This window comes from Nonomuraea sp. NPDC050202 (assembly GCF_040656115.1).
Classification (GTDB): domain Bacteria; phylum Actinomycetota; class Actinomycetes; order Streptosporangiales; family Streptosporangiaceae; genus Nonomuraea.
This window is the reverse complement of the sequence record NZ_JBFALF010000019.1, coordinates 1-225,557: the sequence shown is the minus strand read 5'-3', so window position 1 is coordinate 225,557 and position 225,557 is coordinate 1. Positions and strand designations below refer to the sequence as shown.

Here is a 225,557-nt window from a genome sequence, read left to right as displayed (position 1 = left end):
GCAAGCGGTGCGCGCCGATCCCGAACTCCGGCATCTCAGGACCGTCACGGTATGGGCCCGCACCGACCTGCGTCCTTCCTCTGTCATGGTGTGGACGCCGGCCCAGCTCGGCGTGTTCCTGGACCGTGCCGTCACCGATCGGCTGTACGCCTGTTCCATCTGATCGCCTTTCGCGGGCTGCGCCGCGGCGAGGCGTGCGGCGCGCGCTGGACCGACCTCGACGCCGACGAAGGCACGCTGGCGGTGGCCACGCAGCTCACGGTCGTCAACGGTCAGGTCGAGGAGGGCGATCCGAAGACCGCATCCGCCAACGACATGGTCGCCCTCGACACGACCACCCTTGACGTGCTGCGCATCCACCACGCACGACAGCTCGCCGACAAGCTGCACTGGGGCCCGGCCTGGCAGGACAGCGGACGCATCTTCACCAGGGAAGACGGCTCGCGACTGCACCCGGACGTGATCAGTAAGCACTTCGAACGGCTCTGCTTCGCCGCCGGGCTGCCCCCGATCCGGCTGCACGACCTGCGTCACGGCGTGGCGACGCTGTCGCTCGCCGCGGGCAACGACATGAAGATCACCTCAGCGATGCTGCGGCACTCCAGCCTCGCCATGACCTCCGGCCTCTACACCGCCGTGCTGCCCGAGGTGGCGCACGCCGCAGCGGAGGCCAGCGCCGCCCTCGTGCCCCGGGCGGCCGGCCTGCGGGACCTGTCCGTGAACCGCGGTCTCCCTCCGGTCTCCCCCGCCCACCTCTCCATCCCCACCACCCCACCCACCCCAGACACCAGAGAAAAACAGGAGGTCAGCGACGTGGCCGGCACATGGTCAGCAGAACGCAGCCGCGGTATCGGGGGATCGGCGATCCCCCGATAACCGCTCTCTGCAACAGCGCCGGCGGACACGCCAAGCTCGAAGCATGAACATCTCCGGAAACACCGTCTTCATCCCCGGCGCCACCAGCGGCATCGGTCTCGCGCTCGCCCTCGCCCTCCAGGCCAGGGGCAACACCGTCATCGTCGGTGGCCGGCGCACCGAGCTGCTCGAGCGGATCGCCGCCGAGAACCCCGGCATCGTCACCGTACAGATCGACACGACGGACGCGGCGAGCATCGACGCCGCCGCCAAGCAGGTGCTGGCCCGGCACCCCGACCTGAACGTGCTGGTCACCATGGCCGGCATCATGCGCGTCGAGGACTGGCACCGGCCTGAGTCGTTCCTGGCCTCCGCCGAGGCCGTGGTGACGACGAACGTGCTCGGCCCCATCCGGCTCATCGCCGCGTTCGTCGAGCACCTGCAGGAGCAGCCGGACGCCACGATCGTCACCGTCTCCTCGGGGCTGGCGTTCGCGCCGCTCAAGGTCACGCCGAGTTACAACGCCTCCAAGGCGGCGATCCACATGCTCAGCGAGTCGATCCGGCTGCAGCTCGCCGACACCAGCGTGAAGGTCGTGGAGCTGGAGCCGCCGTCCGTCCGGACCTCGCTGCTGCCCGGGCAGGAGACGAGCGAGTTCGCGATGCCGCTGGAGGAGTTCGTGGCGGAGGTCGTCGCGCTGCTGGAGTCCCGGCCGGACGCGAAGGAGATCCAGGTCGAGCGGGTGAAGTTCCTGCGGTACGGCGAGGCGCGCGGCGACTACGACCAGGTCGTCGCGACGCTCAACGCTGCCGACCCGCACGGGAAGCAGTAGCCGGGCCCGCATCAAGCGGCGGGGTGAGCGTCATGCACGGAGCACGCAGGCCTGTGGGCGAGCGCCACGATCGGAGCATGCCGGCCTGCGGACGGGCGTCATGATCCGAACACGTCGAGCTGGGGAGCGGGCGCCGCGTGCGGGAGCACGGCAAGCGGGCGGCCGGGCGTAGCAAGCGGTCCTCCGGGAAGGGGGCCGGCGCGACGACCCCTACGGATTGACGTCCAACCAAACTGTAACTAGCCTCATTACAGTTTCAGAAATGCGGGAGGTGTCGAAGTGAGTCTCAGCAGCAGGACCGCGGTCGCGATCCACGCCCTCACCCTGCTGGGGCGCTGGGCCGAGAAGACGCTGACGTCGGCGGAGATCGCCGACAGCCTGGAGAGCAACCCGGTCCTGGTCCGGCGCATCCTCGGCAGCCTGCGCGACGCCGGCCTCGTGTGGTCCACCGAGGGGCGGGGCGGCGGCTGGTCGCTGGCCCGCGCCCCGCGCGAGATCACCCTGTACGACGCGTTCGCCGCCGTCGAGCCGGGCCCGATCCTGTCCCGCCACCCGCACCCGCCGAGCGCGAGCTGCGAGGTGGGCCGCAACATCCAGGCCTTGCTGGAGGTGGAGTTCCGGGACGCGGAGCGGGCCATGGAGGAGCGGCTCGCCCGCACCACCATCGCCCACCTGCTCCGGCAGGTCACCGACATCGAACGCGAGCTCGGGCTGACGAATCGCTAGCCGAGCGACGGCGGAGGTACCCCCTCCGCCTTTCTTTTCCCCAAACTGTAACTACAACGGTGTCAGTAAGCCACTCCCGAGGACGTGCCTCATGACTTCCACCACCGAAGGAACCCGCTCAGCTCCGGCCCTGCTGGCCGTGCTCATGCCGGCGATGCTGGCCACGGTCATCGCCAGCGACATGGTCAACCTCGTGCTCCCGGCGATCGGCGCGGAGTTCGGGGCGTCCGAGGCGGAGCTGGCGTGGGTCGTCACCGGCTTCCTGCTGATGTTCTCGGTCGGCATCCCCTTCTACGGCCGCGTCTCCGATCGGGTGAGCCTGCGCCGCCTGTTCGTCTTCGCCCTGCTGACGTACGCCGCAGGAAGCCTGGTCTGCGCCCTCGCCCCGGACCTCCTCGCCCTCGTGGCCGGGCGGATCGTGATGGGGGTGGGCGCGGCCGCCATCCCCGTGCTGTCGATCATCGCCGTCACCAGGCTGATGCCGGAGAACAGGCGCGGAACGGGCATCGGCGTGCTCTCCGCGGCCTCCGGCGTCGGCACCGCCGCCGGGCCGGCCGTCGGCGGCGGGATCGGCCAGCTCCTCGGCTGGCCCGCGCTGTTCTGGCTCATGTTCGCGGTCGCGCTGGTGCTGCTTCCCTCGGCGCTGCGCGTGCTGCCGGGCGAGCCGCCTGCGGGCGAGGCGCGGTTCGACCTGCCCGGCGGCGTGCTGCTGGGGCTCGGGGCCGGGCTGGCGCTGTTCGGCATCACGCAGGCGCAGGTCGCCGGCCTGGCGGCGCCCTCGTCCTGGGGCAGCCTGGTGGTGGCGGTCGTGGCCGTCGCGCTGTTCGGGTGGCGCACGGTACGCGTCGCGCACCCGTTCGTGCCGCCCGCGCTGTTCGCCAACCGGGTCTACCGGAACGCCGTCGCCCTCGCGTTCCTGGCCATGGTCGTCAACCTCGGCGGCCTGGTGTTCGTGCCGCTGCTGGTGGTGGACGTCAACGGCCTCACCCCGGGGGCGGGCGCCCTGGTCATGATCCCGGCCGGGATCGCTGTCGCCGTCGTCTCGCCGCTGATCGGCCGGCTGGCCGACCGCATCGGCACCCGGCCCCTGGTGCTCGCGGGCTTGGCGGTCATCGGGCTGTTCTCGCTGTTCCTGTCCACCTTCACGGGTGGCGCGTCGGTGGTCCCGGCGGGGGTGGGGATCTTCGGGCTGAGCGTGGGCTTCATCTTCGTCCTGACCCCGCTGATCAGTGCCGCGGCGGGCGCGCTGCCGGCCGGCCAGGTCGGTGCCGGGCTCGGGATCCTTCAGGGAGCGCAGTTCCTCGGCGCCGGCACCGGGCCCGCCCTGTTCGGCGTGCTGGTGACCGCGCGGCAGCAGGGCGGCGGCGGCGCCGTGAATCCCCTGTACGGCGGCAGCGAAGGCGCCGCCTACTCGGACGTCTTCCTGACCATGGCCGTGGTCGTCGTGCCGGCGCTGGCCGTCGCGTGCCGGATGCGACCCCGCGAGGCAGGCCACGCGAGGTACACCACGCGAGTGTAGGACCGCGGGATGGGGTCGCGACCGCGCCGGCGGGGGGTTGGCGCGCCCGCCGGTGTCAGAGGGCCAGGCCGGCCATGAACGCCATGGTGGCCGCCATTCCGGCCGAGCACGCGTCCCGGCCGAGCGTCCCGCGATCCCCGCCCCGCCCTGGCAGGACGCTGATGAGCCGGGCGCAGGTCCAGCCCAGCCCGATGATCAGGGCCACCGTGGCCAGCGACCCGCCTCCGTGCGAGTGCCCGGCGGGAGCGCCGCCGAGCGCCACGAGCACCGCCGGAGTGCCGCCGAGCGCCGCCAGCACCAGGAGGACGGGCATGATCACGAAGTCCTGGAGGTGATGGCCGATCTCCGCGCGGCGGGCGGGCGAGCCGCAGAGCCAGCCGGCGGCCAGCAGCGCGAGCACCGCGACGGCGAGGAACGCGCCGCCCAGATGCCCGGCCGCCATGCCGAACGCCATGACGACGTACGGCCACCTCTGGCCGGCCCGCCCGGAGGGCAGCAGGGCCGGGGCGAGCGCCAGCGCGCAGCCGGCCCCCGCCGCCACCGCATGCAGGAGGGCCTGCATCAGGCGGCCGGGCCACGACCGGGGTCGCGGCCTGCTCCGCGAGTGTTCACGATGCGCTCCTTGCCGTCGCCGGTGTCACACCCATGGGACAGGACAGCACGGCGCGCCGTGACAGGGAACGAAGGTGACGTCCGCCGCTGGATCCTACTGGCGATCCGGGACGCCGTTCCCGTGATGCTCGCGCATCGCGTCGGCGGCGTGCTGCGCGTCGGGATGGATGTGCAGGGCCAGCCACACCCCCGTGATCTGCAGCACGCGCGCGGGCACGTCGTGCACGGCGGCCAGGCGCAGGAGGCCGCCCTGCTCGCGTACGGCGGCGTTCAGCCGCAGCAGCACGTGCAGGCCGCGGCTGTCCATGAAGGTCAGCCCGGCCAGGTCGAGGACCATGCCGGGGCCGGGCCGGCGGTGCCGCTCGGCGTAGGACTCCAGCTGGTCGGCGTTGGTGGAGTCGAGCTCGCCTGCCACGGTGATCAGCACTCCGCCGGGCAGGTGCCGGCAGCTCAGGCTCAGGGGCGACATGGCGCCTTGCCGGCTCGCGGTCGCCGTGCGGGGACCTCCAGCCCGGGCGCGGTCGCGTACTTCTCTTCCAGAGTGGACCCCATCCTGCCGATCGTTTCCGCCTTCACTCTTGGTCCTGCGGCCGTGCCCGGTCAGCACGCCGGACGAAGGATTCTTCCCGCTGCTGTCCGTGGAGCGAAACCGGCCCTGCCGAGGCCTGCAAGGTGTCGCTGGGCGGGCGCCCGTAGGCGGCCTTGTAGGCCAGGGCGAACCGCCCGGGGTGGAAGAACCCCCAGCGGGCCGCGATCGCGGCCACCGTGGTCGCGGCCGGATCGCCGGCCTCCAGCTCGGCGTGCGCGCGGGCCAGGCGGGCCTGGCGCAGGTAGCTCAGCGGGGTGGTGTCCAGGTGCCGGCGGAAGGCGTACTGCAGGGCGCGGGGGGTGACCCTGGCGGCGGTGGCGATGTCGTCGACGCCGATGGGGGTGCCGGCGTGCTCGTCGATGTAGGCGAGGGCGCGGCGCAGCGTACGGGGATGGGCGTCGTGGCGGTCCGTGCCGGTGGCGGCGGCGGCGGTGGCGGCGGTGCTGGGCAGGGCCGTCAGGACGCTGGCGGCCAGGAGGTGCCCGGCGGTGGAGACCACGAGGGGTTCGCCGGCCAGGTCCGGGTCGGCCAGGACGTCGTCGCGCAGGTAGGCGATCGTGCGCAGGAGGTGCCGGCCGGCGGCGGCGGAGACGGGCCGGTGGCCCAGCAGCCGTACCGGCCCCGGCCCGCGGCCCGGGCAGGTGCCGGCCACCTCCTGCAGCAGCGCGTCGCCGAACATGACGATGGTGTACCTCGCATGGCTGACCTCGCCGGAGTAGGGCCGGTCGGGCGGCGCCAGCGACACCGCGTCCCCCGGCCCGAACACCTCCTCCTCGTAGCCGGCGACCTGCTGGGCGATGCGCCCGGACTCCACCACGCACAGGCACACCTTGCCGAGCGGATGCACCTCGTAGCTCAGGCCGAACTCCAGCCGCAGCCGATCGACGCTGACCGGCCCCATGACCTGGCGCGAGATCCTGGTCCGCGGGCTGTCCGCCTCGGCCCGGATGCGCATCCTGGCGTAGGCCTTGCTGAGGAACTCCTCGGTCTGCCCGAGGTCGCGGCTGTCGAAGGTCAGCGGCTCCATGGCACGCTCCACCCCTGGTATGCGCGATCCTCGCCCGCGGGCGCCGGGGCGAGGTCGGTCGGACAACCGGCCACACCGTGATGGTAGTCCGCCGCCCCGTCAGGCGAGCCGGAAAGCTCGATACGGCCGGCACGGGTGCCGCCGCTCATCCCGTCGAGCGGGGTTCGACCAGTTCGGCGGGGGGCCGGGTGCCGGTCCGGGGCGGTCCGGCTCGGCGATCCGGCGCAGCAGCAGGTCGAGCGCGGCGGTGCCCACCTCGTCGGCCGGCAGCCTGATCGTGGTCAGGGCCGGTTCGAGGTTGGCGGCGAACGGGTGGTCGCCGTAGCCGAGGACGCGCACGTCATCGGGCACGGCCAGGCCGCACTCCTGGACGGCCCGGTAGACGCCCCGCGCGAAGTAGTCGTTCGCGGTGATCACCAGGTCCTGGTGGTACGGCCGGCACGTACGCGCCGTCGGGGCGCCAGGGCAGGCCGGCGCAGCTCGTCCGGCGGGTGGACGAGCCAAAGCGTCACCGCTTTGACAGGTGACGGACCTCATGCAAAGATCGTCACCTGTTGAACCGGTGACTCCTTGAAGGAACTCCCATGACCGTCGTGCGCTTCGACCTGCTCTCCTCCCTCACCCCCGCGGCGGCCATGCGGGTGCTGACCGACTTCGGCCCCGCACGCGCGCGGAGCTGGCCCAGCATCGACGCCGAGCACTTCACCGTCCACCAGCTCGGCGACACCTGGGCCGAGGTGACCGAAGGAACCGCCGCCGCCTGGGAACGCGCCCGCTACGAGTGGGACGCGGAGAAGGGGCGGGTGCTCATCACCACCCTCGACTCCAAGCTCTTCGGCCCGGGCGGCGGCTGGGACATCCGGCTCACCCCCGAAGGCGACGGCACGCGGGTCACCGTCGAGCTCACCCGGCAGCCCCGCACGCTCAAGGGCAAGATCCTCGCCGCCCTCCTTCCCCTGGCCGCCCCCTCCTCGCTCCGCAAGTCCTTCGGCGAGCCGCTGAAAGCGAGGTGAACCCGCCGGCGCCGGCCCCCGCCGAGCGACGAAATGAAAGTTTCATGGTTCGTTGACACACGGAAAGCGCTTTCCTACGGTGACGCTGTCCGCCCGCACGGATGTGCCCGCTCGCGTACGCCGAGAAAGATCCGGAGCGCAGGAGGGTCGTGGTGACGCGGCCGTGCGGAGCAGAACGCCATCGTTGTTCGAAGGAGCAGGTGAACCAGGGATGAGACGAGCAGTCGCGTCGCGACTCCACGCGGTGCTGGCGGCGGTGGCGACCGCGGCCGCGGTCGGCGCGGTCGCCGTGGCCTTGCCGCTGACGCAGGCGTCGGCGGCGGCCGGCGGCGCCACCGGCTACGCGACCGCCAACGGCGGGACGACCGGCGGTGCGGGCGGGCAGACGGTGCGGGCCACCACGGGGACCGCGATCCACGCGGCCCTGTGCGGCCGGGCCAGCAGCAGCACACCGATCACCATCGAGGTCGAGGGGACCATCAACCACGGCAACACCACCAAGGTGTCAGGTGAGAGCTGCAACACCGCAGCCGGCGTGATCGAGCTCAAGCAGATCAGCAACGTCACGATCATCGGGGTCGGCAGCGGGGCCGTCTTCGACCAGCTGGGCATCCACATCCGCGAGGCCAGCAACATCATCATCCGCAACGTGACCGTCCGCAACGTCAAGAAGTCGGGCTCGCCCACGTCCAACGGCGGCGACGCCATCGGCATGGAGAGCGGCGTGCGCAACGTGTGGGTCGACCACGTCACCCTGGAGGCCTCGGGCGGGGAGTCGGAGGGCTTCGACGGCCTCTTCGACATGAAGGACGACACCCAGTACGTGACCCTGTCCTACAGCATCCTGCGCAACTCCGGCCGGGGCGGGCTCATCGGGTCCAGCGAGAGCGACCGCTCCAACGGTTACGTCACCTTCCACCACAACCTGTACGAGAACATCGACTCCCGCACGCCCCTGCTGCGCGGCGGCATCGCGCACATCTACAACAACTCCTACGTGAGCCTCCACGAATCGGGCATCAACTCCCGGGCCGGGGGCCGCGCCAAGGTGGAGAACAACTACTTCAAGGACTCCAAGGACGTCCTGGGCACCTTCTACACCAGCGAGGCCGGCTACTGGCAGGTCGCCGGCAACATCTTCGACAACGTGACCTGGTCCGCCCCGGGCAGCGACAACAACCCCGCCGGCCCCGACCCGCAGTCCAACACCTCCGTCAGCGTCCCCTACTCCTACACCCTCGACGGGGCGAGCTGCGTGCCGGCCATCGTCCGCCAGACGGCCGGCGCCAACAAGGGGCTGCAGGAGTCGAACGGCAACTGCACGCCGCAGACGCCGACGGCCACCCCCACAGTCACGCCCACGGTCACGCCGACCGTGACGCCGACGGTGACGCCGACCGTCACCCCCACGCCCGGCGGGCCCAACCTCAGCATCGGAGCCGGCTCCGACGGCTCCAGCAAGGCCGACGGGACGAGCTACGGCAACGTGCGGGACGGCAACCTGAGCACCTACTGGTCACCGTCGGGCTCGACCGGTGACATCTCGATCAAGTGGGGCTCCGCCACGACGGTCTCCAGGGTCGTCATCCGCGAGGCGGCGGGCTCCGAGGGCGGCATCGGCGCCTGGCAGCTCCTCAACGCCGGCACCGGTGCCGTGCTGAAGTCGGGCAGCGGGGCGGGCGCCATCACCTTCACCCCGGCCTCGCTCAGCAAGATCACTTTCAGGATCACCGGCTCGGCGGGCACGCCGAGGGTCGCCGAGTTCGAGACCTACGCCGGATAGCGGGCACCGGGGCGGGGGTCGTCACGCCGACGACCCCCGCCCCGGCTCCTCGCTCAGACGCAGGCCGGGCGGCCTCCGGCGCAGGAGGTCTCCGCGGGCCGCCGTCACGCGTCGCTCCCGGAGGAGGTCAGGAAGTCCTGGAGCTCACGGTGGCGGAACTGGTACGTGGCGCCGCTGACCCGCAGCAGCCGGGCCTCGCACGCCCAGTCGAGAAAGCTCCACAGCCGCAGCGGGAGCAGCCCGCGCGTGGCCGCCACGATCAGGCCGATCATGGTGCGGGTCCAGGCGACGGCGCCGAAGGCCAGGCCGAAGGTGACGCCGCCGATGAGCGCGCACACCAGCGACTCGACGAGACCCTGGCTCATCAGGAACACCAGGAAGGCCGCCACACCGCCGGTGAGGCCGAAGGCCAGCCCGATCGTCGGGTTGCGGTGCAGGGCCTCGCGCGGATGGGCGAGCTCGGCGTCCATGCTCCACCCCCCGGTGGTGATCTTGAAAACGACCCCGAGCGCGAACGCCAGGACGAAGGCGCCGCTCACGCCCATGACCAGCGCCACGGGGCCCGCCTGGGCCAGCCGCAGCGGCGCCAGCCCGGTGAGCGCGCCGCACAGCCCGAAACCCGCCAGCGTGACGGGCTCGGCGCGGATCGCCTCGGAGACGGTCATCCGCTCGGCCCCGCGCCGGCCGGCGGCGGTCAGCCCGATGACCGTGCCGAGCGTCAGCCCTCCGGTGCCGCCCGCGACGACGGCGAAGGCGGGACCGAAGATCTTCCCGCCGGTCAGGAGGAGCCCGGCCAGGCCGCCGAGCACGCCGACGGGCAGGCCCGCCAGGGCGCCGAGCAGGGCGCCGGTCACGCGCCGCCGCCGGGGGACGTCGCTCCGCCCGCCCGCCGCGGCCGGCCACGACGACAGCGACAGGCCGGTCACGATGCCCACCCACGACGTCATGAGCGCCAGCGTGAGTGCCTGCTCCGCGCCCGTGCCCAGGTCGCCGGCCGCGGAGCCCGTCCAGAAGGCGAGCATGGCGATGATCGCGAGGACCACGGCGCACAGGCAGTGCAGCGCCCGGACCAGCCGCCAGCCGCCGATCGGCCACAGCAGGTGGGGGACGAGGTCGATCGCCGTCAGGCCGGGTGGCGGCCGATCCGCCCCGGCGGTGCGGGCGGCCTGCCACCGCAGGTGGGCCGCCAGGTTCACCAGCCATGATCGCACCTGGTCCGGCTGGTACGCGGTGCCGTGCGCGGTCCTGGGCGTGAGGCGGGTCGCGGCCGGGACGTAGGCCGCCAGCAGCCGCCGGGCGATCACCTCCGCGCCCTCACGGGGGCCGGCGTGCGGGTCGGCGCGCAGCAGTTCGTGCGGGTCGGCGCCGGACTCCACGGCGGTGACGGTCAGCAGGAGCCGCCACGGTGTGGCGAGAGCGGCGTGGACGGCCCCGGCCGCCGGCCCTGACAGGGCCGCCTGGATGCCGTCGCGATGGCGGGCGCAGGGATGGCCGTCCGGCCAGCGGGCCGCCAGGTACACGGCGATCTGCTCGACGCCGAGGTCGTGGAGCCGGATCAGGACCGCGTTGTCCAGCCACACCCCGGCGGCGCGCAGTTCGGCGTGGCGGTCGGCGCGGCAGGTCACGACCACCGCGCCGGGGCGCCGTCCGGACAGGTCGCTGTAGCGGTTGAGCTCGGCCAGCAGGCCCATCGCCCGGCGGGGCGTTCCGGTCGGCGGGTCGGGGTCCAGCTCGTCCAGGCCGTCCACCACCGGCAGCACCCTGCGGTCCCGCACCAGCCGGTGCGCGTCGCCGGTCGCGAGCCCGAAGTCCTGCACGAGTTGCTCGGCCAGCCAGGTCTCGAACGGCCTGCCCAGGGTCCAGCGGGCCGCGTTCAGGCGGACCGGGACCGTGCCCGGGGGGTCGCCGGTGGTCACCACGGACTCCAGCAGTTGCAGCACCAGCTCGATGGCGAGCACCGTCTTGCCCGCTCCCGACTCGCCCACGACCAGCAGGCGCTGGGGGTGCAGGGCGGTGAAGAAGCGGCCGATCGTGTGCAGGTCGTCCGGCCCCTCACCGGAAGCATCGCTGTGGGCATGGTTGTGGGCATGGTTGTGGCGCGAGCCGGTGTCGGGGCGCGTGTGCGGGCCGAAGGAGACGGGCGCGATGTCGTAGCCGCCGAGCAGCCCCTTGCGTGCCCGGTCCTCCTCGCGGAGCACGCGCCGGACCAGCAGCTCGACCGCTCGGTCCCTGCTCCCCGCCCGGGGCGCCACCTCGACGGTCTCCCCGGCGGCGGGTGGTGGCGACGGTGGAGGGGCGGCCTCCTCCTCGACGACGGGCGGAGGCGGCGACGGGGCGGCCGGTTCGGTCAGCGCCGCTCTGGCCGCCCGCCAGCGTTCGAGCTCCCCGGCGATCAGCTCGTCCGGATAGTCGCAGGACCGGAAGCAGGCGGTGACGAACGCCCGGACGAACTCCCACCGCGGCAGCCGGTCACTCTGCCGCAGCACGTGCGAGGTCGTGCTCTTCGGCAGCGCGTCCACCATGGCGCCGTCCGAGGCCGCCGTGCGGCCGCCGAGCGAGCGCAGCCTGCTCAGCGACGGCTCGCCCGCCCACTGCCTGAGCCGGGCCAGCGCCCCGACGAACTCCGCCACGCTGGCGGCCCGCGCCGGATCGGGCGGACGGGGACGATCCGCGCTCATCAGCCCTCCGCCCTCACCAGCGCCCACGCGAACCTCGCCCGGCCGCGCCGGGGCCACCGCCCCGGCACGCACACCCCTTCCAGCGTCTGGACGTGGCGCGACTCCATCAGGAAGTTGCGCGCCTCGTCGGCCTCCACCAGCTCCCGGCCCACCGCGATGGGCACGAACCCGTGCCGGGGGATGTAGACCCAGCGCCCCCGGTCCCAGTCGTAGGGGTCGAACCAGCGGTGGCGCACCGTGCCCGACACCCGCACCTCCTGCCCTTGCCTGGTCAGGACGAACGAGCCCTGCGAGCGCAGCAGGCTCATCCTGCTCACGTAGAACAGCTCGGTGCCGATGAAGGCGTTGATCCGCGCGTCCCAGTGGTCGTGCAGCCAGGCCGAGGCGTGCTCGTCCAGCAGCCCGGCCTGCCGGAGGAGCTGGCGTTCGAACCGGCGCTGGTTCTTGCGCTCGGCCTTCTTGATCACCTTGAACGAGCGCAGCCAGCGCGGTGACATCGCCCTCGACGCGCCCGCGCCGTCCATGAAGTGTTGCAGGAAGTCCGAGGCGATCGGATGGAAGTCGCGGCCACCGTCGATGATCGACCGGAACAGCCCGACCAGCTCGGGAACCGGTCTGCCCGTCCGCCGCCGCAGCCCTCGCAGGAACATGCCGGCCTTCTCCCTGGTGCGATCGAGGATCACGAACACGTCGGGCGGTACTCCTCCTGCGAGATGAGAGTCTTCCATTCCCCGCGGCCCAGGGCGCGGCCCGCGTTGGCGCAGGCCGCGGCCACCAGGTCGGCGGGCGTTCCGGTGTGCCACAGCCGCGCGGTGCCGTCACCGGCCACGCTGGCCACGGCCGTCCCGCCGGGGGCGTAGTCGAGCGCGACCACGCCCCTGGTGTGGCCGGTCATCGGGTTGCCGAGCGGCCGGTGGGTCCGCAGGTCCCACAGCAGCACGGCGCCGCTCCGGAGGCCGGTGGCCAGGGCCTCGCCGTCCGGGCTGAACGCGAGCGTGTTGGGCGGGTCGTCCTCGGGGATCAGCGCGACGCCGGTCGTGCGGCGGAGCTGGAGGTCCCACAGCCGCACGGCGTCGTCGGCCGCCGTGAACGCCAGAGTCCGGCCGTCGGGGCTGAAGGCCAGGTCGTTGACCAGCCCGCCGGCGACCGCGGGGGGCGTGCCCTCGAGCTGGCGGCGGGTGGCCACGTCGAAGAGCCGCACCCGCGAGTCGAAGCCGGCGCTGGCCAGGGTCCTGCCGTCGGGGCTGATGGCCATCCCCGTGATCACGTCGGTGTGGTCGGGGACGCGGATGCGCGGCCCGAGCTCGCGGCGGCTCGCGACGTCCCAGATCGCGATGGCGCTCTCGTGCTGGACGGCGGCGAACCTGCCGTCGGGGCTGAACTCGGCCAGGCCGTCGAACGTGGCGTCATGGACGATCAGGCGGCGGCCCGCGAGGTCCCACAGCCGCAGGCCGTCCATGGCGGACGTCAGGAGCGTGCGCCCGTCGGGGCTGAAAGCGATCTCGGTCACGGAGCCGCGGGCGCCTCGGGAACGCAACGGGGGGCCGAGGGGGCGCTGGGTGGCGGCGTCCCACAAGTGGACGTCGGGGCTCTTGATGCCGGAGTCACCGGTGGCCACGGTGCGTCCGTCGGGGCTCAGCGCGACGGCTCCCCCCGCGGGTATCGGCCTGCCGATCTGCAGGTGGACCTGCGGGTCCGCGAGCCGCACCAGGCCGTCGCCGCTCGCGGCGGCCAGCAGCTTCCCGTCCGGGCTGAAGGCCACCCGCTCGACGCTCATGTTGTTGTCCTGCAGCGCGACCAGTCGCTGCCGGCTGGCCGTGTCCCACAGCACGGTCCGGCCCGTGCGCCCGCCGGTGGCGATGCGGGTGCCGTCGGGGCTGAAGGCGATCGAGTCGAAGCCGGCGGTGCGATCCATGATCACGGCTGTCTGCTCGCCCGACGCCACGTTCCACAGCCGGGCGGCGTTGTCGTAGCTCACGGTCGCGAGCGTCTTCGCGTCCGGGCTGAACCCGAGGTCGAGGATGGGCTCGCGCTGCCTGGCGATCGGGCCGCCCAGCGGCCGGGACGTGGCGGTGTCCCAGAGCCGTACGGCCTTGCCGGCCGCGACGGCCAGGCGTGCGCCGTCCCTGGTGAACGCCACCCTGCGCACGATGTTCGCCCGCTCCCGCCCGTGGTCGGGGCGGCCGAGGTCAGGGCCGCGCGGGCGGTGCGTGGCCGCGTCCCACTGCCGCACGACGCCGGTGAAGTCACCGGTCACGAGGGTCTTGCCGTCCGGGCTGTACGCGAGCGCCGACACGACGTCGTCGTGCTTCAGCGGCGGGCCCAGCTCGCGGCGGGTGGCCACGTCGTAGAACCGGACGGTGGAGATGCACGCGGTGGCCAGCGTCCGGCCGTCGGGGCTCAGGGCCAGCTCGACGCCGGAGCAGTCGAACCTCGCGCGGGTGATCGGGGCGCCGAGCTGCCGCCGCGTCGCGGTGTCCCAGAGCCGCGCGGTGCCGTCGTCGCTGCCCGTCGCGACGATCGAGCCGCTGGCGCTGAACGCCAGGGACGTGATGCCTTTCGTGTGCCCGGTGAGCTTTCCCCTGCCGGTGCCGATCGCCGCGGACAGCAGGCGGTTGCGGGCCTCGTCGGTCTGGGCGATGTCCCACGCCGCCACGGCCAGCAGCGAGGACAGGGCGACGTCGCCGGTGACCTCGCTCTGCGCGGCGAGCTGGCGGGAGAGCGCCACCCTGCGCTGCCGGTCGGCCTCGCCCGCCGCGGTGACGGCGGTGGCGGCGGCGATGAGGGCGAGCACCGACAGCACGGCGAGAGCGGCCACGGCGAGCCGGCGGCGGCGGCTCGCCCGCTGCTCCTCCCGCGTGGACGCCGCGACGAAGCCCTCCACGACGGGGCCAGGCGGCGGGTAGCTGTCGGGGTCGCGATCCCAGCGGGGCCGGCTGTCCTGCACGGCCAGCAGCCGGGCGCCCCGGTAGAGGAACGCGGGATCGCGGTGGTTGCCGGCCCACAGGGCGGCGGCCTCCAGCAGCCGGTCGTAGACGCCCTGCGCGGCGAGGTCGGGTTCGAGCCACTGCCGCAGGGTGGGCCAGGCGGTCAGGAGGGCGTCGTGGGAGATCTCGACGGTGTCCTCGTGCAAGGTGAGCAGGCGCCGGTCGGCGAACGCTGACAGCAGCGCCCCGACCTGCTCCCGCCGCTGCGCCGTGTGCGAGGCGGCGGCGGCGTGCAGCTCGGCCAGCCGCGCGCTGCGCCGCGCCACCTGGCCGCCCGCCGTGATCAGGGTCAGCCGGCGGAAGATCCGCAGCGCGGCCTTGCGATCCTCCGGCGGCAGCCGCCCGAGCACCTCGTCGGCGGTGCGGCGCACGGAGTCGCGGACCCGGCCGGACTCCTCGTACCCGTGCAGGGTCAGGGTGCCGTTCGTCCGCCGTTCCCAGGTGTTGCGCAGTGCCTGGGACAGCAGGGGCAGCGCGCCGGGCAGGGGACGGTCGCCCGCGGCCAGGCCGGCCCGCAGCTCGGCCAGGATGGTCTCCACCAGGCCGGGCTCGAGGTCGAGGCCGGCGGTGGCCGCGGGGCCGGTGATGGCCAGCCGCAGGTCCGCCTCCGTCATCGGCTCGACGATGACCTGGCCGTCCTGGATGGCCTCGGCGAACTGCGGGTAGGCGGCGCAGCGGTCCCAGTGGTCCGCGCGCACCCCTATGATCACTCCGGCTCCGTGCGGGGCGCCGGCCAGGGCCTGCAGGACCGCCACGAACGCCTGGCGCTCGTGCTCGTCCGTCACGAGGGTGAACAGCTCCTCGAACTGGTCGACCACCAGCAGGAGGCGGCCGTCCCCTTCGGGCAGGAGCCGGAGGGGCTCGTGGCGCAGCCGCTCGGCCACCGTTCCCGCGTCCCCGCCGAACGTCCTGGCCCAGGCTTCGGCGAGCGCGCGCAACGGGGCCGCGGTGGGCGTGGTGAGCAGGCACCGCCACTGCCCCACCCCGGCGACCGGCAGCTCGCCCTTCGTCACCGCCGGGATCAGGCCCGCCCGTAACAGCGACGACTTGCCGACACCCGAGGCGCCCGAGACCAGCAGGATGGAGCCGCGGCCGGTCAGCCTCCGCCCCAGGCGTCGCAGGAGATCGCGGGTGGCTCGCCTGCGGCCGAAGAACAACTCGGCCTCGCCCGCCTCGAACGGGGCAAGACCCTGGTAGGGGCAGACCTCGTTGCGATGATCAACCCGCTCGCCCATGGCGGTCATTCTGACAAACCGCGGCCACGGGCATCAAACGCTGTCGTCCGATTTCGTCCAATGTCGTCCCATCAGTGGCTTGAACGGCTCGAACGCGGTTCTGATGGACGCGCTGCCAGTTGATCGAGAGGCCCGGCTTTTGCCGAGGCCCTCCATGGGGGATGGCGGGAGACACCTTGTACTCGGCACGATGGCCTCTGCCCGACGTCGCGCGGGAACCCGGCGGCGGGCATTCCGCGGGAAGGCTGCTGCGGGGATGGCGCAAGCGGGCGTTGATGACCCAGGAGCAACTCGCCGAGCAGGCGGGGCTCAATGTCAGGACCGTGCGCCGGCTGGAGAACGGCGAACTGTGGCAGCCGCGCAGCAGATCCGTGCTGCTGCTGGCGCAGGCGCTGGAGCTGGACGGGGCGGAGCGGGCGCTGCTGTCGGCCGTCACCCGGGGCTCGCCGGACGCCGAGCGCGACGAGCCCGCCGGGAACGGCCCGCCGGCCGCGGCGGCGATCGTCCCCCGGCAGTTGCCCGCCGACATCGCGGCGCTGATCGGCCGGGAACGCGAGCTCGCGACCCTGACCGGCTCGGGACCCGAGCTCGCGGCCCTGGAGGGCTGGGGGCGCGAGGCGGCGGCCTTCGAGGGCCGGAGGCGCGAGCTCACGGCCCTGGAGAGCCGGGGGCGCGAGGCGGCGGCCTTGGAGAGCCGGGGGCGCAAAGCCGGGGCCTTCGAGGGCCGAGGGCGCGAGGCCGTGGCCTTGGAGAGCCGGGGGCGCGAGCTCGCGCTTCTGGAGGGCGGCCGGCGCGCGGGCACGGTGCCGGTCGTCTCCCTCGACGGCATGGCGGGAACGGGCAAGACGGCGCTGGCGGTGCATGCCGCCCACCGGCTCGCGTCCGGCTTCCCCGACGGGCAGCTCTTCGTGGACCTGCACGGGCACGCCCGCGACGCGGCCCCGGTCGAGCCCGGCGAGGCGCTGGCCCGCATGCTTCGCGCGCTCGGCGTGCCGGGCGAGGACATCCCCGAGCACCTCGACGACCGCGCCGCGCTGTACCGCAGCGTGCTGGCGGATCGCAGGGTCCTGGTCGTGCTCGACGACGCCGCCGACGAGCACCAGATTTATCCGCTGCTGCCCGCCGGCGCGGGCTGCCGCGTGATCGTCACCGGCCGCCGGCGCCTGAGCGGGCTGGGGGACGCCCTGTCACTGGACGTCCTGTCCCCGGCGGAGGCGGTCGCGCTGTTCGTCGCGGTGGCCGGGCCGGCGCGGGTCGCGGGCGTGCCCCGCGACGACCTGCACGTGGTCGTCGCGCGCTGCGGGCTGCTCCCGCTGGCCGTCCGCATCGCCGCCGACCGGCTCCGGGCGCATCCCACGTGGAGCGTGCGGCACCTGCTCGACCGGCTCGCCGGTGACCGGCTGACCGAGCTGCGGGCGGGACGGCACGACGTCGCCGCGGCCCTGGACGTGTCCTACGACAGGCTCCCTCCCGACCAGCGGCGCGCATACCGGCTGCTCGGGTCGCACGCCGGCACGGACCCCAGAAACGGCACGGACGCCATCTCCGGCACGGACGCGGGAAGCGACACGAACCCCGGCACCGGCACAAACGCCATCTCCGGCACGGACGCCGGAAACGGCACGGATGCCGGCGCCGGCACGGACGCCGGAAAGGGCGCGGGCTTCGGCGCCGGCACAGCCGCCGCCCTGCTGGAGACGACCGCGGCCGAGGCGGAACGGCTGCTGGAGCGGCTGCTGGACGTGCACCTCCTGCGGGAGGCCTCGCCCGGCCGCTACCAGCTCAACGACCTGGTCCGCGATCACGCCGCCCGGACGCGACCGTGCTCCGGCGACTGACCCGCCGCCGGACCGCACTCACAACGCCGTGTCCACCGGGCTCCAGCCCGAGCCACGCCGGACGCGGCCTGGAACGGTCCGGAGCTCGGCGTGAACGATCCGTCCGGCTCGCCGAGCAGAGCTGCACGGCAGAGAGAGCGGCGCGACAGGGGCAGCCGCGCGGTGGCCAGAGCGGCACGGTAGTCAGGACGGCGCGACAGGCAGAGCTGCACGGCGGCCGGCGCAGCGCGGCACGACGGGCAGCGCGGCACGAGGCCGCACGAGGCGGGGCGGCACGGCGGGACGGCGCAGGGCGCGGGGGCGCAGGGCGCGGGGGCACGGAGCGCGGAGCGGCACGGCGCAGGGCGCGGGGCACGGAGGCACGGAGCGCGGAGCGGCACGGCGCAGGGCGCAGGGCGCGGGGCACGGGGCGCGGGGCGGCGCAGGGCGCGGGACGGGGCGCGGGGCGGGGCGCGGGGCGGCGCGGCGGGGCGCGTGGGCCCGCTCGCGCCGGCCAGCCGGCCTTGGCCCGTCAGCGGGCCGGTACCGGCGTCCGCTTCCTGGAGGCGTAGATGTCGTCGATCAGCCGGTAGGTTCGCGCCTGCTCGGCCGTGAGGATGCGATCCCGCTCGATGTCCTTCCTGATCTCCAGCAGTCCCCTGCCGGTGTGCCGGGACAGGATCTCCTCCTGCTGGTCGCGCATCCGCAGGATCTCCCTCGCGTGGATCTCCAGGTCGCTGCCCTGGCCGCGCCCGCCCTCGGTGTGCGGCTGGTGCAGGAGCACCCGCGCGTGCGGCAGGGCGGCGCGCTTGCCGGGCGCGCCGGCCGCCAGCAGGACCGCCGCCGCCGAGGCCGCCTCACCGATGCAGACCGTGTGGATCTCCGGGCGGACGAACTGCATCGTGTCGTAGATGGCTGTCATCGCGGTGAACGACCCGCCCGGCGAGTTGATGTAGAGGTTGATGTCCTGTTCGGTATCGAGCGACTCCAGCGTCAGGAGCTGCGCCATCACGTCGTTGGCGACGGTGTCGTCGATCGGCACCGCCAGGAACACCACGCGGTCCTCGAACAGCTTGTTGTAGGGGTTCATCTCCCTCACGCCGTACGAGGTGCGTTCGGTGAAGGAAGGCAGCACGTAACGGCCGCTCATGTCAGTTCATCCCCTCTGCGATGTGGTCGACGATCCCGTACTCGAGGGCCTCCTGCGCCGTGAACCAGCGGTCGCGGTCGGAGTCGGCCTGGATGCGCTCCAGCGGCTGGCCCGTGTGGTGGGCGATGATCTCGGCCATCCGCCGCTTGGTGTAGAGCATGTTCTCTGCCTGGATCTGGATGTCGGTGGCCGAGCCTCCGATGCCGCCCAGTGGCTGGTGCATCACGACGCGGGCGTTGGGCAGGGCGTAACGCTTGCCCTTCGTCCCGGCCGTCAGCAGCACCTGGCCCATCGACGCGGCGAAGCCCATCGCCACCGTCTGCACGTCGCACGGAATGAACTGCATCATGTCGTAGAGCGCCATCCCGGCCTGCACGGAACCGCCCGGTGAATTGATGTAAAGCGTTATGTCGCGCCGCGGATCCTCGGCCGCCAGCAAAAGCAGCTCCCCGCAGAGCCGGTTGCAAATCTCGTCGTCGACCTCCTGGCCGAGAACGACGATCCGCTCCTTGAGCAGGCGCTGGCTGAGCTGGTCAGGCCAGGCTGCGCGCTGGGTCTCCGTCATGACGGGCGCTCCTTTCCATTCGTGCCTTTCTGCGAAAACGCTAGACCGGGACGCGCGGCAACAAAGAAAGTTTTCGCTGGCGGCGCATTTCTCTTGAAGCGCATTACTCCGGCAGCGAATTTCTGTCGACATACAATCACGGCTGTGAGAAGGACCCTTCCCCGCCGCTGGGCGTGCCTCGTCCTGGGCGGGGCGCTGCTGATGCCGTACATGATGGTCGGCGTGCTGGTCGCCGGGCTGGTGCGCGGCGAGTCGGCCAACCTGCTGCTGCCCGCCCAAGTCGGGGTGTTCGCCGCGGTGCTGCCCGTGGTGGCCGTGACCGGGCTGTTCCTGCCGGTGCGCGGGCTGTCGGTGAACGCGGCACAGGGCCTGCTCGGAGCGCGGGTGGAGACGCCGCCGCGGCAGGCCGGGCGGTCCTGGCAGGAGCGGCGGCGCACGGCCGCCTGGTTCACGCTGCACCTGGCCGTCGGCGGCGTCGTCAGCGGCTGCACGCTGGCGATCGTGCCGTTCACGCTGTTCACGCTCGCGCTGCCGCTCATCGGGCATTCCACCCCGGTGCTCGGCTTCCTCGCCACCCCCGGATGGAACGCCGTGGGGTGGGCGGCGGCCGGGCTCGCGCTGCTGGCGGCGCTGGTCGCCATGGCCGCCGGCGCGGGCGAGCTGCTGGCACGGCTGGCTCCCGTCCTGCTCGGCCCCACCCCCGCCGAACGGCTGGCCGCCGCCGAGGAGCACGCCCGTACGCTGGCCGAACGCAACCGGCTGGCCCGCGAGCTGCACGACTCGGTCGGCCACGCGCTCAGCGTCGTCACCCTGCAGGCCGCCGCGGCCGGCCGGGTCCTCGACCGCGACCCCGCCACGGCCAGGACCGCACTGGCCGCGATCGAGCAGTCGGCCCGCACCGCCCTGGAGGACCTCGACCACGTCCTGGGCATCCTGCGCGACGACCGCGACACCCGCGGCAACCGCAATGGTCACGACGACCGCGAGGGCCGCGAGAGCTCCGATCTTCGCGAGGGCCGCCAGGGTCGCGACACCAGTAGCAGCGCCAGTGGCCGCGCTGGCGGTGGCGACGGCAGTGGCGGTGACGGTGGCGACGGCGGTGGCGACGGCGGCCGCGGTGGGCGCAGCGGTCACGGCCACGCCTTCCCCGATGACGACGACCGCACCGCCCTCGCCCCGCAGGCGACGCTGGCCGACCTCGGTGAGCTGGTCGCCACCTCCGGCGCGCGGGTACGGCAGGAGGTGGGTGACCTGTCCGGGGTGCCCGCCCTGGTCTCCCGCGAGGCGTACCGCCTCCTGCAGGAGGCCCTCACCAACGCGATCAAGCACGGCGAGGGCCCCGTCCACCTGACCGCCGCCGTCAAGGGGGACGACCTGCGCCTGGAGGTCACCAACGGGTGTACGGCCGGAACCCGCGACCGCACGATAGACGGCGGCGGGGCGCGAGCACGCGGACGCGAGCGCGCCCGCACGGGCGGCAGGGGTGTGGCCGGGATGCACGAGCGCGTGCGGCTGCTGCGCGGCGACCTGGAGGCCGGTCCCACCGAGACCGGATGGCGGGTCTCGGCCCGCCTGCCGCTACGGTCGTCCCCATGACACTCAAGGTCGTGATCGCCGACGACGAGGACCTCATCCGCACCGGCCTGCGCATCATCCTCGACAGCGAGCCCGACCTGGAAGTGGTCGGCGAGGCGGCCGACGGCGCCGCCGTGCTGCCGGTCGTGCGCCGGGAGCGGCCCGACGTGGTGCTCATGGACGTCCGCATGCCCGCCCTCGACGGCATCCGCGCCACCGAGCGCCTGCTCGCCCTGGACGACCCGCCCAAGGTCCTGGTGGTGACCACGTTCGAGAACGACGACCACGTCTACGACGCCCTGCGGGCAGGCGCGAGCGGCTTCCTGCTCAAGCGCACCAGGCCGGACGACCTGGTGAAGGCCGTCCGGCTGGTCGCGACGGGCGAGTCGCTGCTGTTCCCCGCCGCGATCCGCGCCCTGGCGGGCCGCCGGAGCCCCTCCCCCGCGCACGTGCCCGGCATCGACCGGCTGACCGGCCGCGAGGGCGACGTGCTGCGGCTGATGACCAGGGGCCTGTCCAACCACGAGATCGCCGCCGAGCTGGTCGTCAGCCCCGAGACGGTCAAGACGCACGTGGGCAACGTGCTGGCCAAGCTGGGCGCGCGCGACCGCACCCAGGCCGTGATCGCCGCCTACGAGTCCGGCTTCGTCTCCCCCGCAGGCTAGAGGCTTCCCCGCAGGCTGGAAGCTCCCCTGTCGGGCTAGAGGCGCACGCCTCCTCTCCGCAGCAGCTCGGCGGCGGGCAGCAGGGTCGCCTCGGCGGCGGTCAGCCCCGCCCCGGCCAGGGCGCGGTCGACCAGGTCCAGCCCCACCGCGTATCCCGCCATGTCGGGAATGCCGCGCGGCTCCTGGCCGAACCTCTTCATGGCGGTGTCCCCCAGCACGTACGCGGACGTGTGCTGCATCCCCTCCAGCCAGAAGTCGGCCGTGATCGCCGCGTAGGCCCGCTCGTACGCCTCACCGGTCGCCATCTTCGACCACGGCCCCATGGCCTCCGGCCCGGACAGCTCCCGTACGAACGCCTCGGCCAGCCCTTCGGCGATCACGTGCTCGCCCACGGTCACGGTCACCGGGTTCCACTCGACGTTGGTGAAGCGGATCTTGTGGTGGAACTCGTGCACCGCGAGGTGCCCGATCCGCCCGATCACCTCATCCGTCGGCCAGGCCAGCAGGTACAGCCACTCGGAGCCGCCCCCCATGCCGTAGTAGCCGCCGGCCGTCGTCATCAGGTGCTCGTTGTCGGGATCGCCCATCGCGAACATGACCTTCAACAGGTCCGGCTGCGCGGCCCCCACCTCGGCCAGCCGCTCCGAGGCCCGCTCCAGCTCGCGCCGCACCTGCCCGAGCACGTCCTGCTCGATCATGCGGCGCACGGCGGGCAGGTAACGCGGGTCCTCGGCGTCCACGCGGAAGCCGCCGCCGCTGTGGTGGATGTCGACGATGTCGCCCGGCATCGGGATGATCTCGCGCGTCGGCGCCATCATCTCCCGCAGCGCGTCGGGCCGCTTCTCCAGAGGCCCCTCAAGCAGATCGGCCATCTCGGCAAGGGTGTCGTGAATGATGAATTCCATGCCGAGGACGCTAAAGCCTCACGCTACGTCAGGCTCAAGCGGTTAACGGCTCACAGCGGCGACTCGTCGCCGGGATCCTCCCCGGGCGAGCGCCCCGGCGTGCTCTGCCCGCTCTCCGACGGCGACGGCGACTGCGAGGGCGACGGCTGCGGCACCGGTGTCTCCGGCGTCGGCGGCGGCGTCGGCACGAACACCGTCGGCGGCAACTGCCGCGGCTGCTGCTCGCTGTCCTGCCGCCCGAGCAGCAGCAACAGCAGGATCGCCGTCACCAGCACGAGCAGCAGCACCAGCGCCAGCGCCGCCAGCAGCACCCGCTTGCGCGTCTCGGTCGGCGGCAGCCGCTTCCGGGTCGGCCCCGGCAGCGCCGGCGCCCGATCGGTCAGCCAGTACGGCACGAAGTCCGGCCCGTGCGCCTCCCCGATGAACGTCCCGCCCACCATGACGGGCTCCAGGAACCGCTCGGCCCCCGGCCGCCCCGGCGCGTACGGCACCGCCACCCACGGCGCCCGCCCCCCGTCGAAGGCCAGCACCTCGGGCATGCCCTCCAGCACCGCACCCCGGGGCCGCCCGGAACGCCCCAGCCACCCCCGCCTGCCGGCCCGCTCCCGGCCGCCCGCCTCCCGCACCGCCGTGACGAACCGGTCCCGCGCCGCGGCGTCGTAGGCCGCGCCCCGGGTGAGCACCGCCAGCGACACGGCACGCCCGTCGGGCGCCTGGCCCAGGTACACGAACCCGGCCGGCGCCGTGTGCAGGCGCGCTTGCACCACGTAGGGCCCCAGCCGGGGAGGATCACCGTACTGCAGGGGACTTGCCACGTTTGCCATGAAAGCACAGACGTGGCGTCGTGCACGTTTGCGGCGCGTTTGGTGGAATGGCGTCATGAGCGTCGCCGAAGAGTTGCCAGGCGGAACCGACGCGGCACTGCTGCGTCAGAGTCTCGACGAGGTCCGGCGTGTCATCGTCGGGCAGGACCACATGGTCGAAAGGCTCCTCGTGGCCCTGCTGGCGCGCGGGCACTGCCTGCTCGAAGGGGTTCCAGGCGTCGCCAAGACCCTCGCCGCCTCCACCCTGGCCACCGTCGTGGGCGGCACGTTCGCCCGGATCCAGTTCACCCCCGACCTCGTGCCGAGCGACATCGTCGGCACCCGCGTCTACCACCCCTCCAACGAGAAGTTCGACGTCGAGCTCGGCCCCGTCTTCGTCAACTTCCTGCTGGCCGACGAGATCAACCGCGCCCCCGCCAAGGTCCAGTCCGCGCTGCTGGAGGTGATGGCCGAGCGCCAGGTCACCCTCGCCGGCGTCACCCACCCCCTGCCCAGGCCGTTCATCGTGCTGGCCACCCAGAACCCCATCGAGTCCGAAGGCGTCTACCCCCTGCCCGAGGTGCAGCGCGACCGATTCCTGTTCCGGGTGCGCGTGCCGCACCCCAGCGCCCACGAGGAGCTGGAGATCCTGCACCGCATGAGCGTCAAGCCGCCCGTCCCCGAGCGGGTGCTCGACCCCGACAAGCTGCTGGCCCTGCAGGAGGCGGCCGAACAGGTCTCGGTGCACCAGCTCGTCGCCGACTACGTCGTACGGCTCGTCATGTCCACCCGCGCCCCCGCCGAGTACGGCCTGACCGACCTCACCGAGACCATCGAGATCGGCGTCAGCCCCCGCGCCACCCTCGGCCTCGTCTCCGCGGGCCGGGCCCTGGCCCTGCTGCGCGGCCGCGACTACCTGCTGCCCGACGACGTACGCGACGTCGCCGTGGACGTCATGGCCCACCGCCTGATGCTCACCTTCGACGCCCTGGCCGACGGCGTCGACCCCGAGAGCGTCGTCAAGCAGATCCTCCAAGCCGTGCCCCCGCCCCTCGTCGTCTGGAACCAGAACCGTTGAGCCCCACCACAGCAGAGCAGGCCCTGCGCCGCCTGGAGCTGACCGTCACCCGCCGCCTCGACGGCCTGCTGCACGGCGCCCACCGGGGACTGCTGCCCGGCACCGGCAGCGAGGCCGGCGACAGCCGCGTCTACGTGCCCGGCGAGGACGACGTGCGCCGCATGGACTGGAACGTCACCGCCCGCACGACCATCCCGCACGTGCGCGACCTCATCGCCGACCGCGAGCTGGAGACCTGGGCCCTGGCCGACCTGTCGCCCAGCATGGACTTCGGCACCGCCGACAGCGACAAGCGCGACCTGGTCGTGGCCGCCGTCGGCGCGATCGGGTTCCTGTCCAGCCGGATGGGCGACCGGTTCGGCGCGCTGGTCATCCACGACGAGTTCGTGCACCGCATGCCCGCCCGCACCGGCCGCCCCGCCCTCTACGGCCTGCTGCACTCCCTCATGGACGCCCCGCGCGGCAGCGTCGTGCCCGACCCGCCCGACCTCGCGGAGGGCATCGACATCCTCGCGGCCACCCGCAGGCGGCGCGGCATGCGGCTGGTCGTCTCCGACTTCCTCGACGCCCACCCCGACCTCGACCCCGACGCCGAACGCCCCTGGGAGCGCCCCATCAGGCGGCTGGCGGCCCGCCACCAGGTGCTGGCCGTCGAGGTCATCGACCCCCGCGAGCTCGAACTCCCCGACGTGGGCCGCGTCGCGTTCGCCGACCCCGAGACCGGGAACGTACGCGAAGTGCACCTTTCGCCCAAGATTCGGCGCGCCTACGCGGAGGCCGCCGCCCTGCAGCGCGAGGGCACCCGCCTGGCCCTGCGCCGCGCCGGCATCGCCCACCTCGTGCTGCGCACCGACCGCGACTGGGTCTTCGACGTCGCGCAGTTCGTCCTGCGCCAGCGCCGCATGAGCCACCTCGCCCACCGGAGGCCGACCCCATGACGTTCCTCGCCCCCGGCTGGCTGTGGCTGTTCGTGCTGGTGCTGCTGCTCGTGGCCGGCTACATCCTGGCGATGTTCGCCCGCCGCCGCTACACCGTGCGCTTCACCAACCTGGCCCTGCTCAACCTCGTCGCCCCCGCCGGCCCCGGCTGGCGCCGCCACGTCGCCCCCGCGCTCTTCCTCGTCATGATGTCCCTCCTGGTCATCGGCGCTGCCAAACCCGCCGACCAGGTACGCGTGCCCCGCGACCGCGCCACCATCATGATCGCCCTGGACGTCTCCCTGTCCATGGACGCCGACGACGTCCAGCCCAACCGCATCAGCGCCGCCAAGGCCGCCGCCCAGGCCTTCGCCAGGGAGCTGCCCGACCGCTTCAACGTCGGCGTCGTCTCCTTCGCCCGCTCGGCCAACGTCGTCATCTCCCCCACCACCGACCACCAGGCCGTCGTCACCGCCATCGGCAACCTCACCACCCGCCCTGGCACCGCCATCGGCGAGGCCGTCTTCAACGCCCTGGAGTCGGTGCGCTCCTTCGACCAGCAGGCCGCCACCGACCCGCCCCCGGCCGCCATCGTGCTGCTCTCCGACGGCGACAACACCTCCGGCCGCTCGGTGAACGAGGCCATCGAGGCCGCCCAGCAGGCCCGCGTACCGGTCTCCACCATCGCGTACGGCACCCAGGAAGGCACGGTCAGCATCGACGGGCGGCCCGTGAACGTCCCGGTCAACAAGCAGACCCTGCAGTCGCTGTCCGACGGCACCAGCGGCCGCGCCTACGCCGCCGAGTCCGGCAGCGAGCTGCGCGAGGTCTACGAGCAGATCGGCACCTCGCTCGGCTACAAGCTGGTCAACCAGGAGATCACCCAGTGGTTCATCGTGGCCGCCATCCTGGCCGGGCTGCTGGTGGCGGGCGCCGCGGTCCTGTTCGGCTCGCGGATCCCGTAACGTTTGGCGACGTGGCCCACTATTTCTCCGAGCAGCCGAGCACCGCGAGCAGGCCGGGCTCCGTCGATCTCGTCCTGCCCGATCTGCACCTGCGGCTGGAGACCGACAGCGGCGTGTTCTCCCCCGAGCGGGTGGACGTCGGCACGCGCGTGCTGCTGGAGAGCGTCCCGCCGCCGCCGCAGGAGGGCGACCTGCTCGACCTGGGCTGCGGCTACGGGCCGATCGCGCTGACCATGGCCAGGCGGGCGCCGGCCGCGACCGTGTGGGCCGTCGATGTCAACCGGCGCAGCCTGGAGCTCACCGAGCGGAACGCCCGGGCCGCCGCCCTTGACAAAGTAAGGTCAGTACATATCGATGAAGTGCCAGATGAAGTGAAATTTCGGGCCATCTGGTCTAATCCTGCGATCCGAATTGGGAAGCAGGCGTTGCACGAGATGCTCACCAGGTGGCTCACCCGGCTGACGCCCGACGGCGTGGCCTACCTGGTCGTCCAGAAACACCTCGGCTCGGACTCCCTGCAGCGCTGGCTCGGCGAGCAGGGCTGGCAGGCCTCCCGCGAGGCCAGCCGGGCCGCCTACCGCATCCTGAAGGTGACCCGATGAGAAGGCAGCTGCGCCCCACCGACGTCAAGCGGCTCAACCGCACCTGGCGCAGGAACACTCAGAAACGTCTCGGCCTGATCATCGAGTCGGTCACCGGCCCGTTCAACATCGGCTCGATCTTCCGCAGCGCCGCCGCGTTCGGCGTGGACGAGATCTGGCTGGCCGGCAACGCCACCCCGCCCACCAACCCCAAGGCGGGCAAGACCGCGCTGGGCACCGAGCGCCTGGTCACCTGGCACGAGGCGGTGCCGGCCGTCGAGGCGGTCAAGGCGGCCAGGGAGAGCGGCTACGCGGTGCTGGCCATCGAGCTGACCGCCGAGGCGAGGCCGCTGCACAGGGCCGACCTGGCCCGCGACGTGTGCCTGGTGGTCGGCAGCGAGGACCACGGCTGCTCCCCCGCCCTGCTCGACGCGGTCGACGGGGCCTGCTACATCCCGCAGGTGGGGCGGGTCGGCTCGTTCAACGTGGCGGTGGCCGCGGCCATCGCGCTGTCCGAGGCGCGCCGCCAGGAGTGGCAGAATCTCCCTGATTCGTAACCGAACCGTTCACTCGAAAAGGGCATACTTCTGGACGTGCTGAGCCGTCGATTCCCCTTCCTCGACCATCCGGGCCCGCTGGCCTTCGCCCACCGCGGAGGAGCGGCAGAGGGCGCGGAGAACTCCGCGGCCGCGTTCGAACGGGCGGTCGCGCTCGGCTACACCTACCTGGAGACCGACGCGCACGCCACCTCCGACGGCGTGCTGCTGGCCTTCCACGACCACACGCTCGACCGCGTGACCGACCGGCGCGGCCGCATCTCGGAGCTGCCCTACCGGGAGGTCAAGCGGGCCCGCATCGGCGGCGTGCACGAGATCCCGCTGCTGGAGGACCTGCTCGGCACCTGGCCGGAGATCCGCTTCAACATCGACGTCAAGGAGGCGGCCGCCATCGCCCCGCTGGCCGAGGCGATCAGGCGCACCGACGCCTACGACCGGATCTGCCTGACCTCGTTCTCCGACGAGCGGCTGGTGCTGGCCAGGGCCGCGCTCGGCAGGGAGGTGTGCTCGGCGCTCGGACCGCGCGCCGTGGCCGCGCTGCGGGCCGCGGCGGCCACCTCGGGCTACGGCCGCCTGCTGGCCCGGCTGTCGCGCGCCGGGGTGCCGTGCGCGCAGGTGCCGGTCGGTTTCCGCGGCCTGCGGGTCACCACCCGCCGCCTCGTCCGTACGGCGCACGCGATCGGCATGCAGGTGCACGTGTGGACGATCAACGACCCCGCCCGCATGGAGCACCTGCTCGACCTGGGCGTGGACGGCATCATGACCGACAACGTCACCGGCCTGCGTGACGTGCTGGAGCGCCGGGGGCTGTGGCACCCCGGCCGGCTGGCCGCCTGACAGCAGCATTCCCCCCATACGCCGCAAGAGGAGCGACCCGACACCATGCCCGTACCCGCACCCCCCGCGGCACTCGACGACTCCCCAGGAGCGCGCCGGCGCGAGCAGCGCGGCTGGTACTTCTACGACTGGGCCAACTCCGCCTTCTACACGGTGGTCATCTCGGTCTTCCTCGGCCCGTACCTCATCCCCGTCGCCAAGACCGCGGCCTGCGCCAAGGACTTCCCGTCCGTGGAGCCCGGCAGGTGCGTCGACACCTTCGACCAGCTCGCCGCCGCCGGCCCTGGTCTCGGGTACGTGGACGTGCTGGGCGCCGACATCAGGCCGGCCGCGTACTTCGGGCTGGTCACCACGGTCGCGGTGTTCCTGCAGATCGTGATCCTGCCGGTCGTGGGCGCGCTGGCCGACCACACCGGCCGCAAGAAGGAGATGCTCGGCATCTTCGCCTACGCCGGGGCGCTGGCCGCGATGGGCCTGTTCTTCGTCGAGGGCGACCGCTACCTGCTGGGCGGCGTGCTGTTCATCCTGGCGAACCTGGCCTACGGCGCCTCCATCGTGGTCTACGACTCGTTCCTGCCGCAGATCTCCACGCCCGAGGAGCGCGACGGGGTGTCCTCGCGCGGCTGGGCCATCGGCTACCTCGGCGGCGGCCTGCTGCTGGCCCTCAACCTGGTGCTGTACCTGCAGTACGAGAGCCTGGGGCTGACCCAGGGCATGGCGGTGCGCATCTGCATGATGTCGGCGGGCCTGTGGTGGGCCACGTTCACGATCGTCCCGCTGCTGCGGCTGCGCAACCGGCCCGTGCCGGCGCACGAGACGACGGCGCTGCGCTCGGTCGGCGGCAGCTTCCGCCAGCTCGGCCGCACCCTGTCCGAGCTGCGCCGCTACCCGCTGACGCTGCTGTTCCTGGTGGCCTACCTGGTCTACAACGACGGCGTGCAGACGGTCATCGGCAACAGCGCGGCCTTCGCCTCGGAGGCGCTCAAGCTGCCCCAGGAGGTGCAGATCACGGCGATCCTGATGGTGCAGTTCGTGGCGTTCTTCGGGGCGCTGCTGCTCGGGCGGCTGGCGCGCGGTTTCGGCACGAAGCGTACGGTGCTGGCGAGCCTGGTGTTGTGGACGGCGATCGTGGCGATGGCCATGTTCGTGGCCGAGGGGCAGGCGCTGCAGTTCTACCTGATGGCGTTCGCGATCGCGATCGTGCTGGGCGGCACGCAGGCGCTGTCGCGCTCGCTGTTCTCGCAGGTGATCCCAAAGGGGCGGGAGGCCGAGTACTTCAGCCTGCTGCAGATCAGCGACAAGGGCTCGGCATTCATCGGCTCGCTGACGATCACGCTCGCCCTGCAGTTCACCAACAGCTACCGCATCGCGATCCTGTCGATGGTCGTCTTCTTCGTGATCGGCTTCATCCTGCTGGCCATGACGAACCTGCCCAAGGCCATCCGCGCGGCCGGCAACGAGGTGCCCGCCCGCGTCTGACCCCCGCGTCTGACCCCCGCGTCTGACCCCCGCGTCTGACCCCCGCGTCTGACCCCGGCGGCGTGCCTAGGCCCCCGCCGCCAGCACCATCGTGCCGGGCCCCTGGGCCGCTCCGGGCCCGGCCACGGCCGTCACCGTGTCCGCCGTGGCCTCGCCGCCGCAGTGCGGGCACGTGACGACGGGCGTGAACCGCTCGCCGCACGAGTGCACGAGCAGCGCGGGCGGCCCCCCGGGCGGCGTGGCCCAGCGGTCGCCCCAGGCCATCAGCGTCATCAGGGCGGGCACGATGTCGCGCCCTGCCTGCGTCAGCACGTACTCGTGGCGCGGCGGCCGCTCCTGGTAGCGCCGCTTCTCCACCACCCCGGCCGCGACCAGGTGCTCCAGCCTGCGGGTCAGCAGGTTGCGCGAGATTCCCAGGTCCTGCGCCAGGTCGTCGAACCTGCGCAGGCCCAGGAACAGGTCCCGCAGGATCAGCGGCGTCCAGGGCTCGCCGATGACGCCGACGGCCTGAGCGATGGAGCAGTGCATCTCACCGAACCTGTTCATGGACCCAGGATAGTGGGTTGATAAAGTGAACCCATGACAGTTCACATTCAGGACTCACCCGCGGCCGCGTACCGCCGGGCCGGCGAGGCGCACGACCTCGACGCGCTCGCCGCCACCCTGTCCGAGGACGTCGTCTTCCACTCGCCACTGTCCGCCACGGCCGAGTTCCGCGGCAAGGAGCAGGCGCTCGAACTGTTCTCCGTCGTCTTCGGCGTCCTGTCGGACCTGCGTTACCACACCGACGTGGGCGACGACCGGACGCGCGCGCTCACCTCGACCGCGCGGCTGGGCGGCAGGGAGATCCACGAGGCCGCCGTCGCCGAGTTCGGCGAGGACGGGCTCATCAGGGACCTCACCCTGTGGATCCGGCCGCTGCCGGCGCTGACCGCGATGATGGCCGCGCTCGGCCCCGGGCTGGCCAGGGCCGCGGGCAGGCCGGCCGTGTCCGTGCTGGTCGCGGCGGCGGTCAAGCCGCTGGCCGCGATGACCGCGCTGGGCGACAGGACCCTCGTCCCGCTCGTGACCCGCTCCCGCCGGGAGGGCGCCCGGCCGAAGAGGGGGCACCGCTCTTGACACCGGGCTCCCGCGCCGGCCGGCCACCGTCAGTGCGCCGTGTCACCGGCTCCTGAGGGCTCCCGTGCGGGCCGGCGCCACACGCGCCGGGCCGCCACGGCCAGCATGGCCGCTCCGGCCAGGGCGAGCAGGGTGGTGAACAGCCACTCCCCCGAGCCGTCCGGACCGTAGACGCGGCTCGCCCGCCCCGTGTCCACGGCGTGGATGCTCCGCCCGGCGGCGAGCGTGCCGCGGTCGCTGCCGTACAGCTCGACGTCGCGCCGCAGCACCCGCCCGTCGCCGGAGGTGAAGTCCCCCGCCCAGACGCAGGACTCGTGCCCGGGATGCTGGATGCACCGCAGCTCCCCGGCGGTGAACACGCCGCTCACCCCGTCGGCCCGCGCGGCCTTGATGGTGGGGCCCAGCTCCGGGACCGACCAGAACAGCAGCAGCAGCCCCAGCGCGGCCAGCGCCACCGTGAACGCGCTCAAGCGCCGCTCGACCCGCATGGCCTAGTGCGCGACCGCGCAGGTGCAGGTGGCCCCGGCGTGCGACCCGGCCCGGCGGTGCAGCAGCATCGCCACCACCATCGGCGCGAAGACGATCGCGTTGTAGAACAGGTGCAGCTCCATCCTGGGCCAGACCAGCTGCAGGACGCTCGTCGGCACCGGACGGCCCATCAGGTACAGGCCGCTGAGCTTCTGCAGGAGCAGCAGCAGATGCTCCATGTGGTGCCACACCTGGATGCCGAGGGAGATGTTCCACCACGTACGCGAGCTGCCGGTGAAGCCCTTGCGCAGCAGCACCAGGCCGATGAGCATGAGCAGCGCGTAGCCGTAGTGCATCCACTCGGAGGTCACCAGCCACGGGAACGGCATGCCGAGCACGCCCCTGGCCTCGGCCAGCGGCCACCCCCACGCGTAGACCTGCACGGCCTGGACCAGATGCTCCGCCCAGTGCGCCACCACGATGATCATGAAGATCGTGAGCGCGGCCCTGTGGTGGCGCCCGTTGAGCGTGGAAACGCTGATCGCCGTCGTCGTCGCCATTCGTCACCTCCTGTTTCTCGTCGCGATGACGCTGCCGCCCGGGGCCATCGTGACTCCGGTGCACATCGCGGGCAAATGATCTCCATCCGCACTGGGAACCCGCTTGCAAACGGCTTAACGGCCGCACCGGCACGGACTCCGGGGAACAGGTCGCCGCCCTCGAAGTTGATCGTTACGCTGCTGACTCCGGCGACGAAGAGGGGCAGCCCGCATGGGTCTGGAGATCGGATACCTCGGTCCGTGGGAGATCGCGACGGACGATCACGTGATCAAACTGGCGGGGCAGCGGCGGATCGGGGTCCTGGCCAGGCTCGCCGTGGACGCGGGCAAGGCCGTGCACACCGACCGCATCCTCGCCGACGTGTGGGCGCACAGCTCGGCGGCGACCGCGGCCAAGCAGCTGCACATCGTGATCTCCAAGCTGCGCGAGACGCTGGCCGCCCACTGCGGCGAGGACCTCATCGAGACCTTGCCCGGCGCCTACCGTCTCGCCCTCGACCGCGACCGCGTCGACGCGCACCTGTTCACCCGGCTGGCCCTGCGGGCGCGCGCCGCCCGCGCGCAGGACGCGGCGGCGACCGCCGACGCGCTGTTCCGCCAGGCGCTCGCGCTGTGGCGGGGGCCTGTGCTGGCAGAGGTGGACGCGCCGTGGGCCAGGATCGAGGCCGGCAGGCTGGCGGAGGAGCGGCTGTCCGTCCTGGAGGAGCACATCGACTTACGGCTCACCGCCGGGGATCATCACGCCGTGGCCCGCGAGCTCGCCGCGCACGTCAAGGCGCACCCGCTGCGCGAGCGGCCCGCCATCCAGCTCATGCTCGCCCTGCACCGCGACGCGCGATCCGCCGAGGCGCTGGCCGTCTACCAGGACACCCGCCGCGCCATGGTGACGGAGCTGGGCATCGAGCCCGGCAACGAGCTGCGCCGCCTCCACCAGGCCATCCTCGCCCGCGACCCGGCGCTCGACCTCGGCACCCCCGCCCAGCGCGGCACGCTGGCCGAGCCGGTCGTGCCCGCCGAGCTGCCCGCCGGCACGCAGGCGTTCACCGCCAGGGCCGCCGAGGTCGAGCGGCTGCGGGCCGCTCTCGTCACCGGCGGCGGTCCCACGATCACGGTCATCGACGGTCCCGGCGGCATCGGCAAGTCGACGCTCGCCGTCCACGTCGCGCACGCGGTCAGCGGCCGCTTCACCGACGGCGTCGTCTACGTCAACCTGCACGGCGCCACCGCCGGGCTCGCCCCGCTGACGCCCGCCGAAGCGCTGCGCCACCTGCTGCGCTCGCTCGGCCTCGACGGCACCGCCGTGCCCGCCGACCCGGGTGAGGCCGCCGCCCGCTACCGCTCGCTCACCGCGGCCGGCAACCTGCTGGTGATCCTCGACAACGCCCGCGACGTGCGCCAGGTCCGCCCGCTCATCCCGGGCGGGGCGGGCTGCCGGGTCCTCATCACCAGCCGCGACCCGCTCTCCGTCCTGGACAACGCCCACCACCTGCACCTGGGCACGCTCACCGACGAGGACGCGACCGCGCTGCTCACCCGCGTCGTCGGCGCCGGCCGGGTAGGCGCGGAGCCGGAGGCGACGGCGGAGATCGTCCGGCTCTGCGGCGGCTTCCCGCTCGCGCTCCGGATCGCGGGCGCCCGGCTGGCGGCCCACCCCGGCCGGGCGATCTCCGACCTGGCCGTCCGGCTCGCCGACGCCACCCGCCGCCTGGACCTGCTGGAGTACGCCGACCTGGCCGTACGCGCCGGCATCGCGGTCAGCCACCAGCACCTGCGCGAGGAGCCGGCCGGACGGGACGCCGCGCACCTCCTGGCCCTGCTCGGCCTGCTCGAACTGCCCACGCACACCCCCGCCGCCACCGCCGCCCTGGCGGGCTGGCCGGAACACCGCGCAGAGGCCGCGCTGGAACGCCTCCTGGACGCCCGGCTCCTCGAACCCGCCGGGCCCGATCGGTACCAGCTCCACGACCTGGTCCGCCTCTACGCCAGGGAACAGGGACTCGCCGCGCCGGAGCGGGGGGCCGCGATCCGGCGTGCGCTGCACCACTACCTGGCCACGGCCGTGCAGGCCGAAGAGCTGGTGGGCAGCACCAAGGGAAACTTCGACCGCTACCTCGCCGAGCAGCCCGGGGAGGAGCTCACCACCGTGGCGGCCGCCAACGAGTGGGTCGAGCGTGAACGGGACAACCTGCTGGCGGCGGTCCGCCAGGCGGCCGGCGACTCCGCCGATGGCACGGCGGCCGATCTCGCGAACGTCACCCAGTGGCTGTTCGACCGGCGGGGCTGGTTCTCCGAGCTGATCGAGGTGAGCGAGCTGGCCTTGCGCGGCGCCGAGAAGATGGCGGACTGGCAGGGCAAGGCCTACCTGCACCAGGGGCTCGCCTCCGTTCACGCTCAGCTCGGCCGCTTCCCGGAAGCCCTGCGCGAGCTGGAGGCGGGGCTGGCCTGCTGGGACCTGGCCGGACAGCCGGACCGCAAGGCGGGGATACTCAACGACCTCGGGACCGTCCACACCATGATGGGCCACCACGACGACGCCCTGGCCGCGCTGGAGCGCGCGCTCGCGATCACCTTTCGCACCGGCCGCAGGGCCCACGAGTCCTTCGTCCGCAACAACCTGGTCCACGTCTACTACCGTCAGGGGAGATTCGAGGAAGCCGTCGAGGAGGCACGGCACGTCCTGGCCATGACGGAGGAGCTGGACGACGCCGGGAGCCTCGGCATCGCCCACGACACCCTGGGCGACGCCTACCGAGCCGGCGGCATGCTCGAGGAGGCCGTGGAGCACTACCGCCACGCCGTCAGGCTCCAGCGGGAGACGGGCTACACGCTCTACACCGCCGTCTCCTCCTGGTGGCTCGGCCGCGCCCTGCACGACCTCGGGCGGCCGGAGGAGGCCCGGGCCTCCTGGCGGGAGTCGCTCGGCCTGCTCCGCGAGGCCCGCCTGCTGACCGCCGCCGAGGTGACGGCCTACCTCGCGCAGCCCGTCCCGGACACGCCGGAGCCCATCAGGAACCAGCTCTGAGCCCTCACCGGTAGGCGGAGGCCTGCAGATCGTACAGGTGGGCGTAACGGCCGCCGAGGGCGACGAGCTCGGCGTGCGTGCCGCACTCGATGATCCGGCCGCCGTCCAGCACGACGATCAGGTCGGCCATCCTGATGGTGGCGAACCGGTGCGAGACCAGCAGCGTGATCCCGCCGGTGGCCTCCTGCCACTCCCTGGCCGCCTGCGCGTACCGCTGGTAGACCTCGTACTCGCTGGCGGCGTCCAGCGCGGCCGTCGGCTCGTCGAGCACGGCGAGCAGCGGCGTGGCCCGCATGAACGCCCGCGACAGGGCGATCTTCTGCCACTGCCCGCCGGACAGCTCGACGCCGTCGCCGAGCGCCTTGCCGAGGCGGGTCTCGCCGCCCTCGGGCAGGCGGGCGAAGACCTGGGCGGCGCCGCCCTTCTCGGCGGCCCGCTCGATCTCACCCATCCTGGGCAGGTCGCCCACGCCGACTGCCTCGCGGGCCAGGAACGGGAACCGGCTGAAGTCCTGGAACGCCGAGGTCACGCGTTCCCGCCAGGCCTCGGGGTCGAGCTCGCCGAGAGGCGTGCCGTCCACGGTGAGGGTGCCGGCGGCCGGCCGGTAGAACCCGCACAGCAGCTTGACCAGCGTCGTCTTCCCGCTGCCGTGGTCGCCGACGAGCGCCACCGTGGAACCGGCCGGCAGGTGCAGGTCGATGCCGCGCAGCACGGGCGGGCCGCCGTAGGAGAAGTCCACGCCGGCCAGGGTGATGCCGTCGCTCAGCCGGTCGGGCGGGCGGAGCGTGCCGCCGCCGCTCGCGGCGTGCAGGTCGCGCAGCCACAGGTAGTGGCCGGTCATCGTCAGGCCGCGGCCGGCGCGGGTGAGCGCGTGGGTGAGCAGGTCGAGCTGGCCCCTGATCTGGCCGCCGAGCGTGGCCACCAGCAGCAGCGCGCCGGGGCTGACCGTGCCGGCCAGCGCCAGCCGGGAGGTGAGCAGCAACGCGCCGAGGAAGGCGGCCACGAAGACGAGCGAGCCGGCCAGGGTGAGGCCGCCGACGGCGAGCGTGGCGCGCCCGAGGATCGCGGCGCGCTCCTCGCGCAGGCGGCGCGCGATGCCGGCGGCGTACCCGCCGGAGGTGCCGAGCCGCAGCTCCTTGGCCGAGTTCGCCTCGGTGATCAGCGTGAACAGGTGCTGCTCGGCCCGGTTGTGCTCGGTGGTCCGCGCCCTGGCCGCCTCGGTCCTGCGCGAGGTGGTACGGGTGAGCAGGATCGACGGCACGGCGAACAGCGGCAGCGCGAGCAGCACCGGATGCACCCCGGCCAGCAGGACCGTGGTGATGACCAGCCAGAGCCCGCTCTGCACCACGCTCAGGCAGGCCAGCCCGAAGCTGACGGTGCGCGGGCCGAGGCCGCGGATCTGCTCGATGCGCCGCAGCGACTCGGTGTGCTCCAGGTGCGCGGTGGTCGGCAGGGTCGCGCACCATCGCGTGGTCCGCCGGCTCAGCACCGTGCCGACCTCGTTCGCCACCAGGCCGGTCTGCACCTGGATGACGCGGCTGCCCGCCAGGACGAACGCCCCCGCCGTCGCCGCGCAGATCGCCCCGCCGACGATGGCCGGCCGGTCCCCGGCGAGCACGCCGTCCACGATCCACTGCAGGCCGAGCGCGGTCAGCCCGGGCGTGATCGCGCCCAGCGGGGTCAGGACGAGCAGCAGCCAGGTGCGGCCGGGCTGGTGGCGCAGGCACTCGCCCAGCAGGGTACGGATCTCGGCGAACCTCATGTGCTCTCCTTGAACTGCCGGGCCTGCAGGTCGAACATCCGCGCGTACTCCCCGCCGGCGGCGAGCAGGTCGTCGTGCGTGCCCTCCTCGGTGATCCGGCCGCCGGACAGCACGACGATCCGGTCCGCCTGGCGCACGGTGGAGAACCGGTGGGAGATCAGGACGACGGCCGCCCGGCCGCGCACCTGGCGGATGCGGGTGAAGGCGTCCAGCTCGGCCTCGATGTCGAGGTTGGCGGTCGGCTCGTCCAGGACGAGCAGCCGCGCCCCGCACGCGGCCGCCAGCGCCGCCCTGGCCAGCGCGATCTTCTGCCACTGGCCGCCGGACAGGTCGCCGCCGCTGTCGTACTTGGGCGAGAGCACCGTCTCCCAGCCCCTGGGCAGCCGCTCGATCAGCCCGGTCGCGTCCACCGCGGCGGCGGCCGCCTCGACCTGCTCCCGCGTCGCCTCCGGCGCGGCGATCCTGACGTTGTCGTAGGCGCTCAGCTCGTACCGGTTGAAGTCCTGGTAGACCGCGTACGCCGTGGGCTCGGTGACGACGGTGCCGCTGTCCGGGCGGTACTGGCCGGTGAGGAGCTTGGCCAGGGTCGTCTTGCCCGCGCCGTTCACGCCCACGACCGCGATCACCTCGCCTGGCCGGAGGGTCAGCGTGACGCCCTTCAGCACGGGCGCCTCCCCGTACCCGAAGCGCACGTCCCGCAGAGCGATCTCTCCCGTGCCGTCAGGTGCGGGCGGCGGTTCCAGGGCCGGGGCGAGCGCGCGGATCCTGGTGACCGCGTCCACGGCGGGCGCCGCGACCTCGACCATGTCCTCGTCCTGGGTCGACATGGAGATGACGAACATGGCGGAGACCGCGCCGATCGTGGCGGCGATCCGGCCGACCGACACCTCTCCGGAGGCGGCGACCGCCACGTACACCACCGACGCGGTCACCGCCCAGCCGAGGAAGACCGACAGCTCCCGCCGGAGCAGGGCCACCCGCGCCTCGGTGACCCGGCGGACGGCGCCGGCGATGTTCTCCTCCGCGTGCCGCTCCAGCCAGCCGGTCAGCCCGAAGATCCGGACCTCCTTGGCGTCCCGGCTGTCGGACAGCATCTCCGACCACACGCGCCCGCGCAGGGCGGCCGGCATGGTGCCCGATACCACGGCGAAGAACCCCCGCCACCTGCGGGCCCGGAAGCGGCCCAGCAGCAGCGCCGCCGCGGCCGTCGCCGGGCCCCACCACCACACGACGGAGGAGAGCACCAGCATCGCCGTCACCAGCCCCACCATGGTCAGCCCGGCTCTGAACCGGCCCACCGCCGCCGCCCCGATGCCCTCGTCGGTCCAGGTCAGCAGCGGCGAGCGCATGGTGGTCAGCTCGTCCTGGAGCGCAACGTCCTCCACCCGGTCCAGGGTCGGCAGCGCGAGCACGCGGGCGGTCAGCTCCTCGCGGACCGCCGCGTCGATCCGCCGCCCCGCCCGCTCGGCGAGCGGCCGGCTCGTCGCCCGCAGCACGTTGCCGGTGACCAGCAGCGCGCCGAGCAGCGCCAGCATGGGGCCGACGCCGCCCAGCCCGCCACCCAGCCCGCCACCCAGCCCGCCGCCCGGCCCGCCGTCCTGCCGGGCCGGGCCCGCGGTGACGCCGTGCGCCAGGCGGCCCACCAGCTCGCCGGTCACCAGGGCCACCGCGGTGGGCTCGATCAGGAGGAACAGTTCGAGCAGGGACAGGGCCGCCAGCCACGGCCCGCCGGCCAGCACGAGGAAGCCCAGGAAGCGTCGTCGGGAGGGTGAGCGCACGGGAACGCACCCTACCGGCAAGATCATGCCGCCTAGCCGTAGACGCCGAACTCCCAGAGCGAGTAGCCGTAGGCGGTGCCGCGCTGGGTGAGGTTCAGGCGGGCGTAGCGGGCGGAGGTGTCCAGGGCGATCTCGTCGAAGCCGCCGTCACCCGTGGTGGTGGTGTGGGCGGAGGTCCAGTCCGTGCCGTTCAGCGAGGTCGCCCGCGGCAGGAAGCGGATCGTGACGATCTCGGGGCCGCTGGACGTGCCGGCGAGCCAGGCCCGCCTGGCCGGCTTCCGCGACGCGATGGCCGCCCACGGCCACCCGTTCGTGCCCTGCGCCGAGGGCGGCTTCACCTACCACAGCGGCGAGCAGGCCATGGAACGCCTGCTGGCCGACCACCCCGGCCTCGACGGCGTCTTCGTGGCCAACGACCTGATGGCGCAGGGGGCCCTGCTGGTGCTGCGGCACCACGGCCGCGTGGTGCCGGACGACGTGGCGGTGGTCGGCTTCGACGACAGCAGCGCGGCTACCGCGTGCCGGCCCGCGCTGACGACCATACGCCATCCGGTGGAGGACATGGCGGCGGAGCTGGCCCGGCTGCTGCTGGAGCACATCGGGCAGCCGGAGCACCGCCCCACCTCGATCATCTTCGAGCCGTCCCTGGTGATCCGCGACTCCTCATGACGGCTCGCCCGCGCTCCCCTTACCCGGACGCCGCCGCCCTTGCGTTCTCCTCCCGAGGGTGCCCGGCCGGAGGCGTGATCAGGGGGGTGCGATCAGGGGCGGGTGCGATCAGGGGCGGGGCGATGGTGCGGTGACGCGGCGGCGCAGCCGGGCCAGGGCCAGCCCGCCGACGGCCACGGCGCCCAGCCCCACCACCAGGGCGAGGTAGCCGCCGACGATGCCGTACCCGGTGCCGGGACCGCCTTCGGCGGCGGCCACGACCCACCCGCCGATGACCGCACCGACCGCCCCCGTCACCAGGGCCGTGACGGCCCCCTTGCGCGCGGCGCCACCGCCCGCACGACCCGCGCCGGAACGGACCAGGGCGAATCCACCGGCGACCACGCCGACGAGCCCCACCAGCGCGGCCACCACGGACCACAGGCGCCCGGTGGTCAGGCTGTAGGCGCTGACGGGATCCGGCTGGGCCAGGACATGCGCGGCGAGCAGATGTCGAACTGACATGGGGTGTTCCTCCTCCGACTGGACGTGACCCCGATGATGTCCGCCGGACCGGCCGCCGGTCGTCCGGCCCAGGAAGGCATTCCGCGCTGCCATGGGAGCAGCAGTGGCCTACCACGAACGCGGCAGAACCGGCCCCGGTACCCCAGCCGCGGTAGCGAGCCGCCCGTCATCACACAGGATCGACCCCAGCACCGCCGCCACGGAACCGGCCACTCGTCTTCACGCGGGAGCGGCTCCGTCACCAGGGCCGCGGAGCCAGCCGCCCGGCTCCACGCGGGAGCGACACCGTCACCAAGGCCGCAAAGGCGAGCCAATCACCTTCACACAGGAACAACACCCTTACCACGGCCCCGAAGGCGAGCCGATCACCTTCGTGCAGAGCGACACCGATACCGCGGTCGCGGTAGCGGGCCGATCGTCCCCTCGCAGGATTCGTCCCGCGCGGGTATCCCGCTAGGGTGCGCGCATGGGTGCAGGACGGTCCGGGGTGCGGGCCGATGTCTTCGACTGGGCGATCGCCGCCTGCGTGGCGGCGGCGCTGCTGGTCACCGGGCTGTCCGGGCCGCCTTCCACGACGGGCCTCGGCCTGCTCGGGTACGCGTTGCTGGCCGGCGGCGGCCTGGCGCTCGCCGTGCGGCGGCGGGCTCCGGTGGTCGTCCTGGCCGTCACCGGGCTGTGCGCGGTGGGTTACCAGGCGGCCGGTTTCGACGTGCCCGCGGTGGCGTACCTGTTCGCGGTGTACGCCGCCGTACGGGCGGGACACCGCGCGGCCACGGTGGCGGCGAGCGTGATCGTGCTGGCCGCTCTCCCCCTGGCGGCCATGGCCGCCGGCCTGCACGACACGGGAGAGGCCTTCGCGCAGGCCAGGGGTGCCCTGGAGCTGGCCTGGCTGGTGGCGGCCGGCGCCGCGGGAGAGGCGCTGCGGCAGGCGGAGCGGCGGGCGGAGGAGGCCGAGCGCACGAAGGAGGAGACGGCCCGGCGCCGCGCGGACGAGGAGCGGCTGCGCATCGCGCGGGAGCTACACGACTCGCTCACCCACCAGATCTCGATCATCAAGGTGCAGGCCGAGGTCGCCGTGCACGTGGCCCGCAGGCGCGGGGAACAGGTCCCGGAGGCCCTGCTGGCGATCCAGGAGGCGGGACGGGAGGCGACCCGGGAGCTGCGCGCCACCCTGGAGGCCCTGCGCGAGGACGATACGAGCCCGCCACGCGGGCTGGACCACGTCGCCGAGCTGGTGGAACGCGCCCGCACGACCGGCCTGGACGCGACGCTGACGTTCGAAGGGCAACGGCAGCCGGTGCCGGCCGCGGTGAGCCGCACCGTCTACCGGATCGTCCAGGAGTCGCTCACCAACGTCGCCCGGCATGCCGCCGCCGCGACCGTGTCGGTGCGGATCGACTGCCGCCCGGACGTGCTGGCGATCCGCATCGACGACGACGGCCAGGCCACCCCGGACACCGTACCTGCGCCGGGCGTCGGGCTGACCGGGATGCGCGAGCGCGTCACCGCGCTCGGCGGCCGGCTGCGCGCGGAGCCGCGGGGCGAGGGCGGCTTCACCGTCCAGGCCGAGCTGCCGGTGAACCAGGCGTCATGATCCGTGTCCTGCTGGTGGACGACCAGCCGCTCCTGCGCAGCGGGTTCCGCGCGCTGCTCGACCTCGAGGACGACATCGAGGTGGTGGCCGAGGCCGGCGACGGGCTGGAGGGCCTGGCCCTGGCCAGGCTGCACCTGCCCGACATCGCGCTCATCGACATCCAGATGCCGGTGGTCGACGGCATCGAGGCGACCCGGCGCATCGCCGCGGACCCGGCTCTGGCCGGGGTGCACGTCGTCATCCTGACCAACTACGGCTTCGACGAGTACGTCTTCGACGCGCTGCGCGCCGGCGCGGCGGGGTTCCTCGTCAAGGACATCGTGCCCGAGGATTTCCTGCACGCGGTGCGCGTCGCCGCCCGCGGGGACGCGCTGCTCGCCCCGTCGATCACCCGCAGGCTCATCGACAGGTACGTCACCCAGCCGCGCCGGACCGCCACCGGGCCGGGCCTGGAGGAGCTGACCAACCGTGAGCGAGAGGCCGTGGTCCTCGTGGCGCGCGGCCTGTCCAACGACGAGATCGCCGACCACATGGTGATCAGCCCGCTGACCGCGAAGACCCACGTCAACCGGGCCATGGCCAAGCTCCACGCCCGGGACCGCGCTCAGCTCGTCATCCTGGCCTACGAGTCCGGCCTCGTATCCCCCGGCGGCTCCTGACCCTGATACATCAAATCCGTTTGATGTATCATCGGGCGCATGGTGAGCTCACCTCCAGCCACCCCCGCCTTCCTCCAGCTGGCCGCCCACCCCCTGCGGTGGCGGCTGCTGAGCGAGCTGGCCTCGAGCGACTACCGGGTCCGGGAGCTCGTCGAGCTGGTCGGCCAGCCGCAGAACCTGGTCTCCTATCACCTGCGGCTGCTGCGCGACGGCGGGCTGGTCACCGCCCGGCGCAGCACCTACGACGCCCGCGACAGCTACTACCACCTCGACCTGGAACGCTGCGCCCACGCCCTGGCCACCACCGGCACCGCCCTCCACCCCGCGCTACGCCTGCCCCCGACCCCGCCCCCACCCGCGCACGCACCGCACTCCGTCCCGGCCTCACCACCGGCCGTGCGCCGTCCCCGCGTGCTGTTCGCCTGTACGGGCAACAGCGCCCGCTCACCGATCGCCGAAGCCCTGCTGCGCCACCGCACCGGCGGCAACGTGGAGGCGATCAGCGCAGGCAGCCATCCCAGGCAGCGGCTGCACCCCGACGCCGTCGCCGTCCTGCACGAGCACTACGGCATCGACGTGCGGGACCAGCGCCCCCGGCACCTGGACACGGTGTCCGGCCGCCGGTTCGACTACGTGGTCAGCCTCTGCGACAGGGTCCGCGAGGTCATCCCCGACTTCCCCGGCAGCCCTCGCCACGTCCACTGGAGCATCCCCGACCCCGCCACGGCCGGCACCGGCGCAGACTCCGGCTCCGGCGGCACCGCCGGTCTCGCCAGCACCAGCGGTCTCGCCAGTACCGCCGCTGAGATCGACACCCGCATCCACTACCTGCTGCCCGTCCTGATGCCACAGGAGGCTCAGTCATGACCGCACCCGACCAGTTCGCCAGCGTGCGTTACCTCGTCGACGACGTGGCTGCCGCCGTCGGCTTCTACACCACCCACCTCGGCTTCACCCTGCGCCTGGACGCCGCGCCCGCCTTCGCCGACGTCGTACGCGGCCCGCTGCGACTGCTGCTGTCAGGCCCGGCCAGCTCCGGCGCCCGCGCCACGCCCGACGGCACCGCCGCCGGCCGCAACCGCATCCATCTCGTCGTCGACGACCTCGACGCCGAGATCGACCGGCTCCGCGGCGCCGGGCTGTCCTTCCTCGGCGACGCGATCTCCGGCCCCGGCGGCCGTCAGATCCTGCTCACCGACCCGGCCGGCAATCTCGTCGAGCTGTTCCAACCCGCCCGAACCCCCGCCACGACCTGACAACGCATACGACAATTTGCCCGAAATCTGGGTCCAGGGATGTGCGCCGGCGCCAGAACCAGCGCATCACCGCAGGCTGAGCGCCTGAACGCCGATCTTGTGAATACCCGAGGCCTCAAGCGCGATTGGATCACCCCGAGGGTGGGAATCCCATCACGGTACCAAGCGTTAGACACCGTGGGAGACAGACCCCCCACGCAAGGGGGCCCTGTAGGAGGCATTTAAACATGGGCGAGCGCGCGCTTCGTGGCACCCGGCTCGGGGCAACCAGCTACGAGAACGACCGTAACACGGATCTGGCCCCACGCCAGGAGGTGTCTTACACCTGTCCTAAGGGCCATCGCTTCGAGGTTCCGCTTGCCGCCGAGGCTGAGATCCCCGCGACTTGGGAGTGCCGCATGTGCGGCGCGACCGCGGTGCGGGTGGACGGCGAGCAGCCGGAGTCCAAGAAGACCAAGCCCCCACGGACACACTGGGACATGCTTCTGGAGCGGCGGTCCATCGAAGATCTTGAGGAGGTGCTCAACGAGCGGCTCGCGGTATTGCGGGCACAGCGTCGTAAGAGCGCCTGACCTTCTCTCACGGTGAAACCCCCGGGCCCTGCCCGGGGGTTTTTCTTTCCGCCGACTCTCTGACCAAGGGCTGGGCGGCCTCTGACCAAAGGGTGGGTGGCCGCTCCCGCCAGCCAGCCGGCGTCGGCCCGGCGGAGCCGGCTCTCAACGTCAGGCATCAGGGGTCGGGCGGAGCCGGCGCAACGTCAGGGGTGGGCAGCACAGCGCAAGCACATCAGTCCGACGCACAGCGCAAGCACATCCCCCCGACGCGCAGGGCGAGCGCGGTCAAGTCGACGCGCCTGGCGGTCTGAGCGGCCCGCACGGTGTGCGTGTCCCTTACGGCTCGGCGATCCCGTCCACGTGCGGCGCATTGCCACGTACGTCCCACCAGGGCCGTCAGACCGGGCCGCCCGGATGGCCAGGGGTGTGCGTGTTCGTGGCGCTCCCGGCCGCGCGGGCCCCGGCCGGGATCAGGGACGCGTGCCCCCAGGGCGCCGGACCCATCCGTCCCGTCGCGCGGGAGAGGGCTACGAGTCGCGGTCCTCGCGGATGACCTCGCCGTGCACCACCCGGCCACTGCCCTGCGACGCGTCCGCGCCGGGGAAGCCCGAGGACGGCGGGAAGAGGTTCGCGTACGGCGACGCGGCGGCCATCTTCTTGATCCGGCGCTCGAAGAACCACGAGCCCAGCCGGCGCATCATCGGCCGGGTGAACGGGATCAGGCACAGGAACCCGAAGACGTCGGTGAAGAACCCCGGCGTCAGCAGCAGCGTGCCACCCACCAGGATGATGCCGCCGTCGGCCAGCTCCTTGTCGGGCATGCGGCCCGATTCCAGCGCCGTCTGCAGCGCCCGCCAGGCCCGGCGGCCCTCGCGGCGTACCAGCCAGGCGCCCAGGAGGCTGTCGGCGATGAGCAGGGCGACGGTCGCGGGTGCGCCGATCACCGACCCGACCTGGATCAGCAGCCAGATCTCCAGGACGGGCACGACCAGGAAGGCCAGGAAGAGCAGGAGCCGCATCGTTTCCTCGATTCGCACGCGCGTTACAGCAGGAACAACGCTGGGAGGCCGCCGGGCGTTCCAGAGCTGGCGGCAAATCAGGGATCCCCCGGATGGGACCCTGGCCGCACGGCCGCGACGACCACTTCAGACCCAACAGGACCCTGGGCCGCGGGCGGAGACGGCCACTCCAGTCCCGACAGGACCCCTGACGGAGGGCCGGATGGCCGCTCTAGTCGCGGCCTGGACCCTTGAGCCGCTTGGGCAGCCCGGCGACGCCCCACATGCCGATCCGCCACAGCGCCTCGGACATGACCTTGCCGCTCATCTTGCTCTTGCCGACCGTACGCTCCACGAACGTGATCGGCACCTCCACCACCCGCAGCCCGTGCCGGGACGTGCGCAGCGTCAGGTCGACCTGGAAGCAGTAACCCTGCGACTCCACCCCGGACAGGCCGATCTTCTCCAGCGTGGCCGCCCGGTAGGCGCGGAAGCCGGCGGTCGCGTCGCGTACGGGGAGGCCGAGCATCACCCGGGTGTAGATGTTGGCGCCCTTCGACAGCAGCTCGCGCCGCTGGGGCCAGTTGACGACCTTGCCGCCCGGCACGTATCGCGAGCCGATCGCCAGGTCGGCGCCGTCGGCCAGCGCCGCCAGCAGCTTCGGCAGTTCCTCGGGCTGGTGGGAGCCGTCGGCGTCCATCTCGACCAGGACGTCGTATCCCTCTTCCAGGCCCCAGCGGAACCCGGCGATGTACGCGGCGCCGAGCCCCTGCTTGCCGGGCCGGTGCAGGACGTGCACGTGGTCGTCCTCGGCGGCGAGCCCGTCGGCGACCTTCCCGGTGCCGTCGGGGCTGTTGTCGTCGGCCACCAGCACGTGGGCGTCGGGGACGGCGGCCCGCACGCGATCGACGATCACCGGCAGGTTGTCGCGCTCGTTGTAGGTGGGCACGACGACGAGCACCCTGCCGAGAGTCTCCATCATCCGTCGTTCCTCATCCGATCGCCCATCCGATCGCCTCGCCGCCTGCCACGCCACGCGGCGGCTGCGGCCGCCGCGGCTCCCATCACCATCAATGCCCACTCGGGAAGCGCGCCCACCCTGGTGGCAAGCGTTTGCTCCGTGCGTACGGGCACTTGGACCACGTTCATGTCAGCGACACGCTCGCGGGTCTGCCAGGAGACCTTACCGTCAGGTGTGACATATGCCGAGATCCCGGTGGTCGCGGCGGTCACGACGGCACGGTTGTGCTCGACGGCGCGCAGCTGGGACATGGCGAGCTGCTGGGGCGGCAGGTTGGACAGGGCGTAGGAGGCGTTGTTGGTCTGCACGACGAGCGGGGTGCCCCCGGCGCGTACGGTCTCGCGCACCGTGTCGTCGTAGGCGACCTCGTAGCAGTTGACCGCGCCGATGGTGACCGGGCCGAGCTTGAGGTCGCCCGGCTTGTCGCCGGGGACCGACTGCCTGCCGACGAGGCCGGCCCGCTCCCACAGCGCCAGCACGATGTCCTTGAACGGGGTGTACTCCCCGAACGGCACCAGCCGCTGCTTGTCGTAGTAGTCGCCGGGCCCGGTCACCGGGTCCCACACGAGGCTGCGGGTGGCGCGGTGCTCGGTGCCGATCGCCACGACGGCCCCGACGAGCGTGGGCACGCCGACGTCCTGGACCGAGTCGTGGATGGTCTGGCGGGCGTACTCGTCGCGGTAGGGGTCGATGTCGGTGGAGTTCTCCGGCAGGACGACCAGGTCGGGCTTGGGGAGCTTGCCCTCGCGTACGGCCTGGGCCAGGCGTTTGGTCTCGTTGGCGTGGTTGCGCAGCACGACGGCGGGCTCGTCGCCGAGGGCGTACATGCCCTCGCCGGGGACGTTGCCCTGCACGATGCCGATGTTGACGGTGCGGCCCTCGTCGCCGGGCCTGGGCACGGCGAGGCCCAGCAGCGGCACGGCCAGCGCCAGCGCGAGAGGCGCCGCCCTGCGCACGAGCGCGGCGCGCCCGCCGAACGCCGTACGCCTGCCGGGATCGGTGTGCCTGCCGGGGTCGGCGTGCTCGTCAGCGTCGGTGCGCCCGTCAGGGGCCGTGCGCCTGCCGGGGGCGGTGCGCCTGCCGAGGACCGCCTGGGCCAGCAGCGCGCCGCACAGCGCGACGGCGAACGACACCAGCGGGACGCCACCGAGCGCCGCGTACGGGGTGAACAGCGACTCACCCTGGCTGAAGGCGGCCCGCGCCCACGGGAACCCGCCGATCGGCACGAGGCTGCGGGCCCATTCCATGAGCACCCACAACCCGCCGAACCACAACGGCCATGCGGGCAGCCTGAACACCAGCGCCGCCATCGCGGCCATCGCTGCGTAGAACAGGCTTTCCGTGCCGACCAGCATGAACCAGACGTCGTCGCCGATGCTGCGCACCCAGGCGAGCGCCGGCAGCAGGAACACCAGGGCGGCCAGGTAACCGATCCAGGCGGCCCGTCCGGGCCGGGAGCCGTGGAGCGAGCCGGCGATGAGCCCGATGCCGAGCGGGGCGCACAGCCACCAGCCGAGCGGCGGGAACGCGGCGAACAGCGCCAGCCCACCGGCGACGGCCGCCACGACCCTGCCCAGCAGCACCCACCGCGACTCCGGCTTCGCCACCGCCTCGGCCACCCGTCCCCTGACCTTCCCGCCCTGCCCGGCCCCTCCCTCGGCCGTCCGCGCGGCCTCGGCTCCGCCCTCCGCGCCATGCCTGGCCTCAAGGCCACCCTCCGCCTCGGGCTGCTCGTCAGCACGCCCGGCCACCGGCACGGACCCCTCACCGATGCGCCCGGCCTCGGACGCAGGCTCGGGCTCGGACGCGGGATCGGGATCAGTCTCGGGCTCGGGCTCCATCGCAGGTTGATCGGCCGTTGCGGGTGCGACGCTGGACGGGGACGCATCCGCCGCCTCCGAGCCTGTCGCCCCCTCCGGAGCGCCTGCGCCAACAGGCGGCGTCTGACCGGTCAGCGGGGTGGCGACCACCGTGGTGCCGGCCTCCGGCACGCTGACAGCAGACAACGTCCCGGCTTCCGACGTCCCGGCGGAAGACGACGTCCCGGTTTCCGGCGTGCCGTCGCCAGGCGACGCCGGCACACCCGCACGGCCGGGTTCGTGTCCGGCCGCGGGCGGTAGGCCCGTTCTGTCCTGAACCACTCCGGGGTCTCCTCGCCACCTCACAAACGGCTTGCTTGCGAAAACGCTACCGCTCCCAGGCCGCGCTCAGACCGGCGAGGCGCGCGGAAGATCGGAACATCGCCGGGAAAAAGGAGGGGCGGCAGGGTGATCCCGCGGCTGAACGGGACCACCCCGGCGCGATGGCGGTCCGATGGCACGAGAGCGGGAAGAGGGCCCGGAAACCCTTCGGACCGGACCCGTCTCGTCGGCGGCGAGCTCGGAATTCCGTTGTCTACTGGGCTCCCGGACCCGTCCCGGGTCCAACCCCCCGCCCGGTTGGGGTGCCCCGACTCGACGGACCGACGGCCCTGCACCTGGCTGTGTGGACGGAGTCACGCTCCGTCACGGACGCAGGATCCGACGATGTCAGAGACGGCCAACCGGCCAAGTCCCGTGCTGGACTGCGCAGCAAACTACCGACTCCACCTCAGATGTCAACCGTGTCCCGATCAGCAGAAACATCAAGTTTCCGCAGGTGGGACATGTTCGGCCGGTGGTCGCATAGCCGGTCAAAGCCCATTTGCGGGCGCCGGAGAGCGGCTTGGCAAGTCCCGCAGCGCCTGCGACAGCGGCCGCTCGTGGACGACCCCGAGCCGCTGCGTCGCACGCGTGAGAGCAACATACAGGTCGCTGGGCCCTCGTGGCGACTGGGCGGCGATGAGGTCGGGCTCGGCGACGATGACGGAGTCGAACTCGAGCCCCTTGGCGTCCGTCACCCCCATCACGGCGACGGGCGCGTCCAGGGCCTCCGCCCCGCTGGCACGGCCGGCGCCCGGCGTGACGACGACGGTGCCCGGCACGTACGCGGCGATGTCCGTACCGAGCCCGGACAGCAGCGAGTCGGGCACCACCACGGCGACCTTGCCGCCCTCGCCCGCCTCCTCCTTGGCCAGCTCCGGCAGGGCCGACAGCGGCGCCGCCCACGGGCGCGCGCCGGCCTCGCGCACGGAGGTGGGCGCCTCCAGGGCCGGGTCGATGGTGGCCAGGACGCGGGCGGCCACCTCCATCAGCTCGACGGGGGTGCGGTAGTTGACGGTCAGCCGCTCCTGGCGCCAGCGCCCGGCCACGTACGGGTCGAGCACCTCTTCCCACGAGCGGGCCCCGGCCGCCGAGCCGGTCTGGGCGATGTCGCCGACGATGGTCATCGACCGGGTCGGGCACCGCCGCATGACGGCCCGCCAGGCCATCGGCGACAGCTCCTGCGCCTCGTCCACGATCACGTGCCCGTAGGCCCAGGTACGGTCGGCGGCGGCGCGTTCTGCGGTGGTGAGGTAGGGGCCCTCTCCGCGCTGGCGCTCGGCCAGCCGCTCGGCCTCCATGACGTCCGACAGCCCGGTCAGCTCCAGCACCTCGCGGGCGTAGGCCAGCTCAGCCTCGCGCTGGCTCTCCTCGGCCTGCCGGGCGGCGGCCAGTTCTTCCTCCGCCTGCAGCGCGCTGGCGCGCAGCACCTGCTCGTCGATGTCGCCGAGCAGCTCGGCGGCCTCGTCGAGCAGCGGCACGTCGGACTCGGTCCACTCGCCGCCGGAGCGGCGCAGCAGCGCCCGTTCCTGCGGGGTCAGGGCGGAGGCGGCGTAGCCGAGGCGCTCGGGGGAGCCGTACAGGCCGAGCAGCAGCCGCTGCGGCGTCAGGTACGGCCACAGCCGGTTCAGCGCGGACTTGACCACCGGCTCGGTACGCAGCTCCTCCCGCAGGTCGGCCAGGTCCTCCTCGTCGATGAGCCCCTTGCCGATCTTGCGTGCCTGCTGCCTGGCCAGGGCGGTGAGCAGCGACCGGACGAACACGGCGCGGGCCTGGTTGTGCGGGCGGCGGGAGCGGGTGGCCTTGTTCCTGGCGGCCTCCAGCATGTTGCGGTCGATGGTGAGCGTGATGCGGCCGATGGTCAGCTCGATGGGCTGGCGCGGCACCCGCTGCCGGTCGCGTACGGCCTTGGCGATCACCTCGGCCATCCGCGGGTCGCCCTTGAGCGCGGCCACCTCGGGCCGCTCCCGCGCGGTGGCGTTCACGCCGGGGTAGAGCTCGCCGACCGTGGACAGCAGCACATCGGTCTCGCCGAGCGAGGGCAGCACCTGCTCGATGTAGCGCAGGAACGTGAGGTTGGGCCCGAGGATGAGCACGCCGCGGCGCTCCAGCCGCTCGCGGTGGGTGTAGAGCAGGTACGCGGCCCGGTGCAGGGCCACGACGGTCTTGCCGGTGCCGGGGCCGCCCTGCACCACGAGCACGCCGTTGAGGTCGCTGCGGATGACGCGGTCCTGCTCGGACTGGATGGTGGCGACGATGTCGCGCATGCGGCCCGTGCGCCGCTCGTCGAGCGCGGCCAGCAGCGCGGCCTCGCCGTTGAGCGTGGCGCGGTCGTCGTCGGTGAGCGAGTCGAGGTCGAGCAGGTCGTCGTCCACGCCGATCACGGCGCGGCCCTTGGTCTGCAGGTGGCGGCGCCTGGTGACCCCCATGGGTGCGGCCGGGGTCGCGCGGTAGAACGGCTGTGCCACCGGCGCGCGCCAGTCGATGAGCAGGCGTTGCTGCTCGTCGTCGGTCAGGCCGAGCTTGCCGATGTACAGCCGGCCTTCGTCGAGGTGATCCAGCCGTCCGAAAACCAGGCCGCGTTCGACCGCCCAGAGCCGCGCGAGGCGGGTGGCGTACATCTCGGCGAACGTGTCACGCTCGGACCTGTTCTGCATCGTGCCGACGGCGCCCGCGGCCAGCACCTCCTTGAGCTGCCGCTGGGTGCGCTCGCGCAGCGTGTCGAGGCGGTCGTACAGGCGCGTGACGTACGCCTGCTCCTTCGCGAGCTCGGTTTGACGAGTTGCCGCCTGACCATTAATGTGGTTAATGGGACACTCCGGGCCATTCTGCTTGTTGTTACGACAAACGACGACATTAGCATGCCTGTAGAGGCACTCTCATCACTTTCCCGCTTCCCTCGCCGGGTCACGTCTCGGTGTCACCTCTTGACCGTCACCTTCAGACGTCATATAAGTTAGTAAACTTTACTAACTCTGGCTGGCGGGAGGCTGCGGTGAGCGATCCGGTTCCTGGGACCCCCAGTCTGCTACGCGCCATCAATGATCGCGCCGCCCTGCGCGTCCTGCTCGAGCGGGGCCCGCTGACCCGCCCCCAGATCGGCACGCTCACCGGACTGTCCAAGCCCACGGCCTCACAGCTCCTGTCGCGGCTGCAGCAGGCCGGCCTGGTGGTGCTGGACGGCATCAGGGAGGGCCTGCCCGGCCGCACTGCGGAGGTCTACCGGATCAACCCGGCCGCGGCGTACGTGGGCGCGCTCGACGTCACCCCGCACCGCATCGAGGCCAGGGTGGCCGACATCACCGGCACGATCGTGGGCGAGCACACCCTGCCCACCCCGCGCCGCCCCCACGGCGAGCTCGCCGACCGGCTCAACACCGCCCTGCTCGGCGCGCGGCCGCCCGGCAAGCTGCGCCGCGTCGTCATCGGCGTGCAGGCCGCGATCGACCCGTCCACCGGCAGGCTCGGGTACGCCGCCGCGAAGGACGTGCCCGGCTGGCACATCCCCGACCTGGTCCCGACGCTCAGCGCCGCGCTCGGCGTGCCCGTGGACGTGGAGAACAACGTCAACCTGGTCGCCGTCGCCGAGCAGGCGCACGGCGCGGCCCGCGGCCACCGCGACTTCGTGCTGCTGTGGGCCGACGCGGGCATCGGCTCGGCCATCGTGCTGGGCGGGCGCGTGCACCGCGGCGCCACCGGCGGGGCCGGCGAGGTCGGTTACATGCCCGCGCCCGGCGCGCCGACGGCCCGCGAGTCCGGCCGCTACGCCGACCACGGCTACCAGGCGCTGACGGGCGGGCAGGCGGTGCTGAAGCTGCTGCGCTCGTACGGCGTGCGCGGCACCGACTTCCGCCACGCCGTCGCGGCCGCCGTGCGCGCGGCGGCGGGCACCGGCCAGAAGGCCGAGGACGCCAGAGCGGGCCTGCGGGACGTCGCCGCCCGCCTGGCCGTGGGGATGGCCGCCATCACGGCGGTCGTCGATCCGGAGCTCATCGTGCTGACCGGCGGCGCCGTGCTGCCGGGCGGCGAGATGCTGCGCGAGCTGGTCGAGCACGAGCTGCACGCGCTGACCATCCCCCGGCCGCCCGTCCGGCTGTCCACCGTCGAGGGCAACCCGGTCCTGGCCGGCGCCCTCGATCTCGCCCTCGCCACCGCGCGCGAGGAGGTGTTCGGCTCGACCGTCCCGTCATGAGGGGTGGCGGGGGCGAGGGCAGGTGAGGCCGGGGGCGGTGCTCCCCGGACGGCCCGCCTCATCTGACGGATTCGCCGGGGTAAAGTGCCGCGAATGACCTGGCTTCCCTCCCTCCGGCTGGCCGTCCCGCTCGTCCTCGTCGTGGCGGGCGGGGCCGTGGCGAGCGCGCCCGAGCCCGCCGGGAAGGCGCCGGAGCCCGCCGGGAAGCTGGTGATGTGCAGGCGGAGCTCCTCGATCGACACCATCTCGATGTCGTGCGGCGATCCCGAGCTGGAGGCGCGGATGCGGGCCCGCATGCTGAACGCCGAGCAGGCGAGCGCGGCCGGGTGCCGGCCGCTGCGGTGGGGCGACGTCCCCGAGCCGTCCCCCAGGCCCTACGATCCCGGCGAGGAGGAGCCGGCGACGCCCCCGAAGCCCCTCGATCCGGCCGTCGCGGCGCGCGTCGACGGCGCGTGGGACAGGATCGAGCGATGGCTCGGCGCCCACGCCTCCGCGACGCTGCGCGGCCTCGCCTTCCCCGCCTCGCCCGCCGACCTGGCCCGCTCGCAGGCGGGGCTCCGTCCCGCCCTGCCGGACGCCCTGTACGCCTCGCTGCTGCGCCACGACGGCCCGGCGGACGGCGCGGGCTCCGGCCTGCGCCTGCCGGGCGGCCACGAGCTGATCTCCGCGATGGAGCTGGCGCAGACGTGGCAGTCCCTGTGCACCGACCTCATCCTGGCCGGCGACCCGGAGGCGGCCGGCGCGGGGAGCGGGCGGTGGCACGGCAGCCTGGTGCCGTTCGCGAGCACGCGCCAGGGCCGCCACCGCCCTGCCCGGCGGCTGCGCCGGAGGTCCCCGCCGCTCGCCGGAGCCCTCCGCGGAGCCCACGCCGACGCGGAGCGAGCCGTCGGCGGAGCAGGTGCGCGCCACCGGCTGCCGACCCCGCAGGAGCGCGCCGGTCGTGCGCCGTCCCTCGCGCGCCGTCACCGCGAAGGTCGAGGCCGTGTGGCGGCGCATCGAGCGCTGGCTGGCCAGGAAGGCCCCGGCTGACCACCGGGACCTGAAGGGCCCGGCCAGGCCGATCGACATCGCCAGGGCCGAGGCCGCCATGGGGCTGCGCTTCCCGGACGACCTGCGTGCCTCGCTGCTGCGGCACGACGGCGCCGCCTTCGGCCCCGCCCCGTTCTACTCGCTGATGAGCGCCGAGGACGCGCGGCGGGACTGGAAGATGCTCTGCGACATCCTCCTGGACGAGGCGGAGCTGGCGCCGGACTGGTGGGACGGGCACCTGATCCCGTTCGCGGCGGCCAACGACGGCGGCAACCTGTTCATCGACACCCGCACGGGCAGGACCGGCGAGTACTACAACGAGACCGGCCTGGACCGCCGCCCCGAGGTGGTGTGGCCGTCGTATCTCGCGCTGCTGGAGGACACCGCCCGCGCCCTGGAGACCGGCAGGCCGATCAGGGGCTGGCGGCCCGCGGTCAGGCAGGGCCGCCTGGACTGGCGAACGACTCGCTGACCGCGGTCAGGCAGGGCCGCCTGGACCGGCGGTCAGGCAGGGGCGTCCGGGCTGGTGGCGGGCTCGCCGGCCGCGTCGGGCTCGACGTCGGGGGCGCGGTGCTCGTACGGGGTGCTCAGCACGACCGTGGTGCGGGTCGAGACGTTGGCCGAGGCCCTGATCTGCTGCAGCAGGTCCTCCAGCGCGGCCGGTGAGGCCACCCGCACCTTGAGGATGTAGCTCTCGTCGCCGGCCACGCTGTGGCAGGCCTCGATGGCGGCCAGGTGAGCCAGCCGCTCGGGCGCGTCGTCGGGCGCCGCGGGGTCGATCGGCTTGATCGACACGAACGCGGTCAGCGGCAGCCCCACCGCGTCGTGGTCGATGATCGCGGCGTAGCCGCGTACCACGCCGCGCTTCTCCAGGCGGCGTACGCGCTGGTGCACCGCCGAAACGGAGAGCCCCGTCTCCCTGGCCAGGTCGGTGAAGCTCATGCGCCCGTCGCGGGCCAGCAGCGTGACGATTCGGCGGTCGATCTCCTCCATCGCATCAAAGGTAGCCGGTCATGGTCACGACATGGTCCCGACCGGGGAGGCTCCCCTGCGCATCGCGTGCTCGACCAGGGTGATGAGCACCTCCCTGCCGGAGTCGCGGCGGCGGGCGTCGCAGCGCACGATGGGGATGTCCGGCTCCAGGCCGATCGCTGAGCGCACCTCGCCGACGGTGAAGGGCGAGACGCCGTCGAAGCAGTTCAGCGCCACGATGAACGGCTGGCCGCGCTTCTCGAAGTAGTCGACGGACGGGAAGCAGTCGTCCAGGCGGCGGGTGTCGGCCAGCACGACGGCGCCCAGCGCGCCCATGGCCAGCTCGTCCCACACGAAGAAGAACCGCTCCTGGCCCGGGGTGCCGAACAGGTAGAGCATGTAGTCGTTGCGGATCGTGATGCGCCCGAAGTCCATGGCGACGGTCGTGGTGAGCTTGCGCTCGACGCCCGACAGGTCGTCGATGTGGGTGCCCGCCTGGGTGAGCGCCTCCTCGGTGCGAAGAGGCCTGGTCTCGGACACGGCGCCGACCATCGTGGTCTTGCCCGCGCCGAATCCTCCGGCGACCAAGATCTTGATCGCCGTCGGCAGCCGCCAACGGTCTGAGCGACCGAATTCCATCCAGCACCGCCCGTACATATCCCGCGCATGCGCGACCCCGCCCCTGAGGTGCCGGTCAGTGGTACCTGTCAAGGTTCGCCTGAGAGGGTCGATCCACATGCCTGGCATCGAGACACCCTAGCAACGCCACATTTTCCACTCAAGCCGCAATAATTTACAAGAAACAAAATGTCACGGTTTGTCGTCCCAAGCCACGTTTTTCGCGAATCTAACAGGGTTGGTGTCAAGTTTGTCTGTCATGGAATCAGACGCGTCCTTTACATGGCCCGCTGATAGTCCGTAATCCCGGTGACACCGGCCTGGAAGCCGAGCTGTCTTCGCAGGTAGGAGGCCGTACGCGGGCTGTGCTCGCGCACCGGCCCGATCAGGTGCTCGGCCTCGCGCGCCAGGCCCGCGATCGCGGCCGCCACCTCGGCGCCGTCCACGCCCAGCGCGAGCGCGTTGAGGTCGCCCCAGCTCAGGTCCCTGCGGTAGGAGGCGACGTCGCCGAGCAGGTGCAGGTACCGCTGGACCTGCCGGCTGACGGCCCGCAGGTCCTCCAGGTGGGCCCTGGCCCAGTCGTCGGCGGTGTAGATCCAGTGCGACAGGTCGACGAAGCAGGAGCCGCGGCTGTCGGCGTTGTCGACGTACCGGGCCAGGGTGGGCACGGTGTGGGTGTCGCGCCACACCCAGGTCCTGGCCATGCCCGCCAGCATCCGGGCGAGCTGGTCGCGCCAGATGCCCTGCAGGTCGTCGAAGTCGGCGACGGTGGCCAGCTCGTCGCGCAGGTCGGCCAGGAACCGGGTGACCGCCGAGCGCGGCACCGCCCCCTCCGCGACCGACAGGCACTCCCGCGTCAGGCGGTTCACCTGCTCGCGGGAGGTCACGGCGCGGCCGACGAGCCGGTCCACCGCCGTCACCCACAGGGCGGCCCTGTTGACGGCCTTCAGCCGGTCCGCGCGGGCCCAGGGGGCGCTGAAGGCGGTGGCCAGGGTGAGCGAGCTGAAGAAGTCGGCGCCGAAGGCCGCATCGGGGAACAGGTCGGCGTACATCTGGGCGCACCGCCGCAGGTCCCTGCCGCACTCCGCGGCCAGCGCGCACGTCCTGCCGAGCTCGAACGCCACGTCCAGCTCGTCGTCCCGCATCCTAGGGCCGCTCGATCGGCTCGCGGACCATGGGCGACGTCCCCCCATACCCGGAGATACACCAATGGGGTCATTGTTTCATGATCATGATCTGCCGATCAAGGTATCAGCCGGGTGGCCGATCAGCCTGCTTCGCCCGCCGGGAACGATACCTCCGGGCCGTACGCGGCGAGCTTGGCGGCCAGCGCCACCCGGGAGCCGATGCCGAGCTTCGTGTAGATCTTGCCGATGTGGTACTCGACGGTCTTGACGCTGATGAGCAGCTCCCTGGCGATCTGCCGGTTCGTCAGGCCGCCGGCGACCAGCGTGGCCGTGCTGAGCTCCTGCGGCGTCAAGCCTAGCCTGACGGTCGCGGGTGGCTCCAGGCCGCACGCCTCCAGCTCCTGGGCGCAGCGCTCGGCCAGCGGGCGGGCGCCCAGCCGGTCGAAGATCGCGCGTGCCGCCCCGAGCCGCTCGGCCGCCGCCCTGCGCCTGCCGGTGCGGCGCAGCAGCCTGCCCAGATCCAGCAGCGTCCGCGCCTTCTCCAGCGGGCACCCGCCCGCCTCGACCAGTTCGAGCGCCTGCCCGAACGCCTCCTCGGCCCTGGTGGGAACGTTCCTGGCGGCCAGGAGCAGCCCTGCGAGCCTGATCCGCTCGGCCTGCCTGCGCCGCCCGCCGCCCGGCCCGTCCCGGTCGTACGCGTCCAGCGCCCGCTCCGCCTCCTCCAGCCGCCCATCGGCGACCAGCGCCTCGATGCGCGCGGGCCGCGGGTCCGGCACCAGGCCACCGGCGCCCGCGCACAGCCGCACGGCCGGGAGATCACCCGTGCCCGGCTGCGGGGCAGGGAGATCACCCGTGCCCGGCTGCGGGGCCGGGACGTCGCCCGCGCCGAGCAGTGCCATGGCCAGGTCCGCCTGGTGCTCCCCCGCCGCGTGCCGCATCCTGCGGGCGGCCGCGCCGGCGGCCGTGGCGTGGGCGAGGGCCCGTTCGTGCTCGCCCCTGGCGGCCAGCGGCGCCACGCAGGCGGCCTCCAGCCACGGCAGCAGCCAGCGCTGCCCCAGGGCGGACGCCTCGGCCAGGGCGGCCTCCGCGTGGGCCACGGCCTCGTCCCAGCGCGCCAGCCCGTGCTCGGCGACGGACAGCAGCGCGGTGGCCAGCAGCCGGTGGTGCGGCAGCCCCGCCGCGCCCGCGGCGGTCACGGCCCGCTTCAGCACGGCGCACGCCTGGCCCGCCTCGTCGCGTGCCAGGTGCGCCACGGCCTCGGCGAGGCTGCCGGGTGGCGCGCCGGCGCCGGGTGCCCCTCCCAGCGCCAGCACGTCGTACGGCCTGGCGACCGGCCCCGCGATGGGCTGCTCGATCGACAGGCGGGCCCAGCCCGCCGCCTCCGCGCGGTTCCCCGTGACCAGGTGCAGCCAGGACAGCTGCTCCGCCACGTCGGCGGCGAAGGCGGGCTCCGCGTGCGGCCACGCCTCCGCCAGCAGCTGGGACGCCTCGTCGAAGCGCCCGGCGGCCAGCGCGAGGCGGCCCAGCACGTACCGGCGCACCGGTCGCGGGTCGGCGTTGCGCACGGCGGCGAGCTCAGCCGCACGGATCACGTCGCCCCCGATGAGGACGTGTTCCAGAACGGCCGTGCGCAGCTCGTCGCGGCGCGCCGGCGACTCCGAGAGACCGGCGGCCAGATCCAGGTGGGCGGCGGCCTCCTGCCACAGCCCGTGTTGTGCGGCCTTGGCAGCGAACCTCGCCAGCTCCTCCGCCAGCGCCTCGTCCGGCCCGTCCGCCGCCGCGGCCCGGTGCCGCAGCGCCGCGCCGTCGTCGTCGGCCAGCCGGGCGGCGGCCAGGTGCAGCCGCGCCCGCGCGCCCGCGCCGATCCCGTCGTAGGCGGCGGCCCCGGCCAGCGGCTCGGGGAAGTCGATCAGGCGGCCGGGCAGCTCCCGCAGCAGCCCGGCCGTGACGGCCTCCTCCAGCGTGTTCAGCGGCTCGTCGATCCCGGTGGCCACGGCCGCCGCCACGTGCAGCGGGCAGCTCCCGCCCAGCACGGCGCAGGCCGCGACGAGCCGCCGGGTGGCGGGGGCGCAGGCGTGCAGGCGGCGGGCGAAGGGGCGCCGGTAGGTCTCCGGCGCCGGCAGCCGCACGCCGGGGTCGGCGAGGGCCGCGGGGGTCAGGACGGCCAGCAGGGCGCCGGCGTGCAGCGGGTTGCCCCGTGTGTGCTCCCGCAACCGCCGCGCCGCCGAGGTCACACCCTGCCGCCACTCCTCCAGCCTCCGCACATCGGACCGCCGCACATCGGACCGCCGCACGTCCGGTGGAAGCACGTCAGGTGGAAGCACGTCCGGCCGAAGCACGTCCGGCCGAAGCACGTCCGGCCGAAGCACGTCCGGTGGAAGCACGTCCGGTGGAAGCACGTCCGGCCAAGACGCATCCGGCCGCAGCCCGTCCCAGCGCAGCGCCGCCAGGGCTCCCCTCGCCGCGTCCGCCGGGGACCCGTACGCGCCGCGTTCCCGGCGGGCGGCCGTCAGCGCGGGATCGGTGGCCAGCTCGGCCAGGTCGCCCGTGCTCAGCCCGTCGAGCGTGATGAGCAGCGTGCCGTCACCGGCGAGCAGCCGCCGCAGGCCGTCCGGCAGCCAGGGGTCGGCCAGATCGCGGCAGGCGACCAGGAGGAGCACGCGGCCCGCCCGCACGTGCCGCAACACGTAGCTCAGAGCCCGCAGCGACGCCCTGTCCACCCACTGCGCGTCATCGACGACCACCGCCAGCGTGCCCAGCGCCGACAGCCGGGCGAGCAGGTCGCACACGGCCTGCCCCGCCACGCAGGGATCCGCCTGGTCCGCCGCACCGGTCCCGCCGCCCGCCGCACCGGTCCCGTCGTCAGCACCGGTCCCGCCGCCCGCAGGCTCGTCCGTCCCGAGATCCAGCAGGGCCGCCTCGTCCATGAGCTGCCGCACGACGCCGAGCCGGAGCTCCCGCTCGCTCTCCTCGCCGCTGACGGCCAGCACCCGCACGCCCGCCTCCCCGTCGAGCGCGTGGTGGATGAGCGCGGTCTTGCCGATACCCTCGGGCCCCTCGACCACCGCTCTCCTGGCGGATCCGCCGCCTGCCGCGCGCAGCTCCGCGCGCAGTGAGGCGAGCTCCGCCGTCCTGCCGACGAACATGCGCCCTCCCTCCGCCGCCCTCAAAATCCCAGAGCGGCGCAGGCCGCGCCTGATACACGTCAATAAGCGCCTCGGCCCGGCATCGGGCGATTCACCGCACCAGCCGGCCCCAGGCGGCCGTGGCGTCGTCGTGCCGCTTGCCCCGCACCGGCCCCCGGGCCGCCTCCAGCTCCCGCACGGCCCCGATCACCGCTTCGGGGCCGCGGCCCGCCAGCAGGGCGAGCACGGCCTCCCAGCTCCACCCGTACCAGTCGCACAGCCGCGTCACCCCGTCGGTGAACACCCCGACCCCGGACACCTCCCCGGCGTCCACCTCGCCGGTCACGCTCTGCCTGGCCGCCTCGGGCCTGGCGCCCGCCACCCAGAACCCGCCGGGTGCGTTCCGCATCCGCCGCACCAGCTCCAGGCTGTACGGCCGCCCGCCCGGCAGCCGCTCCAGCCGGTCGTCGCTGACCGCCCGGGCCGCTCCGCCCGGCCCGGAGAACACCACCGCCGAGTCCCCCAGCACCAGGTACTCCACCCGCCCGCCCGCGCGCACCATGGCCACCGTCGCCGACGGCGAGTCGGGATTGCCGAGGTCGCAGGCGCCCGAGTGGGCGGCTCCCGTCTCCTCGATGGCCGACTCCAGGACGTCCGCCAGCGGCGCCCCGTCGCCACCTGCCAGCCGGGCGGCCAGCGCTCCCCCGAGCCGTCCCACCAGCCAGGCGACGTCGTGCACGCAGCCGCTGTCCACCCCGGCCGCGGCGGTGGCCCCGTCGAGGACGACGATCCAGGAGGGGCCGGCGATCACCAGGTCCTCGTTCGGCCGCCGCGAGCCGGGCCTGGTGGCGTACGTGATCTCCGCGAACATGACAGCGACTGTGTCACAACCGCACGCCCTATCGTGGCAGCGTGTCACCTCTCGAACGCGCGCTGGCCGACCCGCCCCTGCGCCGCCTGCCCGGTGCGGCCGACGCGCTGCTGCGCTCCCTGGACGCGCCGCCGCGCCTGGCGGCCCACCTGCGCGCGGTCCACGACGTGGCCGCCGGCGTCCTGGGCTGGCTGGCCGACCGCCATCCGGCGGTGGAGGTGGACGCGGAGGCCGTCCTGTACGGCGCCGCCACCCACGACATCGGCAAGGTCCTGCACCTGGAGGAGCTGTCGGGCCCGGGCTCGGCCCACGAGCCGGCCGGCCACCGGCTCCTGCTGGCCCACGGCGTGCCGGAACGCCTGGCCCGCTTCGCCCGCACCCACGGCTCGTGGACGCGGGAGGGCACGACGTTCGAGGACCACCTGGTGAGCCTGGCGGACAAGGTGTGGAAGGCACGCCGGGTGCCGGACCTGGAGCAGCTCGTGGTGGACCGGCTGGCCGGCGAGGCGCCCGGCTGGCAGGTGTTCATGGAGCTGGACGACCTGCTCACCGATCTCGCCGGCGGCGCCGATGCCCGGCTGGCGTTCCAGAACGCGTACCCGATCGCCGGGGGCGGGCGGGGAGCCTAGACGATCACCAGCTCGCGCGGCGTGTCGTTCATCCGCTCGCCGCCGCTCTCGGTGCACACCACGATGTCCTCGATCCTGGCGCCGTGTCGGCCCGGCAGGTAGATGCCCGGCTCCACCGAGAACGCGAACCCGGGCTCCAGCGGCTCGCCGTTGCCGGAGACGATGTACGGCTCCTCGTGCGTCTCGATGCCGATGCCGTGCCCGGTGCGGTGGACGAAGTACTCGCCGTAGCCGGCCTCGGCGATGATCTCGCGGGCGGCCGCGTCGATCGACTCGCACGACACCCCCGGCCGCACCGCCGCGCAGGCCGCCTCCTGCGCCCGCCGCAGCACCTCGTAGTACGCGGCGAACTCGGCCGGCGGCTCCCCCACGCTGTACGTGCGCGTGGAGTCGGAGCAGTAGCCGTTGTGGAGCTGCCCGCCGATGTCCACCACGACCGGCTCGCCCGCCTGGATGACCCGGTCGGACACGTCGTGGTGGGGGCTGGCGCCGTTGGGCCCCGAGGCGACGATCACGAAGTCGACCGTCTGGTGCCCGGAGGCGAGGATCGCCTCGGCGATGTCCCTGGCCACCTCGCGCTCGGTGCGCCCGGCCCGCAGCAGCTCCGGCACCTGCCGGTGCACGGAGTCGATGGCCTGCCCGGCCTCGCGCAGCGCCGCCGTCTCGGCGGGCGACTTGCGCATCCGCAGCTCCCGCAGCACGCTGCCGGCCAGCACCTGCTCGGTCTCCGGCAGCACCTCGCGGAAGCGCAGCGACGACATGGCCCACATCCGGTCGGCCAGCCCCACCGTGGCCACCCGGCCCAGCCGCGCCGCCGCGATCGCGTACGGGTCGTCGGTCTCGTCCCACGCCACGAACTCCAGCCCCAGCCGCGAGGCGGGCGAGGCCTGCGCGGCGGGCAGCTCCAGGCGGGGCACCATCATGTACGCCTCGCCGGACGCGGGCACCACGAGGCACGTCAGCCGCTCCAGCGGCTTGGCGTCGTAGCCGCTGACGTAACGCAGGTCGGGTCCGGGCGTGAGCAGCAGGGCGTCGAGGCCGGCCTTGGCGGTGGCCTCCTGGACGGCGGCGAGACGGGACACGGGATACAGGTCTGAGGACGTCACAGGCACAATCTACTCCGGGTCACCCCGCCGAAAATCCGCTCCTAAAATCCACGGAAAGGTCTCACCACGCACCAAGCTTCCCCTACACACCGTTCACGATCGATCACATAGTGTGGGGCCAATTGTCGGATTCCAACCCCGCGTCGAGAGTGAGACACATGGTCGACGTCATAGGCGCGGCCGAGCTGCTCGGGCACGAGAGCGACGCCGAGATGCTCGCCGTACGGCTGGCGCACGCCCAGCGGCTCGGCAACATGGGCTGGGCCGAATGGCACCTGCACACGGGGGAGACGATCTGGTCGGAGCAGGTGTACGTGATCTTCGGCCGCGACCCGGACGAGGGCCCCATCGCCCTGCCCGACCTGGCCGAGCACGTCGAGCCCGGCGACGTGGCCACGCTCGACCGCCTGCTGTGGTCGGTCATGCAGGGCGTCGAGCCGGTGCAGGCCGAGTTCCGCATCCGCCGCGGCGTCGGCTCCAGCGACCTGCGCGACCTGCGCGTCGTGCTGGAACCGCTGGCCGGGCCGGGCGGCACGATCGGCATGCACGGCGTCATCCAGGACATCACCGGCCGCCGCCGCGCCGAGCGCATGGTCTCGGAGTCGCGCCGCCAGCTCCTGGAGGCCCGGGAGCGGGCCGCCGAGGACCGCCACGTCATGCTCGCGCTGCGCGAGGCGATCCTGCCCGAGCCCGACGGCTGCCTCGACCTGCCGCAGACCAGGATCGCGGTCCGGTACGTACCGGCCGAGAAGACCGCGAACCTGGGCGGCGACTGGTTCGAGGCGGCGCCCGCACCCGACGGCCGCCAGCTCCTGGCCATCGGGGACGTCTCCGGCCACGGGCTGCCCGCGATCTCCCGCATGGCCCAGCTCCGCCACGCCCTCGTCGGCCTGGCCATGACGGGGCAGGCCGCCAACCGGCTGCTCGACTGGCTGAACGAGCTCGTCCTGCACCAGCTCAAGGACACCACCGCCACCGCGATCATCGGCCACTTCGACCCGCAGACCCGGGTGTTCGCCTGGGGCCAGGCGGGGAACCTGGCGCCCATCCTGGTGCGCGAGGGCGCGGCCAGCCAGCTTCCGCAGCCCAGGGGCGTGCTGCTGGGGGCCGCGACCGGCAGCCCGTACGAGCTGGCCACCACCCGGCTGCAGCCGGGCGACCTGCTGCTGATGTTCACCGACGGGCTGGTCGAGCGGCGCACCCGCGACATCGACGTCGGCCTCGACCTGGCCATGGCGGCCGCGCGCAAGCTGGAGGGCCACGATCTGGACGCGGGGCTCGACCGCCTGCTCGCCGACATCGGCGGCCCCAACCCGGAGGACGACGCCTGCCTGCTGGCGGTGGGCGTGCTGGGGCCGGAGTGACGGGAGCCCGCGTCCCAGGGCGCGGGCCTCCCCGAACCGGCACGACGAGGACCTGCGAGGATCGCGGCGGAGTGCGACCATGGACGGGTGCTGATGCTTCTGGACACCCCTTCCCTCTACTTCCGCGCCTTCTACGGCATCCCGGAGTCGATCAAGGCTCCCGACGGCTCGCCGGTCAACGCGGTACGCGGGCTCATCGACATGATCGCCACCCTCGTGCGCCAGCACTCCCCCACGGCGCTCGCGGCCACCATGGACGCCGACTGGCGGCCCGCGTTCCGGGTGGCGGCGATCCCGACGTACAAGGCGCACCGCGTCGCCCACGGCAACACCGAAGAGGTGCCGGAGGCGCTCGTGCCGCAGATCGCCGTCATCCAGGACGTGCTCGACGCCCTCGGCATCGCCCGCCTGGAGGCGCCCGGCTACGAGGCCGACGACGTCATCGGCACCCTCACCCACCAGGCCGGCGACGGCGCCGTGGACATCGTGACCGGCGACCGCGACCTGTTCCAGCTCGTCGACGACGCCCGTCCGGTACGCGTGCTCTACACCGCGCGCGGCATCCGCAACCTGCAGATCGTGGACGAGGCGTTCGTCACCGCCAAGTACGGCGTGCCGGGCCGCTCCTACGCCGACTTCGCCACCCTGCGCGGCGACCCCAGCGACGGGCTGCCGGGCGTGCCGGGGGTCGGCGAGAAGACCGCCGCCGCGCTGATCACCCGCTTCGGGTCGCTCCCCGCCCTCCTGGAGGCCCTCGACGCGGGTGTCACGGACGGCTTCCCGGCCGGCAGCCGCACCCGCCTCGCCGCCGCCCGCGACTACCTGGAGGCCGCCCCCGCCGTGGTCAAGGTGGCGCCTGACGCGCCGCTCCCGGCCGCCGACCTGGCGCTCCCCGCCAAGCCCCGCGACCCGGAGGCACTGGTCCAGCTCGCCGACCGCTACGGCCTGGACAGCCCGCTCAACCGGCTCCTGGACGTCCTGGGCCGCTGAGCCGCGCCCGGCGGCGAGGCGTGGTGCCGCGGGCCCGGCGCACCACGCCCCCCGTTCCCCCCGTTCAGCCCGCGAGGTAAGCGCGTACGGCGTCCTGGGCCGCGTCGCGCAGCCGCGCGTGCACCAGGACGTTCTCCTCCCGGTCGGTACGCACCTCGACCACCCGCGGCCCTTCCCCGCGCAACGCCTTGGGCAGCTCCCCGACATCCCCCACCAGCGTGTACGGCGTCCCCGTGGCCGCGGCCACGTACCCCAGGTCCACCCCGTGCGGCGTCCCGAAGACCCGCTCGAACGGATCCCGCACGGCCGACTGCGGCAGCAGCGAGAAGATCCCGCCCCCGTCGTTGTTGACGACCACGAAGCACAGGTCGGGCCGCGGCTCGCGGGGCCCGAGGATGAGCCCGTTCTGGTCGTGCAGGAACGACAGGTCCCCCAGCAGCGCGTACGACGGCCCGTTGTGCGCCAGCGCCGCCCCCATGGCCGTGGAGACGAGCCCGTCGATGCCCGAAGCCCCCCGGTTCGCCATCAGCCTGATGCCCCGCCGCGGCCGCATCGCCTGGTCGAGGTCGCGGATCGGCATCGAGGAGCCGCAGAACAGCAGCGCCCCGTTCGGCAGCGCGTCCACCAGGTCCCTGGCCAGGCGCGGCTCGCTGGTGCCCGACAGGTCGAGGACCTCGTCCATGGCCGCGCGGGCCGCCAGGTCGGCCTGGCGCCAGGCGTGCAGCCAGGAGTCGTCGCCGGAGGCGACCGGGATCTCCACCGCCTGGGCCACCTGCGTGGCCGACCGGGTGGGGTCGGGCCAGCGGTCGAGGTCGGGGGAGACCACGATGTGCTCGCCGGCCCGCCGCAGCCACGACAGCAGCGGCCGCGACAGCCCCGGGCGGCCCAGCGTGACGACCACGTCGGGCCGGTGCACGTCGGCGAACTCCGGCGTGCCCAGCAGGTAGTGGTAGGCCGAGATGGCGTGGTCGCCGTAGCGTGCGCCGCCGTTCGGCTCGGACAGCACGGGCCAGCCGGCCATGCCCGCCGCCGCCACGTAGCGGCGCACGTTCGCGGCGCCGTCGCCGACCACGAGCACGCCGCGCCTGGTGGGCGGGATGTGCAGGGCGATCGGCGGGGGCGCGACGCGGGCGCGCACCCACGGGCTGCCCGCCCCGGTGTCGAGCGGCTCGCACCAGTTCGTGTCGCCGTCGGGGATCAGCGGCTCCCTGAAGGCCAGGTTGAGGTGCACGGGGCCGGGGTTGCCCGCGCCGGCGGCGCGCTGGTAGGCGCGGCAGGCCAGGGAACGCCAGTAGGCCACCTGGCCCGGCCGGTCTTCGGGCACTCCGACCTCGGCGAACCAGCGGGTGGCGGTGCCGTACAGCTTCATCTGGTCGATCGTCTGGTTGGCGCCGGTGCCGCGCAGCTCGGGCGGGCGGTCGGCGGTGAGCACGAGCAGCGGCACGCCGGACTCGCTCGCCTCGATGACGGCCGGGTGGAAGTTCGCGGTGGCGGTGCCGGACGAGCAGATCAGCGCGACGGGCCGCTCGGAGCGCTTGGCGAGGCCGAGCGCCAGGTACGACGCCGAGCGCTCGTCCACGCGCACGTGCAGGCGCACCCGCGACTCGGCGTGCAGGGCGAGCGCGAGCGGGGCGGAGCGGGAGCCGGGGGCCAGCACCACGTCGGTCAGGCCGCAGCGCACCAGCTCGTCGACCAGTACGGTGGCCAGCGCGGTAGCGGGGTTCAACGGGAGGCCTCCTGCATCCGGCGAAGCCACTGGGGAGATTCAATCTCAAAAGCCGACAAATGCTGAAAATCTACCGCTGGCCGCCGGACCGCCAGCCGGCCGCCCACCGGCACCAGCGGGTCCGCCACGACATCGCCCGACAGCAGGGGCGCCGTGCCGAGCCCGCACGCGTACGGCAACGCCGGCAGCGCCGCCGCCAGTGCTAACCCGGCCGCCAGCCCCACCGACGTCTCCACGGCGCTGGACACCACGGCCGGCAGCCCGCACGCCTCCACCACGCGCACCGGCTCCGGCCAGCCCTCGAAGGCCGCCTCGCGCGCGCACGCCAGCCACCGGGCACTCTCGCGCGGGCCGTACTCGGGGAACGGCGAGAACTCGCCCCACCCTGCCGGGCCGTGCAGCAGCACCCCTTCCCTGACGGTCTGCCCCCGAAAGCGCGTGCGCATCGGGATCCTGAAGACCACGGGAGCTGCCGGAACCTCGGGAGCCATGGGAGAACGCGTCACGACCCTCCCCTGCGCCGCTGTCCGACCTGTCGCCATTAACCTTACGAGCATGTGGAGGAACCCGTCGCATCCGGACCGTCCGCTGCATGCCATTGTGCAGCCTCCGGGACCTGCCCTGTTCACGGCGGTGCGCGACGCCCTGTCCGGCGACGGGCCGGCCGTCCTCCCGCTGTCCCCCGGGCACGCGGAGCCCGCGCTGGCCGCCCTGCGTCCCACGCATCTCGGCGGCGCCCGGCGCGGCGACGGCGAGGGCGTGCCCGGCGACGTGGCGGTGGTGATCGCCACCAGCGGCAGCACCGGCGCGCCCAAGGGCGTGATGCTCTCCGCCGCCGCCCTGCGTGCCAGTGCGGCGGCCTCGCTGCGGCGCGTGGAGGCGTCCAAGGGCGAGCGCTGGCTGTGCTGCCTGCCCGTCTCCCACGTCTCCGGCCTGCAGGTCCTGGTGCGCGCCCTGCTGTCTGACAGCGAGCCGGTCATCCACGCGGCGTTCGACCCCCGCGCGGTCCTCGGCTCGGGCGCCGACCACGTCTCCCTCGTGCCCACCCAGCTCCACCGGCTGGTCGAGACGGGGGCGGACCTGTCGGTGTTCAGGACGATCGTGCTCGGCGGCGCCGCGGCCCCTCCCGGCCTGCTGGAGCGTGCCAGGCAGCGCGGCGCGCGGATCGTGACGACGTACGGGTCGAGCGAGACGAGCGGCGGCTGCGTGTACGACGGGCGGCCCCTGGACGGCGTGGACGTCAAGATCGGCGAGGACGGCCTGATCAGGATCGCGGGCCCGGTGCTGTTCTCCGGCTACCGTTTCGGCGTGCCGCCCGCCCCGCTCGACGGCGGCTGGTTCGTCACCTCTGACCTGGGCGAGCTGCGCGGGGGCCGGTTGCGCGTGCTGGGCAGGGTCGACGACGTGATCAACACCGGCGGCGAGAAGGTCGTGGCCGGTGCCGTGACCGACGTGTTGTGCGCCCATCCGGAGATCGCCGAAGCGGCCGTGATCGGCACGCCGGACCCCGAATGGGGCGAGCTGGTCACCGCCATCGTGGTCCCTGCCAACCCCGACACACCCCTCACACTTGAGCAATTGAGGGCGTACTGCCGCGATAGGCTTCCCCCTCACGCCGCCCCGCGCGAGCTGCGGTTCGTCTCCCGGCTGCCGCTGCTGCCGAACGGCAAGACCGATCTGGTACGCCTGAGAGCAGGAACCTGACGAGTTGCGGCTGCGTCAAATCGGGGAGAAGGAGGGAGCCTTCATGGACCAGACCCGCAAGATGTGGGCATCCGCGGCCGTCGTCGGCGTCATCGTCGTCGGAGGCGCCTCAGTCGCGGCGGCCGCCTCGGCGGGCAAGCTCGACCAGGTCGCGAGGGAGACCCGAGCCGTGGTGGAGAAGGCGTCACCGTCCGGCCAGCCGCAGGAGGGGCAGGTTCCGGCCCCCGAGACCACGACCGACGACGGCATCGTGGTCTCCACCGAGGTCAACCCCGATCCCCGCAAGGTCATCGAGTACTGGACGGACGAGCGGCTGGAAGACGCCGAGCCCATGCCGATGCCCGAGGTGACGCCCGGCCAGTTCGAGGTCGGCCCAGGCCAGGTCGAGGTCGGCCCTGGCCAGACAGAGCAGGGCCAGGCGGCGCCGACGGAATAGACCTGCCATCGGGGCGGTTTCGCATATGGGGCGATCCGCCCCTTTTCCATCCCGCAGGGGCGTACGGGAACAAATGACGGCGATTGGCGTTATTGATACTGGTGCGCCGTGCGGACGTGAAACCGCCCCACCACAACCTGCCTGATCGCTTCCACTCCGTACGGAGGAGGTGTCCTCATGCCCAGAACCGCCGTGGCGACCCCACCCGCAACTCTCGACCAGCTGATTGAACGAGGGCGAGCCCAGGGTCACCTTTCTCTGGCGGAGCTGCGCGACGCATTCGCCGAGGCCGGTATCAGCCCCTCTGAAGGCCGCACGATACTGCGGGAACTGTCAGAGGCCGGCGTGAGCCTGGCCGCCGAGGGCGAGCCGTCGCTCAGCACCACCGCCTCGAAGAAGACCCAGAAGAAGCCGGCCACCGCCAAGAAGACGACCTCGCGGGCAAAGACTACCGGCCGCAAGGCCGACGAGGCAAAAACCTCCGCAGCCGCCGCGGCCAGGGCCGTGACACCGGCCGAGGCCAAGCCGGAGCACGAGGAGGACGTCCCCGACGACCTGCTGCTGAGCGAGGAGGCCGAGCTGGACAACGAGCCGCTCGACCTGGACGACACGCAGTCCGTCATGGGCGACTCGGTGCACACCTACCTCAAGTCCATCGGCCGCCGCACCCTGCTCACCGCCGCCCAGGAGGTCGAGCTGGCCAGGCGGATCGAGGCCGGACTGTACGCCGAGTACAAGCTGGAGACCCAGCCCGACCTGCCCCCGTCCGTCCAGGAGGACCTCCACCTGGTGATCGAGGACGGCAGGCGGGCCAAGGACCACATGCTGGAGGCCAACCTGCGGCTCGTGGTCTCGGTGGCCAAGAAGTACACCGACCGCGGGATGTCGCTGCTGGACGTCGTCCAGGAGGGCAACCTGGGGCTGATCCGAGCCGTGGAGAAGTTCGACTACACCAAGGGCTTCAAGTTCTCCACGTACGCCATGTGGTGGATCAGGCAGGCCATCCAGCGCGGCTTCGCCGACTCGGCCCGGACGATCCGGCTGCCCGTGCACGTGCTGGAGATGCTCTCCAAGCTGTCGCGGGTCGAGCGTGACATGCACCAGCGCCTGGGCCGCGAGCCCACGCCCGAGGAGCTGGCCGTCGAGCTCGACAAGACGCCGGACCAGATCGAGGAGCTGCTGCGCACCAGCCGCCAGCCGATCTCGCTGAACGCGACGATCGGCGAGGACGGGGAGACCACGATCGGCGACCTCATCGAGGACGTCGACTCCCCTGAGGCGTCGGAGATCGTCGACCGCCAGCTCCTGGGCGACCAGCTCCGGGGCGTGCTCGACAACCTGTCGCCGCGCGAGTCGAAGATCATGGCGCTGCGCTTCGGCCTGGTGGACGGCAAGCCGCACACGCTGGACGAGATCGGCAAGCACCTGGGGCTCACCCGGGAGCGGATCCGCCAGCTGGAGAAGGAGTCGCTGTCCAAGCTGCGCCACCCGAGCAACACCCGCCCGCTGCTCGACTGGGCGAGCTGAACCGAAAGCCCCGGCACACGATGGTGCCGGGGCTCGTCGCGTGGAGGGGGCGGCTCAGGCCGTGGCGGGCAGCGGGCGCGGGACCCGCGGGATGCCCCACAGCCGGTTGTCCTCGCGCAGCGTGCGCAGGCGCTCCACCTCGGACGTCCACATGGCCCCCGCGGGCGTGGCCTTGGCCTTGCGCCGCGCGATCCGGTCGTCGTAGGCCTTCACGCCGAACGTGGCCCGCTGCCCCGCCTCGGCGGCCCTCAGCGCCTCCGTCAGCGCCTTGTCGAACGCGCGCCCCGCCGCGAGCAGCTCGAGCTCGTCGGCCGCGCCGGCACGCAGCTCGCGCAGCGTCTGCTCGGCCTGCCTGGCCTTGTCGAGCAACTCGGGGAAGCTCTTGGAGATCTCCTGGTCCGCGTGGTAGCGGACCTCTGCCTCCCGGCTCACCCGCGGACGGAAAAACGCCATCGACCCGGCCCCTTCACAAGCTGTCGGTACTCGTTCAACCGCCAAGCGTACGCCGTCCGGCGACACGGGCGGAAATCGCCCCGGAGCGAGCGCCTTTACATAGTAAGATGATCACATGCCCGCCAAGAGACCGCCCGTGCCCCTGTCCCGCGAGCGCATCATCGAGGCCGCGCTGCACATCGCCGACAGCCAGGGGCTGCGCCGCCTGACCATGCGCCGGCTGGGCGATGCCCTGCAGGTCGAGGCCATGGCCATCTACCACCATCTGCCCCGCGGCAAGGAGGCGCTGATGGACGCCCTGGCCGAGTACGTCACGGCCGTGCAGGTGGAGCAGGGCCCCACCTGGCAGGAGACGGCCAAGGCGTGGTGCCGGGCCAGCAGGGAGCTGCTGCGCGAGCACCCTGGCGTGCTGGCGCTGGCGCTGACCAAGCCACCCAAGGGCGCCACGGCCCTGGCCATCAGGGAGCAGGTCGAGCAGCTCTCCGACGGGGGCCTGGAGGGCGCCGACGAGGCCGTGCGCGCGCTGCGGGCCTTCGTGTTCGGCAGCGTGGCGGTCGAGGTACAGCAATCGGGGTGGGCCGACCCGGAAGTCGATGAATGGGTCAGGCGGGACGAAAGGGCGGATGTGGACTTCGAGCGCGGACTCGACGCTCTTCTCAAGGGATTGCAAACGTGATGCGCGTGTCGCGCTTGGACCGTTATCCTGCATAAGGCACGCTGTGTCGAAGGTCACACGGTCCAGGGATCCTCCTGTAACAGTCCGAACGGGCTATGTCGGAACGAGTGACATAGGTCGCACACTTGCCAGCACAACTACCCGAGCCGGCTCCCGCCCCTCCACAACGGGAGCATCCCACGAGATATCGGAGGCACGCCGATGTGCCCGCACGACCCGGCCTGTCCGGATGCCGAGGCGCCAGACCGCGAGGCGGCACGCACCCTCGCCTGCCACCCCGAGCAGGGGTGGAGTTTGCTCTGCAACGGAGTCGTCCTGTTCGAGGACACCGGCGAGCTCCTGCCCAGCGGCACCGTCATCGCACCGCACCGGCCCGTGGTCGGCGCCGCCTGACCGCTACGGCGAGCATCCTCGCCCGCGCGCGAAGCGACGTCCCGGCTACGCGTAGCGCATGATCCATTCGGCGACGACCTCGCCCACTCTGGCGGGGTCGCGCTTGAGGTCGTGGTTCTCCCCCGGCAGGACCACCAGCCTCGCGGCGTCCGCCGCGTCGGGGATCCCGAACGGGTCCCGATCCCCGTTGACCACCAGCACGTCCACCCCGGCCCCGCGCAGCTCCTCGGCCCTGGAACGCTCCGGCCGCCCCGGCGGGTGCAGCGGGAAGGCCAGCGCCACCACGGCCGCCGCGCCGACCGCCTTGGCCGTACGACACGCCACCCGCGCCCCGTTGCTCCGCCCGCCCTGCACGAGGGGCAGCCCGGACCTGCCCGCGCGCAGCTCGCGCAGGACGATCTCCCACGCCTCCTCCTGCTTGACCGCCGAGCCGGGTGCCCGCGCCCCCGCCACCCTGAACGCCTGCGTCACCCGCGCCACGCTGGCCCCGGCCGCGAGCGCGGCGTCGCGCACCGCCAGCAGGTCGGGAGCGTCCACTCCCCCGGCCGATCCGTGGGTCAGCACCAGCAGCAGCCGCGGGTCCGCGACCTCGTCGAGCTCCACCAGCGCCGGCCCCCGCGGCGTCATCACCTGCATGGCAGCACCGTACCTGGGGAGGATCGGGGCCTAGCCCTCAGGGCGGATGACGGCGCGCCGCGGGGCAGGGATGATTTTCCCTATGCCAGACAAACGCCTCCGGGATGATCTGCAGGCCACGCTCGAAGCGCGCCGCGATCTGGGCCCGGAGTACGAGACCGCGCTCATCGACTCGTTCGTCGAGCGGCTCGACGCCACGATCGCCGCGCGCGTGCGGGCTGAGCTGGATCATCAGGATCCCGTGCGGGCCGGGCGCCGCAACCAGAGCTCGCCGATGGTCCCGATCGTGCTGGGCTCGCTGGGCATCGGCGTGCCGCTGACGGCGATCGCGGCGAGCGCCGGCGGAGCGGGGCTGCTGGTGGCGTGGCTGTCGATCGTGCTGATCAACGTGGCCGCCGCCGCCGCGACCATGCGGCGCCCCTGAGGCGCCCCTGAGGCGCCCCTGGGATTCTCAGGCGTCGCGGTGGTAGCGCAGGCGCACCTCGGCGGCCAGCGTCTCGTCCTCGTGCTCCAGCCCGTAGGACCAGACCCGGCCGGCGTCCTCGGCCCGCCCGCGCAGCGGCAGCGTGCGGGCGAGCAGCTCGATCGCCAGCGCGCTGGTCTGCGCGTCGGCCCCGCCCTCGACGCTCTCGGCGAACTCGGCGCAGGCCAGCTCCAGATGCGCGATGCCGAGCTGGACCCGCAGCCCGGGCACCTCGTCCCCGGGTGCGAACTCCAGGGCGTCCAGGAGCACCTCGGCCGCCGCGCCGGGCTCGGCGTGCTCCATCATCAGCTCGGCGAGCTGGGCCGCGGCCTGCGCCCCGATCCGCTCCTCACCGGCCTGCGCGCCGGTCTCCATGGCGGCGCGGAACTCCTTCTCCGCCTCCTCCAGCTGCTCCGCCCGGGTGGCCAGCCGGGCCAGCGCGAGGTGGGCCAGCGGCACGTACGCGGCCGTGCCGACCCCCAGGACGGCCTGCCAGGCGGCCCTGGCCTGCTCGTCGCGGCCCTCCCGCTCGAACCCCTGGGCGAGGTGGCAGGCGGCCTGGGCGGCGTACTCGGGGTGGCCGGTGGCCAGCGCGGTCCTGGCGGCGGCCCTGGCCCCCTCGACGTCGCCGCGTTGTTCGAGCACCACGGCGAGGCCGACCCCGGCCTGCGCCCTGTCGGGCCCGTCGGGGTCGGCGACCAGCTCGCCGAGTATGCGGGCGGCGGCGTCGAGGTCACCGCGCTCGGCCAGCAGGCGGGCGGTGTCGAGGGGCGGGGTCTCCAGCTCTGAGGACGTCAAGAGAGCTCCTTGGGGCGGCAGTCGCACCGAGCCTAACGACTATTGGCGATCATGTCTGCTCACTTGACACCGAAGGACTGGCACGAGCCATGCCCCCTATCGGCGGGCGCACCCGGACCTGCCCGGACGCGTTCCGGGACAAGCCCGGCACGCGCGGGGCGCGGAGCCGCGCCTCGCGCGTGTCGGGGGTGCGGGCAGGCGGGCAGGCCGGGAGGTCAGTCCTCGTAGGCCTCGAGGGGCGGGCACGAGCACACCAGGTTGCGGTCGCCGTAGGCCTGGTCGATGCGGCGCACCGGCACCCAGTACTTGCCGTCGCGCAGCGACGGCAGCGGGTAGGCGGCCTCCGAACGGGTGTACGGGTGCGGCCACTCGTCGGCGCTGACGGACTCGGCCGTGTGCGGCGCGTTGCGCAGCGGGTTGTCCGTCTTGTCGTAGTCGCCGGAGGCCACCTTGGCGATCTCGCCGCGGATGGCGATCATGGCGTCGACGAACCGGTCGAGCTCGTTCAGGTCCTCGCTCTCGGTCGGCTCGATCATCAGGGTGCCGGCCACGGGGAACGACATGGTCGGCGCGTGGAAGCCGTAGTCGATGAGGCGCTTGGCCACGTCGTCCACGGTGACGCCGGTCTCCTTGGTGATCTGCCGCAGGTCGACGATGCACTCGTGCGCCACCAGGCCGCCGCGGCCGGTGTAGAGCACGGGGTAGTGCGGGGCCAGGCGCCTGGCCAGGTAGTTGGCCGACAGGATGGCCTGCTCGGTGGCCGCCGTGAGGCCGTCGGCGCCCATCATCCTGACGTACGCCCACGAGATCGGCAGGATGCCCGCCGAGCCGTACGGGGCCGCCGAGACGGGGCCGACGGGGGTGCCGTTGTGCAGCGGGTGGCCGGGCAGGTAGGCGGCCAGGTGGCCGCGGACCGCGACCGGGCCGACGCCGGGGCCGCCGCCGCCGTGCGGGATGCAGAACGTCTTGTGCAGGTTCAGGTGGGACACGTCGGCGCCGAACTCGCCCGGCTTGGCCAGCCCGACCAGGGCGTTGAGGTTGGCGCCGTCCACGTACACCTGGCCGCCGGCGTCGTGCACCTTGGCGCACACCTCGGTGATCGTCTCCTCGTACACGCCGTGCGTGGACGGGTACGTCACCATGATCGCCGCCAGCGCGTCGCGGTGCTTGTCGATCTTGGCGTCGAGGTCGGCCAGGTCCACGTTGCCGTCGCTGTCGCAGGCCACGACCACGACGCGCATGCCGGCCATGATGGCGCTGGCGGCGTTCGTGCCGTGGGCGGAGGACGGGATGAGGCACACGTCGCGCTCGCCGTGGCCGTTGGCGCGGTGGTAGGCGCGGATGGCCAGCAGCCCGGCGAACTCGCCCTGCGAGCCGGCGTTCGGCTGGATGGAGACGGCGTCGTAGCCGGTCACCTCGGCCAGCCAGCCCTCCAGCGTGCCGATCAGCTCCCGGTAACCCTCGGCCTGGTCGTCGGGCGCGTACGGGTGGACGGCGGCGAACTCCGGCCAGGTGATCGGCTCCATCTCGGTGGTCGCGTTCAGCTTCATCGTGCAGGAGCCGAGCGGGATCATCGAGCGGTCCAGCGCGATGTCCTTGTCCTGCAGCTTGCGCAGGTAACGCAGCATCGCGGTCTCGGAGCGGTGGCTGTGGAAGACCGGGTGGGTCAGGTACGGGCTCTCGCGCAGCAGGTCGGCGGGCAGCGCGTCGGGGGCGTCCTCCGGGGCCACCTCGGCGCTCACGCCGAACGCCGCCCACACCTTGGCCAGCTCGGCGGCGCCCGTCTTCTCGTCGCAGGCCACGGAGACGTGGTCGTCGTCCACCTGCCAGAGGTTGACGCCCCGCTCGGCGGCGGCGGCCACGACGGCGGCGGCCCTGCCGGGCACGCGGGCCAGCACCGTGTCGAAGAACTCGCCGTGCACGACCTCCACGCCGGCGCCGCGCAGCCCCTCGGCCAGGGCGGTGGCGTGGCGGTGCACCCGGTGCCCGATGCCGCGCAGGCCCTCGGGGCCGTGGTAGACGGCGTACATGCTCGCGATGACGGCGAGCAGCACCTGGGCGGTGCAGATGTTGCTGGTGGCCTTCTCGCGGCGGATGTGCTGCTCGCGGGTCTGCAGGGCCAGGCGGTAGGCGGGGTCGCCGTCGGCGTCCACGGAGACGCCGACGAGACGCCCCGGCAGCTGCCGCTGCAGGCCCTCCCGCACGGACATGTACGCGGCGTGCGGCCCGCCGAACCCGAACGGCACCCCGAACCGCTGCGAGGAGCCGATCGCGATGTCGGCGCCCAGCTCGCCGGGGGCGGCGACCAGCGTCAGCGCCAGCAGGTCGGCGGCGGCCACGACGAGCGCGCCCGCGTCGTGCGCGGCGGCGGCCACGGCGCGGAAGTCGCGCAGCCGCCCGGACGCGCCGGGGTACTGCACGAGCAGCCCGAAACACTCGGGCAGGTCACCGTCCAGATCGTGCTCCACCAGCGTGATGCCGAGCGGCTCCGCCCTGGTGGCCAGCACGGCCTTGGTCTGGGGCAGCGCGTCGGCGTCCACCACGAACACGTCGCTCTTCGACTTGCCCGCCCTGCGGGCCAGCGTCATGGCCTCGGCCGCGGCCGTGGCCTCGTCCAGCAGCGACGCGCCCGCGACGGGCAGGCCGGTGAGGTCGGAGACGACCGTCTGGAAGTTCAGCAGCGCCTCCAGGCGGCCCTGCGAGATCTCCGGCTGGTACGGGGTGTAGGCGGTGTACCAGCCCGGGTTCTCCAGCAGGTTGCGGCGGATGACGCCGGGCGTGACGGTGTCGTAGTAGCCCAGGCCGATCATGGAGGTGAGCACCCGGTTGCGCCCGGCCAGCGCGCGCAGCTCGGCGATGGCCTCGGCCTCGCCGATCGCGGCGGGCAGCTTGAGCTTGTCCTTGGCCCTGATGGCCTCGGGGACGGCCACCGCCACCAGGTCCGCGACGGATTCGAAGCCCACGGCCTCGAGCATGCGCTGCTGCTCGGACTCCGACGGGCCGATGTGCCTGGACGAGAACGGCGGAGCTGACAGATCGGTCATGGGGTTGTGCCTCCCGAGGCTTTCATGGAGACCGGCGCCAGGGCGCGGACGAGTGCCGGGTCTCCCCCTCTGTCAGCGCGGCCCCGCGATGTGCTTCGGCGCCACGACCTGAGAGCTTCACCCCCGGTGGGGCTTGCACCGTCGGTGAGGCGCGCCTGGCGGGTGCGCCTGCTTTCCAGAGTTGCCTCACCCGAGCGGTACTGGATGCCTGAGAGATTCCGGGGAGGGTTGCTCCTTCGGCGCCCCGGGACCAGGTGCCCGGGGACTCTCCCGCACGGGGTCGTCAGCCTTACTGTCCTAGATTACTACGGTAGGCCCCGGTAACCGCTCACCGGACCGCTTCCGGCCACCGGCGCGCCCCGTACGGGTGCCGGTGGCGGCCCGTGAAAGGGCGTCCGGGCACGTCAATTCGGGCACGTCAGGCCGGGCACGTCAGGCCGGAGCCGGGCACGGGAGCGCCTGGGAGTGCGGTGCGTGGGTGCGCTGGCACGACGGCCGGCGTGCGACGCCGGCCCGATCGGCCGGTGCGGCGGGTGCGGGAGCCCGGGCGGGTCAGCCCGGCGCGGGAGCCCGAGGTGGCCGGCGCGGTGGGCGCGGGCCCGATCTGCCGGCCACAGGCGCCAGGGCGGGTCGGCCGGGCACGGAGCCGGGTCGGCCGGTGCGGCGCGGGCCCGATCTGCGAGCGCGGGGGCCCGGGGCCGGGTCAGCCGGTGCGGCGGGCGCGGCGCCTGCGGGCCAGTTCGTCAGCGGGATGGTCGGCCGGGACGGTGTCCTCGACCGCCGCGCGTTCCCCCGGCAGCTCCGCGAGGGAGCCCTCGACCTCCCGCCAGACCCGCCCGAGCGCGATGCCGAACACGCCCTGGCCGCCCTGGAGCAGGTCGATCACCTCGTCGGCCGAGGTGCACTCGTAGACGCTGACACCGTCGCTCATGAGCGTGATCTGCGCGAGGTCGGCGACCCCGCGGTCACGCAGGTGCTGCACCGCCGTGCGGATCTGCTGCAGTGACACCCCGGTGTCGAGGAGCCGCTTGACGACCTTGAGCACCAGGATGTCGCGGAAGCTGTAGAGCCGCTGGGAGCCCGAGCCGTGCGCCGCCCTTATCGTGGGCTCAACCAGGCCCGTGCGCGCCCAGTAGTCGAGCTGCCTGTAGGTGATGCCGGCCGCGGCGCAGGCCGTCGGCCCGCGGTATCCGATGTCGCCCGGCAGCGTCGTCGGCTGCTCGTCGAAGAGCAGGCCCTGCTCCCCGGCACGCTGCCGCGCGCTCTCGCGCCGCACCGGATCTTCCTGGCCGGCCGTCTTTCCCTCGCCGCTGCTGACCGCCACGCGGACCTCCGGCTTTCTCTCATCCCGTGGCCTGATCTGGGGGTTCATGAAGGGCGACCACGGGTTTCACTTGCACCGTAGGACCGTGACCATGCTCAGTCAACGATCCGGCTCGGCGCGTCGTGAAGCGTAAATGCACTGAAATACCTACCCCGCCCTGCCGAAGTCCTCGGGAGTGATCGTGTCAAGGAACTCCCTGAACTTCTCCACCTCGTCCTCCTGGTCGTCCGGGATGATCACCCCGGCCTCCTGGACGACCTCCTCGCTGGCGAAGATTCGGGCCCCGGTACGCAAGGCGAGCGCGATCGAGTCGGACGGCCGCGCGCTCACCTCCACGCCGTTGGAGAAGACCAGATCGGCGAAGAAGATGCCGTCGCGCAGCGCGACGATGTTGACCGCCCGCAGGCCGACGCCCAGGGCGCTCAGCACGTCGCGGAAGAGGTCATGGGTGAGCGGCCGCGGCGGGGGCTCCTCCGCCTGGGCCAGCGCGATGGCCGTGGCTTCGGGCATGCCAATCCATATAGGAAGGAACCGCTCCCCGTGTGCCTCCTTGAGCAAGACGATCGGCTGATTTGTGGGCATTTCAACTCGAACGCCCACGACCTCCATCTGCAACACGGGCTGCTCCGTATTCCTGACCGGTCACCCGGCACAGCTCTTCGATCATCGCTTCTGCTGACTTGGCTTCGCAATTCAACGTAACACCCAGCGGGCCTGGAATGTGCCCCCGCCTCCCAGCTCGCTACGGTCTCAACGACCCAGGACCGATCGGACACCCGTGCGCACAAGGGACGCGTGCAGGTCGAGCAGCAGCGTGGAAAGTTCCCTGGCGACCTCGTCGGCCTCGCCGATGGCTCCCGGGCGGCGCCGCTTGAGTATGGGGGCGACCGTCTGCTCGACCAGACCGGCCTCCCGCTCGGCTGCCGCCTTGACCGCCCGCAGGTGGCGGGCGTGCAGGCCGAACCGGGCCAGGGCGCCCACGGTGCGGGCCACCTTGAGCGCCTCCTCGTCGTAGCGCCTGGCCACGGGGGCCAGCAGGCCGTAGTCCTCGAGCTCGGTGAGGGTCTCCTCGTCGATGCCGGCGGCCTCGAGCAGCTCGGCCCGGCTGAGCCTGGTCTCCTGCGGCTGCTGCAGGGCGCGCGGGCGGCCGAAGCTCTCGGCCATCCTGTCCTTGATCACCCGCAGCGGCAGGTAGTGGTCACGCTGCTCGGTGAGGATGAAGCGCAGCTGCTCCACGTGCAGGTGCGTGAACTTACGGTAGCCGGACGGGCTGCGCTCGGGCTCGATCAGCCCCTCGCCCTCCAAGAACCTGATCTTGGAAATCGTCACGTCGGGGAACTCGCCCTGCAGGAGCGCGAGCACCTCCCCGATGCTCATGTGCGAGCGTGCCGCCTGGGAGCTCATCCGGCCTCCCGCGAACGGCCGCCCGTCACCTTGAGTCGCTCACTGCGCCCGCTCATGCGCCGGAGTTGCCCCGCATCAGGAAGAGAAGGCGGAACTTGCCGATCTGCACCTCGTCTCCGGAGTGCAGGGGAACCTCCTCGATCCGCTCCCGGTTGACGTAGGTGCCGTTGAGGCTGCCCACGTCGCGCACGGAGAACTGGCCGCCGCGGTGGCGGTAGAACTCGACGTGGCGGCGGGAGACCGTGATGTCGTCGAGGAAGATGTCGCTCTCCGGATGGCGCCCGGTCGTGGTCAGGTCCTTGTCGAGCCGGAAACGGCTCCCCTGGTTGGGCCCCCGGGTCACCGTGAGCAACGCCGTGCCGGGCGGCAGCTGGTCGACCAGCGCCCGCTCGGCCAGGAGCATGTCGCCTGTCTCAGCCTCGTACGCCTCGATTCCCGCGACGGAGATCGTCGATGTGGTGTCCCCGGAGACCTCGGGTCTGGTCAGCGGTGACCCACAGCGGGAACAGAAACGGGCATCCTCGGGGTTGGCGTGCCCGCACTGCGTGCAGTAGACGCTCGGCATCGATCGGCTCGGCCTCCTACCGCGAAGACGCGGCGACGGTGCTCAGGGCGCGCCTCGCTTCGCTTTTTCACGTTTGCGAATGCCGCAACTTACGCTGATCAGCGGCAAAGGTCAAGGCGGGGCGCTGCACGTTGGTTTGGACGCAGACAAAGTTACCGCCGCCGCCGCCCCGTGGTCCATGCCGCCGCGCGTTTCTACATTACGATCTTGCGGCACTCCCCGGGCACATCTTCGGCAAACCCTTTCCGATCACAGCGTGTGACGCTATCACCCCGCGGCCTGTTCCACGATCCGGGCCCAGCGTTCGATGAGCGCCTGGGCGCCGTCCACGTCCCCGGCCTCGGCCCACAGGTCGGTGACGGGCTCGGCGGCGGCGGGCAGCACCAGCACCCAGCTCCCGTCGTCGCGGATCACGCGCACGCCGTCCGTGGTGTCGATGCGGTGCCCCCCTGCCTCGGCCTCGGCCGCCTCGATGACCGAGCGCATGACGGCGCCCTTGGCCGCCCACGGCGTGGGCACGGTGCGCTTGAGCAGCTTGACCTCGGGGATCCTGGCGTCGATCTGGCTGAGCGACAGCCGGGTGCGGGCGACCAGGCCGAGCAGGCGGATGAACGCGGCCAGCCCGTCGATCGCGGGGCTGAACTCCGGCACGACGAAGCCGCCGCGCCCGTCGGCCGCGAAGATCATGTCGGGGCCGGCGGCGGCCGAGGTGAGGGCGTCCTGCGCGGTGGAGGTCCACTGCACCTGCACGCCGTGGAAGCGGCACACCTGCTCGGCGACGCGGGTCGTGGTGACCGGCAGCGCCACCTGCCCGCCCCTGCGCTCGGCGGCGACGAGGTCGAGCACGACGAGCAGCGCCCGCTCCTCGCTGATGAGCTGCCCCTTCTCGTCCACCAGGCCGATGCGCTCGCCGACCGGGTCGAACCGCACGCCGAACGCCGCCCGCGAGCTGCTGACCAGCTCCGACAGGCGTTGCAGGTCGCGGCGGCGCTCGGCGAGCGTCTCGGTGGGCGAGACCTCGTCGAGGCGGGCGTTGACGGTGAGCACCTCGACGCCGACCCGGCCGAGCAGGGTGGGCAGCACCAGCGAGGAGGTACCGCCCGCGCAGTCGACGACGACCTTCATGTCCCGCACGCCGCCGACGCCGACGTTGCGCAGCAGCTCGTAGGTGTAGTCCTCGAAGGCCCTGGCCGGGTAGGCCAGCCCGGCGATCTCACCGGGGAACGCGCGGCGGAACTCCTGCCGGGAGAAGACCCGCTCCAGCTTGCGCTGCGCGGCCGGCGGCAGGTCGGCGCCGCGGTCGTCCATGATGACGATGTCCACGCTCTGCGGATCCCCGGGCGTGGTGCGCAGCGCGATGCCGCCGGCGGCCGATTCGCGGGCGGTGTGGAAGCGGGTGACGGGCAGCGGGGCGGCCTCGAGGTCGAGCACGTTGATGGCGCCCGCGGTGAGCGCGCCGATGACGGCCCGCTTCAGCGCCCTGGCGGCCAGGGAGCAGTCGCGGGAGGTGACGACGTACTCGCCCTTCCTGAGGGTGGTGGCGTACGCGCTGGCCAGGCGCACGCACAGCTCGGCCGTGATCTCGACGTTGACCAGGCCGCTGACGCCGCGCGGGCCGAACAGGTTGCGCTGGCCGCGCGACTCCCAGATGACGCTGGTGTTGACGACCGCGCCGGCCTCGATGGTCTTGAACGGGTAGACCCTGACGCCGCTGGAGACGTAGGCCTCGGCCTCGATGACGCATTCGTCGCCGATGACGGCGTTCTCCTCGATGCGGGCGCCGGCCATCACGTCGGTGCTCTTGCCGATGACGCAGCCGCGCAGGTGGGCGCCGGGGCCGAGGTAGACGTTGTCGTGGACGACCGCGCGGTGCAGGAACGCGCCCTCGCGGACGACCACGTTGTTGCCGAGCACGGTGTACTCGCGCAGCTCGGCGCCCGCCTCCACCTTGGCGTACTCGCCGATGAGCAGCGGGCCCTTGAGCACGGCGTCGGGGTCCACCGAGGCCGAGTCGGCCACCCAGACGCCCGGGGAGACCTCGAAGCCGCCGATGTCCAGCTCGACCTTGCCCGACAAGGCGTCCGCCTGGGCCTTGAGGTAGCTGTCGTGGGTGCCGACGTCCTCCCAGTAGCCGTCGGCGACGTATCCGTAGATGGCGGCGCCGCGCTCCAGGAGGGCGGGAAACACGTCGGAGGACCAGTCGACGGGCTCGCCGGGCGCGACGGCGTCGAGGACCTCGGGTTCCATGACGTAGATGCCGGTGTTGACGGTGTCGGAGAAGACCTGGCCCCAGGTGGGCTTCTCCAGGAAGCGCTGCACGCGGCCCTCTTCGTCCACGATGATGATCCCGAATTCGAGGGGGTTCGGGACGCGTTTGAGGCCGATCGTGACAAGGGCCCCATTTTCCCGGTGAAAACGGATCATGTCGGATAAATCGATATCCGTCAGGGCGTCTCCGGAGATCACCAGAAATCGATCGTCGCGCAGGCGGTCGGCGGCGTTCTTGACGCTGCCGGCCGTGCCGAGCGGGATGTCCTCGGTGGCGTACTGGAGGCTCATGCCCAGTTCGTCACCGTCGCCGAAGTAGTTGCGCACGAGCGCGGCCAGGAACTGGAGCGTCACCACCGTCTCGGTGATGCCGTGCCGCTTGAGCAGGCGCAGCACGTGCTCCATGATCGGGCGGTTGGCCACCGGGAGCAGGGGTTTGGGCTGGTTGGCGGTCATGGGACGCAGCCGAGTGCCCTCCCCGCCCGCCATGACGACCGCCTTCACCCGATCACCCCTTCTTGGCCGCGGTTACGAGTTGGCGCACCTGTACCACATACAGCACCCCCGCCCACCAGTACAGGCCCGTTCCCCAGAGCGCGAAGGCCCACCCGACAATCCGGGCTATTTCGGCATACCACCCAGAGTGGGAGGCAAGGAAGAGGAGAGGGAAGGCGTACATGAGGTTGAACATGGCGGCCTTGCCCAGGAAATGCACTTGAAGTGCCTTATACCCGTATTTGCGAAGTACGGGGAAGAAACTCGCGACCAAGAGTTCACGCCCGAGGATGACCACGACCAGCCACCACGGGATGACCTCGCGCAGCAGGAGGGCGAAGATGGTGGCGAAGACGTAGAGCTTGTCCGCCGCCGGGTCGATGAGCCGGCCGAGCCTGCTGATCTGGTTGAACGCCCGGGCGATCTTTCCGTCGAGCCAGTCCGTGAAACCGGCCACCGCCAGGACCCCGATGGCCCAGCCGTCAGCCTGGGGCACGAGAACCAGCCAGAGGAACACGGGGACGCCCAGGAGGCGCAGGAAGCTCAGCAGGTTAGGAACCGTCCAGATCCGGTCCTCGGCGGAAGTTTCGCTCACGCAGCAGACCCTACTGCGTGAACTGCGACGCAGCGCTCGCCTCCCGCCCCCGCTTCTCCAGGCCATACACCCGAGGCGGGGCACGCACCCGGGGCGGGGCGGGGCGCGCTGCGCGGGCACGCCGCAGGAGGCCACCGCGAGGCGGCCCTGGGGACGAGCTACCCGGCCTCCGGGCAGCGGGATCAGGTGCGGAGGAAGGAGTGGGTGCGGCCGATCTCCTCGAAGCCGAGCCGCCCGTAGAAGTGGCGCGGCCAGTCGCCCGCGTCGGCCACCAGGAAGATCAGCTCGGCCTCGGCGGCCTCGGCCAGCAGCGCGCTCATCAGGGCCCGGGCGTGCCCCTTGCCCCGGTGCTCCTCGCCGGTGAAGACGCTCTCGATCTGGGCGACCCCGCCGTGCACGTACAGGTCGGCGCGGGCGGCGAGCTCGCCGGACGGGGCGCGCACGCCGCGGAAGCCCACCGTGCCGGCGCCGCGCAGCCGGGACTCCACCCGCCTGGCGAGCCCGTCGATCACCTCGTCGGGAGCCTGGGGCAGCGTACGGCGCCAGTCGCGCCGCAGCACCGGCTCCAGCTCCGCGAGCGTGAGCCGCTCGGCCGGCGGCGGATCGGCCGGGATCCTCCCGCGGAAGGCCATGACGAGGTTCGTCTCGTGCTCGTAGCCCGCGGCGGCGAACGCGGGCGCGCACGCCGTGCCGAGCCGGTCGTCGTCCACGCACACGAGCCGGTGGTCGCGCCCGGCCAGCACCTCGTCGGCCGCCGCCATCAACCGCCCGGCCAGCTCCTGGACGCCGGCCGCCGGACCCTCCTCGCCGGCCGCCGTGACGATCAGCTTGTTGTCGTCGTACGAGCCGGGGAAACGCTCGTCGAGCACCCCGAACCCGCCCTCCACCGGCACCACCACGGGCGCCCTGCGCCGGGCGAAGCCCTGCAGGAAGGCCAGGGCCCGCGCCAGGTCCGCCGCCGCGCCGCCGCGCTCCAGCGCCGGCCCGCGGGCCGCCTCATCCACGGACGCTCCGCAGGAACTCCTCGATCAGGCGAGAGTCCTTCACCCCCGGCGAGCTCTCCACGCCGCTGGAGACGTCGACCCCCCACGGGCCGGCGGCCTCGATCGCCTCGCGCACGTTGCCGGGGGCCAGGCCGCCCGCCAGCATCCACCGCCCGGACGCCCGGCCGCGCACCGCGGACCAGTCCCACTGCCGGCCGGAGCCCGCGTGGGGCGCGTCCACCAGGAGCAGGTCCTCGTCGTAGGCGCCGCACCGCAGGTCGGCCTGGGCGTCGACGGCTCTGATGAGGGTGACGCCGAGGTCCTTCAGCGCGGTGAAGTCGCCGTGCGGGTGCCTGCCGTGGAGCTGGACGGCGCGCACGCCGGAGGCCAGCGCCGCCGCGCGGACCGTCTCCGGGTCCTCGCCGCGGAAGACGCCGACGGTGAGCACGTGGTCGGGCACCCGCGCGGCCAGCTCGGCGGCCCGCTCGGGGGTGATCCGGCGCGGGCTGCTGGTCATGACGAACCCGATCGCGTCGGCCCCCGCTTCGACGGCGGTGGCCACGTGCCCGGGCTCGCTCAGCCCGCAGATCTTCACATACACGTCTCCGACCTTAGCGGCGGCGGGCGGCTGCCGGTGACCACGCCCACACCAGCACGGCGGTGATCAGCCCGAACAGGGTCACCCCGGCCGGCAGGTGCGCCCCGAGCCACAGCCAGGTGACGTGCTGGAGCCCGCCGACCAGGAACAGCGCGAGGCTGGCCAGCGCGGGCCAGCCGGCGCCGCGTCCCGGCCGCCAGACCAGCACGGCCAGCACGATCTGGACGAGGGCGACGAGGTGCACGGCCATGCCGGCCAGCAGGTGCGCCTCGATCATCGACTCCGACTCCACCGCCTGGCCGGCGAAGGAGGCGGCCACGAGCAGCGCCGCCGCCTGGGCGGTGACGGCCAGGCGCAAGCTGTAGAGGAGACCGGAGGAGACCCGGCCCGCCGGCCGGGGCATGGTGACGGTGTCGCGCACGGCCATGAATGGGTCCTTTCGCCGAAGGTGAAGGACCATATGGTCGCGGCGGGCCCCGCCGGGGGTCGTCAGCCTGCCGGATGACTCGCCGGTACGCCCGGCGGCGGACCTCAGCCGCCGCGCGGCTGGCGTACGGGCCGGAAGGAGGCGTCCACGAGGCCGGTGCGGTGGGCGACGACGGCGGCCTGGATGCGGTTGCGCAGGCCCAGCTTCTCCATCGCGGCGGCGATGTGCGTCTTGACCGTCGTGACGCCGACGTGCAGCTCCTCGGCGATCTCGGCGTTGGACAGGCCGGTGCCGACCAGGGCCAGCACCTCCAGCTCGCGCTCGGTCAGCCCCGGCGGGGCGGCGGGGGCGGCCTGCTCCTCGGCGGCCAGGAAGCGCTCGACGACCCGGCGCAGCACGGAGGGAGCCAGGAGCTGCTCGCCGGCCGCGGCCCTGCGCACGGCGTCGACCATGCGCTCCGGCTCGTCGTCCTTGACCAGGAACCCCACGGCGCCGGCGCGCAGGGCGGCGTAGACGTTGCCGTCCTCGGCGAACGTGGTCAGCACCACGATCCTGGTGCCGGGCCGGGCGGCCAGCACGCGCTTGATCGCCTCCAGGCCGTCGACCCTGGGCATGCGCAGGTCCATGAGGATCACGTCGGGCAGGTGGCGCTCGGCCAGTCGGACGGCCTCGGCGCCGTCCTCCGCCTCGCCCACAACCTCCATGTCGCCCGTGGCCTGCAGCAGCATGCGCACGCCCGCGCGGACGAGCGCCTGGTCGTCGGCCACCAGCACGCGGATCATGCGGCGCTGCCCGGGGAGAGGCGGGTGTGGGTGGGCAGGTGGGCGGCCAGCAGCCAGCCGCCCTCGCCGTCGGGCCCGGCGCTGAGGGTGCCACCGAGGGTGCGTACGCGCTCGCGCATGCCGGCCAGGCCGCGCCCGGAGGAGGGCAGCCGCTCGATGGCGGTGGGCGGGCGGCCGTTGCGGATCTCGACGTCCAGACCCTCCTCGGAGGGCGTCACGGATACGCGGACCCGGGTGCCGGGGCCTGCGTGTTTGAGCACGTTCGTCAGTCCTTCCTGGACGATGCGGGCCGCTGAGGTGCGGGCGATGAGGGGCGCCTGGTCGGTGGCCGGGTCGAGGTCGAGGTCGACGACGAGGCCGGCGGCGGCCATGCGCTCGGCGGACTCGCGTACGACGTCGGCGGGGTTGGCCAGCAGGTCGGGCTGGCGGTCGGGGTCGCGCAGCAGGTCGAGCAGGTCGCGCAGGTCCTGCAGCACCTGGTGGCCGGTCTCCCGGATGTCGTTGAGCGCGTCGGCGACGGGCCCGTCGGGGGCGGCGTAGCGGGCGGCGCTGGCCCGCAGCACCATGGCGCCGACGTGGTGGGCGACGATGTCGTGCACGTCGCGGGCGATGCGCTCGCGCTCGGCGAGCTGGTCGGCGCGCACCTGGGCGACGGCGGCGCGGGCGGCCTCCTCGGCGACCAGCTTCTCGGTGGCCGCGGCCTCCCTGCGCACGCCCAGGTAGCGGCCGATCGCGATGGGCGTGGCGACCAGCGTCATGAGCACCCCCACGCGGAACGGCGTGATCTCGGTGTCGTCGCCGACGACGGCGATCGCGGTGAGCAGGCAGCCGGTCACGTACGCGGCCACCGTCCACGCCCAGGACACCACTCTCATGGCGAAGACGCCAATGGCGATGAGGGTGAGGATCACGCACGTGTTGACGGCGTCGTTCAGGTAGGTGTCGGCGGAGACCAGCAGCACGCCCTGCAGGAGGAAGACCAGGCCGGGCAGCCGCCTGGCGACGCCCAGCGACAGGCCGCCCACCACGGCGAGCAGGCCGACCACCCAGACGGGCTGGGCGCCGGAGTGCCAGGTGGTCCACGTGCTCAGCACGGTGATCGCCACGCCGCCCGCCGCGAGCAGCGCGTCGGGGGTGACCTCGCGCTCCTCGAGGCGCTCGGCCGAGCTGCGCAGGTACGAGCCCAGCACGGCGGGGAAGACGGGCAGCAGGATGGAGTACATCCACATGTTGCCGGTGAGCGCGACCCCCGGGTCGGCGATGTTGAACGCGGTCGCGAAGATCGACGCGGCAACGGCGACCGCGGTGGCGCGCACCTTCGAGCTGTATCCGGCCACGCCCAGCGACACGCAGACGAGGATCTGGGCGGTGTTGGAGGTGAACGAGCCGAGCTGGTCGGTGACGAACAGGGCGGTCGCGAGGTAGAGGCTGACGAGGACCGGCCAGCGGCGCACCAGCCCCATGGGCAGGCCGACCAGCAGGGCCATGGGGATGTTCATCTCGGCAGGCAGGTACTCTGTGTCTCCCGCGTGCGCCGTGGTGAGCAGGTCGAGACCCACTCCAGAGGCCGCGAGCAGGACATCGAGCGGCACACCACGCCAACGCATGCACACACCGTATCCGCCCCGCCGGACGAGCCCGGTCCTCCTGGCGGAGGAGCGCGCCTCCTCCAAGTGGCCGGAGGTCCGCCCGGACGGCGGAGCGATCACACGCGATCACGGCCTAGGTTCGGTTCATGCCCAACGACACCGCACTGTTCCTCGGACAGTTCCTGCGCAACCCCACGGCGATCGGCGCGCTCGCGCCGAGCTCGCGGCACCTGGCCGCGGCCGTCTGCGCGCCGGTCCCGGAGAAGGGCGAGCCGATCGTCGTCGAACTCGGGCCGGGTACCGGCCCGTTCACCGCGGAGATCCAGCAGCGGCTGGGCGGGCGCGGTCACCATCTGGCCGTCGAGCTGAACGAGCCGATGGCCCGGCTGCTGGCCGAGCGGTTCCCGAAGGTGGACGTGGCGAACGAGGACGCCACGCGCCTGAGCAAGCTGCTGGCCGACCGCGGGCTGAGAATGGCGGACGTGGTCGTGAGCGGGCTGCCGTGGGCGGCGTTCCCCGACCAGTTGCAGCGCGAGCTGCTCGATGCCGTGACGGGGGCGATGAACCCGGGAGCGGCGTTCACCACGTTCTCCTACATCCACGCCATCCCGCTCAGCTCGGCGCGGCGCTTCCGTGCGCTGCTGGCGGAGCGGTTCGAGGAAGTGGTGCAGGGGCGTACGGTGTGGCGGAACACTCCGCCGGCCTTCGTGTTCCACGCCCGCCGTCCCCGGTAGGTCCGGGTCCGGAGAGGGGCGGGGAGCCCGGCCGCCCGATTGGCGCCGAAATCGGGCGGGCCACGCCTGTAAGCGGGGAGCTGGTTGCTCAACCCCTCGCGGCGCGGGCACTCGGACCGCCCCGCGGCTTTCCCGCGACGGTAGCCGCGCTGGATGACCTCCTCCCCCCGTCGTCGTCCTCCGTGAAGCCCGACTACCCGAGGCCGGGGGAAGCATTCGTCCCGCGCGCGGATCCTGGCCCGGCCGAAGTCCCGGGGCCGGTTCCGCGCGGCACGCGGGCCCGGATCAGCCGAGGCCGGGGGCCGGTTTCGCGCGGCACGCGGGCCCGGATCAGCCGAAGGCCGGGGGGCGTTTCTCGCGCAGCGCGCGCACGCCCTCGGCCGCGTCGGGGCCGGTGAAGCCGAGGAACTCCATGGCGAGCGAGGCGTCGAAGGCGGGGCCGGCCAGGCGCAGCCAGTTGTTGAGCGAGTACTTGGTGAGCCTGATCGCCTCCTGGGCGCCGGCGGCGAGCCGGACGGCGATCTCCATGGCCTTGTCGTGCACCTGGTCGTCGTCCACGCACAGGCTGACCAGCCCCATCCGCTCGGCCTGCGCACCGGTGACGGGCTCGCACAGCAGCAGGTGGTACTTGGCCTTGGCCATGCCGCACAGCAGCGGCCAGATGATCGCGGCGTGGTCGCCGGCCGCGACGCCGAGCCTGGTGTGGCCGTCGATGATCCTGGCGGTACGGCCCGCCACGGAGATGTCGGCCAGCAGCGCGACCGCCAGCCCCGCGCCGACGGCCGGGCCCTGGATGGCGGAGACGACCGGCTTGGAGCAGTTGAGCACGTTGTAGACGATGTCGCGGGCCTCGGCGAACACGCGCAGCCGCGTGGCGTGGTCGCGCATCATCTCCTCGATCATGGACAGGTCGCCGCCCGCCGAGAACGCCCGGCCCTCTCCCCTGACCACGATCGCGCGCACGCTCTCGTCGCGGTTGGCGTCGCGCCAGACCTCGCCCAGCTCGCGGTGGGCGGTCGCGTCCACGGCGTTGAGCCGGGCCGGCTCGCTGATCGTGATCCGCAGCACGCCCTCGGCCGGGGTGTCGAGCTGGAGCTTGGTGTAGGCGTCCATCACAGGTGCTCCCGCAGCCGCTCCGCGACGTACTCGCGGGCCTCGATCGCCTGGTCGAACAGGCCGGGCAGGACGTAGAAAGCGTGCACCGCACCCTCGAACCTGCGCAGGTCGACCGGCACGCCCGCCTCGGCCAGGCGGGCGGCGTAGCGCTCGCCCTCGTCCCTGAGCACGTCGCAGCCGGCCGTCACGACGGTGGCGGAGGCCAGGCCGGACACGTCGGGCAGGCGCAGCGGGGACAGCCTCGGGTCGGCCGGGTCGGCGCCGGGCGCGTACTGGCGGGCGAACCAGGCCATCTCCTCGGCGTCCAGGCCGAAGCCCTTGGCGAACTCGGCGTAGCTGGGGGTGTCCATGGCCACGTCGAGCACCGGGTAGACGAGCACCTGGTGGGCCAGCCGCAGGCCGGCGTCGCGGGCCTGCCAGGCGGCCACGGCGGCCAGGTTGCCGCCGGCGCTGTCGCCGCTCACCGCGACGCTGCCGTTGCACTGGTAGAAGGCGGGCCTGGCGAAGATGTCGCGCACGACCGTCCAGGCGTCGTCGGCGGCGGCCGGGAACGGATGCTCGGGCGCCAGCCGGTAGTCGACCGAGACCACCACCGCGCCCGTGCGGATGGCCAGGTCGCGGGCGGCCGCGTCGTTGCGCTTGACGCTGCCGAGCACCCAGCCGCCGCCGTGGAAGTAGACCACGACCGGCAGCGGGTCGTCGCCGGGGTCGGCGCGGTAGATGCGGATGGGGACGCCCTCGGCCTCCTCGTCGCGCACGAACGGCAGCTTCGTCTGCGGCCCGCGAAAGGCCGCGAAGGCGTCCTGCGCGCGCATCTGCCTGATCGCGTCCAGATCGAGCGCGGCCAGGTCGGCGTTCAGATCCGATGGGTACCGGGCGAGGTACTCCCGCGCCTGGGGGTGCAGCGGCATGATCGCAGCCTAGCGGGCCGCCTCGATGAACGCATCGAAGAGCCGGTTGTCGGCGCTCCTTTCCGGGTGCCACTGGACGCCGACGCCGAACCGGTGTCCCTGCAGCTCGATGCCCTCCACGATCTGGTCCTCGGCCCAGGCCACGGCCAGCAGGCCGGAGCCCAGGCGGCGTACGGACTGGTGGTGCGGGGCGCTGGCCTCGACGCGATCGCCGACCGCCTTGCCGAGCTTGCTGGAGACGCTGACCTGGATCGTGTGGCCGCCGTCCGACTCGGCGTGCCGGTCGCTGTCGAGCACGTCGGGCAGCCACGGGATCAGCGTGCCGCCCTGGGCGACGTTGAGCACGTGCATGCCCCTGGCGATGGCCAGGATGGGCACGTCGGCGCGTACCGCCGCCCTGGCCAGGGCCAGCTCGAACCGGTCGCGCTGCGCCTGCGGCTCGTGGACCCGTTCGTCCTGCTCGCCGCTGTAGGTGTCGGCCCCCACCTCGACGCCGCCGGCCAGGACGACGCCTTTCAGGCCGCGGACGTAGTCGTCCACTGCGCTGGGGGCCAGGGGCGGCAGCACCACCGGCGCGCCCCCTGCCCGCCCGACCGCCTTGGCGTAGGAGGGCGGCGCGAGCACGGCCTCCCGCACCCAGTCGCCCCAGCGGGCTGCTTCGAAGTAGGCGGTGATGCCGATCAGCGGTCGGGACATGCGATCTCCAGGGGGCATGGTGGAGTCGGGCGGCCGCCGGCTTCGGACTCCCGGTGACGGCCCCATGCCCCATCATGGCGCACTCCCTTTCCGATATGTCACCCCTCCCGAAGATCCCTTGCCTCCCCGCGCACGGGCTTTCCGCGATTCGCCCCGTGCCGTCGCCGGCGGCGAGGCTCGCCGCGCCGGGGGGACGCCCCACCGCGGTCGCCGGCGCGCCCGCCGGCCGTGCCCGTCCGCCGCGCCCGCTCGACCCGCAGAATACGAATATTATTTATCTTCGCCTTTCTCGACCGAAACTGCGCGAAATTGGTGGGAATCGGTTGTGACGCGTCATCAGTGGTGTAAGACTCAATTTTGAGCGCACGGGAATGGCCGGGGAGGGCCCCGCGCTCGCGACCCGGACTGTCAGGGAGGTGCAGGTCGAGACCGGAATGCGTTTCCGGTCAAAGGTGGGGCTGGATAGATGTCGTTGAATCCGCGTCTGGTCAAGGAGAGTTTCTCCGTCGTCGAACCCATGGCCGACAAGGCGACGGCCTACTTCTACGGCCGCTTGTTCGCCGAGAATCCACAGTTACGAGGCATGTTCCCGCCCGCCATGGACGTCCAGCGGGATCGGTTGTTCGGAGCGCTGACCCGGATCGTGTGGAGCCTGGACAGCCCGGACAGCCTGGCGGCCTTCCTCGGGCAGCTCGGCAGGGACCACCGCAAGTACGGCGTGATCGCGGAGCACTACACGGCCGTGGGCAACGCCCTGCTGGCCACGATCCGCCGGTTCGCGGCCGACGTCTGGAACCACGAGATCGAGGCGGCGTGGGTGTCGGCGTACACGGCGGCCGCCAACCTCATGATCGAGTCGGCCGAGTCGGACTCGGGGGTCTCCCCCGCCTGGTGGCTGGCCGAGGTCATCGACCACGAGATGCGTCACCGGGACATCGCGGTGCTCACGCTGCGGCCCACGCAGCGCCTGCCGTTCACGCCTGGCCAGTACGTCAACGTGCAGACGGCGCGCTGGCCGCGCGTGTGGCGGACGTTCTCCATCGCGAACGCGCCGCGCCCGGACAACACGATCAGGCTGCACGTGCGCTCGGTGCCCGGCGGCTGGGTCTCGACCACGCTGGCCGGCCACACCCGGGTCGGCGACACGCTCATGCTGGGCCCGCCGATGGGTACGATGGCGCCGCGCGAGCACAGCGTGCGCGACATGCTGTGCGTGGCCGGCGGCACCGGCCTGGCGCCGCTGAAGGCGATCATCGAGTCCGTCATCGCCTCAGGCCGCCGCCCCAACATCCACCTGCTGTACGGCGCCCGCACGGCCGCCGAGCTGTACGACCTGCCGGACCTGATCAGGATGGAGGCGGCCTTCCCCTGGCTGAGGGTGCTGCCGGTGGTGTCGGACCAGCCCTCCTACGACGGCATGCGCGGCAGCCTGCCCGAGGTGACGCGGCGCTTCCACTCGTGGGCCGAGCACGACGTGTACGTGTGCGGCCCGTCCTCGATGGTCAACGAGACCGTGCGCAACCTGCAGATCGACGGCGTGCCGCTGGCGCGGATCCACCGGGACATCATCCACGGCGAACACTGACCTGCCCGCCGCGAGAAGGGGCGGGTTGCAGATCGGGAGGTTGACAGCGGGCGCTGGACGGTGCCAAGTGGATGTTGACACGCCATGTGAGGTGAAACGTGCCATCGCCCGCCCGGCGCCGAGTAATCGGCGGACTCGTCACCGTCGTCACCGCGACCCTGCTGTTATCCCCGCCCCCCACCGCGGCGGCGGGAACGGCCTCGGAGGCCGTGCCGCTGACCGAGCTGGCGTCGGACGCGTACGCCAACAGCACCGCCCAGTACGGCACCTCGGCCGGGCCCGACACCTACCAGTGGGACTCGACGATCGTGACCGCCCAGCAGGCGGGCCGCTTCCACGACGGAGGGGCGTCCGGCATCACGTTCGCGACGTCCACCGACAACGGCGGCACCTGGACGAAGGGCACGCTGCCCGCGATCACGGCGTTCGGCGGCGGCCCGTACGGGCGGGTCAGCGACCCGTCGGCGGCCTTCGACGCCGAGCACGGCGCCTGGCTGATCACCTCGCTCGCGCTCACCGACGCGGGCGGGGTCACCGGGGCGGCGGTGCTGACCAGCCGCTCCACCGACGGCGGCCTGACCTGGAGCACGCCGGTCACCACCGCCACCGGCGGCGACCTGGACAAGAGCTGGGCCGTCTGCGACAACGGCGCGGACAGCGCGTTCCGCGGCACCTGCTACGCGGTCTTCGACGACCACGCCGCGGGCAACGCGATCAAGGTCGCCCGCTCGACGGACGGCGGCCTGACCTGGGCCGTGACCGGCACCTCCGCCAACGGCCTGGGCGGGCAGCCGGTGGTACGGCCGGACGGCGCCGTGGTGGTGCCGTACCTGAGCGAGGGCGGCGAGATCCGCTCCTTCCGCTCCCGTGACGGCGGCGCGAGCTGGGGCGAGAGCGTGCTGGTCTCGCGGGTGCAGCGGCACACGGTCGCGGGCGGGCTGCGGGCCGCGCCGCTGCCGTCGGCCGAGGTGGACGCGGCCGGCACCGTGTACGTCGTCTGGCAGGACTGCCGCTTCCAGGTGCGGTGCGCGGGCAACGACATCGTGCTGAGCACGTCGGCCAACGGCACCCGGTGGGGCGAGGCGCTCCGGGTCACCGAGGACGGCGGCGACCACTTCATCCCCGGCCTCGGCGTGGACCGCGAGAGCTCCGGCGGCGACTCGGGCAAGGGGGCGCGGCTCGCGCTGGCCTACTACCGCTACCCCGACGCCGCCTGCGCGCCCGCCACCTGCCGTCTCACGGTCGCCTACACCTCCTCCACGAACGGCGGCGCGAGCTGGTCGCCGCCGCTGGAGCTGCACGCGGGCATGGCGCTGGACTGGCTGGCGAACAGCACGCAGGGCCGCACGGTGGGCGACTACATCTCCACCTCGGTGGTGCCGGGCGGCGGCGCCTTCCCGGCGTTCGCGGTGGCGGGGGCGCCGGCGGGCGGGGCGTTCAACGTACGGACGCACACGGTCACGGGCGGCTTGCCGATCACGGGCGGGGAGCCGCCCACCATCGCCATCGAGGCGGCCGTCGCCAGCGGCGAGCCCCCGGCGGGCGCGTCCGCGACCGCCCGCTGACGGCCCTCTCCCCCGGCGGAGCGCGTCCTGGCCTCCCGGCGTGCGCGTCCCCCTGGCGACCCGCCACCGGGCTCCGGTCTAACCGGTCCCGCGGAACGCGGCGGCGGTCTCCTCGTCGCTCGGCCAGAACGTCTCGATGGCCAGCTCGGACACCGTCACGTCCACCGGCGTGCCGAACGTCGCGATCGTGGTGAACATCGACAGCACCCGGTCCCCGGCCGCGATCCGCAGCGGCACCAGGATGTCGGCGGGCCCGGGCACGTGCGCCACGTTGAGATCCACCCCCGGATAGGTGTAGGAGGCCAGCTCGTCGTGCAGCTCGGCGAGCTGCCCGTTCCCGGACATCTCGGCCTGCCTGCGGAGCTGGTGCAGCAGGTGGGCCCGCACCTCGGCCAGGTTCAGCAGCCGCCCGCCCATCGCCTGCGGGTGCAGCGACAGCCGCATCACGTTGATCGGCTCCCGCAGCAGCTCGGCGGGCACCCCCTCCATGAACATCGCCGCCGCCGCGTTCGCCGCCACCAGGTTCCACGTCGCGTCCACCACGACCGCCGGGTACGGCTCGTGCCCGGCCAGGATCTTGTCCAGCGCCTGCCGGACCACCTCCATCTCGGGGGCGCGTACCTCCCGCTCGGGGTAGACGGGCGCGAACCCGGCCGCCACCAGCAACCTGTTGCGGTGCCGCAGCGGCACCTCCAGCTCCTCGGCCAGTTTCATCACCATCTCGCGGCTCGGGCGGGCGCGGCCCGTCTCCAGAAAACTGATGTGCCGCGCCGACACCTCGGCCTCGATGGCCAGGTCGAGCTGGCTCACCCGCCTGCGCTGGCGCCACGACCGCAGCAACTCACCAAAGGAATCCTCATGTACGGCAACAGCTCCCATGCCGGACACGGTAGCGGGAGGAGGGAAGGGCCTCGATTACCCGCCAGGTAATGCGCGAGGTCCACGCCCTGCTTGCGCGAGGAATCTCCCAGTCCTCGGTAACTGTCGGTCCCGCGTGGCACGATGGCCGCAAGCCAACATGGGAGCGATGCTATGAGTGACGCAGTGGTCGCGATCGGCACCCGCAAGGGCCTGTTCCTCGCCCGCTCGATCGGCGGCGGCCCCTTCCAGATCGAGCCGATCCAGTTCTCCACGGTCGCGATCCCCTCGGTCGCGATCGACACGCGCGGCGCCACACCCCGGCTGCTGGCCGGCATCGAGTACGGCCACTTCGGCCCGTCCGTCATGTACTCCGACGACCTCGGCGCGACGTGGCAGGAGGCCGAGCGGCCGCCGATCGCGTTCCCCGAGAAGACCGGGGCGACGCTGACCAGGGTCTGGCAGCTCGCGCCGTCGCCGTCGGAGCCCGGCGTGGTGTGGGCGGGGGTCGAGCCGGCCGCGCTGTTCCGTTCCGAGGATCGCGGGGCCACCTACCAGCTCGTCGAGGGGCTCTGGGAGCACCCGCACCGCGAGCAGTGGCAGCCGGGCGGCGGCGGCCTGTGCCTGCACACGATCGTCAACCACCCCACCGACCCCGAGCTGGTGGCGGTCGCGGTGTCGGCCGCCGGCTTCTATCGCAGCACCGACGGCGGGCTGTCGTGGGAGGCGGCCAACAAGAACATCCGGGCCCCGTTCATGCCGGAGGGGCAGCAGTACCCGGAGTTCGGGCAGTGCGTGCACAAGGTGTGCATGCACCCGTCCCGGCCGGAGCGGCTCTACCTGCAGCACCATTTCGGCGTCTACCGCAGTGACGACTTCGGCGGGAGCTGGCACGACATCGGCTCGTCGCTGCCGTCGGACTTCGGGTTCCCGATCGTGGTGCACCCGTCGCGGCCCGACACGATCTACGTGCTGCCGCTGACGGCCGACATCGACCGCACGCCGGTCGGCCACCGCTACCAGCCGCACCGCAGCGACGACGCCGGCAAGACCTGGCAGGCGTTCTCGAAGGGGCTGCCCGAGGGGCCGGTGCACGCGACCGTGCTGCGTGACGCGATGACCGCCTCGGAGGCCGGGGTGTTCTTCGGCACCCGCGACGGCGAGGTCTACGGCTCGCGCGACGACGGCGAGACCTGGTCACTGGTCGCCGCCCACCTGCCCGACGTGCTGACCGTGCGTGCGGCGGTGCTCTAGCGCATGGTGTCGACACCGGTGACGATGGTGGTGTTCGTGCTGCCCAGCTCGCTGCGGAGGTGGGTGAGCGGGCGCACGGAGGTCAAGGTCTTCGCCGTCGGCGCCGACCGCGACTCGCCGCCCACCCTGGGCTCGGCACTGGACATGCTGCGGCGTACGCATCCGATGCTGGAGGAGCGGCTGCGCGACGAGTACGGGCGCATCCGCAGGCACATCAGCATGATCGTGTGCGGGGAGAACGCCCACGGGCTCGGCGGGCTCGACTGTGCCCTGCCCCCGGGCGCCAAGGTCTACGTGCTCCCCGCGCTGGCCTGACTGCTCGCCCGAGCGCGGGGTCGCGGCGCTCGGGCGGGCGCTCAGACCTTGCGCCAGCCGGGGATCCAGGCCCCGTCCTCGACGACGTAGTCGCTGAAGAGGGCGGGGGCCTCCTCGCGCATCAGCTCGCCGATGCGCTGGAACAGCAGGCGGATCTCCTCCTCCGCGCCGGCGGCGGTGCGGGCCTCGATCGTGTGCCGCAGCGTGCGCACGTTCGCGGTCCACACCAGCCCGGTCGCCAGGCCCTCGGGGGCGAACCTGCGCATGAACGAGGTGCGGTGCTTCTTCTCGGAGAACGGCACGCCCTCCTCGTCGAGCCCGAAGTGCCCGGCCATCCAGAGCTGGAACTGCTCGAGCTGCTCCAGCACGGCCGTGGCCCGCTTCATCAGCTCCTCGTCGGCCTGCGCCCACTCGGGGAACCAGAACGGCAGCTCGTCGAGCCGGACGAAGCGCAGCGACTCCTGCGAGATGGCCACGCCCGGACGGTGCCGGACCAGCTCGTGCGTCAGGACCCGGCTGACGTTGTGCAGCACGAAGCTGAAGCTGACGTGCTCGAGGACCGACCCGTGCGCGCTGGCCAGGATGTTGCGCAGGTAGTCGTCCTGGTTCTCCCTGATCCTGACCACGTTGGGGTTGAGGCCGGGCTCGAAGGAGCGGTAGCAGAGCCGGCCGGCGAACTCGGCGAGGTTCTGGGCGTCGAGGTCGCCGCGGTCGAGCCGCTCCAGCCAGCTCTCGCCACCGACCTCGCGCAGGTAGCGGGCCAGCTCGTCGTAGTCCAGGGACGGACGGGCGACGATGAAGACCTCGGGTTCGACTGTGCGCATGGGGAGCCCCCGCTCGGATCGGCAGTGTGACGGCCCAAGCAAACCAGGTCACGGCCCCGCGCGCGAGTCGGCGCCCGCCGCCCCCTCTCCATGGTCCGGCGGGCGCCTCACCAGGTCAGCGGCCTGGCGTGCCTCGCGTCAGCAGCGGACGGCGGGCCTGTCGCGGGTCACCAGGTCGGTGTTCCCGTCCGTGCCGTCGAGCCAGACGATGGTGCCGCTGTCCCCCACGGAGAAGTAGTCCTGCAGACCTCTGTTGCAGGAGTGGCGCTGCAGCGACCCGCCGGTGAGCGGCATCTGGAAGATCTTGGCCAGGGTGGCGTTCTCCAGCGTGTCGCCGTCGGGCCACGCGCCGATGGCGACTCTCGTGTCACCGGCGTGGAACCAGACGGGAGACGGCGCGGCCGGACCGTCGGGTACGAGGGCGGTCGTGCCCGTGCCGTCGGCGGCGGCGCGCATGATGGCGTAGCGGCCGTCGGCGTTGGTGTCGACCGTCCAGACGACGTGCCGGCTGAGCATGACCGGCAGGACGCTGTCCGAGGGCAGGTCTCCGGTGCCGGGCATCTCGGGGACGACGGTCTCGGTGCCGGTCGCCAGGTCGTAGATCGCGGGCGTGCTGTGGAAGGCGCCGCCCTCCTCCCAGACGCGGAGGTAGGCCAGCCTGCCGCCCTTGACCGACGGCATGTACCCGCTGACGCCGGCCGCCGCGGTGACCTTGACCGGCGCGGCGTCGCCCCGCTTGATCCAGATCTCCACCTCGCCGCTCGCCGGGTCGAGGCCTTCCCAGGCGATGGCCTCGCCGTCCACGTCCAGCTCGGTGACCAGGTCGGGCGCCTGGTGGACCAGGCGCGGCGGGCTGCTCGCATCCAGCGGGCGGGCGTGGATCCGGAAGGTGGTCATCGCGGTGTCGTACGACGCCCAGACGGCCTGCCCGCCGTCGGTGGCCGGGTAGTAGTTCCACCGGTCGTCCTCCGACAGCGTCACGGGCTTCCCGCCGCGCACGCGCCCGGTGAGGATCCGGGACGGGGCCGCGCCGTCGGGCGAGGAGTTGGAGATCACGTAGCGGTCTCCGGCCACGTCGGGGATGGCGTTGAAGTCGGTGATGCCGTCGATGAGCACGCGGCTGTCGGTGCGGATGGCCCGCTCCCAGCCCGGCCTGATGCCGTGCCGCTCGAACGCCCGCGCGACCGTCAGCCGGTCGCGGGCGGACCAGCCGAGGGCGCGGGCGGCCGACTCGACGGCGCGCCGGCCGTCCGTGAAGTCGTCGAGCGGCGTCATGTACTCGGTCAGCGCCTTGTAGGCGAGCTTGTCGGCCTTCCGGCCGCCGAGCTGCTCCCTGACGTCCCACAGGGCGCCGGAGAAGATGGTGGAGTTGTAGTGCACGCCGCCGTTGTCGAAGCCGACGGTCAGGCCGAGATAGTCCTCGGCGGCCACCCGGGCGTCGTCGAGGTCGCGGCCCGCGCACTCGGCGGGCGGCAGGGTCTTGCACAGGCCCTCGCCCAGCAGGCTCGCGTCGGGGTCGGTCATCGGGATGCCGAGCGCGTCCACCTGGATGGCGTTGCCGAAGTAGTCGGCCAGGCCCTCGTTGATGGCGCCGGACTGGCCGAGGTAGACCAGGTTCGCGCTGTGCTCGATGACGCCGTGGGTCATCTCGTGGCCGACGACGTCGAGGCTTGCGGCGAAGGAGTGGAAGTCGGGGCCGCCCCCGCCGTAGACCATCTTGGTGCCGTCCCAGAAGGCGTTGGCGAACGGCTCGCCCTGCACGGTGACGTTGACGACGGAGTACATGGTGCCGCCCCGGCCGTCGAGGCCGTCACGGCCGAGCCCCCGGTAGTACTCGTACACCTGGCCGGCGCCCCAGTGGGCGTCCACGGCGCCGCTCCCGGTGTGCTCGGGGCCGAAGACGGGGGTCGCCGAGCGGGCCAGTTCCGTGCCGGGCGGGATGCCGGGTTCGAAGAAGTCGAAGACGTCGCGGCCCTGGGCGTCGTAGGTGAGGATCTCGCCGGTGGTGCCGTTCCACATCGAGCGGGAGCGGTCGCGCAGCTCGTAGGCGCCGTCGGCGCGCTGGTAGGCCTCGAGCACGACGTCGCGGCCGTGCGCGGTCCGGCCGCTGCCCTCCACCGGGCCTTCCCTGCGCAGCCGGTCCACGGTGAACAGGGGGCGGCCGGAGTGGGCGTCCACGTACGCGTCGAGCAGCAGCGGCCGCCCGGCGGGCTGCCCAGCGGTCTGCCCAGCGGTCTGCCCGGTGGCGCGCCCGCTGAGCACGACGTGCCAGGCCAGCACGCCCTGGCCGCGCGGCACCACGACCAGCTCGCCGGCCTTCGCCGCGATCCGGGCACGGGCGTCGCGCCGGCGCGGCATCAGGTTGCGGGCGATCTTGGCGGCGGTCTCCGCGGTCACGGCCGGGGTGGGGTCGACGTTCAGCTCGGTGAGGAAGCGGCCACCCGCGCCGACCACCTCGCGCCGGCCGCCGTCGGTGCGGAAGCGCACGAGGTAGTGCGCGCCGAAGACGGGCAGGCCGCGGTGGCGCTGGGCGAACCTGACCGTCTCGTCCCGGCCGTCCACGACGGTCTGGAGCGGGGCGAGGTCGGCGGGGTCGAGGTGGTAGCGGGGGTCGGCCAGGTGCGCCCTGGCCGCCGCGACGGGGTCGCCCGCCTGGGCGGGCTCGGACAGGCCGGAAACCTCCGCGGGCGCCTGCGTGCCCGCCCGGCTCTCCACCTCGGGCGGCGGATCATCGGCCGCGGCCACCCCCGGTACGGACAAAGCCATGCATAACGCAGCGACAAGGGTAACAGGACGCCAGGACACGACACCTCCAGGTGTGCGATGGCTTTCTGGCGCCCCGATCATCACCGGGAAATTGACAAAGAGACAAATCACAATTCGATCAATCCGAATTGGAATGATGGATTTTCCGGCGATTTCGCATGCGGAGTTCACAATCGGTAGATCCGCCGGGCGTTGCCCGAGCCGATCATGTGAGCGATGCGCGCCGCGTCGGACGTGCTCCACTCCCCCGCCGCGATCCTCGCCTCCAGCGCCCCGCCCAGCGCCCGCCGGTAGGTCAGCGCGCCCAGGTAGCCGGTCTCGGCCAAACCCCGGCAGCCCGAGCTGAACAGCTGCTTGTGGAAGGGCGCCAGCTCCAGCAACTCGTCCATGACGCGGGCCGCGGCGGCGGCGCCGTGCGGCAGGGCCAGGCCGACGTCCACGTACACGTGCGGGAAGATCCCCGCCAGATGGGCGGCCTGGCGGTGGAACGGGTAGCAGTGCAGCAGGATCATCGGCACGCCGAGCGGTTGCAGCGCCCCGGCGAACGCGCTCAGCCTGGCCGGGTCGGCGCGGTGCGGCTCGCCCGCCTGCCCGCCGAACCCGGTGTGGAACTGGACCGGCAGCCCCCGCTCCCTGGCCACGTCCACCGCGCTCCAGAGCAGGAACCGCAGCAGCACGTGGTCGGTGAGCGGCTGTTTGGGGTCGGCCAGGCGCCGGTTGGCCGCCGCGATCACCGCCCCCCTGGCGGGGCGGGCGGGGTCGAAGTCGAGGCCGCACAGGGCGCCGATGACGGTCTTGAGCCCGACCGCCCTGGCGGCCCTGGCGGCCAGCTCCTCGCCCAGGTTGTCCAGGTAGTCCACGGCGAGCTCCGCGGTGGCGGCCACGTCGCGCTCGATGCGCTCGATGCGTACGAGCTCGTCGGCGGCGGCGCCACCGTGCCGGCCCATCTCGGCGGCGGTCAGCACCTCCAGATCCTCGTGGGAGGCGTCCACCAGGAACGCCACCACGCCGGCGCCGGCCAGCAGCCGCCGGTTCACCTCGGCCGCCCCCAGCTCGGCGCGGCGGGCCAGGTAGACGGCCGGCGGCGCGTGCGGCTCCAGGTCGAGCAGCGGCGCGCACCAGCGGCGCACGGCCACGCCGAACGGCGTGTCGAAGTGGGTGGTGCCGGGCGGCGCGGGGCTGCCGCCCTCGCCGCTGAGCAGCTCGAACTGCGCTCTGCTCAGGTCGTCCCGCCGCACCCCGTGACAGTGATGGTCGACGAGCGGGGCGAGCAGCGCGTCACGCACCGTGCCGGGCAGGTCTACGGGGAGCATGCGGGAACTCTAGGGGAGCCCCGCACGCCCCCGCCCGGGTTTTGCCTACCTGCGGGACAGACGTAGCACGTTCGCGATGATCTTCGCGCCCGCGCCGCCCTCCTGGGTCAGGATCGACTCGGGGTGAAACTGCACGGCGAAGCGCCGCCGTGCGGGGTCCTCGATCGCCATGACGTTGCCGTCGGGCGTCAGCGCGGTCGGGGTGAAGCCGACCACGCCGGGCCGCTTGGCGTGCAGCGAGTGGTAGCGGGCCGCGGTGAACTCCTCGGGCAGCCCCTCCAGCAGCGCGCTGTCGCCGAGCCTGCCGACCTGGCCGCGCTTGCCGTGCTCGGGGTAGTCGAGCAGCTCCAGCGTGCCGCCGGCGTGCTCGACCATGGCCTGCAGGCCCAGGCAGACGCCGAAGACGGGCAGGTCGCGGGCGTAGACCTGGTCGAGCAGGGCGGAGATGCCGAAGTCGGTCGGCCAGCCGGGGCCGGGCGAGAGCACGACCAGGTCGGGCGCGATCTCGTCGAGCATGGCGACCGGGAAGCCGTGGCGCAGCGTCACGACGTCGGCGCCCTCCTGGCGGAAGTAGTCGGCCAGCGTGTTGACGAAGGAGTCCTCGTGGTCGACGAGCAGGACCTTCATGCCCAGGCCGGGCTGCTCCCTGGGCTCGGGCCCCTTCACGGCCTCGGGCTGGTTGACCGTGGCCAGGGCGCCGAGCAGGGCGCTGGCCTTGAGCTCGGTCTCGCGCTCCTCGGCCTCGGGGTCGCTGTCGAACAGCAGCGTGGCGCCGGCCCTGACGGTGGCGACGCCGTTCTTGATCTGCGCGGTACGCAGGGTCAGGCCGGTGTTCATGGAGCCGTCGAAGCCGATGAAGCCGATGGCGCCGCCGTACCAGCGGCGGGTGGTGGCCTCGTGGTCCTCGATGAACTGCATGGCCCAGGTCTTGGGCGCGCCGGTGACCGTGACGGCCCACATGTGGGTGAGGAAGGCGTCGAGCGCGTCGAACCCGGGGCGCAGCCGGCCCTCGATGTGGTCGACGGTGTGGATCAGGCGGGAGTACAGCTCGATCTGGCGGCGGCCGATGACCTTGACGGTGCCGGGGACGCAGATGCGCGACTTGTCGTTGCGGTCGACGTCGGTGCACATGGTCAGCTCCGACTCCTCCTTCACGCTCGAAAGGAGGGTGCGGATGGCCTCGGCGTCCTCGACCGGGTTGCTGCCACGGGCGATCGTGCCCGAGATGGGGCAGGTCTCGACGCGGTCGCCGGTGACGCGGACGTACATCTCGGGTGAGGCGCCGACGAGGTGCTCGCCCTCGCCGAGGCTGATGATGAACTCGTACGGGGCGGGGTTGCTGTGGCGCAGGCCGCGGTAGAAGGCGGACGGGTCGGTGCAGGTGGCGTGGAAGACCTGGCCGGGCACGACCTCGAACAGGTCGCCGCGCTTGAACTTCTCCTTGGCGGCCGCCACGACCTTGGCGTACTCGCCCTTCTCCGGGTTCTTCGGCAGCTCGGCGGGCGTGACCGGCGGGGCGGAGGTGCCGGTGCGCTCCAGGCCGCGGGTGGTGGCGCCGTCGACGGTGAACTCGTAGCGGTATTCGAAGCTGGTCTCCCGCTGCCGGTCGATCACGACCAGCCGGTCGGGCAGGTGCAGCACGAGGTCGCGCTGGTCGTCGGGGCGGACGAGCTCCTGCCTGATGGGCTCGAACTGGAAGGCCAGGTCGTAGCCGAAGGCGCCGTAGAGCCCGAGGTGCGGGTCGTCGCCGGCGAAGGCGGCGATGACCTCGCGGATCGCGGTGAACACGGTGGGCCTGCGGCTGCGCATCTCCTCCGGCAGCAGGTCCGCGGGGTCCTTGCCCGGCTCCGCCACGAACACCTCGACGCGGTCGGCGGTGGGCTCGGTGACCGGCTTGCCCGCGGCCAGCAGGCAGGAGGTGACGGCGGGCAGCACGACCCTGCCTCGCTCGTTGAGCGCGGTGGCCGAGATGTTGCGGCCCTTGGCGACCAGTTCCAGGCACGGATCGACGTAGCCGAACGCCCATCGGCTGTAGCGGCCCGGGTAGTCCATGCCGGAGGAGAAGGCGCCGCCGCGCCGCTCCGACAGGGCCGTCACGATCTCTTCGAGGGCGGCCTCGTCCACCTCGCGTGTCTCGCGCTCGACACCGATGCCCCCGGCGGTGGTATATCCGCTCGTCTCCACTTGCTGCCCCTTTACCACATCAAATGATCGAGCCCCGGGGCGGACACGAGAAAGGCCGCCTATCCGGGGCGGCCGTCCGTTGAAGGAATGCGAAACACGCGCCGCCTAGGAGCGGCGCCACCACTGGAGCTGAGCGTGAGTTCGCATGCCGTCCAGACTAACCGGCCGACCATGATCGCGCAACGCGACGCGCCCACCCGGTTGCGAGGGTTTCAATACAGGGCTGTACTGTATTCGTACGAGGCCGAAAGGAGCCCCCATGACGCCGACCGAGGCGATCGTGCTGCCCACCGGGCGGCCCACGCCGTTCGATCCGCCCGCCGAGCTGGGCGAGCTGCGCGAGAGCCGGCCGATCACCCGGCTGGCCTACCCCGACGGGCACCAGGGCTGGCTGGTGACCAGCCACGCGCTGGTCCGCGAGGTGCTGGCCGACCGCCGCTTCAGCGCGCGGTCCGAGCTGCGGCACCTGCCCATGGACTCCGGCGGGCAGGCCGGCCGGCCGGCGCCGCCCGGGATGTTCATCTCGACCGACCCGCCCGTGCACACCCGCTACCGGCACCTGCTCACCGGCGAGTTCACCGTGCGCAGGATGCGGCAGCTCGCCGAGCGGATCGAGGAGATCACCCGCATCCACCTCGACGCCATGGAGCGGCAGGGTCCCCCCGCCGACCTGGTGGCGGCGTTCACGGCGCCGGTCCCCGCCGTGGTGATCTGCGAGCTGCTCGGCGTGCCGGAGCAGGACCGCGAGCGGTTCATGGCGCAGAGCACCACCCTCATGCGCGCGGACGTCCCGCACGAGGAGAAGATCGCGGCCTACCTCGCGATGCAGGCGCACATGAAGGAGCTGGTGCTCGCCAAGCGGGCCGCGCCCACCGACGACATGCTCAGCGGGCTGACCACGAGCGACCTGACCGACGAGGAGCTGGCCAACATCGGCTTCATGCTGCTCGGCGCGGGCCTGGACACCACGGCCAACATGCTCGCCCTGGGCACCTTCGCGCTGCTGCGGCACCCCGGGCAGCTCGCCGTGCTGCGCTCGGAGCCGGGCAGGGCGGACCAGGTGGTGGAGGAGCTGCTGCGCTATCTCAGCGTCGTGCCCTTCCTCGTCCGCACCGCGCTGGAGGACGTGGAGCTGGGCGGCGAGCTGGTCAGTGCCGGGGAGTCGGTCACGATCTCGATCGCGGCGGGCAACCGCGACCCCGGCCGCTTCGCCGACCCCGACCGGCTGGAGCTGCTCAGGGCGAGCGGCGGGCACGTGGCGTTCGGCCACGGCGTGCACCAGTGCCTGGGCCAGCAGCTCGCGCGGGTGGAGATGCGGGCGGGCTTCACGGCGCTGTTCGAGCGGTTCCCGTCGCTGCGGCTGGCCGTCGAGCCCGGGGAGGTGCCGCTCCGTACCGACATGCTCATCTACGGCGTGCACCGCCTGCCCGTGACCTGGGACGCGGGTCAATAGACTCCTGCCTGACCGCACGACGAGATGGTGACGCGAGGGGCATGACCGAGCAGCAGGACCTGACGACCGGCGGCACGCGAGCCGCGCGCCCACCGGGCCGTCCGCGCAGCCAGGAGGCCGATCTGGCCATCCTGTCGGCCGCGCTCGACCTGCTGGTCGAGCAGGGCGCGGCGCTGACCAGCATCGAGCAGGTGGCCAGGCGGGCCGGGGTGACGCGGGCGACGGTCTACCGCCGCTTCGCCGACAAGACCGCGCTGCTGGTGCGGGCGCTGGAGTGGGCCAACCACGACCACGACCCCGGCTTCACCGGCTGGCCCGACCTGGAGCACATGTTCGGCGACTGGGCGGCCTACCTGGCGGTGCCGCGCCACCGCCGCCTGCTGCGCCGCCTGTACGGCAGCGTCGACGACTACCCGGAGCTGGTGAGCACGTACCGGATGGTCAACGGCGGGCGGCGGGCGGCCGTGGTGCGCGAGACGCTCTGCCGGGCGCGCGACCTCGGGCAGCTCCCCCGGGACGTGGACGTGGACGTGGTGCAGCGGATGCTGACCGGCGCGGTGCTCCACGAGATCGGCGTCCAGCCCGACCGGGAGGACGCCGAGGCGATCGCGGCGCACTTCCTGGAGATCATGAAGCAGGTCGGTTACCGTCCGACAGGGACCGCCAAACCCTGATATTTCAGCTGACCAGATTACATTTCAGCCCGCAAAGTAACTTTTCACGACACCTCTTGCTTTCCGAACAAGATCTCTTCACCCTTCTCGACAGAGGCGTAAAGATCACCTCTCCCCGTGTCGTGAAGGAGAGACAGTGCCCCACACCCCCCGCTTACGCGCGGTCCTCACCGGGATCGCGACCGTCGCCGGCCTGCTGGTCCCGCAGGCCGCGGCACAGGCGGCGCCGGATCCCGGCAAGATCCACGCAACGGTCCAGGCCCGCCTGGACCAGGCTGACAAGGCCACCTTCTGGGTGCGGATGAAGGGCGAGGCCGACCTGAGCGGCGCCCGCCGCGCCCTGACCAAGGAGGCGAAGGCCGAGCTGGTCTTCGAGGCCAAGTCCGAGCAGGCGGACTCCTCCCAGCAGGGCCTGCGCAAGCTGCTCGACTCCCACCACGCCGACTACACCCCGTTCTGGATCGTCAACGCGGTCCAGGTGACCGCCGGCGAGAAGCTGGCCGCCGAGATCGCGAACCTGCCCGAGGTCGAGCGGATCGACCCGGTCCGCACGCTCACCCTGCCCAAGCCCGTCGCGGGCCCCGCCCAGGCCAGGGTGAAGGCCGCGGACGCGGCGACCTCGGACGGCGCCGTGGAATGGAACATCGACCGCGTCGGCGCCCCGCGCGTCTGGGACGAGCTGGGCAACCGCGGCGAGGGCATCGTGGTCGCCAACATCGACTCGGGCGTCCAGTTCGACCATCCTGACCTGGCCGCGAGCTACCGGGGCAGGAACCCCGACGGCACCTACACCCACGACTACAACTGGTACGACCCGGCGGGCATCTGCCCGGCGGCGGCGCCCTGCGACAACAACGACCACGGCACGCACGTCATGGGCACCATGGTCGGCGCGAACGGCATCGGCGTGGCGCCCGGCGCCAAGTGGGTCGCCGTCAAGGGCTGCGAGGTCAACACCTGCACCGACTCCTCCCTGCTGAAGGCCGGTGAGTGGGTGGTGCGGCCGACCGACCTCAACGGGCGGAACCCGCGGCCCGACCTGGCGCCGGACATCGTCAACAACTCCTGGGGCGGCGACGGGTTCGACCCGTTCTACAAGGAGGTCGTGGACTCCTGGCTCGCGGCCGGCATCTTCCCCGCCTTCTCCAACGGCAACGAGGGTCCCGCCTGCGACACCAGCGGCTCCCCCGGCCAGTACCAGAGCGCGTACAGCTCGGGCGCCTTCGACGTCAACAACGCGCTCTACGCGCGCTCCAGCAAGGGCGAGGGCGAGAACGGCGAGATCAAGCCGAACATCGCCGCCCCCGGCGTCAACGTGCGCTCCTCGATCCCCGGCGGCCACGACAGCTTCACCGGCACGTCGATGGCCTCGCCGCACGTGGCGGCCACGGTGGCGCTGATCTGGTCGGGCTCGCCGGGGCTGCAGGGCGACGTGGCGGCCACCCGGCCGCTGCTGGACGGCACCGCCGTGGACGTCGGCGACACCAGTTGCGGCGGCACCGCGGCCGACAACAACATCTGGGGCGAGGGCAGGCTGGACACCTACGCCGCCGTGCTGGCCGCGCCCGACGAGGGGCTGGGCGACGTGTCCGGCACGGTGACGGCGGGCGGCGAGCCGGTGTCCGGCGTGACGGTCACGGTGGCCGGCCCGATGACCCGCACCATGGTCACCGGCGCCGACGGCCGGTACGCCATCCCGCGCCTGCTGGCCGGCGAGTACGAGCTCAGCGCGGCGAAGTTCGGCTACGCCACCGCCACCGCCACCGTCACGATCACCGCCGAGCAGGCCGCGACCGCGGACGTGCCGATGACGCTGCTGCCCACGGGCGTGGTGTCGGGCACGGTCACCACGGCCGGCACGCCGGAGCGCAACGCGACGGTCCAGGCCGCCGGCACGCCGGTGAGCGCGGTGACCGACGCGTCGGGACGGTACTCGATGACCCTGCCGCACGGCTCGTACGAGCTGGCGGTCACGCCCGCCTCCCGCTGCTCCAGCGCCGCGACGGCGCCGGTGACGGTGGCCGGTGACGTGTCCAGGGACATCGAGCTGCCGCTGCGCGGCGACAACTTCGGCTACACGTGCGGGAGCGGCGCCCAGGAGTACGTGGCCGGCACCGAGAAGCTGGCGCTGACCGGCGACGACGAGGCGCAGCAGGTGACGCTGCCGTTCCCGGTCCCGTTCTACGGCACGGGGTACACCAAGGCGTGGATCGGCACGAACGGGTTCGTCACGTTCGCCGCGGACCGGGTCACGACCGGCAGCAACAGCCGCCTGCCGGCCCCTGGCACGCCCAACAACGCCGTCTACCCCTTCTGGGACGACCTCATCGTGGACGCCCAGGCCGGGATCCACACAGCCGTGGCGGGCACGGCGCCGCACCGCACGTTCGTGGTGGAGTGGCGCAACGTCACCTTCTACAACGAGGGCGCGCAGCGGGTGTCGTTCTCGGCGCTGCTGGGCGAGGACGGCTCGATCGGCTTCCGGTACAAGGACGTCGAGAGCGAGCGCGACCGGGGCGGCAGCGCCACGATCGGCGTCGAGAACGCGGCCGGCAACGACGCGCTGCTGTACTCCCACGAGGAGCCGGTCCTGGCGACCGGGCAGGGCCTGGCGTTCACGGCCAGCAGGCACGGCCTGGTCACCGGCAAGGTCACCGACGCCAACGACGGCGACCCGATCGGCGGGGCGACGGTGAAGGTGGGCGACGTGGCCACGTTGACGACCGCCGCGGACGGCACGTTCTACGGGCAGGTGCTGGCCGGCGACTACGAGGTCGTGGTGTCCAAGGAGCATTACGGCACGTTCACCCAGCAGGTCACGGTGGCCGCGACGGCGGTGACGCGGATCGACACGGCGCTGGTCACGGGCCGGGTGAGCGCGTCGACGGCCGAGCTGACCGTGGTGATGCCGGCCGAGTCGAGCCGGACGCGGACGGTGGAGCTGACGAACCTGGGCTCGCCGACGCCGTACACGGTGACCGGCGAGCCGTGGTTCACGGTGACGCCGGCGGCCGGCGAACTGGCCAAGGGGCAGGCGGTGAGCCTGAAGGTGGCGCTGTCCAGCGCCGGGGTCGCGCCGGGCACGTTCCGCGAGGGCAAGCTGCTGATCAAGTCGGCCAGCGGCAGGCAACCCACGATCGAGGTGAAGGTGACGGTCGTGGTGCCCAAGCACCAGGTGGCCATCGACACGGCGGCCACGAGGAACTTCGTGGACGCCGCCGGTGACACCTGGACGCCGGACAGGCGGTACGTCCAGGGCGGCTACGGCTACCTGACCAGCCAGAACCGCACGCAGAGCACGTCCAGGACGATCACCGGCACGGCGGACCAGGCGCTGTTCAGGACGGCCAGGGAGTCGATGCTGGAGTACCGGTTCGACAACGTGCCGGCCGGGACGTACACGGTCGAGCTGAACTTCGCCGAGATCAGGAACATGCGGATGGGCCAGCGCGTGTTCGACGTCCTGGTCGAGGGGCAGCTCGCGATCCCGGCGCTCGACCTGGCGCTGGAGTCGGGCACGTACACGGCGGTGACCAGGCAGTACACGGTGAAGGTGACCGACGGGCAGCTCAACGTGCGCTTCGCGACCCGGCAGGGCGCGACGATCGTGAACGGGCTGCGCATCTCGGAGCGCCCTGACAAGGCGACCTCCTAGGACGGGTGGCGGGCCCGCCTCGCGATCGTCACGTGGGGCGGGCCCGCGACATCCATGAACCGCGCTCGCACGAAGAAGGGAGGCAGGCAACACCCTTCGAAGGAGAGATCTGATGCGTAAGCAACTGGCGCTCGCCGTAGCGGTGCTCGGCGCGGGCGCGGTGGTGGCGGCCTCGCCCGCGCAGGCCCACAACCGCGCCGACGGGCCGCGCGTCGCCGGCCTGACCACGGCCGGCGAGCTGGTGACGTTCGACGCCGGCAACCCGAAGAGCGTGAACCGGGTGGGCAGGATCAGCGGGCTCAAGGACGACATGAAGGTCGTCGGCATCGACTACCGGGTGCAGAACGGCAAGCTGTACGCGGTGGGCGACAGGGGCGGCGTCTACACGGTGGACAGCAGGGCCAAGGCGAGCAAGGTGTCCCAGCTCACCGTGGCGCTGGACGGCCGGTCCTTCGGCGTCGACTTCAACCCGGCCGCCAACCGGCTGCGCGTGATCAGCGACACCGGCCAGAACCTGCGGCACAACCTGGACGACCCGAACGGCGCGCCCGCCGCGGGCCAGACCGCCACCGACGGCCCGCTCACCAACCCGCCCGTCCCGCCCGCGACCGCCGGGGCGACCGCGCTCGGCGTGACCGGCGCCGGCTACACCAACAACGACCTCGACGCGGCCACCGCGACCACGCTGTTCGACGTGGACACGACGGCCGACCAGGTCTCCGCGCAGTCGCCGGCCAACGCGGGCAACCTGGCGCCGACCGGCAAGCTGGGCGTGGACCCAGTGATCAACGCCGCTACGGACGCGGGGTTCGACGTCCACAGTCAGCGCAAGAAGGGCGTGACGGTGTCGAACACCGGCTACGCCACGCTCAAGGTGGACGGCGCGTACCGCTTCTTCACGGTGGACGTGCTGACCGGCGCCGCCACGGTGGTTGGAACGTTCCCGGCCGGCCACCAGGTCAGCGACATCGCGGTCCAGCTCGGCTGACGGCGCCGTGGCCCAAGCAGTGGCCCAGCGGTGGCCCAGCAACGGCCCGGCAGTGGCCCGGCAGTGGCCCCGGCAGTGGCGCTGCCTGGGCTACCGCACCTCGGGCCGCTTATGTTACTGGTTGGTATATGAGACGCGTACGGCTCCAGCGTGATCTACCGGTGCCGATGCCCGACGGCGTGAGGCTGCTGGCCGACCACTACGCCCCCGCGGGCGGGGAGCGGGCCCCCGTCATCCTGGTGCGCTCCCCGTACGGCCGGCGCGGCCTGTTCGGCTGGTTCTACGGCCGCGGGTTCGCCCGGCAGGGCTTCCACGTCGTCATCCAGAGCTGCCGGGGCGGTTTCGGCTCCGGCGGCCTGCTGGACCCGCTCGGCGACGAGCACGAGGACGGCCTGGCCACCGTGGCGTGGCTGCGTAAGCAGCCCTGGTACGGTGGCTCGTTCGCGATGTTCGGCCCCTCCTATCTCGGCTATGCGCAGTGGGCCGTCGCGCCCTACGCCGGATCGGAGCTCAAGGCCATGGCCCTGCAGATCACCGCCTCCCAGTTCAGGGACGCGGCGTACGTGGGCGGCGCGTTCGCGCTGGAGTCGGCGCTGAGCTGGACCACGCTCACCGACGGCATGTCGCGCCGCTTCGGCGGCGCCTCGGTGCTGACCGCGCCCCGGCTCACCCGCAGGGCGGTCCTGTCGGGCCGTCCCGTGGCGGAGCTCGACCTGGCCTCGGCGGGGCGGCCGCTGCCGTTCTACCGGGACCTCCTCACGCATCACGGCGACCCCGCCGCGCCGTACTGGGACAAGCGCGACTTCTCCGCCAAGGTGGGCGAGGTGGAAGCCGCGGTCACCATGCTGGGCGGCTGGTACGACGTGTTCCTGCCCTGGCAGCTCAAGGACTACGCGGCGCTGCGGGCGGCGGGCCGGCGGCCGTACCTGACGATCGGGCCCTGGTACCACATCGACGCCCGGCACGGCCGGCCGACGATGACCGAGGCGTCGGCCTGGTTCCGCGCGCACCTGCTCGGCGACCGGTCGCTGCTGCGCCCCGACCCGGTGCGGATCTACGTGACGGGGGCCGAGGAGTGGCGCGACCACCCCGACTGGCCGGTGCCCGGCATGCGGGAGCAGCGCTGGCACCTGCAGCACGGGTTCGGGCTCGGCGTCGAGGGGCCGCTGGAGGCGGAGCCGGACCGCTTCCGCTACCACCCGTCCCATCCGACGCCGTCGATCGGCGGCCCCGTCCTGCTGGGCGACTCCAGGCCGCGCGACCAGCGGCGGCTGGAGCAGCGCCGCGACGTGCTGGTCTACAGCTCGCCGGCGCTGGAGTCGGACGTGGAGATGGTCGGCCCGGTACGCGCGGAGCTGTTCGTGCGCTCCAGCACCCCGTCCGCGGACGTGGTCGTGCGGGTGTGCGACGTGCACCCGGACGGGCGCTCCATGAACGTGTGCGAGGGCGTGCGCCGCCTCGGCGGCGGTCAGAACGGCGTGCGCCGGGTGGACGTGGACCTGTGGCCGATGGCGCACCGGTTCCGCCGCGGCCACCGGATCAGGGTGCACGTGGCGGCGGGGGCGTACCCGGCGATCGCCCGCAACCACGGCACCGGCGACCTCCTCGGCGCGGGCGGCACGATGGCGCCCGCCGACGTCGAGGTCTTCCACTCCCCCGACCGCCCCTCCGCCGTGGTGCTGCCGCTGTGCGCGCCTCACGCTTGATGTCGCTGGTCCTGCTGCTGCAGGGCCGGGGCGGGATGACGGCGGCCGAGCTGGCCAGGGAGCTGGAGGTCTCCGAGCGCACGGTGCACCGCGACGTGCTGGCGCTGTCGGAGGCGGGCGTGCCGGTCTACGCCGACCGGGGGCGGGGCGGCGGCTACCGCCTGCTCGACGGGTACCGCACCCGGCTGACCGGGCTGGACAGGGCCGAGGCGGAGGCGCTGTTCCTGTCGGGGGTGCCGGCGGCGCTGCGCGAGATGGGGCTGCAGGACGTGGCGGCCACGGCCAGGCTGAAGGCGGCCGCCGCGCTGTCGCCCGCGCTGCGGGACGCGCCGGCGACCGCGGCGCAGCGCTTCCACCTGGACGCGCCCGGCTGGTTCGCGGGCGGCGACCCGCCGCCGGCCGCGCTGGGGGCGCTGGCCAGGGCCGTGTGGCGGGACCGGCGCGTCTCGGCCGTCTACAAGGACAACCCGCGGGTGCTGGAGCCGTACGGGCTGGTGCTCAAGGCGGGGGTCTGGTACCTGGCGGCGCGGCACCGGACCCGCTTCCTGATCTTCCGGGTGCACCGGTTCGGCGAGATCTCGGTGCTGGAGGAGCAGTTCGACCGGGATCCGGGCTTCGACCTGGCGGCCTTCTGGGCCGAGCAGGCGGCGGGGTTCGCCCGGTCGCTGCTGCGGGAGGTGATCACGCTGCGGCTCAGCGAGCGGGGACGGTGGATGTTGCGGCACGTCGCCGACCCGGCCGCGCTGGAGGACGCGCTGGCCTCGCTCCAGCCCGACGGGACCGTGCGGCTGGCGGTGGAGTCGGTGCCGGTGGCGTTCTCGCAGGTGCTGCGGTTCGGGCCGGAGGCGGAGGTGCTGGACCCGCCGGAGCTGCGGGCGATGGTCGCCGAGGCCGCCGCCCGCATGGCCCGGCTCTACCGGTAGTCCTTCCAGGTGCTCTCCCCGTTCCGCTCGCGGACCTCGGTGATGTAGCTCCACACGCGCGGGCGGCTGCCGTCCACGTCGGTCACGCCGTACGCCTGCGCCAGCTCCTCGCTCGTGACCGATCTGCCGGACCAGCGCTGCCTGTCCGGGTCCCGGGCCAGGGCCGCCACGCCTCTGCCCAGGTAGGCGGGGGTCTCGGAGACCATCCAGGTCGGGTCCGCCTCGGCCTCGCGCCAGTTGTCCTCGGTGACGCCGAAGTTGTCCAGCATGGCCTCCGAGCGCAGGAAGCCCGGCGTCACGGCCAGCCCGGTGCCCCCGTACGGGCGCAGCTCGTTCGACCAGGCGAAGCCCAGCCGGTTGACCGACATCTTGGCCAGGTCGTAGTAGACGTTCTCGCGGTAGCGGGTCTGGTTGAACTCCCAGGTGCCGTCGGTGACCTCGACCACCAGGCCGCCCTCGTGCTCGATGAGCAGCGGCAGCAGGTGGCGGGCGCTGATGAGGTGGGTCTCGACGGCCAGCCGCAGCAGCCGCAGTCCCTTGTCCTGGTCGTGCCGCCAGACCGGGGTGTTCCACGACCACAAATGGTCGCTGCCCCACACGTCGTTGACCAGCACGTCGAGCCGGCCCTGCTCGCCGCGTACGCGCTCGGCCAGGGCCGCGACCTGGTCCGGTTCCAGGAAGTCGGTACGGGCCGGGATGCCGGTGCCGCCGGCCGCGGTGACCAGCTCGGCCGTCTCCTCGATGGTCTCCGGCCGGTTCATCTCCGAGCGCCCCTCCCGGGTGCTGCGGCCGGTGCAGTAGACGGTCGCGCCGGCCGCGCCGAGCGCCACCGCGATGCCCCGTCCCGTTCCGCGGGTCGCGCCCGCCACCAATGCGATCATGCGGCCCATCGTGCCCGGGAAAGCCGACACCTCATGTCATGTTTTTCGGTGACCCCCTGTGATAAGTAGGGAATTACTATGAACGGCGAATTCGAGCTCCGCGGGGTCAACCACGTCGCGCTGGTCTGCTCGGACATGAAGCAGACCGTCGACTTCTACTCCGGCGTGCTGGGCATGCCGCTGATCAAGACCATCGAGCTGCCGATGGGCTGGGGGCAGCACTTCTTCTTCGACTGCGGGGGCGGCAACGCGCTGGCCTTCTTCTGGTTCCCCGACGCGCCCGACGGCGTGCCCGGCGTGTCGGCGCCGAAGAACCTGCCCGACCGCGGCGAGCTGCTGTCGGCCGTCGGCTCGATGAACCACATCGCCTTCGACGTGCCGCCGGAGAAGATCGAGGAGTACCGCGACCGGCTCGTCGCCAAGGGCATCGACGTGGGCGTGCTGCTCAACCACGACGACAGCGAGTTCGGCGTGGCGCCCGAGCCGCACGACGGCGTGTTCGTCAGGTCGATCTACTTCAAGGACCCCGACGGGATCCTGGTCGAGTTCGCCGCCTGGACCCGGCGGGTGGGGCGGCCCGGCGACGTACGGCACGAGCCCAGGACCGCGGCGGACCGGACCGTGTGATGGCGCGCCTGCGCCGGGTGCCGCGCGAGGAGATGACCGACCCGGTCGTCCAGTTCTTCCACGACCGGCTGATCCTGCCCGGCGGCGGGGGCACCGCCACCGGCTCGCCGGGCGACTGGTGGGAGGTGTTCGCGCTCGACCCGAAGATCTTCCGGCACTGCGTCAAGGGTTTCGAGCTCTACCGGGGCACCGCGCTGGACCCGGTGCTGCGCGAGCTGGGGCAGGTCAGGGCCGGGTGGGCGCGGCAGAGCCAGTTCGTCTACTCCCAGCACTGCAAGCAGCTTCGGGCGCTCGGCGTGCCGGAGGAGAAGGTGCGGGCGGTCGCGCACTGGGCGGTCAGCGACCTGTTCGACGAGCTGGAGCGGGCGGTGCTGGCCTACACCGACGCCCTGGTGCTGGACGGCGGGCGGGTGCACGACGAGGTGTTCGGCGTGCTCATGCGGCACCTGCCCGACGAGCAGATCCTGGAGCTGACGTACGTGACGTGCCTGTACGAGATGCACGCCACAATGGCGCGGGCGCTGCGGCTGGAGTTCGACGACCGGCCCGACCCGATCGTGGAGGTGCCGGCGCCCGACGGGTACGGCGCCCGGGACATCGCCGAGGACCTGACCATTCGTCGCGAGTAATCGACCGCCTGCCGATCGGCGATGCCGTTCACCGGTGCCTCTCGTTAGGGTTTCGGCTGGTCCGCGCGGTGCGCCCGTCTCAGATAGCGAGATTTCATCTCGACATTTAGGCCAAACCGTAACATGACGGACATTGGGTTTAATATCCCCGAAAAGCTAACCTCCCTCCATTGACATACACGTCAGGGCCGGGTCAACAGCCAGGCTCTGATCCGTTCATCGGAGGGACGATGACTACCGGGGAACCCGGGCAGCCACGCACCGACCGCAGCCCGTGGAACTGGCTGCTGGTCGTACCGATCGTGCTGCCGTTGCTGACGTTCCTGTTCAACGCCGACGAGCCGCGCCTGCTGGGCTTCCCGCTCTTCTACTGGCTGCAGATGGCGTTCATCGTGGTGGGCGTCGTGACCACGACCATCGTCTACAGGATGACCAAGTGAGCGGGCACACGACCGAGCTGGTCGTCTTCATCGTGCTGTTCCTGATCGTCAGCGGCATGGGCTTCGTCGCCTCGCGCTGGCGGCGGCCCACCGACCTGGCCAGCCTGAACGAGTGGGGCCTGGGCGGGCGCAGCTTCGGCTCCTGGATCACCTGGTTCCTGATCGGCGGCGACCTGTACACCGCCTACACCTTCGTGGCGGTGCCCGCGCTGGTGTTCAGCTCCGGGGCGCTCGGGTTCTACGCGCTGCCGTACACCGTCGTGGTGTACCCGCTGGTGTTCCTGGTGCTGGCGCGGATGTGGTCGGTCTCGCACGTGCACGGGTTCGTCACGCCGGCCGACTTCGTCAGGGCCCGGTTCGGGTCGCCGACGCTGGCGCTGGTGATCGCGATCACCGGGCTCGTCGCGACGATGCCGTACATCGCGCTGCAGCTCGTCGGCATCGAGGCCGTGCTCAAGGCGATGGGCATCACCGGGCACCTGCCGATCATCATCGCGTTCGCGATCCTGGCCGCCTACACCTACCAGTCCGGCCTGCGCGCGCCCGCACTGATCGCGTTCGTCAAGGACGCGCTGATCTACATCGTGATCCTGGCCGCGGTGATCTACATCCCGTCCAGGCTGGGCGGCTGGGACTCGATCTTCGACGCGGCCAAGGCCAAGTTCGACGCGAGCCCGGCGCCGGGCGACGGCCACATCCTCAACGCCAACAACCAGCTCCAGTACATCACGCTGGCGTTCGGCTCGGCGCTGGCGCTGTTCCTGTACCCGCACAGCCTCACCGGCGTGCTCGCCTCCAAGAACCGCAACGTCATCAAGCGGAACATGTCGGCGCTGCCCGCCTACAGCCTCGTGCTGGGCCTGATCGCGCTGCTCGGCTTCATGGCCATCGCGGCGGGCACCAAGCCGGTCACGGCCAACGGCAAGACCGACACGAACACGATCGTGCCGGTGCTGTTCGACCAGATGTTCCCCGACTGGTTCACCGGCGTGGCGTACGCGGCCATCGGCATCGGCGCGCTCGTCCCGGCGGCGATCATGTCGATCGCGGCGGCGAACCTGTTCACCCGCAACATCTACCGCGAGTACCTCAACAAGAACGCCACCGACGCCCAGGAGGCCAACGTCTCCAAGCTGGTGTCGCTGGTGGTCAAGGTGGGCGCGGTGCTGTGCATCCTGCTGCTCGACCCGCAGTTCTCGATCGACCTGCAGCTCATCGGCGGCGTGATCATCCTGCAGACGCTGCCGTCGGTGGGGCTGGGCCTCTACACGCGCTGGTTCCACAAGGGCGGCCTGATCGCGGGCTGGGCGGCCGGTCTCTCGGCGGGCATGTGGATGCTGTACCTCATCCCGAACCCGGCCAACGGCAAGGCGCACTTCGGCGGCTCGGCGTTCCCCCTGTCGAACTTCGGCTTCGACACCAAGATGACGATCTACGCCGGGTTCCTGGCGCTGGCCGTCAACCTGGTGGTGGCCGTCCTGGGCACGGTGATCTTCAAGGCCGTGAAGGTGGCCGACGGCGAGGACGCCACCGCGCGGGACGACTACTTCGTCGACGAGGGCGACCCGAAGGTCAAGGACCTGGACCTCACCGGATCGCACTGACCCTGTCCTGCCGCGCGGCCCGTCCCCTTCCCGGGGGCGGGCCGCGCGGTCATTCCTGGGCGAGATAGCCGGGGTTGGCCACCTCCAGCTTCGCGCGTACCGCCTGCTCCAGGGCCGCCACGAGGGTGTCGTCGTCGGCCAGCCGGCCCTCGCGGACGGCGGCGGCCAGCTCGGCGTCGTCCGCCACGCCGAGCGCGGCCAGGCTCGCCGCGTGCCGCTCGGCCTGGGCGGGGCCGAGCTCGATCTCCCGCTCGACCATGCCGAGCACGTTGATGGCCACGCGGGTGTGGTAGCGGACCCGGCCCTCGACGGCCGGGAGCACGTCGGTCTCGAGGAAGTCGCGGACGGCGGCCACCAGCTCGGCCGCGGCGGGGACGTCGTGCGGAGCGTTCACAGCTCCTCCTTAGCAGAGCGGGAGCCCGCTCCCAAGGGGCCGACCGCCTCGCCCGGCGTCACAGCGGCCGGCGTGCCCGGCGGCCCTGGCCTCGACCACGACCGGCTATCGCGGCATATGTCGCCTTTATCGGCGTCCGATCATGTACCGGCTAGTCTGCGCACATGCACACTCAGTCCCCCCTCGAACCGGCTCACGTGCTCGAACCCCGGCTCATCAAGGCCGAGATCTTCGTCGTGATGTCGGTCTCGCTCGGCGCCAGCGCCCTGGTGGCGCTCGTGCGGCTGATCGGGTCGCTGACGGCGCCGCGCGAGCTCAAGGGCCAGCAGGCGGTGCTCGTCGGGTCCATGGCGCCCGGCCGGCCCTGGCTGGACCTGGCGTTGCAGCTCGTGCAGATCGCGATCGCGGTGGCGCCGGTGGGGCTGGTGGCGTACCTGATGGTGCGCTCGGGCGAGTCGCTGCGGACGATCGGCGCGGACTTCCGCCGCCCGGGCGGTGACCTGGCGCGCGGCGCGCTGCTCGCCGCCGCGATCGGCGGCTCCGGACTGGCGTTCTACCTGGCGGTGTGGGCGGCGGGCGTGAACCTGACCGTGGTGCCGGGAGCGCTGCCCGGGGAGTGGTGGCAGGTGCCGGTGCTGCTGCTGGCCGCCGCGCAGAACGGGGTGCTGGAGGAGGTCATCGTCGCCGGGTACCTGCTGCACCGGCTCGGGCAGGCCGGGTGGACGCCGTGGAAGGCGGTGGTGGTGTCGTCGCTGCTGCGCGGGTCGTACCACCTGTATCAGGGCTTCGGCGGGTTCGTCGGGAACGTGGTGATGGGGCTGGTGTTCGGGCGGGCGTACCAGAAGTGGGGGCGCTCCATGCCGCTGATCATGGCGCACACGCTCATCGACGCCGTCGCCTTCGTCGGGTACGCCTTCCTGCGCGACAGGGTGAGCTGGCTGCCCTGAGCCGTTGACCGGTGCCCGGGTTTCGGGTTGGGTGCCAATCATGAGCTTCGCGGTCCCTGACAGCGTCCGGCCGGTGCGCGATGCCGTGCACGCGTTCATGATCGAGCGGGTCGAGCCCGCCGAGCCCGTGCTGCACGCGGGCGGGCCCGCGGCCGCGGCGGCCCTGGGCGAGCTGCGCGCGCAGGCCAAGAAGGAGGGCCTGTGGGCCCTCGGCCATCCGCGCGAGCTGGGCGGCGGCGGCCTGCCGTTCCTCGACTACGTCTACGTCAACGAGGTGCAGGGGCGCAGCGAGTACGGGCAGCTCGCGCTGGGCACGTACACGCTCCAGGACTCGCTGATGCTGCACGAGCACGCCTCGCCCGAGCAGCGCGAGCGGTTCCTGGAGCCGCTGGTGCGCGGCGACATCTCGCCCAGCTTCGCGATGACCGAGCCGGGCGTCTCCAGCAGCGACCCCACGCAGATCAGCACACACGCCGTGCTCGACGGCGGCGAATGGGTGATCAACGGGCACAAGTGGTTCACGACGGGGGCGTCGCGGGCGGCGTACACGACCGTGATGTGCAGGACCGAGCAGGACGCCCCGCCGCATCGCGCCTTCTCCATGATCGTGGTGCCGACCGACACACCGGGGTACACGATCGTCCGGGAGACGCCGGTGCTGGGCCTGGACGGGGCGCACTGCGAGGTGCGCTACGACGACGTCCGCGTCCCTGCGTCGAGCCTGCTCGGGGAGCGCGGGCAGGGCTTCGTCATCGCGCAGCGGCGGCTCGGCCCCGGGCGCATCTTCCACTGCATGCGCTGGCTGGGGCAGGCGCAGCGGGCCTTCGACCTGATGTGCCTGCGGCTGCACGAGCGCACGGCGTTCGGGCAGCCTCTGGCGGCCAAGCAGCTCATGCGGCAGCACGTGTTCGACTCCTACACCGAGATCCAGTCCGCGCGGCTGCTCACGCTGCACGCCGCCGAGGCGATCGACCGGGGCTCGCTGGCCCGGGTGGAGATCGGGGCGATCAAGGTGGTCGGCGCGCGCATGCTGCACAACGTGATCGACCGGGCCATCCAGGTGTACGGCGCCGCGGGGCTGACGCCCGACACGCCGCTGGAGCGCATGTACCGGCACGCGCGGGCCGGGCGCATCTACGACGGTCCCGACGAGGTGCACATCGACTCCGTGGGGCGGCGGATCCTGGGCGAGTACGCGGCGGGCGGCTCCTGGGAGTTCGGCCTGCGATGACCGCCCGGCACGTGACCATCCGCGAGGCGGCTCGATGAGCGATCGGCATGCGATCGTCCGCGAGGCGTTCGGGGATCAGGCGACGATCGAGGCCGGCGCCCGGCTGCCCGGCGGGGCCTCGCGGGAGACGTGGGCGCTCGACGTGGCCACGCCCGGCGGCGGCAGGCACGAGCTGATCCTGCGGCTCGACTCCCCGGGCGCCGCGCCGGAGGCCGGTGCGGGCCTGGCCGCGGAGGCGAGGCTGATGCGGGCCGCGGCCGGGGCCGGGGTGCCGGTGCCGCGGATCATCGCCTGCGGGGAGTCGTACATCCTCATGACCCGCGTCCCCGGCGAGACGATCCCGCGCAAGATCCTGCGTGACGACGCCTACGCGGCCGCCAGGCCGCGGCTGGCGCGGCAGTGCGGTCAGGCGCTGGCCGCCATCCACCGCATGCCGCTGTCGGCCCTGCCGCCGGAGGAACGGCGGGCCGGGCCGCAGGACCCGCTGCTGCGCTGGCGGGAGGTGCTCGACCAGCTCGGCGAGCCGCACCCGGTGTTCGAGCTGGCGCTGCGGCGGCTGGCGGCCACGCGCCCGCGCGGCCGGCGGCACACGGTCGTGCACGGCGACTTCCGCAACGGCAACCTCATCGTCGGGCCGGAGGGCATCAGGGCGGTGCTCGACTGGGAGCTCGCGCACGCCGGCGACCCCCTGGAGGATCTCGGGTGGCTGTGCGTGAAGGCGTGGCGGTTCGGCTCGCCGCTGCCGGTGGGCGGGTTCGGCGGCTACAGCGACCTCGTGCACGCCTACGAGGAGGCCGGCGGGCAGGCCGTCGATCGTGACGCGCTGCGCTGGTGGGAGACGTTCGGCGTGCTCAAGTGGGGCGTCATCTGCGTCATGCAGACCATGCGGCACCTGCGCGGCGGCGCCCGCTCCGTGGAACTGGCCGCGATCGGGCGGCGGGTGTGCGAGAACGAGTGGGACCTGCTGCGGCTGCTGCGCGAGGGGCCGGAGAACCCGCGCTCCGTCGCCCGCTGGTGAACGCCCTCTGTCCGGGTCGGGCTCAGCCGTGCCCGGCGGCGTGGGCTGCTCTCGCGTCCAGGGGAGCGAGCGCGCCGGCGATCACGTCCACCAGGCCCTCCACCACCTGGTCGCGGTCCACCTCCGGGTGGTCGAGCCACCAGTCGCCGGTCGTCTGCACCATGCCGACGAAGGCGTGGCCGAGGACCTGGGCGCGCGTCGGGTCGGGCACCACCCGCTCGGCGGCCAGCACCCCGCCGAGCTCCTCCCCCAGGCTGCGCACCAGCGAGGTCATGTGGGAGCGGACCCTGCTGTCCTCGGCGCCTGCCCGGTGGAACAGGAACCGGTAGAGGTTGCGGTTGGCGGAGATCACGTCGAGGTAGACGCCGATGGCCGCCCTGGCCCTGCCGCGCAGGTCGGCCCCGGTCGCGGCGAACCCGGGGCGGAGCTGGGCGATGACCGTGCGCACGTGGCGGTCGGCCAGGGCCTGGTAGAGGCCGTGCTTGTCGCCGAAGTGGCGGTAGAGGATGGGCTTGGTGATGCCCGCCTCGGCGGCGATGGCCGCCATCGACACGCCGGGGCCCTCGTTCGTGATGACCCGGTCGGCCGCGTCGAGCAGCGCCCTGCGCCGATCCGGATCCCGCCCGCTCACACGTCCAGGATAGATCGCCGGCGAGCCCGGGACAGCGCCGAGAGCACGAGCAGGGCGCCGATGAGCGCGTACAGGCCGCTGATGCCGGCCAGGGTGCCGGGCGGCTCGGCGAGCTCGGCCCACGGCGCGCCGCCCGGCGGGGCCCACGGCAGCCCGCCGGTACGCGCCCAGGGCAGGGTGGCCGCCAGGCCCATCGCGGCGTCCAGGTCGAGGGCGAACAGGACGCCGGCCGCCATCAGCGGCACCCCGCAGCCCAGCGCGGCGGCGGGCCGGGCGGTGAGGAGCGTGACGATGACGGCCACGGCCGCCAGGAAGGCCAGGCCGGTGGGGGCCGGGGTGAAGGCGGTGTGGCCGGCGCGCAGGCAGCGGGCGGCGGCTTCGGTGAGGTAGTAGACGGGGGCGAGGGCGGCCAGGCCCGCCGCGGCTGCCAGGAGGGAGCGGGGGCGGCGGTCGCGCTTCACATCGGCACACCTTACGCCGGAGGCGGGCAGGTCCGGGCCGATATCCGATCTTCCTCGGGCGCGGCTCCCCGGGGGAGCCGGGTGAGTCCTGGACGTACCCGGACAAGCGGTTCGGCGAGCCCGGCCACCCGCCCCGACGGGCGGGAGCGGCGGCGGGCGCGGCAGCCCGGCGGCGGGCGCGGCGACCCGGCGGCGGCCCGGCGGCGGCAGGCCGGCGGCGGCAGCGAGGTCGCCTGTCACCTCTACGACTGGGCCAGGCGCAGCAGCAGGTCCTTCACCTCCGTGGCCGCGTAGTGCGGCCGGGCAGACGTACCCGCTGGGTCCGGGTCTGAGCAGAGCAGGACGGGCGCGTCGGCGGGGTCGGCGGGCAGCAGGCCGTGGGAGCCGCGCACGGCGCGGGCGCCCGCGTCGAGGCCGACGACGCTCATCACGTAGCGCAGGCCCGCCTTCTTGCGCAGCAGCGCCAGCCCGGCCCGCCGCTTGGCCGCGCCCGGGGCGGCCGGGTCGAAGAAGAGCTCGGCCGGGTCGTAGCCGGGCTTGCGGTGGATCTCGACGACGCGGGCGAAGTCGGGGGCGCGCGCGTCGTCGAGCCAGTAGTAGTAGGTGAACCAGGAGTCCGGCTCGGCGAGCAGGACCAGCTCGCCCGAGCGCGGGTGGTCCAGGCCGTGCGCGGCCTTGCCGTCCTGGTCGAGCACGGTGGCGACGCCCTCGATGGAGGCGCACAGCTTGGCCACGGCCGGCACGTCGGCGGGGTCGCGGACGTAGACGTGCGCGATCTGGTGGTCGGCGACGGCGAACGCGCGTGACGTCCACGGGTCCAGGTACTCCATGCCGTCCTGGGTGTGCACGCGCAGCAGCCCCTCGGCGCGCAGGGCGCGGTTGACGTCCACCGGCCGGGAGACGTCGGTGATGCCGTACTCCGACAGCACCACCGTGGTCCGGCCCGCCGCCGCGTCCAGCAGCGGGGCCAGCACGGTGTCGAGCTCGGCAGCCGCGGCGGCGGCGCGCGGGTCGGAGGGGCCGTGGCGCTGCAGGTCGTAGTCGAGGTGCGGCACGTAGACGAGCGTCAGGTCGGGGTCGTGGACGGCCATGACGTGCTCGGCGGCCCGGCAGATCCAGGCCGACGACGCGATGCCCGCGCCCGGCCCCCAGTAGCTGAACAGCGGGAACGTGCCGAGCTTCGCGGTCAGCTCGTCGTGCAGCCCTGGCGGGTCGGTGTAGCAGTCGGGGTCCTTGCGGCCGTCGGCGCGGTAGATCGGGCGGGGCGTGACGGTCCAGTCGACGTCGGCGCCCATGGCGTACCACCAGCACACGTTGGCCACCGTGTAGCCGGGCCGGTCGCGGCGCGCGGCCTGCCACAGCTTCTCGCCGCCGACCAGCGCGTGGTGCTGCCGCCAGAGCAGCACCTCGCCGAGGTCGCGGAAGTACCAGCCGTTGCCCACGATCCCGTGCCCGGACGGCGGCAGGCCCGTCAGGAACGTGGACTGCGCCGAGCAGGTGACCGCCGGCAGCACGGTGCCGAGCCCGGCCTGGAAACCGTCCGCGGCCAGCGCGCGCAGGCGCGGCATGTGGGCCAGCAGTCTCGGGGTCAGCCCCACCACGTCAAGGACCAGCAGCTTGGTCATGCCGTCACTCCGAGGTCGCGCAGTTGCGTGCGGGCGAAGTCCAGCTCGTCGGCGATGCCCTCGGCGAGCTGTCGCGGGGTCTGCGGGCGCAGCGCGGGTGGCAGCACGCCCCAGGTGTAGGTCTCCACGTCGTAGTGGTCGCACAGCGGCTCGGGCCCGCCGGCCAGCTCCTTGAGCGCCTCGCGCAGCACCGGCGTGGTGGTGGCCAGGGGCGGGGCGGGGTCGGCGTGCAGCGGCACGTGGTAGTGGACCCGCCACGGCCCCGGCAGGTCGCGGGCGAACGCCTCGTCCAGGTCGTCGGCCGCGCCGCCGTGCGGGTTGCGGGTCTGGTGCAGGAAGCGCGGCTCGGCGTACTCGCGCAGCGCCCGCGGGTCGGCGCTCTCCACAGCCGCGGAGACCTGGACCTTGACGATCGGCAGGCCGCCGGCCCGCAGGGCCTTCAGCGCGGCGGCCGGCTCCTCCCACGCGCAGGCCAGGTGGGCCAGGTCCAGGCAGATGCCGAGCCGCCCGGTGTCGGCGCGGGCCAGGTGGGTGATCGCCTGCCCGGTCGTCTCCACGACGCAGCCCGGCTCGGGTTCGAACGCCACCCGCACCACCCTGCCGGTCGCCGACTCGACGGCGGCCAGCCCGGCGGCGAGCTGGTCGAGGCGGCGGGCCGCCTGGTCCGCCATGGCGGCGTTCCAGGGCTCGCGCCAGGCGAGCGGCAGGGTCGAGACCGACCCCCTGGCGGCGTCGTCGGGGAGCAGGTCTGCCAGGATGCGGGCCAGGTGGACCGTGTACGACAGCCGCTCCCTGCTGGTCCAGTCGGGGCGGTAGACGGCGTGCTTGACGACCGGGTCGTGGAAGGACCGGTACGGGAACCCGTTCAGCGTCACGACCTCCAGGCCCCGCGAGGTCAGCTCGCGGCGCAGCCTGGCGCGCAGGCCGGGGTCGGCGGCCAGGACCTCGGCCACGGGTGCGGCCAGCCACAGCCCCAGCCCCAGGACGTCGCCGCCGAGCCGCTCCCTGATCGGGACCGCGTAGGTGTCGAACTGCGCGATGATGCCGTCGAGGTCCTCGGCCGGGTGCACGTTCGTGCAGTAGCCGAGGTGCAGCGTCGTGCCCGAGCGGTGCCGCAGCCGCATCACTCGCCGCCGCGCTTGATGGAGCTGCCGGCGAACGTGGGCTCGGCCGCCCCGGTGACGCCGGTCAGGTCGAGGCGGCCCGACTGGGCGTAGAACTCCACGGGGTTGCGCCACATGACCCGGTCCACGTCGTCCTCGCCGAACCCGGCGGCCAGCATCGCCTCGGCGGTCGCCAGGGTGAGCAGCGGGTCGGAGACGCCCCAGTCGGCGGCCGAGTTGACCAGCACGCGCTCCGTGCCGTACTTGCGCAGCAGCTCGACCATGCGCGGCGGCGACATCTTGGTCTCGGGATAGATGGAGAAGCCCATCCAGCAGCCGGAGCCGTGCACGAGGTCGATGGTGACCTCGTTGAGGTGGTCGACGGCGACGCGGCCCGGCTCGATGCCGGAGGCCTTGACGAGGTCGAGCGTGCGGCGGGTGCCGGCGGCCTTGTCGCGGTGCGGGGTGTGCACCAGCGCGGGCAGCTCGTGCTCGACGGCCAGGGCGAGCTGGCGCTCGAAGGCGTCGTCCTCCTCCGGGGTCATGGAGTCGTAGCCGATCTCGCCGACCGCGACCACGCGGTCCTTGTCCAGGTAGCGGGGCAGCAGGTCGAGGACGGGGCGGCAGCGCGGGTCGTTGGCCTCCTTGGGGTTGAGCGCGATCGTGGCGTGGTGGGCCACGCCGAACTGGGCGGCCCGGTACGGCTCCCAGCCGAGGAGCGAGTCGAAGTAGTCGGCGAACGAGCCGGGGCCGGTGCGCGGCTGGCCCAGCCAGAAGGACGGCTCCACGACGGCCACGATCCCGGCGGCGGCCATGCGCGCGTAGTCGTCGGTGGTGCGCGAGGTCATGTGGATGTGCGGGTCGAAGATGCGCATCAGGTCTCCTCGATGGTGAGGTCACTGGTGAGACGGCTGAGCAGGGCGGCGGCGTCGCCGGGCATGGGGCGGCCGGCCGCCTCCCGCTCCTCGGCGAACGCGGCCAGCATCGCGGCCAGCTCGGCGTCGGCCCGCTCGTCCAGCCGGTCCACCTCGGCCAGCGGGACCCCCATGAACACGCACTTGAGCACCGCCTGCCGCCAGGTGGCCTGGTCGAGATGGGCGGCGTACGGGCCGAGGGCGGCGGCCAGCAGGCGGGCGTCGTTCGTGCGGATGGCGTCGCGCAGGAGCGGCACCGCGTCCGTGCCGATGGGGAGCAGGGGGAGGGCCTTGAGGACGGCGCGTTTCTCGTCGGCGTCGCCGTGGTGGTAGAGGTCGTGGGCCTCCGCGGCGACGCGGCCGGGCGGCAGGGCCGCCAGCAGCAGGGCTCTGGCGGCCTCGTCGGCGGTCCAGCCGGGCATGCCCGGCAGCGGGGCCCGGCCGGTGCGCCTTCCCGCGGCGGCGAACGAGCGGGTGAACGTGCCGGGGCTGGCCAGCGCCTCGTCCAGCCAGGCGCCGTTCGGGGTGTCGCGGAGTGCGGCGTGCAGCCGCTCGGATGGCATCACGTTCTGCCTCCTTCGGATTCCTGCCCGTCCTGGCGGGCGGATGCTCGCTCGTCCTGGCGGGCGGACGTTCGCTCGTCCTGGCGGGCGGACGCTCGCTCGGCGTCGCGGAGGAAGGCGAGGGAGCGGGCGGCGACGTCCGGGGCGGCGTGCGAGTGGCGCGGCAGCTCGACGGCGACCAGGCCGCGGTAGCCGGAGCCGGCGAGCGCGCGCAGCACCGGCGGGAAGTCGATCTCCCCCTCGCCGAACTCCAGGTGCTCGTGCGTGCCCCGGCGCATGTCGTCGATCTGGACGTTGACCAGGTACGGGCCCACCGCCGTCACGCAGTCGGGCACGGGGTCGGGTTCGTTGCAGCGGCAGTGGCCGATGTCCAGGGTGAGGCCGAAGCCGTCCGGCCCGCCGAGCTTCCGGCGCAGCGCGTGCCAGCCGGCGATCGTGTCGACGAGCATCCCCGGCTCCGGCTCGAACCCCAGCGGCACCCCGCGGGCCTCCTCCAGCACCCGCGCGCACCCGTCCACCAGCCGGTCCCAGGCCAGGTCCGGCGGCACGTGCGCCGGCCGGACCCCCGACCAGAACGACACCGCCTCCGCGCCCAGGTCGGCGCCGATGGCCACGGCCGTGCGCAGGAAGCCGACGCGCTGGTCGCGGTCGTCGTCCAGCAGCGTGGGGGCGTGCTTGCGGCGGGGGTCGAGCAGGTAGCGGGCGCCGGTCTCGACGACCACCCCGAGGCCGAGTGTCCGCAGGCGGTCGGCGACCTCGGCCACGCGCCGCGCGAGCCCGCCGGCGTAGGGGTCCAGGTGGTGGTGGTCGAGGGTGAGCGCCACGCCGGTGTAGCCGAGGCCGGCGATGACGTCGAGGGCGTCGGGGAGGCGGTGGTTGGCGAAGCCGTTGGTGCCGTAACCGAATCTGATCATGTCGGGGACAACTTCCTGGCCAGCCGGCGGGCCAGCGGGACCATCGCGGCGAGCGCCAGCCCGACGCGGGGCGCTCCTGCCCGCGCGACCAGGGCGCCCTGGAGCGCGGGCAGGCTGACGATGCCGGCCGTGACGGCGTCCCGCACCCGCTGCGGCGACGGGTCCGCGACGGCTCGGGCTTGGGTGGTGCCGAACTGGGAGGCGTACCAGCTCGCGAGGACGGCCCGCGCGGCGGCGGCCTCGAGGTTGCGTTCGGTGCGCCGGAAGGCGGTGGTGGCGGCCAGGGCGACGGTGCCTGCCAGGGTGGCGGCGGGGCGGTGGCGGGTGGTGCCGGAGGTCTCGCCCAGCGACAGGCCGGTGAGGAGGTAGGTGTGGGCGGCGACGGTGAGGGCGGCGGGCAGCGCGGCGGCCACGGAGCTGCCGCAGGCCGGGCGGGTGGGCGCAGGACCGCCGCCCGCGGGGTCTCGGGGCCGCGTGCTTCCGCGGGCCCGGTGCCCGGGAGGTGTGCGCCCCTGGGGCGAGGGCCCTGGGGTCGCGCCCAGCAGCACGTCGAGGCCGCGGCAGACCGCCATCACCAGAGGGCCGGCGCGCGTGTTCTTGGCGGCCAGATCGTACGCCCAGATCGCGCCCGCCAGCGGCACCGCGACCGCCAGGGCCCTACGGCCGCCGGTGAGGCCGGCGATGGTGAGGCCCGCGGCGGTGAGCCCGGCGGCCACGCCGAGGGCCGTGCCCGGGCGTACCCGGCCGGACGGGATCGGGCGTTCGGGGCGTTCGGCGGCGTCGAGGTGGCGGTCGGCCCAGTCGTTGGCGGCCATCCCGGCCCAGTACAGGCAGACGGAGGAGCAGGCCAGGCCGAGCGTCCGCGGGCCCAGCACGCGCCCGGCGGCGGCGCCCGCGGCCACGTCGCCGGGGACGGACAGTGCGGCCGGCGCCCGGACGAGCTCGGCCAGGTCCCGCAGCGCGGTCATCGACGTGCCTCTCTCACCCCGGGTCGGCCAGCGGCACTATACCGCGCACCGATCTCGGCGTCCCTCGCCCGCAGCCGTGTCGCACCCGCGCCGTCCCAGGTGACAGGCCATCTCACGCTCCTCGGGCGCGGCACGGCCGGAGGGCGTAAGGTGTGCCGCCCGGTCGCCGCCCACGGGCGCGACGTGGCCGGAGGGCGTAAGGTGTGCCGCCCGGTCGCCGCCCACGGGCGCGACGTGGCCGGAGGCCGTGAGGCGTGCGGCCCCGTCAGCGACGTGGCCCGTGGGCGTAAGGCGTGGCGCGCGGGGGACGAAGTCACGGGGTGTGCTCCGAGCCGAGGGCGGTGACGAGGTCGCACAGCGTCCGCCACTGGCCGGCGAGCCCGTGCGGCACCTCACCCAGCGGGTCCTTGAAGAAGAACGCCAGCTCGGGCAGCGGCCCGGCGCGCCCCGCGCGGTGGGCGGCGGCCGTCAGCCGGGCCAGGTCCAGGACGAGGGGCGCCGCGAGCGCGGAGTCGCAGCCGTGCCAGGTGAACTCCATCCGCATGCCGGTCCCGAGGAAGCCCTCGAACGTGACCAGGTCCCACGCGGTCTTGAAGTCCCCCAGGTCCTCCAGGTAGTCGATGCGGGTCTCGCCCTGCGGCAGGTAGCCGAGCGTCTCGGGCAGCACGCGCTGCTTGCTGGCGGACTTGGCGGCGTTCGCGCCCGGCCGGGCCAGGTTGGCGCCGTCGCCGCCGCCCAGCAGGTTGATGCCCGACCAGGTGCGCACCTTGAGGTTGCGCTGGGCGAACATGGGTGCGAGCACCGACTTGACCAGCGTCTCCCCCGTCTTGCCGTCGTGCCCGGCGTACGGCAGGCCCCGCTCGCGGGCGAGCTCGTCGAGCGCGGGCAGGCGGGCGCCCGTCGAAGGGGTGAAGTCGACGTACGGGCAGCCGGCGGACAGGGCGGCGTAGGCGGCCAGCGAGCTGGGCGGCAGCACCGGCTCGGCGGCGGGGGGCGGGCCGGACAGGGCGGCGCGGAGCTCTCGCAGTGAGGCGTGGGCGGGGTGCGGGGGCGCGACGGGTTCGGTGGTCGAGACGTTGATGACGACGACGCGGTCCAGGTCGTGGTGGCGGCGGAAGCGGTCGAGGTCGGCGGCGATGGCGCGAGCGGTCTCCGCCTGGGTGGCGGCGGCGGGCAGCGGCCGTACCTGCTGTTCGACGGCGGCCAGGTCGTCCTTCACGGCCAGCGCGAGCGCGGCCGGCACCACCCCCGAGCCCGCCAGCTCGGCGGCCTTCTTCTCCAGCGGGACGGAGGTGACGTCGTGCCCGCCGAAGACGAGGTCGCCGATGCCGGGGTGGATGCGTTCGCGCAGGGCGGGCGTCTCCAGGACGCAACCGGTCGGCGCGGCCAGGCCCGCGCGGATGGCGAGGGCTCCGATCACGCTCGTGACGGCGACCGATCCGCGTGCGCCGATCAGCCAGGTTCCCGTTCTCATGTGGTCTCCTTCGCGGCCGGGACGCGCCCCGTCCCGGGGGGTGTTCAGCGTCGAAGGCCGAGGAGGGCGGGGCGGCCCGCCAGCCGGTGAACCGCGTGATCGGCCTGTGTCACGCGTCCTCCATAAGGGTCGGGCGGCTGCGGGGAGCCGCACACGTCATGATCGGACTTGTGACCAGGATCCGCTCGAAAGGGCCGTCGTTCAAGCGGGGCCGGGGCTCGTTCTGGCTCTGAGGGTCGAAAACCCGGTGCCGGTGCGGCACGCGCCGGTGGAGTCAGCCCTTCAGGCCGCCGCTGAGCAGGTCCAGGCGCCAGAAGCGCTGCAGGAACAGCAGCAGTGCGATGAGCGGGATCACCGACACGGCCGCGCCCACGATGGCGATGCTGTAGAGCGCGGGCTCCGAGGAGCCCTTGGCCAGGAGGGTGTAGAGGCCGACGGTGATGGGGAACCTCGACTCGTCCGACAGCATGATGTACGGCAGCAGGAAGTTGTTCCACGTCCCCACGAACTGCAGCATGAAGATCGTCACCATGCCGGGGAGCATCATGGGCAGCCCGATGGTGCCGAGGATGCGGTACTCGCTGGCCCCGTCGATCCTGGCCGCCTCCAGCGTGGCGTCCGGGACGGAGGACAGGGCGTAGACGCGGGCCAGGTAGATGCCGAACGGCGAGATGAGGCTGGGCAGCAGGACGGACCAGTAGCTGCCGACCAGGTTCGTCTCCGACATGATCAGGTACTGCGGGATGGCCAGCGTCATGCCGGGCACGAGCACCCCGGCCAGGATGGCGTAGAACAGCACGGTGCGGCCGCGGAAGTCGTACTTGGCCATGGCGTAGCCGGCGAGGGTGGAGATGAGGGTCGAGGCGGCGGAGCCGGCCACGGCGTACAGGGCGCTGTTGGCCGCCCAGAGGAGGAAGCGGCCGTCGCCGTAGGCGAACAGGTCGCGCAGGTTGTCCAGCAGGCCGGTGCCGGGGGCGAAGGTGAAGGTGGAGAAGAGCTCGCCGCTGGCCTTGGTGGCGGCGACGATCACCCAGGCGACCGGCACCAGGCAGTAGAGGGCGCCGACGAGCAGGACGAGGGTGGGCAGGAACTTGGCGCGCTGGTGCGGAAGCAGGTGCGTGCGCGTGGTCATGACAGGCCTCCGGAGGCGCGCTTCTGGGTGACCTTCAGGAGCACGACCGAGACGACGAGGGTGCCGGCGGCCAGGATGACGGAGGCGGCCGAGGCCAGGGGGAGGTCGTCGCGGATGAAGGCGTCGCGGTAGATGTGCATCAGCGGGACCCAGGTCTGGGAGATCTCGGTGGTCATCGGGGCGAGCGTGGTCGGCTCGCCGTACACCTGGAGGGTGCCGATGAGCGCGAACAGGCCGGTGAGCACGAGCGCGGGCGACACCAGCGGGATCTTGACGTGCCAGGCGATGCGCCACTCGGAGGCGCCGTCGATGCGGGCGGCGTCCGACAGCTCGGCCGGGATGCCGCGCAGCGACGTGAAGATGATGATCATGTTGAAGCCGACGCCGCCCCACACCGCGATGTTGGCCAGCGACGGGTAGATGCCGTCCCCGGCCAGGAACGGGATCTCGCCCAGCCCCAGCTCCCTGGTGAGGTAGCTGAAGGGGCTGGTGGAGGGCAGGTACATGAAGCCCCACAGGAGCGAGGCCGTCACGCTGGGGATGGCGTACGGCAGGAAGATCGCCGTACGCGCGAACCGGCGGCCGCGCGCGCCCGCGTAGTCGAGCAGCAGCGCGAACAGCAGCGCCAGCCCGAGCGTGAGCGGCACGCTGATCAGCCCGTAGAGCGTGAGCCTGCCGAAGCCGGCCCAGAACTCGGAGTCGGTGAGGATCCTGGCGTAGTTGTCGAGGCCGACGAAGACCTCCTGGCGGGTGCCGAAGATGCCCTTGCCGGTCAGCCGCAGGCCGCGGGCGCTGAGGTAGATCGCGTACCCGATGGGCACGGCCAGGAAGGCCAGGAACAGCAGCACGGCGGGGGCGATGAACAGGTACGGCGCCCGCGACCCGCGGCGGGCGCCGTTGACGTCCGTCATGGGCCGGCGACCTTGAAGCCGGTGGCCTTCATGTCGTCCACGACGACCTGCTGCGTCTTCTGCAGCGCCTGGAGGAGGGGCGTCTTGTCGCGGATGGCGGCGGCCATGGCGTCCTGGAAGGCGCTCTGCGCGGTGCCGACGTTCGGGCCCCAGCTGATGTGCGGGATCGTGCGCTGCGCGGCCTTGGTGGCGACCTGCCAGTAGTCCTTCTGGTTCGCCACCAGCTTGGGCGGCTCGCTGGCGGCGGTGGCCTGCTGGCCGGCCAGCGACGCCGGGTACTCGCCGGCGGCGATCTGGATGTCGTAGGCGGTCTTGTCGGTGTTCATCCACTTGGCGAACGTGGCGGCGGCCTGGGTGTGCTTGGAGTTCTTGGTGACGGCGATGGCGCTGCCGCCCTGGAAGGCCACCCGGTCGTCGCCCTCGGTCCACTGGGGCAGCGGCGCGATGGCCCAGTCGCCCGCCTGCTTCTCGGCGATGCCGTACAGCACGCCGGGGGCCCACAGGGCGCTCGGCCAGCTGAGGATGTTGCCCTTGTTGAGCTGGTTGTTCCATTCGGGGGTGAGCAGCGGCTGGGCCTTGACCAGGTCCTTGTCGATGAGGCCCTGCCAGTAGGCGGCCACCTCGGTCGAGGCGGTGTCGGCGATGCCCACCGTCCAGGTCTGGTCCTGGACCTTCCACCAGGTGGCGCCGGCCTGCTGGGCGAGCCCGGCGAAGTTGCCGAACTCGGCGGGGGCGAACGTGGCCAGGTAGGCGTCGGGGTCCTTCTTGCGGACGTCGGCGGCCACGGTGGCGAACTCCTGCCAGGTCTTCGGCACGGAGATCTTCAGCTCGTCGAAGCGTTTCTTGTTGTAGACCATGACCATCGGCCCGACGTCCTGCGGCACGCCGTAGACGGCGCCGTCGAAGCTGGTCAGCGACCACACCTCGGGTGTGAAGGCGTCCTTGACGTCGGCGGTGTGGGCGGAGATGTCGGCCAGCGCCCCGGCGACGATCATGGCGGGGATCGTCTGGTACTCCAGGCAGGTGGCGTCGGGGGCGTTGCCCGCCCGGCTCGCCGTGAGCAGCTTGGTCGCGGTGTCCGTGCCGCCGCCGGCGTCGGTGTGCTTGACCTGGATGTCCGGATGGGCCTTGTTGAACGCCGCGACCTTGTCCTTCTGGCCCATGCCCCAGCACCAGAAATTCAGCGTGACCGGCCCCGTCTGCGCCGCCTGCGTCGCGGCGGCCCCATCGCCCGCGCCCGTGCCCGTGCCCGACGAGCAGGCGGCCAGGATGACGGCCAGTCCGAGCGCCGTGATCGAGCCGGAGACCCCACTGATACGCATCCGCGTCTCCTTCCGTGCAAAGTTCCAGAGATGGCTTTGCAGGGAAGCCAACTTAGAGAAGAAGTGAGGTAGATGTCACTACTTGTGCACAAATTTCGTGGGTGTTATGTGATCGGCAGCGCGTGTTAGCTTTGCGGCAAAGCTAACGAGAGGGAGGCTGGCGCTGATGGTGGTGGGGCCCCGAAGATGGGGCGGCATGTGGGACGCCTTGCCCGACGCCGCGCGCTCCATCGTCAAGGAGCTGATCATCCACGGCCCCCAGTCCAGGACCGCGCTGGCCAAGACCCTGCACCTGTCCACCGGCAGCCTGACCCGGCTGACCAAGCCCCTGATCGACGCCGGGCTCCTGGTCGAGGGCGAGGTGGTGCACGACCCGGTCAACGGCCGCCCGACCCGGCCGCTGGACGTGGCCGCCGCCGAGCACCGCTTCCTGGGCCTCAAGCTGACCGCGGACCGCGTGCACGCGGTCGTCACCGACCTGCGCGCCGAGGTGATCGCGGGCCGCGACGAGCCGATCACCGACCGCAGCCCCGAGGCCGTGTGCCGCCAGGCGCGCGGGCTGCTGGACGAGCTGGCCGGCGGCCGGCCGGTGGCGGCCGGGATCACGCTCGGGGGCAACAACCGCGCCTCGGCCGGGGTCGGCGGCGAGCGGCTGGTGGACGCGCCGTACCTGGGCTGGGAGCAGGTGGAGCTGATACCGCTGATGGAGCGGGCGCTGGGCGTGCCGTGCGTGGTGGAGAACGACGTCGCGGCGCTGGCGCACCAGCACCACTGGTTCGGGCCGGGACGCGGGCTGCGCGACTTCGCGCTGGTCACGATCGGGGCCGGCATCGGGTACGCGCTCATCGCGCACGACCACCTGGTGGCCGCCTCCGAGGCGGACCTGGGCATGTTCGCGCACCTGGTGCTGCGCTCCGGCGGGCCGATGTGCCCGGAGGGACATCGCGGGTGCGCGGCGGCGTACCTGTCGAGCGGGTCGATCGAGGCCGCCGCCGGGCTGGCGCTGCGGCGGGAGGTCGGCTACGACGAGGTCATGCGGCTGGCCGCGGCCGGCGACCGGGTGTGCCGCGCCCTCGTCCGCGAGGCCGCGCACGCCCTGGGCAGGCTCATCGCGCTGGTCGCGACGGTCTCCATGGTCAAGACCGTGGTCCTGGCGGGCGAGGGCGTCGAGCTGGCCCGCCTCGCCAAGGACGACTTCGCCCAGGCCCTGGCCGCCTACCGGCGCGACGTGCCCGGCTCGGTGAACGTGGTCGTCGAGGCCGACGACTTCCGCGAGTGGGCGCGCGGCGGCGCCGTCGTGGCCATCCAGAGTTTCGTCACCGGCAGCGACTGAGGAGGACATCACAGGTGAAGCGGCACTCGGCCAGGCTCGACGACCTCTGGGTCGGCGTGAACTTCTGGTCCAGGGCGGGCGGGCCGCGCATGTGGCGCGACTACGACCCCGACGTCGTCTCCGCGGAGCTGGCGGTCATGCGCGAGCACGGCATGACCGTCACCAGGAGCTTCTTCTACTGGCCCGACTTCATGCCCACCCCCGACACCCTCGACGAGCGGCTCGTCGCCCGCTACGCCGACTTCCTCGACCGGCACCAGGCGCTCGGCATGCGCACGATCCCGACGTTCATCGTCGGCCACATGTCCGGGCAGAACTGGGACCCCGCCTGGCGGCAGGGCCGCGACCTGTTCGGCGACGTGTGGTTCGTGGCCCGCCAGGCCTGGTACGTCCGCGAGCTGACGGCCCGCTTCAAGGACCACCCGGCCGTGGCCGCCTGGCTGCTGACCAACGAGGTCCCCATCTACGGCGACTGGCGCTCGCGGGGCATCGGCACCCTCGACCACGAGCAGGTGACGAGCTGGGCGCAGATCCTCATCGACGCCGTCCGCGCCGGCGGCGGCACCCAGCCCGTCTCGATCGGCGACGGCGCCTGGGGCGTGGAGGTCACCGGCAACGACAACGGCTTCCGGGTGCGCGAGCTGGCCGGGCTGGTCGACTTCCTCGGCCCGCACGTCTACCGCATGGAGACCGACCCCGTACGCCAGCACCTCGGCGCCGCGTTCGTGTGCGAGCTGCTCGACCTCGGCGGCAAACCGGTGATCATGGAGGAGTTCGGCCTCACCAGCGACTACACCAGCGAGGCGAACGCGGCCCACTACTACCGGCAGGTCCTGCACAACACCCTGCTGGCGGGCGCGACGGGCTGGCTGGCCTGGAACAACACCGACTACGACGACCTGTGGGAGGCCGAGCCGTACAGCCACCACCCGTTCGAGATGCACTTCGGGCTGGTGGACTCCTCCGGGCGGCCGAAGGCGCAGGCCCGGGAGGTGCGCGACTTCGCGGCCCTGATCGAGCGGGTGGACCTGCGGCGCTGCGCCCGCCCCGACGCGCAGGCGGCGCTGGTCGTCTCGTCGTACCTGGAGAGCCGCTACCCGTTCACGCAGCCCGGGGACGCCACGGTCGTCTTCGACGTCTGCCGGCAGGCGTACGTGGCGGCCCGCGAGGCCGACCTGGCGGTCGGCGTGGCCAGGGAGAAGGACGGCATCCCCGACGACTGCCGGCTGTACCTGCTGCCGTCGGCCAAGCAGCTCACCGCGCCCGGCTGGCGCGCGCTGCTGGAGCGGGCCCGCGCCGGCGCCACCGTGTACGCCTCCTGGTTCGCCGGCGAGCACGCCAACCAGCGCGGCTCCTGGTGGCCGGGCCTGGACGAGCTGTTCGGGGTGCGCAAGCAGACGCGGTACGGCCTGGTCGAGCCCATCCCCGGGGACCGGCTCACGCTGACCATGACCGCGGCGCTGGGCGACCTCCAGGCCGGGGACGAGCTGGTCTTCCCGGTGGCGGGGAACGCGAACTCGCGCTCGTACCTGCCGGTCGAGCCGGAGGGGGCGCAGGTGCTGGCCCGCGACGCCGAGGGCCGGCCGGCGCTGCTGCGGCACACCGTCGGGGCCGGGTGGATGGTGCTGGCGACGTACCCGCTGGAGTACATGGCCGCGATCACGCCGCACGCCAACCCCGAGCCCACCTGGCGCCTGTACCGGGCGCTGGCCGCCGAGGCGGGGGTGGAGACGGCCGTCTCGTTCGAGACGCCGCTGGTCAGCGCCGCGCTCATGCGGCACGAGGACGGCCGCGTGTTCGTGTGGTGCGTCAGCCAGTCCGACGCGGAGATCAAGGCCGCGCCGTCCGTGCGCGGCGGGGTGCTGCGCGACGAGGACGGCGCCCCGGTCAGCGTCGTGGAGCTGCCGCCGTACGGGGTGCGCGTGCTGGAGCTGGCATGAGGATCACCGACGTCGAGGTGCTGGTCACCTGTCCGGGACGCAACTTCGTGACGCTGCGCGTCCACACCGACGAGGGCGTGTACGGGCTCGGCGACGCCACGCTCAACGGCCGCGAGCTGGCCGTCGCCGCCTACCTGCGCGACCACGTGGCGCCCTGCCTGATCGGCCGCAACCCGTTCCAGATCGAGGACAGCTGGCAGTTCCTCTACCGCGGCGCCTACTGGCGGCGCGGCCCCGTCACGATGACCGCGATCGGCGCGGTGGACATGGCGCTGTGGGACATCAAGGGCAAGGCGCTGAACGTCCCCGTCTACGAGCTGCTGGGCGGCGCGAGCAGGACCGGCGTCCTGGTGTACGGGCACGCCAGCGGCCACAGCGCCGGCGAGGCCGTGGAGGCGGTCGGGCGTTACCTGGACCTGGGGTACAAGGCGGTCCGCGTGCAGGCCGGGGTGCCGGGGTTGTCCGGCACGTACGGCGTGGGCAGGGGCGAGCTGTTCTACGAGCCCGCCGAGGCCGGGCTGCCCGCCGAGGACGTCTGGAGCACCGAGAAGTACCTGGCCACGGTGCCGTCGCTGTTCGAGCGCGTGCGCGCGGAGTACGGCGACGAGGTGCACCTGCTGCACGACGCCCACCACCGGCTCACCCCGATCCAGGCGGGCCGGCTGGGGCGGGACCTGGAGCCGTACCGGCTGTTCTGGCTGGAGGACGTGGCGCCCGCCGAGCAGCAGGAGGCCTTCCGGCTGATCCGGGGGCACACCACGACGCCGCTCGCGGTCGGGGAGATCTTCAGCACCATCCACGACGCGACGCTGCTGCTGCGCGAGTACCTCATCGACTACCTGCGGATGACGGTGGTGCACGGCGGCGGGATCACCCATCTGCGCACGGCCGCGGCGTACGCGGACGTGCACCAGGTGCGGACCGGCTGCCACGGCGCCACCGACCTGTCGCCCGTCGCGATGGCCGCCGCGCTGCACTTCGACCTGTCCATCCCGAACTTCGGCATCCAGGAGTACATGCGGCACACCGCCGAGACCGACGAGGTCTTCCCGCACGCCTACGCCTTCTCCGGCGGTTACCTGCATCCGGGGGACGCTCCGGGGCTGGGCGTGGACTACCGGGACGACCTGGCGGAGCGGTTCCCGTACCAGCGGGCCTACCTGCCGGTCAGCCGGCTGGAGGACGGCACCATGACCAACTGGTGAGCCTCACGCGCGGGTGCGCGCCATGAGCAGGGCGATGTCGTCCTCGGCGGGGCCGTCGCCCACGACGGCGCCGATCACGGCGGCGCACAGGCTCTCCAGCGTCGGCAGCGTCGCCGCGCCGGCCAGGGCCGTGCCCAGCCTGGCCATGCCCGCGTCGAGGTCGGCCTGGCGCGTCTCGATCAGGCCGTCGGTGTAGAGGGCGAGCACGGTCCCGGCGGCCAGGTGGAGGTCGTGGGACTCGAACGAGCCCAGCCCGAGGCCGATCGGGGTGCCGCTGGGCAGCGGCGGGAACGTCACCTCGCCCGCCGGGGTCACCACCGCGGGCGGCGGGTGCCCGGCGGCGGCCATGGTGCAGCGCCGGGTCGCGGCGTCGTAGATCGCGTACAGGCAGGTGGCGCCGGTGACGTCGAGATCGCCGCAGGCGTCGTCGGCCACCAGCCGGTCGAGGTGCGCGAGCAGCTCGTCCGGGGGCAGCTCCAGGTACGACAGCGTGCGCACGGCGGTGCGCAGGCGTCCCATGGTGGCGGCGGCGTGGATGCCGTGGCCGGTCACGTCGCCGACGACCAGGGCGATCCGGGCGCCGGGCAGGCGGATGGCGTCGTACCAGTCGCCGCCGACGCCCTCGTGCACGCCGGAGGGCAGGTAACGGGAGGCCACCTCGACGGCGGCGCCGCCGCACAGGGCCCGCGGCAGCAGGTCGCGCTGCAGCGCCAGCGCGGTGGTGCGCTCGCGCGTGTACTGGCGCGCGTTGTCCAGGCTCAGCGCGGCCCGCGCGACCAGCTCCTCGGCCAGGACCAGGTCGTCCCTGGTGAACGGGGCCGGGTTGGCGTTGCGGACGAACACGGCCACGCCGAGGATGTCGCCGCGCGCCTCCAGCGGGACGATGATCAGGGTGTGCATGCCGGTGCCGTGGATGATCCGCGCCCGGTCCGGGTCCCGGGCGAGCCAGGTGCCGGGCGAGGTGTCCAGCACGGCCTCGAAGTGGGGCCGCCGCGTGGCCAGCACCTCCGTGAACGGGGAGCCGGGCGGCACGAACACGGCCTCCCCGAGCGCCCACAGCGACTCGGGGATCCCGTCGTGGACGGAGGCCACGCCGGCCCGCCGGAAGACGGGGATGCTGGCTTCCGTGGCGGCCAGGCGCTGCAGCGGCTCGGCGTCGGGGAGCGTCGCATCGGACAGGTCGACGGTCACGTAGTCGGCCAGGACCGGCACGGCCAGGTCGGCCAGCTCCTGCGCGGTCTTCCTGATGTCGAGCGTGCTGCCGATGCGCACGCTGGCCTCGCGCAGCAGGGCCAGGCGGTCTCTCGCCCTGCTGCGGCTGATGTCCAGGGCCAGCGAGCACACGCCCAGCGGCTGCCCGTCCAGGCCCTCCAGGCGGAACAGCGAGGTGGACAGCGTACGTTCCTCGCGCCTGTCGGGTGACGCCCAGCGGGCCTCGCGGTCGATCATGGGGGTGCCGTCGGCGAGCACCTTGCGCATCGCCTCCTGCGCGGCCTCGGTGTCCGTGCCCGGGATGGGGTCCGTCAGGGCGCGGCCGACGCGGTAGTGGGGGAAGACGCTTTCCAGGTGCTCGGCCGCCGCGTTCAGCCAGACGCAGCGCAGCTCCCCGTCCCAGATGGCCATCGCGACGGGGAAGTGGCTGATGAGCGCCTCCAGCAGGGAGCCCGTGCCGCCGGACAGGTCGTCGGCGGCGAGAACGGCCGAGACGAGCCAGGACTCCCCCGCCCGCGCGGTGGCCAGCGGGGCGACCTCGGCGCGCACGACGATCCGCTCGCCGTCCCGCCGCCGCACCTCCACCAGCCCGGCCTTCGTCTCCCGCGTGCCGGGCCACTCGCCGCCGGACGGACGGCCGGACGGCCCTTGGTCCGGGGCCGCGCGGGTGGCCGGCTGCTCGGGGCCGGCGGGCAGGAGGAGGGTCGTCACCGGGCGGCCGAGGATGTCGGCGGCGGGGTAGCCGGTGAGCTCCTCGGCGGCCCGCGTCCAGCCGATCATGACGCCCTCGCCGTCGATCACGGCGACCGCCGGAAACGCGTCTCTTGTGTCGCTGCCGGGTGCGCCCATGTCATCACCCATCCGTGCTCGTGAGCGAGCCTCACCGAGCCCCAGAATAGCCGCGCCCACCTGCGACAACCCTCCCTTGACCAAGCCTTGTCCCGACATGTGCGGATAGGTCGGCGCGGTTTCGGCGCCGCCTGACCTGTCGCGCAGGGGGGTCAGCCGGAGTTCGCCGCGCACCACCAGGCCGCGTCGCGCAGGGGGTCAGCCGGAGTTGGCCGCGCGCCGCCAGGCCGCGTCGCGCAGGAGGCGCAGGCCGTTGAGGCCGACCAGGACCGTGGAGCCCTCGTGGCCGGCCACGCCCAGGGGCAGCGGCAGGTCGCCGAACAGGTCCCAGGCGACCAGGACGCCGATGAACGTGGCGGCGATGACGAGGTTGGCCACGACCAGGCGGCGGGCCCTGCGGGCCAGGGCGAGCACGGCGGGCACGGCGGCCGGCTCGTCGCGGGTGAGCACGGCGTCGGCGGTGTCCAGGGCCAGGTCCGAGCCGGTGCCGCCCATGGCCAGGCCGATGTGGGCGGCGGCCATGGCGGGCGCGTCGTTGACGCCGTCGCCGATGAGGGCCAGGCGGCCGCCGTTCGCCTGGAGGTCGTGCACCGCGGCCACCTTGTCCTCGGGCAGCAGCCCCGCGCGGACGTCGCCGATGCCGACCTCGGCGGCGACCCTGCGGGCGGCCGGGGCGTTGTCCCCGGTGAGCAGCACCGGCGGGGCCGCGGTCAGGTCCCGCAGGCGCGCGACGGCTCCGGCGGCTCCCGGCCGCACGCGGTCGGACAGGGCGAGCACCCCCGCAGGCACCCCGTCCACCAGCACCACGACCGCGCTGAAACCATCGCTCTCGAGCTCGGCGACGACGCTCTCCACCTCGCTCGCGACCGGGCCCCGCACCGCGCCGCCGGCCTCGCCGAACCGGCCGAGACCCCCGCCCTCGGCACCTGAGACCGGAGCCGGGCTCGCGGCCGGGCCCGTCAGCAGCCGGGCGGGGCTGCCGACCTCGACCAGGCGGCCGCCGACCAGGGCGCGGACGCCTCGCCCTGGCGCCGAGCCGAACTCCTCGGCCTCCGGGATCGCCAGCCCCGCCTCCCGCGCGGCCCGCACCACCGCACGGCCGAGCGGATGTTGCGAGCCGACCTCCGCCGCAGCCGCCAGGGCGAGCAGCTCGTCCTCCCCCATGCCCGCACCTGCCAGCCCGCGGACGGCGCCGAGCTGCGGCCGCCCCTCGGTCAGCGTGCCGGTCTTGTCGAAGGCCGTCCGGTCGACGGTGCCGAGCCGTTCCATGACCACGGCGGACTTGACCAGGACCCCGTGCCGGCCGGCGGTGGCGATCGCGGCCAGCAGCGGCGGCATGGTGGCCAGCACCACCGCGCACGGCGAGGCCACGATCATGAACGTCATCGCGCGCAGCAGGCTGTCCTGCGGCGGCACGCCCCACAGCAGCGGGACCGCGAACAGCGCGACGGTCGCCGCGACCATGACCACGGAGTAGCGCTGCTCCACCTTCTCGATGAACAGCTGCGTCCTGGCCTTGGTCGCGCTCGCCCGCGCCACCAGGGACACGATCCGCGCGATCACGGTGTCCGACGCGGGCCGGGTGACCCGTACGCGCAGGGCGCCGGTGCCGTTCAGGGTGCCCGCGAAGACCTCGTCGCCCGGCCCCTTGTCCACGGGCAGCCCCTCGCCGGTGATGCCGGCCTGGTCCACCTCGCTGATACCGCCGACCACCTGCCCGTCGGCGCCGATCCGCTCGCCGGGGCGTACCAGGATCAGGTCGCCGACCTCGAGAGCCGACGCCTCCACCGGCTCCTCGCCCGCGTCGGTGAGCCGGGTGGCGCGGTCGGGGGCCAGGTCGAGGAGGCCGCGTACGGAGTCCTCGGTGCGCTTGGTGGCGACGGCCTCCAGCGCGCCGGAGGTGGCGAAGATGACGATGAGCAGCGCCCCGTCGAAGACCTGCCCGATGGCCGCGGCGCCGATCGCCGCGACGACCATGAGCAGGTCCACGTCCAGCGTCCGCTCGCGCAGGGCGCGCAGCCCCGACCAGCCGGGCTCCCAGCCGCCGGCGGCGTAGCAGGCCAGGTAGAGCCCCCACCACAGCCAGGGCGGCGCGCCCGCGAGCTGGGCGGCCCCGCCGAGCGCGAACAACGCGGTCGCCGCCGCGGCCCAGCGCACCTCGGGCAGAGTCCACGCGCCCCGCCACCACGACGGTGCGGCGCGGCCCGGGGCTGCGGGCCGGCCGGGGCTGCCGGGGCGCGGTCGCGAGTCGGCTCTCAGATCAGTATCCACGCGTGGCATCGTATATGCGCATACACGCAGATACGCAAGCAGGAAGGCTTGGAGCTATGCTGGCGGCATGCACACGTCGCTGCCGGACTTCGACATGCCCACCGAGGAGCAGGTGCATCTGGCCGCGGAGTCGTTCCGGCTCCTGTCCGACCCCACCCGGATCAAGATCCTCTGGGCCCTGCTGCAGGGCGAGTCCTCCGTGGCCTGCCTGGCCGAGCTGGCCGACGCCGCTCCCGCCGCGGTCAGCCAGCACCTGGCCAAGCTGCGCCTGGCGGGGCTGGTCAAGGGGCGGCGGGAGGGCACGTTCGTCTACTACACCGCGGCCGACGAGCACGTGCGCCGGCTCCTGACCCAGGGCCTGTACCACGCCGACCACATCGACCGGGAAGAGCCCGCCGGGCACGCCCCCGCCACCCGCCACGCCTGACCACCCCGGTCGAGCGCGATGGCGCCGCGTTCTTCGAAGGACGGCCCACAGGGTCCAGGAGGCGATGCGGCAGCCCGCTACCGGCCGGCCCAGGACGGGAGCCGGAGAGGACGCCGACGTTTGCCGATCTCCAGCGGGGAAAGCTGGAACAGGGCCCGCGGACTTTCTCCCCGGCCCTCGGCGGGCAGAATGGTCATGGTTTTCGAGTTCGAACTACGGTGTCCCATCACGGCCGACCTCGGCCTGATCAGGGATCTGGTGCGCCTGCACAGCCGCCACAGCGGCCTTCCTGACCGGCGGCTCGAGGATCTGGTGCTGGCCGTGAACGAGGCGGTCACCAACGTGCTGGACCACGGCGGCAAGGCGGGCATCGTCACCGCGCGCGCCACCGACGGCCAGGTCGTCGTGGACGTCCTCGACTTCGCCGGCCTGCTGACCCACGACCACCTCGCCGCGGCCGAACTCGACCACACGGCCTCCAGCGGCTACGGCCTGTGGATGATCCAGCACCTGTGCGACGAGGTCGTGCTGGAACGCGGCGAGCGGGGCTCGCTGCTGAGCCTGCGGGTACGCGACCGGAGCCCGGCGCAGGGCCCGGCGAACGCCCCAGTGAACAGCCCGGCGAACGGCAGGGACCGGGACGGAGGCCGCAGCCTGCAGACGACCAGGAGCTGATCGCCCGCCGCGTCGATGCGGAGCTAGGTTCGACGTATGCGGAACACAGGAACGGGCCCCGGCCCGATCACGCCTGACGGATCCCCCGTCGAGTTCTACAGCAGGCTCAGGGCCGGCGCCGAGCCCGAGATCGTCGCGCAGGTGACCCCGCCCGCCGGCTCCGTGCTGGAGCTGGGCTGCGGCGTCGGCAGGGTCACGCACCCGCTGATCGACCTGGGCTTCGACGTGGTGGCCGTGGACGAGTCGCCCGAGATGCTGGCGCGGGTGCGCGGCGCGCGCACGGTGGCCGCCCGGGTGCAGGAGCTGCGGCTCGGCGAGCGCTTCGACACGGTGATGCTGGCCTCCCAGCTGGTGAACACGGCCGACGACGCCTCCCGGCACGCGCTGCTGGCGGCCTGCACGCGGCACGTCAAGCCGGGCGGCGCGGTGCTGATCCAGTGGATGCCGGCCGAGGCGCACGACCGCTGGCACGTGGGCATGGGCCGCCAGGACGGTGACGTCTCGATCACGATGGCGGCCGTCCAGGAGGTGTCGCCCGGCGTCTTCCACGCGACCATGCGGTACACGTACGGCGAGGACGGCGAGGAGCAGGTGTGGACCCAGTCGTTCTCCTCCAGACGGCTCACCGACGGGGAGCTGGCCGCCGCGCTGGAGGCCGAGGGGCTGCGGCTGGACCGTTTCCTCACCGAGGACCGCACGTGGGTGGTGGCCGTCCCCGCGTGATCACCGGACCGGACGCCTTTACGATGTAGATCCAATTATTCCAGAAATACTGGAAAATGCTGGGACGGCTGGTACAGTCGCGCCATGAGTGACCGGCTGGACGATCTCGAACGGCGGATCGACGAGCTGCGGGCCGGCGTGCGCAAGGCGATGCGGGTCAGGGACGGCGCGACCGCCCGCGTCCTGCGGGCCGAGCTGCGCAGCGCGGAGCGCGCCTGGGACGCCCTGGTCAGCGGCCGGCAGCCGCAGGCCAAGGAGGAGCCGCCGACACTGGTCACCGTGCGCGAGCAGGTGCATCAGGGGCTGCGGCTGCTGGGGGCGGCCGCCCAGCCCCGGCTGATCGTGGCCGTCAGCGACGCGTTCTTCGGCGGCACCATCCGCAGCAGCCAGCTCACCAGCGTGCGCAGGGACGAGGAGCGCTCGTTCCGGTCCTCACCGTTCGGGCGGCCGTACTACCTGTGCGCCGCGCTCACCGACCGCCTCTCCCCCGCCCGCGGCCTGCTCACGCTCAGCACCTGGCCGCTGGAACGGCGCGTGGTCGGCCCGCTCAGCCCCCGCGTCGACTTCCTGACCTGCGCCATCGCCGTGGCGGAACAGGACTCCGACGACGAGCGGGCGCAACGCTTACTGGTCAGGATGGCCAGGAACATCCCGGGCGCCGGCGACGGCACGCTCGGCCCGCCGGACCCCGCGCGGGTGGCCGAGGCGGCCCGCGCCGAGCTGCGCGTGCACGCGGATCGCGACACGCGGGATCGCGCCGAGCTGGCAGAACGCGCCACCGCGCAGCTCGGTGACGCCGCGCGGCTGTTCGGCGCCGCTACGCTGAGCACGATCAAGAAGGAGAAGGCCAAGTGAGCGGCTTGAAGCGCGAAGGCGACCACGTGTACCGGCTGGAGGCGTTGCGGGGCACCACGCCGCAGCAGCCACACGACGCGCGCGCCATCGCGGCCCTGGCCGCGAACCCCGGCTGCACCCGCCGCGCCCTCATGGACGGCGCCGGCATCGCCAAGGACGCCGCCGCCCGGCACCTCGGGTTCCCGGCGCCGTTCGGCCAGTCGCCGTTCGCGATCACGCGCGGCAACATGTTCGAGGCGCTGGTCAAGGCCGACGGCTGCGCGGAGCTGCTGCGCATGCTGCGCGAGGTGCTCGGCCTGCCCGTCGCCGAGGTGTCCTACCACGACGTGGAGAACGTCGGCGCCCACCTGCGCCACGCGCACACCAGGGCGCTGTTCGACCGGGCGGCGCGCGAGGGCCAGGACGCGGGCACCCTGTACGACCACCCGCTGCTCAGCCTGCAGATCGCCGGCCACACCGCCTACCTGGAGCCGGACGTGGTGGCCTTCCAGCTCGGCGGGCGCTTCCACATCGTGGAGATCAAGTCGTTCGCGGTGATCGACGGGCAGGCCGACCCGTCGGCGGTGGCCGCGGCCGCGCGGCAGGCGGCGGTGTACGTGCTGGCGCTGCGCAACCTGCTGGAGGAGCTGGGCCACGACCCGCTGCAGGTCTCCCACGACGTGGTGCTGGTCTGCCCGGAGAACTTCGCCAACCGGCCGGTCGCGACCCTGGTCGACGTGCGCAAGCAGCTCGCGGTGCTGCGCCGCCAGCTCGCCCGGATGACCTCGCTCGACCGGCTGCTCGACGGTCTGCCCGACGATCTCACCTTCGACCTGCGGCCCGACGAGGACGGCCGGCCGACCAGGCCGGTGGCCGAGCTGGCCGACGCGCTGCACAGGACCACCGCCCGTTACGCGCCCGACTGCCTGTCCACGTGCGACCTGTGCTTCTTCTGCCGCGACGAGGCCCGGCAGGAGGGCGCGTCCGACCTGCTGGGCCGGCAGGTGCGCGACGAGCTGGGCGGGGTCGCCTCGGTGGCCGAGGCGCTGGGCCTGGCCGACGGGTCCCGCGACCCGGCCGAGGGGCAGGAGGAGATCGCCCGGCTGCTCCGCAACGCCGAACGCCTGCGCAGGGAGTGCCTGAATTGAGCCCGCCGCCGAAGCCGCCGACCGCCCGCCCGTCGCGGAGACGCCCGACATGAGCCTGCTGACCTCGCTAGCCCGGCTGCGCGCCCTGGACGAGGGCATCGCGCAGCCCGTCGCGACCGTCAGGCACTGCCACCTGTCCGAGCGTCCCATGGTGTTCATCCCGCTCAAGCTGTCGGGCGAGGCCGCCGCGCCGCTGGCCGCGATGCTCGGCACCGACCGGGACCGGCCGCGGCTGCTCGTGGTCACCCAGCCGCGCAACCGCGACCTGCGCTTCGCCTGGGCCGCCGAGCTGGCCGGGGTGCTGCTGCCCTACATCGAGGGCTTCATGAACGACACCGAGACGGTGGAGCGCAAGAACGCCGACCCGTACGAGCGGGCGATCGAGGCGCCGCAGCTCATCGTCCCGAACCAGGGGGGCGTGGCCTTCACCCGGCTGCTCGGCCGCTCGACCCGCTTCCGCCGCACCGACGGGCCCTACCCGGTGCCCGAGTGGGTGCCGCTGCTCGGGCGGTGGCTGACGTATCTCGGGGAGCGGGCGGCGTACCCGGGCTCGTCGCTGATGCTGGCCGCCACCGAGGAGCTGGGCCGCCACTGGGCCAGCGGGCAGAGCTCGCTGGAGGACGCGAACCTGGCCGCGCTGCTGGCCTGGATCACCACGGGGCCGAGCGACGAGGCCGAGGACCCGCTGGTCTGGCCGCCCGCCGGCCCGGCCACCGACCCGGGGTTCGACGCCGAGGTGCTCGCCCCGGCGATGGACAGCGAGTCGCCGGAACTCCTCACCGGGCGCATCACCGAGGCGCTGCGTACCCAGCTGGAGCCCACGTGGCGGCTCATGTGGCAGGCGATCGACCTGCTGGCCGCGCTGCCCGAGGGCGCGAGCGTGGCGCAGCGGTGGGAGCAGGACCGCGGCTCGTTCAGCGGCATGGCGGTGCACATCGCCGAGGGCGCGCCGCCACAGGCGCGGCGCGACGGCGCGGTGGCCGCCGCGGCCAGGCTGGCCCGCATGGAGCGCGCCCAGGCCGCCTACGACGTGCAGCGCGCCTACGACGACCCTCTGGTGATGGCCGAGTACCGGCTCACCGGCGAGGCGTTCGCGGGCGAGGTGATCGAGACGGTGCCCGACAACACCGAGGGCGAGGGCCGCTCGCGCAAGCTCCGCCCGCTGGTGGTGATCAAGACCGACGATCCCGTACGCCTGCCGCCCGGCACGTCGCTGGGCACCCCGCAGCGCCGCAGCCAGGGCGCGGAGCTGGTCGAGGCCGCCGAGGGCCTGGTCACCCTGAAGATCACCAAGGGGATGGGCCGGGGCAGGACGGCGGCGCCCGGCGCGGTGCCCGAGGTCGGCGAGCGGGTCTGCTACACCTCGCTGACCGACGACTTCCAGGGTTCGCCCGCCCTGCCCGAGCCCGAGGCCACGCCGTGGACGCACGGCGGCCCGCCGCAGGAGTACGTGCCCGACGACGAGGACGCCCAGGAGGAGTGGTCGTGACCGCCGAGCAGCCGACGATCGGCCCCGAGCAGGTCATCAGGAACGTGCTGGCCGACCTGCCCCGCCATCGCGGCGTGGTGGTCGACTCGCCGCCGGGTGCGGGCAAGTCCACGCTGGTGGTGCGGGCGGCGGCGCACATCGCGGCCACCGGCGAGCCGCTGATGATCGTGGCGCAGACCAACGAGCAGGTCGACGACCTGGTGGCCAGGATCTGCGACAAGCACCCGCACCTGACCGTGGGCCGGCTGTCGGCCGGCGGTTACGTGCCGCCGCTGCGCATGCTGGAGCTGCCCGGCGTCCGGGTCGGCACCCGCATCCAGGACCTGGGCGATCCGGACATCGTCATCGCCACGGCCGACAAATGGGCGTGGATCGGCGACCGGGCGTGGCCGTGGGCGATCGTGGACGAGGCGTACCAGATGCGCTCGGACAAGCTGCTGCGGATCGCGGGACTGTTCGAGCGGGCGCTGTTCGTGGGGGACCCCGGGCAGCTCGACCCGTTCTCGATCGTGGACGGCGACCGCTGGTCGGGGCTGTCGTGGGACCCGCTGCAGAGCGCCGTGTCGGTGCTGCTGCGGCACAACCCCGACCTGCCGGTGCACCGGCTGCCTGTCTCGTGGCGGCTGCCCGCGTCGGCGGCGCCGGTGGTGTCGCAGGCGTTCTACCCGTTCACCGGGTTCCGCTCCGGCACCGATCACGGCGACCGATGGCTGGAGCTGTCGACCGGCGGCCTGGGCGGCGTGCACGACCGGGCGCTGGAGGAGGCGGCCCGCTCGGGATGGGCGCTGCTGGAGCTGCCGAACCGGCACACCGTGCGGACCGACGGCGAGGCCGTTCAGGCGGTGGCGAAGCTTGCCGAGCGGCTGCTGCAGCGGGGCGCGGTGGCCGGCTCCGAGCAGGGCGAGCGGCCGGTGACGGCGGACCGGATCGCGGTCGGGGCGGCGCACCGGGACCAGGTGGCCGCCATCCGGGCGGCGGGCCTGCCGGCGGAGATCACCGTGGACACGGCCAACCGGCTGCAGGGCCGCGAGTACGACGTGACGATCGTGCTGCACCCGCTGTCGGGCCGCAGGGACGCCACGGCCTTCCACCTGGAGTCCGGACGGCTGTGCGTGCTGGCGTCACGGCACCGGCACGCGTGCGTGGTGGTGGCCAGGGCGGGCATCGCCGAGCTGCTGGACGCGCACCCGTCGGCGGAGCCGGTGCAGCTCGGCGTGCCGGTGAAGTTCCCCGACGGCTGGGAGGCCAACCAGTCGGTGCTGGAACACCTGGCCAGGCACCGCGTCTGACCGGCCGCGTCCAGGGCAGGCGCGTCCAGGGCAGGCGCGGCTAGGGCAGGCGGCGCTGCCAGACGTCGATGGCCATGACCAGGCGCATGCCCGCCGACTCGTACAGGCCGAGCGCCGGGGTGGTGTTGTTGGAGTCGACGTGCAGGATCGTGCCCTTGCGGCCGCGGGCGGCGTCGGCGGCGAAGGCGTGCCGCAGCAGGAACCGCCCCAGCCCTCTGCCCCGGTGCTCGGGCAGCACGGCGAGCGTGGCCACGTACCCGCAGTTCTCGTCGGACAGGAACTGGTTGTTGCCGATGAGCACCGCCGCGGGCCGCCCGCCCAGGCGGGCCAGCGTGAGCTGGCTCCAGTCGGTCGCGCTGGAGGCCTGCCTGCGCTCGTACCACTGCTCGTAGCTGACGGGGACGAAGCCGAAGTGCTCGGCGAACCCCTCCTGGTGCACGCGGTACGCCTCGCGCCGCACCTCCTCGTCCTCCCCCGGGTGCAGGGTGAGGCCCGGGAGCGCGGCGGGCGGCTCGACGGGGCCGTGGTGGTCGATGCGCATGCGGTGGTAGCTCGTGCCCGGCCCGAAGCCCAGCGCCTGCACCCGCGCCCGCTTGGCCTCGTCGCCGCGGTAGACGCCCACGTGCAGGGTGACGGCGTCGTGGCCGCGCTCCTCGCCCAGCTCGGCCGCCCGGGTCAGCACGGCGGGCCACAGCTCGCCGTCCAGCCCGCTCACGCCGGGCCTGACGATGACCTCCACGTCCACGAGGTCGCTGTCGCCGTTGCGGCACGCCCAGGCCCACCCGTCGAGCCGGCCTCCGGCGTCGTGGGCCAGCCAGGCGTCCCTGTCGCGGTCGAAGCCCGGCTCGACCAGCTCGTCGGCGATGTCCTCCAGCGTCGAGTCCGGGGCGCCGATGACGGCCGTGTCGCACGTGGCGACGAGCTCGTGGATGGCCGCGGCGTCGTCCACGCGGGGCCGGCGGATGGTGTGCATGGGGAGGATTGTCCTGGAGGCGCCCTTCCTGCGCCTCCCATTTTTCAGCCGGCCGCCTGGGTGGCCGCCTTCTCCACGGAAGGGCCGGCGCCGCGCAGCGGGATCTCCTTGACGAACACGGCCGCCACCGGCACGACCACGGCGAACGCGATGGCCCACCAGAACACGCCGGAGATGGACGACGCCAGCGACTCCAGCAGCCCGGTGCGCGTCGCGGCGGGAAGCTGGGCGACCGCCGCCGGGTCCATCCTGGCGCCGTTCCCGGCCATGCCCGCCGCCGCCCGCTCGCCGAACCGGGCGGTCAGCTCCGACAGCAGGTGGTTGTTGAAGATCGCGCCGAACAGGGAGACGCCGAACGAGCCGCCGATGGAGCGGAAGAACGTGCTGGCGCTGCTGGCGACGCCGAGGTCCCGCTGCTCGACGCTGTTCTGCGCGATGAGCATCGTGGTCTGCATGAGGAAGCCCATGCCGAGGCCGAGCACCGCGATGTAGAGGCCGGTCTCCCAGGACGGCGTGGCGACGTGCATGGTGGACAGCAGCCACATGCCGGCGACCATGCCGGCGCCGCCGATCACCGGGTAGATCTTGTACTTGCCGGTGCTGGTGATGGCCCGGCCCACGAAGATCGACACGACCATGGCGGCGCCCATCATGGGCAGCATCAGCAGGCCGGAGTTGGTGGCGGTGGCGCCCTGCACGAGCTGCTGGAACAGCGGCAGGAAGTTGATCGCGCCGAACATGGCGAAGCCGAGCAGGAAGCCGATGACGGAGATCAGCGTGAAGTTGCGGTTGCGGAAGAGCTGCAGCGGCATGATCGGCTCGGCGGTTCGCCGCTCGACCAGGATGAACGCCGCCAGCGTGAGCAGGGCGAGCGCGGCCAGGGCGAGGATCTGCCACGAGCCCCAGGCGTAGTCGTTGCCGCCCCAGGTCGTGATGAGCACCATCGCGGTGATGCTGATCGACAGCAGGGCCGCGCCCGCCCAGTCGATGCGCACGTCCGTCCTGTCGACGGGCGGCAGGTGCAGCTTGGCGATGATCAGCACCAGCGCGACGGCGCCGACGGGCAGGTTCACGTAGAAGGCCCAGCGCCAGTCGAGGTGGTCGGTGATGAAGCCGCCGACCAGCGGCCCGGCGATCATGGCCAGCGACATGACGCCGGCCGTGATGCCCTGGTACTGGCCGCGCTCGCGGGGCGGCACCAGGTCGCCGATGATGGCCATGACGTTCACCATGAGGCCGCCCGCGCCCAGGCCCTGCACCGCCCGGAAGGCGATCAGCTCGGCCATGCCGCCCTCGGGGCCGCCGAACATCGCGGAGCCGGCCATGCCGCAGAGCACCGAGCCGGCCATGAAGATGACGATCGAGATGATGAAGATGTTCTTGCGCCCGTACAGGTCGCCGATCTTGCCCCAGATCGGGGTGGAGACGGTCGTGCCCAGCACGTACGCCGTCACGACCCAGGACAGGTAGGTCAGCCCGCCGAGCTCCCCCACGATGCGCGGCATGGCCGTGCCCACGATCATGTTGTCCAGCATGGCCAGCACCATCGCGAGCATGAGGCCTGGCAGGACGACCATGACCTCACGGCGGCGTCCGACGCTCTCCGCCACCCTTTACCCCCACAAGGTTGAATATTTGCTTACTTGCCGACCGGCAAGCGTAGAATAAGGTAGATACTTACTTGCCGGCCGTCAAGTAGAAAAGGTGCGAAGTGCGGGAAGACACGCGAACCCGGATTCAGGAGATCGCGCTGAGGCTGTTCACGGAGCAGGGCTACGAGGCGACCTCCCTGCGGGAGATCGCCGAGGAGCTCGGCGTGACGAAGGCCGCTCTTTACTACCACTTCAAGACCAAGGACGACATCGTGGCGAGCCTGGTCGAGCAGCGCCTGACCGAGCTGGACGAGCTGCTCGCCTGGGTCAGGAGCCGGCCCAAGACCCCCGAGACGCGGCGCGAGCTGGTCGATCGCTACGCCGACAACGTCCGGGCGACCCGGCATCTCGGCATCGCCAGGTTCCTGGAGCGCAACCAGACGGCGCTGCGCGACCACCCGACGCTGATCAAGATCCGCGAGCGCATGGTGCAGCTCACATCGGAGATCAGCGAGCCGGGCGCCCCGCCCGCCGAGCGTCTCAGCCACTCGCTCGCGCTGTTCGCCCTGCACGCGGGCAAGTGGCTGATGAAGGAGGGCGAGCTCTCCGACGAGGAGATCCACAAGGCCTGCCTGGAGGTCGCCCACCGCTTGCTGGAGCGATAGCGGTTTTCGGCCCCTCCCGTCCGAAAGGTGCGATTGGGACACGGATTCGAGGGCAGAGGTCTCGCACGCATCCAGACGGGAGGAGGCGCAGTGGAGGCTACGATGGCGCTCCGACTGCCCAGGGATGCGGCGAGCGTCCCGCTGATCAGGCAGATGCTGGACGGCACGCTGCGGTCGCTCGGCGTCGAGCCGCAGGTCCGAGATGACATCGAGCTGATGCTCACCGAGGCGTGCTCGAATGTGATCAAGCATGCGGGGCCCAGCGACGACTACACGGTCAGCGCGTCCGTCCACGACCACCTGTGCGTGATCAAGGTGGTCGACAACGGCGACGGATTCAACCCTCGTGACGTGGCCGAGCCCGAGCCGGGCTCCGAGCACGGGCGCGGGCTGCAGATCATGCGAGCGCTCGCCGACGACATCCGATTCACCAACCGGCAGGAGCACGGATCGGTGGTCTGCCTGGAGAAGCGCCTGCGCTACGCGCCGGGCGCGGCCGGGCAGCACCTCATGGCCACCTGAGGCCTCATGGCGGAACCGCTGCCGGATTTCAGGGCCGCACCGGGACCTCCGGGTCCCGGTGCGGTGCCGTTCCGGGGTTCCTGAACCCCGGAACGGCACCTGCCGCGGACTCCCGCACCCTGATGCGGCGCCTGCCGCGGATGGCTCCACCACTCCGGTGCGGCACCTGCCGCGGGCCTCCTACACCCCGGTGCGGCGCTCGGCCGGCTGCCGGTGCAGGCGGTAGCCGCGCAGGGCGCCGCCGCCCCGCCTCGGCTCCCTGGGCCGCGCGCCGCCGAGCAGGAAGCGGCGGCGCACCCGTGGCTCGCCACCGCTCAGCTCCGCCCGCCGCCGCTCGGGCACCGTCTCCCCGCTGAGCTTCAGCTCCAGCCTGGGCCCCCGCCGGGTCAGCCGCCTCCAGAGGCTCCTCCAGTGGGTGGTCGAGGCGGCCATCGCCAGCAGCGTCACCATCGCGACGGCCGAGACGAGCAGCACGGCCAGGACGAAGAGGAGGAGGACGACTGCCAGGGATCCGATCGCGCCGAGCACTGTCATCATTCGGCGGAAAATGCCCGCCCACCAGCGCTTTATGCCAATGGATGGGGATATATCGACCTTACTCTGACCCGTTGAGCTGATCCAGCCGCCCCGGCAGGAGGTCGAGCCGGCGCAGTATCACTCCCTCGCGCAGCGCCCACGGGCACACCTCCAGCCGGTCCACCTCGAACAGGTCCATGGCCGCGTCGGCGACCAGCGCCCCCGCCGCGAGCTGCGCCGCCCGCCCCTCGGACACGCCGGAGAGCTGCGCCCGCTCGGCCGACTTCATGGAGGTGAGCTTGGCGGCCCAGTCGGCCATGTCCTGGCGCGACAGCGAGCGCGAGACGTACGGGCCCTCGCTGGAGGCGGCCGCCCCGGCGATCCTGGCGAGCTGCTTGAACGTCTTCGACGTGGCCACGGCCCGGTTGGCCTGGCCGTACCTGACGACGTCGCCGACCGTGCGGGCGATCTCGGCGCGTACGTGCTTGCGCAGCTTGCGCACCTCGTCCGCCGCCGGCGGGTCACCGGTGAACCAGTCGCGCGTCAGCCGCCCCGCGCCCAGCGGCAGCGACACGGCCACGTCGGGCTCCTCGTCCACCCCGGCGGCGATCTCCAGCGAGCCGCCCCCGATGTCGAAGGCCAGCAGCCGCCCCGACGACCAGCCGAACCACCGCCGCACGGCCAGGAACGTCAGCCTGGCCTCGTCGCGGCCGGACAGGACCGCGATGTGCACGCCGCAGCGCTTGTCGATCTCGGCGAGCACCTGCTCGCCGTTGGCGGCCTCGCGCACGGCCGAGGTGGCGAAGGCCAGCAGGTCCTCCACCCCCTTGTCCTCGGCGAGGTGCACGGCCTCCTCGACGAAGCTGCCGAGCCGCTCGATGCCGTCCCTGCCGAGCTTCTGGTCCTTGTCGAGGTGCTCGGTGAGGCGTAGGTCGACCTTGTGGGAGTAGGCAGGCATGGGCCGGGCGCCGCGATGGGCGTCGACGACCAGTAAATGGACGGTGTTCGAGCCGATGTCCAGCACGCCGAGTCGCATGACAGAAAGCTACCGGTCTGCGGCTTTTACGGCGAAACTGAGTCGAAAGTGGTCGAGCGCGACGGGCACGGGATCCTCCAACGTGACGGACGGGGTGACTGAGCACTCACGCAGGAGTGCGCCCAGCAGGGTGGCCGAGGCGAACAGCGGCAGGTCCGCCCCCGCGCAGCCGGCCCAGCAGCCCGATCGCGTGACGGCCGGCGCCCGTGAGCGCCGCCGGGCGCACCCTGGGCGGCCGGGGCATGACGACGCCCCGCACCAGGGCGGGCAGGGCGCGCGTGGGGGCCACGGCCGGCGCCTCGGCGGGTGTCGACCGGGCCGGGCGCGTGATCGTGGGCATGTTGGAGGGACTACCCTTCCTTGGTGTCGTGACACGTTGGGGGGATTGTTGAGCGCTTGTTGTGGCCCGAGCCGCGACCCCGCCGCCGGGCAGGTCAAGGAGGCCGTGGAGATCGTCGCGCGGCGTCCCGCGCCCGGCGGGCCGCCGCGAGGCATGGTGCGCGTCCCCGGGGGGACGTTCCTCATGGGCGGCGACGACCCCGACGGGCGCCCCGAGGACGGCGAGGGGCCGGTGCGCGAGGTGCGGGTCGACCCGTTCTGGATCGACCCCGCGTGCGTGACGAACGCGCAGTTCGCCACGTTCGTCAAGGAGACCGGGTACGTCACCGAGGCCGAGCGGATCGGCTGGTCGTTCGTGTTCCGCCAGTTCGCCACGGCCGGGGTGATGGAGGCCACGGTGCCGGGCGCCCCCTGGTGGGCGGGTGTCGAGGGGGCCGCGTGGCGCTCCCCCGAAGGCCCCGGCTCGACGGTCGGCGACCGGCAGAACCACCCCGTGGTGCACGTCTCGTGGAACGACGCCACCGCGTACGCCGCGTGGGCCGGCAAGCGGCTGCCCACCGAGGCGGAGTGGGAGATGGCGGCCAGGGGCGGGCTGGAGCGCAGGCGTTACCCGTGGGGCGACGAGCTGGCGCCCAAGGGGCGGCAGCGGTGCAACATCTGGCAGGGCCGCTTCCCGACGGCGCCGAGCAAGGGGACGATGCCGGTCAAGTCGTTCCAGCCGAACGGCTACGGCCTCTACAACGTCTCGGGCAACGTGTGGGAGTGGACCGCCGACTGGTGGGGCGTGGAGTGGGAGCCGTTCGCCGACAACCCGGCCGGTCCGGCCGAGGGCACGGCCAAGGTGATCCGCGGCGGGTCGTACCTGTGCCACGACTCCTACTGCAACCGCTACCGGGTGGCCGCGCGCACCTCTAACACGCCCGACTCCTCGACCGGGCACACCGGGTTCCGCTGCGCGGCCCTAATCTGATCGCATGTCACGAACCCTGCGACTGTTGATCACCGGCGGCGGCACCGGTGGTCACACCTATCCGGCTCTGACGACCCTGTCGGCCGTCCAGCGACGCCAGGTGCCGCACGACGTGCTCTGGGTGGGTACCGCCAACGGACTGGAGGCGCGGATCACCGCCGAGCACGGCATCCCGTTCAAGGCGATCACCACGGGCAAGCTGCGCCGCCGTCCGAACCTCAAGGAGCTGGGCACCAACATCGCCGACGTGTTCCGCATCCCGGTCGGGGTGCTGCAGGCGATCGGGCACGCGGCGCGCTACCTGCCCGACGTGGTGCTGTCGACGGGGGGTTACGTGGCGGTGCCCATCGGCGTGGCGGCCAAGATCATCCGCCGGCCGCTGGTGATGCACGAGCAGACGACGGTCGTGGGCCTGGCCAACCGCATCCTGGCCAGGCTGGCGACCAGGATCGCGCTCTCGCACGAGTCGTCGCTGCAGTACCTGCCCGCCTCGGCCCGCTCGAAGGCCGTGGTGACGGGCAACCCGATCAGGCCCGAGCTGCTGCAGGGCAACCGGGCGGCGGCCTACGACCTGTTCGGGCTGACGTTCGAGGTGCCGCTGATCTACGTGACCGGCGGCGCGCAGGGCAGCAAGCAGATCAACACGCTGATCGCGGAGATCCTGCCGCGGCTGCTGCCGCACGCGCAGATCGTGCACCAGTGCGGGCCCGCGTGGATCGACCAGATGCGGGCCGTGGCGCTGCCGCCGGGGCTGGCCGACCGCTACCACCCGGTGCCGTACGTGGGCGGGGAGCTGGCCGACCTGTTCGCCGCGGCGGACGTGGTGATCTCGCGCAGCGGGGCGGGCACGGTGTCGGAGCTGACCGCCATCGGCAAGCCGTCGGTGCTGATCCCGCTCATCCCGACCGGCGGTGACGAGCAGCGCAAGAACGCCGGCTACCTGGCCTCGGCGGGCGCGGCGCGGGCGCTGCTGGAGCCGCACCCCACGGCCGAGATGTTGCTGGCCGAGCTGATGCCGCTGCTGGCCGACCCCGGGCTGCGGCAGGCGATGGGCCACGCGGCGGCCAAGCTGGGCCGCGTGGACGCCGCCGACGCCCTGTGCGACGTGCTGCTGCAGGCCGCCCACCACGCCTGAGCGCCTTCCGCCACCTGAGGTCCCTCAGGGCTCCAGGTGGCGGAAGGCCTCCTGTGCCGAGCTGACGCTGCGCCGCAGCGCCTGCTCCAGGCGGTCGGCGTCGGCGGCCAGGCGCTCCAGCTCCGGCACGGCGAACCCGTCGGCCCCCGTCTCGGCCACCAGCTCCTCGTACTGGTGCACGCGGCTGCGCAGCTCCTCGATCTGGTGGTGGGCCACGTACGCGCGCTCGGCGTCGGCGACGTTGGCCGCGTACCGTTCCAGCGCCTCGACCCGGGCCAGCACGGCCTCCTCGCTGCTGTCCAGCGCCCGCGCCAGCGGCCGGGCCACGGCCTCCACCTCGGGGGTGAGCCCCTGCGAGACGGTCTCCCTGTGCTTGGTACGCAGCGCGGACAGCTTGGCCAGCAGGCGGGCGATCTCCCATTCCTGGGCGGGCAGCATCACGCCGTTGCGCACGTCGTCGAGCAGGCCCTCGGCGTTGACCCGGGAGCCGGTGACGGTGGCGATGGCGTGCTGGGCGCGGGCCAGGAGCCGGGCCGAGGACTCGTCGAGGTCGTCGGTGAGCACGTAGCGGCCCTCGTACCAGCGCAGTTGCTCGTAGACCTCGCGCTCGTAGGCGTCGTCGTCCTCCTCGGGGAGGTCGTTGCGCACGAACAGCACGATCATCAGCGGGATGCCGAACAGCACCAGCATCAGCAGCCCGAGACCGCTGGTGAACGAGCCGAAGCCCAGCAGCAGCCCGAAGAGGACCGCTCCGCCGAACCCCGCCATCATGCGGTGGTGGGCGCTGGAGACCGACCGTCGTGGCTGGGGTGTCCAGCCCTGGCGCATCTTGATCAGGACCTGACGGCTCTCCCTGAGAAGCCGGGCGTCGTCGGGTGGTACTTCGGGGTCTACTACCACATCCGCCACGAATCCGGATCCTAAGCGAAGTCAGCCATCAAGGTGGCGAAAAGCCTCGTGCGCCGAGCTGACGCTCTCGCGCAGCGCCTGTTCGAGGCGGTCGGCGTCGTCGGACAGCCGGCTCAGCTCCGGCACCGCCGAGCCGTCCGCGCCCGACTCCGCGAGCAGCTCCTCGTAGCGGGGCAGCTTGGCGCTGAGGCGTTCGATCTGGTTCCTGGCGCGGTAGGCGCGCTCGGCGTCGGCCACGTGCCCCGCATACCGTTCCAGGGCCTCGACGCGGGCCAGCACCGCCTCCTGGCTGCTGTCGAGGGCGTGGGCGAGGGGCGCGGCCACGGCGGCCACCTCGGGGATGACGCCCTCGGAGACGACCTCCTGGTGATCGGCGCGCAGCTCCGACAGCTTGGCCAGCAGGCGGGCGATCTCCCACTCCTGGGCGGGCAGCATCACCGCGTTGCGGGCGTCGTCGAGCAGGCCCTCGGCGTTGACGCTCGAGTCCATCACCTGGTCGATGGCGGCCTGGGCGCGGGCCATGAGCCCCCTGGCGGGATCGTCGAGCCGGTCGCGGACGACGTAGCGGCCCTCGTGACGGCGGGCGGCCTCGTACACCTCGCGCTCCCTGGCACGCCGCCGCGCCACCTCGGCGTCGGGCCGGGGCCGCAGCAGGACGCTGACCATCAGCAGCGCCGACCCGATCATGATCACCACGAAGGGCGGGTAGCGTTCGGCGACGAACAGCGCCAGCCCGTACACCGCCGCCGCCAGGGCCGTCACGGCGGCCACCAGCCTGGCCGCGGCGCTCACCGCGGGAGAGCGCCCTCCGCGCGGGGGCGCCCAGCCCGACTGGACGCGCAGGAGAAGTTTGCGGTTGTCACGCAGCAGGGCCGCTGCGTCTTCGGGCACCGCCGGATCGACTATCACCTTCGCATGACGTCCGGGCACCTTATCGATCCTCTGTCACGTTCTTTCCGAGTGGTCAGCTCTCCAGGTATCGGAACGCCTCGTGGGCGGACTCGACGCTGCGGCGTAAGGTGCGCTCCAGCACGTCGGCGTCCTCGGCCAGCCGCTCGATCTCGGCCACGCCGAGCCGGTCGGCGCCCGCCTCGGCGAGCAGCTCCTCGTAGCGCGGCAGGCGGGCGCGCAGCTCCTCGATCTGGCCGCGGGCGTGGTAGGCGCGCTCGGCCTCGGCGACGTGGCCGGCGTACCGTTCCAGCGCCTCGACGCGGGCGACCACGGCGGCCTCGCTGTTGACCAGGGCCCGTTCGAGCGGCTCGATCACCGCGGCCACCTCGGGCGCGATGCCTCTGGCCAGCAGCTCGCGGTGCTCCAGGCGCAGCGCCGACAGCTTGGCCAGCAGGCGGGCGATCTCCCACTCCTGGGCGGGCAGCATCACCGCGTTGCGGGCGTCGTCGAGCAGGCCCTCGGCGTTGACGTGCGAGCGCAGCACCGACCCGATGGCGCGCTGCGCCCTGGCCAGGACGAGCCTGGCGTCGTGGTCGAAGTCCTCGGGGAGCAGGTAGCGGCCGTCGTACCAGCGGGCCTGCTCGTAGACGCCGCGATCCTGCGGCCGCTCGTCCTCGGGGGTCTCGCTCATGGACGCGATCTTCACCAGGACGATGAAGACGTACGTGCCGAGCAGGACGAACCCGGCCGCCGTGGCCTGCGAGGCCAGCAGGACGGCCATCAGCGCGATCACCAGAGGGGTGGCGGCCAGCAGCAGCGCGCTGGAAGGGTTGCCGCGGCGGGCCGGCGAGGCGGACGCGGGGGGCCGCCATCCGGCTCTCACCCTGGACAGTAAGGGGGCGTTGGCGCGTAACAGACCGGCCACCTCGCGTGGCACCTGCGGATCTACTACCACACCCACGTTCTGTCCTGGCACCCTGGCGCCCCCAACGCTCGTGATGTCTGGATATTACGTACGATTACGCCTCGGTGTCAGCCTCCGAAAGGTCAGTTCAGGGAACCACCAGTTGCGTTCACCGATCACCTCCATGGCGGCGGGCACCAGAACCAGGCGCACCACCGTGGCGTCCACCAGCACCGCGACCGCCAGCCCGGCGCCCATGACCCGCAGCGCGCGATCGTCGAACGCGCCGAACGCGGCGAACACGCAGAACATGATCGTGGCCGCGGCGGTGATGACCTCGCCGTCTTGGCGAGCCCGGCCGCGAGGGCGCGGGTGGGCGATACCGCCGGCGCGGTATCCGGGGTACCCCTGCCGCCGTACCCATGACGTTCGTCATGCCGGCCCGGCTGACGTACGGCACTACTCCCGCCACGACGCGTTCCCGCACGCTGGTCGCATGACTGGAAGCGCACTGGAGATGAGGGCCGTGACGAAGGACTACGGCCCGGTCACCGCGCTGGCCGGCGTCGATCTGGAGGTCGGCGAGGGCGAGACGGTGGCGGTGCTCGGCCCGAACGGGGCGGGCAAGAGCACGTTGTTGTCCATCGCGCTCGGCCTGCGCGCCCCCGGCTCGGGCACCGTCAGCGTGCTCGGCCGGGCGCCGCTGGAGGCGTTGCGGGCGGGGCGGGTCGGGGTGCTGCTGCAGGAGTCCGGGCTGCTGGAGGACGTACGGGTGGGCGAGCTCGTGGGGGCCGTCGCCGGGATGTACCCGAAGCCGATGCCGGCCGGGCGGGCGATGCGGGCGGCGGGCGTCGAGGACCTCGCCGGGCAGCACGTCGGGCGGCTGTCGGGCGGGCAGCGGCAGCGGGTGCGGTTCGCGCTGTGCGTGGTGGGCGATCCGGACCTGCTGGTGCTGGACGAGCCGACGGTCGGCCTGGACGTGGAGGGGCGCCGCGCCCTGTGGCAGGAGGTGCGGGCCATGACCGGGCAGGGTCGTACCGCCGTCTTCGCCACCCACTACCTGGCGGAGGCCGACGACTACGCCGACCGGGTCGTCCTGCTGGCCGGCGGCAGGGTCGTCGCCGACGGCTCCGTGGCCACGGTGAAGTCGCTGGTCGGCGGCAACGAGGTGCGCTGCACCCTCTACGACGCGGACCTGTCCGATCTGGAGATCCTGCCGGGGGTGCTGCAGGTGAGCGTGGAGGGCCGGTCCGTGTCGCTGCGCACGAAGGACTCGGACGCGACGCTGCGCGGGCTGTTCGCGATGTTCGACGACGTCAGGGACGTGCGGGTGGAGAGCACGGATCTGGAGAGCGCGTTCGTGAGCCTGACGGGAGGGCGTGGCTGATGGGGGCGTACCTGAGGCTGGAGCTGATGCGCGGCTTCCGCAACCCGGTGGGGCTGGTCATGACGACGTTCTTCCCGCTCGGGCTCTACCTGGTGTTCACGCGGGTGCTCAACGTGGCGCCGCGGGGGATCGGCGACTTCGCGGCGTACACGATGGTGTCGATGGCGACGTACGGCGCGATGGGCAGCGCGCTGTTCATCGGGGGCGCCATCGCGCTGGAGCGCTCGAAGGGGTGGCTGGCGCAGCTCGCGATCACGCCGCTGCCCGCGCACGGCTACGTGACGGCCAAGCTGGTCAGCGGCGCGGTCGCGGTGCTGCCGAGCATCCTCGTGGTGCTGGCCGGCGGGGCGCTGCTGTCGGGCGTGCGGCTGCCGCTCGGCACGTGGCCGCTGCTGGCGGTGCTGATCTGGGTGGGCGTGCTGCCGTTCGCGGCACTCGGCACGGCCTTCGGCTACTCGATCAAGGGGCAGGCCGCGACCCTCGCCATGACGATCGTCTTCTTCCTGCTGGCGGTCCTGGGCGGGCTGTGGCTGCCGGTGGAGGCCATGCCGGCGGGGATGCGCGCGGTGGCCGAGCTCAGCCCGGCCTACGCGGCCGGGTCGCTGGGCTGGCGGGCGCTGGACGGCCTGGCGCCGGCGGGCTCGTCGCTGGCCGTGCTGGCGGCGTGGACGCTGCTGTTCGCCGCGCTGGCCCTGTGGCGTTACCGTCGGGCACCATGACGGTGGCGGAGTTCGATGCCGGCAGGGGCCGGACGGCGGCCCGGGTGGGCTCCGGCGCCTGGTTGCTGCTGGCCGGCTGGCCGCTCTGGTCGTTCCTGGCCACCGGGCCGGGGCCGCTCGCGGTGGTGGCGGCGCTGGGGCTGGTGGCGGTGTTCGCGGCCTGCTGGCTGGTGATCATGTGGCGGATGCTGGGCCCGCGGGCGGGCACGCCGCGGCCGTGGGCGCTGGCGGGGCTGACGGGGTCGGGGCTGGCGCTGCTGCCGCTGTTCGGGGCGCCGTGGGCGTACGTGTCGTTCGTGTTCGCGATCAGCGCGCTCGCCGCGTCGCTGCGCACCCCGGCCTTCGCCGCGGCGGCGGCCGTGACGGCGGCGGTGGAGGTGCTGGCGCTGCTGGCGTCCGGCGCGCCGCCGGCGCAGGTGTGGTGGGTGCCGCTGGTCATCGCGGCGCAGGCCATGGCCGTGTGGGCGATGAAGCACATGGGCCTGCTCGTGGCCCGCTTGAACACCGCGCGCGTCGAGGTGGCGCAGCTCGCCGTGGAGAACGAGCGGCTGCGCTTCGCCAGGGACCTGCACGACACCCTGGGGCACACGCTCACCTCGATCACGATCAGGAGCCAGCTCGCCGCCCGCCTGGCCCCGGCCGACCCCGGGCGGGCGGCCCGCGAGATGACCGAGGTGGAGCAGGCCGCGCGGCGGGCGCTGGACGAGGTGCGGCACGCCATCGCCGGGTATCGCGCGCCGTCGTTGTCGCAGGAGCTGGAGAGCGCCACCCGCAACCTGGGGGTGGCGGGGATCGAGGTGGCGGTCTCCCCCGCCGACGGGCCCATCCCCGCCGCCGCCGAGGCCGAGCTCGCCTGGGCCGTACGGGAGGCCGCCACGAACGTGCTGCGCCACAGCCGCGCCCGCCGCTGCCACATCCGCCTGCGGGTGAACGGCACCTCGGCGGCGGTGGAGGTCCGCGACGACGGCCGCCCCGCCGGTGACGCCGGGGGAAGGGGCGACGGACCGGCCGGGCTGACCGGGCAGGCCGGGCTGACCGGGCAGGCCGGGCTGACCGGGCAGGCCCGCGGAAGGGGCGACGGGCTGAGCGGGCAGGCCGGTGGAAGGGGCAACGGGCTGACCGGGCTGGCCGAGCGGATCGGCGCCGCGGGCGGGCGCCTGGAGGTCGGCACGCTGCCCGAGGGCGGGTACCGCCTGTACGCGCAGGTCCCGGTGGAGACCTCATGATCAGGGTGCTCATCGCCGACGACCAGGACCTCGTCAGGGGCGGGCTGGCCGCGCTGCTCGGCCTGGAGGACGACATCGAGGTGGTGGCGGAGGTCGGCCGCGGCGACGAGGTGCCCGCGGCGGCGCGCGCGCACGACCCCGACGTGATCCTGCTCGACATCGAGATGCCCGGCCTGTCGGGCCTGGAGGTCGCCGAGCGGCTGCGCGACCGCAAGGTGATCATCGTGACCACGTTCGGCCGGCCCGGCTACCTCAGCAGGGCGCTGGAGGCGGGCGTGGCCGGGTTCGTGGTCAAGGACGCCCCGGCCGCCGAGCTGGCCGCGGCCGTGCGCCGGGTGATGGCCGGCGAGCAGGTCATCGATCCCAAGCTGGCCGTGACGGCGCTGACCACCGGCCCGAGCCCGCTCACCCAGCGGGAGGCCGAGGTGTTGCGCGTGGCCGCCGGCGAGCCGACCGTGGCGGCGATCGCCAGGCGGCTGTTCCTGACGGAGGGCACGGTGCGCAACTACCTGTCGTCGGCCATCGGCAAGACGGGGGCGCGCAACCGCGCGGAGGCCGTACGGGTGGCGGAGGATCGCGGCTGGCTCTGACGCAAACACCGCTAGCCTGCCGGATGAGGTGGTTATGCCGGCGTTATGCCGGTCCCACCACACTGAACGGCATTTGAAGATCTTGGGGGGCGCGGTGCGTGTTCTGATCGCCGAGGACGAGCGCATGCTCGCCGACTCGATCGCCGAGGGTCTGCGCGGAGAGGCGCTGGCCGTGGACGTCGCCTACGACGGGGAGTCGGCGCTGGAGCGGCTCGGGGTGCACGACTACGACGTGCTGGTCCTCGACCGGGACCTGCCGGGCACGCACGGCGACGAGGTGTGCAGGGCCGTGGTGGAGCACGGCTGGCTGGTGCGGGTGCTCATGCTGACGGCGGCGTCCGACGTGCGGGCCAGGGTGGCGGGGCTGTCGCTGGGGGCCGACGACTACCTGCCCAAGCCGTTCGCGTTCGAGGAGCTGGTGGCGCGCGTGCACGCGCTGGGGCGGCGGGCGCGAAAGGCGGACCCGCCGATGCTGGAGCGGGCGGGGGTGCGGCTGGACCGGGCCCACCGGCAGGTGTTCCGCGACGGCCGGTACGTGCCGCTGGCCCGCAAGGAGTTCGGCGTGCTGGCCGAGCTGCTGCGGGCCCAGGGCGCGGTGGTGTCGGCGGAGACGCTGCTGGAGAAGGTGTGGGACGAGCACATCGACCCGTTCACGAACACGGTGCGCACGACGATGATGAAGCTGCGCAAGAAGCTCGGCGAACCCCAGGTCATCGAGACCGTGCCCGGCTCGGGGTACCGCATCCCATGAGCGTGCGCATGCGTTTCGCCCTGGCCTGCGCCGGCGTGTTCCTGGTGCTCGGCGTGGCCGTTCTGGCCGTGGTCCACTTCGTGGTGCGGCAGAGCCTCGAGTACCGCAACGGCCTGCTCACGCCGGCGCACATCCAGGTGGACGTGCCGGCGCAATACGGCCCCGGCTGGTTCGAGCGTTTCTCCCAGCAGTACGAGGTCGCCAGGAAGCGGGCCGACCAGGTGCGCGCCGTCTACCAGGCCGACACGCTGGACAACGTCCGCGTCTGGGGCGCCGCCGGCGTGCTGGGCGGGGCCGGGCTCGCCTTCGGGCTGGGCTGGCGGTCGGCCGGATGGGTGGTACGCCCGCTCAGGTCGGTCAACGACACGGCGCAGCGTGTCCTGCTGAGTCAGGACCTGAAGCAGCGGATCGGGTTCGAGGGGCCGCGCGACGAGATCAAGGAGCTGGCCGACACCTTCGACACGATGCACACCCGGCTGGCCCGCTCGTTCGACGGCCAGCGCAGGTTCGTCGCCAACGCCGCCCACGAGCTGCGCACCCCGCTGACGATCAACCGCACGCTGGTGGACGTGGCCGTGCGGCGGCCCGACGCGACCGACGACGTCAAGCGGCTCGGCGAGTCGCTGCTGCTGGTCAACGCCCGGCACGAGCGGCTCATCGACGGCCTGCTCGCGCTGGCCGAGGGCGAGCAGGCGGTGCTGGACCGGCGGCCGTTCGACCTGACGGACGTGGCCGAGCACGTGCTCGACCAGGCGGCGGGCGAGGCGGCCGAGCGGGAGGTGACCATCCACCGGCTGCTGGACTCCGCGCCCACGGCGGGCGAGGCGGTGCTGGTGGAGCGGCTCGTGCAGAACCTGGTGGAGAACGCCGTCCGGCACAACCACCCGAAGGGCGAGGTGTGGGTGACGACGCGCGGGCGGGCCGACCGGGTGGAGCTGGTCGTGGCCAACACCGGGTTGCAGGTGCCGCCGTACGAGATCGAGACGATCTTCGAGCCGTTCCGGCGGCTGCACGGGGACCGGCTGCGGTCGGATCGGGGCAGCGGGCTCGGGCTGTCGATCGTCCGGGTGATCGCGGAGGCGCACGGCGGCACGGTGCTGGCCAGGCCGCGCGACGAGGGCGGGCTGACGATCACGGTGGAGCTGCCCGCCGACGGGTCCGCGCCCTGACCTGCCCGGAGGCGGGACGTCCCGGCGGATCAGGCTCCGGGGCCCGACCCGCCCGGATGCAGGACGTCCTGGTGGATCTCCCACAGGGCCGACTCCGGGACGCCGGACTTGACGAGCAGCTCCCACGTCGCCATCCGGCCGGCCGGGTCGGCGAGCATCGTGCGCAGCAGCGACCGCAGCGCGGGCCGGTCGGCGCCCTCCTCGTGCCACATCGCGCCCAGCGCCCGGTGCATGGCGGGCGAGCGCACCGCCACCGTGCGCAGCAGCTCCTCCAGGATGCCCACGCGGTCGCGGAACGGCAGCGCCTCCCCCTCCCCCAGCGCCCGCAGCAGCAGGTCGAGCAGCCTGCGGTGGCGGGGCGCGTGCCCGGTGGCGACCGCGACGACCACGTCGCCCATCCCGCTGGGCTCCGTGCCGCCGAGCACGACGTCCTCCACGCCGTCCGTGACCACCCGGTGCGCGGACAGGGCGGTGACGAGCCCGGTCCAGCCCTCCGCGCCGAGCTGCCCCTTCCACAGGTGGGTGAGGGCCGACCAGCGCTCCAGGTGGTCGGGCCCGGGCAGGATCGACGAGACCGCGACGGGCTCCTCGGAGGCCGTGACGATGAGCAGGGTGAGGTTGGCCGAGTAGGCGGCCAGGCGGCGGGTCGTCGTGTGCCGCACCGGGCGGAAGCCGGTGAAGTGGCGGCGCGGCCGCTCGTACAGGGCCCGCCGCAGCAGCCCGGCCAGCAGCTCGGCGCAGCGCGCCCGCACCGCGGACGGGACCTCCTCCAGCAGTTCCAGGACGAAACCGACCGTCGGGCCCCGCTCGGCCAGGCACGAGTGGGACGTCACCGCGTACAGCAGGTCGTCGTCCACGGCCTGCACCACGGCCAGCGGCTCGTCACCGGCCAGGCGGCGGCGCCGGTCGAGGTCGCGCAGCGCGTACAGGGTCAGCCAGGCCACCAGGAACTCGCCGAACGTCGAGTGCAGGAACGCGTGGCCCTTCCTGCGCACGAAGAAGAAGCGCTCCGTGGCCTTGCGGGCCCAGTCGACGCGCTCCTCCTCGTCGTCCGGGTCGTCCTCGCCGCCGTGGCACAGGGCGGGCAGGTCGCGGTCGAGCTGCTCGTCGGTGATGACCTGGCTGCCGCGGGCCAGCATGGACAGCGCCACCGCGCCGAGCAGGACCAGCTCCTGGTCGATGGCCACCCGGCGGGCGCCACCGGTCTCGCGTTCGGTGTAGTCGCGCAGCAGCACCTCGTACAGGCGGGCCCTGCTGAGGGGGCCGTGGTCGTGCTGCAGCGCGTTGCCGCCCGCGTCGTAGAGCGCGAGCAGCAGCAGGAGCAGCGGCTGCCTGGCCATCTCGCCGTGGACCAGCGCCGCCTCGGCGGGCAGCGGCTTCAGGTCGCGCCTGGCCAGCAGGGCGCGGTTGGCCTGGTCCCAGATGTCGAGCCACTGGCGTACCTGGTCGTCGTCGAACGGCAGGAGCTGCAGCGCCAGCAGCCCGTCCGGGAAGCGGACGCGGTCGGCCACCACCGTGCGGCTGGTCACGATCACCGCGACCGGCCGCCCGAGCCCGGCCTCCCTGGCCTGGAACTCGCGTACGCGCTCCAGGTAGTCGTAGCGGCTGAGCCCGCCCTGCACCAGCTCGTCGAAGCCGTCCAGCAGGATCACCGGCATCGCGCCGCCGCCCGCCGCCACCAGGTCGGCGTAGGACACCTCCTCGCCCAGCACCTCGCCGACGGCCTGCTCGACCTGCCCGGTCACGTCCGCGCGGGCCCGCACGGCGCGCAGCTCCACCCTGAACGGCAGGAACTCCGACCTGGCCAGCCGGGCGGCCAGCACCTCGGTCAGCTTGGTCTTGCCCGAGCCGGGCTCGCCCAGCACCAGCAGCGGCGCCCGTGTGGCCCGCAGCGAGGTGAGGTGCCCCACGAGGAACGCCTCGGGGTCGGGCAGCAGCCGCTGCCTGTCCCACCAGCTCCGCTCCGCGGGCGAGGACTCGCGGGTCAGCTCCGCCACCCGGCAGCGCGGGGTGAGGTAACCCTCGCCGAGCAGCGGCAGGTAGACGTCCTCCGGCAGCTTGCCGGCCAGCAGGAGCGGCTGGTCGAGGGCGTTCGCGGCCATCCTGACCCGGTGGATCATCGGGCGGTCGCCGACCCGGGGCGGGGCCAGCTCGGCCAGCAGCCACGCCACCCGCGACAGCGCCGTGGCCGGCTGCGGCCGCTCGGTGACCAGGCTACGCACCCCGAACTCGTGGCTGTCGAGCGCCAGCGACCGGTAGTCCTCGTCGTAGATGCGCAGCGCGTGCGCGGTCGGCCCCTCCGACAGCAGGCGGGGCAGGAGGAGCTGGTCCTCCACGGCCAGCTCGTCCCAGACGGACAGGCCGCCGACGTAGCCGGTCATGGCCTCGGACATGCGCACGTAGGCACGTTCCACGGCGGCGCGGGTCTCGCCGTAGGGCACGTGCGGCTCGGGCGTGGGCAGCCGCTCCAGCAGCAGCCCCGCCACGAGCCTGGCGTACCGCTCGGCCGTCGGCACGCCGTGGGAGATCCGCTCTCCGCGATCGAGCTGGTCCAGCGTGAACGGCAGCTTCGCCTCGCCGAGCGCCTCGAACCAGGCCGCCACGACGACCGCGGCGTGCGCCGCCGCCAGCCGCTGGGTGCGGGTGAAGCGGTCCACGCCGCCCTTCAGCTCCGGCATGCGCCGCACGACGTCCTCGCCGTAGGCGATGATGCCGTCGCGCATGTCGCGCAGGCTCGAGGTGAGGCGGGTGCCGCCGGCCAGCGCCCAGCCGGTGCGCTCCGCCTCCGCGGCGAACCCGATCACCTTGACGAGCCTGCCGTCCTTGCATCCGAGAATCCTCAGGGCGTCGGCGTAGCTCGGGGTGTCGATCATGGCCTTCTCCCGGGGACTGGGATGTCCCATCATGCGCTGTACGCCGCGATCCGCGCAGGCTTGTTCGCCAGGACGACCGAGACGTCACCCGCGCGTCACGTTCCTTTCAGGGCCTGTGCGATCTCCGGCAGCGCGGCCGGGTCCTCGATGGTGGACGGGATGTCGTACGGGTCCCCGTCGGCGATGTTCCGCATCGTGGCGCGCAGGATCTTGCCCGAGCGGGTCTTCGGCAGCCTGCTCACCACGACGGCGCGGCGGAAGGCGGCGACGGGGCCGATGCGCTCGCGCACCAGCGTGGCCAGCTCCCGCTCGATCTCCTGCGGGTCGCGCCCGGCGCCGGCCTTCAGCACCACGAACCCCATGGGGAGCTGGCCCTTCAGCTCGTCGGCCACGCCGATCACCGCGCACTCGGCCACGTCGGGGTGGGCGGCGACGACCTCCTCCATGGCGCCGGTGGACAGGCGGTGGCCGGCCACGTTGATCACGTCGTCGATGCGGCCCATGACGTAGAGGTAGCCGTCCTCGTCCAGGTGGCCGCCGTCGCCCGTCAGGTAGTGACCGGGGTAGCGCTCCAGGTAGGAGCGGCTGAAGCGGGCCTCGTCGCGAAAGAGGGTGGGCAGCGCGCCGGGCGGGAGCGGCAGCTTCACGGTGACCGCGCCCTCGACGCCGGGCGGGCAGTCGTCGCCGTCGCCGTCGAGCACGTGCACGTCCCAGCCCGGCACTGGCCTGGTCGGGGAGCCGGGCTTGATGGGCAGCGGCTCGATGCCGACGCAGTTGGCGGCGATCGGCCAGCCGGTCTCGGTCTGCCACCAGTGGTCGATGACGGGGATGCCGAGCAGGTCCGAGGCCCAGTGGTAGGTGTCGGGGTCGAGCCGTTCGCCGGCGAGGAAGAGGTACCGCAGCCCCGACAGGTCCCACTTTTTCGCGAAATTGCCGTAGGGGTCCTCTTTCTTGATGGCGCGGATCGCGGTCGGCGCGGTGAACAGCGTCCGCACCCCGTGCGTGGCCACCACCCGCCAGAACGCGCCCGGGTCCGGGGTGCCGACGGGCTTGCCCTCGTACAGGACCGTGGTGCAGCCCGCCAGCAGCGGCGCGTACACGATGTAGGAGTGGCCGACCACCCAGCCCACGTCGGAGGCGGCCCAGTAGACCTCGCCGGGGGCGGCGCCGTACACGTGGGACATGCTCCAGTGCAGCGCCACCGCGTGGCCGCCGTTGTCGCGCACGACGCCCTTGGGCGAGCCGGTCGTGCCGGAGGTGTAGAGGATGTAGAGCGGGTCGGTCGCGGCCACGCTCACGCACGGGGCCCTGTCCGCGTCCGCCACGGCCCGCGCCCAGTCGAGGTCCCGCCCCTCGCGCAGCTCTGCCACGCACTGGGGCCGCTGCAGGATCACGCACCGCTCCGGGCGGTGCTCCGCCTGCTCCAGCGCGTCGTCCAGCAGCGGCTTGTACGCCACCACGCGCGCCGGCTCGATCCCGCACGACGCCGACAGCACCACCTTGGGCCTGGCGTGGTCGATCCGCACCGCCAGCTCCCTGGCCGCGAACCCGCCGAACACCACCGAGTGCACCGCCCCGAGCCGGGCGCAGGCCAGCATCGCGACCACCGCCTCGGGCACCATCGGCATGTAGATCACCACGGTGTCGCCCGCCGTCACGCCGAGGCCGCGCAGCATGCCCGCCGTCCTGGCCACCTCGTCCAGCAGCTCGGCGTAGGTGTACACGCGGGTGGCGCCGGTGACCGGGCTGTCGTGGATCAGCGCGGGCTGCTCGCCGCGGCCCCGCTCGACGTGCCGGTCCACGGCGTTGTGGCAGGTGTTGAGCCGGCCGTCGGGGAACCAGCGGCCCTCGCCGTACACGGTCGCGGGCGCCACGTCCCAGTCGATCCCGCGGGCCGCCTCGCCCCAGAACTGCTCGGGCTGCTCGATACTGCGCCGGTAGACCTCGTCAAAACCGCTCACCCGTCGATCAGAACAGCCTGCGGCCCCATGGCGCAAGATATCCACGTGAGCGATGACGTGATCCTTTCCGTGGTGGTGGGGTCGAGGGCGTACGGGCTGGACACCGACGCCTCCGACACCGACCGGCGCGGCGTGTTCGTGGCGCCTACCTCGGCGTTCTGGCGGCTGGACAAACCGGCCACGCACCGGGACGGGCCGCTGCCCGAGCAGTTCTCGTGGGAGGTGGAGCGCTTCTGCGTGCTGGCCCTGGACGCGAACCCGACCGTGCTGGAGTGCCTGTGGTCCCCTCTCGTGGAGGTGATCACGCCCACCGGGCAGCGGCTGCGGGACCTGCGGGAGGCGTTCCTGTCCGAACGGGCGCACCGCTCGTTCGCCGGGTACGCCGAGGCGCAGCTCCGGCGGCTCGACCCGGAGCGGCCCAACTGGAAGCAGGCCATGCACATGATCCGGCTGCTGCTCAGCGGGCTGCACCTGGTGCGGCACGGCGAGCCGCTCGTCGGGATGCAGGCGCACCGGGAGCGGCTGCTGGCGGTGCGGCGTGGCGAGGTGCCCTGGGACTCGCTGATCGCCTGGCGGGCCGCGCTGTCCGCCGAGCTGGCGGCCGAACCGGGCGTGCTGCCCGAGCGGCCGGATCGGGAGCGGGTGGAGGAGTTCCTGGTGGGGGTGCGGGAGGAGAACCTGCCGGGGCGGGGATGATGTCGTCCGTGACGTTGGTGGGCCGGGAGGATGCGCTGGCGGCCGTCTCGGAGGTGCTGCTGGGCGGGGCGGCCGGATGCGTGGTGGTCGAAGGGCCGGCGGGGATCGGCAAGAGCCGGCTGCTGGAGGAGGCGGCCGCGGTGGGGCGGTCCGGGGGGCTGGCGGTGGCGCTGGGGCGGGCCACGGAGCTGGATCGGGTGGCTCCGCTGTCCACGCTGTCGCGGGCGGTGGGGGTGCTGGGCGGCAGACCGGTGGGCGGGTCAGGGGACTCGCCCGGGCACGGGGCGTTCCTGGCGATCGAGCGGGCCGGTGAGGCGATCGAGCGGTTCAGCCGCGTGCGGCCGCTGGCGATCGTCCTCGACGACGTGCAGTGGGCGGACGAGCTGACGTGCCTGGCGTTGCGGCAGCTCGTGCCGGAGCTGGCGGGGTCGCCGGTGGTGTGGCTGCTGGCGCGGCGGCCGCTCCCGGAGCAGGAGGCGGTGGACCGGCTGATCGCGGAGGGGGCGCGCCGCGTCCCGCTGCCGCCGCTCGGCCCGGACGAGGCGGCCGAGCTGTGCGCGCGGCTGCTGGGGGCCGCGCCCGGGGCGTCGGTGCTGGAGCTGGCGCGGGCCGCCGGCGGGAACCCGTTCCTGCTGGAGGAGGTGCTGAACGGGCTGCGCGAGGAGGGCCGGATCGCGGTGAGCGACGGCGGCGTGGCGTCCGTGAGCGCGTGGGGCGGGAGGCTGGACCTGCCGGCGGGGTTCGTGGCGGCCGTCGAGCGGCGGTTGCGCGATCTGTCCGGTGAGGCGCGCCGGGTGCTGGAGGCCGGGGCGGTGCTGCGGCGGCCGTTCACCGTGCACGAGGCCGCCGGGCTGCTCGGGGCCGCGCCCGGGGCGCTGGTCGGGCACGTCGAGGCGGCCGTACGGGCGGGTGCGCTGGTCGGCGAGGGCGACCGGCTGGCGTTCCGGCACGACCTCATCAGGGAGGCGGTGTACGGCGGGCTGGCGCCCGCGATCAGGACGGCGCTGCACCGGGAGGCGGCGGCCGTCCTCCGGCGCGAGGGCCGCCCGCCGGCGGAGCTGGCCGAACACCTGCGCCATGGGGCCCGCGTCGGGGACGCGGCGGCCGTCCGCGAGCTCCGGGCCGCCGCCGAGGAGATGACCGCCGTGGCCCCCTCGGCCGCCGCCGACCTGATGCTGCGGGCGCTCGAACTGTCGGGCGGGCACCACCTGACGGGCCAGCACCACCTGCCCGGCCAGGACCACCTGCCGGGCCAGGACCACCTGCCCGGCCGGCACCGCCTGTCGGGCGGGCACCGCGGAGGCCCCGACCCCACGTCCGTCGCGGATGAGCCGCCGGGCGTCGCCGGTGAGCGGACGGCCGGTGCTGGAGGCCCGGCCGCTGAGCCAGGAGCCGGTGAGCCAGGAGCCGGTGAGCCAGGAGCCGGTGAGCTTGCGGCCGGAGCCGCTGCGCTGCGAGCCGAAGGGCTGGCGGCCGGGGTGGTGCGGTTGCTGGCCTCGGCGGGGCGGCTGCGTGAGGCGCGGGAGATCGCGGACGCGCACGGCGCTCCGCGTGGTGCGGCCGAGGCGGCCGGGATCGCGTTCGGGCTGGCGGAGGCGCTCAAGCACGCCGGTGACGACCGGGCCGTCATCGCCCGTACCGGCCGGGTGCTGGAGCTGCCCGGCGTGCCGGTGCGGGAGCGGGCGCGGCTGCTCGCCGTCCGGGCGCACGCGTTGATGATGACGGGCCGGATCGACGCGGCGGACGACGCGGCACGCGAGGCCATCGCGAACGGAGAGGCGGTCACGGGCGGCGGGACGGTCACGGGCGGCGGGACGGTCACGGCCGGCGAGGCAGCCACAGGCCGCGAGGGGATCGCGGCCGGCGAGGCAGCCACAGGCCGCGAGGCGATCGCGGAGAGGGAGGCGGTTCCCGGTGGGGAGGCGTTCGCTCAGGTCGTGGGGTTGCAGGCGCGGTCCACGGTGGCGATCCTCCGCGGCGACCTGGGCCGCGCGCTGCGGTACGCCGAGCGTTCGGTGAGGCTGGCGGACGCGGCGGGCGGGGAGACGGCGCACCGGCATCCGCGGTTGTGGCTGGGGGCCGCGCTGACGGCGCTGGACAGGTTCGAGGAGGCGCAGGAGGTCTATGCGGCGGTCGAGCGGGAGTGCGGCAGGCTCGGAACGGCGTGGGCGCTGCCGTTGCTGCACCGGTTCAGGGCCGAGCTGTTGCTGGCCTGGGGGCGGCTCGACGACGCGTACGCCGAGGCCGAGACGGGGCTGCGGGTGGCGGAGCAGCTCTCGGCGATGGCGCTGGCACCCGCGTTGCTGGGTGTGCTCGGGCACGTGGCGCTGCTGCGGGGCGAATCGGGGGTGGCGCGCGAGCACCTGGACCGGGGACGGGATCTGGCCGGGGACGGTCCGGGTCTGGTGGCCGAGGAGCTGCGGTGGCGGCGCGGTCACATCCCGTCGGCCGCGGTGCTGCCGTACCTGGTGGTGCAGGAGCCGTGGATGGCGGCGCGGTTGCGGGCGGCGGTGCCCGGCGTGGTGGAGTGTGTGCGGGACCTCGCGCGGCGCAACCCGGGCCACGGGTCCCTGGCGGCGGGGGCCGCGCATGCCGAAGGGCGGCTGGAGGAAGCGATCGAGCTGTATCGGGCCGGTCCGCGACCGCTCGGGCTGGCGGCGGCGCTGGAGGAGGCGGGGCGGCGGGACGAGGCCCTGGAGGTGTACCGGACGTGCGGCGCCGTCCAGGCCGCCACGCCCGCGGGCACGATGCTCCCGGGCACGATGCCTTCGAGCGCCGCGCCATCAAGCGCCACACCTCCGGTCGCCGCGCCTTCAAGCGCCACACCTCCGGACGCCGCGCCTTCGGGTGTCGCGTCTTCGGGCAGGGGTTCAGGCGGGGGGTGGGCGGCGTTGACGGCGGCCGAGTTGCGGGTGGTGCGGCTCGTCGCGCAGGGCATGACGAACAGGGAGGCCGCCGCCGCCCTGTTCCTGTCCCCGCACACCATCGACACCCACCTCCGCCACGCCTTCGCCAAGCTGGGCGTCAACAGCCGGGTGGAGCTGACCCGCCAGGCGCTCGTCCACGAGCCACCCATCCCCTGACACCGCCCGGCGCGGACGCCCCCGCCCAGGGACGGCGCCACCACCGGCCGCGGCGCCGTCATGGCACCGCTCCGGGCCGGAGATGGTCAGTGCGGGAGCATGGGGAGCAGGGCTCGCGCGTCGGATTCCGTGATCTCGATGCCGAGCTCGGCCCGCAGCCACTCCGCCAGCTCCCCCGCCGTCGCGAAGCTCTGCCCCTCCAGCCGCACCCGCGCGCCGGCGGTCGTGCGCTGGGCGAGCACGTGCCGGGTGAACGGTGACTGCGGGGAGGCGGACACGTAGAAGTTCGCCACCTCGAAGTCGCTCGGGAACTGCGGCTCACCGGGCCGGAACGCGTACAGCTCCGTCTCCCCCGCGTGCAGCACCCAGAAGTCCTCCTCCCGCACCAGCCGCCACCGCCACGGCCCCGACTCCAGCGACGCCCCCTCCTCGAAAGGCATCGGCTCCACCAGCCCCTCACCGCCGAACCCGACGTCCGCCAGCCACGTGCGCCCCTCCGCCACGACGGTGAGCATGGCGTGGGAGCGGGGCAGGTGGTAGCGGCCCAGGCGGATCCTGGCCAGGTGGCGGGTCACGGTGAAGCCGAGGCGTTCCAGGGCGGCGGCGAACAGCAGGTTGTGCTCGTGGCAGTAGCCGCCGCGCCCGCCCGTCACCATCTTGTCCTGCAGGCTCCCCAGGTCGAGCGAGATGCCCCGGCCGAGCAGCACGTCCAGGTTCTCGAAGGGGATGGCGCGCACGTGCGCCACGTGGACGGCGCGCAGGGTGCCCGCCGTCGGGGCGCGCGGCCCGTCGTACCCGATCCGCCCCAGGTAGGCGTCCAGGTCGAGCTTCTCGATGTCCCATGTCATGTGATCAACAATGGCGGGTACGGGGGCCGCCGCGCATCACGTGTTCACGGGATTCGCCGACAGGACCAGCCTTGTCGCGAAATTTCGGTACCCGGCCCGTTCGAACGCCCGCGCCATCGGCCCGTTGCCCGCGTCCGTGTCGGCCACGATCCGCTGCACCCCGCGCCCGGCGTGGCAGCGGGTGATCTCGGCGAGCAGGTCGTCGACGTACCCCTGGCCGCGTTTCTCCGGCACCACCCCGAGGTAGCCCACGACGGGCCCGGCGTTGTTCGCCGACGGCAGGGCGACGCCCACCAGTTCCCCCGCCTTGTCGTAGGCGAGCCGCCACCAGGCCCGATCCCCCGGCATCGCCCGGTAGTCCGCGACGTCCTCCCGCGCCTGCGCCTGCGGCCCCATGGTGGCCAGGGCCTGGCGGGTGTGGTGGTCGAGCGTCCCGGCCGCCACCCGCACGAACGCGGCCACGAACGCCTCGTCGTCGTCATCGGCGCGGAAGACCAGCCGGTCGGACGGCTCGGGCACGGGCGCGTCCGCCGCCGTCCACTCGTACCGGAGGCGTTCGAGCTCGTCGGTCAGCCCGGCCCGCCCGGCGGCCTCCCACCGCCAGGCGAGGGCCGCGCTCGCCCTCGGGTCGTCGCGCCAGCCGCTGGGGACGAAGACGTGGTACGCGGGCGCCTCCCCTAACGCGGCATGGGCCCGGCGCAGCAGCTCGGCGGCCAGGCCCACCCGGCCGGGGGCCGAGGGGGCGACGTACAGGCAGTCGAGCGCGAGCGGCCGGTCACCGCCGGGGAAGCCCCACCACACGGCGCGGGCCATGATCTCGCCGCCCGGTTCTGCCTCGGCGAGCCAGACGCGGTCGAAGCGGTAGTCGCCGCTCTCCAGGAACGACAGCAGCCGGTCGGGGTGGGACCAGCTGATGGACTCGTCGACGACGCAGCCGAGCAGGCGGTCTAGATCGTCCTCGACGGCAGGGCGGAAACGCATGGATTCTCCGGGAAGCAGAAGCGGGCGCGCTGAGCGCCCGGGAACAGGCCGAACATCTCGCTGCGCCTCCTTTCTGCTGATTTTTCGGCGTCAGCGGGCACTGTAGCGGAAATCTCGCGACAGGATGGGCGGGTGAGCTCCTACGACGACACGCTGCCCCTCCAGCCCCCGATCCGGCTGCCCGGCAAGGCCACGCTGGCGGCCGCCGTACGCGCCGCTCCCCTGGCCGAAGAGCTGAAGCCGGAAGGCGACGACGCGGAGGTGCTGGCCCTGTGGGCCGAGCACTGCAGGCAGCGGCTGGCCGAGGACGAGGGGCTGCTGCTGGAGCTGGTCCGGCTGTTCCTGTCCAGGGAGCCGCTCAGGGGCGAGACGTCCGGGACGCTGACGGGGCTCGGGCTGGTGCGGCAGGCGGAGCCGTACACGCTGAGCTGGCTGGGGCTGTGGGTGGCGCGGCAGATCATCGCCGAGACCACCGGGCAGGACATCCCGGTCATGGGGTCGCTGGCCGACGCCGACGCGGCGACGCTGCTGCACGGGCTGCGCTCGTACCCGGAGAGCGAGCGCGGCGAGGAGCTGGCCGGGTGGCTGAAGGGCCGCGACGAGCAGGCGGCGGTCGACGAGATCGCATCGGTGCTGGCCGGCGTGAGCCCGCTGAGCCGGGCGGTCGGCGTGGAGCTGCTGTCGACGGCGTTCGGCGAGGAGGGGCGGCAGGCCCTGGCCCGGCTGCTGGAGGAGCCAAAGCTCGGGGCGGTGATCGCGGCCAGGCTCGGGCGGGAGGAGCGGCACCCTTCACCGGAGGAGATCGCCTGGGTGCTGGTGGACATGGCGGCGGCGCTGCTGGAGTTCGGCGGCGAGACCGGCGAGGTGATCGAGTCGATCGCGATGGGGATGAAGGCGGAGGAGCAGGCGGGGACGATCGCGATCCTGGCGTTCGGGGATCATCCATGGACGGGGCAGGTGCTGCGGGTGTTCATCGAGCATCATCCGGACGAGCGGGTGGTGGCGGCGGCCCGCAAGGCGTTGCGCCGGTTGCGCGGGCTGGCCGACCTGCGAGGTTGAGCCGGCGTACGGGCGCGGCGACGTACGGGTAGAGTCGGCTTGGTGAGTGAGCATGCGATCTCCCCTCAGACCGGCATCCTGGGTGACGCGTACGCCTGTGGCTGCGGCGTGATCCTCGGCGGCCGGATGGCGGCCGAGCTGCACGCCGCCGAGAACGGGCTGTGCTCGGCCTGCCTCGGCTCGGCCGAGGAGGAGCTGGCGCCCGGCCTGCGACGCCCCTGCACCTCCTGCGCGGGCACCGGTCGGCGCGGGGAACAGGTCACCTGGCAGCTCGCGCACGCCGAGGCCGAGCATCTGATCACGATGACGGTGGTGCGCGGGGTCGTGGCGGGGTTCGACGGGCCGTTCCACCTGTCGGAGGTCGCCGACACGGTGCGCAACGGGCTGGGGCTGCCCGCGGGGCGGCTGCCGGTCGGGCCGCGCGTGCGCGACCTGCTGCTGCAGTTGCAGGCGGCGGGCGAGATCACCATGCTGTCGGCGCCCGACGAGATGGTGGGCACGGACATGGTCCTCTACCGCGACCCGCAGTGGCAGCGCGTCCGTACCCTCGGCCTCTGACCGCACCCCCGAAACGCCGCTGACCGCGCTCCCGCAGCACCTCTGACCGCGCTCCCGCGGTGCCCCTGAGCGTGCTCGCGAGGCGGCGAGGAGGTCAGGCGGTGTCCGGGACGCGGCAGAGGATCTCGCCGTGCAGGACGGACAGCCAGCCGTCCCCGGCCGCCGCCCATTCCAGCCACCCGTCCGAGATGCGCCGCAGGTCCGCCTCCGTGGCGGCGCCGGTGGCCAGGGCCTGCTGGGCCATGGCCGAGCTCAGGATGCGGTCGGCCCACATCCCGCCCCACCAGGCCCGGTCGTCCGGATCGGCGAAGCACCAGGTGGAGGAGGTGGCGGTGACGTCCTCGAAGCCCGCGGCGCGGGCCCAGGACAGCAGCCGCCGCCCCGCGTCCGGCTCGCCTCCGTTGCCGCGGGCCAGCCGCTGGTAGAGCGCCATCCACTCGTCCAGCGCCGGCACCCGCGGCCACCAGGTGAACGCGGAGTAGTCGCTGTCGCGCGCCGCCACGAACCCGCCCGGCCTGGTGACCCGCCCCATCTCCCGCAGCGCCCGCACCGGGTCGCCCACGTGCTGCAGCACCTGGTGGGCGTGCACCACGCAGAACGTGTCGTCCGGGTAGTCGAGCGCGTGCACGTCCGCCACGTCGAAGCCGACGTTCGCCACCCCTCTGGCCGCCACCTCGGCCCGTGCCAGCTCCAGCGCGTCCGCGGTGACCTCGGAGGCCGTCACGTGGCCGTCGGGCACCCGGGCGGCCAGGTCGGCGGTGATCGTGCCGGGGCCGCTTCCGACGTCCAGCACCTTCATGTGCGGCTTGAGGTGGGGCAGCAGGTACGCGGCCGAGTTCTCGGCGGTGCGCCAGCGGTGCGAGCGCAGCACGGACTCGTGGTGACCATGCGTGTAGACGGCGGCCATCGGAAAACCCCTTCGTTTCGACGACGATGCGCCCACTCTAACGTCAGTCTCACCATTCAAGAGAAAATGTCTTATATTCCGAGACATGATGGCACGTGCATACACTTTGTCGCGAACCGTTTCGAGGAAGGGGCATGGGCAGTGGGAGAGGTCCGGCCGATCGTGACCGTGGGAGACCCGGTGCTGCATCACCCGTGCGAGCCGGTCACCCGGTTCGACGGCGAGCTGGCGGCACTCGTGGACGACATGTTCGCCAGCATGTACGCGGCCGAGGGCGTGGGCCTGGCCGCCAACCAGATCGGCGTGCCGCTGCGCGTGTTCGTCTACGACTGCCCCGACGACGACGGCGTGCGCCACAAGGGCGTCGTGGTGAACCCGCGGCTGGAGGTGCCCGGCCTCGGCGAGCGGCACCTGGACGCCGGCGACGAGGGCTGCCTGTCGGTGCCCGGCCAGTACGCGCCGCTCCCCCGCCCCGACCGCGCCACCGTGCACGGCTTCGACGCCGCCGGCGAGCCCGTCACGGTCGAGGGCACCGGCCTGCTGGCCCGCTGCCTGCAGCACGAGAGCGACCACCTCGACGGCTACCTCTACATCGACCGCCTGCCGGCCAAGCGCCGCAAGCAGGTGCTGGCGGCGTACCAGGAATCCACTAAAGCGGATAAAGCACCGCTATAGTGGAGGAATGGAAGGCGAAGGGGTCCTGTCCAGTGGCCTGTCCATGGCCGAGCTGGGGCAGCGCATCCGCGGCGAGCGGCAGTCGCGCGGGTTGTCCATCGAGCGGCTGGCCGAGCTGAGCGGCATCAGCAGGAGCATGGTCTCCGAGGTCGAGCGGGGCACGAAGACGCCGACCGTGCTGGTGCTCGACCGGCTGGCCACGGCGCTGGGCACGTCGATCGCGCGGCTGCTCGACGAGCCCGCGCACAGCGCGATGCGGGTGCTGCGCCACACCGAGCAGCGGGTGCTGCGCGACCCGTCCGGGTGGGAGCGGCGGGTGCTGTCGCCCGTGCTGGGCGAGGTGGAGTTCGAGTTCATGCGCACGACCATCGGCCCCGGCGTGGACGCCGGCGAGTTCGCGCCGCACGCTCCGGGCTCGCGCGAGTACCTCGCCGTCGAGCACGGCAGCCTGCGGCTGACGATCAACGGCCGGCCGTACGAGCTGGTGGCCGGCGACTCGGCCTACTACCCCGGCGACTGCCGCCACGCCTACGCCAACCACGGCACCACCGACTGCGTCTTCTACCTCGCCATGGAGGTGAGTGGAGTCGGGCACCACGAACCACGGAGGGAATCCCCCGATGCATGACCTGCGTCAGGCCGGCGCCAAGGCGGCCCGGATCATGGCCGACCACCTGGAGGGCGTCGCGGAGCGGCCGGTGTGGCGGCCGGTGCCGGACGGCGAGCTGGCCTGGCTCACCGGCCAGGACCTGCCCGAGACGGGCCGCGCGCTGGACGAGCTGCTGGAGGACGCGCGCGAGCACGTGCTGCCGTACCCGATGGGCAACGGGCACCCGCGCTTCTTCGGCTGGGTGAACTCGCCGCCCAACCCGGCGGGCGTCCTCGTCGAGCCGCTGGCCGCGGCGCTGAACCCGAGCTGCGCGGGCGGCGACCATGCGGGCCCGCACCTGGAGCGCACGGTGGTGCGCTGGCTGGCCGGGCTCGTCGGCTTCCCGCACCCGCCCGGCGGCGGGCTGCTGACCAGCGGCGCCTCCATGGCCACCGTGATCTGCCTGGCCACCGCCCGCCAGCAGGCGGCGCTCGCCGACGGCTGGGACGCCCGCGAGGAAGGGCTGTGGGGGCGGCCTCCCCTGGTCATGTACGTCACCGAGGAGGGCCACAGCTGCCTGCACAAGGCGGCCCAGCTCCTCGGCCTCGGCGCGCGCAACGTCCGGCTCGTGCCCGTGGACGCCGCCTACCGGATGGACGTGCGCGCGCTGCGCGCGATGATCGCCGAGGACCTGGACGCGGGGCTGCGGCCGTTCTGCGTGGCGGGCAGCGCGGGCACGGTGAACTCCGGCGCGGTGGACCCGCTGGACGAGATCGCGGACGTGGCGGCCGCGTACGGGCTCTGGTTCCACGTGGACGGCGCGTACGGCGCGCTCGGCATCCTGGCCGACGGCGCGGCGGCGCACTACGCGGGGCTGGAGCGGGCCGACTCGCTGGCCCTCGACCCGCACAAGTGGCTGGGCGTGCCGGTGGGCTGCGGCTGCGCGCTGCTGCGCGACCCGGGCGCCGCGCGGGCGGCGTTCAGCCTGGTGCCGTCGTACCTGGTGGACGAGAACGCCGGCGACCTGGGCTGGTTCGCCGAGTACGGGCCCGAGCAGACCCGGCCGTTCCGGGCGCTGAAGACGTGGGCGACCCTGTCGTACCTGGGCAGGTCGGGCGTCAAGCGCCTGGTGGAGCACACGACCGGGCTGGCCCGCACGCTCGGCGCGATGGTCGAGGCGGCCCCGGACTTCGAGCTGCTCGCCCCGGTCACCACCTCGATCACCGCGTTCCGCCACACGCCGCGAGCCGAAGGGCTGGACGAGCTCAACCGCGCCATCCCGGTCGCCGTCCAGGCGCGCGGCAACGCGTTCCTCACCGGCACCCGGCTGAGCGGGCGCGACGCGCTGCGGACCTGCATCCTGCACCCGGACACCACCGAGCAGGACCTGGTGGTGCTCCTGGACGAGATCCGCCTGGCGGCCAAGGCGCTGTAGCCACCAACGCCGGGCCGGGGCCCGGCCGCATCCTCGCCCACGGACGATCCACCCTGGACGGCTCTCCCAGGGTGGGTCGCCGGGCTCCGGCGACGGCTTCCGGCACGCCGGCGCGTCACCTCCCGGGAAACCGGCGACGTCCTGTGAGATGCGCATTCGCCCGGGTAGGGGGTCGGCTGGACCGATCTACAGGAGGATCCCATGGCGAAGACCGTGGCAGATGTGATGACTTCTCACCCGGCGACGGTTGAGGCCGACCAGCCGGTGTCCGTCGCGGCGTCGCTCATGCGCGACAACGACACCGGAGCGGTCATCGTCAACGACAACGGCCGCATGAAGGGCATCGTCACCGACCGCGACATCACGGTGCGCGTGGTCGCCGACGACCGCGGCCCCGACACGCCGGTACGCGAGGCGTGCAGCCCGTCCGTCGAGGCCGTCGGCCCCGACACCAGCATCGACCAGGCCGTCCAGCTCATGCGCACGCACGCCGTGCGCCGCCTGCCGGTGGTCGAGGACGGCCGCGCGGTCGGCGTCGTCAGCCTCGGCGACCTGGCCGTCGAGCGTGACCCGAACTCCGCGCTCGCGGACATCTCGGCGGCGGAGGGCAACCGGTAGTACCGTCTGCCGTGTGGTCACGGTCGATGACGTAAGGCAGTTCGCGCGCACGCTCCCGCGCTCCTCGGAGCACCTCATCAGGGACCGCGTGAAGTTCCGCGTGGGCAAGATCGTCTACGTGGCGTTCTCGCGTGACGAGACCCTGATGGGATTCGGGTTCCCGAAGGAGGAACGCGCGGCCCTGGTGGCCGCCGAGCCGGAGAAGTTCCTGCTTCCCCGGGAGTCCGACCTGCGTTTCCACTGGGTGGAGGCGCGGACTGCCGCCATCGACGTGGCGGAGATGCGGGAGCTGGTGCTGGAGGCCTGGCGGATGTGCGTGCCCAGGAAGGTGCGGCTGGAGCAGGAGCTCGCCGCCGGGCGGCGCTGACCCCTTGATCGCCTCGCCGTCCTGCACGAGGATCATGATCATGACGCAGCAGGACTGGGTGCGCTGGCATGACGCGTACGACGAGCCGGGCTCGTCGCTGAAGGATCGCCTCGACATCGTGCGCACGTGGGTCGGGACGGCGCTCGACGAGGGGGCGGCCCGGGTCGTGAGCCTGTGCGCAGGGCAGGGGCGCGACCTGCTGCCGGTGCTGGCGGGGCATCCCCGCCGCGGGCGGGTGCGGGCGCGGCTCGTCGAGCTGGACGAGCGCAACGTCGCCGCAGCCAGGAGCGCGGCCCCCGAGGGGGTCGAGGTGGTGTGCGGGGACGCGGCGGTGACGGGGTCGTACGCGGGCGCCGTGCCGGCGGACCTCGTGCTGGCGTGCGGGATCTTCGGGAACATCACCGACGACGACATCCGGCGCACGGTCGCCACCCTGCCGCAGCTCTGCGCGCCCGGCGCGATGGTGATCTGGACGAGGGGGCGGCACGAGCCCGATCTGGTGCCGGCGATCTGCGCGTGGTTCGAGGGCTGCGGGTTCGAGCGGGTCGCGGTCGAGGGCGAGGGGACGAAGTACGGGGTCGGGGTGCATCGCTACGCCGGGCCGCAGGTGGCGCTGGAGCCCGCCGAGCGCATGTTCACCTTCATCCGCTAGCCACGCGCCCGCCGTCAGGGGCCGCGCGGCGGTGGCGAGGCCGTGGCCGGCCCGCCTCGTGGTCGCGGCGCGGCCCGGGCGGCGGAGCAGGGCGTCAGCGGGCGACGCTGCGGTAGAGGTCGCGGGTGAGCGTGGTGATGCGCTTGACCGAGGAGCTCCAGGTGCCCCCCACCGGATGCGCGGTCAGCACGGCCATGACGAAGCGGTCGCCCTGCCCGGCCAGACCGGTCGTGTGCAGGACGGGCCGGCCGTAGTCGGGCACGCCCGAGCCGGTGGCCCGCTGGGCGACCCACGAGATGGGCGCCCCGACGGCCGCGGCGTCACTGGTGTACGAGACGGCCGCCGTCCTGGAGTCGCACCTGACCGGGGGCGTCGTGCCGAAGCCCGACCAGCCCTGCTTGACCGCCCACGGGCGCGGCACGCCGTCGGGGATGCCGAAGGTCTGGTCGAAGCCGTCGGTGCCGCACGGCGTGGACCGGCGCAGGTGGCCGAGGATGGTGTCCCTGACCCGGGGCTCGGCCCTGTCGAGCAGGTAACGGTAGGTGCGCACGATGTCGTACGCGCTCAGCGACGTGTAACCCCAGAACCCGGGCTTGGACGCGGGCGGCGGCGTCGTGTCGGACAGCCCCAGCTTGCGTGCCTGCCTGACGATGATCTGCCCCTTGCCGAGGCGGTCCCAGAAGGCGGAGGCCGCGTCGTCGTCGCTGGAGCGCAGCATCACCTTCAGCAGCTTGGCGTCGGCCGCGGGCACGCTCTGGCGCCGCTCCAGGTAGTCGATCGCGATGAGGATCTTCACGACGGAGGCCGAGCGGTACTTCCTGTGCGCGTTCCGCGTGGCGACGATCTTGCCGGCCTGCCGGTCGAACACCACCCAGGCCGCCGTCGTCCCGGCCGGGACCCGGGGCGGCTTGACCGCCTCGGCGGCGTGGGCGGGGCTCAGGAGCGAGGCGGCGGCAGCGACGGCGACGACGGGGGCCACGGCCAGGGGCTTGATTCGCACCTGCCTATAACTACCAGATTCCGCCGGCCCACCCTTGACCCACCAACGAAAGCGGGTATAAACACAGGGGAAACCAACTCGAAACGGCGGTGAATCAACATCATGTACGCCGAGGAGCGGCAGCAGGAGATCCTGCGGAGGGCGCGGGCCGCGGGCCGCGTCGACGTGGTGACGCTGGCCGCCGAGCTCGACGTGACCACGGAGACGATCCGCCGCGACCTGACGTCGCTGGAGCGGGCGGGGGTGCTGCGCCGCGTGCACGGGGGCGCGATCCCCGTGGAGCGGCTGGGGTTCGAGCCCGCGCTGGCCACCCGCGACGAGGTCATGACGGCCGAGAAGGAGCGCATCGCCAAGGCGGCGCTGGCCGAGCTGCCCGAGGACGGGTCCGTGATCATCGACGCGGGCACCACCACGGGCCGCCTGGTGCAGGTGCTGCCTGCCGACCGGGAGCTGACCGTCGTGGTCAACTCCCCGCCGCTGGCCACCGTGCTGGCCGCCCGCGCCAACCTGCACGTGATCATGCTGGGCGGCCGGGTCCGCGGCAAGACCCTCGCGACGGTGGACGACTGGGCGCTGCGCCCGCTGGCCTACCTCAACGTGGACGTGGCGTTCATGGCCACCAACGGCTGCTCGCTGAGCCGGGGCCTGACCACGCCCGACCCGGCGGAGGCGGCGATCAAGCGGGCCATGGTCAAGGCCGCGCAGCGCAGCGTGCTGCTGGCCGACCACACGAAGTTCGGCAACACGTACCTGTCCACGTTCGCCGAGCTGGGCGAGATCGACGTGGTGATCACCGACACCGGGCTGGACGTGTCGCTCGCCGCCGACCTGGCGGGGGCGGGCCCGGAGGTGATCAGGGCATGATCCTCACCCTGACCCTGAACCCCAGCCTCGACCGCACCATCGAGATCGCCTCGCTCGACCGGGGCGCGGTCATCCGCGCCGCCGCCGCCCACCTCGACCCCGGCGGCAAGGGCGTGAACGTCTCGCGCGCCCTGCTGGCCAACGCCGTCGCCAGCCGCGCGGTGATCCCGTACGGCGGCGACGAGGGCAGGCAGCTCGTCCGCCTGCTGGCCGCCGAGGGGCTCGACATGGTGACGGTCCCCGTGACGGGCCCGACCCGGTCGAACGTGACGCTCGCCGAGCCCGGCGGCACCGTCACCAAGATCAACGAGCCGGGCACCGCGCTGTCGCCCGCCGAGCTCGACACGATCGCCGACGCCGTGCTCGCCGCCGCCCACTCGGACGGGCAGGGGGCCGACTGGGTGGTGGCGTCCGGGAGCCTGCCGCCCGAGGTGCCCGCCGACGTGTACGCCCGGCTGTGCCGCAGGTTCGCCGGCGCGGGCATCCACGTGGCCGTCGACACCAGCGGCCCCGCGCTCTCCTGCGCCCTCGCCGCCGCCCCCGCCCTGGTCAAGCCGAACCTGGAGGAGCTGTCGGCGGCCACCGGCATGCCGATCCGCAACCTGGGCGACGTGGCCGAGGCCGCGGGCAAGCTGCGGGCCGCCGGAGCGCGTACGGTGCTGGCCAGCCTGGGCGCCGACGGCGCCGTGCTCGTCGAGGAGGGCGGCACCTGGTACGGCGAGGCCGCCGTGACCGAGCCGCGCAGCTCCGTCGGCGCCGGCGACGCCATGCTGGCCGGCTTCCTCGCCGCGGGTGGCTCCGGGCCCGAGGCGCTGAAACAGGCCCTGGCCTGGGGCGCGGCCGCCGTACGCCTGCCCGGCAGCCGCATGCCGGGCCCCGCCGACATCGACCGGGTCATCGGCCGGGCCGCCGTCGCCATCCGCCCGACCGACCCCGGCCGCCCCCTCACCACGGCATCCCCCCGATAAGGAAGCGGCTGCTCAACCCCCCGAAGGAGCACGTCCATGGCCGACACCTACACCCCTCCGGTCACCGGGACCGGAGTCAAGGCCACCATCCAGCGCATCGGCGGCCATCTGGCCGGCATGATCATGCCGAACATCGGCGCGTTCATCGCCTGGGGCCTGATCACCGCGCTGTTCATCCCGACCGGCTGGCTGCCCAACGAGGACCTCGCGAAGCTGGTCGGCCCGATCATCGGCACCCTGCTCCCGGTCCTCATCGCCTATACCGGCGGCCGGATGGTGCACGGGCAGCGCGGGGCGGTCGTCGGCGCCGTGGCGGTGATGGGCGTCGTGGTGGGCACGGAGTCCCCGATGTTCCTCGGCGCCATGATCATCGGCCCGCTCACCGCCTTGATCCTGAAATATGTGGACAAGTTCACTGAGGAGCGCACCAAGGCCGGCTTCGAGATGCTGGTGGACAACTTCACCGCCGGCATCGTGGGCGGCGCGATGGCCGTGGTCGGCTTCTACGGCATCGGCCCGGTCGTCCAGGCGGTCACCACCGCGGCGGGCAACGCGGTCGAGTGGCTGATCACCAACAACCTGCTGCCGATCGCCTCCGTGCTGATCGAGCCGGCCAAGGTGCTGTTCCTGAACAACGCCATCAACCACGGCGTGCTGAGCCCGCTGGGCGTGGCCGAGGCCGCGGAGACGGGCAAGTCGATCCTGTTCATGCTGGAGTCGAACCCCGGGCCCGGGCTCGGCCTGCTGCTGGCGTTCCTGCTGTTCGGCCCGCGCGCGATGCGGCCGACCACGCCCGCCGCGATGATCATCCACTTCTTCGGCGGCATCCACGAGATCTACTTCCCGTACGTCCTCATGAAGCCCCGCCTCATCCTGGCCGTCATCGCGGGCGGCGCAGCCGGGGTGTTCACGTTCATGGTCACCGGCGCCGGCCTGGTCGCCACGCCCTCACCCGGCAGCATCTTCGCCTACCTCGCGGTCACCCCGAAGGGCGGCTGGCTCGGCTCCAGCCTGGGGATCCTCGTGGCGACCGGCGTGACGTTCGCCGTCGCCGCCGTCCTGATGGGCTTCGGCAGGGGCGAGAAGGCCGAGCCCGAAGAGGCCGGAACCGCAGCAACCACCCAGAAGGAGAGCTGAGCCATGGCAGGCATCGACAGCAAGGACATCCGCAAGATCATCGTGGCCTGCGACGCGGGCATGGGCAGCAGCGTCATGCTCGCCTCCCAGCTCAAGAAGCAGCTCAAGGAGACCGGCGTGACCGTGGAGCACACCCCGGTCAACTCCATCCCCGACGACGCCGACGTGGTCCTGTGCCACGCGGGCCTGGCCGCGCGTGCGAAGGCGGCCGCACCGGGGAAGGTATTGGTGTCGTTCCAGATCTTCCTCGGCGACCCGGCGGTGACCCGGCTGGTGAACACCATCAAGAACGGCGGCACGGTCGATGCGTGACGACCTGCTCGACCCGCGGGCCGTGCTGCTGCACGAGAGCGCCTCCGACCGCGCCGCGGCCATCCGGCGGTGCGGGCGGGCGCTGGTCGGCGTGGGCGCGGTCGCGGAGCCGTACATCGAGGCGATGCTGGAGCGCGAACGGTCGATCTCCACCTACGTCGGCGAGGGCGTGGCCATCCCGCACGGCACGAACGCCTCCAAGGGGGACGTCGTCCGCGACGCGATCTGCGTCGTGCGCTTCCCCGGCGGCGTCGACTGGGACGGCGAGCACGTCACGCTCTGCGTCGGCATCGCCGCCAAGGACAACGGTCACGTGCCGCTGCTGGCGGCGCTGGCCGAGATCCTGCTCGACCCCGACCGGGCGCGGGCACTGCGCGAGGCCACCGAGGTCTCCGACGTCATCAAGGAGCTGACAGCATGAAGGTCGCGCGCTTCCACGCGCCCGGCGACATCAGGATCGAGGACGCGCCGGAGCCGGTCGCCGGTCCCGGCGAGCTGAAGATCCGGGTACGCAACTGCTCGACCTGCGGCACCGACGCCAAGATCTTCAAGTACGGCCACCACCACATCGTGCCGCCGCGCGTGATGGGCCACGAGATCGCCGGCGAGGTGGTGGACACGGGCGCGAGGGTGCAGGTGATCGCCGCGATCCCGTGCGGCACGTGCCCCGACTGCGTGGCGGGCCGCCGTACGGTGTGCCCGAACCAGGAGTCGATGGGTTACCACTACGACGGCGGGTTCGCCGAATACCTCATCGTCCCGGCGAAGGTGCTGGCCGTGGACGGCGTCAACGCCATCCCCGACGGGGTCGGCTTCGCCGAGGCGTCGGTGGCCGAGCCGCTCGCGTGCGTGCTGAACGGCCAGGAGCTGGCCCGCGTGGGGCCGGGTGACGACGTGGTCGTGATGGGCGCGGGCCCGATCGGCTGCCTGCACGTGCGGCTGGCGCGGGCGCGCGGGGCGAACCGGGTGTTCCTCGTGGACGTCAACGCCGAGCGCCTGGCGATGGCCGCCGAGCTCGTCCGCCCCGACGCGGCCATCGACGCCGACCCCGCCGAGCAGGTGCTGAAGCTGACCAGCGGCCGGGGCGCCGACGTGGTGATCACGGCGGCGGCCTCCGGCGCGGCGCAGGAGCAGGCCGTGCGGATGGCGGCCAGGCAGGGACGGATCAGCTTCTTCGGCGGGCTGCCCAAGGACAACCCGATCATCGCGCTCGACTCGAACCTCGTGCACTACCGGGAGCTGACCATCGTCGGCGCGAACGGCTCCAGCCCGGCCCACAACGCCCAGGCGCTGCGGCTGGTGGCCGAGGGCGCCGTGACGGTGTCGGACCTGATCACCCACCGGCTGCCGCTGCCGCGCGTGCTGGACGGGATCGACCTGGTCAGCCGGGGCGCGGCCATCAAGGTCACCATAGAACCCTGGAGGAGGTCGTGATGGCGCAGCGAACGGTGGTCGTGGCCTCTGCCAGCGGCCTGCACGCCCGTCCCGCGAAGCTGTTCGTGCAGGCGGCGGTGAAGTCGGGGGTGCCGGTGACGATCCGGGCCGGGGAGAAGGCGGTGCCGGCCAAGAGCATGCTGGGGGTGCTGTCGCTCGGCGTCGTGCAGGGCACGGAGGTCACGCTGGAGGCCGAGGGGCCTGGGGCGGAGGAGGCGCTGGACGCGCTGGCCGCGCTGCTGGCCCGCGACCTGGACGCGGACGAGGCCCCCGATGCCTGACAGCGGCGGCCCGTGGGAGGGCGCCGCCGGGCGGCTCACCGGGCTGGGGGTCAGCCAGGGACGGGCGGCCGGGCCGATGATCCGGCTGGCCGACCCGCCGGAGCTGCCCGCGCCCAGGACCGTCACCGACCCGGGCGCCGAGGCGGCCACCGTGGCCAAGGCGCTGGAGGCGGTCGCCGCCGAGCTGAACCGGCGCGCCCTGGCCGCCGGCGGCGAGGCGGCCGAGATCCTGGAGGCCCTCGCCATGATCGCCGAGGATCCGGTGCTGCTGGAGGAGGCCGAGCGGCTCACCGGCGACGGCGCCGACGCGGCCCACGCCCTGGACGCGGCCTTCGCCAGGCACCGCGAGGCCCTGGCCCAGCTCGGCGGCTACCTGGCCGAGCGGGCCGCCGACCTCGACGACCTCAGGCACCGCGCGGTGGCCGCCGCGCTGGGCCTGCCGATGCCCGGCCTGCCCTCCCCCGGCCACCCGTACGTGCTGGTCGCCACGGACCTCTCCCCCGCCGACACCGCGGGCCTCGGCCCCGACGTGCTGGCGCTGGTCACCGAGCACGGCGGGCCGACGAGCCACACCGCGATCCTGGCCAGGGCCAGGGGCCTGCCCGCCGTCGTGGCCTGCGAGGGCGTCTGCGGCCTCGCCGACGGCACGGTGATCGGCGTGGACGGCGGCACCGGCGAGATCGCGATCGGCCTCACCCAGCGGGAGACCGCCGAGGTCGCCCGGACCGAGACCGCCCGCAGGGACCGCCTCCGGACGAGCCGGGGCCCGGGCATGACCGCCGACGGGCATGCGGTCAAGCTCCTGCTCAACATCGGCTCGGCCGCCGACCTGGCACCGCGCGGCGCGGGAGCGGGCGCCGCGGAGGTGGGCGCTGAGGGGTTGGGCGCCGTGGAGGCGGACGCCGGGGGGACGGGTGCTGAAGGGGTGGGGCTCTTCAGGACGGAGTTCCTGTTCCTCGACCGCAGGCACCCGCCGTCGTTCGAGGAGCAGGTGGCCGCGTACGCGGAGGTGTTCGACCGGACGGAGCACGTGATCGTGCGCACGCTCGACGCCGGCACCGACAAGCCGCTGCCCTTCCTCGGCCTGCCGCGGGAGCAGAACCCGGCGCTGGGCGTGCGGGGCCTGCGCGTGGACCGGCTGCTGCCGGACGTCCTGGACACCCAGCTCGACGCGATCGCCGCGGCGGCGCGCCAGGCGGGGGCCGAGCCGTGGGTGATGGCGCCCATGGTCACCACGGTCGGGGAGGCGAGCGACTTCGCCCGCCGGGCCCGCGCCAAGGGCATCGCGCAGGTGGGCGTGATGGTCGAGGTGCCGGCGGCGGCGCTGCGCGCGGGCAGGCTGCTGCAGGAGGTCGACTTCCTCAGCATCGGCACCAACGACCTGGCGCAGTACACCTTCGCCGCCGACCGCCAGCACTCCGGCCTGGCCGACCTCCTGGACCCCCGCCAGCCGGCGCTGCTGGAGCTGATCGCGCTGTGCGCGGAGGCGGGCAGGCGGGCGGGCAAGCCGGTCGGGGTGTGCGGCGAGGCGGCGGGCGACCCGCTGCTCGCGCCCCTGCTGGTGGGCCTGGGCGTGACGAGCCTGTCCATGGCGCCCGTGTGCGTCCCGGCGGTGCGGGAGGCGCTCGCCGCGCTCACCCTGGAGGAGTGCCGCGAACGGGCCCGCGCCGCGCTCGACTGACCTCCCGCGCCGCGTCCGCCCAGCGGCCGGCCGGTCAGCGGCCGACCCGTCAGACGGCCGGCCCGTCAGACGGCCGACTCGTCAGGTGGCCGGCTCCGGGTTGTGCGCGTGCAGCCGGAGCTGGTCGTCCGCCACGTCCACCGTCACCTTGCCGTGCTCCCCCACCTCTCCGGTGAGCAGCATCGTCGCCAGCCGGTTGTCCAGCTCCCGCTGCAGCGTGCGGCGCAGCGGCCGGGCGCCGAACTCCGGCTGGTAGCCGCGCCCCGCCAGCCAGTCCATGGCCGCGTCCGTGACCTCCAGCGTGACGTCCTGGCCGCGCAGCCGCTGGCGGGTGCGCTCCAGCAGCAGGTCCATGAGCTGCTCTTCGACGTCTCCGGTGGCCTCCAGGATGATCTGGGCGCCGATGTTGCTGGTCATGATGACGATCGTGTTGGTGAAGTCGACCGTGCGGCCCTGGCCGTCGGTCAGGCGGCCGTCGTCGAGCATCTGCAGCAGCCCCGGCCAGCCCTCCATGCCGCCGAACACCCGGCCGGTGAGCTCCTCGAACCCGCGGAACGGGTCTCCGCCGAAGAACGATCTGAACGGCATGTCCGACATCACAGGTTCCCCCTCGTGCTCAGGGGACATCTAGCCGCACATGCCGCATGTCCTTGCCAGCAATCGGCAAGGCATTCAGCTCGCGGACGTCACTCGTTCGACGCGACGAGGTCGATGATCGGCGTGTCTCCGGAGACGAGCTCCAGCGTCCGCCCGGCCGTGCCGGGGTTGTCCAGCAGCGCCACGATGACGGCGGCCACGTCGTCGCGCGGCACCGCGCCCGGCGGCACCTCGGGGGCCAGCCGCACCAGCCCCGTGCCGGGCTCGTCGGTCAGGCGGCCCGGCCGCAGGATGGTCCAGGCGAGGTCGCGGGCGCGCAGGTCCTGCTCGGCCTCGGTCTTGGCCTTGATGTAGGCGGCCCACACCTCGTCACGGCCGGGCGCGGGCGGCTTGCCCGCCCCCATCGAGGAGATCTGGATGAACCGCCGCACGCCCGCCCGCTCGGCCGCCTCGGCGAGCAGCACGGACGCGCCGCGGTCCACGGTGTCCTTGCGCGGCGCGCCGCTGCCGGGGCCCGCGCCGGCCGCGAAGACGACGGCGTCGGCGCCCTCGACGATCCGCGTGACCTCCTCGACGCTCGCCCGCTCCAGGTCGCACACCACCGCCTCGGCCCCGGTCGCCTCGACGTCGGCGACGTGCGCCGGATCGCGTACGAGCCCCACCGCTCCCGACGCGAGCCGGGCGGCCAGCCGCAGCGCGATCTTCCCGTGTCCCCCCGCGATGATGATCCGCATGTCGCCCATGGTGTCATGGACGCATGTACGACTTCCCGGAGGCACCCACGCCCGCGTTCCTGTTCGACCTGGACGGCACCCTGATCGACAGTGTCTACCAGCACGTGGTGGCCTGGCGGCAGGCGCTGTCCGGGATGGGCATCGACCTGTCGGTGTGGCGGATCCACCGCCGCATCGGCATGAGCGGCGGGCTGTTCGTCAGCGCGCTGCTGCGCGAGACCGGCCTCAAGCTGACCCGGGAGCAGATCGACGAGTTGCAGAGCACCCACGCCGACGCGTACGAGCAGCAGGTCCACTCGGTCAAGCCGCTGCCCGGCGCGAGCGAGCTGCTGGCCGAGCTGACCGCGCGCGGCGTGCCGTGGGCGATCTGCACCAGCGGGTACGCCCGCACGGCCCGCCTCGCGCTGGGCATGCTGGGGCTGCCGGAGGACACGCCGATGGTCACGCGTGACCTGGTGCGGCGCGCCAAGCCGGACCCCGACCTGTTCCTGGCCGGTGCGGCGCTGGCCGGGGTGGATCCGGCGCATGCCATGGTGGTGGGCGACAGCGTCTGGGACCTGCTCGCCGCCCGCCGGGCCGGCGCGCTGGGCATCGGGCTGCTGTCGGGCGGTTACGGCAGGGACGAGCTGGAGCGCGCGGGCGCGTTCATGGTGTACGCCGACCCGGCGGACATGCTGGACCGCCTCGACGAGCTCGGCGTCCGGCAGAGCGATTGAGCGGGTGAACGACGTGGGAATATCCCTGCGAACCCGTGAGCTGGATCATGCGTATTCCCCGAAGAGGAGCTGAGATGGACTTGGCAGACATCGGCGTCACCGGTCTGGCGACCATGGGGCGCAACCTGGCCCGCAATCTGGCCAGGCACGGGTACGCGGTGGCCGTGCACAACCGGTCGCACAGCCGTACCGAGCAACTGGTGAAGGAGTTCGGCGGGGAGGGCACGTTCATCCCGTCGGAGGACCTCGCCGCCTTCGTGGCCTCGCTGAAGCGGCCACGGCGCGCGATCATCATGGTGAAGGCGGGCGCCGGCACCGACGCGGTGATCGACCAGCTCGCCGACCTGATGGAGCCGGGCGACATGATCGTCGACGGCGGCAACGCGCACTTCGAGGACACGCGGCGGCGCGAGGCGGCGCTGCGCGAGCGCGGCCTGCACTTCGTCGGCACCGGCATCTCCGGCGGTGAGGAGGGCGCGCTGAACGGCCCGAGCATCATGCCGGGCGGCTCGAAGGAGTCGTGGGAGGCGCTGGGCCCGATCCTGCAGGACATCTCGGCCAAGGTGGACGGCGTGCCGTGTTCGGTGCACGTGGGCCCCGACGGCGCCGGGCACTTCGTGAAGATGGTGCACAACGGCATCGAGTATTCGGACATGCAGCTCATCGCCGAGTCGTACGACCTGCTGCGGCAGGCCCTGGGCGCGACGCCGGCGGAGCTGGCCGAGGTGTTCAGGGAGTGGAACCGGGGTGAGCTCGACTCGTACCTGATCGAGATCACCGCCGAGGTGCTCGACCAGGTGGACGCCGAGACGGGCAAGGCGTTCGTGGACGTCGTGGTGGACCAGGCCGAGCAGAAGGGCACTGGCCGGTGGACCGTGCAGAGCGCGCTCGACCTGGGCGTGCCGGTGACGGGCATCGCGGAGGCCACGTTCGCGCGGGCCCTGTCGGGCCACCCGGAGCAGCGTTCGGCGGCGCAGCCGCTGGCCGGGCCGAAGCTGTCCGGGGTCGGCGGGCGCGAGCTGATCGAGGACGTGCGGCAGGCCCTGTACGCCTCCAAGATCGTGGCCTACGCCCAGGGCTTCGACCAGATGGCGGCGGCCTCGAAGGAGTACGGCTGGGACCTCGACCTGGGCGCCATGGCCACGATCTGGCGGGGCGGGTGCATCATCCGGGCCAAGTTCCTGGACCGGATCCGGGAGGCGTACGACGCGAACCCGAACCTGCCGACGCTGCTGGCCGACCCGACGTTCGCGGGCGCGCTGGAGGCGGCGCAGGAGTCGTGGCGGCGCGTGGTCACCACGGCGGTGCAGATCGGCGTGCCGACGCCCGGTTTCTCCTCGGCCCTGGCCTACTACGACGGGCTGCGCCGCGACCGCCTTCCCGCGGCGCTGGTGCAGGGGCTGCGCGACTTCTTCGGCGCGCACACCTACCGCCGGGTGGACAAGGAGGGCGCCTTCCACACCGACTGGTCCGGCGACCGCGCGGAGCGGCCGGCGTAGCCCTCGTCCGCCCGTTCAGCGCCCGCCGATCACCGGGTTGGCGAGCGCCGTCACCACGCAGAAGCCGATGGGCCCGGCGGTGTCGTGCATGGTCACCTGACCTGTGGCGACGCCGCCGGCGCTGACGTGCCCGGTGGACTCGACCCCGACGAGGTCGCCCTCGGGGAGCCTGGCCAGCGTCAGCGTGTAGTCGGCGTTGATGAACCGCAGCCCGTCGCGCTGGGCGTTGGCGAGCGGGCTGGCGAAGTCGGCGGCCAGCGCGGTCCGTACGAACGGGGTCAGCGGCTCGTCGTCCACCAGCGGGTGCTTCTCGCGCATCCAGGCCCGGCCCGGCTCGCCGAAGGGCGTCACCCACCACAGGTCGAACGGCGGCCGCCAGCCGTCGCCCTGCGCCGGCGGCGCGGCGGGCGGCGGCTCGTCCCAGGCGGGGGTGACCAGCGCCCGCTCGCCGTCGGGCTGCTCGCTCTCGCGCAGCAGCACGGCGCCGGCCCGCGCGATCACGCCCTGCTCGGTGGAGATCACGGCGTCGGCCACGCGGATCCTGCGCCCGTCCCTGATCAGCGTGGTCTCCACGGTGACGGGCAACATCGGGCTGTTGCGGAACAAATCGACGGTCAGCCTGGCGAAGCGCAGGCCGGGCTCGGCGTAGCGCTCCTCCAGGGCGCGGGCGGCCAGCCCGCCGAGCAGGCGGCCGTGGAGCATGTCGGGGGACCAGGGGCCGCGGGCGTGGGGCGCGGGGACGAACTCGTCCCGCTTGCGCGTGAAGAACGCTGACGTCACAGAACGATATTCTAGACAGAGATCGGGCGGCTGCCGAGCGCGCGCAGCCGTCCCTCGGGCTCGACCGGCTCCAGCACCTCGAAGTCCACGTCGGGGAAGGCCAGGCGCCCGACCCCGCTCGCCGAGGTGCGGGCGTTCCTCGCCGGGCTGGCCTGAGGCCCGGTGGATCCGTATGCTCCGGTGGATGCGCGATCCAGATGAGGACCCCCGGCCGGTCCGGGGTGCGGTACGCGAGATCCACTCCCTGCGGGAGGCGGTCACCCTGGCCTACTCCCCCGACCTCGACGGCCTGGCCGACCCGGGCGAGATCGTCTGGGCGTGGGTGCCGTACGAGGAGGACCCGGCCCGGGGCAAGGACCGGCCGCTGCTGGTGGTGGGGCGTACGGGGCGGAGGCTGCTGGGCATGATGCTCTCCAGCAAGGGCGGCGACGGGCCCGACTGGCTGGAGGTGGGGGCGTGGGGGCGTGACGGCCGGGTGTCGTACCTGCGGCTGGACCGGGTGTTCGTGCTGGACGAGGACGACATCAGGCGCGAGGGCGCGGTGCTCGACGGCCGGCGGTTCGCCCGGGTCGCGGCCCGGCTCATGAAGAGCCACGGCTGGGGGGCCTGACCGGCGGGACCGGGCCGGTGGCGGGCGCCGCCGGCCCCGCCGAGGTGTGATCATGGTGACCGTGAACACTGACCACGCGAGCCCCGACGACCTCGCCGCACTGCGGGCGGCCTTCCCCGGCGGCGGGCCGCCCCTGGGATGGGACGCCGTCCGCGCCTTCGAGGCCGAGCACGGGATCGTCCTGCCCGAGCCGTACCGCACGTTCGTGGCCGAGATCTGCGACGGCTCCTACACCGGCCCGCCCGACTTCGGGCTGGAGCCGCTGGCCGAGCTGCCCGACGACTGGGGCGACGGCCGGCCCCGGCGGCTGCCGGCCGAGCCGTTCCCGCTGACGCGGCCGTGGGTGTGGGAGGACGACCCGCGCCCGGAGGAGGAGATCGAGGCGCTGCTCGGGCCGGTCTACGACCACGGCTCGATCGTGCTGGGCACGGACGGCTGCGGCATGTACTGGCACCTGATCGTCACCGGCCCCCACCGCGGTCACGTCTGGCAGATCACCGGCGAGGGCGCCGCCCCCTTCGGCGCCGAGTTCGGCCACACCACGGGCGAGCCGGGCTTCGCCGGCTGGGTGCGGCACTGGGCGGACGGCAAGCCCTGGTACGACAAGTGATCCCGGTCGGCCCGCACCCCGGGAACGTCCCGCGCGCCGGCGCCAGGCCGGACCGGCTCACCCGGCTCGCGGCGCGCCGGGCGGAGCTGCCGACGGATCCGGCGAAGAGCCCGGTGAAGGAGCCGATGAAGGAGCCGGCGAAGGAGCCGGTGAAGGGGCCGGGCGTCTGAAGAGCGCGGCGGTGCGCAGGCCGAGCCAGAGCAGCAGCGCGAGCACGCCGACCAGGACGTACTCGATCGCGGGGATCCTGACCGCCTCGCCCGCCGCGGCCCCGAGCTCGCCGCGCAGCCCGTACACGAGCATGGCGGCGGCCACGTAGCAGGCGGCCAGCCCCCACCGGACGGCGGCGGAGAGCCCCAGCCCGTGCATCTGGGTGAGCACGAACACCCCGAGGAAGCCGAACAGGAACATCGGCCACGCCCCGCCGGGGCCGGAGGTCATGACGGCCACCAGCGTGCCGTGCACGGCGACCATGGCCTCCAGGGTGAAGGTCCACCATCGGTTGGTGTGCGCCCTGGTGAGGAAGAGCGAGCCCTGCAGGAGCAGCAGGAACATGTAGAAGAAGCCGATCAGGTGCCCGGAGGTGGCCTCGGCCGGGTGGTACCAGAAGGTGTACACCGCGGCCCAGCTGAACAGGTAGCCGTGGTAGCGGCGGGCGAAGTCGACGACGGCCCGGCCGAGCGGGGCGGGCCTGCCGAGGAAGAGGCCGCGCCGCCGGTTCTCCATGAGCAGCACGGCCACCAGCAGCAGGATCACCGAGCCCTGCGAGCTGAAGATCGACACGTCCTGCGCCAGCCCGTCGTAGAACAGGTGGGTCTGCAGGACGTGCAGGGCGATGAACGCGGTGTTGACGGCCAGCGCGGCCACGTTGACCGGGTGCAGGCCGCCGGTGTAGCGGCGGACCCTGGTCCGGGCGTAGTGGATCAGCCACCAGAACGCGATCTGGTGGGCCGCGTAGCCGAGCCAGGCCGACAGCCGGGTCCAGAGCGTGGGGTCGGGCAGCTTCCAGTAGTACCAGGAGGCGCCCTGGTCGGGCAGCAGCTCGATGCCCTGCAACCGCCCGCCGAGCAGCCAGATCAGCCCGGTCATGGCGGCACTGGCCGCCACGCCGATGAGCAGGGCGCGGCCCGCGCTGACGTTCCGCAGCGCCGTCATGGGAGGACTCCGTTCAAGTATTTCCATCATGGAAACTTTCCATCATGGAATGATAGTGGGCATGACAGCGAACGGGGGCGCGCCTGACGCGTACGAGCTGATGGTGCTGATGAGGGCGCTGAACGTGGAGAGCGACCGGTTCGCCGAACGCTTCGCCGCGCAGCACCGGCTGCACCGTACGGACCTCAACGCCCTCGTCGTCATCCTCGACGCGGCCCGCGCCGGCACCCCGCTCACCCCGGGCGGCCTGGGCGCGGCGCTCAACCTCAGCCCGCCCGCCACCACCGCGCTGATCGACCGGCTGGAGCACGCCGGGCACGTCGAGCGGCGGCGCAGCGCCACCGACCGGCGCAAGGTCGAGGTCACGCTCAACGAGCAGGCCGCCGCGCTCGCCCGCCGCTTCTTCGCCCCGCTCGGACGGCATCTGACGGAGGCGATCGAGGCGTTCACCGCCGAGGAGCGGCAGGTCATCGGGCGCTTCCTGGAGAGCGGCATCAAGGCCACGGCGGCGGCCAGGCTGGAGGCGGGCGGATGAGCACCATCGTGATCCCGGGGGGCACGCGCGGTCTCGGGCTCGGCCTGGCCCGGGCTCTGGTGGAGCGGGGGCACCAGGTCATGGTGTGCGGGAACGACCCCGGGCGGGTACGGGCGGCGGGGGTGGCCGCGCGGGTCGCCGACGTGGCGGATCGCGGCCGGCTCCAGGAGTTGCGGGACAGCGCGGTCGGGGCGTACGGGCGGGTGGACGTGTGGATCAACAACGCGGGGGTCTCGCACGTCCGCGAGCCCGCCTGGCGGCTGCCCGCCGACGAGGCCAGGCAGGTCGTGGACGTCAACCTCGTCGGGGTGCTCAACGGCTGCGCGGTCGCCATCGGCGGCGTGGCGGCGCAGGGCGGCGGGCACGTGGGGAACATGGAGGGGCTCGGCACCGACCGCCGTGGCTGGCGGACCGGGTGGTGAGCCGGGCGCGCAACGGGGCCCGGGTGCGCTGGCCGACACCGGGCAGGATCGCCTGGCGCTTCGCCACGGCCCGCTTCACCCGCCGTGGCCCCTTCACCACCTCCTGAGCGGGGCCGGTCAGGAGGGGAAGACGGCCGCGAGCTCGGGGACGCGGGCGCGGTAGCCGTCCAGCAGCCGCTGGGCCGTCGTCACCGAGTCCACCAGCGGGTGCAGCGCGAACGCCGCCACCGCCAGCCGCGACGACCCCGTCAGCGCCGCCTCGATGGCCGTCTGCTCCACCGCCTTGACCTGCTGCATCAACCCCAGGAAGCGCCCGGGCAGCGGCCCGGTGGCCAGCGGGCGGACGCCGGCGGCGTCCACCGCGCAGGGAACCTCCACGACGGCCTCCTCCGGCAGCCCCGGCACCGCCGTGCCGTTGCGGACGTTGAGGATCATGGTGGCGGGCTCGCCGCGGGCGATGGCGGCCATGAGGGCGAGCGCGATGCCCTCGTACCCGCCCGCCTCCAGGTCGGCGGCCGAGCGCTCGCCGGCGCCCGTGGTGTCGCGGGCCTCGGCCATGTACGTGCTGTCGCGCTCCCTGCGCGCCCGCGCCCACTCGGCCGGCGCCTCCCCCGGGCGGGCCAGCGCGGCGGCGTAGAAGCGGTCCTGCTGCTCCAGCAGCGACTCCCCGCGGGTACACCCCGAGCCGGCCGCCACCGCCTCCCGGGTGAGGTAGTAGTAGTACAGGTACTCGTTCGGCAGCGCCCCCAGCACCCGCACCCAGTCGGGCCCGAGCAGCCGCGCCTCCTCGACCTGCCGCAGCAGGTCGTCGTCGGCGAGCAGCCGGGGCAGCACGTCCCGCCCCTCGAACGTCAGGCCGCGCAGCCAGCCGAGGTGGTTGAGCCCCACGTAGCCGGGCGAGACGCGCGCGGGGTCGAGGCCGAGGGCGGCGGCGGCCCGCCGGACCAGCCCGACGGGCGAGTCGCAGATGCCGATCACGCGGTCGCCGAGCACTCTGCGCATCGCCTCGGTGATCATCCCGGCGGGGTTGGTGAAGTTGATCACCCACGCGTCCGGCGTGAGCGCGGCCACCCGTTCCGCCACCCGGACCGCGACCGGCACCGTACGCAGCCCGAACGCGACCCCGCCCGCCCCGGTCGTCTCCTGCCCGACCAGGCCCAGCTCCAGCGCCACGCGCTCGTCGGCGGTGCGGCCGGCCAGCCCGCCCACCCGGATGGCGGAGAAGACGAAGCTCGCCTCGCGCAGCGCCGTGTCGAGGTCGGTCGTGGTACGCACGACCGGCGGGTCGTCATGGCCCGCGGCCAGGCCGCGCAGCACGTGCGAGATGGCCTCCAGCCGCTCGGGCGACACGTCGTGCAGCACCACCTCCTCCACCCGCGGTCTGGTGGCATCGCGCAGCAGCGCGCCGTACACCAGCGGGACCCGGAACCCCCCGCCGCCGAGAACGGCCAGCCTCATCCTCACCCCTTCACGCCAGCAGGATCTCGGCGCCCGCGGCCGCGCAGGCGCGCAGCGTGGCCTCGTCGGCGCCGTCGTTGGTGACGATCATGTCGATGTCCTCGGGCCCGCACACCCGCAGCGCGCCCGTGCCGGGGAACTTGTGCCGGTCCACCAGCAGCACCACCTGCCCCGCCGCCGCGATCATGGCCCGCTTGAGCGGCACCTCGGCCAGCGTGGTGTCCACGAGCTGCCCGTCGGGGCGCACCCCGCTGGCGCCCAGGAACACCCGGTCGGCCACCACCTGGCTCAGCGCGGCCTCGGTCAGCACCCCGACCAGCGAGTGGTACGCCCTGCGCACCATGCCGCCGAGCAGCAGCAGCTCCACCTCGGGGTCGGAGCGCAGCACGTCGAGGACGGCGAGGCTGGAGGTGACGACGGTGACCCGGCGCCCGCGCAGCCGCCTGGCCAGCCGCATCGTCGTCGTGCCGATGTCGAGCAGGACCACGTCGCCGTCGGCGACGAGCCGCGCGGCGCGGGCGGCCACCGCCTCCTTGTCCTGCTCGTCCGCGCCGGCCACCTCGGCGAACGGCCGGTGGGCGTCGGCGTCGGCGCAGGGCAGCTCCGGGCAGGGCAGCGCGCCGCCCCTGACCCGGCGCAGGGTGCCGTCGCGGTCGAGCACCTCGAGGTCCCTGCGGATGGTGGACGGGCTCACGCCGAGCTGGCTGGCGAGATCGCGCACGCTCGTGGCGCCTGACGTGCGGACGCGGCGCATGATCTCGGCATGCCGGAGGCGCTGGAGCACAGCGGGATCCTATCAGTCAAATTCGCGCAGAAGTAAGCATCATGCACTTGAAGTGTTCGAGCAAACGTGCAAGATTGCGCACAACCGACGGTGTGTCGAGGAGGACCTATTCCCGTGTCTGTCCAGGCGTACGACCCTCTCGCCGGCGAGCGCACCCCGGAGGGTCCGCAGTTCGACGTCTTCCTGGCCGGCACCGTCTTCCTGGACATCATCTTCACCGGCCTGCCGGCCATGCCCGCCGCCGGCACGGAGATCTGGGCCGAGGGCATGGGCTCGTGCCCCGGCGGCATCGCCAACCTGGCCATCGCGACCAGCCGGCTGGGGCTGCGCACGTCGCTGGCCGCCGCGTTCGGCGACGACGACTACGGCGACTTCTGCTGGCGCACGCTGGAGCAGCAGGAGGCGGTGGACCTGTCCAGGTCCAGGCGGTTCGAGCACTGGCACTCGCCGGTGACGGTCTCCATGGCGGTCGACCGCGACCGCAGCATGGTCACGCACGGCCATCCCGCCCCCATGCCGGCCTCCGAGATGATCGGCTCCCCGCCGCGCTCCCGCGCGGTGATCGTGAGCCTGTCGGCCGAGGAGCCGCTGGGCGAGCCCGGCAGCGCGCGCAACTGGGCGGAGCTGGCGCGCCGCGAGGGCTCGCTCGTCTTCGCCGACGTGGGCTGGGACCCGTCGGGCGCCTGGTCGCGCTCGGTGCTCGACCAGCTCGACGTCTGCCACGCGTTCATGCCGAACGCGACCGAGGCGATGGCCTACACCGGCACGGACACGCCCAGGGACGCGCTGTACGCGATCGCCGACAAGGTGCCGCTGGCCGTGGTGACCGACGGGCCCAACGGCGCCATGGCGATCGACTCGACGACGGGCGAGGAGGCGTTCGTGCCCGCGCCCCGGGTGACGGCGCTCGACCCGACGGGCGCGGGCGACGTGTTCGGCGCCGGGATCGTGCTCGGCACGCTGTGCCACTGGCCGCTGGCCGACCGGCTGGCGTTCGCCGGGGTGTGCGCGGCGCTGGCGGTGCAGCAGTTCGGCGGCTCGCTGGCCGCGCCCGGGTGGGGCGACATCGCCGACTGGTGGCACGAGGTGCGGGCCGCCGCCGACCACAGCGGCGCGTACGGCAACGCGCTGGCCCGCCGCTACGCCTTCCTCGAACGGCTGGTGCCGTCCGTCCCGGTGGGGGCCGTGCGCCGCGCCGCCGCCACCATCGCCCGGTACGCCGACGTCGGCATGGTGCCGGCCGTACCGGGGAAGCGGGCGGACCAGACCGTGACCCACCCCGCCGGCGAGAACCCCTCCGGCGACGGGGACCCGGATGCGCCTCGCGCGCCCGCGCAGAAGGAGTAAGCCGTTGACCCCCCACAAGCGACAGCCGCACGAGGCCGGAGCGCCGGCCCGGACCCCGCAGCAGGGCGTCAGGGCACCGGCCCGGACCCCGCGAAGGCGCGTCAGGGCGCTGGCCCTGGCCGCCGCGGGCGTGGTGGCCGTGTGCTCGGCCGCGTGCGCGCCCGGCTCCTCCGCCCCTCCGCCCTCCTCGCCCCGGGTGACCGCCACGGCCGTCCGCACCGACGCCGCCGCGCTCGGGAACGTCACCCTGACCGTCTGGGACCAGGAGGTCCGCGGCGGCCAGGCCGCCCAGATGGAGAAGCTCAACGCCGCCTTCCAGGCCAAGTACCCCAACATCAAGCTCAACAGGGTCTCCCGCTCCTTCGACGACCTGAACACCACGCTGCGGCTGGCGCTGAGCGGCAACGAGCCGCCCGACGTGGTGGAGGCCAACAACGGCCGCTCCTCCATGGGGGCGTTCGTCAAGGCGGGCCAGCTCCGCCCGCTGGACGCCTACGCCGAGGCGTACGGCTGGAAGCAGCGCTACCCGGAGTCGGTGCTGCGCTACTCGCGCTACAGCGCCGACGGCAAGCTCTTCGGCGAGGGCAACCTGTACGGCCTGCCGCAGGTCGGCGAGGTCGTCGGGGTCTTCTACAACGCCGCCAAGCTGAAGGGGCTCGGGCTGGAGCCGCCGAGGACGTGGGCCGAGTTCGAGACGGCCCTGGGCAAGGCGAAGACGGCCGGCGAGGTGCCCCTGCAGTTCGGCAACCTCGACAAGTGGCCGGCCGTGCACGTGTTCGGCACCGTGCAGGGCCGCACCGTGCCGCCGGACCAGATCGGCACGCTCGCCTTCGGCCGCAAGGGCGCCTCCTGGAACACGCCCGAGAACGTCGAGGCCGCCGAGCAGCTCGTGAGCTGGGTGGACAAGGGGTACTTCGCCAAGGGCTTCAACGGGCAGGGGTACGACGCGGCGTGGCAGGCGTTCGGCAAGGGGCAGGGCGTCTTCCTGATCGCGGGCACCTGGCTGCTGGCCGACCTGCATAAGGCGCTCGGCGCGGACCTCGGGTTCATGCTGCCGCCCGGCGCCACGGCCGACGCCGCCCCGGTGGCGACCGGGGGGACGGGGCTGCCGTTCGCGATCACGGCCAAGAGCCCGCACCCGGACGCGGCGGCGGCGTACATCGACTTCATCACCGACGCCGAGGCGATGAAGGTGCTCGCCGAGACCGGCAACCTGCCGGTCGCCGACACCTCCGCGCAGACGGTGGCGGAGGGGCCGCAGAAGGACGTGTTCACCGCGTTCGGGACGGTGAGCGGGAAGGACGGGCTGGTGCCGTACCTCGACTACGCCACCCCCACCTTCGCCGACACCCTCGGCGCGGCCCTGCAGGACCTGCTCGCCAAGAAGGCGGCGCCGCAGGAGTTCCTCGCCACCCTGGAGAAGGACTACAAGACCTTCGCCGAGAGCAACGGCTGAACATGGCGGCACCCCCCGGCGAGCCCCGTCGCGTCGCCTACCTGTACCTGCTGCCCGCCTTCGCCGTCTACGCGCTGTTCCTGCTGTATCCGATCGGCCGGGCCGTGCAGATCTCCCTGTACGACTGGGACGGCCTGTCGCTCGGCACCTGGGCCGGGCTGGACAACTACGTGGCCATCGTCGCGGACGAGGGGCTGCGGGCGGCGTTCGCGCACGCCCTGGTGCTGATCGTGTTCTACGCCGCCGGGCCGCTGGTCATCGGGCTGGCGCTGGCCGCGATACTCAACCACGCCAAGGTGCGCGGGCTGGGGTTCTTCCGCACCGTCGTGTTCCTGCCGCAGGTGATCGCCATGGTGGTGGTGGCGGTGGCGTGGCGGCGCGTGTACGCGCCCGACGGCTCGCTCAACTCGCTGCTCGGCGCACTCGGGCTGGACTCGCTGACGCGCGGCTGGCTGGGCGACTACACGTTCGCGCTGCCCGCGGTGGGGGTGGTCGGCACGTGGTTCGAGACGGGGCTGGTGACGGTGCTGCTGCTGGCCGGGATGAGCCGCATCCCCCTGTCGCTGTACGAGGCGGCGCGGCTGGACGGGGCCGGGGCGTGGCGGGAGTTCCTCGCGGTGACGCTGCCGTCGGTGCGCGCGGAGATCGCGGTGGCGCTGACGCTGACGGTGATCGCCGCGCTGCGCACGTTCGACCTGGTGTACGTCACCACGCGCGGCGGGCCGGGCGACTCGACCTCGGTGCCGTCGTACGAGGTCTACCACCGGGCCTTCGGGCTGGGACAGGTCGGCTCGGCGGCGGCGATCGGGGTCACGCTCACTGTGGTGATCTTCGTGATCTCGTTCGGCATCAACCGCTTCGCGGACAGGAGGATCACGTGAACCCGCGTTGTCGTACGTACGGGAGCGCGCGTCGCACTCGCGGGAGGGCGGGTCGCACTCGCGGGAGGGCGGGTCGCATGCTTGAGAGGCCCGGTCGCCGGCACGGGAGGGCTTCGTGATCTCGCGTGGGGAGCGGGTGGCCAACTACGTCATCCTGTCGGTGTTCGCCGCCTTCGCCCTCTACCCGATCGTCGTGATCCTGTCGGCGGCGCTCGGCCCGGCCGACAGCGGCGGCACGGCCGGCCTCGCGAACTTCGCGGCCGCCTGGGAGATCGGCCGGTTCGGTTCCTACCTGCGCACCAGCCTGGCCGTGTCGGTGTTCGTCGTGGTCGTCAGCGTGGTGCTGTCCATCATGAGCGGGTACGCGTTCGGCACGATGCGCTTCCGCGGCAGGTCCCTGCTGTTCTACCTGTTCATGCTCGGGATCATGATGCCGAGCGAGGCCGTGGCGGTGCCACTCTACTTCGACCTGCGCTCGCTCGGGCTGATCGACACGTTCTGGTCGATCTCGCTGCCGCAGGTGGCGCTGTCGGTGGCGTTCGGCACGTTCTGGATGCGGGCGTACTTCCTGGCCTCGAACCGGGCGATCGTCGAGGCGGCCCGCATCGACGGCGCGTCGAGCTGGCGCATCCTGTGGCAGGTGCTGCTCCCCTCCGCGCGGCCCGCGGTGGTCACGCTGACCGTGCTCGTGCTCATGTGGACGTGGAACGAGTTCCTCATCCCGCTGATCATGGTGACCAGCGAGTCGTTGCGTACGGCGCCGCTGGGGCTGGCCTTCTTCCAGGGGCAGTACACCTCCGGCTTCACCCTGCTGGCGGCCGGTTCGGTCATCGTGGCCACGCCTGTCGTGATCTTCTACCTGTTCCTCCAGCGCCACTTCGTCCGCGGGCTGCTCCAGGGGGCGGTCCGCGAGTAACCGGGAGGTTCCGATGCACACCAGCACTCCCACCGGACCCGCGCCCCGCACCCGTGCCCGGCGCGGCCCGGCGGCGCTGGCCGTCGCGGCCGCGCTCGCCCTCACGCTCACCCCTGCCGTCCCGGCCGCCGCGCTCACACCCGCCGTCCCGGCCGCGCTCACGGATGGAGTCCCCGCCGCCGGGGCCGCGTCGCCCGTGGACCTCGACGCGTTGTTCATCGGCGCTCACCCCGACGACGAGGCGTTCACTCTGTCCACCCTCGGCCAGTGGGACGAGGACCACGACGTGCGTACCGGCGTCGTCACCGTCACCAGGGGCGAGGGCGGCGGGAACGCCGTCGGTCCCGAGGAGGGCCCGGCGCTCGGGCTGCTGCGCGAGGCCGAGGAGCGGACGGCGGTGGGGAAGGCGGGCGTGAGCGAGGTGTTCAACCTCGACGACGTCGACTTCTACTACACGGTCAGCGCCCCGCTGACCGACCAGGTGTGGGGTGGCGACACCCTGGAGAAGGTGGTGCGGCTCGTCCGCCTGACCCGTCCGGAGATCCTGCTCACCATGGACCCGGCCCCCACCCCGGGCAATCACGGCAACCACCAGGAGGCCGCCCGGCTGGCCGTCGAGGCGTTCTACACGGCGGCCGACCCCAAGGCGTTCCCCGAGCAGATCGGCGAGGAGGGCCTGCGTCCCTTCGCGCCGTCGCGCCTGCTCACCGGCGGCGCGCGTGGCACCTCGCGAACCGGCCCCGACTGCGCCTCGACGTTCCGTCCCGCGAACGCGGCGCAGAACGTGTTCGGCGTGTGGAGCGGGCGCCCCTCGCCGAGCCGGGGCAGAACCTGGGCTGCCGTGGAACGGGAGGCGCAGCGTGTCTACGCCTCCCAGGGCTGGGCCGGCTTCCCCGACGTGCCGTCCGATCCCGCCCAGCTCGGCTGCGACTTCTTCACGCAGGTGGACGCGCGGGTGCCGTTCCCGGAGCCGGGCAGCCCCGCCGCCGCGGCCCCGACGGCCATCCTCGACGGCGCGCTGACCAGGGCGAGCGGCACGGCACCGCTCGGCACCCTGCTCGGCCTGCGTACCAGCGCGTTCGACGTGCGCCCTGGCACGCCGTTCACGGTCGAGGTCTCGGTGAAGGCGCCGCCCCGCGAGCCGCTCGGCCGCTCGTCGGTGGCGCTGCGCGTCCCGGAGGGCTGGCAGGTCACCGCCGGCAGCGCGAACCTGGGCCGGTTGGCCGCCGGGCGGAGTGGCTCGGCGGTGTTCAAGGTGACCCCGCCGTCGCAGGCCGCTCTCGGCCGGGCGCGCATCGCGGCCACGCTCACCACCGAGCGGGGCGGCGGCTACACCGACCGGCAGGTCGAGGTCGTCCGCTCCGTACGGGCCGCGCAGCAGCCGCTCCCCCAGGTGGCGCAGTACGAGGAGTGGACCACCGAGACGGGCGTGCCGCAGCTGCGCGGCCTGGTCACCCCCGTCCTCACCCTCCCGTCGGGCGGCACCAGGCAGGTCGGCGTCGTGGTCACGAACGTCAGCGACACGCCCGCCTCCGGCACCGTACGCGTGGACCTGCCGCCGGGCTTCACGGCCGACCGGGCGCAGGCGTCGTACACCGGCCTGGCGGCGGGAGCGGCGACCACGCTGCCGTTCACCGTCACCAACTCCGACCCCACCCTGAAGACCTCCAACGAGGGCGGCGACTACGCCTACACCCTCACCACCACCAGCGCGGACGGCAGCACCACCAGCCGCCCCGCCCTGGAGCTGGTCCCGGCCGCCACCGTGCCGCAGGCGTCCGCCGCTCCCGCCGTGGACGGCGCCGAGGCGGGCGGCGAGTACGGCGGCCCCGCCCTGGACATCTCCCGCCTCTGGGAGGGCACCGCGTGCTCCTCGGCGGCCGACTGCTCCGGCACGGCCAAGCTGACCTGGCACGACGACACGCTGTACGTGCTGGTGCACGTGCGGGACGACGTTCCCGGCACGCGGCTGGCCGCCTCCGACTGCAAGCGGCACTGGCGTACCGACTCCGTGGAGGTCACCCTCGACCCGCGCGGCACCTCCGAGAACACCTCCACCACCTTCAAGACCGCGGTGCTGCCGGCAACCGCCGAGGGCCCGCCCTGCCATCTCCGCGACGCCGACAACCGCCAGGGGCCCGGCGAGGAGACGGCCCCGGGGATGCGGGTGGCCTCGAAGGTCTCCGCCGGGGAGTACACGGTGGAGATGTCCATCCCCCTCGCGGTCCTGCCCGGCGCCGTCGACCCGGGCCACCTGGGGCTGAACATCCTGGTCTACGACTCCGACACCCAGGACAGGACCGGCCAGACCCGCATCGGCTGGTCGACGTGGGGCGGCGTGCAGGGCGACCCCTACCGGTGGGGCGTGGCCACCCTGCCCGGATACCGGCCCCCGCCCGACCGCCCGACCACCCCGCCGGACCCGGTCATCCCGGACACGGCCCTGTCGAGCCTGGACTCGCCGCAGTCACTGGAGCAGTCCGTACGGGTGCACGTCCCGCCCTCGGGCGCCGCGGCCCCGCCCGCGCAGACCGGCCGCGCCGTGTCCGCCTCCGCCACCGGCGGGCGTGACGCGGTGAAGGTCACCCTGCGGGCCGCCTCGCGCGGTGAGGCCCACCTGTTCGTCCGGGACGGGCGGGGCACCGCGGGCAGCCGCGTCGTCACGATCTCCGCCAAGGGCACCACGACCGTCACCGTCCCCTTGACCCGTGCTCTGGACACGCGCCCGACGGTGGTGGCCGGCTGGCAGGCCCCTGACGGCGGGACGGCGGCCTCCCGGGTGCCCGTGCGGTGAGCTCGGGGTAGGCGTGCGAGCGCCCACCCCGCCCGGCGCACCTGTCCGGGCGGGGCTGCCCCACCGCCCACACGGAGCGAGCACCTGCCACGCCCCCACCAGGACGGCTGGCGGGGTGGCGCGAGTGGCGGCCCGCGCGGTGGCGGCCCGCGCGGTGGCGGCCCGCGCGGTGGCGGCCCGCGCGGTGGCGGCCCGCGCGGTGGCGGCCCGCGCGGTGGCGGCGCGGCGTCGTGACAGCGCGTTCCCGGACGCGAGCAGTGCAGCGTGTTCCCCACACAGGCGGTGGAGGCGCGTTCCCGGACGCGGATGGTGGGTGCGCCGCGTTCACCAACACGAGCAGCGCCACGGCGCGTCCACGATTCGCGAGCAGCGCCGCGGTGCCGGGAACGCGCCGGACGCGGCGCTACCGCTGGCAGCGTCCGAAGTCCACCACGAACGTGCCCCCGCCGCCGGCCCCCGCACCGGCCGGGTCCGCCGCGCCCGCCGCCGCGCCGGCACCGACGTCCACCAGGGTCGGGCTCAGGACGATCTGGCGGTGCCCGTACGTGCTGACGTGCACCCACCAGTGCACGGCGGCCCTCGGCGTGCCGGAGCCGCCCCACCCGGTGTACGTGGTCTCCGCGTACGCCCACGACAGCGGGTTCGGGCAGTAGCCGGCGGCCGTGATGCGGCTTCCCGGGGTGGAGCCGGTCTGCGGGTTGGTGTGCGAGTTCGCGCCCGGCCGCCACCACTTCAGCCGGGCGGCGGCGTCGGCGTGCGAGGCCGCGGCGGCGTCCAGGGCGCTGTTGCGGGTGAGCGGGCGGAGCCCGGCCGCGGCCCGCTCGGCGTCGATGAGGCAGAGCACCGCTTGGCGCACCATGGCGATGTTGCCGCTCTGCGGGGCCGTGTCGTAGTACGCCGCCGCGACGTCGCATCCGATCCCTGCCGTGGCCGAAGTCCGCGCCTCGCCGCTGAGCGCCGGAACGCCCAACGCGACACCGCCCGCGCCGGCCGAAGCCATGCCACTGAGCGCCGCAACACCCGACCCGGCACCACCCGCGGCGGCTGAAGCCGTGCCGCCGAGCGCCGGAGCGCCCGACGCGACGGCGCCCGCGGTGGCCGCCGCTGCGAGAAGGCGCAGGGTGCGTCGTCGTGCCCGGGTCTTGACGAATGGCGAAAGGTCACTCATGAGGACCCCTTCTGCTTGGGTCCTCCAGTGATAAGGCCGGCCCCGGGGTGCGGGCATGAGTAGCCCTTACTCAGAAGGCGGAGCCGGCCGAAGGCGAGCAGCCGCCCTCATGCGCCCGTCATCAGGAGATCCGGCACCCGTTCCCTGACAGGGTGCCGTTCCACGGGAAGATGTAGCCGCACACGTAGGTGCCCGCCGCGGGGCCGAACCGGATGATGACGGTCACGTCCACGTACCCTGCCCCGCTGCACCCCCAGCCGGTCAGCGTGTACGCGTCCCCCGCCGGGCTGCGTTCCCCGGAGAAACACTCGTGGGAGCCGTCCGCCCGAGCGGGGGCGGCGAGCACGGACAGGGCCAGAACGGCGATTCCCGCCGCACTGGCGGCACGTCGTCGGAAGGTCATGTCCTGACCGTAGAAGCCGCCGCCGCAGGCACCTAGATGCGATTCATCACCTCCGCATGTGCATTTCTCATCCGCGCTCACTCCCGGTTGTTGAGCCGGTACGAGCAGATCATGGCGACCAGGATGACGGCGCACATCGCGATGCTGAACGCCTTCATCGAGATCGTCGCCGCGGCCAGGCACACCGCCCCCGCGGCGATGGACAGCACGACCACCAGAGCGTTCCTGCTGATGCGGGGCCTGTCCGGCTCGGGTGGCGGGTACACCGCCGTCATCGGGAGCGGCTCCCATGAGGTGCCGCATTCCGGGCATTGCCACGGCCTGTAGCTCATGGAGTCGGGGCGCATGCACTGGTGGCTCACTCGGCACTTCCTCCGCGGTCTCGTCACTGCCGGGGCTGTGCCGCGCGTTCGCGGCGCCCACGGCCGTACGGTAGAGCATCGGAGCGACATGACGATCACCGCCGGGCCTCGACCGGGGCCGGTCAGGGAAGTGGGACGAGGTCCAGCTCGCGCATGACGAACGCCAGCCAGTAGGCCTGCTGCTCGACGATCGCGGTCCAGGCCGTCCCGCCGTGCCCCGCCCCCGGCCACACCCGCAGCAGCACCGGATGCGGGGACGTCGTGGCGGCCTGGGCGCGGGCGGCGAACTTGCGGGAGTGCCAGGCGGGGCAGCGCGGGTCGTTGGCGCCCGCGTCGAGGAGGATCGCCGGGTACGGGGTGCCGGGCCGCACGTGGTGGTACGGCGAGTAGGCCATGAGCACGGGGGCGTCGGCGGGGTCGTTCGGGTTGCCGTACTCCGACAGGGTCGCGGCCGTGCCGACCGGGTCGCGGGCGACGCGCATCAGGTCCAGCTTCGGCGCGCCGCACACCACCGCCCGCCACAGGGCCGGCCGTTGCGTGACCGCCACGCCGGCGAGCAGGCCGCCGTTGGAGGCGCCCTGCACGGCCAGCCGGTCGGGGGCGGTGATCCCGTCGGCGATGAGCCGCTCGGCGATGGCGTACAGGTCGTCGAAGCTGTTCTGCTTGGCGTGCAGCCGCCCGCCCTCCCACCACTGCAGTCCGAACTCGCCGCCGCCGCGCACGTGGGCGTGCGCGTACACGCCGCCCGCCTCGACGAACGCCGCAACCGGCCCCAGGTAGGAGGCCAGCTCGGCGACGTTGAAGCCGCCGTACCCGTGGATGAGCGCGGGCTGCGGGCGCGAGCGGTCGAGGCCGGCGCGGTGGACGAGGGTGCAGGGCACGCGGGTGCCGTCGGCCGAGGTGGCCCAGATCCGGGTGGTGACCAGGCCCTGCAGGGTGTGGCCCGCTCCTTGCAGCTTGGTCAGCACGCCGGTGTCGAGGGCGTAGTGGTAGACCGCCGGGGACTGCGTGTAGGAGGTGTAGCTGAAGGTGATGGCGTCCTCGCAGCCGATGACCTGGTCCATCACGCCGAGGGCGATGACGCCCTGGGCGACGGAGCTGACCGAGCCGGGGCCGGGGAGCGGCACCTCGCCGAGCTCCTTGCCGTCGAGGTCCAGGATGCGGATGCGGGAGACGGTGTCGACCAGCTCGCCGAGGACCAGCCGGTCACCTGCCGGCGTGACGCCGGTGAGCACGGTGTCGCCTCCGGGGATCAGCTCGGTCCAGGAGGCGGGGTCGCCGGGGCTGTCCAGCGGGATGCGGACCAGCCGGCCGCGCGGGGCGCCCGCCGTGGTGACGGCCACGTAGGAGTCGCCGGCGAGCACGCCCTTGTAGAGGTGCTCGGTGTCGGTGATGAACTCCCGCCACTGCCAGGACGGCGGCCCGCTCCCGCCCGCCGGTTCCTCGATGCGGGCGAGGAAGTGCGGCCGGGGGCGCAGGTGGTCGACCTGGATGAGGGCCCACCGGCCGTCGCGGGAGATCTTGGGGACGGCGAACATGTGCGGGATGTCCAGCGGCTCGGGCTCGGTGGGCGGGGGCTGCCCGAGGCGGTGGAAGAACAGCCGCCAGCGCAGCGGCATCCGGGCCGCCGCCGGACCGGCCCCGGCCGCGCGGTCCGGCCTGGCCGCCTCGCCGGAGCCCGCCCCGGCCATGCGGTCCGCCCCGGCCATGCGGTCCGGCTCGGCCGTACGGTCCGGCTCGGCCGCCTGGCCGGAGGCCGTCCTGGGCGCGGGGTCCGGGTCGGCGTTGGCCATGTAGAAGAACCCGGTGCTGTCCGGCAGCCAGGCCACCAGGCCGGGGCGCTGCTGCGGCACGCCGTCCAGCAGCACCTTGCCCGTGTCGATGTCGATCACCTTGAGCTCGGGCAGCTCCCGGCCGGCCGCGTCGAGCGAGTACGCCAGCAGCCGCCCGTCGGGCGAGGGCTGCGGGCTCATCCGCAGCGGGGTGCCGCCGGTGTACAGCTCGTTCAGGTCGATCACCGTGCGCCAGGGGCCGGTGACGTCGTCGGCGGCCTCCAGCACCATGAGGTCGCGCCCGTCCGGGACGCGCCCGCGGAACCACCGCGGCCCGTACCGGACGGGCACCACGAGGTTGCGCGCGTCCATCTGCTCGACCAGCTCGCCGACGCGGGCGGCGAGGCGGTCGTAGTGCGGCCAGGCGTGCACGTGGGAGCGGGCCAGCTCGTCCTGGGCCCGCTGCCATGCGGCCACGCCGTCGCCGTCGTCGTCCTCCAGCCACTGGTACGGGTCGTCGAACACCAGCCCGCCGACCTCGTTCCGCTCCGGCCGCGCGGGCGCGGCGGGACAGGACATGCTCATGTGAATCTCCTTGCCGACGGTCGAAGCCTGAGGAAGGGACGCGCTGTCAGCCGTCCTGCCGCACGTTTCTCGCACGCTGGAAGTAGTCCATGACAGCGGGCAGGTCGTCGGCCTCCAGCCAGCCGATCTGGCGGCTGATCTCCGCGCTGAGCTGGGCGCCCGCCCTGCGCCACAGCGCCATGCCGGCGCCCTTGAGCTGCTCGGCCACCTCCCGGTCGCCCACCTGGAGGCCGGCCGCCATGGCCTCCCAGCGCCTGGTCACCTCCTGCACCTGCGGGTCCTCGACGGGGGTGCCGGCCAGCATGAGCCGGCGGCCCTCGCGCAGCAGGGCGAGCCACTCGGCGCGGTAGCCGGACATCCGGGCCTCGCCCAGCTCCGCCCTGCGCCGTGCCAGGTGGTCGCGCAGCTCCTGGTCGAAGTGCGACTCGTACACCGAGTGCAGCTCCAGCGCCGCCATGACCCGCTCGGGGTCGGGCATGACCGCCTGGTCGAGCAGCGCCACCAGGCCGCCGATCCGCTCTCTGAGCTGGCCGATGCGGACCGCCTGGAGGTCGAGCTCGGCGAGCTGGGCGCCGAGCAGCGCGCGCAGCGCCGTGAGGTCGTCGGACGGGCGGTCGAGGATGCGGCCGATCTCCTCCAGGGTCAGGCCGAGGCCGCGCAGCCCCCGCACGCGGTAGAGCCGCCGCAGGTCGGCCTCGGTGTAGCGGCGGTGGCCCGACGGGGTGCGCTCGCTCGCCGGGACCAGGCCGATCTCCTCGTAGTGGTAGAGCGTGCGGATGGTCACGCCGGTGGCCTTGGCCAGCTCACCGATGCTCCATCGACGCCCACCGTCGTCGTTGCCGGTCACGGGTACGACGGTAGGACCTACCGTGGCGGGAGGTTCAACTCCTCACTCTATGTGATTGAACGACTACACAGCGGGTAGGGGTGCAGAAAGCCAACATCCCCAAGCGGGGTGGTCGGCGTCCCCCGATCCCTCCGGCGTACGCCCCCCGCGGCCATGGAAAGGGAGCCCCCGTGCCCAGTAACGACCGCTGCGCGACCATGCCCGTGCACCACCAGCTCATCGCCACGTCCCCGCGCTACGCGGTGGCGCTGGCCGCCATCGAGAACGAGACGTTCGCCAGGAAGAACGCCAGGGCCGCGGCCCGGGAGGAGGTGGTGACGATCCCGGTCGTGGTCCACGTCGTCCACCACACCCCCGAGCAGAACATCGGCCAGGAGCAGATCGACAGCCAGCTCAAGGTGCTCAACGAGGACTTCAGGCGGGCCAACCCGGACGTGGACAAGGTGCCGGAGGTGTGGAAGGACCTCGTGGCCGACGCTCGGCTGGAGTTCAAGCTGGCCGACACAGACCCCGACGGCAACCCCACCTCCGGCGTCGTACGCAAGGAGACCAGCGTCGAGGCGTTCGAGCCGGACCACGGCGTCAAGTTCGGCGACCGGGGCGGATCCGACGCCTGGCCCGCCGACCGTTACCTCAACGTGTGGGTGTGCGAGCTGAAGCCCGCGCTCGGGTACGCCACCTTCCCCGGCGGGCCCGCCGAGATCGACGGGGTCGTGATCCTGCACCGCGCGTTCGGCACGACCGGCACGGCCGAGGCCCCGTACGACGGCGGCCGCACCGCCACCCACGAGATCGGGCACTGGTTCAACCTCCGGCACATCTGGGGTGACGACGGCGACGGCTGCTCGGGCACCGACTTCGTGGACGACACGCCCAACCAGGGCGGCCACAACCGCGGCACGCCCACCTTCCCCAAGCTGAGCTGCGACAACGGCCCCAACGGCGACATGTTCATGAACTACATGGACTACGTGGAGGACGCCTCCATGTACATGTTCACGAAGGGTCAGGCGGAGCGGATGGACGCGGCGCTGGCCGGGCCGCGGTCGTCGTTCCTGTCGCCGCAGGCCAGGCAGAGCACGCAGCCCGGCGCCCGCGCCTGAGCGGCGGCGAGCACCCGCGCCGGGCCCGGCTGGTGGTGCCGGAAGCGTCCCGTACGCTCCGCGCGGTCCGCCGGACGGCCGCCGCGGCCCCAGGCGTACCTTCACCGCGGCCCGCCGGACGGCCGCCACGGCCCCGTAGGCGTACGTTCCCCGCGGCCCGCCGGACGGCCGCCACGGCCCCGTAGGCGTACGTTCCCCGCGGCCCGCGTACTCCCGCAGGGCGGTATCCCGGGTACCGCCGCTACGGCGCGCGGCGTAGCGCAGCGAGCGCCGAGCGGCGGATGCCCCGATCCGGCCCGCCGCGCGACAGTGGACGCATGGACGGAGCAGGTCTGAGCATCGCGTTACTCGGGCCGCTGGAGGTGCGGCTGGACGGGAGGCCGGTCCGGCTCACCACCAGCAGGCTGCGGGCGCTGCTGGCCGTGCTGGCGGTGTCCGCGGGGGACGCGGTCAGCGTGGAGCGGCTGGCGCGGGCCCTGTGGGGAGAGAAGCTGCCGGCCAACGCGCGGCGCAGCATCCAGACGTACGTCACCCGCCTGCGCCGGGCGATCGGCCGGACGGCGATCCGCACGACCCCGGACGGTTACCTGCTGGACGTCGATCCCGGCCAGGTGGACGTGCTGCGTTTGCGCGCGCTGGTGGCCGAGGCGGGCAGGTCGCGCGGCACGGCGGCGGAGCGGGCCCTGGTGGAGGAGGCGAGCCGCCTGTGGCGCGGCCCGCCGTTCGAGGGCATCGACTCGGACTGGCTGCGCGCGGCCGTCTCACCGTCGCTGCAGGAGCTGCACCTGAGCACCGTGGAGCGGCGGATCGACCTGCGGCTGGCCGAGGGCCGCCACGGCGAGCTGGTCGCGGAGCTGATCGGCCTGGCCGCCGGGCACCCGCTGCGGGAGTCGCTGTGGGGGCGCCTGCTCGTGGTGCTGGGGGCGTGCGGGCGGCAGGCCGAGGCGCTGGCCCTGTACGAGCGGCTGCGCCGCCGCCTGGCCGACGAGCTGGGCACCGACCCCTCGGCCGAGCTGCGCCGCATCCACGCCTCCCTGCTGCGACCCGGCCCGCCGCCGGACGTGGCGGTGTTCTCCTGCGTCGTGGAGCCGTGCGCGGGGGTGTGCGTGATCTCAGGGAGAGGCGAGGGGGACCGCAGGTTCCTGGCGTTCGTGTGGAGCCCGGGGCAATGGAGCCCGGTGTAACGGCGGGCACAGGCAGGGCGGCGGGCGCCGTCCAGGATGGGTGATCGGATTCCCCTCACACAACGGAAGGTGATGTCGTGCGTCTGCTCGCTGGGTTGACGATGACCGCCGTGCTCGCCGCCGGGCTGATGGCCGCCCCGTCCGCCATGGCCGCCGAGGCCGTGAAGTTCGCCGCGGACTCGGGCGACACGTGCCGCCGCGGGGCCGCGGAGGGCACGCTCGAACGGTACGACGGGCCGGTCATCCATCCCGTCGTCAACGTGGAAGGCTTACTGTCCGACGAGGCGCTCCCGACCGTCTGCTTCCCCGACGACCTGCACTCCACGGTCACGTTCCGCGGCTACCGGGGCGCCGATCTCGTGGACTCCGAGACGTACAAGGCGGACGACGAGCAGGTCAAGTTCGCCTTCGAGCTGAGCAACGGGCTGCTGAGCATCGACCGGGTGGTCGTGCAGGTGTGCCGGTTCAGCAACTCGCCCATCGGGATCAGCTACTGCGGGACGGCGCAGGAGTACAAGATCCCCTGAGGAGCCCGGGGATCAGGGTGACGGCGTCACGATGAGGGCGCCGGGCAGCCCCTCGGGGAACACCCAGACGTGCCTGCCCGCGGCGATCATCAGCGCGGGCGGCGCGTCCAGCCCCAGCTTGATCACGCGGAGCGGGGTGCCGGCGGCCGGGGCGAGCGCGAACAGGTCGCGGCCGCCGCCCGCCAGCACCCCGTTCGCGCACACCAGGAACGGCACGGGCCCCTCCGGCGCCCGCACGAGCCGTCCCGGCTCGCCCGACCACGCCGACACCCGCAGCAGCCCGCCGGTCACGCTGATCCATAACGACCCGGCGCACACGGTCATGGCGCCGCGCTCGCGCCGCCCGAGCTCCACCTCCTTGGGGCCGCCGCGCAGCACGTCGTCGCGCTTCGACGTCCACCACAGCCGCTCGCCCTCCACGGCGCACGCGTCCAGCGCGGGCAGCTCCAGCGGCTCGCCCAGCCGGCCGGGCTCGGCCAGCCGGCGCGCCACGCCGTCGCCGACGGCCCAGATCGCCCCGCCGCCGGCGACCACCCGGCCCTCGAAGCGGGCGCCCGCGATGGGGACACCCGACGGGTCGAGCCAGTGGACGCGGCCGGGCGCGGCGCCCGCGAGCGTGCCGTCCGGGAGCGAGTCGGCCACCGGCGGCCCCGCGAACGCCCTGGGCACCAGCACGGTCTCCGCCAGCGTGCCCGGCACCGCGCCCGTGGCGGTCACCGTGCCCGGCACCGCCGCCAGGGAACGCAGCTCCGGCGCCGTGCCGCCGCCCTCCAGGGGCCGGCCTGCCGGCGTGTACACGCGTACCCCGTCGCCCGTGGCGCACCAGACGGTCGACCCGTCGGACGCGGCCGCGCGGACGGGGCGCGGCAGCTCGATCCTGGTGACCGCGACGTCCATGCGCTGAGACTAGACCCGCGCGGCACGGGCCGGACAGTCGTGATCGGGCCCCGCTCTCACGCCCCGGCCCAGGCACGGAGTAGACCGTGACGGGGTATACCGCGCGGCAAGTGCGCCATCCGGTCGTCGGCCCACGTCACCCCGGCTGCGATCATTGTGACCATGCGTGTTGTGGTGATCGGGAGCGGCATCGTGGGGGCGGGCGCGGCGTACCACCTGAGCCGCCGGGGCGCGGCGGTGACCGTGGTGGACGCCGGCTGCCAGGGCGGGGCGACGCGGGCGGGCGCGGGCATCGTGTGCCCGTGGGTGGACCATCCGGAGGACGACGACTGGTACCGCCTGACCCGCGAGGGCGCCCGCGCCTACCCGGCGCTGGTGGAGGAGCTGGGCGAGGACATCGGGTACGCCAAGGTGGGCGCCCTGCTGGTGGCCGAGGACCCGGTGGACCTGGAGCCGGTGCGCACGCTGCTGCGCCGCCGCCACGCCGCGGCGCCCGAGATGGGCGACGTGGTGGACGTGGACACGCCGACGGAGCTGTTCCCGCCGCTGTCCGACGGCCTGAGCGCGCTGCTCGTGCCGGGCGCTGCCCGGGTGGACGGCTGCTCGGTGCGCGACGCGCTGCTGCGGGCCGCCATGGCCAGGGGCGCGCAGGTGCGTACGGGCATCGCCACGCTCACCCGGGACGGCCAGGTGCTGCTGCACCAGCCGGACACCGGGGCCGGCACGCGGTGGAGCCCGGCGGTCGCGGCCACGCCCGCGGGCGAGGGCGGGCTCGGGGGCGAGGGCGGGCTCGCGGCCGAGGGCGGGCTCGCGGCCGAGGGCGGGCTCGTGGGCGAGGGCGGGCTCGCGGGCGAGCACACGTCGTGGCGGCAGGCCGCGCCGCTGAGCGCCACCCCGGCCCCCGCCGCGCCCGCGAGCCCGGAGGCGATGCGGGTGACGGGTGAGGGCGTCCCGGTCGAGGCCGACGTGGTGATCGTGGCCGCCGGCGCGTGGACCGGCGAGGTGTGCCGGCCGCTGGGGGTCGAGCTGCCGGTCTTCCCCAGGCGCGGCCAGATCCTGCACGCCACCATGGAGGGCGTGGACACCGCGTGGTGGCCGATCATCCTGCCCAGGACCGGACCGTACCTGCTGGGGTTCCCCGACTCCCGCGTGGTGGTCGGGGCGACGGTCGAGGACGTGGGGTTCTCGCCGCGGGTCACGATGGGCGGCCTGGACGAGGTGATCGAGGCGGGGTTGCGGGTGGCGCCCGGGCTGTTCAACGCGACGGTCACGGAGACCAGGGTCGGTTTGCGGCCCGTGTACGCCCCTGGGCGGGCGCTGATCGGGCCGCTGACCGACCGGGTGGTGGTGGCGACGGGGCTGAGCGCGTACGGGCTGACGGCGGGGCCGTTCACCGGCGAGATCGCCGCGGCGCTCGCTCTCGGCGAGGCGCCGCCGCTCGACATCGCGCCGTACGCGCCCGCGCACACCGGGTGACCGGCGCGCGGCCCAGGCGAATCGGACTATAGGCACCCCTGATCCTCAAGCAGGACAAGCGGCAACGTAGCATCGGATACCTCCCCACCGTGACGATGTGGGGAGGCCGCCTTGCCGTTGCTCGCACTGCTCCTGCTGCTGCTCGTGGCGGCCGCCGGCTGCGCGGCCGAGCCGTCGGCGCCGCCCCCGGCCCCGCCCAGGACCGTGCCACCGCCCAAGCCGATCGCCCCTGTCCCCGCCCCCGTCCCCGCTCCCGAGAAGGTGCGGGTCCCGCACTCGGCCTCCGGCCGCTACGCGGTCGTCCGGGGCGGCGCGCCCGCCAGGCGGGGCCGCGGACGGGTGGTGCGGTACCTCGTCGAGGTGGAGCGCGGCCTGCCGTTCGACCCGGCGCAGTTCGCCGCCGAGGTGCACCGCACGCTCAACGACGTGCGCGGCTGGGGCCGCTTCCAGCGGGTGGACCGCGGCCCGGTGCGGTTGCGGGTCGCGCTGTCCAGCCCCCGCCTGACCATCCGCCAGTGCCTCCCACTGCGCACGGGAGGCGAGCTGTCCTGCTGGAACGGCCGCCGCTCGGTCATCAACGCGCTGCGCTGGGCCGAGGGCGTCCCGCAGTACGGCGGCGACCTGGCCGCCTACCGCCGCTACCTGATCAGCCACGAGGTCGGCCACGGCCTGGGCCACCACCACCGGCGTTGCCCCGGCCCGGGACGACCGGCCCCGGTCATGGTGCAGCAGTCGAAGTCGCTGGGCCGCTGCCGGCCCAACCCGTGGCCCTTCCCCCACCGCGGCTCCGACGAGCGCTAGCAGGGCACCACCGGCCCTCAGGCGAGGCCCTGCCCCGTGCCGACCCCGCGCAGCAGCGTGTCGATCAGGCGTGCCGCCAGGGCGTCGGGCTCGCCGTCGCGGGTCTGCGCCGCCTCGTGGCACAGCGCGTAGTAGACCCGCCTGGCCCAGAGCGGGTCCACGTCGGCACGCAGCACGCCCGCCTCCCGCGCCCTGCTGAACAGCCGCTCGCAGCGGGCGTCGACCTCGGCGTGCACCCTGGCCGCCTCCGGGTCGTCCGACAACATGCGGCTCATCGCGAAGCCCCAGTCGATCTTCACCCGCAGCACGTTGACGGTGGCCTGGTAGAGCGCGACGAGCGGCGGGGCGGTCTCGGGGTGGGCGGCGTCGATGGCCTCGGCGAAGCGCTGGTTGGCCCATGCCGCCATCGCGTCCACCAGCGCCTCGCGCGAGGCGAAGCGCCGGTGCACGGTGGTCCGCGCCACCCCGGCCGCCTCGGCGATCTGCTCCATGCTGGCCGCCGGGTTCTTGCTGAGCACGCGCTCGGCGGCCTCCAGGATCGTGCGCACCGTGCGCTCGGCGTCGGACCGCAGGGCTCGCGTCGTCTCACTCACACCGGACAGGGTACGGCATCGTCACCGTTCGCCCAGAACTTGCATCATCACTGTTGCAAGTTCTAGATTGAGCGCGTCAGAACTGATGCGATTTCTGAGGAGTATTCGATCATGGACATGCGACTGACCGGCAAGACCGCCGTGGTGACCGGCGCGAGCAGGGGCATCGGCCTCGCCATCGTGCGGGCGCTGACCGCCGAGGGCGTGCGGGTCGCGGCCGCCGCGCGGACCGCTTCTCCCGAACTGAAGGAGACCGGCGCCGTCATCCTGACGGCCGACCTGTCCACCCCCGACGGGCCCGCCGGGATGATCGACCGGGCCACGGCCGAGCTGGGCGAGATCGATCTGCTGGTCAACAACGTGGGCGGCGGCGACTCGGACGTGGCCGTGGTCGGCGGGTTCCTGACCGTGAGCGACGAGGTGTGGCACCAGGTCCACGAGCTGAACCTGCTCAGCGCCGTGCGCGCCACCCGCGCCGCCCTGCCGAGCCTCCTGCGCCGCCGCGGCACAGTCATCAACATCTCCTCCAACAGCGCCCGGCTGCCGAGCGCGGGGCCGATCGCGTACACGACGGCCAAGGCCGCGCTGACCGCTTTCGGCAAGGCCCTGGCGGAGGAGTTCGGCCCGCAGGGCGTGCGGGTCAACACGGTCTCCCCCGGCGCCGTGCTCACCTCGATGTGGCAGGCCCCCGACGGGTACGGCGCCGCGCTGGCGCAGGCCCACGGCGTGGACCAGGAACAGTTCCTGGCGGGGCTGCCGTCGAACGCCGGGATGACGACCGGTAGGTTCGTCGAACCGGACGAGGTCGCCGCTCTGGTGACATGGCTGGCATCGCCGCACGCCGGAAGCGTCAGCGGCGCCGACTACGTCATCGACGGAGGGACGATCAAGACCGTCTGACCTATCGCGATATATCGTTGATGTAGGGAACACCGGGGAGTCCCGCCCGGTCGGAGCGGGACGGACGAAGATCCAGGGGAGAGTGGGCGATGGCAGGGATGCGGACGGCACGGCGGATCCTGGTGGGCGGCGCGGCCCTGGCCGCGGCCGGGTGGGCACTGCGCGAGGTGCCCGCCGAGCTGGGCGTGCGGCCGCTGACGTCGGGGCCGGACCGGGCGGCGCGGATACGGCGCTCGCCGCAGTTCAGGGACGGCTCGTTCGTGAACACGATGCCCGAGCAGACCACCCTCGTGACCGCGCCGCCGGTCGGGCTGCTCGGCGAGCTGGCCAGGGACAGGGAGCAGCGCCACCCCGCCGGCCTGGTCCCGCTGCGCGTCCCGCCCGCCGACCCGCCGCCCGCCGACGGGGTGCGCGCCATCTGGTACGGCCACGCCTCCACGCTCGTGGAGATCGAGGGCAAGCGGGTGCTGTTCGACCCGGTGTGGAGCAGGCGCCCCTCCCCCTCGCGGTTCGTCGGCCCGAAGCGGCACCACCCCGTGCCCGTGGAGCTGGGCGAGCTGCCCCAGGTGGACGCGATCGCGATCTCGCACGACCACTACGACCACCTCGACATGGCCACGGTGCGCTCGCTGACCCGCACGCAGAAGGCGCCGTTCCTGGTGCCGCTGGGCATCGGGGCGCACCTGGAGCGGTGGGGCGTGCCCGCGTACCGGATCATCGAGCTGGACTGGGACGAGGAGGCCCAGGTCGCCGGCCTGCGCTTCGTCGCGACCGCCGCCCGCCACTTCTCCGGCCGGTCCCTGACCCGCAACGACACGCTGTGGGGCTCCTGGGTCGTCGCCGGGCAGGCCAGGCGGGTCTTCTACGCGGGCGACTCCGGCTACTTCGAGGGATACCGCGGCATCGGGTCGGCCCACGGGCCCTTCGACCTGACGCTGATGCCGATCGGCGCCTACAGCCCGGCCTGGCCGGACATCCACATGAACCCGGAAGAGGCCGTCAACGCCCACCTCGACCTGGGCGGGAAGCTGCTGCTGCCGGTGCACTGGGCCACGTTCACCCTCGCGCTGCACCCGTGGGCCGAGCCGGTGGAGCGGCTGTGGCGGGAGGCCAAGGCCCGCGACGTGAAGATCGCCGTGCCGCGGCCCGGCGAGGCCGTGGACGCCTCGGCCGCCCCGGCCGTGGAGGGCTGGTGGGAGATGCTGCACTGACCGTCCCGGGACGTACAGTTCTGCCGTGAGCAACCTGGAGATTGACCCGCGGGAGATCCGCTGCGGCGCCGACGAGGGCGCCGGCCGCGAAGTGCTGGAGGGGCGCGAGGTGCCGCTGGGCGGGCCGCGCGCGATGGCCGTGAGCCGGACGCTGCCGGGCGTGCACCGGCGCATGATCGGCGCCTGGTGCTTCGTGGACGCCTACGGGCCGCAGCGGGCCACCATGCGGGTGCCGCCGCATCCGCACACCGGGCTGCAGACGGTGAGCTGGCTGGTCGCGGGCGAGGTGCTGCACCGCGACAGCCTGGGCACGCTGCAGGAGATCCGCCCCGGCCAGCTCAACCTGATGACCGCCGGGCGGGGCATCTCCCACTCGGAGGAGTCGCCCGAGACGGTGCTGCACGGGGTGCAGCTCTGGGTGGCGCTGCCGGGCGCGGCGCGGCACGTGGAGCCCGGCTTCGAGCACCACCCCGCGCTGCCGGTGCTGTCCGGGCCCGGCTACGCGGCGACCGTCGTCATGGGGACGCTCGGCGGGGTGACCTCGCCCGCCACCGCCTACACCCCGCTGGTCGGGGCCGAGGTCGCGGTGGACGGGGACTGCGAGGTGCCGGTGGACCCGGCGTTCGAGCACGGGCTGCTGCTGCTCGACGGCGAGGTCGCGGAGGTCGGGCGGGGGCCGCTGGTGTACCTGCCGCCGGGGCGGTCCGCGGTGCGGCTGTCGGGGCGCGGGCGGGTGCTGCTGATCGGCGGGGAGCCGTTCGGCGAGGAGATCGTCATGTGGTGGAACTTCGTCGGGCGCTCCCACGACGAGATCGCCGCCTTTCGCAAGGAGTGGATGGAGGGCGAGGGGTTCGGCGCCGTCGAGGGGTTCGACGGCGCGCCGCTCCCCGCGCCCGTCCTGCCCGGCACCCGCCTCAAGCCACGGGGCCGGGTCCGCTGATCCGGCTCTCCCGCGCCCGCCATGGTGCGGTGGGAGCGGGGCGGGCGCGGGCGCACGCGCGGGTCACGTGAGCCGCTGGGCCTTGCTCAGCAGCCGCTGCGCCACCACCACGAGCGCCAGGAACGCCCCGCTGACCACCTGCTGGAACGCCGAGGTGAGGCTGCCCACCTGGTTGATCAGGCTCTGGATGACGCCGAGCAGCAGCACCCCGGCCACCGATCCGGTGATGCCGCCGGCCCCGCCGGTGAGCAGGGTGCCGCCGATCACGACGGCGGCGATGGCGTCGAGCTCCAGCCCGATGCCGAGGATGGTCACGCCGGAGGAGAGCCGGGCTGCGTTGAGCGCGCCCGCCAGGCCCGCCAGCAGGCCCGACATGACGTACACGAGCACCTTGGTGCGCGCGACGGGCACGCCCATCAGGGCCGCGGCCTGCTCGTTGCCGCCGATGGCGTAGACGTTCTGGCCGAAGCCGGTGCGTTGCAGGAGGACCATCGCGACCAGCGCCAGGGCGATCGTGACGTACACGGGGTAGGACAGGCCGAGGAGCTCGCCCTGGCCAAGAGCGGCGAATGCCTGATCTTTCACGAGATGGGTGGTGGCGCCTTCGTCCGAGATGGCGAGCATCAGCCCCCGGACGCCCAGGAGCCCCGCCAGGGTGACGATGAACGGCGCCATGCCCGTCCGCGCGATCACCAGGCCCTGGAGCAGGCCGACGACACCGCAGACCGCCAGGGGCAGCAGCAGCGCCACCAGCATGCCGTACTGGGAGCCGTAGGCCGCCAGCACCCCGCCGAGCACGAACAGCGACCCCACGGACAGGTCGATGCCGCCGCTGATGATCACGAACGTCATCCCGATCGCGATGATCGCCAGGAACGACGAGGACACGACCACGCTGGCCGCGTTCGCCGGGGTGGCGAAGGAGTCGAAGGCCAGGCTGCCCACGATCACCAGCAGCCCCAGCACCATGACGGCGCCGTGCTGCTGGAGCAGCCGGCTGGTCTGCTCCCGGTTCATCGGGTTCCCCGCTTCCTGGTGGCGTAGACGGCGGCCAGGATGATGACCGCCTGGACCATCTGGGTCCACGACTGCGGGAGGTTGTGCTTGATCAGCGTGGCCGCGAGGAGCTGCATGAGCAGCGCGCCCATGACCGTGCTGAGCACCCTGATCCGGCCGCCCGTCAGCGGGGTGCCGCCGACCACCACGGCGGTGATCGCCGACAGCTCGATGAACAGGCCGAGCGAGGTCGGGTCGCTGGCCTGCAGGCGGGCCGTGGCGAGCACCCCGGCCAGGGCCGCGAGCAGGCCGGAGATCACGTACACGGTGAGCAGCACCCGCTTGACCGGCAGGCCGGACAGCTCGCTGGCCGGCCGGTTGCCGCCGATGGCGACGACCTGCCGCCCGAACGTGGTGCGGCGCACCACGAACAGCACGATCACGGTCAGCGCCGCCGCGATGAGCACGATGACCGGGATGCCGGCGACCGAGCTGCTGCCCAGCGCGATCAGGCCGGGGTTGCGGAACTCGACGAGCTGCGGCACCAGCACGTTCGCCAGGCCGCGCACGCCGACCAGCAGCGCGAGTGTCGCCACGATGGGCTGCACCCCGACGTACGCCACCAGCGCCCCGCCCGCGGCCCCCACGACCGCGCCGCCGATCACGGCCACGACGAGCGCGGGCAGCCAGCCGTAGCCGAGGTAGAGCACGGTCAGCGCGGCGGCCAGCGCCATCACCGAGCCGACCGACAGGTCGATGCCCTGGGTGCCGATCACCAGCGCCATGCCCAGCGAGACGATCACGATGGGGGTGACCTGGACGAGCTGGGTGCGGAAGTTGGCGGCGTCCAGGAAGTGCGGGGTGAACAGCACGTTGAACAGCAGCAGCGCCAGCACGGCCGCGTACACGCCGTAGTCCTGCACCCAGGCGTACACCTGCGCTCTGCGCACGGCGGCCCGGCCCGCCTGCCTGGATGTCAGCTCAGCCATCGGACTGCTCCGTGCCCGTCTGCTCGGCGATCGTGGCCATGATCCTCTCTTCGGTCACCTCGTCACCCGACAGCTCGCCCACGACCGCGCCCTCGCGCAGCACGAGGATCCTGTCGGCGCCCTCGACCAGCTCCTCCAGGTCGGAGGAGATCAGCAGCACGCCCAGGCCCTCCTCGGCCAGCTCGTCGATCAGCGCCTGCACCTCGGCCTTGGCGCCGACGTCGATGCCCCGGGTGGGCTCGTCCAGCAGCAGCACCTTGGGCCGCACGGCCAGCCAGCGGGCCAGCAGCACCTTCTGCTGGTTGCCGCCGGACAGCTCGGAGACGAGCTGGTGCGGCGAGGCGGCCTTGATCCTCAGCCTCCGCATGAAGATCTCGACCACCCGGTCGATCTTCGCCTCGGACACCACTCCGGCCCTGCCGAGGGCGGGCAGGGCGGCCAGGGCGATGTTCTCGCGGACGGACAGGGTGGGGATGATGCCCTCGGCCTTGCGGTCCTCGGGCAGCAGGCTGACGCCGGCCCTGATCGCCGCCGCGGTGGAGCCGCCGCGCAGGGGCGCGCCGGCCACGAGCACCTGGCCGCCGTCCAGCGGCAGCGCGCCGACGATGGCCTTGGCGGTCTCGGTACGCCCGGCGCCCAGCAGGCCGCCCAGCCCGACGACCTCGCCCGGCCTGACGCTCACGTCCACGCCGTCGAGCACGTGCCGCCGGGTCAGGCCGCGCGCCTCGACGACCGGGGTCTGCCCGTTCCGGTGCGGCTGCGCCGCCTGGTCGCGGGAGAAGCTGGTCAGGCCCTGGGAGCGGACCTCGTTCAGGTCGCGGCCGAGCATGAGCGAGATGAGCTCGATCCGCTCCAGCCCGGCCAGCGGCCCGGTGTGGGCCAGGCGGCCGTCCCGCAGCACCGTCACCTGGTCGCACACCTGGTAGAGCTCGTCGAGGCGGTGGCTGACGTACATGACGGCGATGCCGCTGTCACGCAGCTTCCTGATCACCCCGAACAGCGTCTCGACCTCGCGCGGCTCCAGCGACGAGGTGGGCTCGTCCATGATGACCACCCGGGCGTCCACGGACACGGCGCGCGCCAGGGCGACCATCTGCTGCGCGCCGACGCCGAGCGTGCGCAGCGGGCGGCGGACGTCGGTCTCGACGCCGTAGCCGGACAGCACGCGCTCGGCCTCGCCGTACATGGCGGCGGCGTCGATCACCCCGAACCTGCCGCGCGGCTCGCGGCCGAGCAGCAGGTTGCGGGCCACCGACATCATGGGGACGAGGTTGACCTCCTGGTAGATCGTCTGGATGCCGGCGCGCTGCGCCTCCATGGGGGTGGCGAAGGCGGCGGGGCCGCCGCGGTAGCGCAGCTCGCCGCCGTCCGGCTGGTAGACGCCGGTGAAGACCTTGATCAGGGTGGACTTGCCCGCGCCGTTCTCGCCGACCAGCGCGTGCGCCTCGCCCGGGCGCAGGGCGAGGGACACGCCGTCGAGGGCGAGCACGCCGGGGAAGCGTTTGCTGATCCCCTTGGCCTCGAGTACCGCTTCCAACTCAGTACGCCTCACCGAGGGAGTCCTTGGCGTTCTCCGTGGTGTAGTCCCGGTCGGAGATGATCACCTTGTCGGGGATGGCCTCGCCGTTCAGGAACTTCTGGGCGGTCTCGAAGGCGAGCGGGCCGAAGCGCGGGTTCGACTCGATGACCGCGTACAGCCAGCCGTCGGCGATGCCCTGGACGGCGCTGCGGGTGCCGTCGACCGACACGATCTTGATGTCGCCCGGCTCCTTGCCGGCGCCCTTCAGCGCGGTGACCGCGCCCAGCGCCATCTCGTCGTTCTCGGCGTAGATGCCGTTGATGTCGGGGTTGGACTGGATGAGCTGCTCGGTGACCTGCTGGCCCTTCTCGCGGGCGAACTCGCCGGTCTGCTCGAAGGAGATCGTGATGCCGGGGGCCTTCTCCTTGACGCGGTCCTTGAAGCCGTTCGTGCGCTCGGTGGTGACGTTGTTGCCCGGCGCGCCGAGCAGGATGGCCACCTTGCCCTGGCCGTTCAGAGCCTCGATCATCCGGTCGGCGGCGCGCTTGCCCTGCTCGTAGAAGTCGGAGCCGATGAACGTCAGGTAGTCGCTGCACGCCTTGGCGTTGATCTTGCGGTCGACCGTGATGATGGGGATCTTCTTGGCGGCGGCCTGCTGGAGCACCGGCTCCCAGCCGTCGGAGTTGAGCGGCGCGATGACCAGGAGCTGCACGCCCTGGGCGATGAGCTGCTGCACGTCGGTGATCTGCTTGGAGAACTGCGACTGGGCGTTGGTGACCTTGAGGTCGGTGATGCCGAGCTTGGCGGCCTCGTCCTTGATCGACTTGGTCTCGGCGATCCGGAACGGGTTGGCCTCCTTCTCCGACTGCGAGAAGCCGACGGTGGCGGTCTTGAGGTCGAACTTCGTGCCGCCGAACTGCTGCAGCGTGCACGTCGGGCCGGCCGTGCCGGCCGGGCTCTGGACGACCTGCTGCCCGGCGGTGCTGCCGGCGGCGGGCGCGGCCTGCGGCTCCTCCGCCTTGGCACAGGCCGCCGCGGTGAGGAGGACGGCCAGCGCCAGGGCGGCCGTCCGGATGTGGGGGGTCATCGCGGTTCCTTTCCTATCAGGTGCCGCGCCCGGGGCCCCAGGCCCCCGGCGCGGCGGGGGGTCCGCGGCAGGTGGGGTTTATCGCCCCCCACAGAGAAAGGAAGAGCGGACTGTAGGGGAAAA

General features: G+C 73.2%; 215 protein-coding genes and 1 riboswitch (1 of these 216 running past the window's edge). Of the genes, 114 read left to right on the top strand and 101 right to left on the bottom strand.

The genetic code is table 11. The annotated features are described in order from the left end of the window. The 5 genes from AB0I79_RS38600 to AB0I79_RS38580 form a co-directional block, all read left to right on the top strand. Positions 1–163, top strand: the 3' portion of a protein-coding gene (locus tag AB0I79_RS38600; RefSeq protein ID WP_357884393.1) for a hypothetical protein. The gene continues 302 nt to the left of window position 1, outside the view; 163 of the gene's 465 nt are visible here — the last part of the coding sequence; its start codon lies beyond the left edge, outside the window; it ends in the stop codon at positions 161–163. Further along, a complete protein-coding gene (locus AB0I79_RS38595; protein ID WP_357884391.1) occupies positions 52–876 on the top strand; it encodes a site-specific integrase in 825 nt (274 codons plus the stop codon). The genes AB0I79_RS38600 and AB0I79_RS38595 overlap by 112 nt, the downstream gene beginning before the upstream one ends. A gap of 43 nt (positions 877–919) precedes the next feature. Continuing rightward, entirely contained in the window at positions 920–1,687 is a 768-nt protein-coding gene (locus AB0I79_RS38590; RefSeq protein ID WP_357884389.1) for an SDR family NAD(P)-dependent oxidoreductase, read from the top strand. Between the two features lie 279 nt (positions 1,688–1,966). Then, positions 1,967–2,413 (top strand): Rrf2 family transcriptional regulator, encoded by a 447-nt coding sequence (locus AB0I79_RS38585; protein WP_357884387.1) that lies wholly within the window; start codon positions 1,967–1,969, stop codon positions 2,411–2,413. Positions 2,414–2,504: 91 nt separating this feature from the next. Then, entirely contained in the window at positions 2,505–3,932 is a 1,428-nt protein-coding gene (locus AB0I79_RS38580) for an MFS transporter (protein ID WP_357884385.1), read from the top strand. Between the two features lie 55 nt (positions 3,933–3,987). On the opposite strand, the gene AB0I79_RS38575 is transcribed toward AB0I79_RS38580, so the two are convergent. From AB0I79_RS38575 to AB0I79_RS38560, 4 genes are all read right to left on the bottom strand, one after another. Further along, complete coding sequence (locus tag AB0I79_RS38575) at positions 3,988–4,494, bottom strand: hypothetical protein (RefSeq protein ID WP_357884383.1); 507 nt, start codon at positions 4,492–4,494, stop codon at positions 3,988–3,990. Positions 4,495–4,638: 144 nt separating this feature from the next. Next, positions 4,639–5,013, bottom strand: a complete 375-nt coding sequence (locus tag AB0I79_RS38570; protein WP_357884381.1) for an STAS domain-containing protein — start codon at positions 5,011–5,013, stop codon at positions 4,639–4,641. Positions 5,014–5,116: 103 nt separating this feature from the next. After that, entirely contained in the window at positions 5,117–6,160 is a 1,044-nt protein-coding gene (locus tag AB0I79_RS38565; RefSeq protein ID WP_357884379.1) for an AraC family transcriptional regulator, read from the bottom strand. A 99-nt stretch (positions 6,161–6,259) separates the two neighbouring features. Then, entirely contained in the window at positions 6,260–6,697 is a 438-nt protein-coding gene (locus tag AB0I79_RS38560) for a substrate-binding domain-containing protein (protein ID WP_357884377.1), read from the bottom strand. Positions 6,698–6,744: 47 nt separating this feature from the next. On the opposite strand from AB0I79_RS38560, the gene AB0I79_RS38555 reads away from it, so the two are divergent. Both AB0I79_RS38555 and AB0I79_RS38550 read left to right on the top strand, forming a co-directional pair. Continuing rightward, on the top strand, positions 6,745–7,173 hold the full coding sequence (locus AB0I79_RS38555) for a hypothetical protein (protein ID WP_357884375.1): 429 nt from the start codon (positions 6,745–6,747) through the stop codon (positions 7,171–7,173). 211 nt (positions 7,174–7,384) lie between these two features. Next, a complete protein-coding gene (locus AB0I79_RS38550) occupies positions 7,385–8,956 on the top strand; it encodes a pectate lyase (RefSeq protein WP_357884373.1) in 1,572 nt (523 codons plus the stop codon). 104 nt (positions 8,957–9,060) lie between these two features. On the opposite strand, the gene AB0I79_RS38545 is transcribed toward AB0I79_RS38550, so the two are convergent. Genes AB0I79_RS38545 through AB0I79_RS38535 form a run of 3 tightly spaced genes read right to left on the bottom strand, consistent with a single transcriptional unit; the run spans position 9,061 to position 15,856 of the window. Continuing rightward, positions 9,061–11,634, bottom strand: a complete 2,574-nt coding sequence (locus AB0I79_RS38545; protein ID WP_357884371.1) for an NACHT domain-containing protein — start codon at positions 11,632–11,634, stop codon at positions 9,061–9,063. Continuing rightward, the gene (locus AB0I79_RS38540; protein ID WP_357884369.1) at positions 11,634–12,323 is read right to left on the bottom strand and encodes a hypothetical protein; all 690 of its coding nucleotides are present in this window, start codon (positions 12,321–12,323) and stop codon (positions 11,634–11,636) included. The genes AB0I79_RS38545 and AB0I79_RS38540 overlap by 1 nt, the downstream gene beginning before the upstream one ends. Continuing rightward, complete coding sequence (locus tag AB0I79_RS38535; protein WP_357884367.1) at positions 12,314–15,856, bottom strand: AAA family ATPase; 3,543 nt, start codon at positions 15,854–15,856, stop codon at positions 12,314–12,316. Before AB0I79_RS38535 ends, AB0I79_RS38540 begins: the two co-directional genes overlap by 10 nt. A gap of 161 nt (positions 15,857–16,017) precedes the next feature. On the opposite strand from AB0I79_RS38535, the gene AB0I79_RS38530 reads away from it, so the two are divergent. Beyond that, on the top strand, positions 16,018–17,694 hold the full coding sequence (locus AB0I79_RS38530; protein WP_357884365.1) for an NB-ARC domain-containing protein: 1,677 nt from the start codon (positions 16,018–16,020) through the stop codon (positions 17,692–17,694). Between the two features lie 511 nt (positions 17,695–18,205). Here AB0I79_RS38530 and AB0I79_RS38525 read toward each other — a convergent pair. After that, positions 18,206–18,823 (bottom strand): ATP-dependent Clp protease proteolytic subunit, encoded by a 618-nt coding sequence (locus AB0I79_RS38525; protein ID WP_357884363.1) that lies wholly within the window; start codon positions 18,821–18,823, stop codon positions 18,206–18,208. 1 nt (position 18,824) lies between these two features. Then, a complete protein-coding gene (locus AB0I79_RS38520; protein ID WP_357884361.1) occupies positions 18,825–19,388 on the bottom strand; it encodes an ATP-dependent Clp protease proteolytic subunit in 564 nt (187 codons plus the stop codon). A 144-nt stretch (positions 19,389–19,532) separates the two neighbouring features. Here AB0I79_RS38520 and AB0I79_RS38515 point away from each other — a divergent pair, with 144 nt between their 5' ends. Beyond that, positions 19,533–20,984, top strand: coding sequence for a histidine kinase (locus AB0I79_RS38515; protein WP_357884359.1), 1,452 nt, complete (start codon positions 19,533–19,535; stop codon positions 20,982–20,984). Beyond that, positions 20,981–21,628, top strand: coding sequence for a response regulator transcription factor (locus tag AB0I79_RS38510; RefSeq protein ID WP_357884357.1), 648 nt, complete (start codon positions 20,981–20,983; stop codon positions 21,626–21,628). The genes AB0I79_RS38515 and AB0I79_RS38510 overlap by 4 nt, the downstream gene beginning before the upstream one ends. 35 nt (positions 21,629–21,663) lie before the next feature. Here AB0I79_RS38510 and AB0I79_RS38505 read toward each other — a convergent pair whose 3' ends face one another. Together AB0I79_RS38505 and AB0I79_RS38500 are read right to left on the bottom strand one after the other, a co-directional pair. Then, complete coding sequence (locus AB0I79_RS38505) at positions 21,664–22,533, bottom strand: DUF2268 domain-containing putative Zn-dependent protease (protein ID WP_357884355.1); 870 nt, start codon at positions 22,531–22,533, stop codon at positions 21,664–21,666. 50 nt (positions 22,534–22,583) lie between these two features. Then, positions 22,584–23,357: a hypothetical protein gene (locus AB0I79_RS38500; RefSeq protein ID WP_357884353.1), complete on the bottom strand. Its 774-nt coding sequence runs from the start codon at positions 23,355–23,357 to the stop codon at positions 22,584–22,586. Positions 23,358–23,412: 55 nt separating this feature from the next. Here AB0I79_RS38500 and AB0I79_RS38495 point away from each other — a divergent pair, with 55 nt between their 5' ends. Genes AB0I79_RS38495 through AB0I79_RS38465 form a run of 7 tightly spaced genes read left to right on the top strand, consistent with a single transcriptional unit; the run spans position 23,413 to position 29,750 of the window. Further along, positions 23,413–24,414, top strand: a complete 1,002-nt coding sequence (locus tag AB0I79_RS38495) for an AAA family ATPase (protein WP_357884351.1) — start codon at positions 23,413–23,415, stop codon at positions 24,412–24,414. Further along, positions 24,411–25,352, top strand: a complete 942-nt coding sequence (locus AB0I79_RS38490; protein ID WP_357884350.1) for a DUF58 domain-containing protein — start codon at positions 24,411–24,413, stop codon at positions 25,350–25,352. Before AB0I79_RS38495 ends, AB0I79_RS38490 begins: the two co-directional genes overlap by 4 nt. Further along, positions 25,349–26,296, top strand: a complete 948-nt coding sequence (locus AB0I79_RS38485; RefSeq protein WP_357884348.1) for a VWA domain-containing protein — start codon at positions 25,349–25,351, stop codon at positions 26,294–26,296. Before AB0I79_RS38490 ends, AB0I79_RS38485 begins: the two co-directional genes overlap by 4 nt. 11 nt (positions 26,297–26,307) lie before the next feature. Continuing rightward, positions 26,308–26,898: a methyltransferase gene (locus AB0I79_RS38480; RefSeq protein ID WP_357884346.1), complete on the top strand. Its 591-nt coding sequence runs from the start codon at positions 26,308–26,310 to the stop codon at positions 26,896–26,898. Next, a complete protein-coding gene (locus AB0I79_RS38475) occupies positions 26,895–27,434 on the top strand; it encodes a TrmH family RNA methyltransferase (protein WP_357884344.1) in 540 nt (179 codons plus the stop codon). Before AB0I79_RS38480 ends, AB0I79_RS38475 begins: the two co-directional genes overlap by 4 nt. 39 nt (positions 27,435–27,473) lie before the next feature. Further along, positions 27,474–28,271, top strand: a complete 798-nt coding sequence (locus AB0I79_RS38470; RefSeq protein WP_357884428.1) for a glycerophosphodiester phosphodiesterase family protein — start codon at positions 27,474–27,476, stop codon at positions 28,269–28,271. 45 nt (positions 28,272–28,316) lie between these two features. After that, positions 28,317–29,750: an MFS transporter gene (locus AB0I79_RS38465; RefSeq protein ID WP_357884342.1), complete on the top strand. Its 1,434-nt coding sequence runs from the start codon at positions 28,317–28,319 to the stop codon at positions 29,748–29,750. Positions 29,751–29,816: 66 nt separating this feature from the next. Here the strand turns inward: AB0I79_RS38465 and AB0I79_RS38460 are convergent, their stop codons facing one another. After that, the gene (locus AB0I79_RS38460) at positions 29,817–30,296 is read right to left on the bottom strand and encodes a winged helix-turn-helix transcriptional regulator (protein ID WP_357884340.1); all 480 of its coding nucleotides are present in this window, start codon (positions 30,294–30,296) and stop codon (positions 29,817–29,819) included. 33 nt (positions 30,297–30,329) lie between these two features. Between AB0I79_RS38460 and AB0I79_RS38455 the strand changes: the two genes are divergently transcribed. After that, positions 30,330–30,869, top strand: coding sequence for a nuclear transport factor 2 family protein (locus AB0I79_RS38455; RefSeq protein WP_357884338.1), 540 nt, complete (start codon positions 30,330–30,332; stop codon positions 30,867–30,869). 29 nt (positions 30,870–30,898) lie between these two features. Here the strand turns inward: AB0I79_RS38455 and AB0I79_RS38450 are convergent, their stop codons facing one another. Next, positions 30,899–31,339, bottom strand: coding sequence for a hypothetical protein (locus tag AB0I79_RS38450; RefSeq protein WP_357884336.1), 441 nt, complete (start codon positions 31,337–31,339; stop codon positions 30,899–30,901). Positions 31,340–31,360: 21 nt separating this feature from the next. Then, positions 31,361–31,825 (bottom strand): hypothetical protein, encoded by a 465-nt coding sequence (locus AB0I79_RS38445; RefSeq protein ID WP_357884334.1) that lies wholly within the window; start codon positions 31,823–31,825, stop codon positions 31,361–31,363. Here AB0I79_RS38445 and AB0I79_RS38440 point away from each other — a divergent pair. Both AB0I79_RS38440 and AB0I79_RS38435 read left to right on the top strand, forming a co-directional pair. Beyond that, entirely contained in the window at positions 31,824–31,976 is a 153-nt protein-coding gene (locus AB0I79_RS38440; protein ID WP_357884332.1) for a hypothetical protein, read from the top strand. The genes AB0I79_RS38445 and AB0I79_RS38440 overlap by 2 nt on opposite strands. A gap of 132 nt (positions 31,977–32,108) precedes the next feature. Continuing rightward, a complete protein-coding gene (locus tag AB0I79_RS38435) occupies positions 32,109–34,919 on the top strand; it encodes a BTAD domain-containing putative transcriptional regulator (RefSeq protein WP_357884330.1) in 2,811 nt (936 codons plus the stop codon). Between the two features lie 4 nt (positions 34,920–34,923). Here AB0I79_RS38435 and AB0I79_RS38430 read toward each other — a convergent pair whose 3' ends face one another. The 3 genes from AB0I79_RS38430 to AB0I79_RS38420 are packed head-to-tail and all read right to left on the bottom strand — an operon-like array spanning position 34,924 to position 38,797. Then, positions 34,924–36,681: an ABC transporter ATP-binding protein gene (locus tag AB0I79_RS38430; RefSeq protein ID WP_357884328.1), complete on the bottom strand. Its 1,758-nt coding sequence runs from the start codon at positions 36,679–36,681 to the stop codon at positions 34,924–34,926. Next, a complete protein-coding gene (locus AB0I79_RS38425) occupies positions 36,678–38,459 on the bottom strand; it encodes an ABC transporter ATP-binding protein (RefSeq protein ID WP_357884326.1) in 1,782 nt (593 codons plus the stop codon). Before AB0I79_RS38425 ends, AB0I79_RS38430 begins: the two co-directional genes overlap by 4 nt. 32 nt (positions 38,460–38,491) lie before the next feature. Continuing rightward, positions 38,492–38,797: a hypothetical protein gene (locus AB0I79_RS38420; protein ID WP_357884430.1), complete on the bottom strand. Its 306-nt coding sequence runs from the start codon at positions 38,795–38,797 to the stop codon at positions 38,492–38,494. Here AB0I79_RS38420 and AB0I79_RS38415 point away from each other — a divergent pair. Next, positions 38,682–39,128: a substrate-binding domain-containing protein gene (locus AB0I79_RS38415; protein ID WP_357884426.1), complete on the top strand. Its 447-nt coding sequence runs from the start codon at positions 38,682–38,684 to the stop codon at positions 39,126–39,128. The two genes, AB0I79_RS38420 and AB0I79_RS38415, sit on opposite strands and share 116 nt — an antisense overlap. Positions 39,129–39,236: 108 nt before the next feature. Here AB0I79_RS38415 and AB0I79_RS38410 read toward each other — a convergent pair whose 3' ends face one another. Then, complete coding sequence (locus tag AB0I79_RS38410) at positions 39,237–39,632, bottom strand: DUF6223 family protein (protein WP_357884324.1); 396 nt, start codon at positions 39,630–39,632, stop codon at positions 39,237–39,239. 466 nt (positions 39,633–40,098) lie between these two features. Here AB0I79_RS38410 and AB0I79_RS38405 point away from each other — a divergent pair, with 466 nt between their 5' ends. From AB0I79_RS38405 to AB0I79_RS38385, 5 genes are all read left to right on the top strand, one after another. Beyond that, entirely contained in the window at positions 40,099–41,226 is a 1,128-nt protein-coding gene (locus AB0I79_RS38405) for a sensor histidine kinase (protein WP_357884322.1), read from the top strand. After that, the gene (locus AB0I79_RS38400) at positions 41,223–41,885 is read left to right on the top strand and encodes a response regulator transcription factor (RefSeq protein WP_357884320.1); all 663 of its coding nucleotides are present in this window, start codon (positions 41,223–41,225) and stop codon (positions 41,883–41,885) included. The genes AB0I79_RS38405 and AB0I79_RS38400 overlap by 4 nt, the downstream gene beginning before the upstream one ends. 39 nt (positions 41,886–41,924) lie before the next feature. Beyond that, positions 41,925–42,752, top strand: a complete 828-nt coding sequence (locus tag AB0I79_RS38395; protein WP_357884318.1) for an ArsR family transcriptional regulator — start codon at positions 41,925–41,927, stop codon at positions 42,750–42,752. Next, positions 42,749–43,141: a VOC family protein gene (locus tag AB0I79_RS38390; protein ID WP_357884316.1), complete on the top strand. Its 393-nt coding sequence runs from the start codon at positions 42,749–42,751 to the stop codon at positions 43,139–43,141. Before AB0I79_RS38395 ends, AB0I79_RS38390 begins: the two co-directional genes overlap by 4 nt. 227 nt (positions 43,142–43,368) lie before the next feature. Then, entirely contained in the window at positions 43,369–43,713 is a 345-nt protein-coding gene (locus AB0I79_RS38385; protein WP_043625492.1) for an RNA polymerase-binding protein RbpA, read from the top strand. A gap of 509 nt (positions 43,714–44,222) precedes the next feature. Here the strand turns inward: AB0I79_RS38385 and AB0I79_RS38380 are convergent. The 4 genes from AB0I79_RS38380 to AB0I79_RS38365 form a co-directional block, all read right to left on the bottom strand. Continuing rightward, entirely contained in the window at positions 44,223–44,732 is a 510-nt protein-coding gene (locus tag AB0I79_RS38380) for an FxsA family protein (RefSeq protein ID WP_357884315.1), read from the bottom strand. 193 nt (positions 44,733–44,925) lie between these two features. Then, positions 44,926–45,675: a polyprenol monophosphomannose synthase gene (locus AB0I79_RS38375; RefSeq protein ID WP_357884314.1), complete on the bottom strand. Its 750-nt coding sequence runs from the start codon at positions 45,673–45,675 to the stop codon at positions 44,926–44,928. Next, complete coding sequence (gene lnt, locus AB0I79_RS38370) at positions 45,672–47,555, bottom strand: apolipoprotein N-acyltransferase (RefSeq protein WP_357884313.1); 1,884 nt, start codon at positions 47,553–47,555, stop codon at positions 45,672–45,674. Before lnt ends, AB0I79_RS38375 begins: the two co-directional genes overlap by 4 nt. 830 nt (positions 47,556–48,385) lie before the next feature. Continuing rightward, entirely contained in the window at positions 48,386–50,578 is a 2,193-nt protein-coding gene (locus tag AB0I79_RS38365; RefSeq protein WP_357884311.1) for an ATP-binding domain-containing protein, read from the bottom strand. A 311-nt stretch (positions 50,579–50,889) separates the two neighbouring features. On the opposite strand from AB0I79_RS38365, the gene AB0I79_RS38360 reads away from it, so the two are divergent. The 3 genes from AB0I79_RS38360 (at position 50,890) to AB0I79_RS38350 (ending at position 53,587) form a co-directional block, all read left to right on the top strand. After that, a complete protein-coding gene (locus AB0I79_RS38360) occupies positions 50,890–52,086 on the top strand; it encodes an ROK family transcriptional regulator (protein ID WP_357884309.1) in 1,197 nt (398 codons plus the stop codon). A gap of 93 nt (positions 52,087–52,179) precedes the next feature. Next, complete coding sequence (locus AB0I79_RS38355; RefSeq protein ID WP_357884307.1) at positions 52,180–53,115, top strand: hypothetical protein; 936 nt, start codon at positions 52,180–52,182, stop codon at positions 53,113–53,115. Next, positions 53,069–53,587 (top strand): SMI1/KNR4 family protein, encoded by a 519-nt coding sequence (locus AB0I79_RS38350; RefSeq protein WP_357884305.1) that lies wholly within the window; start codon positions 53,069–53,071, stop codon positions 53,585–53,587. The genes AB0I79_RS38355 and AB0I79_RS38350 overlap by 47 nt, the downstream gene beginning before the upstream one ends. A 32-nt stretch (positions 53,588–53,619) precedes the next feature. Here AB0I79_RS38350 and AB0I79_RS38345 read toward each other — a convergent pair whose 3' ends face one another. The 5 genes from AB0I79_RS38345 to AB0I79_RS38325 all read right to left on the bottom strand — a co-directional run bounded on the left by AB0I79_RS38345 (position 53,620) and on the right by AB0I79_RS38325 (position 59,828). Further along, positions 53,620–54,108, bottom strand: a complete 489-nt coding sequence (locus AB0I79_RS38345) for an Lrp/AsnC family transcriptional regulator (RefSeq protein WP_357884303.1) — start codon at positions 54,106–54,108, stop codon at positions 53,620–53,622. A gap of 24 nt (positions 54,109–54,132) precedes the next feature. Beyond that, on the bottom strand, positions 54,133–54,726 hold the full coding sequence (locus AB0I79_RS38340) for an ATP/GTP-binding protein (RefSeq protein ID WP_357884301.1): 594 nt from the start codon (positions 54,724–54,726) through the stop codon (positions 54,133–54,135). 257 nt (positions 54,727–54,983) lie between these two features. Further along, the gene (locus AB0I79_RS38335) at positions 54,984–55,850 is read right to left on the bottom strand and encodes a terpene synthase family protein (protein ID WP_357884299.1); all 867 of its coding nucleotides are present in this window, start codon (positions 55,848–55,850) and stop codon (positions 54,984–54,986) included. Between the two features lie 122 nt (positions 55,851–55,972). Beyond that, positions 55,973–58,978 (bottom strand): AAA family ATPase, encoded by a 3,006-nt coding sequence (locus AB0I79_RS38330; protein WP_357884297.1) that lies wholly within the window; start codon positions 58,976–58,978, stop codon positions 55,973–55,975. 91 nt (positions 58,979–59,069) lie between these two features. Continuing rightward, positions 59,070–59,828 (bottom strand): protein phosphatase 2C domain-containing protein, encoded by a 759-nt coding sequence (locus tag AB0I79_RS38325; RefSeq protein WP_357884295.1) that lies wholly within the window; start codon positions 59,826–59,828, stop codon positions 59,070–59,072. Positions 59,829–59,869: 41 nt separating this feature from the next. Here AB0I79_RS38325 and AB0I79_RS38320 point away from each other — a divergent pair, with 41 nt between their 5' ends. Then, positions 59,870–60,457 (top strand): HD domain-containing protein, encoded by a 588-nt coding sequence (locus AB0I79_RS38320; protein ID WP_357884293.1) that lies wholly within the window; start codon positions 59,870–59,872, stop codon positions 60,455–60,457. On the opposite strand, the gene AB0I79_RS38315 is transcribed toward AB0I79_RS38320, so the two are convergent. Further along, the gene (locus AB0I79_RS38315; protein ID WP_357884291.1) at positions 60,454–61,563 is read right to left on the bottom strand and encodes a Xaa-Pro peptidase family protein; all 1,110 of its coding nucleotides are present in this window, start codon (positions 61,561–61,563) and stop codon (positions 60,454–60,456) included. The genes AB0I79_RS38320 and AB0I79_RS38315 overlap by 4 nt on opposite strands. A gap of 158 nt (positions 61,564–61,721) precedes the next feature. On the opposite strand from AB0I79_RS38315, the gene AB0I79_RS38310 reads away from it, so the two are divergent. Then, complete coding sequence (locus AB0I79_RS38310; RefSeq protein WP_357884289.1) at positions 61,722–62,927, top strand: SpoIIE family protein phosphatase; 1,206 nt, start codon at positions 61,722–61,724, stop codon at positions 62,925–62,927. A gap of 93 nt (positions 62,928–63,020) precedes the next feature. Then, positions 63,021–63,917 carry a 5'-3' exonuclease H3TH domain-containing protein gene (locus tag AB0I79_RS38305; RefSeq protein WP_357884424.1) on the top strand — a complete coding sequence of 299 codons (897 nt, stop codon included), beginning with the start codon at positions 63,021–63,023 and terminating at the stop codon, positions 63,915–63,917. Positions 63,918–63,981: 64 nt separating this feature from the next. Here the strand turns inward: AB0I79_RS38305 and menD are convergent, their stop codons facing one another. Then, positions 63,982–65,643 (bottom strand): 2-succinyl-5-enolpyruvyl-6-hydroxy-3-cyclohexene-1-carboxylic-acid synthase, encoded by a 1,662-nt coding sequence (gene menD / locus AB0I79_RS38300; protein WP_357884287.1) that lies wholly within the window; start codon positions 65,641–65,643, stop codon positions 63,982–63,984. Continuing rightward, the gene (locus AB0I79_RS38295; protein WP_357884422.1) at positions 65,640–66,134 is read right to left on the bottom strand and encodes a hypothetical protein; all 495 of its coding nucleotides are present in this window, start codon (positions 66,132–66,134) and stop codon (positions 65,640–65,642) included. Before AB0I79_RS38295 ends, menD begins: the two co-directional genes overlap by 4 nt. A 64-nt stretch (positions 66,135–66,198) precedes the next feature. Here AB0I79_RS38295 and AB0I79_RS38290 point away from each other — a divergent pair, with 64 nt between their 5' ends. From AB0I79_RS38290 to AB0I79_RS38280, 3 genes are all read left to right on the top strand, one after another. Further along, a complete protein-coding gene (locus AB0I79_RS38290) occupies positions 66,199–67,347 on the top strand; it encodes an AMP-binding protein (RefSeq protein WP_357884285.1) in 1,149 nt (382 codons plus the stop codon). A 43-nt stretch (positions 67,348–67,390) separates the two neighbouring features. Continuing rightward, complete coding sequence (locus AB0I79_RS38285) at positions 67,391–67,783, top strand: hypothetical protein (RefSeq protein ID WP_357884283.1); 393 nt, start codon at positions 67,391–67,393, stop codon at positions 67,781–67,783. 177 nt (positions 67,784–67,960) lie between these two features. Then, positions 67,961–69,310 carry an RNA polymerase sigma factor gene (locus AB0I79_RS38280; RefSeq protein WP_357884281.1) on the top strand — a complete coding sequence of 450 codons (1,350 nt, stop codon included), beginning with the start codon at positions 67,961–67,963 and terminating at the stop codon, positions 69,308–69,310. A 54-nt stretch (positions 69,311–69,364) separates the two neighbouring features. Here the strand turns inward: AB0I79_RS38280 and AB0I79_RS38275 are convergent, their stop codons facing one another. Continuing rightward, on the bottom strand, positions 69,365–69,763 hold the full coding sequence (locus tag AB0I79_RS38275) for a hypothetical protein (protein WP_357884279.1): 399 nt from the start codon (positions 69,761–69,763) through the stop codon (positions 69,365–69,367). 115 nt (positions 69,764–69,878) lie between these two features. Here AB0I79_RS38275 and AB0I79_RS38270 point away from each other — a divergent pair, with 115 nt between their 5' ends. After that, a complete protein-coding gene (locus tag AB0I79_RS38270; RefSeq protein ID WP_357884277.1) occupies positions 69,879–70,439 on the top strand; it encodes a TetR/AcrR family transcriptional regulator C-terminal domain-containing protein in 561 nt (186 codons plus the stop codon). A gap of 201 nt (positions 70,440–70,640) precedes the next feature. Next, positions 70,641–70,832: a DUF5999 family protein gene (locus AB0I79_RS38265; RefSeq protein ID WP_090931239.1), complete on the top strand. Its 192-nt coding sequence runs from the start codon at positions 70,641–70,643 to the stop codon at positions 70,830–70,832. 45 nt (positions 70,833–70,877) lie between these two features. On the opposite strand, the gene AB0I79_RS38260 is transcribed toward AB0I79_RS38265, so the two are convergent. Next, positions 70,878–71,468, bottom strand: coding sequence for an alpha/beta family hydrolase (locus AB0I79_RS38260; RefSeq protein WP_357884275.1), 591 nt, complete (start codon positions 71,466–71,468; stop codon positions 70,878–70,880). 82 nt (positions 71,469–71,550) lie between these two features. Here AB0I79_RS38260 and AB0I79_RS38255 point away from each other — a divergent pair, with 82 nt between their 5' ends. Beyond that, a complete protein-coding gene (locus tag AB0I79_RS38255; RefSeq protein ID WP_357884273.1) occupies positions 71,551–71,892 on the top strand; it encodes a hypothetical protein in 342 nt (113 codons plus the stop codon). Positions 71,893–71,919: 27 nt separating this feature from the next. Here the strand turns inward: AB0I79_RS38255 and AB0I79_RS38250 are convergent, their stop codons facing one another. From AB0I79_RS38250 to AB0I79_RS38190, 13 genes are all read right to left on the bottom strand, one after another. Beyond that, positions 71,920–72,729, bottom strand: coding sequence for a hypothetical protein (locus AB0I79_RS38250; RefSeq protein ID WP_357884271.1), 810 nt, complete (start codon positions 72,727–72,729; stop codon positions 71,920–71,922). 215 nt (positions 72,730–72,944) lie between these two features. Further along, positions 72,945–75,773 carry an aminomethyl-transferring glycine dehydrogenase gene (gcvP, locus tag AB0I79_RS38245; RefSeq protein ID WP_357884269.1) on the bottom strand — a complete coding sequence of 943 codons (2,829 nt, stop codon included), beginning with the start codon at positions 75,771–75,773 and terminating at the stop codon, positions 72,945–72,947. A 185-nt stretch (positions 75,774–75,958) separates the two neighbouring features. Beyond that, positions 75,959–76,056: riboswitch (glycine riboswitch) on the bottom strand. 420 nt (positions 76,057–76,476) lie between these two features. Beyond that, complete coding sequence (locus AB0I79_RS38240) at positions 76,477–77,097, bottom strand: MerR family transcriptional regulator (protein ID WP_155127945.1); 621 nt, start codon at positions 77,095–77,097, stop codon at positions 76,477–76,479. Between the two features lie 147 nt (positions 77,098–77,244). After that, positions 77,245–77,715 (bottom strand): bifunctional nuclease family protein, encoded by a 471-nt coding sequence (locus AB0I79_RS38235; RefSeq protein WP_185105941.1) that lies wholly within the window; start codon positions 77,713–77,715, stop codon positions 77,245–77,247. A 132-nt stretch (positions 77,716–77,847) separates the two neighbouring features. Continuing rightward, positions 77,848–78,501: a MerR family transcriptional regulator gene (locus tag AB0I79_RS38230; RefSeq protein ID WP_357884266.1), complete on the bottom strand. Its 654-nt coding sequence runs from the start codon at positions 78,499–78,501 to the stop codon at positions 77,848–77,850. A 52-nt stretch (positions 78,502–78,553) separates the two neighbouring features. After that, entirely contained in the window at positions 78,554–79,066 is a 513-nt protein-coding gene (locus AB0I79_RS38225) for an FHA domain-containing protein (RefSeq protein WP_357884264.1), read from the bottom strand. 267 nt (positions 79,067–79,333) lie between these two features. Next, positions 79,334–81,838: a mannose-1-phosphate guanyltransferase gene (locus AB0I79_RS38220; RefSeq protein ID WP_357884262.1), complete on the bottom strand. Its 2,505-nt coding sequence runs from the start codon at positions 81,836–81,838 to the stop codon at positions 79,334–79,336. 4 nt (positions 81,839–81,842) lie between these two features. Next, on the bottom strand, positions 81,843–82,424 hold the full coding sequence (locus AB0I79_RS38215) for a CDP-alcohol phosphatidyltransferase family protein (protein WP_357884260.1): 582 nt from the start codon (positions 82,422–82,424) through the stop codon (positions 81,843–81,845). A 182-nt stretch (positions 82,425–82,606) separates the two neighbouring features. Beyond that, complete coding sequence (locus tag AB0I79_RS38210) at positions 82,607–83,428, bottom strand: GNAT family N-acetyltransferase (RefSeq protein WP_357884258.1); 822 nt, start codon at positions 83,426–83,428, stop codon at positions 82,607–82,609. Next, positions 83,421–84,008 carry a phosphoribosylanthranilate isomerase gene (locus tag AB0I79_RS38205; protein ID WP_357884256.1) on the bottom strand — a complete coding sequence of 196 codons (588 nt, stop codon included), beginning with the start codon at positions 84,006–84,008 and terminating at the stop codon, positions 83,421–83,423. The genes AB0I79_RS38210 and AB0I79_RS38205 overlap by 8 nt, the downstream gene beginning before the upstream one ends. Positions 84,009–84,018: 10 nt before the next feature. Next, entirely contained in the window at positions 84,019–84,432 is a 414-nt protein-coding gene (locus tag AB0I79_RS38200) for a hypothetical protein (protein ID WP_357884254.1), read from the bottom strand. A 104-nt stretch (positions 84,433–84,536) separates the two neighbouring features. Then, positions 84,537–85,214 (bottom strand): response regulator transcription factor, encoded by a 678-nt coding sequence (locus tag AB0I79_RS38195; RefSeq protein WP_080040284.1) that lies wholly within the window; start codon positions 85,212–85,214, stop codon positions 84,537–84,539. Beyond that, the gene (locus AB0I79_RS38190; RefSeq protein ID WP_357884252.1) at positions 85,211–86,821 is read right to left on the bottom strand and encodes a histidine kinase; all 1,611 of its coding nucleotides are present in this window, start codon (positions 86,819–86,821) and stop codon (positions 85,211–85,213) included. Before AB0I79_RS38190 ends, AB0I79_RS38195 begins: the two co-directional genes overlap by 4 nt. 128 nt (positions 86,822–86,949) lie before the next feature. On the opposite strand from AB0I79_RS38190, the gene AB0I79_RS38185 reads away from it, so the two are divergent. Beyond that, positions 86,950–87,537 carry a methyltransferase domain-containing protein gene (locus AB0I79_RS38185; protein ID WP_357884250.1) on the top strand — a complete coding sequence of 196 codons (588 nt, stop codon included), beginning with the start codon at positions 86,950–86,952 and terminating at the stop codon, positions 87,535–87,537. Between the two features lie 330 nt (positions 87,538–87,867). Here AB0I79_RS38185 and AB0I79_RS38180 read toward each other — a convergent pair whose 3' ends face one another. The 3 genes from AB0I79_RS38180 to AB0I79_RS38170 are packed head-to-tail and all read right to left on the bottom strand — an operon-like array spanning position 87,868 to position 90,260. Next, positions 87,868–88,650 carry an enoyl-CoA hydratase/isomerase family protein gene (locus tag AB0I79_RS38180; protein ID WP_357884248.1) on the bottom strand — a complete coding sequence of 261 codons (783 nt, stop codon included), beginning with the start codon at positions 88,648–88,650 and terminating at the stop codon, positions 87,868–87,870. Continuing rightward, complete coding sequence (locus AB0I79_RS38175; protein ID WP_357884246.1) at positions 88,650–89,564, bottom strand: alpha/beta hydrolase; 915 nt, start codon at positions 89,562–89,564, stop codon at positions 88,650–88,652. Before AB0I79_RS38175 ends, AB0I79_RS38180 begins: the two co-directional genes overlap by 1 nt. A 9-nt stretch (positions 89,565–89,573) precedes the next feature. Continuing rightward, the gene (locus AB0I79_RS38170; protein WP_357884244.1) at positions 89,574–90,260 is read right to left on the bottom strand and encodes a gamma-glutamyl-gamma-aminobutyrate hydrolase family protein; all 687 of its coding nucleotides are present in this window, start codon (positions 90,258–90,260) and stop codon (positions 89,574–89,576) included. A 466-nt stretch (positions 90,261–90,726) separates the two neighbouring features. On the opposite strand from AB0I79_RS38170, the gene AB0I79_RS38165 reads away from it, so the two are divergent. Beyond that, complete coding sequence (locus AB0I79_RS38165; protein ID WP_357884242.1) at positions 90,727–91,845, top strand: globin domain-containing protein; 1,119 nt, start codon at positions 90,727–90,729, stop codon at positions 91,843–91,845. Between the two features lie 98 nt (positions 91,846–91,943). Beyond that, positions 91,944–93,410 (top strand): sialidase family protein, encoded by a 1,467-nt coding sequence (locus tag AB0I79_RS38160; RefSeq protein ID WP_357884240.1) that lies wholly within the window; start codon positions 91,944–91,946, stop codon positions 93,408–93,410. A gap of 78 nt (positions 93,411–93,488) precedes the next feature. Here AB0I79_RS38160 and AB0I79_RS38155 read toward each other — a convergent pair whose 3' ends face one another. Continuing rightward, positions 93,489–94,289 carry a helix-turn-helix transcriptional regulator gene (locus AB0I79_RS38155; protein WP_357884238.1) on the bottom strand — a complete coding sequence of 267 codons (801 nt, stop codon included), beginning with the start codon at positions 94,287–94,289 and terminating at the stop codon, positions 93,489–93,491. A 153-nt stretch (positions 94,290–94,442) separates the two neighbouring features. Here AB0I79_RS38155 and AB0I79_RS38150 point away from each other — a divergent pair, with 153 nt between their 5' ends. Together AB0I79_RS38150 and AB0I79_RS38145 are read left to right on the top strand one after the other, a co-directional pair. After that, positions 94,443–95,522 carry an exo-alpha-sialidase gene (locus tag AB0I79_RS38150; RefSeq protein WP_357884236.1) on the top strand — a complete coding sequence of 360 codons (1,080 nt, stop codon included), beginning with the start codon at positions 94,443–94,445 and terminating at the stop codon, positions 95,520–95,522. Between the two features lie 3 nt (positions 95,523–95,525). Beyond that, entirely contained in the window at positions 95,526–95,837 is a 312-nt protein-coding gene (locus tag AB0I79_RS38145; protein WP_357884234.1) for a hypothetical protein, read from the top strand. A gap of 41 nt (positions 95,838–95,878) precedes the next feature. Here AB0I79_RS38145 and thyX read toward each other — a convergent pair whose 3' ends face one another. The 4 genes from thyX to AB0I79_RS38125 all read right to left on the bottom strand — a co-directional run bounded on the left by thyX (position 95,879) and on the right by AB0I79_RS38125 (position 102,924). Continuing rightward, positions 95,879–96,661, bottom strand: coding sequence for an FAD-dependent thymidylate synthase (gene thyX / locus AB0I79_RS38140; RefSeq protein WP_357884232.1), 783 nt, complete (start codon positions 96,659–96,661; stop codon positions 95,879–95,881). Positions 96,662–96,799: 138 nt separating this feature from the next. Next, positions 96,800–99,427 (bottom strand): M4 family metallopeptidase, encoded by a 2,628-nt coding sequence (locus AB0I79_RS38135; RefSeq protein ID WP_357884230.1) that lies wholly within the window; start codon positions 99,425–99,427, stop codon positions 96,800–96,802. Between the two features lie 167 nt (positions 99,428–99,594). Further along, positions 99,595–100,740, bottom strand: coding sequence for an amidohydrolase family protein (locus tag AB0I79_RS38130; RefSeq protein ID WP_357884228.1), 1,146 nt, complete (start codon positions 100,738–100,740; stop codon positions 99,595–99,597). Positions 100,741–100,785: 45 nt separating this feature from the next. Beyond that, positions 100,786–102,924, bottom strand: coding sequence for an anthranilate synthase component I (locus AB0I79_RS38125; RefSeq protein WP_357884226.1), 2,139 nt, complete (start codon positions 102,922–102,924; stop codon positions 100,786–100,788). A gap of 259 nt (positions 102,925–103,183) precedes the next feature. Here AB0I79_RS38125 and AB0I79_RS38120 point away from each other — a divergent pair, with 259 nt between their 5' ends. From AB0I79_RS38120 to AB0I79_RS38095, 6 genes are all read left to right on the top strand, one after another. After that, a complete protein-coding gene (locus AB0I79_RS38120; RefSeq protein WP_357884224.1) occupies positions 103,184–104,377 on the top strand; it encodes a cytochrome P450 in 1,194 nt (397 codons plus the stop codon). Between the two features lie 41 nt (positions 104,378–104,418). Next, complete coding sequence (locus tag AB0I79_RS38115; protein ID WP_357884222.1) at positions 104,419–105,051, top strand: TetR/AcrR family transcriptional regulator; 633 nt, start codon at positions 104,419–104,421, stop codon at positions 105,049–105,051. Between the two features lie 136 nt (positions 105,052–105,187). Further along, a complete protein-coding gene (locus AB0I79_RS38110) occupies positions 105,188–108,706 on the top strand; it encodes a S8 family serine peptidase (protein ID WP_357884220.1) in 3,519 nt (1,172 codons plus the stop codon). 112 nt (positions 108,707–108,818) lie between these two features. Further along, entirely contained in the window at positions 108,819–109,694 is an 876-nt protein-coding gene (locus tag AB0I79_RS38105) for a DUF4394 domain-containing protein (RefSeq protein WP_357884218.1), read from the top strand. A 128-nt stretch (positions 109,695–109,822) separates the two neighbouring features. Continuing rightward, positions 109,823–111,400 carry a CocE/NonD family hydrolase gene (locus tag AB0I79_RS38100; RefSeq protein WP_357884216.1) on the top strand — a complete coding sequence of 526 codons (1,578 nt, stop codon included), beginning with the start codon at positions 109,823–109,825 and terminating at the stop codon, positions 111,398–111,400. Next, the gene (locus AB0I79_RS38095; protein WP_357884214.1) at positions 111,382–112,323 is read left to right on the top strand and encodes a WYL domain-containing protein; all 942 of its coding nucleotides are present in this window, start codon (positions 111,382–111,384) and stop codon (positions 112,321–112,323) included. Before AB0I79_RS38100 ends, AB0I79_RS38095 begins: the two co-directional genes overlap by 19 nt. Here the strand turns inward: AB0I79_RS38095 and AB0I79_RS38090 are convergent. Then, complete coding sequence (locus AB0I79_RS38090) at positions 112,314–113,204, bottom strand: SDR family oxidoreductase (protein ID WP_357884212.1); 891 nt, start codon at positions 113,202–113,204, stop codon at positions 112,314–112,316. The genes AB0I79_RS38095 and AB0I79_RS38090 overlap by 10 nt on opposite strands. Positions 113,205–113,282: 78 nt before the next feature. Here AB0I79_RS38090 and AB0I79_RS38085 point away from each other — a divergent pair, with 78 nt between their 5' ends. The 4 genes from AB0I79_RS38085 (at position 113,283) to mctP (ending at position 116,504) form a co-directional block, all read left to right on the top strand. Beyond that, positions 113,283–113,831, top strand: a complete 549-nt coding sequence (locus tag AB0I79_RS38085; RefSeq protein WP_357884210.1) for a VOC family protein — start codon at positions 113,283–113,285, stop codon at positions 113,829–113,831. Beyond that, positions 113,831–114,460, top strand: coding sequence for a carboxymuconolactone decarboxylase family protein (locus AB0I79_RS38080; RefSeq protein WP_357884208.1), 630 nt, complete (start codon positions 113,831–113,833; stop codon positions 114,458–114,460). Before AB0I79_RS38085 ends, AB0I79_RS38080 begins: the two co-directional genes overlap by 1 nt. Positions 114,461–114,690: 230 nt before the next feature. Then, complete coding sequence (locus AB0I79_RS38075; RefSeq protein WP_185105968.1) at positions 114,691–114,900, top strand: DUF3311 domain-containing protein; 210 nt, start codon at positions 114,691–114,693, stop codon at positions 114,898–114,900. Then, positions 114,897–116,504, top strand: coding sequence for a monocarboxylate uptake permease MctP (gene mctP, locus AB0I79_RS38070; RefSeq protein WP_357884206.1), 1,608 nt, complete (start codon positions 114,897–114,899; stop codon positions 116,502–116,504). Before AB0I79_RS38075 ends, mctP begins: the two co-directional genes overlap by 4 nt. Positions 116,505–116,553: 49 nt before the next feature. On the opposite strand, the gene AB0I79_RS38065 is transcribed toward mctP, so the two are convergent. After that, the gene (locus AB0I79_RS38065; RefSeq protein ID WP_357884204.1) at positions 116,554–116,898 is read right to left on the bottom strand and encodes a DUF6285 domain-containing protein; all 345 of its coding nucleotides are present in this window, start codon (positions 116,896–116,898) and stop codon (positions 116,554–116,556) included. A gap of 164 nt (positions 116,899–117,062) precedes the next feature. Here AB0I79_RS38065 and AB0I79_RS38060 point away from each other — a divergent pair, with 164 nt between their 5' ends. From AB0I79_RS38060 to AB0I79_RS38050, 3 genes are read left to right on the top strand one after another with little or no spacing between them, the layout of a single operon-like run. Continuing rightward, the gene (locus AB0I79_RS38060) at positions 117,063–117,845 is read left to right on the top strand and encodes a CPBP family intramembrane glutamic endopeptidase (protein ID WP_357884202.1); all 783 of its coding nucleotides are present in this window, start codon (positions 117,063–117,065) and stop codon (positions 117,843–117,845) included. A 40-nt stretch (positions 117,846–117,885) separates the two neighbouring features. Continuing rightward, entirely contained in the window at positions 117,886–119,076 is a 1,191-nt protein-coding gene (locus tag AB0I79_RS38055; RefSeq protein ID WP_357884200.1) for an acyl-CoA dehydrogenase family protein, read from the top strand. Positions 119,077–119,110: 34 nt separating this feature from the next. Beyond that, positions 119,111–120,094 carry a phosphotransferase family protein gene (locus AB0I79_RS38050; protein WP_357884198.1) on the top strand — a complete coding sequence of 328 codons (984 nt, stop codon included), beginning with the start codon at positions 119,111–119,113 and terminating at the stop codon, positions 120,092–120,094. A gap of 22 nt (positions 120,095–120,116) precedes the next feature. Here the strand turns inward: AB0I79_RS38050 and AB0I79_RS38045 are convergent, their stop codons facing one another. Next, positions 120,117–120,725 carry a TetR/AcrR family transcriptional regulator gene (locus tag AB0I79_RS38045; protein WP_357884196.1) on the bottom strand — a complete coding sequence of 203 codons (609 nt, stop codon included), beginning with the start codon at positions 120,723–120,725 and terminating at the stop codon, positions 120,117–120,119. Further along, on the bottom strand, positions 120,722–121,186 hold the full coding sequence (locus tag AB0I79_RS38040; protein ID WP_357884194.1) for a hypothetical protein: 465 nt from the start codon (positions 121,184–121,186) through the stop codon (positions 120,722–120,724). Before AB0I79_RS38040 ends, AB0I79_RS38045 begins: the two co-directional genes overlap by 4 nt. 81 nt (positions 121,187–121,267) lie before the next feature. Here AB0I79_RS38040 and AB0I79_RS38035 point away from each other — a divergent pair, with 81 nt between their 5' ends. Further along, positions 121,268–121,480, top strand: coding sequence for a hypothetical protein (locus tag AB0I79_RS38035; RefSeq protein ID WP_357884192.1), 213 nt, complete (start codon positions 121,268–121,270; stop codon positions 121,478–121,480). On the opposite strand, the gene AB0I79_RS38030 is transcribed toward AB0I79_RS38035, so the two are convergent. The 10 genes from AB0I79_RS38030 to AB0I79_RS37985 form a co-directional block, all read right to left on the bottom strand. Continuing rightward, positions 121,429–122,811: a nucleotide pyrophosphatase/phosphodiesterase family protein gene (locus tag AB0I79_RS38030; RefSeq protein WP_357884190.1), complete on the bottom strand. Its 1,383-nt coding sequence runs from the start codon at positions 122,809–122,811 to the stop codon at positions 121,429–121,431. The genes AB0I79_RS38035 and AB0I79_RS38030 overlap by 52 nt on opposite strands. Further along, on the bottom strand, positions 122,808–123,935 hold the full coding sequence (gene eboE / locus AB0I79_RS38025; RefSeq protein ID WP_357884188.1) for a metabolite traffic protein EboE: 1,128 nt from the start codon (positions 123,933–123,935) through the stop codon (positions 122,808–122,810). The genes AB0I79_RS38030 and eboE overlap by 4 nt, the downstream gene beginning before the upstream one ends. After that, a complete protein-coding gene (locus AB0I79_RS38020) occupies positions 123,935–124,789 on the bottom strand; it encodes a TatD family hydrolase (protein WP_357884186.1) in 855 nt (284 codons plus the stop codon). Before AB0I79_RS38020 ends, eboE begins: the two co-directional genes overlap by 1 nt. Continuing rightward, entirely contained in the window at positions 124,789–125,391 is a 603-nt protein-coding gene (locus tag AB0I79_RS38015; RefSeq protein ID WP_357884421.1) for an EboA domain-containing protein, read from the bottom strand. The genes AB0I79_RS38020 and AB0I79_RS38015 overlap by 1 nt, the downstream gene beginning before the upstream one ends. Beyond that, the gene (locus tag AB0I79_RS38010; protein ID WP_357884184.1) at positions 125,391–126,305 is read right to left on the bottom strand and encodes a sugar phosphate isomerase/epimerase family protein; all 915 of its coding nucleotides are present in this window, start codon (positions 126,303–126,305) and stop codon (positions 125,391–125,393) included. The genes AB0I79_RS38015 and AB0I79_RS38010 overlap by 1 nt, the downstream gene beginning before the upstream one ends. Further along, entirely contained in the window at positions 126,302–127,273 is a 972-nt protein-coding gene (locus AB0I79_RS38005; protein WP_357884182.1) for an SCO3242 family prenyltransferase, read from the bottom strand. The genes AB0I79_RS38010 and AB0I79_RS38005 overlap by 4 nt, the downstream gene beginning before the upstream one ends. Positions 127,274–127,586: 313 nt before the next feature. Beyond that, complete coding sequence (locus AB0I79_RS38000; RefSeq protein WP_357884180.1) at positions 127,587–128,747, bottom strand: inositol-3-phosphate synthase; 1,161 nt, start codon at positions 128,745–128,747, stop codon at positions 127,587–127,589. Positions 128,748–129,021: 274 nt separating this feature from the next. Continuing rightward, positions 129,022–129,879 (bottom strand): carbohydrate ABC transporter permease, encoded by an 858-nt coding sequence (locus AB0I79_RS37995; RefSeq protein ID WP_357884178.1) that lies wholly within the window; start codon positions 129,877–129,879, stop codon positions 129,022–129,024. Then, on the bottom strand, positions 129,876–130,790 hold the full coding sequence (locus AB0I79_RS37990) for a sugar ABC transporter permease (protein WP_357884176.1): 915 nt from the start codon (positions 130,788–130,790) through the stop codon (positions 129,876–129,878). Before AB0I79_RS37990 ends, AB0I79_RS37995 begins: the two co-directional genes overlap by 4 nt. Then, complete coding sequence (locus AB0I79_RS37985; protein ID WP_357884174.1) at positions 130,787–132,112, bottom strand: sugar ABC transporter substrate-binding protein; 1,326 nt, start codon at positions 132,110–132,112, stop codon at positions 130,787–130,789. The genes AB0I79_RS37990 and AB0I79_RS37985 overlap by 4 nt, the downstream gene beginning before the upstream one ends. Before the next feature lie 196 nt (positions 132,113–132,308). On the opposite strand from AB0I79_RS37985, the gene AB0I79_RS37980 reads away from it, so the two are divergent. Genes AB0I79_RS37980 through manD form a run of 3 tightly spaced genes read left to right on the top strand, consistent with a single transcriptional unit; the run spans position 132,309 to position 136,590 of the window. Beyond that, positions 132,309–133,445, top strand: coding sequence for an ROK family transcriptional regulator (locus AB0I79_RS37980; protein WP_357884172.1), 1,137 nt, complete (start codon positions 132,309–132,311; stop codon positions 133,443–133,445). Positions 133,446–133,459: 14 nt separating this feature from the next. Continuing rightward, entirely contained in the window at positions 133,460–135,385 is a 1,926-nt protein-coding gene (locus AB0I79_RS37975; RefSeq protein WP_357884170.1) for a cellulase family glycosylhydrolase, read from the top strand. Continuing rightward, positions 135,382–136,590 carry a D-mannonate dehydratase ManD gene (gene manD, locus AB0I79_RS37970; RefSeq protein ID WP_357884168.1) on the top strand — a complete coding sequence of 403 codons (1,209 nt, stop codon included), beginning with the start codon at positions 135,382–135,384 and terminating at the stop codon, positions 136,588–136,590. The genes AB0I79_RS37975 and manD overlap by 4 nt, the downstream gene beginning before the upstream one ends. Positions 136,591–136,593: 3 nt before the next feature. Here manD and AB0I79_RS37965 read toward each other — a convergent pair whose 3' ends face one another. Both AB0I79_RS37965 and AB0I79_RS37960 read right to left on the bottom strand, forming a co-directional pair. Beyond that, positions 136,594–138,663, bottom strand: a complete 2,070-nt coding sequence (locus AB0I79_RS37965; protein ID WP_357884166.1) for a SpoIIE family protein phosphatase — start codon at positions 138,661–138,663, stop codon at positions 136,594–136,596. Between the two features lie 186 nt (positions 138,664–138,849). Continuing rightward, the gene (locus tag AB0I79_RS37960) at positions 138,850–140,808 is read right to left on the bottom strand and encodes a heavy metal translocating P-type ATPase (protein WP_357884419.1); all 1,959 of its coding nucleotides are present in this window, start codon (positions 140,806–140,808) and stop codon (positions 138,850–138,852) included. 181 nt (positions 140,809–140,989) lie between these two features. Between AB0I79_RS37960 and AB0I79_RS37955 the strand changes: the two genes are divergently transcribed. The 7 genes from AB0I79_RS37955 to AB0I79_RS37925 all read left to right on the top strand — a co-directional run bounded on the left by AB0I79_RS37955 (position 140,990) and on the right by AB0I79_RS37925 (position 147,507). Continuing rightward, positions 140,990–141,349: a metalloregulator ArsR/SmtB family transcription factor gene (locus tag AB0I79_RS37955; RefSeq protein ID WP_357884164.1), complete on the top strand. Its 360-nt coding sequence runs from the start codon at positions 140,990–140,992 to the stop codon at positions 141,347–141,349. 195 nt (positions 141,350–141,544) lie between these two features. Continuing rightward, positions 141,545–142,024: an ATP-binding protein gene (locus AB0I79_RS37950; RefSeq protein WP_357884162.1), complete on the top strand. Its 480-nt coding sequence runs from the start codon at positions 141,545–141,547 to the stop codon at positions 142,022–142,024. A 36-nt stretch (positions 142,025–142,060) separates the two neighbouring features. Continuing rightward, positions 142,061–142,747 carry a class I SAM-dependent methyltransferase gene (locus AB0I79_RS37945; protein ID WP_357884160.1) on the top strand — a complete coding sequence of 229 codons (687 nt, stop codon included), beginning with the start codon at positions 142,061–142,063 and terminating at the stop codon, positions 142,745–142,747. Between the two features lie 84 nt (positions 142,748–142,831). Next, the gene (locus AB0I79_RS37940; RefSeq protein ID WP_357884158.1) at positions 142,832–143,602 is read left to right on the top strand and encodes a hypothetical protein; all 771 of its coding nucleotides are present in this window, start codon (positions 142,832–142,834) and stop codon (positions 143,600–143,602) included. Next, a complete protein-coding gene (locus AB0I79_RS37935; RefSeq protein ID WP_357884156.1) occupies positions 143,599–144,729 on the top strand; it encodes a hypothetical protein in 1,131 nt (376 codons plus the stop codon). The genes AB0I79_RS37940 and AB0I79_RS37935 overlap by 4 nt, the downstream gene beginning before the upstream one ends. A gap of 49 nt (positions 144,730–144,778) precedes the next feature. Then, a complete protein-coding gene (locus tag AB0I79_RS37930) occupies positions 144,779–146,218 on the top strand; it encodes a hypothetical protein (protein WP_357884154.1) in 1,440 nt (479 codons plus the stop codon). Next, positions 146,215–147,507 carry an AAA family ATPase gene (locus AB0I79_RS37925; protein WP_357884152.1) on the top strand — a complete coding sequence of 431 codons (1,293 nt, stop codon included), beginning with the start codon at positions 146,215–146,217 and terminating at the stop codon, positions 147,505–147,507. The genes AB0I79_RS37930 and AB0I79_RS37925 overlap by 4 nt, the downstream gene beginning before the upstream one ends. Before the next feature lie 40 nt (positions 147,508–147,547). Here AB0I79_RS37925 and AB0I79_RS37920 read toward each other — a convergent pair whose 3' ends face one another. Then, on the bottom strand, positions 147,548–148,480 hold the full coding sequence (locus AB0I79_RS37920) for a GNAT family N-acetyltransferase (RefSeq protein WP_357884150.1): 933 nt from the start codon (positions 148,478–148,480) through the stop codon (positions 147,548–147,550). Positions 148,481–148,524: 44 nt separating this feature from the next. Further along, positions 148,525–150,090, bottom strand: coding sequence for an MDR family MFS transporter (locus AB0I79_RS37915; protein WP_357884148.1), 1,566 nt, complete (start codon positions 150,088–150,090; stop codon positions 148,525–148,527). A 101-nt stretch (positions 150,091–150,191) separates the two neighbouring features. Here AB0I79_RS37915 and AB0I79_RS37910 point away from each other — a divergent pair, with 101 nt between their 5' ends. Then, positions 150,192–150,737 carry a helix-turn-helix domain-containing protein gene (locus AB0I79_RS37910; protein ID WP_357884146.1) on the top strand — a complete coding sequence of 182 codons (546 nt, stop codon included), beginning with the start codon at positions 150,192–150,194 and terminating at the stop codon, positions 150,735–150,737. 102 nt (positions 150,738–150,839) lie between these two features. Continuing rightward, positions 150,840–151,259 carry an ATP-binding protein gene (locus tag AB0I79_RS37905; protein WP_357884144.1) on the top strand — a complete coding sequence of 140 codons (420 nt, stop codon included), beginning with the start codon at positions 150,840–150,842 and terminating at the stop codon, positions 151,257–151,259. Positions 151,260–151,439: 180 nt separating this feature from the next. Here AB0I79_RS37905 and AB0I79_RS37900 read toward each other — a convergent pair whose 3' ends face one another. The 3 genes from AB0I79_RS37900 to AB0I79_RS37890 all read right to left on the bottom strand — a co-directional run bounded on the left by AB0I79_RS37900 (position 151,440) and on the right by AB0I79_RS37890 (position 153,151). Then, positions 151,440–151,796 carry a hypothetical protein gene (locus tag AB0I79_RS37900; protein ID WP_357884142.1) on the bottom strand — a complete coding sequence of 119 codons (357 nt, stop codon included), beginning with the start codon at positions 151,794–151,796 and terminating at the stop codon, positions 151,440–151,442. Between the two features lie 58 nt (positions 151,797–151,854). Beyond that, positions 151,855–152,811, bottom strand: coding sequence for a Ppx/GppA phosphatase family protein (locus AB0I79_RS37895; protein WP_357884140.1), 957 nt, complete (start codon positions 152,809–152,811; stop codon positions 151,855–151,857). Between the two features lie 106 nt (positions 152,812–152,917). Next, positions 152,918–153,151, bottom strand: coding sequence for a hypothetical protein (locus AB0I79_RS37890; RefSeq protein ID WP_357884138.1), 234 nt, complete (start codon positions 153,149–153,151; stop codon positions 152,918–152,920). Positions 153,152–153,256: 105 nt separating this feature from the next. Here AB0I79_RS37890 and AB0I79_RS37885 point away from each other — a divergent pair, with 105 nt between their 5' ends. Further along, entirely contained in the window at positions 153,257–154,120 is an 864-nt protein-coding gene (locus tag AB0I79_RS37885) for a formylglycine-generating enzyme family protein (RefSeq protein ID WP_357884136.1), read from the top strand. Between the two features lie 4 nt (positions 154,121–154,124). After that, positions 154,125–155,255, top strand: a complete 1,131-nt coding sequence (locus tag AB0I79_RS37880; RefSeq protein ID WP_357884134.1) for a UDP-N-acetylglucosamine--N-acetylmuramyl-(pentapeptide) pyrophosphoryl-undecaprenol N-acetylglucosamine transferase — start codon at positions 154,125–154,127, stop codon at positions 155,253–155,255. A gap of 24 nt (positions 155,256–155,279) precedes the next feature. Here the strand turns inward: AB0I79_RS37880 and AB0I79_RS37875 are convergent, their stop codons facing one another. The 4 genes from AB0I79_RS37875 to AB0I79_RS37860 all read right to left on the bottom strand — a co-directional run bounded on the left by AB0I79_RS37875 (position 155,280) and on the right by AB0I79_RS37860 (position 158,340). Then, entirely contained in the window at positions 155,280–156,164 is an 885-nt protein-coding gene (locus AB0I79_RS37875) for a hypothetical protein (RefSeq protein WP_357884132.1), read from the bottom strand. A 21-nt stretch (positions 156,165–156,185) separates the two neighbouring features. After that, positions 156,186–157,055, bottom strand: a complete 870-nt coding sequence (locus AB0I79_RS37870; RefSeq protein WP_357884130.1) for a hypothetical protein — start codon at positions 157,053–157,055, stop codon at positions 156,186–156,188. 73 nt (positions 157,056–157,128) lie between these two features. Then, on the bottom strand, positions 157,129–158,016 hold the full coding sequence (locus AB0I79_RS37865) for a hypothetical protein (protein WP_357884128.1): 888 nt from the start codon (positions 158,014–158,016) through the stop codon (positions 157,129–157,131). Between the two features lie 48 nt (positions 158,017–158,064). Further along, positions 158,065–158,340 carry an MMPL family transporter gene (locus tag AB0I79_RS37860; protein WP_357884417.1) on the bottom strand — a complete coding sequence of 92 codons (276 nt, stop codon included), beginning with the start codon at positions 158,338–158,340 and terminating at the stop codon, positions 158,065–158,067. 115 nt (positions 158,341–158,455) lie between these two features. On the opposite strand from AB0I79_RS37860, the gene AB0I79_RS37855 reads away from it, so the two are divergent. From AB0I79_RS37855 to AB0I79_RS37830, 6 genes are all read left to right on the top strand, one after another. Beyond that, positions 158,456–159,346: an ABC transporter ATP-binding protein gene (locus AB0I79_RS37855; protein WP_357884126.1), complete on the top strand. Its 891-nt coding sequence runs from the start codon at positions 158,456–158,458 to the stop codon at positions 159,344–159,346. Further along, positions 159,346–160,065 carry an ABC transporter permease gene (locus AB0I79_RS37850; RefSeq protein WP_357884124.1) on the top strand — a complete coding sequence of 240 codons (720 nt, stop codon included), beginning with the start codon at positions 159,346–159,348 and terminating at the stop codon, positions 160,063–160,065. The genes AB0I79_RS37855 and AB0I79_RS37850 overlap by 1 nt, the downstream gene beginning before the upstream one ends. Next, a complete protein-coding gene (locus tag AB0I79_RS37845; RefSeq protein ID WP_357884122.1) occupies positions 160,062–161,291 on the top strand; it encodes a histidine kinase in 1,230 nt (409 codons plus the stop codon). Before AB0I79_RS37850 ends, AB0I79_RS37845 begins: the two co-directional genes overlap by 4 nt. Next, a complete protein-coding gene (locus AB0I79_RS37840; RefSeq protein ID WP_357884120.1) occupies positions 161,288–161,881 on the top strand; it encodes a response regulator transcription factor in 594 nt (197 codons plus the stop codon). Before AB0I79_RS37845 ends, AB0I79_RS37840 begins: the two co-directional genes overlap by 4 nt. Before the next feature lie 94 nt (positions 161,882–161,975). After that, positions 161,976–162,632: a response regulator transcription factor gene (locus AB0I79_RS37835; RefSeq protein WP_357884118.1), complete on the top strand. Its 657-nt coding sequence runs from the start codon at positions 161,976–161,978 to the stop codon at positions 162,630–162,632. 8 nt (positions 162,633–162,640) lie between these two features. Continuing rightward, entirely contained in the window at positions 162,641–163,801 is a 1,161-nt protein-coding gene (locus AB0I79_RS37830) for a HAMP domain-containing sensor histidine kinase (protein ID WP_357884116.1), read from the top strand. A gap of 29 nt (positions 163,802–163,830) precedes the next feature. On the opposite strand, the gene AB0I79_RS37825 is transcribed toward AB0I79_RS37830, so the two are convergent. Together AB0I79_RS37825 and AB0I79_RS37820 are read right to left on the bottom strand one after the other, a co-directional pair. After that, positions 163,831–166,674 (bottom strand): hypothetical protein, encoded by a 2,844-nt coding sequence (locus AB0I79_RS37825; RefSeq protein ID WP_357884114.1) that lies wholly within the window; start codon positions 166,672–166,674, stop codon positions 163,831–163,833. 95 nt (positions 166,675–166,769) lie between these two features. After that, positions 166,770–168,635, bottom strand: a complete 1,866-nt coding sequence (locus AB0I79_RS37820; RefSeq protein WP_357884112.1) for a propionyl-CoA synthetase — start codon at positions 168,633–168,635, stop codon at positions 166,770–166,772. A gap of 45 nt (positions 168,636–168,680) precedes the next feature. On the opposite strand from AB0I79_RS37820, the gene AB0I79_RS37815 reads away from it, so the two are divergent. Further along, positions 168,681–169,331, top strand: coding sequence for a nucleotidyltransferase domain-containing protein (locus AB0I79_RS37815; protein WP_357884110.1), 651 nt, complete (start codon positions 168,681–168,683; stop codon positions 169,329–169,331). Positions 169,332–169,339: 8 nt separating this feature from the next. Beyond that, a complete protein-coding gene (locus AB0I79_RS37810; protein WP_357884108.1) occupies positions 169,340–172,414 on the top strand; it encodes an AAA family ATPase in 3,075 nt (1,024 codons plus the stop codon). A gap of 86 nt (positions 172,415–172,500) precedes the next feature. Here AB0I79_RS37810 and AB0I79_RS37805 read toward each other — a convergent pair whose 3' ends face one another. Together AB0I79_RS37805 and AB0I79_RS37800 are read right to left on the bottom strand one after the other, a co-directional pair. Continuing rightward, complete coding sequence (locus AB0I79_RS37805) at positions 172,501–173,262, bottom strand: arylamine N-acetyltransferase (protein WP_357884106.1); 762 nt, start codon at positions 173,260–173,262, stop codon at positions 172,501–172,503. Between the two features lie 36 nt (positions 173,263–173,298). Continuing rightward, positions 173,299–174,243, bottom strand: coding sequence for a GNAT family N-acetyltransferase (locus AB0I79_RS37800; RefSeq protein ID WP_357884104.1), 945 nt, complete (start codon positions 174,241–174,243; stop codon positions 173,299–173,301). A 132-nt stretch (positions 174,244–174,375) separates the two neighbouring features. Between AB0I79_RS37800 and AB0I79_RS37795 the strand changes: the two genes are divergently transcribed. Together AB0I79_RS37795 and AB0I79_RS37790 are read left to right on the top strand one after the other, a co-directional pair. Continuing rightward, on the top strand, positions 174,376–175,302 hold the full coding sequence (locus AB0I79_RS37795) for a hypothetical protein (protein WP_357884102.1): 927 nt from the start codon (positions 174,376–174,378) through the stop codon (positions 175,300–175,302). A 42-nt stretch (positions 175,303–175,344) separates the two neighbouring features. Further along, complete coding sequence (locus AB0I79_RS37790) at positions 175,345–175,860, top strand: hypothetical protein (RefSeq protein ID WP_357884100.1); 516 nt, start codon at positions 175,345–175,347, stop codon at positions 175,858–175,860. 94 nt (positions 175,861–175,954) lie between these two features. On the opposite strand, the gene AB0I79_RS37785 is transcribed toward AB0I79_RS37790, so the two are convergent. Next, a complete protein-coding gene (locus AB0I79_RS37785) occupies positions 175,955–176,767 on the bottom strand; it encodes a methyltransferase domain-containing protein (RefSeq protein ID WP_357884098.1) in 813 nt (270 codons plus the stop codon). Between the two features lie 162 nt (positions 176,768–176,929). On the opposite strand from AB0I79_RS37785, the gene def reads away from it, so the two are divergent. The 6 genes from def to AB0I79_RS37755 all read left to right on the top strand — a co-directional run bounded on the left by def (position 176,930) and on the right by AB0I79_RS37755 (position 181,103). Continuing rightward, positions 176,930–177,442: a peptide deformylase gene (def, locus tag AB0I79_RS37780; protein ID WP_357884096.1), complete on the top strand. Its 513-nt coding sequence runs from the start codon at positions 176,930–176,932 to the stop codon at positions 177,440–177,442. 7 nt (positions 177,443–177,449) lie between these two features. Then, entirely contained in the window at positions 177,450–178,070 is a 621-nt protein-coding gene (locus tag AB0I79_RS37775) for an XRE family transcriptional regulator (protein WP_357884094.1), read from the top strand. Next, positions 178,063–179,466: an aminotransferase class V-fold PLP-dependent enzyme gene (locus AB0I79_RS37770; RefSeq protein WP_357884092.1), complete on the top strand. Its 1,404-nt coding sequence runs from the start codon at positions 178,063–178,065 to the stop codon at positions 179,464–179,466. The genes AB0I79_RS37775 and AB0I79_RS37770 overlap by 8 nt, the downstream gene beginning before the upstream one ends. A gap of 201 nt (positions 179,467–179,667) precedes the next feature. Next, positions 179,668–180,084: a CBS domain-containing protein gene (locus tag AB0I79_RS37765; RefSeq protein WP_253745866.1), complete on the top strand. Its 417-nt coding sequence runs from the start codon at positions 179,668–179,670 to the stop codon at positions 180,082–180,084. Between the two features lie 13 nt (positions 180,085–180,097). Beyond that, positions 180,098–180,451 (top strand): MmcQ/YjbR family DNA-binding protein, encoded by a 354-nt coding sequence (locus tag AB0I79_RS37760; RefSeq protein ID WP_357884090.1) that lies wholly within the window; start codon positions 180,098–180,100, stop codon positions 180,449–180,451. Positions 180,452–180,491: 40 nt separating this feature from the next. After that, the gene (locus tag AB0I79_RS37755) at positions 180,492–181,103 is read left to right on the top strand and encodes a class I SAM-dependent methyltransferase (protein ID WP_357884088.1); all 612 of its coding nucleotides are present in this window, start codon (positions 180,492–180,494) and stop codon (positions 181,101–181,103) included. A 94-nt stretch (positions 181,104–181,197) separates the two neighbouring features. Here AB0I79_RS37755 and AB0I79_RS37750 read toward each other — a convergent pair whose 3' ends face one another. Continuing rightward, a complete protein-coding gene (locus AB0I79_RS37750; protein WP_357884086.1) occupies positions 181,198–182,103 on the bottom strand; it encodes a hypothetical protein in 906 nt (301 codons plus the stop codon). Between the two features lie 102 nt (positions 182,104–182,205). Between AB0I79_RS37750 and AB0I79_RS37745 the strand changes: the two genes are divergently transcribed. The 8 genes from AB0I79_RS37745 to ptsP are packed head-to-tail and all read left to right on the top strand — an operon-like array spanning position 182,206 to position 188,780. Then, the gene (locus AB0I79_RS37745; RefSeq protein ID WP_185106023.1) at positions 182,206–182,967 is read left to right on the top strand and encodes a DeoR/GlpR family DNA-binding transcription regulator; all 762 of its coding nucleotides are present in this window, start codon (positions 182,206–182,208) and stop codon (positions 182,965–182,967) included. Continuing rightward, on the top strand, positions 182,964–183,935 hold the full coding sequence (gene pfkB / locus AB0I79_RS37740) for a 1-phosphofructokinase (RefSeq protein WP_357884083.1): 972 nt from the start codon (positions 182,964–182,966) through the stop codon (positions 183,933–183,935). The genes AB0I79_RS37745 and pfkB overlap by 4 nt, the downstream gene beginning before the upstream one ends. Positions 183,936–183,971: 36 nt before the next feature. Then, positions 183,972–185,072: a PTS mannitol transporter subunit IICB gene (locus AB0I79_RS37735; protein WP_357884081.1), complete on the top strand. Its 1,101-nt coding sequence runs from the start codon at positions 183,972–183,974 to the stop codon at positions 185,070–185,072. Between the two features lie 3 nt (positions 185,073–185,075). Continuing rightward, positions 185,076–185,384, top strand: a complete 309-nt coding sequence (locus AB0I79_RS37730; protein ID WP_253745873.1) for a PTS lactose transporter subunit IIB — start codon at positions 185,076–185,078, stop codon at positions 185,382–185,384. Beyond that, positions 185,377–185,805 (top strand): PTS sugar transporter subunit IIA, encoded by a 429-nt coding sequence (locus AB0I79_RS37725; protein ID WP_357884079.1) that lies wholly within the window; start codon positions 185,377–185,379, stop codon positions 185,803–185,805. The genes AB0I79_RS37730 and AB0I79_RS37725 overlap by 8 nt, the downstream gene beginning before the upstream one ends. Next, positions 185,802–186,818: a zinc-dependent dehydrogenase gene (locus AB0I79_RS37720; protein ID WP_357884077.1), complete on the top strand. Its 1,017-nt coding sequence runs from the start codon at positions 185,802–185,804 to the stop codon at positions 186,816–186,818. The genes AB0I79_RS37725 and AB0I79_RS37720 overlap by 4 nt, the downstream gene beginning before the upstream one ends. Further along, positions 186,818–187,099, top strand: a complete 282-nt coding sequence (locus tag AB0I79_RS37715) for an HPr family phosphocarrier protein (protein ID WP_357884075.1) — start codon at positions 186,818–186,820, stop codon at positions 187,097–187,099. The genes AB0I79_RS37720 and AB0I79_RS37715 overlap by 1 nt, the downstream gene beginning before the upstream one ends. Then, entirely contained in the window at positions 187,092–188,780 is a 1,689-nt protein-coding gene (gene ptsP / locus AB0I79_RS37710) for a phosphoenolpyruvate--protein phosphotransferase (protein WP_357884073.1), read from the top strand. Before AB0I79_RS37715 ends, ptsP begins: the two co-directional genes overlap by 8 nt. Positions 188,781–188,861: 81 nt before the next feature. On the opposite strand, the gene AB0I79_RS37705 is transcribed toward ptsP, so the two are convergent. Continuing rightward, entirely contained in the window at positions 188,862–189,368 is a 507-nt protein-coding gene (locus tag AB0I79_RS37705) for an AAA family ATPase (RefSeq protein ID WP_357884071.1), read from the bottom strand. A 98-nt stretch (positions 189,369–189,466) separates the two neighbouring features. Beyond that, positions 189,467–190,111, bottom strand: coding sequence for an SDR family oxidoreductase (locus AB0I79_RS37700; RefSeq protein WP_357884069.1), 645 nt, complete (start codon positions 190,109–190,111; stop codon positions 189,467–189,469). A gap of 23 nt (positions 190,112–190,134) precedes the next feature. Here AB0I79_RS37700 and AB0I79_RS37695 point away from each other — a divergent pair, with 23 nt between their 5' ends. After that, on the top strand, positions 190,135–190,827 hold the full coding sequence (locus tag AB0I79_RS37695) for an HAD family hydrolase (protein ID WP_357884067.1): 693 nt from the start codon (positions 190,135–190,137) through the stop codon (positions 190,825–190,827). Between the two features lie 74 nt (positions 190,828–190,901). Further along, entirely contained in the window at positions 190,902–192,326 is a 1,425-nt protein-coding gene (gene gndA, locus AB0I79_RS37690; protein ID WP_357884065.1) for an NADP-dependent phosphogluconate dehydrogenase, read from the top strand. A gap of 15 nt (positions 192,327–192,341) precedes the next feature. Here gndA and AB0I79_RS37685 read toward each other — a convergent pair whose 3' ends face one another. Next, complete coding sequence (locus tag AB0I79_RS37685; protein WP_357884063.1) at positions 192,342–193,106, bottom strand: acyl-CoA thioesterase domain-containing protein; 765 nt, start codon at positions 193,104–193,106, stop codon at positions 192,342–192,344. Between the two features lie 184 nt (positions 193,107–193,290). Between AB0I79_RS37685 and AB0I79_RS37680 the strand changes: the two genes are divergently transcribed. Then, positions 193,291–193,716 carry a type II toxin-antitoxin system PemK/MazF family toxin gene (locus tag AB0I79_RS37680; protein WP_357884061.1) on the top strand — a complete coding sequence of 142 codons (426 nt, stop codon included), beginning with the start codon at positions 193,291–193,293 and terminating at the stop codon, positions 193,714–193,716. Positions 193,717–193,777: 61 nt separating this feature from the next. Further along, positions 193,778–194,326 (top strand): SMI1/KNR4 family protein, encoded by a 549-nt coding sequence (locus AB0I79_RS37675; protein ID WP_357884059.1) that lies wholly within the window; start codon positions 193,778–193,780, stop codon positions 194,324–194,326. A gap of 57 nt (positions 194,327–194,383) precedes the next feature. Here the strand turns inward: AB0I79_RS37675 and AB0I79_RS37670 are convergent, their stop codons facing one another. Next, a complete protein-coding gene (locus tag AB0I79_RS37670; RefSeq protein ID WP_357884057.1) occupies positions 194,384–195,481 on the bottom strand; it encodes a hypothetical protein in 1,098 nt (365 codons plus the stop codon). Between the two features lie 61 nt (positions 195,482–195,542). On the opposite strand from AB0I79_RS37670, the gene AB0I79_RS37665 reads away from it, so the two are divergent. Further along, positions 195,543–196,016 (top strand): MarR family transcriptional regulator, encoded by a 474-nt coding sequence (locus AB0I79_RS37665; protein WP_357884055.1) that lies wholly within the window; start codon positions 195,543–195,545, stop codon positions 196,014–196,016. Continuing rightward, a complete protein-coding gene (locus tag AB0I79_RS37660; protein ID WP_357884053.1) occupies positions 196,013–196,438 on the top strand; it encodes an SDR family oxidoreductase in 426 nt (141 codons plus the stop codon). The genes AB0I79_RS37665 and AB0I79_RS37660 overlap by 4 nt, the downstream gene beginning before the upstream one ends. Positions 196,439–196,555: 117 nt before the next feature. Here AB0I79_RS37660 and AB0I79_RS37655 read toward each other — a convergent pair whose 3' ends face one another. Both AB0I79_RS37655 and AB0I79_RS37650 read right to left on the bottom strand, forming a co-directional pair. Continuing rightward, positions 196,556–197,896: a 6-phospho-beta-glucosidase gene (locus tag AB0I79_RS37655; protein ID WP_357884051.1), complete on the bottom strand. Its 1,341-nt coding sequence runs from the start codon at positions 197,894–197,896 to the stop codon at positions 196,556–196,558. A gap of 10 nt (positions 197,897–197,906) precedes the next feature. Beyond that, on the bottom strand, positions 197,907–198,680 hold the full coding sequence (locus AB0I79_RS37650; RefSeq protein ID WP_357884049.1) for a DeoR/GlpR family DNA-binding transcription regulator: 774 nt from the start codon (positions 198,678–198,680) through the stop codon (positions 197,907–197,909). 114 nt (positions 198,681–198,794) lie between these two features. Between AB0I79_RS37650 and AB0I79_RS37645 the strand changes: the two genes are divergently transcribed. The 5 genes from AB0I79_RS37645 to AB0I79_RS37625 all read left to right on the top strand — a co-directional run bounded on the left by AB0I79_RS37645 (position 198,795) and on the right by AB0I79_RS37625 (position 206,074). Further along, on the top strand, positions 198,795–200,027 hold the full coding sequence (locus AB0I79_RS37645; RefSeq protein WP_357884047.1) for a PfkB family carbohydrate kinase: 1,233 nt from the start codon (positions 198,795–198,797) through the stop codon (positions 200,025–200,027). 4 nt (positions 200,028–200,031) lie between these two features. After that, positions 200,032–201,483, top strand: coding sequence for an extracellular solute-binding protein (locus tag AB0I79_RS37640; protein ID WP_357884045.1), 1,452 nt, complete (start codon positions 200,032–200,034; stop codon positions 201,481–201,483). 2 nt (positions 201,484–201,485) lie between these two features. Further along, on the top strand, positions 201,486–202,364 hold the full coding sequence (locus tag AB0I79_RS37635; protein WP_357884043.1) for a sugar ABC transporter permease: 879 nt from the start codon (positions 201,486–201,488) through the stop codon (positions 202,362–202,364). A gap of 115 nt (positions 202,365–202,479) precedes the next feature. Further along, entirely contained in the window at positions 202,480–203,280 is an 801-nt protein-coding gene (locus tag AB0I79_RS37630) for a carbohydrate ABC transporter permease (protein WP_357884041.1), read from the top strand. 13 nt (positions 203,281–203,293) lie between these two features. After that, complete coding sequence (locus AB0I79_RS37625) at positions 203,294–206,074, top strand: sugar-binding protein (protein ID WP_357884039.1); 2,781 nt, start codon at positions 203,294–203,296, stop codon at positions 206,072–206,074. Between the two features lie 403 nt (positions 206,075–206,477). Here AB0I79_RS37625 and AB0I79_RS37620 read toward each other — a convergent pair whose 3' ends face one another. The 5 genes from AB0I79_RS37620 to AB0I79_RS37600 all read right to left on the bottom strand — a co-directional run bounded on the left by AB0I79_RS37620 (position 206,478) and on the right by AB0I79_RS37600 (position 211,211). Beyond that, positions 206,478–207,242 (bottom strand): CAP domain-containing protein, encoded by a 765-nt coding sequence (locus AB0I79_RS37620; protein ID WP_357884037.1) that lies wholly within the window; start codon positions 207,240–207,242, stop codon positions 206,478–206,480. Between the two features lie 121 nt (positions 207,243–207,363). Further along, positions 207,364–207,645 carry a hypothetical protein gene (locus AB0I79_RS37615; protein WP_357884035.1) on the bottom strand — a complete coding sequence of 94 codons (282 nt, stop codon included), beginning with the start codon at positions 207,643–207,645 and terminating at the stop codon, positions 207,364–207,366. A 77-nt stretch (positions 207,646–207,722) separates the two neighbouring features. Continuing rightward, a complete protein-coding gene (locus AB0I79_RS37610; RefSeq protein ID WP_357884033.1) occupies positions 207,723–207,920 on the bottom strand; it encodes a hypothetical protein in 198 nt (65 codons plus the stop codon). Positions 207,921–208,129: 209 nt separating this feature from the next. Next, entirely contained in the window at positions 208,130–210,364 is a 2,235-nt protein-coding gene (locus tag AB0I79_RS37605) for a prolyl oligopeptidase family serine peptidase (RefSeq protein ID WP_357884031.1), read from the bottom strand. A gap of 46 nt (positions 210,365–210,410) precedes the next feature. Further along, entirely contained in the window at positions 210,411–211,211 is an 801-nt protein-coding gene (locus AB0I79_RS37600; protein WP_357884029.1) for a MerR family transcriptional regulator, read from the bottom strand. Between the two features lie 170 nt (positions 211,212–211,381). On the opposite strand from AB0I79_RS37600, the gene AB0I79_RS37595 reads away from it, so the two are divergent. The 3 genes from AB0I79_RS37595 (at position 211,382) to AB0I79_RS37585 (ending at position 214,025) form a co-directional block, all read left to right on the top strand. Next, positions 211,382–212,314, top strand: coding sequence for a zinc metalloprotease (locus AB0I79_RS37595; protein ID WP_357884027.1), 933 nt, complete (start codon positions 211,382–211,384; stop codon positions 212,312–212,314). A 317-nt stretch (positions 212,315–212,631) separates the two neighbouring features. Next, positions 212,632–213,498 carry an AfsR/SARP family transcriptional regulator gene (locus AB0I79_RS37590; RefSeq protein WP_357884025.1) on the top strand — a complete coding sequence of 289 codons (867 nt, stop codon included), beginning with the start codon at positions 212,632–212,634 and terminating at the stop codon, positions 213,496–213,498. Positions 213,499–213,575: 77 nt separating this feature from the next. Then, complete coding sequence (locus AB0I79_RS37585) at positions 213,576–214,025, top strand: hypothetical protein (protein ID WP_357884023.1); 450 nt, start codon at positions 213,576–213,578, stop codon at positions 214,023–214,025. Positions 214,026–214,037: 12 nt separating this feature from the next. On the opposite strand, the gene AB0I79_RS37580 is transcribed toward AB0I79_RS37585, so the two are convergent. Further along, positions 214,038–214,922 carry a hypothetical protein gene (locus tag AB0I79_RS37580; RefSeq protein WP_357884021.1) on the bottom strand — a complete coding sequence of 295 codons (885 nt, stop codon included), beginning with the start codon at positions 214,920–214,922 and terminating at the stop codon, positions 214,038–214,040. A gap of 162 nt (positions 214,923–215,084) precedes the next feature. Here AB0I79_RS37580 and AB0I79_RS37575 point away from each other — a divergent pair, with 162 nt between their 5' ends. Together AB0I79_RS37575 and AB0I79_RS37570 are read left to right on the top strand one after the other, a co-directional pair. Beyond that, positions 215,085–216,398, top strand: coding sequence for an FAD-dependent oxidoreductase (locus tag AB0I79_RS37575; protein ID WP_357884019.1), 1,314 nt, complete (start codon positions 215,085–215,087; stop codon positions 216,396–216,398). Positions 216,399–216,509: 111 nt separating this feature from the next. Then, entirely contained in the window at positions 216,510–217,199 is a 690-nt protein-coding gene (locus AB0I79_RS37570; RefSeq protein ID WP_357884017.1) for a DUF3152 domain-containing protein, read from the top strand. Between the two features lie 17 nt (positions 217,200–217,216). Here AB0I79_RS37570 and AB0I79_RS37565 read toward each other — a convergent pair whose 3' ends face one another. Beyond that, positions 217,217–217,792 (bottom strand): helix-turn-helix domain-containing protein, encoded by a 576-nt coding sequence (locus tag AB0I79_RS37565; RefSeq protein ID WP_357884015.1) that lies wholly within the window; start codon positions 217,790–217,792, stop codon positions 217,217–217,219. A 111-nt stretch (positions 217,793–217,903) separates the two neighbouring features. On the opposite strand from AB0I79_RS37565, the gene AB0I79_RS37560 reads away from it, so the two are divergent. From AB0I79_RS37560 to AB0I79_RS37550, 3 genes are all read left to right on the top strand, one after another. Further along, a complete protein-coding gene (locus AB0I79_RS37560; protein ID WP_357884013.1) occupies positions 217,904–218,692 on the top strand; it encodes an oxidoreductase in 789 nt (262 codons plus the stop codon). Between the two features lie 89 nt (positions 218,693–218,781). Continuing rightward, positions 218,782–219,903: an MBL fold metallo-hydrolase gene (locus AB0I79_RS37555; protein ID WP_357884011.1), complete on the top strand. Its 1,122-nt coding sequence runs from the start codon at positions 218,782–218,784 to the stop codon at positions 219,901–219,903. 25 nt (positions 219,904–219,928) lie between these two features. Beyond that, entirely contained in the window at positions 219,929–220,843 is a 915-nt protein-coding gene (locus AB0I79_RS37550) for a pirin family protein (protein ID WP_357884009.1), read from the top strand. 63 nt (positions 220,844–220,906) lie between these two features. On the opposite strand, the gene AB0I79_RS37545 is transcribed toward AB0I79_RS37550, so the two are convergent. The 4 genes from AB0I79_RS37545 to AB0I79_RS37530 are packed head-to-tail and all read right to left on the bottom strand — an operon-like array spanning position 220,907 to position 225,434. Continuing rightward, the gene (locus AB0I79_RS37545; protein ID WP_357884007.1) at positions 220,907–221,860 is read right to left on the bottom strand and encodes an ABC transporter permease; all 954 of its coding nucleotides are present in this window, start codon (positions 221,858–221,860) and stop codon (positions 220,907–220,909) included. Beyond that, positions 221,857–222,828, bottom strand: coding sequence for an ABC transporter permease (locus AB0I79_RS37540; RefSeq protein WP_357884005.1), 972 nt, complete (start codon positions 222,826–222,828; stop codon positions 221,857–221,859). The genes AB0I79_RS37545 and AB0I79_RS37540 overlap by 4 nt, the downstream gene beginning before the upstream one ends. Then, complete coding sequence (locus tag AB0I79_RS37535) at positions 222,821–224,365, bottom strand: sugar ABC transporter ATP-binding protein (RefSeq protein WP_357884003.1); 1,545 nt, start codon at positions 224,363–224,365, stop codon at positions 222,821–222,823. Before AB0I79_RS37535 ends, AB0I79_RS37540 begins: the two co-directional genes overlap by 8 nt. A gap of 1 nt (position 224,366) precedes the next feature. Continuing rightward, a complete protein-coding gene (locus tag AB0I79_RS37530) occupies positions 224,367–225,434 on the bottom strand; it encodes an ABC transporter substrate-binding protein (protein WP_357884001.1) in 1,068 nt (355 codons plus the stop codon). Positions 225,435–225,557 lie beyond the last annotated feature (123 nt).

Coding starts and splice junctions, on each gene's coding strand:
- AB0I79_RS38595 (WP_357884391.1), top strand. CDS start 52: ATGGGCCCGCACCGACCTGCGTCCTTCCTCTGTCATGGTGTGGACGCC.
- AB0I79_RS38590 (WP_357884389.1), top strand. CDS start 920: ATGAACATCTCCGGAAACACCGTCTTCATCCCCGGCGCCACCAGCGGC.
- AB0I79_RS38580 (WP_357884385.1), top strand. CDS start 2,505: ATGACTTCCACCACCGAAGGAACCCGCTCAGCTCCGGCCCTGCTGGCC.
- AB0I79_RS38575 (WP_357884383.1), bottom strand. CDS start 4,494: ATGCAGGCCCTCCTGCATGCGGTGGCGGCGGGGGCCGGCTGCGCGCTG.
- AB0I79_RS38570 (WP_357884381.1), bottom strand. CDS start 5,013: ATGTCGCCCCTGAGCCTGAGCTGCCGGCACCTGCCCGGCGGAGTGCTG.
- AB0I79_RS38565 (WP_357884379.1), bottom strand. CDS start 6,160: ATGGAGCCGCTGACCTTCGACAGCCGCGACCTCGGGCAGACCGAGGAG.
- AB0I79_RS38560 (WP_357884377.1), bottom strand. CDS start 6,697: ATGAGGTCCGTCACCTGTCAAAGCGGTGACGCTTTGGCTCGTCCACCC.
- AB0I79_RS38555 (WP_357884375.1), top strand. CDS start 6,745: ATGACCGTCGTGCGCTTCGACCTGCTCTCCTCCCTCACCCCCGCGGCG.
- AB0I79_RS38550 (WP_357884373.1), top strand. CDS start 7,385: ATGAGACGAGCAGTCGCGTCGCGACTCCACGCGGTGCTGGCGGCGGTG.
- AB0I79_RS38545 (WP_357884371.1), bottom strand. CDS start 11,634: ATGAGCGCGGATCGTCCCCGTCCGCCCGATCCGGCGCGGGCCGCCAGC.
- AB0I79_RS38535 (WP_357884367.1), bottom strand. CDS start 15,856: ATGGGCGAGCGGGTTGATCATCGCAACGAGGTCTGCCCCTACCAGGGT.
- AB0I79_RS38530 (WP_357884365.1), top strand. CDS start 16,018: ATGGCGGGAGACACCTTGTACTCGGCACGATGGCCTCTGCCCGACGTC.
- AB0I79_RS38525 (WP_357884363.1), bottom strand. CDS start 18,823: ATGAGCGGCCGTTACGTGCTGCCTTCCTTCACCGAACGCACCTCGTAC.
- AB0I79_RS38520 (WP_357884361.1), bottom strand. CDS start 19,388: ATGACGGAGACCCAGCGCGCAGCCTGGCCTGACCAGCTCAGCCAGCGC.
- AB0I79_RS38510 (WP_357884357.1), top strand. CDS start 20,981: ATGACACTCAAGGTCGTGATCGCCGACGACGAGGACCTCATCCGCACC.
- AB0I79_RS38505 (WP_357884355.1), bottom strand. CDS start 22,533: ATGGAATTCATCATTCACGACACCCTTGCCGAGATGGCCGATCTGCTT.
- AB0I79_RS38500 (WP_357884353.1), bottom strand. CDS start 23,357: ATGGCAAACGTGGCAAGTCCCCTGCAGTACGGTGATCCTCCCCGGCTG.
- AB0I79_RS38495 (WP_357884351.1), top strand. CDS start 23,413: ATGAGCGTCGCCGAAGAGTTGCCAGGCGGAACCGACGCGGCACTGCTG.
- AB0I79_RS38485 (WP_357884348.1), top strand. CDS start 25,349: ATGACGTTCCTCGCCCCCGGCTGGCTGTGGCTGTTCGTGCTGGTGCTG.
- AB0I79_RS38475 (WP_357884344.1), top strand. CDS start 26,895: ATGAGAAGGCAGCTGCGCCCCACCGACGTCAAGCGGCTCAACCGCACC.
- AB0I79_RS38465 (WP_357884342.1), top strand. CDS start 28,317: ATGCCCGTACCCGCACCCCCCGCGGCACTCGACGACTCCCCAGGAGCG.
- AB0I79_RS38460 (WP_357884340.1), bottom strand. CDS start 30,296: ATGAACAGGTTCGGTGAGATGCACTGCTCCATCGCTCAGGCCGTCGGC.
- AB0I79_RS38455 (WP_357884338.1), top strand. CDS start 30,330: ATGACAGTTCACATTCAGGACTCACCCGCGGCCGCGTACCGCCGGGCC.
- AB0I79_RS38440 (WP_357884332.1), top strand. CDS start 31,824: ATGAAGATCGTGAGCGCGGCCCTGTGGTGGCGCCCGTTGAGCGTGGAA.
- AB0I79_RS38445 (WP_357884334.1), bottom strand. CDS start 31,825: ATGATCATCGTGGTGGCGCACTGGGCGGAGCATCTGGTCCAGGCCGTG.
- AB0I79_RS38435 (WP_357884330.1), top strand. CDS start 32,109: ATGGGTCTGGAGATCGGATACCTCGGTCCGTGGGAGATCGCGACGGAC.
- AB0I79_RS38430 (WP_357884328.1), bottom strand. CDS start 36,681: ATGAGGTTCGCCGAGATCCGTACCCTGCTGGGCGAGTGCCTGCGCCAC.
- AB0I79_RS38410 (WP_357884324.1), bottom strand. CDS start 39,632: ATGTCAGTTCGACATCTGCTCGCCGCGCATGTCCTGGCCCAGCCGGAT.
- AB0I79_RS38405 (WP_357884322.1), top strand. CDS start 40,099: ATGGGTGCAGGACGGTCCGGGGTGCGGGCCGATGTCTTCGACTGGGCG.
- AB0I79_RS38400 (WP_357884320.1), top strand. CDS start 41,223: ATGATCCGTGTCCTGCTGGTGGACGACCAGCCGCTCCTGCGCAGCGGG.
- AB0I79_RS38395 (WP_357884318.1), top strand. CDS start 41,925: ATGGTGAGCTCACCTCCAGCCACCCCCGCCTTCCTCCAGCTGGCCGCC.
- AB0I79_RS38390 (WP_357884316.1), top strand. CDS start 42,749: ATGACCGCACCCGACCAGTTCGCCAGCGTGCGTTACCTCGTCGACGAC.
- AB0I79_RS38385 (WP_043625492.1), top strand. CDS start 43,369: ATGGGCGAGCGCGCGCTTCGTGGCACCCGGCTCGGGGCAACCAGCTAC.
- AB0I79_RS38375 (WP_357884314.1), bottom strand. CDS start 45,675: ATGATGGAGACTCTCGGCAGGGTGCTCGTCGTCGTGCCCACCTACAAC.
- lnt (WP_357884313.1), bottom strand. CDS start 47,555: ATGGAGCCCGAGCCCGAGACTGATCCCGATCCCGCGTCCGAGCCCGAG.
- AB0I79_RS38355 (WP_357884307.1), top strand. CDS start 52,180: ATGACCTGGCTTCCCTCCCTCCGGCTGGCCGTCCCGCTCGTCCTCGTC.
- AB0I79_RS38345 (WP_357884303.1), bottom strand. CDS start 54,108: ATGGAGGAGATCGACCGCCGAATCGTCACGCTGCTGGCCCGCGACGGG.
- AB0I79_RS38340 (WP_357884301.1), bottom strand. CDS start 54,726: ATGGAATTCGGTCGCTCAGACCGTTGGCGGCTGCCGACGGCGATCAAG.
- AB0I79_RS38335 (WP_357884299.1), bottom strand. CDS start 55,850: ATGCGGGACGACGAGCTGGACGTGGCGTTCGAGCTCGGCAGGACGTGC.
- AB0I79_RS38330 (WP_357884297.1), bottom strand. CDS start 58,978: ATGTTCGTCGGCAGGACGGCGGAGCTCGCCTCACTGCGCGCGGAGCTG.
- AB0I79_RS38325 (WP_357884295.1), bottom strand. CDS start 59,828: ATGTTCGCGGAGATCACGTACGCCACCAGGCCCGGCTCGCGGCGGCCG.
- AB0I79_RS38310 (WP_357884289.1), top strand. CDS start 61,722: ATGGTCGACGTCATAGGCGCGGCCGAGCTGCTCGGGCACGAGAGCGAC.
- AB0I79_RS38305 (WP_357884424.1), top strand. CDS start 63,021: ATGCTTCTGGACACCCCTTCCCTCTACTTCCGCGCCTTCTACGGCATC.
- AB0I79_RS38295 (WP_357884422.1), bottom strand. CDS start 66,134: ATGGCTCCCGAGGTTCCGGCAGCTCCCGTGGTCTTCAGGATCCCGATG.
- AB0I79_RS38290 (WP_357884285.1), top strand. CDS start 66,199: ATGTGGAGGAACCCGTCGCATCCGGACCGTCCGCTGCATGCCATTGTG.
- AB0I79_RS38285 (WP_357884283.1), top strand. CDS start 67,391: ATGGACCAGACCCGCAAGATGTGGGCATCCGCGGCCGTCGTCGGCGTC.
- AB0I79_RS38280 (WP_357884281.1), top strand. CDS start 67,961: ATGCCCAGAACCGCCGTGGCGACCCCACCCGCAACTCTCGACCAGCTG.
- AB0I79_RS38275 (WP_357884279.1), bottom strand. CDS start 69,763: ATGGCGTTTTTCCGTCCGCGGGTGAGCCGGGAGGCAGAGGTCCGCTAC.
- AB0I79_RS38270 (WP_357884277.1), top strand. CDS start 69,879: ATGCCCGCCAAGAGACCGCCCGTGCCCCTGTCCCGCGAGCGCATCATC.
- AB0I79_RS38265 (WP_090931239.1), top strand. CDS start 70,641: ATGTGCCCGCACGACCCGGCCTGTCCGGATGCCGAGGCGCCAGACCGC.
- AB0I79_RS38260 (WP_357884275.1), bottom strand. CDS start 71,468: ATGCAGGTGATGACGCCGCGGGGGCCGGCGCTGGTGGAGCTCGACGAG.
- AB0I79_RS38255 (WP_357884273.1), top strand. CDS start 71,551: ATGCCAGACAAACGCCTCCGGGATGATCTGCAGGCCACGCTCGAAGCG.
- gcvP (WP_357884269.1), bottom strand. CDS start 75,773: ATGACCGATCTGTCAGCTCCGCCGTTCTCGTCCAGGCACATCGGCCCG.
- AB0I79_RS38230 (WP_357884266.1), bottom strand. CDS start 78,501: ATGAGCTCCCAGGCGGCACGCTCGCACATGAGCATCGGGGAGGTGCTC.
- AB0I79_RS38225 (WP_357884264.1), bottom strand. CDS start 79,066: ATGCCGAGCGTCTACTGCACGCAGTGCGGGCACGCCAACCCCGAGGAT.
- AB0I79_RS38200 (WP_357884254.1), bottom strand. CDS start 84,432: ATGGCCGTGCGCGACACCGTCACCATGCCCCGGCCGGCGGGCCGGGTC.
- AB0I79_RS38195 (WP_080040284.1), bottom strand. CDS start 85,214: ATGATCCGCGTGCTGGTGGCCGACGACCAGGCGCTCGTCCGCGCGGGC.
- AB0I79_RS38190 (WP_357884252.1), bottom strand. CDS start 86,821: ATGCGTTGGCGTGGTGTGCCGCTCGATGTCCTGCTCGCGGCCTCTGGA.
- AB0I79_RS38185 (WP_357884250.1), top strand. CDS start 86,950: ATGCCCAACGACACCGCACTGTTCCTCGGACAGTTCCTGCGCAACCCC.
- AB0I79_RS38180 (WP_357884248.1), bottom strand. CDS start 88,650: ATGGACGCCTACACCAAGCTCCAGCTCGACACCCCGGCCGAGGGCGTG.
- AB0I79_RS38175 (WP_357884246.1), bottom strand. CDS start 89,564: ATGCCGCTGCACCCCCAGGCGCGGGAGTACCTCGCCCGGTACCCATCG.
- AB0I79_RS38170 (WP_357884244.1), bottom strand. CDS start 90,260: ATGTCCCGACCGCTGATCGGCATCACCGCCTACTTCGAAGCAGCCCGC.
- AB0I79_RS38165 (WP_357884242.1), top strand. CDS start 90,727: ATGTCGTTGAATCCGCGTCTGGTCAAGGAGAGTTTCTCCGTCGTCGAA.
- AB0I79_RS38155 (WP_357884238.1), bottom strand. CDS start 94,289: ATGGGAGCTGTTGCCGTACATGAGGATTCCTTTGGTGAGTTGCTGCGG.
- AB0I79_RS38150 (WP_357884236.1), top strand. CDS start 94,443: ATGAGTGACGCAGTGGTCGCGATCGGCACCCGCAAGGGCCTGTTCCTC.
- AB0I79_RS38145 (WP_357884234.1), top strand. CDS start 95,526: ATGGTGTCGACACCGGTGACGATGGTGGTGTTCGTGCTGCCCAGCTCG.
- thyX (WP_357884232.1), bottom strand. CDS start 96,661: ATGCGCACAGTCGAACCCGAGGTCTTCATCGTCGCCCGTCCGTCCCTG.
- AB0I79_RS38135 (WP_357884230.1), bottom strand. CDS start 99,427: ATGGCTTTGTCCGTACCGGGGGTGGCCGCGGCCGATGATCCGCCGCCC.
- AB0I79_RS38130 (WP_357884228.1), bottom strand. CDS start 100,740: ATGCTCCCCGTAGACCTGCCCGGCACGGTGCGTGACGCGCTGCTCGCC.
- AB0I79_RS38120 (WP_357884224.1), top strand. CDS start 103,184: ATGACGCCGACCGAGGCGATCGTGCTGCCCACCGGGCGGCCCACGCCG.
- AB0I79_RS38115 (WP_357884222.1), top strand. CDS start 104,419: ATGACCGAGCAGCAGGACCTGACGACCGGCGGCACGCGAGCCGCGCGC.
- AB0I79_RS38105 (WP_357884218.1), top strand. CDS start 108,819: ATGCGTAAGCAACTGGCGCTCGCCGTAGCGGTGCTCGGCGCGGGCGCG.
- AB0I79_RS38100 (WP_357884216.1), top strand. CDS start 109,823: ATGAGACGCGTACGGCTCCAGCGTGATCTACCGGTGCCGATGCCCGAC.
- AB0I79_RS38090 (WP_357884212.1), bottom strand. CDS start 113,204: ATGATCGCATTGGTGGCGGGCGCGACCCGCGGAACGGGACGGGGCATC.
- AB0I79_RS38085 (WP_357884210.1), top strand. CDS start 113,283: ATGAACGGCGAATTCGAGCTCCGCGGGGTCAACCACGTCGCGCTGGTC.
- AB0I79_RS38080 (WP_357884208.1), top strand. CDS start 113,831: ATGGCGCGCCTGCGCCGGGTGCCGCGCGAGGAGATGACCGACCCGGTC.
- AB0I79_RS38075 (WP_185105968.1), top strand. CDS start 114,691: ATGACTACCGGGGAACCCGGGCAGCCACGCACCGACCGCAGCCCGTGG.
- AB0I79_RS38060 (WP_357884202.1), top strand. CDS start 117,063: ATGCACACTCAGTCCCCCCTCGAACCGGCTCACGTGCTCGAACCCCGG.
- AB0I79_RS38055 (WP_357884200.1), top strand. CDS start 117,886: ATGAGCTTCGCGGTCCCTGACAGCGTCCGGCCGGTGCGCGATGCCGTG.
- AB0I79_RS38050 (WP_357884198.1), top strand. CDS start 119,111: ATGAGCGATCGGCATGCGATCGTCCGCGAGGCGTTCGGGGATCAGGCG.
- AB0I79_RS38030 (WP_357884190.1), bottom strand. CDS start 122,811: ATGACCAAGCTGCTGGTCCTTGACGTGGTGGGGCTGACCCCGAGACTG.
- eboE (WP_357884188.1), bottom strand. CDS start 123,935: ATGCGGCTGCGGCACCGCTCGGGCACGACGCTGCACCTCGGCTACTGC.
- AB0I79_RS38020 (WP_357884186.1), bottom strand. CDS start 124,789: ATGCGCATCTTCGACCCGCACATCCACATGACCTCGCGCACCACCGAC.
- AB0I79_RS38015 (WP_357884421.1), bottom strand. CDS start 125,391: ATGCCATCCGAGCGGCTGCACGCCGCACTCCGCGACACCCCGAACGGC.
- AB0I79_RS38010 (WP_357884184.1), bottom strand. CDS start 126,305: ATGATCAGATTCGGTTACGGCACCAACGGCTTCGCCAACCACCGCCTC.
- AB0I79_RS38005 (WP_357884182.1), bottom strand. CDS start 127,273: ATGACCGCGCTGCGGGACCTGGCCGAGCTCGTCCGGGCGCCGGCCGCA.
- AB0I79_RS38000 (WP_357884180.1), bottom strand. CDS start 128,747: ATGAGAACGGGAACCTGGCTGATCGGCGCACGCGGATCGGTCGCCGTC.
- AB0I79_RS37995 (WP_357884178.1), bottom strand. CDS start 129,879: ATGACCACGCGCACGCACCTGCTTCCGCACCAGCGCGCCAAGTTCCTG.
- AB0I79_RS37990 (WP_357884176.1), bottom strand. CDS start 130,790: ATGACGGACGTCAACGGCGCCCGCCGCGGGTCGCGGGCGCCGTACCTG.
- AB0I79_RS37985 (WP_357884174.1), bottom strand. CDS start 132,112: ATGCGTATCAGTGGGGTCTCCGGCTCGATCACGGCGCTCGGACTGGCC.
- AB0I79_RS37980 (WP_357884172.1), top strand. CDS start 132,309: ATGTGGGACGCCTTGCCCGACGCCGCGCGCTCCATCGTCAAGGAGCTG.
- manD (WP_357884168.1), top strand. CDS start 135,382: ATGAGGATCACCGACGTCGAGGTGCTGGTCACCTGTCCGGGACGCAAC.
- AB0I79_RS37965 (WP_357884166.1), bottom strand. CDS start 138,663: ATGGGTGATGACATGGGCGCACCCGGCAGCGACACAAGAGACGCGTTT.
- AB0I79_RS37955 (WP_357884164.1), top strand. CDS start 140,990: ATGCACACGTCGCTGCCGGACTTCGACATGCCCACCGAGGAGCAGGTG.
- AB0I79_RS37950 (WP_357884162.1), top strand. CDS start 141,545: ATGGTTTTCGAGTTCGAACTACGGTGTCCCATCACGGCCGACCTCGGC.
- AB0I79_RS37945 (WP_357884160.1), top strand. CDS start 142,061: ATGCGGAACACAGGAACGGGCCCCGGCCCGATCACGCCTGACGGATCC.
- AB0I79_RS37940 (WP_357884158.1), top strand. CDS start 142,832: ATGAGTGACCGGCTGGACGATCTCGAACGGCGGATCGACGAGCTGCGG.
- AB0I79_RS37930 (WP_357884154.1), top strand. CDS start 144,779: ATGAGCCTGCTGACCTCGCTAGCCCGGCTGCGCGCCCTGGACGAGGGC.
- AB0I79_RS37920 (WP_357884150.1), bottom strand. CDS start 148,480: ATGCACACCATCCGCCGGCCCCGCGTGGACGACGCCGCGGCCATCCAC.
- AB0I79_RS37905 (WP_357884144.1), top strand. CDS start 150,840: ATGGCGCTCCGACTGCCCAGGGATGCGGCGAGCGTCCCGCTGATCAGG.
- AB0I79_RS37900 (WP_357884142.1), bottom strand. CDS start 151,796: ATGATGACAGTGCTCGGCGCGATCGGATCCCTGGCAGTCGTCCTCCTC.
- AB0I79_RS37895 (WP_357884140.1), bottom strand. CDS start 152,811: ATGCGACTCGGCGTGCTGGACATCGGCTCGAACACCGTCCATTTACTG.
- AB0I79_RS37890 (WP_357884138.1), bottom strand. CDS start 153,151: ATGCCCACGATCACGCGCCCGGCCCGGTCGACACCCGCCGAGGCGCCG.
- AB0I79_RS37880 (WP_357884134.1), top strand. CDS start 154,125: ATGTCACGAACCCTGCGACTGTTGATCACCGGCGGCGGCACCGGTGGT.
- AB0I79_RS37855 (WP_357884126.1), top strand. CDS start 158,456: ATGACTGGAAGCGCACTGGAGATGAGGGCCGTGACGAAGGACTACGGC.
- AB0I79_RS37850 (WP_357884124.1), top strand. CDS start 159,346: ATGGGGGCGTACCTGAGGCTGGAGCTGATGCGCGGCTTCCGCAACCCG.
- AB0I79_RS37845 (WP_357884122.1), top strand. CDS start 160,062: ATGACGGTGGCGGAGTTCGATGCCGGCAGGGGCCGGACGGCGGCCCGG.
- AB0I79_RS37840 (WP_357884120.1), top strand. CDS start 161,288: ATGATCAGGGTGCTCATCGCCGACGACCAGGACCTCGTCAGGGGCGGG.
- AB0I79_RS37830 (WP_357884116.1), top strand. CDS start 162,641: ATGCGTTTCGCCCTGGCCTGCGCCGGCGTGTTCCTGGTGCTCGGCGTG.
- AB0I79_RS37825 (WP_357884114.1), bottom strand. CDS start 166,674: ATGATCGACACCCCGAGCTACGCCGACGCCCTGAGGATTCTCGGATGC.
- AB0I79_RS37805 (WP_357884106.1), bottom strand. CDS start 173,262: ATGACATGGGACATCGAGAAGCTCGACCTGGACGCCTACCTGGGGCGG.
- AB0I79_RS37800 (WP_357884104.1), bottom strand. CDS start 174,243: ATGCGTTTCCGCCCTGCCGTCGAGGACGATCTAGACCGCCTGCTCGGC.
- AB0I79_RS37785 (WP_357884098.1), bottom strand. CDS start 176,767: ATGGCCGCCGTCTACACGCATGGTCACCACGAGTCCGTGCTGCGCTCG.
- AB0I79_RS37775 (WP_357884094.1), top strand. CDS start 177,450: ATGGAAGGCGAAGGGGTCCTGTCCAGTGGCCTGTCCATGGCCGAGCTG.
- AB0I79_RS37770 (WP_357884092.1), top strand. CDS start 178,063: ATGCATGACCTGCGTCAGGCCGGCGCCAAGGCGGCCCGGATCATGGCC.
- AB0I79_RS37765 (WP_253745866.1), top strand. CDS start 179,668: ATGGCGAAGACCGTGGCAGATGTGATGACTTCTCACCCGGCGACGGTT.
- AB0I79_RS37755 (WP_357884088.1), top strand. CDS start 180,492: ATGACGCAGCAGGACTGGGTGCGCTGGCATGACGCGTACGACGAGCCG.
- AB0I79_RS37745 (WP_185106023.1), top strand. CDS start 182,206: ATGTACGCCGAGGAGCGGCAGCAGGAGATCCTGCGGAGGGCGCGGGCC.
- pfkB (WP_357884083.1), top strand. CDS start 182,964: ATGATCCTCACCCTGACCCTGAACCCCAGCCTCGACCGCACCATCGAG.
- AB0I79_RS37735 (WP_357884081.1), top strand. CDS start 183,972: ATGGCCGACACCTACACCCCTCCGGTCACCGGGACCGGAGTCAAGGCC.
- AB0I79_RS37730 (WP_253745873.1), top strand. CDS start 185,076: ATGGCAGGCATCGACAGCAAGGACATCCGCAAGATCATCGTGGCCTGC.
- AB0I79_RS37725 (WP_357884079.1), top strand. CDS start 185,377: ATGCGTGACGACCTGCTCGACCCGCGGGCCGTGCTGCTGCACGAGAGC.
- AB0I79_RS37720 (WP_357884077.1), top strand. CDS start 185,802: ATGAAGGTCGCGCGCTTCCACGCGCCCGGCGACATCAGGATCGAGGAC.
- AB0I79_RS37715 (WP_357884075.1), top strand. CDS start 186,818: ATGGCGCAGCGAACGGTGGTCGTGGCCTCTGCCAGCGGCCTGCACGCC.
- ptsP (WP_357884073.1), top strand. CDS start 187,092: ATGCCTGACAGCGGCGGCCCGTGGGAGGGCGCCGCCGGGCGGCTCACC.
- AB0I79_RS37705 (WP_357884071.1), bottom strand. CDS start 189,368: ATGCCGTTCAGATCGTTCTTCGGCGGAGACCCGTTCCGCGGGTTCGAG.
- AB0I79_RS37700 (WP_357884069.1), bottom strand. CDS start 190,111: ATGCGGATCATCATCGCGGGGGGACACGGGAAGATCGCGCTGCGGCTG.
- AB0I79_RS37695 (WP_357884067.1), top strand. CDS start 190,135: ATGTACGACTTCCCGGAGGCACCCACGCCCGCGTTCCTGTTCGACCTG.
- gndA (WP_357884065.1), top strand. CDS start 190,902: ATGGACTTGGCAGACATCGGCGTCACCGGTCTGGCGACCATGGGGCGC.
- AB0I79_RS37680 (WP_357884061.1), top strand. CDS start 193,291: ATGCGCGATCCAGATGAGGACCCCCGGCCGGTCCGGGGTGCGGTACGC.
- AB0I79_RS37670 (WP_357884057.1), bottom strand. CDS start 195,481: ATGACGGCGCTGCGGAACGTCAGCGCGGGCCGCGCCCTGCTCATCGGC.
- AB0I79_RS37665 (WP_357884055.1), top strand. CDS start 195,543: ATGACAGCGAACGGGGGCGCGCCTGACGCGTACGAGCTGATGGTGCTG.
- AB0I79_RS37660 (WP_357884053.1), top strand. CDS start 196,013: ATGAGCACCATCGTGATCCCGGGGGGCACGCGCGGTCTCGGGCTCGGC.
- AB0I79_RS37655 (WP_357884051.1), bottom strand. CDS start 197,896: ATGAGGCTGGCCGTTCTCGGCGGCGGGGGGTTCCGGGTCCCGCTGGTG.
- AB0I79_RS37635 (WP_357884043.1), top strand. CDS start 201,486: ATGGCGGCACCCCCCGGCGAGCCCCGTCGCGTCGCCTACCTGTACCTG.
- AB0I79_RS37625 (WP_357884039.1), top strand. CDS start 203,294: ATGCACACCAGCACTCCCACCGGACCCGCGCCCCGCACCCGTGCCCGG.
- AB0I79_RS37620 (WP_357884037.1), bottom strand. CDS start 207,242: ATGAGTGACCTTTCGCCATTCGTCAAGACCCGGGCACGACGACGCACC.
- AB0I79_RS37615 (WP_357884035.1), bottom strand. CDS start 207,645: ATGACCTTCCGACGACGTGCCGCCAGTGCGGCGGGAATCGCCGTTCTG.
- AB0I79_RS37610 (WP_357884033.1), bottom strand. CDS start 207,920: ATGACGGCGGTGTACCCGCCACCCGAGCCGGACAGGCCCCGCATCAGC.
- AB0I79_RS37605 (WP_357884031.1), bottom strand. CDS start 210,364: ATGAGCATGTCCTGTCCCGCCGCGCCCGCGCGGCCGGAGCGGAACGAG.
- AB0I79_RS37590 (WP_357884025.1), top strand. CDS start 212,632: ATGGACGGAGCAGGTCTGAGCATCGCGTTACTCGGGCCGCTGGAGGTG.
- AB0I79_RS37580 (WP_357884021.1), bottom strand. CDS start 214,922: ATGGACGTCGCGGTCACCAGGATCGAGCTGCCGCGCCCCGTCCGCGCG.
- AB0I79_RS37575 (WP_357884019.1), top strand. CDS start 215,085: ATGCGTGTTGTGGTGATCGGGAGCGGCATCGTGGGGGCGGGCGCGGCG.
- AB0I79_RS37560 (WP_357884013.1), top strand. CDS start 217,904: ATGGACATGCGACTGACCGGCAAGACCGCCGTGGTGACCGGCGCGAGC.
- AB0I79_RS37555 (WP_357884011.1), top strand. CDS start 218,782: ATGGCAGGGATGCGGACGGCACGGCGGATCCTGGTGGGCGGCGCGGCC.
- AB0I79_RS37545 (WP_357884007.1), bottom strand. CDS start 221,860: ATGAACCGGGAGCAGACCAGCCGGCTGCTCCAGCAGCACGGCGCCGTC.
- AB0I79_RS37540 (WP_357884005.1), bottom strand. CDS start 222,828: ATGGCTGAGCTGACATCCAGGCAGGCGGGCCGGGCCGCCGTGCGCAGA.
- AB0I79_RS37530 (WP_357884001.1), bottom strand. CDS start 225,434: ATGACCCCCCACATCCGGACGGCCGCCCTGGCGCTGGCCGTCCTCCTC.